The sequence below is a fragment of the Collimonas arenae genome, from assembly GCF_001584165.1.
GTDB classification, from domain to species: domain Bacteria; phylum Pseudomonadota; class Gammaproteobacteria; order Burkholderiales; family Burkholderiaceae_D; genus Collimonas; species Collimonas arenae.
In genome coordinates, this window is the sequence record NZ_CP013233.1 from 2,700,666 (window position 1) to 2,931,351 (window position 230,686).

The window sequence follows — 230,686 nt, forward strand, 5'->3', positions numbered from 1 at the left end:
ACGTCAGGCTTGTCGCTGCCATCGACGGCAGGCACATGCTGCATGGCGTCGAAATATGCACGCCAGTTGTCGGCAACTGAACCGGGATTGTCGAGGTATGACTCGTACAGCTCTTCAATGTACGGTGCATTACCTCCGAAGAGATAAGAATTAGAGCGGTATTGTTGCATCATCTTGCTCACCTTTCTTCGCGTTTCGCGAGATTAGCGGGTTAACATAACCTTCCGCGACACGGCCTGACCGGTTAGCGGATTGCACATCAAGTTGTGGGGAAGGGCTCTATTTATTACAGTGACTGTGTTCTTTTTTACTACTACTTCCAATTCGGGTACTTCTTTTGCCTGCCCTTCAAAACACGCTCACCACATGTTTTTACTACGCCGCGCCCTGAAAATCGGCACAGGATAGGAGCATAGCATAACCTGCAGAAATGCAAACAGCGAATCCATGGATTCGCTGTTTTGTGTTGTATCAGGATGTTAACAGACTCCTTCTACTGTTGCCGGATCAGCCGCGCTTGTCAATTGCAGGCACATCGCGGGTCGGCGAACCGACGAACAACTGACGCGGACGACCGATCTTTTGCTCAGGATCGGAAATCATCTCGTTCCATTGCGCAATCCAGCCGACGGTACGCGCCATGGCGAAGATACCTGTGAACAACGAAGTCGGGATGCCCAACGCCGATTGCACGATGCCGGAGTAGAAGTCGACGTTCGGATAGAGTTTGCGGGAAACGAAGTATTCGTCTTCCAGGGCTACTTTTTCCAGCGCCATCGCCAGCTTGAACAATGGGTCGTCATGCAGACCCAGCTCATTCAGCACTTCGTAGCAGGTTTCGCGCATCAACTTGGCGCGCGGATCGAAATTCTTATAGACGCGGTGACCGAAGCCCATCAGCTTGACGCCGGAGTTTTTGTCTTTTACCTGGGCGATGAATGCCGGGATATTGTCGACCGTGCCGATTTCCTTCAGCATGTTGAGGGCTGCTTCGTTGGCGCCACCGTGTGCAGGACCCCACAGGCAAGCGATGCCGGCGGCGATACAGGCGAACGGATTGGCGCCGCTCGAACCAGCCAGGCGCACGGTCGAGGTCGAAGCATTCTGCTCGTGGTCGGCATGCAGGGTCAGGATACGGTCCAGTGCACGCACCAGCACGTCGTTGACCTTGTACTCTTCGCACGGAGTCGAGAACATCATGTGCATGAAATTGGCGCTGTACGACAGTTCGTTGCGCGGGTAAACGAAAGGCTGTCCGACGTTGTACTTGTATGCCATGGCGACCAGCGTCGGCAGCTTGGCGATCAGGCGGATGGCCGATACTTCGCGATGGTGCGGATCGGTGATATCCAGCGAGTCATGGTAGAACGACGACAAGGCGCCAACGGTGCCGACCAGCACGGCCATTGGATGCGCGTCGCGGCGGAAACCGCGGAAGAAGAATTGCATCTGCTCGTGAACCATGGTGTGCTGGGTCACGGTGGCGTCGAATTTTTCCTTCTCGGCCGCAGTCGGCAATTCGCCGTTCAGCAACAGGTAGCAGGTTTCCAGGAAGTCGCAATTGACCGCCAGTTGTTCGATTGGGTAACCGCGATACTGCAGTTCGCCCTTGTCGCCGTCAATGTAGGTGATCGACGAATTACACGCCGCTGTCGACATGAAACCTGGGTCGTAAGTGAATTTGCCGGTAGCGCCGTACAGCTTGCGGATATCAATGACTTCGGGGCCGACGGTGCCCTTGTAAATAGGAAATTCTACGGATGGGCTGCCATCGGAAAACGATAGCGTGGCTTTTGTATCAGCGGTGGTCATGGCTCTTCCCTCAATCAAAAGGTGACTCTAAATCAAAAAAACAAAAGACGTGCTTGCAAGCTGTCCAACAGCTTCGGCGGCCGTCGCCGCCCGCGAAGATACAGGCTTAAGCAGTGCGTATTCTGGCTAACAGGACATGCACTTGCGGCAAATCCAGCAAGCCGTCGGGCTCTTTACGGACCAACAGCAAATCCATTAGTTCATTGTCGGATAGCTCCATCAGGCGCGTAAAAGCGTCGACATCGTCATCCGTCATACTGGCCTCATGCGCATCCAGGAACCGGGTCAATATCAAATCGTTTTCAAGCAGACCGCGTCTCGCACGCCAGCGCAGTCGGGCTCGGTTTGCAGGATCGGCTTGATGAGTGATAGACATGTGAACCACTTATTCTATTTGATATCGCCGTTCGCCGCTGTCGACGAACAGTTCTAAAACTGTTGCAAAAACCAGGACGGGAAAACTCGTGAGTCCTTCCGCCCTGCTTGCTCTTTCTTATACTGCCCGGCGGACCATCAATTCCTTGATTTTTCCGATCGCTGCATTCGGGTTCAAACCCTTAGGGCAGACATCGACGCAGTTCATGATCGAACGGCAACGGAACAGGCGATACGGATCTTCCAGGTTGTCCAGGCGCGCGCCGGTTGCCTCGTCGCGGCTGTCGGCGATGAAGCGGTAGGCTTGCAGCAGACCGGCCGGACCGACGAACTTGTCGGGATTCCACCAGAACGATGGGCAGGAAGTCGAGCAGCAAGCGCACAGGATGCACTCGTACAGACCATCCAGTTCTTCGCGTTGTTCAGGCGATTGCAGACGCTCTTTTTCCGGTGGGATGTTATCGTTGATCAGGAATGGCTTGATCGAATCGTATTGCTTGAAGAATTGCGTCATGTCGACGATCAGGTCGCGGATCACCGGCAGGCCTGGCAATGGCTTCAATACGATAGGTTCGGTCAGTTCGTTCAGGTTGGTGGTGCACGCCAGACCATTCTTGCCGTTGATGTTCATCGCATCCGAGCCGCATACACCTTCACGGCAGGAGCGGCGCAGCGCCAACGAATCGTCGACGTCGGCCTTAATGCGCTGCAATGCATCCAACAACATCTTGTCGGTTGGCAGCAGCTCGACCGTCAGATCCTGCATGTATGGCTTGGTATCCTTATCAGGATCGTAGCGGTAAATTTTGAATTTCAAAGTACGTGATGACATGGCTATACCTCTTGTTTTTAATTATTGTGGAGCAGAGCCCGGGTGCCAGCGTGGCACGCCTTGCCCTGTCCCGACAAATTAGAATGTACGTGGCTTTGGCTTGAACGTATCAACTGTCAGCGGCTTGGTAACCACTGGCTTGTAGTCGAGACGATTACCTTCGGAGTACCACAAGGTGTGCTTCATCCAGTTTTCGTCATCACGCTTTTCATAATCGCGATGCGCATGGGCGCCGCGCGATTCTTTACGAGCCGCAGCCGAGGTAATGGTGGCCTTGGCAGTTTCGATCAGGTTATCCAGCTCCAGTGCCTCAACACGTGCTGTGTTGAACACCTTGGACTTGTCCTTGAACGCGACATGCTTGCGACGCTCGTCCAAGACCATGATTTCCTTGTAGCCTTGCTGCAGCAACTCGTCGGTACGGAACACGCCGCAGTAGTGCTGCATGGTCTTGCGGATATCGCCGGCGACGTCTTGCACACGCTCGGAGCCTGTGCTGTTTTCCAGCTTGGCCAGGCGCGCCAGGGCGACGTCGGCAGCATCCGCCGGCAAAGCCTTGTTGCTGCGCTCCTTGAGCTTGCTGTCGACAATGTGATTGCCTGCAGCACGACCGAACACCACCAGATCCAGCAACGAATTGGTACCGAGGCGGTTGGCGCCATGCACCGATACGCAGGCGCATTCGCCGATGGCGTACAGGCCGTTGACGACGGCATTCGGAATACCGTTCTTCGGCACCACAACCTGGCCGTAGACGTTGGTAGGAATGCCGCCCATTTGATAGTGGATGGTTGGCACGACCGGGATCGGCTCTTTCAACGCATCGACGTTGGCGAACTTGTGGCCGATTTCCAGGATCGATGGCAAGCGCTTCATGATGGTTTCGGCACCGATGTGGCGCAGATCCAGCATCACGTGATCCTTGTGCGGACCGCAGCCGCGGCCTTCCTTGATTTCCTGGTCCATCGAGCGCGAGACGAAGTCGCGTGGCGCCAGATCCTTCAGGGTTGGTGCATAGCGCTCCATGAAACGTTCGCCGTTGGCGTTGATCAGGATACCGCCTTCGCCGCGCACGCCTTCTGTAATCAGCACGCCCGCGCCAGCTACGCCGGTCGGGTGGAACTGCCAGAATTCCATGTCTTCCAGCGGCAAGCCTGCGCGTGCTGCCATACCCATGCCGTCGCCAGTATTGATGAAGGCATTGGTCGAAGCCGCCCAGATACGCCCTGCACCGCCGGTCGCCATGACTGTTGTCTTCGCTTCCAGGATCATGACGTCGCCAGTTTCCATTTCCAGCGCGACCACGCCGATCACATCACCTTCAGCATCGCGCACCAGATCGATCGCCATCCACTCCACGAAAAAGTGGGTCTTGGCGCGGACATTGCGCTGATACAGCGTATGCAACAGCGCGTGACCGGTACGGTCGGCTGCTGCGCAGGCGCGGGCAACAGGTTTTTCGCCGAAATTGGCCGAGTGGCCGCCGAACGGACGTTGGTAAATGGTGCCGTCGGCGTTACGGTCGAACGGCATGCCAAAATGTTCCAGCTCATACACAGCCTTAGGCGCTTCGCGACACATGAATTCGATCGCATCCTGGTCACCCAGATAATCCGAGCCCTTGACGGTGTCGAACATGTGCCAGTACCAGCTGTCTTCCGACATGTTACCCAGTGAAGCGCCAATACCGCCCTGCGCAGCAACCGTGTGCGAACGGGTAGGAAACACCTTCGACAACACGGCAACGTTCAAACCAGCTTCAGCCAACTGCAGCGAAGCACGCATACCGGAACCACCGGCACCAACGATTACCGCATCAAAGCGGCGTGTAGGAATTGTGGATTTGATAGCAGCCACGATTACACTCTCCACAAAATCTGCGCCGCCCATCCGGCACAACCGACCAACCACAGGATTGTGGCAACTTGCAAGACCAGGCGAATACCGACCGGCTTGACGTAATCCATCCAGATATCACGCACGCCAACCCATGCATGAAAAAACAGCGACATCAGGGTCGCGAATGTGACCAGCTTGAACCACTGATGTGAAAACAGTCCTGCCCAGCCGTCATAGCTGAAGTTGCTGGCGGTCAGGAAGCACACCAGCAGGATGACGGTGTAGATTGCCATGACGACGGCTGTCAGGCGTTGCGCCAGCCAGTCTCTCAAGCCGTAATGTGCGCCAACGACCAGGCGCTTGGCTCCGATATTGTTGTTATCTGCCATTTAGAATGCTCCGAACAGTTTCAATGCAACGATCAGCGCCAGTGGCACGCTGATCACCAGGACACCCGCAGCCGATTTGCGCGCGCTGACCTTGTCCAGCCCAATGTGGTTATCCATGATGAGGTGGCGGATGCCGGCGCAGAAATGATGCAGATAGGCCCACGACAAGGCCAGGATGACGAGTTTGACGAACCAGTTCGAGGTAAAACCCTTGAAGTAGTCAAAGGAACTTTCAGATACCAGGCTCTTGTCCAGCAAGAACAGGATGAAAGGCAAGAGCAAAAACATCAGCAGGCCACTAACACGGTGCAAAAAAGAAACTAGGCCGGCCAACGGCAAGCGGTAACTGCCAAGTTGGGTAATGTGAATATTACGAAACTGTGGCCGATTGGGCTTCGCGGCTTCAGACATAACAGGGTTCTCCTCAGTTTAAAAATTTACTGCAAGTGCAATCCCGCAATTTTCGCCGATTTTTGTGCAGCACACCAATAGTTATTATTCAATATCCGGAATAATCACCACCATCGGCACCCTATTTCTCGTCAAACTTGCTGCCAGACGCCATTGGCACGCTCCGGACTGCCCTTCCGGCGCCGCCATGTGAGCAAACCTAAACCTGCCCACCTTTCAAATTGCAATGACCCATTGCGGCCAACGCAATAGTGCACAGTTCCGCACACTCAAAATTCAATTCAACTCTCAACTCAATTCGTTCTGGTAGTGATGGCGACTGGTCACATACAACCCGCGCCGCACTTCTACCGGTTTGTCGCCATAGGTAAAGGACACGCGCTCCACGCACAGCAGCGGCGACGACTTCTCAACCGCCAGCAGCTCAGCCGCATCGCCATCAGCGCTGGCGGCGCGGATCTGCTCGGTGGCGCGAATCATGCGCGTGCCGAACTCCGTCTCGAACAAGCCATACATCGGCCCCTTGTATTCGGCCAACCGCTCCAGCGTCAACGTCTTGAACAATGCTCCCGGCAACCACAATTCCTCAAGAATTGTCGGCACGCCATCAAACGCCAATACGCGTTTGACATACACCACCGAATCGCCCGACTTCATGCCGAGCAAACGTGCAATTTCCGCCGGAGCGCGCAAGCGCTTCAGCTCAATGACTTTTTTATCGGTGGTTTGTGGCTGATCGCTATCCGGCATCAGGCGCAGGAAACGGAACTGCGAACGCGCCTCGTGATGAGTCGCAACGAACGTCCCCTTGCCCTGACGTCGCACCAGCAGGTTTTCCGCGGCCAACTCGTCGATCGCCTTGCGCACTGTGCCTTGGCTGACCTTGAAACGGTTACCTAGCTCGACTTCGCTGGGGATCAACTCACCCGGCTTCCATTCACCGGATTGCAGGCGCTGCATGATCAACGCCTTGATTTGCTGGTAGAGCGGACTGAACGTCGGAGACGCTCCGGGGACAGCGGCGCTCTGGCCGGCTGGGTCGCTGCTACTCACATTGGACGGGATGGAACTCATAACCTCAGATTTCACCATAAAACCCATGCTTCCGTCCAGCACAAAATAAGCAATGATATGTCTTATATAAGACATAAGATATTGATTGACATACCATGACCACAGGCCTACACTCGCGGGCATAAACAGTACCAGAATTTCCTCGCCGCCGCCGCAATCGATTTTCATGCAAAGGATGCAATACGCGATTTCCTGCGCACCAAAATCGGAGCGAAACAAACTGACGAGCGAGGCTTTCGCCGGTATTATTAGAGGTTCCGCATTACGCCACCAATTTTGCGTCACGCTTTTTATATTTAACTGGGCTTTTTGCAATTCAGCCGTTTTATCCAAACGGTTGTCGACAGGGTAATTCGCCACACTGCGTTGGCTCCTGCACCCCGTCTTGCAATGATTAATTAGATATCGCTTTCCATCACCTCTCTGGAGATTCAACATGGCTAAATCCCCTATGCGCGTTGCCGTAACCGGCGCCGCTGGTCAAATCGGTTACTCCCTGCTGTTCCGCATCGCCAACGGCGACCTGCTCGGCAAAGACCAACCGGTCATCTTGCAATTGCTCGAAATCCCTGACGAGAAAGCACAAAAAGCGCTGAAAGGCGTGATCATGGAAGTCGACGATTGCGCTTTCCCACTGCTGGCCGGCATCACCGCTCACAGCGATCCAATGACTGCATTCAAGGATGTCGACGTTGCACTGCTGGTTGGCGCACGCCCACGTGGCCCAGGCATGGAACGCAAGGATCTGCTGGAAGCCAATGCCCAAATCTTCACCGTGCAAGGCAAGGCACTCGACGCCGTCGCTTCGCGCAATGTCAAGGTACTGGTGGTTGGCAACCCTGCCAACACCAACGCTTACATCGCCATGAAATCGGCGCCAAACCTGCCAGCCAAGAACTTCACAGCAATGCTGCGTCTGGACCACAACCGCGCCCTGTCGCAAGTTGCGGCCAAGATCGGCAAACCAGTTTCGGCAATCGAAAAGCTGTTCGTATGGGCAATCACTCGCCTACCATGTACGCCGACTATCGCTACGCGACAGCCGACGGCGCATCGGTCAAGGATCTGATCAACGATCAGGTCTGGAACAAGGACGTATTCCTGCCAACAGTCGGCAAGCGCGGCGCAGCAATCATTGAGGCACGCGGCCTGTCGTCGGCAGCATCGGCAGCCAACGCAGCAATCGACCATGTACGCGACTGGGTACTGGGCACCAACGGCAAGTGGACCACCATGGGCGTACCGTCGGATGGCTCCTACGGCATCCCTGAAGGCACCATGTTCGGCTTCCCGGTCACCACTGAAAACGGCGAATACAAAATCGTCCAGGGCCTGGAAATCGACGAATTCTCGCAAGAGCGCATCAACATCACGCTGAAAGAACTGCAAGAAGAGCGTGACGGCGTAAAACACCTGGTCGGCTAATACTGACTCACAGGCCGGCAAGCGGCGTAGGATGGGCGCGCTGCGCCCATGCGTGAACTGCATTAATGCGCTTGCCGGCTGATTTCCATGCCACATCGGCATGTACTCCGGTTATCTGGTTCATGCGTGGGCACAGCGTGCCTGCCCTACGGTTGATACCGATCTGTAATTATTAGAAATTTCGCAATGCATCCTACCGAGGTCTTATTCCTAGGCAAGCAACAACCGGTATCGTTACCGGTCTGCGATCATTACGCCGGCGCTGAAAAGCTCATGCGTAAATCGCTCACGCTGCAACAGGAACTGGGCCCAGTATTCGACATCACCTTCGACTGTGAAGATGGCGCCAGCGCAGGCAACGAAATAGCGCATGCGCAATTGACGGCCAGCGTCATTGCCGGCGCAGAAAATCGCTTTGAGCGCATCGGCGCTCGCGTACATGACATCGGCAGCAGTTTTTTCGAACAAGATATCCAGATCATCTGCCAGGGTGCCGCCAGTCGGCTGGCCTATCTGATGCTGCCCAAGGCCGAAAGCGTCGGCGAAGTGCGCAGCGCCATTGATCTCATCAATCACCATGCCAGCCGCGCTGGGCGGCAAGCATTGCCGGTCCACGTACTGATTGAAACGCATGGCGCGCTGGCCGACGTGTTCGCCGTCGCCGCACTGCCTCAGGTGCAATCGCTGTCATTCGGCATCATGGATTTCGTTTCCGCGCATTACGGCGCCATCCCCAGCGATGCGATGCGCTCGCCAGGACAATTCAGCCACCCGCTGGTAACCCGCGCCAAACTGGAAATTGCCGCCGCCTGCCATGCGCATGGCAAAGTGCCCTCACATAACGTCACGACTGACATCAAGGACATGGCGACCGTCGCCGCCGATGCGCGGCAAGCCAGGGAGCAATTCGGCTACACCCGGATGTGGAGCATCCATCCACAGCAGATCCGCGCTATCGTACAAGCTTTTACCCCGCCGCCATCGGAAATCGCCGAGGCGGCACAGATCCTGCATGCGGCGCAACACGCCGCATGGGGACCAATACAGCATCACGGCATACTGCATGACCGCGCCAGCTATCGTTATTACTGGACAGTCCTGCAGCGCGCCAAAAGCAGCGGCATTGCAGTACCTGAAATCGCAACAACCTTGTTATAACCGCACCTTGCCGTCTGATAAGCAGTATGGCAAGTGCACTACGGAGCATTGGAAATGAAAAAGAGTCTGTCCATTTTAGTACTGCTGTGCGCCAGCCTGGCCGTCGCCGCACCGCAAGTGCAGGCGCAAACCAGCACCACCAAGAAAACGACCAAGAAGGCCGTCAAGAAAGCCGCGCCCAAGGCTGCCCCCGCAGAAGTCGATGACGGCGAAGACGAAGGCACACCTGACATCAAGACATCCACCGCGGTCGATTATCACTGCGAACTGGGTAACAACCTGACCATCTACACCAACGCCGAAGACGACAAGCACATCGCGCTGCGCTGGGGCAAAGCCCTGCACCGCCTGACACGCGTGCCGACCACCACCGGCGCCAACCGTTTTGAAAACCGCAAATACGGCCTGCTGTGGATCGGCATCCCGGCCAAAGGCATTTTGCTCGATTCAAAAAAGGGCCTGCAACTGGCTAACGAATGCAAGTCCCCGGCACAAGAACAGATGCCGGCTGCGGCTCCCGCCGACCCGGCAAATAGTTTGTAATTTAAGGAGAAATCATGTCCCGCAACACGCTGAATACACTCAAGGAATTCAAGATTTCCGACTCCAAGAAAGGCAAGTTCTATTCCTTGCCAGCCCTGGAGAAAAAACTCGGCATCAACATCTCGCGCCTGCCTGTGTCGATCCGTATCGTGCTGGAATCCGTACTGCGTAACTGCGACGGCAAGAAGGTCACCGAAGAGCACGTCAAACAATTGGCAGCCTGGGGCGCCAACGCAGCCCGTACCGACGAAATCCCTTTCGTCGTAGCGCGCGTCGTGCTGCAAGACTTTACCGGCGTACCGCTGCTGGCCGACCTCGCCGCCATGCGCAACGTCGCCGCTTCGCTGGGCAAGAACGCCAAGAACATCGAGCCGCTGGTGCCGGTTGACCTGGTTGTCGACCACTCGGTGCAGATCGACCATTTCCGTGAAAAGAAAGCGCTCGACCTGAACATGAAACTGGAATTCCAGCGCAACAACGAGCGCTACCAGTTCATGAAATGGGGCATGCAGGCATTCGATACATTCGGCGTCGTGCCTCCTGGCTTCGGCATCGTCCACCAGGTCAATCTGGAATACCTGGCACGCGGTGTCCACAAGAAGGATTCGGTCTACTATCCGGACACCCTGGTCGGTACTGACTCCCACACCACCATGATCAACGGTATCGGCGTAGTCGGCTGGGGCGTGGGCGGCATTGAGGCGGAAGCCGGCATGCTGGGCCAACCGGTTTACTTCCTGACACCGGACGTAGTCGGCGTCAATCTGACCGGCCAGCTGCGTGAAGGCGTCACTGCAACCGACCTGGTGCTGACCATCACCGAACTGCTGCGCAAAGCAAAGGTTGTTGGCAAGTTCGTTGAATTCTTCGGCGAAGGCACTGCCTCGCTGAGCCTGACCGACCGCGCCACCATCGCCAACATGGCGCCTGAATACGGCGCCACTATGGGCTTCTTCCCAGTTGACGACGCGACTATCGAATACTTCCAGGGCACCGGCCGCAGCAAAGCGGAAATCGATGCATTCGCTGGCTACTTCAAGGCACAAAACCTGTACGGCATTCCAAAGGCAGGCGACATTGACTACACCACTGTCGTCGAACTCGATCTGGGTACCGTTGCGCCGTCGCTGGCAGGTCCAAAGCGTCCGCAAGACCGTATCGAAATCGGCCACGTCAAAGCCAATTTCGCAGAATTGTTCAGCAAGCCTATCGCAGAAAACGGCTTCAACAAGAAAGCCGAAGACCTGGACGCGACTTACACCAACGCTGACGGCGTCAAGCTGCAGAACGGCGACGTATTGATCGCTGCCATCACTTCTTGCACCAACACTTCCAACCCAAGCGTCATGCTGGCGGCTGGTTTGCTGGCCAAGAAGGCGGTCGAAGCCGGCCTCAAAGTGCCTGCGCATATCAAAACTTCGCTGGCCCCTGGCTCGCGTGTCGTCACCGAGTACCTGGAAGCGGCTGGCCTGCTGCCGTACCTGGAAAAACTCGGCTTTGGCGTCACTGCCTACGGTTGCACAACCTGTATCGGTAACGCTGGCGACCTGACACCAGCCATGAACGAAGCTATCGTCAAGAACGACGTGGTGGCATCGGCTGTGTTGTCCGGTAACCGTAACTTCGAAGCACGGATCCACCCGAACATTCGCTCCAACTTCCTGGCCTCGCCACCGTTGGTTGTTGCTTACGCAATCGCCGGCAACATGACGCGCGACCTGATGACTGAGCCTGTCGGCAAGGGCAAGGGCGGCAAGGATATCTATCTGGGCGACATCTGGCCAACTTCGCAAGAAGTTGCCAAGCTGATGAAGTTTGCGATGAATGCCAAGACCTTCAAAGCCAACTACGCTGATGTCAAGGGCGCACCAGGCAAGCTGTGGGAAGCCATCAAGGGCGTCGCCGGCGGCGAAGTCTACAACTGGCCGAAATCGACCTACATTGCTGAGCCACCGTTCTTCCAGGACTTCACCATGGTGCCGAAGGCAGCTGCCACCGGCATTACCGGCGCGCGTGCACTGGGCGTGTTCGGCGATTCGATCACTACCGACCACATTTCGCCGGCCGGCTCCATCAAGGAATCCAGCCCAGCAGGTAAATGGCTGATCGCCAACGGCGTGCTGAAGGCGGACTTCAACTCCTACGGCTCGCGTCGCGGCAATCATGAAATCATGATGCGCGGTACGTTCGCCAACGTTCGTATCAAGAACCTGATGATCCCGGCAACACCGGATGGTTCGCGTGTCGAAGGCGGCATCACCCTGTTCCAGCCTACCGGCGAAGAAACATCGATCTACGACGCAGCAATGCAATACATCAAGGATGGCGTGCCAACCATGGTGTTTGCTGGTGAAGAGTACGGCACAGGTTCGTCGCGCGACTGGGCAGCCAAGGGCACTCAACTGCTGGGCGTGAAGGCTGTGTTTGCGCGTTCGTTCGAGCGTATCCACCGCTCCAACCTGGTCGGCATGGGCGTGTTGCCACTGCAATTCATCGGTACCGACAGCGTGCAAACCCTGGGCATCACCGGCAATGAAACCTTCGACCTGAAGGGCATCGACGGCGAAATCAAGCCACAGCAAGATGCTACCCTGGTGATCCATCGCGCCAACGGCGAAACCAAGGAAGTCAAGGTTCTGCTGCGTATCGACACACCGATCGAAGTTGATTACTACAAACACGGCGGTATCCTGCCGTTCGTGCTGCGCCAGTTGCTGGCAGCATAACAACCGGCCTGCCTGGCGTCATCCGCTACACGGGATGGCGCCAGGCAGTCAGTTGCAAGTAGTTTGCAAATAATCTAGATGGAATGACAGGCGCCGGCATTGCCGGCGTTTTGCATTTCTGCGGCCCGTACTCAGAAATCCACTACAATACAAACTTGCAGTCTTCCTGCCTCAGAGTCCTTGAAACTCTCAGCAAGCGGTCGTAGGCCAGAAGGCAGCGCAGAAAAGCGGAGCATATTTAAATAGACGAATATGTGAGCATCTCAGTTGCCGCTGATGCCAACGAATGCGCAATGCGCATTCGTTACGGTCACGCAGTAAGAATTCGACTATGTTGGAAACCTCGAAAAACCGTAGCGAACGTTGCAAGGTCGACAGGAGAAGCGCGGCCGTACGAGAGTACGACGAGCATCGCAGTGCCGAGATTGCAGCGTGCAGTAGGTTTTTCGAGGTTCCCTGTTGTCAGCCCCCTACTCTATCTACTATGCGCCGTCCGTCAAAAAAACCTTCCCGTAAATTTTCCACTGACAGCCACCGCTTGGCCGAACTGGCGCAGGCATTGACACAAGCCTCCAGCCGTCTCGAAGAACGCTCATGGGAACGTGATATCGAAGCCTTGCTCAACAAGCACTTCAAGGCGCACCACCAGGAACCGATCGACGGCGCGCTGGAACAACTGTTTCCAACCCAGCCCGATGCCTATGATGCGTTGATGGATGTGGTCGAAGCCTGCAGCGAATCGAGCAGCATCGAGTATCAAGGCAAGCAATACGATTGCCTGTTGATTGGCATACCGTTACTGGCGTGGACCCGTTTCTCGATTGGCTCCGGCCCGATTCCGGCCGACGTGATGACGACGCTCAGCGCCCATCTGCATGCCCATATCCTGGCGCCGGAAGTGCTGACGGGAATCGTGCCGACGCTGTACGCGATCGACCAATTACCGCGTAGTCATTCCGACACTTACGCGTTGTTGCATCAGCTGGCGCATGCGGCGCTGAGCGCGGTGCCAGTGCGCAGTCCTGCCAATCCACCGCCAACTGCACCGTTCCTGGCAGATACCCGCTATGTGCTAGCGGCGCTGGTGGTCCCGACCGGCATGCCGCTGTTCCGCTGGCAGCTGGCGCACGGCCACGCCGGCCACATCGCGGCCGACCAGGAACAGGCATTGGAACAATGGCGCAACCAGATGACGCCCAACCTGACGCGCCTGCTGCCGGGTTGCGGTGTCCAACTGCTACTGCCTGAAGCCTATTTTTCAGCCTGCCGCGAAGCCGATCTGCAAATTCGCCCGGCCTCGCTGCGCGCCGCCAGCTATTACCTGACCCACACCCTGGAAATCGCATCGAAGGACCTGCATGCCAGCATCGGCCGCTTCAGCGAACAGCCGGAGAGCGGCCGCGTCGATGAATACCGGATCGGCTTCTCGCTGGGACAGACCAACGAAGTGATCTACGGCGTCGTATGGCCGCTGTATGGCCCCGAAGAAGCCAATGAAGATGTCATCGTGCGCAGCAGTGATGCCGACCCGGCAACCGCCGAAGCCGAAACGCCGCTGGAACAGATCCTGGCCCTGCTGCGTGAGTGCGGCATCGACGACATCCAGCGCCATGCCGGCCTGTATGCGATGGAATTCTGCGATGATTGCGGCACGCCGCTGTACCCGGATCGCGAAGGCGACCTGGTACATCCGGAGATGCCAGAGGATGCGCCAACTGGATCAGCGCATTTTCATTGAGGAAGATCGGCTAACCCGTCAGGCAGCCGAAGTGAAAGAAAGGTCATGCGCCGCTCCAGGCGGCGCATGAAACCTGCTCAGTCAGCTTAAGAGAAAGCCCGCAGTATCGGCTGCAACACCACCGCCCCCAGGCGTGCGCTACGCGCACCATCCCAACCAGTTTCAACATCAGGCAGATTGGCATTGTCCTTGAATGGCAACTCCAGCGTCAGCGATACGCACTTGAAGGTATGGCCGATATACTTGGACGCCAGAGTCAACACGTCGTCGCTGTACTTGCTCGCCGCGTAGCCGAACTCAGTCTGGAAATCCGGGCTGGCACGCTGAAAATCGTCGATGAATTTTTGCTGCTCCAGCGCCTGCTGCGGGCTGAAATCCTCCAGCATTTCCGAACCGGCCACGAACACGTACGGCAGCGCTTCGTCGCCATGCACGTCCAGAAACAGATCGCAGCCGACTTCGTGGATCTTGTTGCGCACCGCAAACACTTCCGGGCTGCGCTCCAACGATGGCGCCATCCACTCGCGGTTCAGATTGGCGCCAGCCGCGTTGGTACGCAGATTGCCGCGCACCGAGCCATCCGGATTCATGTTCGGCACGATGTAGAACACCGCTTTCTGCATCAGGGTCGTCGCCAGCGGATCGGAACGGTCCAGCAGCGCATCGACCATGCCGTCGACAAACCATTCAGCCATGGTCTCGCCAGGATGCTGGCGCGCGATGACCCACACCTTCTTCGGCGCATCCGGATCGCCAATGACCAGCACATTCATGTCGCGGCCATCGATCGTGCTGCCGATATCCTCTACTCGCGCCAACGGCGACTCTTCAGCGCTACCCAGCAACGCCAGGTGACGCTCCCAGGAATACGGTTCAAAGTAAGCGTAATAGACGCTGTCGCGGTCCGGCGTATGCTCGATGGTCATCACTTCGCCATCGAACTCGGTCGGCACCCGGAACCAGGTCTCGCGATCATAGCTCGCCACCGCCTGATAGTTTTCCCAGCCCTTTGGATAGGTGGTCGCGCCAGCATTCAGGAAACGAATCCGGCACGCCTCCTCGCGCGCGCCCTGCAGGCGGAAGTAAAACCACTGGGTGAAATCCGCGTGCGAATCGCTACGGATTTTCAAGTCGATTTGCTGAGGATCATCGGCGCGCACCACTTCAATCGCTCCGGCGTCAAACTGCTGGCTAATTTTAATTGGCATAAGATTATTGTGTAGTGAAGACTGCCGCCGGAATGCGCATATCAATCGCGGCAACAAACTGCCTGCGGACCGCTGCGAGTTCCTGGCGGACAATCAGTGAAAAATTTTTGCTGATTCCCGGTATTCCGTTGGGAACAAAGCAATTTTGCTCTGATATAATAACAGGCTTGTCGGGGCGTAGCGCAGCCTGGTAGCGTACTTGCATGGGGTGCAAGGGGTCGGAAGTTCGAATCTTCTCGCCCCGACCAATTGAATCAATGACTTAGGCCAATCTTCGGATTGGCCTTTTTCATTTGAGCGGTATGTTGCGCCTTGCTGGCAGGAGACTTTCCGACAGCAAGGTAAAGCCGTGAGCTGCCTCAGCAATCGTTATTGGCGCAATGCCGGTGCCTCAATTAATGCGGTTTGCATCTTCATCAACGCATCTTCCATTGCCCGCTTGCCGGACAAGGAAAGATCCTTTTTGAATTCCGCAAATTCTGCGCGCCCCTGCCCCTCCACTTTCTGCGTGACCAACACATTGCCATTCACGTCGCTTACGCTGCATGTCATATCGACGCTGAACTGCGTTGGCGGCCAGGTAAACGCACTCGAAGACGATGAATTTGTGACCAGTTGCGGCGTGATGACGTAGTCGATTTTATTCTTCGCGATGACATCCTTGTCGTCTGGCTTGCTCAGTTTCGTGACGTTGGCAAACACGTTCGACAACATCTTGTAGAACGCCGTTTCCATATCGCGATAAGGCGCATAAGTTACCTTGTCGCCACCGCCGCCCGGCGTGGTGACTTCCTTGATGCGCACGTCATCAGCTATGTAGTAAGCGACATTCTTCTTGATTGTCTGATCGGTAGAGGTCAGCTTGATGCTGTCGACATTCGGAGCGACACTCATCGGATGTGCACAGCCAGCCAAGATCACGACAGCAGCAATGGATGAGATATATTTTGTGATATTCATTATTTGATTTTTTTAAATTTTGATCGGTTCAAATCACTTTAATGCGCTAAGGAAGGCGGGATCTGCGTACAGAGATGCCAACAGCTTTTGCACAAGGTTTGGGTACTCTTGTATTGCACGCGGAATCGCTACCGCGCCGGCAAAGGACGACGGCCATTCATGATGTGCAGACTTCACTTGGTCGTACAAAATTTGCCCCTGCTTCTTGACGACGAACCGCGCTTCTATGTCACCTGTACCGGTAGAGAAACCGCTGGAATCCAGATCATTCTTCAACAGCGTTCCCGACACCTCAGCATTCGCATTCGGCGCCATCTTGTTAGCCAAAGACAATTCCTGCTTGATCGCCTCTTCCACGTACTTTGCATACGAACTTTGATAAGGGGAATTCATGGAGCTGCCGCGCAACGAAATCGGATTGACGTTCCCCTGGCCAGGCTTGGAAGTGAATGCGCCAACCTTTGCCGAGTAGTCGCCAGAATCCTTGAGTTTTTGTACGTTATCGATTGAGGCCGAATACTGCGGCGCCATGACCGAGCAACCCGTCATCACGACAACGGCGGCCATCGCGCATATGGTCCGTAAAAAATGCATGTTAAATCCCCCTGCAGTTGGTTGTTTTGTTATGAGAAATTGAAAAACTGATTTTGGTGTTTGTTTTCGCCGTACATGAAACATGCAAATGCCCGCTGTCTGTCACAGAAAAATCAGTTCCGTGGCGAGATTGGGCGGGCAAAATGCATGGCTAAAGATGGTGAAGACAAACATGCCATATTGACACATGGCAATTAACAATACAACATCAATCGGTGGGTAAAGAGACGTGGGGTGTCGCGGGGAAAAGGAGGCGGGATTGGTGTTGTGGGCAGTCTTAATGACAGCCTTGAGACTGATTGGGTTACTGGTGGCGATTCAGACGGTATCTGACCCCGATCTCTGTGCTATTCAAGACGGTATCTGACCCCGACTCTCTCCACGTAAAGCTTGATGATTGCGGGAAGGATTGAAGTCGGGGCTTGCAATGACACAACGCCAAGTCAAAAATTGAGTGTGGGTTGTTCACGCTGAAACATGGCATGTGTCATTGCAAGACGGTATCTGACCCCGACCTCCGCAAGACCTGCGACCTCTGCGGATTTCCCCTCGTCGTCTCTAAAAGCCTAATAAGGTAAATATTTTTCTGACACATCACCTGTATTGTAAAACTCATCAAATGCTGCCACTACGAGAGCTTTATCATCACAAACAATTCTAGCATTCCAAACATCACCCAGTATTAAGATATTCTCCGATTTAGCAATCGGGTTTTGATAAGTTCGAACAACCCAATCATTCTTTGCCTCTACACCAAGAGTAATAACAAACATACCTCCCTCAGCTCTCACCTGAAGCGATCGGGGATGGCCATTTTGGTCTTCAATATCTAGCGTAACCGTGCCAGCGTCTTTTAACGAGAGTAACAGTTTTTCCTCAACCTCTCGCCACGAGGGGTTAACTAGACTTCCCCCCTTAACAGATGCAGATTGCGAAGATACTGTCCATGAAACTATACTATTTTCTCTCATGGAGTTTTCACCTTAATGTTAGTCATACCCGGTTCCCAATAATACGTTTTTCCAGTTGTGGCTTCATAAAGTGTTAATGACTTCAAACCAGCAGCTTCTGCTGCTGCTGGAATATCACCGCGACAGAACGTACAGATAGGCTCCCCGGTGACCGTCATTGTCATATTTGCCCCATTTGCCACCCCTGCGTTGGATGCTTGCTGAATCACACCAATCTCCGCATGCGCGGTTGACATATCGCCGTTAACCACACCGACTGTCGGTGCTCTGGCATTGACTCGATCTGCGGGAACCAGCGTACTTTCAGCCGGGTTAGCGGCAGCCACTGCGCGGGCCGATTGATTTGTATCAATATAGACTTGGCCTTCGACACTTCCCTGCGCAACAACCTTGATGTTACTCATATTTGCGCCACTGGCTGTTAGCGACTCGTTTGCAAGTTGCTGTTTAAGAAGTGGAGCCGTTGCAGCATTTGCAGTACCACCAGAGGTCACTGGTCCCGCAGCGGCCCCATTCACCCCAACTGCAACAGCGTCGCTTTCTGCACTGAATACTCCCTTAATAGCATTTGTCGCTGCCCCTATCGCTTTACCAGCCACAGCACCAATAATTGCGCCTATCGCAATAGTACCCACAGTTGTTGCCGCCACACAAGAAGCACTTGCACAATTGGACATAGAAGAGATAACCACATGCAAACGGTCACGCTCATTCATCAGTCCAATGCGATCTTGTTGAGCTTGCTGACAAGCAGCGTCATTATTTCCGCCGCAAGAAGCAGCGACATTATTACTTGCCGTCTGATAAGCTTTTTCAACTTGAGTTTGAGCTGTAAGCAGGCATTGCTGATCGGTGCAATTTCTTCCTGCATTGACGATTTTCTTTATCGGATCAGATAACGAATTGTTTATCGCCTCATTGGTAGCTGCATTCGCGGCTACTGCGGCATCTTGGCCCAGTGCAATCGCCACTCCCCCGCCAGCTAGTGCCGCCAACGCTGCCACTACCGCATTATTAGCAACGTTATCGTAGTGCAGGACATCTCCATCATAAAGGCTGTCCCTAATCATCGGTGCAACCAATGCGCTAGTTGCGCCGCCAATCGCACCTGCAGCACAACTATTGCCGCCCAAACTCGCTGCCGCACATCCCAGCAAGGCGTGCCCTAGCACATTCGTCGGGCTATAGGCGGCTGTATTTTCCCCGATACCATTAGCACCAACTGCTGCCGCGTCAGCAATCATTCCGTTTGCGAAGGCGTTACCGAAACTGCCGCCGTAGGCAGCAGAATTAATCGCAGCACTAATACCGCTACGAACGACACTGGTGGCAACGTATTGACTTGGGTTGTTGACAAAACTATCCCAACTACCTTGACTGATCGGTTGCGCGCCATCAACGCCGGGGGTTACCGTGCTTGGGCTGTTCATATTCCCTAGCACGCCGTTCGTCACGCCAGCAGTCAAACCGCTGACCGCACCGGATTTCAACGCCTGCCCTATATCAATACTGCCATTGGTGATGAGCTGGCCAGTCATGCTGCTTAGGGTGCCGACAATTGCACCTTGTATCCCTGCCGCCACCGCTGACGCTACAGCACTCGCACCAACTGCGGTTGATGACATTCCTGCCACTGTTCCAACTATCGCAGCCCCCGCACCTGCCGTCACTATTGCAATAGCAATCGCGGCAGCGATCATCACAATCGAAGCGGTTGGATCAGCCTTCTTGGTCTGTACCCACTCCTGCTGAATATGGTTCTGCGCCGTGCTTTGAGTGAAATCGCTGCCCAATTGCTGCTGCAGGTTGTCCAGCAAGGCCTGGCTACCGGCCTGGTTGACGCTGCCGTCGGCATTGAGTTGCTGGAACTGGCCGCTGACGCTGTTGACGCGGTCGACATTGAGCTGGTAGTTGGCGGCCGACAGGAAGCCGCCCGGCTGGACTTCGTCGCCGGTTACCTTGGTGTAGCCCTGCTTGTCTGTGCGATAGGTTTGTACGCCGATATCGGCGTTGCGCGCTTCGTTGTTGAGTTGCTGCGCGTTGATGATCAGTTGCTGGGCGCTGATGAAGCCGGTGTTGGTGACCGTACCGTTGGGATGGTCTGCATCACCGGTGCCGGTTGCGGTCAGCGTGACCTGATTGCCTTGGATGACGCCGCCTGCCAGCGCGCCTTGCGTGGCTTGTGGCAGATAGACCTGCGGCATCAGCGCATTGATGATCCCGCATTGAGAGGTGCCTGTGGCGGTGCAACTGGGGTCAGGAACCGTTTGCTCGACGTACCACAGCATCGGCGCGGTCAACTGGTTGATCTGCTGCTGCGACAGCGCTTGCCCTAACTGGATATTGTTCTCGGTCGCGTAGTTGATCGCGTTGCTGTACAGGACCGCCTTTTGCTGATCGGCCAGGCTGACCTGCGTCTGGTTATCCCATTGCACGCCGCTGACAAAACTGGCGTTGCCGGTTTGCGCCAGCGCGGCCTGCTGCAGTTTCTGATCTTCGGTAAAGGGATCAAAATAGAACGGCACCGAGCCGTTCGGCTGCAATGCCGGCGGCAGACTGTTCAACAAAACCTGCGGCGTCAATCCGCCCAGCACATTGCTGGCCGGATTATTGATCACATATTTCGGATCGCTACTGCTGCCTTGCGTCGGCAGGCTCGCCTGCCCTGTTGGCGTGGTGCCAGTGAAATGGAAGTTGCCATTGCCGACAGTGGAAGTCGGGGCCGTGCTGAAACCCTGGCTGCCAATAGCTCCCGTGGATGTCGCGTTATTGCCGGTGCTACCGTTTGCGGTGGCTGTCGGCACTGCTGTTTGCTGTCCCACATTTGGATTGGCGTTGACTTGGCTCGTGGCGCCGCCGGCTCCTGCGGCCTGGCTCGCACCGTTCTGGGCGTTTGCTGCTGCGCTCGGTACGCCTATCGGCCCGAGCGGGATGACGTTTTTCGGACTGGAACCGGCCGGCGTCATGACTTGCGGGTTGGTATAGCCGTTCGTGATGTTGCTGCCGGTCAGGTTGACCTGGTAACCGCTGATGGTACCGGTGTTTTGCAACGCGGCGTACTGACCACCCTGGCCGTTGACGTTCAGGCTGCCCGCGGCCTGGATGACGCTATTGGATTGATTCGGCGTGTTGTTGTTGACCGGATCGTTCTCGCGCACGTGGTCGCACGAACCCAGGCTGCAATGGTTTTCGACATGGCTGTGGTAGCTGGTCACTGCCAGTACATCCGCATTGTTGTTCAGTGCGCTGGTGACGGTGATATTGGCATTTTGTCCGGCATTGATCAAGCTACCGTTATTGTTCAGCGTGGCGCTATTGATCGTTACATTGCGGGCGCCATTGATGACAGCTGCCTGCGACGTTTCGGCTTGCTCTGTCACGCCAAAGAAGTCCTGGTTCAAGTCGGCCACGGTTTGGCCGGCAAACGTGGTCTGTCGGGATTGCAAGCCGACAGTGCCACCGCTGCGCGCATTGTTCAACTGCCCGGCAGTGATGCTGACATCGCCGTTCGTTGCCTGGATTGTGCCGGATTGGTTGCTGACAGTGCCCGGGCTGGTAATCGTGACATTGCTCAATGCCGCCAGGTTGGCATTGTTGTTGGTGACGCTGCCCGCATTAATCGCAAGATTACGCCCGGCGACGATGGTCGCAGGATCCTGTGTGATCGCAATGCTCTGCGACAGCGGATTAAAATTGTCGCTCACCGTAAAGCCAACCTGGTTTGCCACCACCAAGCTACCCTGAGTCAGCACGTTATAGCTACTCTCTCCCTGATTGGTCAGCCCCGCCACATTGAACGTAATATCTCGCCCCGCAACGATGTTGCCGGCGTTGACCAGATTGCCGCCGCTAATCTGCATATCCTGGTTCGCGACGATCTGACCGCGCACACCTAATGCCGTGGTAGTGCCGCCGGTGCTTGGCGCCACACTGGTTCCTGCAGCCGCAGGTGTCAGGTAGGGAATCACCAGCGTTGAGGTGCAACCACCCTGTGATTCTCCAGGACAGGCGGCGATATTCGGTTGTCCGATGGCGCTGACACCGAGTCCGGCAATTTGCGCAATCAAACTATTCAATCCAGCTTGATCAACCAAGGTGCTGGTTTTGGAGGTGATGATCGTGTCGGAACGGCCATTATCCAGGCTCTGTACGTTCAGCACCACATTGTTGCCGCTGATGGTGCTGCCACGATTGGACAAGCTGTTGGCGGTAATGCTGGTCTGTCCACCTGCCGTGATCAGACCTTGCTGACCATTGGTTTGACTTTGTACCGTTGTCTGCACTGTTGGCAAGGCCAGCAACTGGGTCGTTGGGGGTCCCAGCGTCTCTGGATTGTCGCCGGCAAAATGCCATACATTGGCGAAGTGACTGCCGCCACTCCCGTCATCGTTCGGCACAACTTCATAGACGCTGACGACCTTGAGCGTGCCTGCCGAATAATTCGGATTCAAATCAGCCAATGTCACGTTTTGGGTGACGTAGCTGATTGGCTGGCAATTGTCACCACTGCAGCCGCCGCCGGTTTGAATTTGCTGGGTGCCGACAAGCGCTTGTCCCAATAATGCCGGGTCAATCACCGAAGTTGTGGTGTTTTGCAAGAATACCGGCGCAGCACGGTCATTATTGACTGTTGCTGCGTTGATATTGACATTGTTGGCCGCTGTGATGGTGCTGCCGACATTGGTCAGTGTGCCGGACAACGTGGCATTCACGTCGCGGTTGGCCGTGGTCGTGCCGCCGGTATTGTCGTAGCTGGTACCAGACAGATTGACATCTCGCACCGCTTCTACTTTGCCGGCGTTGGTGACTACGCCACCCAGATTGACATCGCGATCGGCATGGAGGGTACCGCCAGCCTGATTGGTGATCACGCCATTCAGCGTTAGGTCATTGCCGGAAATGACGCTGCCGCTATTCGTGAAGGACGCGCCGCTGATCGAAATATCACCGGATTTCTGGATCGTACCGGTGTTGGTAAACGCATTGGTCGCTTGCAGGTTCAAACCTGAACCTGGCAAATTCCAGTTGCCATTGACGTTGATCGATTGCGCGATCAATGTCAGCGTACCGTTCAAATTGACTGTACCAAATGCCGCTGCAGTCGGATCGATATCCTGGTTCCGCAACGCCAATGTGACGTTATTGGCCGCCAAGATCTGGCCGCCGGCGTTGTTAAAACTGCCGACGCCACCGTTGACTGTCAGGCTGACATTGCCGGAAGTGGGTGATGCCGCTGCGGAGGCGTTGGTATCACCGGCAAACAATAATCCGCCCTGATTGGCTGCGAAAGTATTGGTCACCAGATTCAGATTGTCGCGAGCCAATAACGAACCATTGTTATTGATGATGCTGTTGTTGGCGTTGACGTTGGTACTGGCGCCGTAGATCGTGCCAGCATTTGTCAGACTGCTGGTGTTGATTGTTGCGGTACCCAGCGATTGCAAGGCTGCACCAGCATTGTTGGCCGCCTGCTGCGTCGTGATATTGACATTGCCCGCGGCCAGCCAGTTGCCGTTGTTGGTCACGCTGTTGGCGCCGTTCAAGGTCGCATTGCCTTTGACGACACCGACATTATTGGTGGTCACACTGTTGCCCGCTGTTGCGGTCAGGTTACCGCCGATGGCGTTGACCGGATTCGGATTGGCCGCAGTGATGCTGGTGGCGCTTGCGACGCCACCCAGCGTAATGTTGGCACCAGCCAGATTGGCATCCTTGCCGACTGTCAGCAAGCCGCCAGTCAGACTGAGATTATTTTGCGCGGTGGCTTGCAGCGTGCCGCCGATATTGAGATCGCCTCCGGTCCCAATATTGGCTCCCGTCAGGGTCGCATTGCCCAGGCTGGTAGTGACGCCATTCAACGCCAACGCCTGACCGGCGCCGGCAGTCAGCGTGCTGCTCGCGCCGATACTGTCTTGCGTCGTCAGGTTGCGTCCAGCGTTGAGAGTGATATTTTGCAGGCTGTTGACAGCACCTGCAGCAACCAGATCGGTTCCGGCGCTGGCCAGAACATTACCGCCGGCAGTCGTGGCGCCATTCAATGCGAGATTACCTTGCGTGGCCGCCAGCGTTGCATTGCCGATCACTGTGGTTGCACCCAGCGAGAGGTTGTTACCCGCAGTCGCATTCAGATTCGCTCCAACGCCAACCGTGCCCGCCAAGGCGATATCCTTGGCCGCGCCGAGCGTGAGATCTTGCGTGAATTGCGTATTGCCGGCGCCGTTGATGCTGCCGCCTGCGGCCAGGGTTCCCACAGTGTGTCCGGCCAGGTTACCGGCCAGAGTGATGTCCCCGGATGTTGCCGTAATTGCCGTGTCGCCCACAACCTGAGTGGTACCGCCCAGCGTGGCATTATTGGCCGCGCTTACCTGCAAGCTGCTTTGTACATTGACATCGCCGCTAACGTTGAGGCTACCGTTCTGGCTCTGCAAGACCGCTGCGTTCTGTGCATAGACTTGTCCGCCAAGATTGAAGTCGCCACCTGATTTGGCCGTCAACCCGGACATTGCCAGCACACTACCGGTAGTCTTCAGTGTTCCGCTCTGCGCGGTCAGGTTCATATCTCCCAGCGCGATGACAGCGCCTCCAACGGCCAGATTGCGATTCGCATTCAATGCCGTCGAGCTATTGGAGAGTGTGCCGCCGTTGACGCTGATATCGCGTCCGGCCGTGACTCGCAGCAGCCCTGTAGTTTGCGTCTGACCACCCAAGCTCACATCATTACTGGCGTCGATGGTCAGATTGCCACCGCTGGCATTGCCGACCACGCTCGGGCCGGACAGCGTGACATTGGCGCCTTGCAGCTTGGCGCTGCCGCCATTGTTGCCGCCGACTGTCAATGCCGCCAGCGAGATATCCCTGCCAGCTGTTGCATTCAGATTACCGCCGGCCTGCAGGGCGCCACTGATGGCGATGCCCTGCCCGGCAGTTAACGTCGTATCGGTTTGAGCGGTTAATTTACCGGTACCGGTAATGTTTTGTCCTGCAGTGACGCCGACCACACCACCTGAGGTCAAATCTCCGTTCAACGCCACACTGCCGTTGGTGGCCGTGATGCTAGTGTTGGCGCCGGATTGCGTGCTGCCGCCTAAAGCAATATCGTTGGCAGCTGTAGCACTTACCTGCTGTTGTGCTGCCAGCGTACCGCCGACGGTGATGCTGCCGTTCTGTGCTTGCAGTTGGGCGCTCTGCGCCGCATAGACCTGGCCGCCCAGATTGGCGTCTGTATTTGCCACGACATTCACGTTGCCGGTGGAGCTGACCACATTGCCGGTAGTGATGACGCTACCCTGCTGCCCCTTCAGGCTCAAATCGCCAATCGATCCGGCGGTGCCATTGATCGTCAGATTGCGTGTCGCCGCCAGCGCCAAGGTGGTGGCGCTGGTGATGCTGCCATCGATGGTGATGTCGCGCGCCGCATTGATCGCTGTCAGGTTCGGAGCTGTTACATTGCCGCCCAGGGTAATGTCCCCTGTGCCATCGTGTCCCTGCGCAGTAAGATTCAGCGCATTGGTCGCCTGGACGGTGCCGCCCAAACTGAGCGAGTTGCCGGCGCTCGCCGTAATGGTGTTCGCGACCGCGCCGCCGGTACCGGATATATTGCCGCCGGCTTGCAGATTGACGTTTTGCTGCGACTGGATGCTGCCGTTGACTTGCACATTACCGTTGGCTGCGATGTTAACAGCTTGTTCGCCGAGGCTGTCGCCGTTAGCGATGACATTGCCGCTCGTCGTGACGCCGACCGTGGTTTGCGCATAAGTGGTGCCAACCCGGACATCTCCGTTGGCATCTATCGACAGCGCCCCCACGCTGGAGGTCAAGGTGCCGTCGTTGCGTACGCCTAGTCCCTGACTGGTGCCAATAACCTTGATCTGCCCCGCCGTCATCGCGCCGAATGCGCTGGCATCGATTTGCAAACCATTTTGTGCTGACGTATTGCTGGCGGCAGTATTGGCGCCGTTGCTGCTGACTTGATAGTCGCTACCGGCACGGCCTTGTCCCGGCTGCGCTTGCGCCACAACTTGCTGACCACTGATCAAATTGATTTGCTGACCTGCGTAAAGCGGTGCATTGATGCCGATGCTGCCGGCGATCAAATCGATTGCGCCGACGGTTCCTTCGATACCTGCACCCGGCGTGCCATTTGCACCAGGCGCGCCTTCGATCTGAATCCGGCCTCCCTGGACGTTGTAGGACAACGCCGCCGCATTGTCGAACGAGGTGGCGCTGCCGCCCGGGCCGCTCAGGAACTGCGGCGTCCCGGTACTCAAGGTGATATGCGGCGCATTCACAAAGCCGCAACTGGTGCAATTCACGCCATTTGGATTGACCACAATGACCGAGGCCGGAGCACCGAAAACCTCTATCGTTCCGGCGATATTGCTCGGGCCACCTTGCGAGGTGACCTGGTTGATGATTTGGGTTGCCGTACGACCGTTGAGGAAAGGGTTCGCCGCGACGTTACCGCCCAACAGACTGCCGCCTGCGGTCATGCTGTTGTTAAGTATCAACCCGACCGCATCGACGTTGAACTGACTGTATTGGTTGAGCGAAATGCCGTTGGCGTTCGGCTGGGTAATATTGACCACTGGCACATTGCCGCCGACGCCAGTGCTACTGGTAACTTGCGGTTGAAAGCGTATCGGTGCGCTGGGATCGGTGATCGGCGCCGCCATGGCGCCATGAAGGCCAATTTGCATGGAAGGCAATGCTGCTGCAATCCTGGCTGCCAGCACACGGGTAAAGCCCGGCATTTTCTGTTCGATCTGCGCCTGCAGCGGCGCCCAGTTGCCGTCCTGCTGCGCTTTCGCCAAACTCTGTTTCAACTGTCCGGTAAAAAATTGCCAATCCGCCGCCGAATTTCCAGCTCGCTGCACATCGCCGCTGATGCCCAATTGAGCCGCAGATTGCGTCGCGTTTTTCCAAGTCACCTGCAAAGGAGCCAGCCATAACGTAAAAGCAACTATCGCTGCAACTACGCGTTGCCAAACGCGTACCTGGGGCGCGCCGTCCTGCGACAGACCGATGATGCTCTGCTCCGTCGAGACCAAACGATCGGCCTGCAGGCCACTGCGGCGCAACGATATCGACAGACGCGATTGATCCAGACGAAACAGCAATTGACGGAGCGAGCGATTCATACTTTTCCCTGATTTTTTATTTTTTACGCTATGACTGCGACGGCAAAAATCACAACGTTCCAACTACGGTATTACCTACACTTACTGTTCGATCTTGGCCTGCTTGACCAGATTGCTGACGACGGCAATCGTGGCTTTTTCAAGTGCCGTGGCTTCCTGCTGCTGCCGCAGAACCGCTTTCACGTCGTCATATTTCGGCACTTGCGTCGGACGGACCTGTTCAAGTTTGAGGATGAAGTACGTGTTGTTCCAATTCACCGGCGTCGGCGTCAACCCGCCTACCGGCAGCCCTGCCAACGCCTGGGCAATCGGCAACGGCAGATTCTGCGTATGCCCTTCTTGTGCCGGGGTCTTGAAACTGATCCAGTCAAGTTCACCACCGCGTACCTTGTTTTGCGCCAGGCTCACCTGTTGCGCCAATTGTCCGAAATCTGCGCCAGCCTTCAATTTGGCCAATACATCGGCAGCCGTGGCGGCATCGCCCACCTGAATCAGCCGCGACTTGTACTCCTTGTCGCCCAGGCTAGCCACGATACTGTCGAACTGCGCCTGCACTTGCTGTTCGGTGACAGGCGCCGGCTTGATTGCGTCGCGCAAATACAGTTGCGTAATGGCCGCATCCTTGGCCTCTTGCATGGCTTGCTTGACCTCAGGGCGGTTGTCATAAATGTGCTTTTTTTCTGCTTCCTGGCGGAACAATTCCCGCGATACCAATTGGCTTTTCAACGCAGCCCGCAAATTCAGGCTATCGGGCAAACCGGATTGCTGAACCGCACGCAGCAACTGCGCTTCAGTTATCGCTACATTGTTGACCTTGGCGATCACGCCAGGCCCCAGATTGCTGGCCGGCGCGGCGACACTCGCCGGTGCAGTTGCAGTTTGCGCATGCGCAATCGGTGCGACCATCGCGGCAGCGAGGCTGCATGCAACGAACAGTGGCTGCAGTTGGCGGTATGTGGATGCGTAAAACATGGCTTTTCCTCTTTGCTTTGAATGACAGAATCAATATGACCAGTTCAAACTGGCGAGTAACAAGGTGCTCTTCGGCGGCAATCCATCGGGTTGTGCCAATGCACGGCCCAACAGGACTTCACCTGTCAGCCGGTGCTTGCCAAACACGGCTTGCATGCGTGTTCCAAATCCGGCACCGACAAGTTGCTGGTACGCTCTCTGCGCAATCAGCTCGGTCCGCCCCATATCGAGGAACACATAGGGTTCGAAGTGCACGCCGGCAAATTCGGGCGTGTTGACCCACGCCACGTCATTACGTAACGTCAGGCCGCGATCACCGCTGGTGCCGCCGCCTTCCTGAAACCCGCGCACTGATGACATGCCCCCGGCAAAAATCTGTTCCGATCCGAACAAGGCTTGCTTGCTCCACTGCGCATTAAGTTGCGCGCGCCAGTTCCATGCGGTCGAGCCGAGTTTTCCCATGGGCAGCGACAGGGTTGCCGTGGCGTCGATCTTGGTGAACTGACTGTGTGCGTCGCCGCTGGCGATACCGGGAGCGTCACAACTGGCATCCAACGCATGCAATCCCTGCGAGACACCGGCATCCAGCGTCCAACTCGCCTGTTGGTCATTAAAGGCAAACCGATGCAAGGTATTTGCAGCAATGCGCAATACGGTTAATTGCTGTGGGTCGAGTTCAAAGTCATTGACATTGCGCTCGACCTTGCGCCTTGACAGTGTCACATCCATGGCGTTTTTTACCGCCTGGCTACGCGATAGAACATAGTTCCAGCCAAAGGTATGGCTGGTGCTATTGCCATACAAAAGCGCCGTGCTGCCAACCAGGTTTTGATATTCGGAGATCGCTCCGGTATAGCTGAAGGTGCTATAGCCAATCGGCAGCGTGATGGAACCGACCAGCGCATTGGTATCAAGGCTACCGCTGTAGCTGATGGAGAACATCTCTTGTAGACCAAGCAGGTTGTCAGCCTCTGCAATCAGATTTGTTCGCACCAATCCGGTCTGGTTGCTGCCATAGTTATCCACTCCGGCGGTGTACCAGAAGCGATCGCCAGGTTGATTGGCGAGGGCAACAATGGAGCTGCCAGGCGTTGTTCCTGGCAGGATTTGCATTTCAGCCCTGTTGCGGCGCAGACGATTGATTTGCTCGACGCCCTGCTCCAGATCGGTCAGGTTGAGCGTTTCCCCAACTGCCGTGGGCATGGCCAACAACACGCCGCGATCAGTCAGCCAGCCACCGCCCTGCAACGGGCCGGATGCAGCATAACCCTTTGCTGTCGACAACGGCATGCCGTTGAGTTTGATTTCCTCGATCTTGCCTGGAATGACGGTGATGATCAGTTTACCGTCCTTGAGATTCTGCTCTCCCAGGTAGGCACGTGTCGTAATCAGCCCGCGCGCGACAAACGCCTCCGTCAAACGACGCAGCAGCAGATTGATACGATTGCTGCCCAAGTGCTTGCCGATGAACGGACGGGTGATCTCCTCCACTTGCGCCGTCGGCAGCACAGTATTGCCGACCAGATCGATGCGATCTATCTTGAACGTCGGTTCAACATCAGGCAGCGATTCAATATCCACCCCGGCCGGCAGCGTTTGCGGCGGCGGCTGAGCGACGCTGATCTGCGGCGGCGGCTGATTCAATGCGCGCTCACGCTCGCGGTCCCTCTGCTCCTGCAGCAAGCGTTGAGCCGGATCTTGTTCAATCCTTGGCGCTTGTTGCGCCCACGCCGACAGCATGCTGACCGAGCCGATGAATAATAGTGCCGTCGCCAGCATAGATGACCGCAAACGCGGATAAAAAACGTATCGCATCATTTGCCTTTAATGCCACAACCAGCTGATCAGGCCGAGATGACGGTTAATCGTAACGGGATCGTTTTGCGGATTCTTTAGAGTTAGGACGCCACCTGACGCGGTGACGCCGCCGGCGCCGTTAAACGAACCGCCATCGATGATTTCCTGGCCGTTGATGACGATCTTGCCGACATTGGCCATCCAGCTGCCGCCGACATCCATTGCATAAAGTTGCGCCCAGGTGTCGCCGAACCACGACTTAAATCCCTTTCCCTGTTCATAGGCTCGGTAACCGAGTACACCTTGCGCCAACACCGTCGGTGCAGTAACGGTCAGGTTGCCGCCTGCCGCAGTGACGGTGCCGCCAATATTGCTGGCCGTAGTTCCGGCAGTAATCTGGATATTATTGCCAGCACTGATGTTGCCGCCAACGCTTTGCACCGTGCTTGATGCACTGCTGTGGCAAATGATCAGGCAACTGCGCTGAAACTGCGCATGCCCGGAAAACAGGGCGGCATTCTGGAAAGACTGGGTTGCATTGATAGTGATATTGCCGGCGTCATTGGCAAGAATCACACCGCCGAGATTGAGCACATTGCGGCCGCTCATGGTGGTTCCCGCATAGGAAACCAGATAGGACAATTGATCAGGTCTATCCAGTTGACCGTAGTCGACAGAAAAATTATTCGTGCTCTTGGTCAGGAAGAGCCAGCGTGTACCCTGACTCTGGCTGCTCTGCGGCTGTTCGTTATTGCTGCCGGCTTGCTTGTCGACGATATTGCTGACGTCGCCCAATGCGCTGATGTACAAAGCGTTGTTGGTCAGGATACGACCATAGTGATTGACGATATTGCCGTTAGCTTTCAAGTTCACATCGTCGCTCACGCCAAATATCGCAGCCAATGTGTTCGCGTCCGGCGACTGATTGAGAATATTGCCGCTCGCTGTCAGCGTCACAGCTCCTAACGAAGCAGCATTGGCACCGTTGCGCATTTTTCCCTGAATCAGGCTTCCGCTGTTCAGAACATCGGCACTGCTATTGATGACCACACCGCCGTTGGTAGCAACGGCGGTAGAACCGGATGCGCCATCACTTTGCAAGACGAAACCGGCGCTATTGGTCACGAGGTCGGTCGCCGCCAGCAGATCGGAACCGGTGACGCTGATCGCTCCAGTTGCCGTCACCGTCACCACGCCGCCGGCCGATTGCAGCCCGGCCCTTTGCACACTGCTGCCATCCGGGCTATGCAACGCCGCCAGCGTCAGGCTAGAGACATCAACGAGGCTGCCCGCCGTGCCATTCACCTGGGCACCGGACATTTGCAATGCCCCAGGCGAAGTAATGGCAACCGTGCCACTGTGTGAGTTGACTTGTGTCGGTGCTGCCGCCTGACCATTCCACCCCGATACCAGATTGACACTATCGGCGTTGAGCAATACGTTCTGCGCCGCATTCAAGGTACTGGCGCCAACTTGCAGAGCGTGCCCATGATTGAACACACCGATACCGCCGGTTGCAGTCAAATTGCTGTTGGCTATGGTTGTATCGGTAGTGGTTGCAGCGCCTTGGATACCGAGCAGAATATTGCCGCCTTGCGTGATTTTCGGACTGCCCGCGGTGATAATGGCATTCGACAATTGCACCGAGCTGGACCGAATGTCGACGTTACCATTGGCGCTCAATGACGGATTGCCATTCACGCCGCTTGCGGCATTCAACCCCGGCGTCGCCACGATCAGGTTGCCTGCAGCCACAATACTGCCGCCAGCGAACTGAATATCGCCACTGGCAGAAACTGAAAAATCGCCGACATTGGCATACATCGCGCCGGCATGATGCACCCCCGCTCCTTGATCGGTGACGATCAATTCAATGCGCCCAGCGGTCAAACTACCCAATGGCGTGATGTCTATCGCCGTAACGGCATTCTTGGTGTTCGGCGAGGAGTACTTGATCCACGGCGTCAGATTGTCAGTTGGGGAAACACTGCTGTCGATCTCTGCATGGCTATCGCCAGCAACAGCGCGGATTCCGGCGGAACTGCCGCTGAAAGAGTTGACCACAGGCCCATTCACCACCAGGCTCTTGGCAATCAATTCCAGATTCAGCATCGCGCCGCTCAACCCCTCTGGACCGATGACGATCTGGCCTTGGTTCGTATTCAACACAATATTGCGTTGGGTCAGGCCAGGCGCCGGAATAAAGTCGTTGAACGATACTTGTCCCGTGGTCAAGGCGACATTGCCGGTATTGACGAACGATCCGCCATTCACTGTTATCCCGTTGGGATTAGCTAGAATCACGTTGGCACGTGGTCCCAGAACCGTGATATCACCCTGAATCAGACTGGGATTGGTGCTGGTCACCTGATTGACGATGTTCCGGGCATTGACGCCGATGTTGTTGAGGCTGGCACCTGCCTGACCGACATTGAACTGACTGTAGGTGTTATGGGAAACGCCCGACACCGCCGGGGCGATATTGACTGTTTGCCTGCCATTGCTCGCTGTGCTGACGCTTGTTGCCGTGCCACCGTCGCCGACGATACCGGCAGCCCATCCCTGACCTGATGTTCCCAACCACAAACCGATCAATAGAGCGATTGGCTTGTGGTGTGTACACATGTGTTTTTGTAGTGCCGACGGATGGCCATTTGCAGATTCCGTGTACTTCCCCATTTGTTGCCTTCTTTATTATTTCCCCGAGGCAGGATTTTACAAAATGGCATCATGTTTTCATAAAGAAATCTTTAGAAAAGAGAAAGATTTTTCAATCTCTGACAAATTGTTGCTTATCAACATCATTAAATTTCTGCAAGGCAATGAACTCTCCTGTAAATATCGATTGCAGCAAATTATTTCCGTGGCCATGCGATTTGCTTTGATGCACTGCCGTCGATGACCGAGTCCGCTGTTGGCGACAGACGATCCCTGCGCAATCGGCAACCGTCTTTTCCCCGAATCGGCGTAAAATCCGTATAGACATTTTTCCCACCGAATATGAAGCTCCGAATTCACAAACACGCAGTCGCATGGCTTGGCCTGGTTGCCATGCTGCTTGTCGTCTTTGCGCCACTGACATGTCAGCTGATTGCCTCGGCGCGCGCCAAGGAACCGGTTGAGATCGTTTGCTCTTCTGTCGTCCATGAACATTCCGCCGGCAGCCATTCCGGGTCGCATGACCAGATGGATGCCTGCGGTTATTGCAGTTTCTTTTCGCACCATGTCGCCGCCACCATCTTTGCGCCGCCGCAGGCTTTGGCGAATGCGACCTTCGTTGCTCCCCATGTCTCGGAGCCGATTGCATTTATTCCGATCGCCATCTTCCCCTCCGGGCGCCCGCGCGACCCTCCTGCTGTTTCCTGATTCTTCTGTTTCTGTCCGCCTTTTTGATTCGCAGTGTTGATCGCGATACGGCAAGGGGCGGCTTCTTGCCTCGGCAACATTGGCAGAAAACCAATGCGCATCGACGTCCAAGATGGACGCATGCGCGCATTTTTGTATGAATCGGAGAAATGATGTTGATGAAAAAAGGCGCAATGCTGCGCTATGCGCTGCCTTTGGCGGCGAGCGTGTTCTTGCCCGGCGCTGCCTACGCATGCGCCACCTGCGGCTGCTCATTGAGCACCGATGCGGCGACCGGTTACTCGGCCGAACCAGGCTGGAGCATCAGTTTGGGATACAACTTTATCAACCAGAATCAACTGCGCTATGGTTCCAGCGCAGTACCGAATACGCGGCCAGCCAGCATCAACGATGCCGGCGGTGCACAGGAAGTAGAAAAACAGACGATCAATCGTTATATCAATCTGGGTATCAACTACGCGCCGAACGCCAGTTGGAATTTCGGCGCGATCATCCCTTACGTCGACCGTAGCCACACCACTTATGGCAACGCCACCAGCGACCAGCTCAACTCGTCCAATATCAGTGGCGTCAACAGTAGCGGCTTGGGTGACATCAAACTGCTGGCCAGTTATCAGGGATTTTTGCCGACGCATAATCTGGGCGTGCAGTTCGGCATTAAATTGCCGACCGGGAATTACGGCGGCCAGAATGTCCTCACCGGCGCAACCGTCGGGCGTAATCCGGTGTTCTTTTCGAGCGGCCCCAACGCCGGCGCGGGCCAGGCGCTCGACACCAGCCTGCAGCCAGGCACCGGCAGCACTGACCTGATTCTTGGCGCTTATTATTTCCAGCCGGTCAGCCAGGATTTCGATGCGTTCATCAACGGCCAGTTCCAGGCGGCGGTCATGACGAAACTCGACCAGGTTGGCGGCGACTATCGTCCCGGCAATACCAGCACCGTGAGTTTTGGCTTGCGCTATGAAGCCAATCCAGACGTGGTGCCGCAACTGCAAGTCAACATTTCCCGCAAGAGCGCCGACCAGGGCGCCCTGGCCGACACTACCGATACTGCCGGCACCGTCGCCTATCTCAGTCCCGGCGTTACTTTCAGTGTGTTGAAAAACACGCATGTGTATGCCTTCGTGCAGCGCGCCATTTATAGTCGGCTCGATGGTTACCAAGTATTTCCGCGCTGGACCGGCAACGTAGGTGTCAGCTATGCGTTCTGATGCCAAAAACATGCTGCTCGCCCCAGTTGCGACTTTCGCGGCACGTCGTCACTGGCTGCGTGCCGCCCTGGCCTGCTGGCTTGGGCTAAGCATTTTCGGCTGGTTGCCGATGGCCAGCGCGAATAACCTGGAAGTCGGCAAACCGGCGCCGCAGCTGGTCCTCCACACCTTGGACGGACGCAGTATCGACAGCCGCGACCTCAAGGGCAAAGTGGTGATCCTGACTTTCTGGGCAACCTGGTGCGGACCATGCCGCGAAGAGCTGCCTCTGCTCTCGGCCTATGCTGCGCGCCACGCCAAGCAAGGCCTCGAAGTATTGGGGTTCAGCCTGGACAGTCCCGACGATTTGGCGGAAGTGAAAAAAGTCGCCGCAAGCTTGAGTTTCCCGGTTGGCTTACTGGGTAATCCTTGGGCGGGCGACTATGGGCGCATCTGGCACATCCCGGTCAACTTCACCATCGACCGTGACGGCGTGCTGGTCGACAATGGCTGGAAAGACAAGGAGCCGGTCTGGACCGCTGAACGGCTGGAGCGAATCGTCACGCCGCTGCTGCGCTAGTGCATCTTACTTTGCAACCTGCATGACATCCCCCTGCCAACCGCAGCCCAGCGCCTTGACCAGGTAGACCGCGGTCAGCATCTGCTGACCGTTGATCTGCACGGCCTGGCGCTGTTCAGCACCGGGATGTTGTTCAAGCCGGCAATCGTATCCGGCGAGCCGTTCATGCTGACGTTGAACTCCGTGACGCCGATCTTGGCCGTGCCTGAAGGCAGGATCAGGTTTTGCGCGTTGACGGCATTCACCACATCGGTCGGCGTCAGGCCTTTCGATAGCATGGCCTTGGTATCGAGGTCCACGGAAATCACGCGCGACTTGCCGCCATAGGGATAGGGAATGGCAGCGCCCGGTATGGTGATCAATTGTGGTCGCAGGAAATTGAGAGCGGTATCGCGTTTCTTTAAGACACTTTGCAGCGCGAAAGAGCAGGATTTGCTGACTCTACACGTTGGCCATGCGTAGCTAGCAGTGCTCCCCACATGGCAGATCATTATCTTTTATACACAACTATCACTATTGCCAGGTGAGAATATTTCCTGATTGGCTTAATCTGCAAAAGAGTCAAATTAGACCGTTCAATCGCCCCTCCCTCAGCAAAGCGTCTCCAGGCAAATAAGCTTGCTATGCCCCGCAAGATTAACGCGGCGCCTTTCTTAATGTGCCTGATAGAACGAGAAGCATTAATAGCGACATACCTGATCGGCAAAATTGCACTGATCTCCGGTGGAAGCCTCAGTAGCAAGCTTCAATCTCAAATATTTCGCACCGCAGCCAAAACGAAAGGAACTGCAAATGGAACAGGAATTGACATTGAGTACCGACACTGCGGATGCCGCCGCCAACGAAGTCGTCTCTGCCCCAGCAGATAATTTTTTTGCGCGCAGCGCCCGCGGCATGGCAGACAGTTATGGCAAAGCGGCCGAAGTCGGAGCTGATTTGTCGCGCTTGCGCGTGAGCTCGGTGGGCCCTAAGGGTGCCTGGGTCAGGCACTTGCCGTCGCCAGGTTTTTCCGAGACAACTACGTCGGTAAGAAATACAGGCACCGAAGCCTCGCATGTTGATGGCGTATTCGTACTCTGCGGCTGCGCATACCTGAGTGCTTCCTTCTGGCCTGAGACAATCGCCGCTGCACACCGCGCCATCGATGCGCATGGCGTCGGCTCATACGACTCGGCCCCTTGTCGGGCGAAACCCTGCATCATGAGCACGTCAAGGAAGAATTACTCAAGCTGTATCGCCCGGCCGGCGGCGGAGCCGCGTTCCTGACCATTAGCGCCAGCATGGCCAATATCACCGCGGTGCCGATGCTGGTCGGCCGTGGCGACACCATCTTTGCCGATGCCGAAAGCCACATGACGCTGATGCAGGGCTTCACCGCTTCGCAAGCGCGCGTGCTGCGCTTCAAACACGGTGACATGCAGGAACTGGAACGAAAGCTCATCGAATTCGATCGCACTGATCCGGAAAGGCTACGCCGCAGGTTGCTAGTCAGCGACGGCATCTTCAGCATGAGCGGCCATGTCTGCAACCTGCCGAAGCTGGTGGAGCTGGCACGCCGCTACCAATGCCGCCTGCTGATCGACGAAGCGCACGCGCTTGGTGCACTCGGCCCGTCCGGCCGCGGAACTGCGGATCACTGGAATATGGATCCAACCTGCATCGACGTCATCACCGGTACGCTGGCGAAAGCGGTCGGCGCGCAAGGTGGTTATATCATCTGCAACGCGTCGCTAGCCGAAGAGGCAAGCTATGAATATACGACCAATCGCGTGTTTTCGTCCGGCGTGCCGCCATCGATCGCTGCCGCCGCATCCGAAGTACTGCGGCAAATGAATGCCGCAACTCCCGCAACCATAGCAAGCTCTGCAAGCAACACCTTTAGCAGCATGTATCACAAGCAACGGCGCAACATCGGGATACTGCGCGACTACTTACACCAGCTTCAAGAAATGGGAATCGACACCGATCCCAACTGTGCCCCCGGTGCGGTGCAGCGCATCATCGTCGGCAACGAACGGGCACTGTTCGAGATACAAAAGCGACTTTACCAACGCGGTGTCTATGTACTTGGGATAGTCTATCCAGCCGTATCGCAAGGACAGGACCAGATACGGCTGACCGTGATGCCGGTGATCTCGGAAGTAGAAATGCACCAGTGTGGAAAAGCGATCGTCGATGTGTGCCGATCGGTGCTGAACGGTTGATACCTGCTTGCCAGGAGAAAACCTTGCCAGTGTACCTATCGTAGTTTCAGGGAATTCTGTCGAGCAGCCCGGCGGCGCGCTGCATCAAGTCATCCCTGGCCTTACGGTTGGCTTCGATGGCTTGGCGCTTGTCCCCGGGATTATCGAAATCGTGTGTGGCCCCATCGTACCAACTCACATCCAGCATGCCTGGGGCGGCATTCGCCTTGTTCAGAACGCTGCGGCAGATCGTTGGCGAAACCTCTTCATCCGCAGAGCCGAGAAACACCCACATCTTGCGATCAACCGGGTAGTTCTGCGACAACAACGAACGTGGACCGCAGCCTGAGTAGAACGCTAACGCAGCGCTAAAGGATAGCCAACCAATTCGGTCTTACCGTCTCACGCCGGCAAGTAGACCGTTTGCGGGGTTTCGGCTCGTACCGTCAATGGCAGACAGATTGCAACCAGCCACAGCAAGCCGATACCGGTACGTCTAGCCGAAGTCGTCATCCGTCAGAGTGCTCGTCAATTGGGGGCCAAGCGCAGTAAAGTGCCATTGCGGTCTTCGGTAATGACAATGCTGCCGTCATCTAGTGTCGCCAGCGCCACCGGCGCGCCCATCGGATGCCCGCCCGCGCGATAATGCCAACCCGATATGATTTCCTGTGGTTCGCCAACCGGCTGATAAGTTGCGTTCAGCGCCTGACTGACCAGCCGATGACCGGTATCCCGATAGCCGTGATAACCGATGATCAAGTGGCCAGCCAATGCCGGCATGCTTTTGCCGTTGTAGATCAGCATGCCGAGTGGCGCGGCATGGGCCGGCAGCAGCCGGCTTGGCGCGGTCTTTTTGCTGCAATCAAAGCCAGCATATTCAGGGCTGGCCCTCTGCATGTCGAAGCAATACGGCCAGCCATAATCCGCACCGCCAACCAGCCAGCTCAGGGTATCGTGCGGCAGCGCCGCGTCGGACAGTTTGGGATCTACCACATTGATATTGTCGCGCGAGTTGGTGGCGGCGATCAGTTTGCCATCGGCACTGATCGCCAGCGCCATGCTATTGCGCAAGCCGCGTGCATGGACCTGCACAGCGCGTGCATCCAGCGGCAGTTGACCAGACGCCAAGTTTGCATGCAGCACGCTGGCGCGGGGCGGCGTCTCGGCAATTTCTGGGCACGGCAAATCGGCCTTGCCAGATTGGCTTTCGCAATTGTCCGTGGCAGAGCCGACATTGATGTACAGCGAACCATCAGCGCCGAGCACCATCGCCGACAGCGGATGACGCCCGGTAGAAGGCAAATTGACGATGACATCCTGCATGCTGCCGGCAATATCCTTGGCCGCCGGGTCGATGCGGACGATGCGTCCAACCATACTGATCAAGAGCCGTTTATCCGGCGTAGCGACAATCGCATTCGGCATATCCAGCTTGCTCAACAAGACTTCCGGCTTTCCGTCTTTCTTCAGATTCAGGCGCAGCAAGCGGCCGCGCTTGTTCGTCCACCCGCCCATGTCGAGCACATAGATATCCTGGCCGATGGCCGCCACGCCACGCGCAAAACCAAGGTGATCGGCAACCAGACCGACACACATGCCCTTGGCAACCTTCACATCGAGACGCGGAAAACCATCGCAACTACCTGAGGTTTGATAGCTGTCTTTTGCGGAGGCGATTCCGCAGGCTAGCAGGAAAACGATGCAAAGAAATTTGTGCAGGAGAAGTGCTGGTCGCATAAAAACCTTCAATGATTGGTCACGTCTTTTTTGGCAACGACGCTCGGCTTATTGCCCCTCGTCTCACCAACATCCGTGAGACGCATCGCCAAGCATGCCTATCGACAAATGTTTTGGATATTGCCACATTCTTCCGTGGATTCGTCGCTTTCCACATTCACCGCAATGCGATTTTCCTGAAATCGTCTCCGTTTTTTCGAATTGACCGTCTGACCTGGCTAAGACCAGATGAGCAAATCCGGGGAAGTGGTATGCCTCTGATCAGTCGTCGGGCTGTTCATTTGGCATGTGTCAACGTACCGCTTTTCCGAAGTCGGCAGAGAGGAAGATACTAGATTAATTTAATTTCCATGTGGAAATTTTTAAAATGCTTCAACTTCCTTGCTTTGAACCAACCTCACCACCCCGCCCCGGAAAATCCGTCCGCAACGTAACTGGTATTGTCGCCCCTCCGGATTTCCCAAACCACTTGACGCTCATTGTTGTGCGCCCCAATCTCGATCGCAGTTCAGGTATCACGCGGATGCTTGTCCGACCCGGGAAATGGCCGCTTTTGCCTGTTTGATCGAACGGCCAAGGCGTTCTGCACATATTCATCCCGATCGGTCGGCTTGCGTCTCAACCATCGTCATTTGATTGAGGAGAAACGCATGAGAACAAAAATAGGTGATGCCTTGCTGCTTGGTCTGTTTGGCGTCATGTTGGCGGGTTGCAGCGACGGCGGCAGTTCGCAGGATGCGGCGAATGCCAGCCAGAAACCACTAAGCCCTGGCGCAAAAGCCAGCGCGCCGGCGTGCGCCACAGCCTGGAATGCCAATGCCGTCTATGTCGGCGGCAACAGCGTCAGTGACAACGGCACGAACTACACCGCGAACTGGTGGACCCAGGGGAATAATCCGGCCACCGACAGCGGCGGCAGTGGCAGCGGCAAACCATGGACATCCACCGGCGCTTGCGGCAGCGGGACGCCAGCACCGCCTGTCACTCCACCTGTCACGCCGCCCGTCACGCCACCGACGCCCGGCAGCACAGTCGGCACCATCAGCTATCACCTGCTGCTAGGGGCCGGTTCAGCACAAGATCAATTGATCCTCGACGGCGGCAATTACAACGACTTGATCATGTCGAATATCATCGCCGGGGTCATGTACGGGCACTTGGTGCAGGAATACTACCCAGGCATGCAATTCCAGAAAGACTACCTGTACGGCTCGATCATGGGACAGCTACTGCAAGAAAACATCGAGACCGGCTTGTACGTCAACACAGGTAATCTCATCGATCCTTCGCCCGATCAACAGGCGGTGATGGGCGCCGGCCAGGGCGGTCCGTATCAGATCAATAATTATGCGGCCGACATGGTCTCCGGCTCCTACACGCCGGCTGGTCATTCGCTGATCAACTATATCGCCATCCAGAAAAACATCGGCTACACCATGGCCGCCGCGCCTCAGCAATATACGAAAGCGACGCCGCCGTCGTTCAACAATAAATACTACGGCCCGATGCTGACCGCGTATTTCCATTACAACGATTTTGTGGCACTGATCCTCACCGGCAAAGGCACAGGCGGTTGGGTCACGCCGTGGCAGCCGTATTACGACAATACGCTGATTAATTTCACCACACTACCGAACAACTTCCTGGACGTGCTGCTGAACGTCGCCTATAACCAGGGCTACTACGGCACATTGATGACCAGCTACAGCAAGCTGGGAGCAACGGCTACCGCCGCCACGGTAGCTGCCGTCAACGCTTACAGCGCCATTTGGGGTGTGACCGACACTTACCAGCAGTATCCCTATCAGGTGCGCTATTACCTCGACCAGTTCTACGGCAATCCGATCCCGACCACCAGCGCCACCACCTTCGCAACGCCGGCCAATCATGTCGCGTTCAACATTGCGACACTGGAAACGGTATTTGCCAACGTATTCCAGACTCTGGCGTACGTGAACGGCACCGGTCAATCGGTATACATCACCTCGGCACAGGCGCAAACCGCATTCAACAGCGCCTTGGCAAGTAGCGGCGTGTCCGCCAGCGGCACACTGGATCTGAGTACTGCGACCGACCGGGCACAGATATTCAGTGTTCTTGAAAGCGCAATTGGCAACCTGGAAACCAATCTGGGCACCAAGTTCAACGCTACAACCAACGTTCAGCTATAGCGCCGCAGTACCCTGTGCGGATCGCACCGATCCTGCACAGGAGTTCACCCTTTGACAAGCACCGGCTGGGCCCGATACAACGCAGGGAAAAGGCGCTTCAAATTATCAACCTTGGGGAGATCGTTGACGACGATATAAGGATGGTCCGGGTGCAAGGTGAGAAAATTCTGGTGATAAGTCTCGGCCGGGTAAAAACCTTTGTATGGCTCCACGCGCGTCGCCAGGGCGCGGCCAAACACCTTGGCCCGGTCGAGCTGGCCGACGTAGTCGGTTGCAATTTTGCGTTGTGCGTCATTGAGCGGAAATACGGCTGACCGATATTGTGTGCCGGTATCCGGCCCCTGCCGATTCAATTCGGTTGGATCATGCACCACCGAAAAGAATATCTGTAGCAACCTGCCGTAAGAAACCTGGGTAGGGTCGTAGGTGATCTGCACTGACTCGGCGTGTCCTGTATCCCCTTCGCTGACTCGCTCATACTGCGCCGTCGCGCGGCTGCCGCCGGTGTAGCCGGAGACCACGTTAGTGACGCCCCGCACATGCTGAAACACACCCTGTACACCCCAGAAGCAACCGCCAGCCAGCACCGCCGTTGCCGAATGCTCGCCAGCGGGCGCTTGCTCCTCGCCGGTAGGCGGCGGCACCACTACGGCCTTTTCCGTTGAGAATGCGACGCCTTGATTGCACAACAAGCCGACGCCGAGCACGCAAGCTATGAACCCTGTTGCCAGCCACTTGGCATGCAGCAGCCGACGCCTTGTTTTTTGTGGTTTGCTGTCCATGATGACGATCCTCTTCAGATTGGTTGAATTGCGTCCCGCCGTGAACAAAGCACACATATTTCTGCGAACCCAATATCTCCGGATTGCAACGCTACTGATTAGTCAACGGCAACCGGTTTTCCTGACATCTATGTTGCGCCAATCCGCGGGAATGTGCCCGTCGCCCATCTGTTCAGCTCTTTGGTCAGCCGTCGCTCTTGCCATGTTGGTCAAAAATTAATTGACAAGCCTCCTCCGCTACCATGTTGATTTGAGCAACGATCGGTTGAAAAACCGCGTGGGAACTATTACAGCATCGGGGGTCAAAAAAGCATGAGGGCTGGCAGTGCCAAGATCAGGAGTTGGCTAAACTGCACTTCCCGCCTCGTCCGCCGAAGCAGATTTCAAAGCAATCCGTAGACGCAATGGTGGGAGATCGGCATCCCTCAATCAGGACGGGCACAGCGATGAATCGGCAAATGCGCGCCGATAAAGCAGCATTTCAGGCGGCAAGCTTGAGATTTTCCTCCATATAGAAATAAAAATTCGCTGGCTCATTTTTATTTTTCCGGCGCCGTCAGCCCGACACGCCTTGGCCATTCCTTGGAGAAATTATGCTACTCAAACACACACTTATCGTTACTGCAATGGCAACGACAGCCCTGCTTGGCTGCAAAAAGGCAGATGACGTGCCGACTCCGTCCACTACAACCGCGCCACCCATGGCGGCGCCGCATGAATCGAAGCCAATGGCACCGGCGGCGCCCAGCAACTCAGCCAGTCCCGACAACTCCGGAACGGGTAGCGCTCCGCAGGGATCCGGCAGCACTGGCAGTTAATTAGCGGGCCGAAACAATCGACGCAGTCAACCGATGCGATAACGACTGCGCAGTCTCGATGCCCTGACGAGAGCTCCCGGCTATTTGGATGGACTGATCTGCATCACCGTATTGCAGAGCAGCGCCTCCCCCACTACGGTCGCGCCGTCTTCCCAATTGGTTGATGATGAGACCAGATAGAATCCGTTGCCGCCTGCGGCGGCGGTGGCGTTGAGTATTGACCTCATCGCATTGCCGGCCTTGTCGGGACCAACCCGCTGGTTGACGGTGAGAAGCCGGATGAATTCACAGCGCTGCTTTTCTGCGTCCGAGATCAGCCTTACCTGCTTTGCCTCAGGGGCGAGCGGAACCGAGCAGCCGCAAAGAGCGGCAAGTATCGTTACGACGATGGCTTTCTTCATCATACATCTCTCCTGTCGGCACAATCGCATTTGCCGCTACGACGGCAGCGCACGGCGTTTCAGATGCGAAAAATGCTGGCTACGTGATCGATACAACTACACAACAAACAAATACATCCAAATTTGAACTTGCAAAATAGCGCCGCTGTCTTAGCTTCTAAATCTGTTGCCATCGATCGCAGCTACCATCGCAAGCAAGTCGATTTGCGTGCAGCAATTGACTGCACCACACGCCGTCTCCGCCCCTTATCTCAGGAGAGAAGAAAATGCGCATTTCCTTTCTCGGATCGATAAGCCACGATCCCGTTTCCGACAGCATCGTCGTTCCTGTCGTGATCGACAACCATCTGGCCAAATGCAATGTGACCAAAGAGTGCCTGGATAACAAGTTCTATGCCGGCCCCCAACCTGAAGACCGTCTGGCCACTTATCGCGGGCACAAGATCGAGATCCAGATCGCGCTTGCCCACAAGCTCAGGGCGACCAGGCATCGCAACGGCGTAGCATTGCTGCCGACGGACTTCAACGATAGCGGAAAGTAATACAAAAACAATACAAAATTTGGGCGGTGCTGAGCCGCTTGACAATCAGTTAACACCAGACTCCTCAACGAATCTCCGCCAAGGTCTCCAGGAACTGCCGGCACCACCAATGCACGTCGTATCTGCAGATATTCTCCAGCAAGGCGGCGTGGCGTGCGCGTCTTTCCTCCAGCGGCATTTGCAAGGCGCGCTGGATGGCCTGAGCGGTTCCAGGGATATCGTAGGGATTGACCAGCAAGGCATCCTTCAATTGCTCGGCAGCGCCGGCAAAGCGGGACAACACCAGCACACCCGGATCACTCTCATCTTGCGCAACGACAAACTCCTTCGCAACCAGGTTCATGCCATCGCGCAGCGGTGTGACCAAGGCGACATCGCAGGCGCGATACAGGCCGGGCAAACGACGTCGAGCAATGATGCGATGAATGTAGCGCACCGGCATCCAGTCAAGATCACCATAATTGCCGTTGATGGCGCCACATAAACTTTCCAGTTCATGCTGGATATCGACATACGCGTCGACGTCTTCCCGGCTCGGCGACGCCACCTGCAGCAGGGTCGCGCTATGGCGGTTTTCCGGGTACTCGCGCAGCAGTTCCCGAATGCGCGGATGCGCTGCGGCAGCCCTTTGGAATAATCTAGCCGGTCAACGCCGATCAGCAAACGGCGCCGCGAATATTCCTTGCATGTGGTGTCATAAGTGTCGCGCGCTTCGCGTGCCTGCCCAAGCCGGCGAAACTCGTCGACATCGATCCCGATCGGGAATGTACCGGCCTGAACGGTGCTATTGAATGCGCGAAACTGGCTGACGCCTACCGGCTCGGCAGTGGCTTCAGCCTGGACATAGTGAGAGAAATTCAGCAAATCGGCTTCGCTCTGGAAGCCGACCAGGTCATAAGCGAACAATGCGCGCATCAGCCATTCGTGGGAAGGAATCGCAGCCAGGATCTGCTGCGGCGGCAGCGGGATGTGCAAAAAGAAACCGATCCGATTGGCGCACCCCATCGCCCGCAATTCCGCCGCCAGAGGGATCAGGTGATAGTCGTGGATCCAGATCAAGTCATCTTCTCTCAACAGCGGCGCCAGTTTGCGGGCAAACAGACGATTGACGCGACGATAGCCGCTCAGGTAGCCCGACTCCAGGTGCGCCAGATCCAGCCGGTAGTGAAACACCGGCCACAGCACGCCATTGGAATAGCCGCGATAATAAGCATCGACGTCTTCTTCCGCCAAATCCAGCTCGGCCAATGTCACCGTGCCCGCCGTATGCACATTCAGCTTGCCCTCGCCAGGCATGCCGTCCGGTACTGTCTTGCCGCTCCAACCGAACCAGAGTCCGCCGGTCTTTTTGAGAGTTTCGCCTAGCGCCACCGCCAGCCCTCCCGCTGCCGGCTTGCGCGGATCAGCGATACGGTTGGAGACTACAACCAGGCGTGACATAAGCAAATCCCTTTTCGTGCCAGCAAGCGCACAGTGCGATGAGGGCTCTCGTTTCTGCGATGACTGTTCAAATCACGCTTTCCCACGATGCGGACAGCCGCATCGCGCAATTGATGATGCCGACCATCGAATACGTCTGCGGAAAGTTTCCCCACATCTTGCCGGTCACCGGATGGGTGTCTTCCGACAGCAACCCAAGGTGATTACGGGCATCCAGCATTGCCTGGAATATTTCCCGCGCCTGCTCCTTGCGACCGATCCGCGCCAGCGCATCGATGCGCCAGAAGGTACAGATATTGAAGGCCGTTACCGGCAGGCCGAAATCGTCCGGCGCTTCGTAACGTCGCATGTAGGGTCCATCGCACAGATGCTTTTCGAGAGCCTCGACAGTCGAAATAAAACGCGGATCGCTTGGGGCGATCAGGCCGACTTCCACCATCAGCAAAACGCTGGCATCAAGGTCATGACCACCGAAACTTTCCACGTAAGCCTGGCGATCTGCATTCCAGGCTTCGTTCAGGATGCGTTCGCCGATCAGGGCGGCCCGTTCGCTCCAATAAACGGCTCGTTCGGCCAGTTCGAGCTTGTTGGCGATCTTGGCGAGGCGATCGCATGCAGCCCAGCTCATCAACGCGGAAGAGGTGTGGATGCGCGAACGCGTGCGCAACTCCCACATGCCGGCATCCGGCTGATCGTACAGGCTGAACGCGCTCTCCCCGACTGCCTCCAGATGCATGAACTGCTCGATGCCAGCCGGATGATGAAGCCGGCTGTCATGGAAGGCTTGCGCGGCGCCAAGAATGATGTTGCCGTAGACGTCATGCTGGAAATGTTCATGGGCCTGGTTGCCGACGCGCACCGGCGCATGGTTGTCGTAGCCTGGCAGATGATCGATTATCCGCTCCGGCAGTGCCTCCTCCAGGCCGATGCCATACAGCGGCTGAATATGCGCGCCGCCGGCCCGCACCACTATATTGGCCAGCCAGCGCAGATAATCTTCCATGGTCCCCAGTTCGGACAAGCTATTGAGTGCTCGTACCACGAAAAAGGCATCGCGCAGCCAACAATACCGATAATCCCAATTGCGCGAGCTGCCCGGTGCTTCCGGGATGCTGGTGGTCATCGCGGCGATGATGGCGCCGGTATCTTCGTAGAGCGACAGCTTGAGCGTAATCGCCGCGCGGATCACGGTTGCCTGCCATTCCAGCGGCGTCGCCAGGCTACGGCTCCAGTTACGCCAATAGGTCAGCGTCTCTTGCTCGAAACTGCGGGCGGTATCGTTGATGCCGCCATGCAGCGTGTCGTCCGGCCCGAGGATGAAATTGTAAGGACGGCTGATGACGAACGCGGTTTCATCCAGCAGATAGCTGAGTGGAGCATCGGTATTCAGACGCAGAGTCTGCTCCGACCCGATGTAACGCACATGGTTGCTGCCACGCGTGATGTCTGGCTTCTTGCTGCCCCATTCGAAACGCGGGCGCAACAGTACGCGCAACCGCGGCGCCCCAATCAACGGCTGCAAACGACGCACCAGGGTCAGCGGCCTGAAATAACGGCTGCGGCTGAGGAAACGCGGTGCAAAATCGGTAATTTCCACACCCTGGCCGAGGGTGTCATATAGACGCGTGTGCAGTACCGCGGTATTCGGTTCATACCATTGTTCGCTATGAGAAAAATTCTCCAGCTCGAAACTCCACAGGCTGCCGTTTTCACTAGGATCGAGCAAAGCGTTGAAAACCGGATCGCCGTCGAAGCGCGGCAGACAACACCAAACGATGCGTCCCAGCTTGTCGACGAGCGCACTGAAGGAGCAATTGCCGATGACCCCGAGATCGAGACTTGAAGTGGACGGTGGCGCAATGCTCACATTGGTAGTGATTGTGGCTGCAACCAGCGGTTCAATGGGGGGTTTTGTCATGACTTCCCTCGGTAGAGTTTATTGTTGATTCTGCGAGCCTGTTGCGCGTTCGCCCTCAATCAATTGCTGACCGCTCCTAGCGCCTCCAGCAGCATGTTGCGTAGCGCATCGGGGTCAGCAAGACGCAAGCGTGCCTGACTGTGTCCCTCGCCGACCTTGATGCCGATACCGCCAGCCGTTGCCGACTGCGCCCAGGAAAATGCGCTCTCATCGGTGATATCGTCGCCGACATACACCGGACGCCGCCCAGCAAACGGCGGCTCACGCATGAACGCGGCAACTGCATCGCCCTTGCTGACATCGGCGCTGGTTGCTTCCACCACCATCTTGCCGTGCAACAGCTTGACTCCATCCAGCCCCATCAGCGCGCTGGACATCACCTGTATGCAAAGCTGCTCCAGTTGCGGAGCATGCCGGTAATGCAATGCCACCGCACCGCGCTTGATCTCCAGCCGCAGCCCGGGATGCGCGTTAACAAATGGACTCAAGTGCGCCAGCAAGAACCCGGTATCCGGCGCAGGCTGCCTGACGACGCTTCCATCGGCACGCCGACGCTCCGCGCCATGCACGCCGGCAGCCGCCAGAACCATCGGCGCCAAGAAGGAATCGATCTGTTCCAACGGACGGCCGCTGACAATCGCCAGCGCTCCTCCGGCAGCGCTTTGCAGGCGTTGCAATATCGTCATCAGACCGACCGGCAACACAACACTTTCCGGCTGAGGCGCAAGATCGACCAGGGTGCCGTCGAAATCCAGGAACAATGCGTCAGCGGCAGTGCTGTAGTAGCGATTTGGGGGAAGCATGGAAGGTATGGCGGTTTTAGGGAAAATTAGTTCCCCCTTATGGAAAGGGCAGGCGCAGCCCGGCTGTTGCCGCCGCAACAACCATGGCCGACTTGCATCCAAGCGTTGGCATTGGACGCACCGCCTTTTTATGACGCGGCGAGTTAACGCTTGCCTGCCTGGTTGCCGATCACGCCGCCGACCGCTGCGCCGCCAACGGTGCCCAAGGCGCTGCCGCCTGTGAGGACAGCACCGCCGACTGCGCCTATGCCAGCGCCGACCGCAGTGTCCTGCCCTCGCCTCGACATGCCGTCGCAGGCACTTAAGCCAAACATCAGCATGACGACTGCCGAACCAGTCAGAAATCTTTGCATCGTTTTCATTTTTTCACCTCTTTATCAAGTCGTGACTTCAAATTACACGCGCTTCGTTTCGCTGTATGTTCGATAGGCCACATACGCGAACGATCTTTATGCGATGCGACGTACGTCACTGAAAGCAACCGATAGCAACCGATGCCGAAATGTCGTTTTCTCAACATTTAAAAAGTTGCCAATGTGTCCGCCCAGACTGGTGTCGGTGCAATCCTACAAACGAATCAGGCAAGCGCCGATCCCGCGATGCCGCACGTGCGGCGATGATGGACCCATGGTTTGACAGGACATCATCAAAGGAGGCGGAGATGGCTTACGTACTGAATCGCATTGAGACCGGGCGCGAAGAAGCGGCAAATGACGTCGCTCCTCATGTCGCAACCAAGGGCCCGCCCGAGAGAAAGATAGGCGGAGAATTGCATGCCGATTCTGAAAAAAAACTGGCTACGTTACGGATTGCCGGTTTGCACGGACATAATCCGTTGCAAAACCACCTGCTCGCGGCGCTGCCTGCCGAGGACTTCAAGCGCCTTCTACCCAATCTGGAATTTGTCGCGATGCCGCTGGGCATGACCGTATGTGAAGCCGGCTGCCAGATGCGTCATCTCTACTTCCTGACCAGCAGCATCGTGTCGCTGCTGCATGACATGAAAGACGGCAGTTCAGCAGAAACCGCCGTTATCGGGAACGAAGGTGTGGCGGGCATCGCATTGTTCATGGGCGGCGGCGAGAACCAGAATCGCGCCACGGTAAAAAGCGCCGGGTATGGTTTTCGTCTCAAGGCAAGCATTCTGAACGAAGAGTTCAACCGGGGAGGCGCCCTGCAACAACTGCTACTGCGGTACACACAGGCACTGATCACGCAAATGTCGCAAACGGCGGTATGCAACCGCCACCATAGCGTGCCGCAGCAACTGTGCCGCTCGTTGCTGCTGACACTGGACCGGCTGCCAAGCAACGAAATCTGCGTCACCCAAAGCCTGATCGCGTCGATGCTGGGCGTGCGGCGCGAATCGATTGCGGAAGCCGCGGCCAAACTGCAAAGCGATGGCCTGATTCAATATGCGCGCGGACACATGACAATATTGAATCGACGCGGCCTGGAAGCACGCGCCTGCGAATGCTACAGCGGCTTGAAGCAGGACTACCGGCAGCTATTTCCGCCTGCGCGCATTTCCTGAGCTGGCAAGCGACAGCCCGGGGCTGCCGCAAATCCGTCATTGCTCCTGACTCCAACAGATATCCAAACATGTATTGCTGTGGCGAAAAATTTCATTTGATAGTTGCTTGCAACCCTCCTAGTATGGTCCGCGCATCCAAAAATACGTTTTACTTACTAAAAAACCAATGGAGACAAGCAATGACCATCACACGCAGATCAATATTGAACGCCGCCTTGTCCCTGGGCCTGGGGCTGGCAGCCGCTTCCAGTGCTTTTGCAGACAAACCGCTGGTGCTGGGGTTCTCCCAAGTGGGTGCCGAAAGTGAATGGCGCACTGCGAACACCGCGTCGATCAAGGACGCCGCAAAGCAGGCTGGTGTCACGTTGAAATTCGCCGATGCCCAGCAAAAACAGGAGAACCAGGTCAAGGCTATCCGCTCTTTCATCGCCCAAAAAGTTGACGTGATTGCCTTCTCGCCGGTGGTGGAATCCGGCTGGGATACCGTGTTGCGCGAAGCAAAAGCCGCCAAGATCCCGGTCATCCTGACTGACCGTGCAGTCAACGTCAGCGACAAATCCTTGTACGTCACCTTCATCGGCTCCGACTTCGTCGAAGAAGGCCGCCGTGCTGGGCGCTGGCTGCTGGAACGCGCCAAGACCATGCCTGCCGGCGACATCAACATCGTTGAGTTGCAAGGTACCGTCGGCTCGGCACCTGCGATCGACCGCAAGGCCGGCTTCGCCGAAACCATCGCCGCCAATCCGCACCTGAAGATCATCCGCTCGCAAACCGGTGACTTTACGCGTGCCAAAGGCAAGGAAGTCATGGAGGCCTTCCTCAAGACCGACGGCAAGAAAATCAATGTCTTGTATGCACATAACGACGACATGGCGATCGGCGCGATCCAGGCCATCGAAGAAGCCGGCTTGAAGCCAGGCGTCGACATCCTGGTGATATCGGTCGACGGCGTCAAAGGCGCATTCGAGGCGATGATGGCCGGCAAGCTCAACGTGACGGTCGAATGCAGTCCTCTTCTCGGGCCGCAGCTGATGAAAATCGCCAAACAGGTGGTCGCCGGCGAAACCGTGCCGAAGCGCATTACGACTGAAGAAGGCGTGTTCCCGGCTGAAGTGGCGGCCAAGGAATTCCCAAATCGCAAATACTAGGCACATACTAGTTTGAGCGCACGTAGCGGCGAACGAATCAAATTGTTCGCCGCGATTTTCGTATCCGGTGAATTTGTATTCACCGGGATTCAGTGCGGAAAACCAGGGATCGCAACGGCATGGCTACAACGGCAACAAACACGGCTCGACAAGCAAAAAACGGTATCGCACCGACACTGGAACTGAACGGCATATATAAGGCATTTGGCGGCGTCAAAGCGCTGAGCGATGTCAGTTTGCGTCTTTACCCAGGCGAGGTACATACGCTGATGGGACAAAACGGCGCTGGCAAATCCACACTCATCAAGGTTCTGACCGGGGTCCACATACCTGAACACGGCACGATACGCCTGAATGGGAGAGAGGTGCGCCCCACGTCCACGCTGGAAGCCCAACATCTTGGCATCAGCACGGTCTATCAGGAGGTCAACCTCTGCCCCAACCTGTCGGTGGCAGAAAACATTTTTATTGGCCGTTACCCGACCAAATTTGGCGCCATCGACTGGAAAACCATGCAGCGCCAGGCGCAACGCCTGCTGGGCGATTTGCAGATTGACATCGATGTCACGGCTCCGCTTTCCCGATATCCATTGGCGATTCAGCAGATGGTGGCGATTTCACGCGCACTGAGCGTTTCCGCCAAGGTCTTGATTCTCGACGAACCGACCTCCAGTCTCGACGAAGCCGAAGTACAGCTGCTGTTCAGCGTGCTGCGCAAGTTGCGGGAACAAGGCATGGCAATTCTGTTTGTCACGCATTTCCTTGAACAGACCTATGACATCTCGGACCGCATTACCGTGTTGCGCAACGGCGTCCTGGAAGGCGAATATCGTGTAGATGAATTAACGCGGCTGGAATTGGTCAATAAAATGGTCGGTTCGCAGATGCAGTCGGAAGTCCAGGCGCCAGATGCCGCCACCGGCCTGCGCGACAACGCAGAAATCGTCCTGCAGGCACGCGGACTGGGGCGCAAAGGCATCCTCGCTCCGCTGGATCTGGATCTGCGCGCAGGCGAGGTGTACGGCCTGTGCGGCTTGCTCGGCTCCGGTCGTACCGAGACGGCCCGATTGCTGTTCGGCGCCGACAAGGCGGACAGCGGCGCCATCAGCATCAAAGACAAGCCGCTCGGGAAATTTGGTTCGCCGCGCGAGGCCATCGCAGCCGGGATCGGCTTTTGCTCCGAAGACCGGAAACAGGAAGGCGCGATACTGGAATTGTCCGTGCGCGAAAACATCATTCTCGGACTGCAGGCGCGCGCTGGCCTGTTACGGGTGATTCCGCGCAAGCGGCAACAGGCAATCGCCGCCGATTACGTGAAATGGCTGGGTATCAAAACCCCGGATATCGAAACACCGATCAGTTCTCTGTCCGGCGGCAACCAGCAAAAGGCTTTACTGGCGCGCTGGCTGGCTACCGATCCGGTCATACTGATTCTCGACGAACCGACACGCGGCATCGATGTGCGTGCCAAGCAGGAGATCATGGACCACGTCATCGCCTTGTGCCGCAAGGGCATGGCGATCCTGTTCATTTCTTCCGAAATCTCCGAAGTATTACGCTGCAGCGACCGCATGCTGGTGCTGCGCGACCGCGAACCTTGTGGCGAATACCTGCGCGGAGAACTCGACGACGACTCGGTACTGCAAGTCATCGCAGGGGAATGCGAATGAGCACTCCCATGCACACCCAACCCATCTCAGAGGCCGAATTGAGCAGCGCTGCAAGCAACACTCCGCAACCCCTTCCGTCTCGCCTGTCACACACGTTGCGGCATCCTTTGATACGCCCGCTGGCTGCCCTGGCGCTGCTGCTGGCAATCGACTTCTTCGTGATCCCTGGATTTTTCCGAATGGAATGGAAGGACGGCCATCTGTATGGCAGCCTGATCGATATCGTCAACCGCGCCGCGCCACTGATACTGACTGCACTCGGCATGACACTGGTGATTGCCACGCGCGGCATCGATATTTCAGTCGGCGCAGTAGTGGCGATTTCCGGCACGGTCATCGCGCTACTGATCGGCGGCAATGTCGAAATGCATAATGGCGTACCGCAATATGTCAGTCAGATTCCCATGGGTTGGGCCATAGCGGCCGCCATGGGCGCAGCCATCCTGTGCGGCGCCTGGAACGGCTTCCTGGTGGCGACGCTGGGCCTGCAACCGATCATTGCCACCCTGATCCTGATGGTCGGCGGGCGCGGCCTGGCACAGCTGCTGACTGACGGCCAGATCATTACGGTCTACTACAAGCCGTTCTTTTATCTCGGTAGCGGCTACCTGTTCGGACTACCGTTCTCATTGTTCATTGCCATCGGCGTGTTCCTGATCGTTGCGCTGTTGATGCGCAAGACCGCGCTGGGCCTGTTCATCCAGGCCGTCGGCATCAATCCGGTGGCTGCGCGGCTGGCCGGCATCAGGACTGCGGCATTGATATTTTTCGTGTATATCTTTTGCAGTGCCTGCGCTGGCGTCGCCGGATTGCTGATCAGCTCCAACATCAAGAGCGCGGATGCCAACAATGCCGGTCTGCTACTCGAACTGGATGCCATCCTGGCAGTCACCCTGGGCGGCACGTCGCTGGCGGGTGGCAAATTCAGCCTGGTCGGCAGCGTCATCGGCGCCTTGATCATCCAGACACTCACCTACACGATATATTCGATGGGCGTACCGCCGGAAGTCAACATGGTAGTGAAATCGATCGTGGTGTTTGCGGTATGCCTGTCGCAATCGCCGGAGTTTCGTCATTTATGGAAGAGGCTGTTTGGCGCCTCTGCGCAGGAAAAACAATGAAAATACTACGCTCCTCGCTGGCGTCCCCCTACTTCACGTCACTGGCGACCGTCGCCTTGCTGGTCCTGATGTTCGGCATGGGATCTTTCGCTTACACCGGATTCTTTTCGTTGCAAGTGATATTGAATTTATTGATCGACAATGCCTTCCTGCTGGTGATTGCGATCGGCATGACCTTCGTCATCCTGTCCGGCGGCATCGATTTATCGGTCGGCTCGGTGCTGGCGCTGACGACAATGATTTCTGCTTACCTGCTGCAATCCTGGCACTGGCCGCCGCTGCTGGTGATTGCTTGCGTGCTGTTGATCGGCAGCTGCTTCGGCGCGTTGATGGGCGCCCTCATCCATTTTTTCAAGTTGCAGGCATTCATCGTGACCCTGGCTGGCATGTTCCTGGCGCGCGGGTTGTGCTACCTGATCAGCATCAATTCAATCACCATCGATCAGCCGTTGTACGTGGAATTGTCGCAGGCGCGGCTGGGCATTCTGGGTGCGTTCATTTCGCCCAGCGTGGTGATAGCCATGCTAATGCTTGCGCTGGCCATCTACTTGGCGCATTACACTCGCTTCGGCCGCGCAGTGTATGCCATCGGCGGCAATGAGCAATCGGCGCTGCTGATGGGCCTGCCGGTCGGCCGCACCAAAGTGCTGGTGTACGCGTTCAGTGGCTTCTGTGCTGCCCTGGCGGGAGTTTTGTTCTCGTTTTACATGCTGTCCGGTTACGGCTTGCATGCACAAGGAACTGAGCTGGATGCGATTGCTGCCGTGGTGATTGGCGGCACATTGTTGAGCGGCGGCTACGGCTACGTGGCGGGCACTCTGACTGGCGTGTTGATACTCGGCGTGATCCAGACATTGATCGCGTTCGATGGCAGTTTGAGTTCGTGGTGGACCAAAATCGTCATCGGCGCGCTGCTGTTCATCTTCTGTGTGGCCCAACGCCTGATGTCAATGAGCGCGGGCGGCATTGGCTCCGCGTCGCCGGTATCGAAAGCCGCGTAATGCACATCCGCCTATTCTTCCTGTTCAAGATATAGCACCTGTTGCCGGTAGCTGTTCGGAGCAAGCCCCGTCCAGCGTCGGAATGAACGCGTAAAGGTACTCTGTTCCGAATAGCCCAGCAGTTGCGCGATGTCAGCCAGCTGCAAACGCGGATCGGCAAGGTAGTGTTCAGCCAGCCGCTGCCGGATGTCTTCCCGCAGCATCCGGAAGTTCGTGCCGCCGGCCTCCAGGCGGCGATGCAGCGTGCGCGGCGAAACGTGCAGCTCGTTCGCCACCCGTTCGAGTTCCGGCTCACCTGAACGGATCAGCCGCGCAACGCAGCGCCGCACCGCCTGTTCGAAGTCGTCGGTTGGCGGCAACTCCGCCAGCAAGGCATCGGCCTGCTGCTCAAGCACCCGCATCAGAATGGCATCCGGCTGGCGCAGCGGCAACGCCAGCAAAGCCAACGGAATCCGTACAGTGGTCGCTTCCCGGTCAAACAGGACAGGACAACCAAACCAGTCGCGATAAGGGCCGGCGTCTGCCGGCGCCGGATTGACAAAGCAGACTTCGGCGGCGATGTTGCGGCATCCGGTGGCGTTGCGCGCAAACTGCAGCAGCGCCGCGATCGCGCACTCATCGACCAGCGCGCCCGGACGGCCATTGTCGACACCCCATTCGAGCAGCAGATCGCTGCCTTGGATGCTGCTACGCATCGGATTGACGTCGTACAGCAGGCGCTGATACTGCTGCATGCGCGTCAGCGCGGCACCCAGTTGCGGACAGGCCAGCAGTACGTAACCCATTACGCCGAAGTGCGCTGGGGTGGCGGTTTGCCCCAGATGCAGCCCAGCAGCGGATCGCCCAGATGATCGGCGGCGCGCCGCAGCAAGGTCCGCCAGCGCTCCACCGGATAGCGCACCAGACCCCGATCCGCCGCTTCCGGCGCCGTCTCGCCCAGCAGGGCGTCGGCGTCCACACCCTGCCGTGCAAGGTATTCATAGAGCAAACGCACATAGGTGCTGGGGACCACGCCCCGTAGTTGCCGTTCCGGCCTGGTTTCGCGCATGGCGAGAATTGTCAAATAGTTGTCGACGCCAGTCAAGCGCGGAAACCTCTTCCGTCCTAGAATCCCTGGTACTGGGAATGACGATGGAGTATTGCAACATGATGGATTTGATTGCCTGGATGGAAACTACCTTCGGTGCGCATATCGAATGGAAGCAAGTCGTCCTGATCGGCATGACGCCGCTGTTCCTGGTCGGCTTCGCCGTCGAATGGCAAGTCATGCGCAAGCGCGGTATGGCGCGGCAGTTTTACTGGAAAGATATCCTGACCAACCTGACCCTTGGCAGCAGCTACCAGTTGTTCGAGCTAGCGGTGCATGTGCTCTTCGTCGGCGCAGCGGTATTCTGGTTCTGGCAGCATCGTTTTTTTACGATCCCGATCAATGCCTGGACCGTGCCGCTGATCTTCATCGCCGTTGAATTCTGTTACTACTGGTTTCATCGCTGCAGTCATCGCGTGCGCTGGTTCTGGACCGCGCATGTGGTGCACCATAGCGGCGAGCACATGAACATGACAACCGCCATGCGGCAATCGGTGCTCTACCCCATCACCGGCTGGTGGCTGTTCTTCATGCCGCTGGTATTACTCGGCGTGCATCCGGCCGTGGTGTTCATACTGTACGCCTGTGATCTGGTGTATCAGTTCTTCATCCACACCGAAAGCGTCGGCAAGCTGCATCCTGTGCTCGAATACATCTTCGATACGCCCAGCAATCATCGCGCGCATCACGGCCGCAACGATTGCTACATAGACAAAAATTATGGCGGCGTGCTGATCATTTTCGATCGCCTGTTCGGCACCTATGTCGAGGAGCAGGAAGCGGTGGATTATGGCATCAAGCGCCAGGTGCACAGCCACAATCCGCTCACGCTAAATTTCCACGAATTCATCGACATGTGGAAAGATGTGGCCCGGCCCGGCAGCCTGATGCAGCGGCTGAAACATATCTGGGCACCGCCGGAATACGAAAGGCCGTCTGCGGCAGGCAGCGAATAGGCGCATGCACTTGCGGCGCCGGCAGTAGCGTCAGTTCTCTTTTCCGTCAGCGCCTAGTGCCGCATCAACGATGGCTTGCGCCTCCGTCACAATGTGCGACAGATGTTCCTCGCCGCGCATGCTTTCAGCATAAATCTTGTAGATGTCCTCGGTGCCGGACGGCCGCGCTGCAAACCAGCCACCGTCGGCAACCACCTTCAGGCCGCCAATCGGGGCATTGTTGCCAGGTGCGTTGGCGAGTATATGTTGAATTTTTTCGCCAGCAAGTTCACTGCATTGAACTTGCTGCGGCGATAGCGCCGACAGCATTTTCTTCTGCGCCGCCGTCGCGCGGGCCTCAACTCTGGTGCTGACCGGTTCTCCTAGTTCGCTGGTCAACAGACGATAGAGCTGTCCGGGATCGTGTCCGGTGCGCGCCGTCATTTCAGCCGCGAGCAAGCCCGGTATCAGGCCATCCTTATCGGTAGTCCAGACCGTGCCATCCAATCGCAGAAAAGATGCACCGGCACTCTCCTCACCGCAAAAACCGAGCGATCCTTCGCATAATCCATCGGCGAACCACTTGAAGCCGGCAGGCGTTTCATAGAGTCTGCGTTTCAGCCGTGTACAGACCAGATCGATGATCTGACTGCTGACGACAGTTTTACCAACGCCGGCATCCATCGACCATTGCGGGCGATGCTGGAACAAATAATCAATCGCAACCGCGAGATAATGATTGGCCGGCAACAAGCCGACGCTGTTGGCCACAATGCCGTGGCGGTCGTGATCGGTGTCACAGGCAAAGGCGATGTCGTAGCGACCGTTCATGTCGATCAGGCGTTGCATCGCATATGACGATGACGGGTCCATGCGGATACGCCCATCCCAATCTACCGTCATGAAGCGGAAAGTGGGATCGACCTCGCTGCTGACCACCGCCAAATTCAGCTTGTATTGGTCGCCTATCCGCGCCCAGTAGTGCACACCGGCACCGCCGAGCGGATCAACACCAAGGTGAATGTTCGCTCCGCGTATCACCTCCATATCGATGACCTGATCGAGTTGATTCACGTAGCTGCCGAGAAAATCGTAGCGATGCGTCGTCGCCAGCTTCAGCGCTTTCTCGACCGACATTCTTTTGACGCCATAGAGACCTGCCGCCAGATATTCATTAGCCTTTGCCTCGATCCAGGCAGTAACTACGGTATCGGCGGCGCCGCCATTCGGCGGGTTGTACTTGAAGCCACCACTTTCCGGCGGATTGTGCGAAGGCGTAATGACGATGCCGTCGGCCAGGCCGCTGCTACGACCACGGTTATGCGTGAGTATGGCAAGCGACACCGCCGGTGTAGGCGTATATTCATCGTCCAGCGACAGCATCACTTCAACGCCGTTGGCCGCCAAGACTTCGAGCGCGCTGGCGCAAGCCGGTACCGACAACGCATGTGTATCGACACCGAGGAACAGCGGGCCGTTGATGCCCCGCTCTGCACGATAGGCGCAAATGGCCTGGCTGATCGCCAGCACGTGCCATTCATTGAAGCTGGCCTCGAATGACGTACCGCGATGGCCCGAGGTGCCGAACGCCACCCGTTGCGCGGCCAGCGTCGGATCCGGCACTTCGGTGTAATAGGCCGACACCAGTCTGGGTACATTCACCAGGATGGAGGATGGCGCCGGCTTGCCTGCTAGTGGGCTGATAGCCATGAATACCTTCCTGAAACCTGCTTCATCAATCTTCCTTCGGCTTGACAGGCTTTTCCAGATGTCCGCCGAAACCATGGCGCATCGCCGACAACACCTTATCGGCAAAACCGGCTTCACCGCGCGAACTGAAGCGCGCATACAATGCGGCGCTCAGGATCGGCGTCGGCACCGATTCATCGATGGCGGCGTTGATCGTCCAGCGCCCTTCTCCGGAATCCGAAACACGGCCGGCGTAATTTTCCAGCTTTGGATCCTGCAGCAGCGCTCCGGCCGTCAAGTCCAGCAGCCAGGAACTGATCACGCTGCCGCGTCGCCAAAGCTCGGTAATCTCCGGCAGATCCAGTTCATATTGATAGTGCTCAGGATGGCGCAACGGCGTCGTTTCGGCGTCGACTTCACCGCTCTGCTTGCCGACATTGGCGTGCCGCAGGATATTCAAACCTTCCGCATACGCACCCATGATGCCGTACTCGATGCCGTTGTGAACCATCTTGACGAAGTGGCCGGCGCCATGCGGACCGCAATGCAGGTAACCTTGTTCAGCCGTGCTGCCAGGTTTATCCCGCCCCGCCATCGGCGGCGCCGCATCGACGCCTGGCGAGAGTGTGGAAAAAATCGGCGCAAGACGCTGTACCGTTTCCTTTTCGCCACCAATCATGAGGCAATAACCGCGCTCAAATCCAGCGACGCCACCACTGGTGCCGACATCGACATAATGGATCTGGCGCGCCTGCAACTCGGCGGCGCGCCGGATATCGTCGTGATAATACGAATTGCCGCCGTCGATGACGATGTCGCCGGCATCGAGCAGCGGCGCCAGCAGCGCCAGATTCTCATCAACTACCGCAGCCGGCAACATCAGCCACAATACACGCGGCTTGGGTAATTTGGCGACCAGGTCGGCCAGCGAGGCGGCGCCAATCACGCCCGATTGCTGCATGGCCTTGACAGCATCCTGGTGCAGGTCATACACCACGCACTGATGGTCTCCCTTGAGTAAGCGCTTCACCATATTGGCGCCCATGCGCCCTAATCCGATCATGCCGAGTTGCATCTTCAATCTCCTCTTTGACAGGTCTCGCGACAATACCCGCCATATTACATCTGATGCTAGCGCTGTTTTTCGATCAGTGCGATTGCCACTGAGCGCGCCTCTTCTTCGGCCGCCGCTTCGGTCGGAAACACTTCGTCAACGGCAACGCGTTGCAATGGAAAAATATCGTTACGGTGCATCGGATTGGTCGATGGCCCGTAAATCACCAGATTAGCAATCCAGTCCTCGCTATCCGGCACTTGCGATGCAGAACACTCGATCTCGTAATCGCCAATTGTTTCGGTATGCATGACTTCCTCCAATTGATACAAAACACTTGGCTGGGCCAAGCGCACGCATCCCTCCGCCAACCCTCGGATGGATGCGTTTCTCAGTAATTGCGGATGTTTCAATTACCCAGCAGCACCTGCAGGATGATGCCGGTCGTAATCGCCACCAGGACATAGTCACCACCGGTTTGCACCCAATGGTAGCCGCGCGGCGGTGCGCTCAGGTGATGGCCGCGCCAATCGTCAACCACGTATTGCCGGTTGTGATATTCAGGCGGTAGACGTTGTCCTCGATAGAAAGTATGTTCGGGGCCCGCGCCGCGTTGATCCCGGTACTGCTCATCACGCATGCCGCGATCCGACCGGTGGCCGCGGTCGGGGCGTTGCTGCTGGTCGCCGCGTTGATCGTTGCGTTGATCACCGCGCTGATCGTTGCGTTGATCGTTGCGCTCGCCGTAGTTCTGGCCGTATGCCAATCCTGACGTAGCCAAGCTCACCGCTATGATGGCGGTGGCAATTGTTTTCATTTTCATGCTGGACTCCTATGAAGGAAAGGGACGTTCCGCCCTTGAACTGCAGGTTAGCAGCGGGCCGATATCGTTGTCGCCATACCCACGATACACCAAAAATGAAACCAATCCGTGCGCCAGCGCACACAGCGCCCGTCACCGTCGTACAGCAAGGTCCTAATGGCAAAAAATCAAATTCCGCCAAGGTCGCGCAGCGCCGCCTTGCCTTGTGACGTCAGGAAAGGGCCGAGTTTTGCGTAGGGAATCACGAAATCCTGTTCGCATCCGGTACCAAAGGCTTCTTCCCAGAATTCAATGCCATTCGCGGTGAGCGACACGCGATATTGCCCTTCTCCTTTGTATCCATCTCGGCACTCCTTGTCGATCGCGACTCCCTTGAAAAGATATTTCTGCAAACGCTCGGGGAGTGCGCGATACAGTCCGCCATCAGCAGATTTCGGGGCAAACCAATCCCATAGCTGAATCTCATCGCCGGTGCGCAGATCCCACGTCCGGTAATCGAGCATGATCCCGTTTCGACCATACCCAGCTGCCCATCGATAGAAATTGACGGTAATCCAGCGCGAAGACCAGAACACCGGCTCTGCCGAAGTTTCGTCTTCCGTAGCCGTGCCCATGCTGCTGAGATAGCGGCGCCGCGTGGCGAAGTAATCTGCAAGATCTTCAGCCTTGCGAGGCAGGATTGCGCGCAGTTTCTGATTGACCTTGACCAAGCCGTCACCGGATCCTTGCAACTCAATGGTCACGACATCGGCAACACGCAGATTTCGATATTTCTTGCCTTCGAAGTCCTGTGTCTTGCCAATCTGGAGCGCCGGAAAACTTTCCAGTGCGCGATTATAAGCATCGCTGCCGCAAGCATTCTCAGTACCGCCCCCACTTACTGAAGTCAGCGCCAACGCCAGCGGCGCACCTCCCTTAGGCGCGCGCCACGTGCCGTCCAGATGGCCATTCTCGGGAGTCCCGAGACTCCACGATCCGGTACCGCCACTCTCCATCCAACTTGATTGTCCAGTTTTTTGCATCAACTGGATCGGCGTCTTGTGACGCACATAGTAGTAACTGCCGCTGCTACTATCGGCGCCGGCTTGGTTGAAGCAAGCGACAATATCGGCATTGCCAAGCTTGCCTTGCCATACCCCGGCCAGCTGCGTTGCATCTGTACCGGCCACCGCGTAGCCGACGGACAGCACACTCAACAAGGGGAAAAGTAATAGGCGCATTGGAGCTCCTTTTCTATGTCTGGCGGCGATGTGGCAATTTAGCATGAATGCATGGGACCGACGCACACCGTCCCGTCGATTAGCCCGGATCGGCTCGTCCCGGCTTGGAAAATAACTGGGCGTTGGCGCGTCGACGCTTCTCGCCGCAATCCTCGGTCGCAGATGCGTTACTGCGACAGGCAAACATGACTTTGGCAAAAATACTAATCGCGATACCGACAACGCCAACCACAATTAACAAAAATTCAAACATGCTTTCCCCATTGACCTGGCACAGCCCAAGGTCCAACTATTTGATTGACCGTTTAATCTGCTCAAGGTAAAACTGTCTCTGGCAAGAGTCGCCGGGACCTCTCGGCATCGGCACTTGCCTCCCATGTCTTTACTGTAGCCTCACGGCATTGACGAACGCCAATACCGAATGCAGCAGGCATCCATCTCAAAACGGCATAGAAATGATTTCACTCAGGCAGATCAGGTATTTTGTCGAAATTGTCGACGCCGGCAGCTACACGCGCGCCGCCGAACGTTTGTACATTGCCCAATCGGCGCTGAGCCGGCAGATGAAGGAACTGGAGGGCGACATGCAGGCATGCCTGTTGCAACGGGATTCGCGCCATATCGAACTGACCCAGGCGGGCCAGTTGTTTTACGAAAGATGCAAGAGAATTCTGGAAGACCTTGACGACGCCATCGTGCAGGCGCATCAAGTCGGCAAAGGCGAACAAGGCCGGATTCGCATATTGCACTCAAGTTCTGTCACCTTGTCCGAAATGTTCGGCAACGTGTTCAACGCGCTGCTAACGCAGTTTCCTGGCGTCTCGCTGGACATTTCCAGGGCGCCATCCGAGCATCAGGCTGTCGATATCGATGAAGGCCGTGCGGATTTCGGCCTGGCGCGATTGCCGATCCTGCGCAAATTTCCAAATGTCCTGGCGAAGAAACTGTTTGATGAAAAACTGGTGGTGGCCGTCTCCAGCAACCATCGGCTAGCAACCAGAAACAGCGTCGACATCGGCGAGCTGCGTGACGAGCAGTTTGTCTCGGTCCCTCACAAGGATCGCGGCGGCCTCAGCTACCTTGTGGCGGAACTGTGCATGCGCCACGGCTTCTTTCCGAAAGTAGCGCGCGCCACCTCGCGCAAATCGTCACAGCTGAACCTGATCGAGGCCAACCTGGGCATTGCGATCATTCCAGAGAGCATGCGCGAAGTGTCTTCATCGCGCATGCATTTCCTGCCGTTGCAGGAACCGGATGCCCATTCCGAGGTCGCGCTGATCTATCGGCGCGATGCCCCGCCAATGACAGCAAGCTTTATTGCAGCGTTCTTGAAATTGATGCCGGATGCAGAGAAGTTTTGAAAAGCGCGGCCGTTTGAACAAAGGCCGCAGCAGGTTCACTTCAAAGCCGTTCCAGCCAGTTGACTACGCCTTGCAAAGTGCGAAATTCACTAACGGAACGACATGCGATATGCGGATGGCGCGCCCGCAGCATGCTCGACAGCGCCGAACCCGGCCCCAGTTCCAGCGCCACTGTAATCCGATGTTCGGCGCAGGCATCCATGCAATCGTCCCAGTGTATGGTGTGTGCCATTTGATTGGATAGCACCGATATTGCTTGTTCTTTTCTGTTCACCACCTGCCCCGACAAACCTGACAGAACCGGCAGTATCGGATCAACCGACAATTGCCCGCGCAGTTCTTCTGCAAACGGCGCGACTACGGCGTCCATCAAGGGTGTATGCGACGCCACCGTCACCGGCAGCACACTGATTTTGCCGCCCAAGCGGAGGATATCGTCGGCAATGAGGTGGAGATCCTGATAATGGCCGCCGGCGATACAGCTGTCGGCGTCTGTCTCGATCGCAACGTAAAGTTGCAGCGGCGCCAGCAAGGCGGCCACGGCGCGGACATCGACACCGCTCACGGCAAACAGCACCTGGCGCGGCGATTGCTGCACGCAGGCGTCCATCAGATTGGCGCGCAGCGTTGCCAACCCGATCGCCTGTTGCGGCTGCACTGCACCGGCGACGCCATAGGCGGCAAGCTCGCCAATACTGTAGCCAGCCACCAGCTCCGGCGCAGGCACGGCATCCTTGAGCGCAAACCAGGCAGCCAGCGTAGCCGCCACGATCAACGGTTGCGCCAGCAGATTAGAAAACAGCAGGGTATCGTCAGACAGTATTCGTTCCAGCGGTTGCCCGAGGACTGTCGGCGGCAGCCATTGATCCAGCAACTCCGCCGTGCGCGGATCGGCGCGCAGCAGATCGAACATTGCCGGATGCTGGCCGCCTTGCCCCGGACACAGAATTGCCAGACGCGGCATCATGCTTCCCTGTTCCCTTCCTGCTCGTTCAGATTAACGCAGTACGTAGCCATCCTTGCCGATAACGGTCAACTCGATAAAGTTCAATCCGTCACGGCTGGATGGGCCGTATTTGAGCGACACGCCGCCCAGGTCATAATTGCCCATGCTTTCCAGTCCGCTGACAAGGCCATCGCGGGTCGGCTTGTTGCCGGCACGGCGCAGCCCTTCCACCAGCACCTTGGCAGAAATAAAGCCTTCCAGCGTCGGATAAGAGTCGGACAATTCGCTGCGGCTCTTGAGCGCGGCCATGAATTCCTTGGAGATGGCAGAACTGGAGCTGCGCGGGTTCGGGAAAACCTGGGTCATGCCGAGACCGCGTGCATCCTTGCCCAAGCCTTGCAGGAACACCTGCGAACTGACATTCGACAAGGTAATCAACTGCTGCTGGCCGCCGGCCTGGCGATATTCCTTGATGAACGCCGCGCATGGTTTTGCAGTACAGATCAACAAGACGGCTTGTGGCTTGGCATCAAAAATCTTTTTCACGGCGCCTTCCACGGCGACGGTATTGCGTTCGTAATTGGCGATCACCGGCTCTGGCAACTTATGTTTCTTGATCGCCTGCTTCAAGCCTTCCAGCGCATCGTTGCCAAACGAATCGTTGGACACCAGCACGGCGTATTTCTGCAGGCCCATGCCCGACAACTGATCAATCGCGGTGATGACTTCATCCCGATATTTGGAACGAACGTTGAAGAGATAGTGCTGCATCGGCTCATGCAGCGAGGTCGCGCCGCTGACCGGCGCTATCAGCGGTACCTTGGCGTCGTTGATGGTCGACAGGATCGATTCGGTGGTCGGCGTGCCGCGATACAGGAACAACGCAAAAGCATTCTTTTCAGTCAGCAGCTTGTGCGTATTCTCGACGGTGCGCTTTGGCTCAAAGCCGTCATCCAGCGATTCCAGTACGATCTTGCGGCCGAACACGCCACCCTGCTTGTTGACGATGTCGAAATACAGCTGCGCGCCGGCGGTCGCCTGCTTGACTTCCTCAGCGGCGGTTCCGGTAAAGCCCGCCGACTGACCGATCACGATCGTATTGCTGGTGATGCCAGGCTCCGCGTTCGCGCTACCAACGCCGCATAAGCCGAATAAACCAAACAAACCCGTACCGACAGCCAAAGACAACTTCTGATGCGCTTTCATTTATTCTCCAGAGATATTCGTCAACGCTTGTGCTTTGCTGTAAGCGTTGTATGCAAACCGTGTTGATAGGCGACAGCAATCCGGCGGCTCAGCCAATTTCTGCCGATTACCGCAAGTAGCTCAGTCCATGCAGTAAATAAGTGGCCGCCAGTAAGTCGGCTGCGCCACCGGGCGACAGCTTATCCCGAATAAATGCCATATGGCAACTAATTGCATGTTCCCGCCAATTTTCTGCGGCGCTGCCGCCCGCATCGAGGAACTGTCGCGCCCAATTTTTGACCTTCTCGGCGCCGTCCAAGCCGCCCCGATGATAGGTATTGGTATCGCTGATATGCGCCATCAGCGCGAACAGGGTGTCGATGGCTGCCGATTCGTAACCGCGGCCGGCGTTCAGCGTCTGCAGGAAACGCGGCAGCGCCAACTCGAAGAGTGATGGAAATCCCAGCGCAGCCTCCTCGGCGGCGCCACTGACGGCATAATGCTGCGCCACTTGCTTGCCATGCGAAGTGCTTGCCGCTTCCTGCATATGGCGGCTCAGCGCATCGCCCCACTGTATCAACAGCGTGGCACGGATCGCGGCGGCCGATAATGAGATACCACGACCATGGCAATAGCCGGCCGAAGCGCACAACAAACCCAGGCTGAAAATAGCGCCGCGATGCGTATTGATGCCGGCGGTAGCGCGCAGCATGGTCTGCTCGGCGTCGATACCAAGCTGCCGCAACACGGCAAACTCGGCGCCGTCAATACCGGCCTGCGTAATGCGAATGAAATAATGGCGCAACGCAAACAGGCTACGCATGAAGGTGGTGGCGTCCATGTCGGTGTGACTGCCGGTATCCACAAGAGACACCAGGCCCGGCTTTGGATAGAGCTGCAATTCGCGGTACAGGCTGCGCAGCGCCAATCGCGCAACAGCCACGCAAAATACCCGCTGCGCGCGCATGCTTTGCCGCTGCAACGCGTACTGGCGGCGTCGGCTCGGCGCCGGTTCGGGACGCCGCAAATCAGGATGAGCGCATGAGTTCATGTCAATGCCGCGTTTTCCAGGCTGGCGATCAAGGTCGACAGCATTGTCAGCCCGACACCGCTCTCGCTCTTGACCAGCACCTTCTGCGGATCGGCGAGCTGCAATGCCTGCTGGCACTCCTTCCAAGCCACTGCCTGGCCATCTGGGAAAACGATCTCGCCGTCCAGCGGCAAATGTGCAGCGTACTGCTCCAGCAATGCCAGGCCGCGCGACAACTCGCCAGCGCTTTTTGGTGCAAACAGCAAATCGATATCGGATGACGGCATCAGATAGCTTTGCCGCGTCAGGATCTGCCACGACCAGGAACCATAGATTCGCATCGTTATGCCGCTTCGGCGACAATCCTCGACAAACGCATGCAACGGTCCCAGCCACCAGGCCGGCGCGTGCACCAGCGCAGTTTGCAACGCCAATGGCGGCTCTATGCGCTGAATCGAAGTCAGCTGGGTTTTGAGTGGAATGCGGATCTTGTCACCGTCAGCGTCAGGCGGCAACGGCAGTCCCAGGCAAACCAGATCAGCGGGAGTGTCCGGCTCCTGGCGCCGCAGCACTGCTGGCCAATCAGCCTGCTGCCATCGCGCCAATGCAGCGCGCGGCGCCGGCGCCAGGCCCTCGGCGGCAAATTGCCAGCCTTCACGGCTAAGCCAGATCAGACTATGGCGTGTCGGCATGATCAGCCACCGCTTGCGTCACCTTGAAAGCCATGGAACGGCCTCCACGTTGCAAGCCGGCCGCACTGCGTTTGTCTTGCGGGTCGGCCTGGCGGATAGCCTGCATGAGCCGCTGTGCCAGATCGTCATGCCAGATTTCTTCGATGCCGCCCATGCGCAGGTAATTGGCCGCACCTGGTGCGAATACCGGATTGCTTTTGGCCAGTTCGGTCAGCCGCTCTTCCGGCACCTTGGTGATCCTGGCCATAGCCGGCAAACCCATTACGCGGATAGTCGCTTCCGGCAACGCGTAGCAGGCATCCGCCATCAGGCCGCTGGTGATGAAGCCACCGGAGAGCGCCTGGTCATAGACCAGGCCGACAATCCTGTGCCCTTGCCGGCGCGCCAGGTCGAGACATTTCGCCAGGTGCGCCATGTAGCTGTTAATTCCCAGCATTTCATCGCGATGACGCAGGCGCTGCCCCTGGGTATCGACCAGAATCACGATGGCGCGCTGCGGATGCGCGCGCACCGTTGCCAATACCTCTTGCGCCTGCAGCAAGGCAATCTCGACACCGATGGCGGCATGGCCAGTGGTGCCAATGACCGTCACGGTTTCACCGCCGACCTGGCCGCTACCGGATAAAAACTGATCTCGCTCAATAATATTGTGGCCATCGGGGAACAGTGACGTTGCCAGGTTTTTCCAATCCATCCTCATACTCCCAGCCGCACATCGGCGGCAACCGCAACGAACGCGTCGGCTTCCAGCATCGGCAAGCCGGCTGCATCGGCGACACCAAGCTGAGTCCATATTTCAAGGGGATCGTGGGCCTGACCGAAGCTGGCGATACGTTGTTGTAGCAATTGCTGCTCGGCTTCCAACCCTGCCAGCGTCAGCGGAATGGCGGCGGCATCGGCGTGACATTGCTGCACCAGTTCGAAAGCACTCTGCCGGAAAGCGCCGACATTGTCCGCCACCAGCATTTGGCAATCGCCCAGCAGATAACGGTGCTTGCCGCCGGTGGTGCGCCACACCAGGGCGCTGTCACGCGAGTCGAACTCTTCAACGCCGTTGGCGGTTTCGATCACTTCCGGGCCAGACATCGCCAGCCGTCCTTCTTCCGATATCACGATCGCATTGGCGCAGCGGGCGACGATACCCATGCCGCCGAAGCAGCCGTTAGAGCCACCGACCAGAACGATCACAGGGATACCTGCGGCGCGCACTTCGAGCAATGCGCGCATCACCTCGGATACGGCAATCAAGCCGGCATTGGCTTCATGCAGGCGCACGCCACCGGTTTCCAGCAACAGCAATACGGCGTAGGGACGCTCCTTGAGCGCCAGTTGCAGCAAACCAGTCAGCTTGGCGCCATGCACCTCGCCGACAGCGCCGCCCATGAAACCGCCTTCCTGTGCTGCCACGAATACCGATTCTCCATGCAGCCGCCCACGGCCAATCGCAACGCCGTCATCGAATGCCACCGGCGCATCCAGCTGGCCGAGATGGGGGCTGACGATACGCAACGCCGGCGGCAGGATTTCGACGAAACTGTCAGTATCGAGCAAGGCCTGCAAGCGCTCGCGCGCATTCGCTTCCAGATAGCTGCTCATGGCACGCTCCCGGTCATTGCCTGCAGCGCCTGGTCGAGGCGCAGGCTGACCACCGCCGGCGTCGCGCCCATGTCGTTGATCGCGATGCGCGCATCGGCCAGCTGCCAGCGCCGCTGGAAATCGCCCAGCACCGCTTCCCAGATCGGCCCGAAACCGCGCGCGGCAGTCCTGATTTCAATCGTGCAAGCGCCGTTCAACGCTGCCGATTCGACCAGCACTTCCAGGTTGCCAGAGCTGACCACACCCGATAGTTGCGGCGCGGCCGGCAAGCGGCGCTGGCCATGTTCAAAACGAAAATTCAAGGTTTCCATCGGATTCCTTTACCAGTTCCTGAAGCGCTTCGGCGGATCGTACAAACCGCCCGAAGCGCGCACCAGGTCCTTCATGTTTTTTGCCGCCAGCAGATCGCGCGTGGCCAGCCGCTTATCGATACCAAGGTCTTCCGGGCGCTGGATGATGCCACGGTCACGCAGGTTCTCCACCATGCGCTTGTCGCGTCCAAGGCCGATCGGGGTATAGCCGGCAACGCCGCGCACCGCCTGCTCACGCTCTTCGTCGGTGCGGCACAACAGCAGGTTGGCCAACCCTTCTTCGGTCAGGATGTGGCTGACGTCCTCACCGTAGATCATCACCGGCGGAATTGCCATGTCGGCCTGTTCAGCCAGTTCCCAGGCATCCAGGCGTTCGACGAAAGCCGGTTGCATGTGCTCGCGGAAAGTCTCAACGATCTGCACCACCAGTTTTTGGCCGCGCGGAATCAGGTTCTTGCCATCGCGCGCCTGGCGTCCGGCTTTCAGCCAGCCAGGGCTGGCATGACGACGGCCACGGGCGTCCGCCCCCATGTTCGGTGCACCGCCAAAACCAGCGATGCGGCCGGCAGTAGCCGTCGACGAATTGCCCTGTAAATCGATTTGCAGGGTAGAACCGATGAACATGTCGCAGGCGTAATGGCCGGCCATCTGGCTGAACGCGCGGTTGCTGCGCATCGAGCCGTCTGGCCCGACAAAGAACACGTCGGAGCGGGCGCGGATATAGTCTTCCATGCCCAGTTCGGAACCGAACGAGTGGATTGATTCGACAAAACCGGCTTCGATGGCAGGGATCAACGCCGGGTGCGGATTCAACGCCCAGTGCTGACAAATCTTGCCTTTCAGGCCGAGCGAGGCAGCATAAGTCGGCAGGATCAGCTCAATCGCCGCGGTATCGAAGCCGATGCCGTGATTCAGCCGCTGCACCTGATATTCGGCGTAAATGCCCTTGATCGCCATCATCGCCATCAGAATCTGGATGTCCGAAATCTGTGCCGGGTCGCGCGTGAACAACGGCTCGATATAATGCGGCGTCGGCGCCTGCACCACGAAACCGACCCAGTCTGCCGGAATATCCACGCGCGGCAGCACATCGACGATCTGGTTAACCTGGGCGATCACGATGCCACCGCTAAATGCGGTAGCTTCAACAATCGCCGGCGTATCTTCGGTGTTCGGCCCGGTGTATAGATTTCCGTGGCGATCGGCAGCCTGTGCCGCCACCAGCGCGACGCGCGGTGTCAGGTCGACAAAGTAGCGGCCGAACAACTCAAGATAGGTATGGATCGCGCCGATGTTCAGTTTGCCGGCCGCCACCAGGCGCGCCAGCCGCACCGCCTGTGGCCCGGAAAAGGAAAAATCCAGGCGCGAGGCAATGCCGTTCTCGAAGATATCCAGATGCTCCGGCAGTGCCAACACCGACAGCAGCATGTGCAAGCCGTTGACACGGCCAGGATCGAGCTTGGTCAGCGCCTTGGCCAGGAAATCGGCCTGCTTCTGGTTGTTTCCTTCCAGGCAGACCCGGTCGCCGGATTCCAGAACACTGTGCAACAGATCCTGGATCCGGCCAGCCTCCACCACCTTGCCGCGGCAAGCATCGCCCAGCACCGCAGCAGCACGTTGCATCCGCTGCTCGCGATTGGCATTGCGCAGATCCCAGCGCCGCCCGTTGCCGGAGATATCCATGTCAGCGTACCCCCATCAGCATGTCTGGCAGCCCGGTGACAATGCCGGGAAACAGGCACAACAATATGATTGCCAGGAACATCAGCAGCAGAAATGGCAACGTCCCCTTGATCACATCCGACAACGGAATGTCCGGCGCGATATTCTTGATGACGAACAGGTTCAAGCCCACCGGCGGATGAATCAAGCCCATCTCCATCACCACCGTCATCACCACGCCGAACCAGATCAGGTCGAAACCTGCTTCACGCAGCGGCGGCAGGATGATCGGCGCCGTCATCAGGATAATCGACACAGGCGGCAGGAAAAAACCAAGCACGATCACCATCAGCAGGATCACCGCCAGCAGCAACCATTTCGACAGATGCAGGCCAACCACCCATTGCGCCGCCGACTGGCTGATATGCAGGTAGCTCATCACATACGAATACAGCAGCGACATGCCGATGATCAGCAACAGCATGCAGGATTCCTTGATGGTCGAATTCAAGTACGGCATCAGGTCACGCGGCCGCCACATGCGATACACCACCGCGATCAGCACGATCGCCAGCAACGCGCCCAGGCCGGCGGTCTCGGACGGCGTGGCAAAGCCGCCATACAACGCAATCATCACGCCGATCAACAGAATCAGGAATGGCAGCACGCGCGGCAGCATCTCGATTTTCTGCGCAAAGGTGAAATGCTCGTCATCCAGATAGGCCGACTTGACGCCGCCCTGGCTGTAGATTTGATGCGCGATGCGGTACTCCTTGCGCGCACGGAACACCGCGTAGCCGGCAAACAGCAACACCAGCAGCACGCCTGGCCCGACTCCCGCCAGGAACAAGCGTCCCAACGACTGTTCCGACGCCACCGCATACAGGATCATCGTGATCGACGGCGGCAACAAAATGCCCAGTGTCCCGCCGGCAGCGATGATGCCAGCCGCGAAGCCAGGTGAATAGCCGCGCCGGCGCATTTCCGGAATGCCGGCCGAACCGATTGCCGAGCAGGTTGCCGGCGACGAACCAGCCATCGCCGCAAACAGCGCGCAGGCAAACACGTTGGCAATCCCCAGACCACCCGGAACCCTGCTAAGCCAGGCGTGGATCGCCGAGTACAGGTCGCGCCCGGCCGGCGATTTTCCGATCGCCGCCCCTTTCAATATGAATAGCGGAATCGACAGCAAGGTCACCGAGGCGATTTCCTCATAGACGTTTTGCGTGACCGTATCAAGTGACGATGCGGGCATGAAAAAATACATGAAACCAGTCGCCACCACGCCCAGCGCAAAGGCAATCGGCATGCCGGAACACATCACGACGATGGTGACGATGCCGTACAAGACGCCAAGTGTCAGCGGGTTCATTGAAACCTCTCCATGAATCTGCCGCCCACGCCAATCGCCGCCGCGCGGCGCTTATGATGTTTTTTTGAAGTGCCCATTACTTTTCCGTGATGGTTTGTTGGTTGGCAGCCTGCTTGCGATCGGTCAGGCGTGTCAGAATCTGCACCAATATCTGCAAGGTCAGCACGGTCATGCCGAGCGCCATGAGGGAATAAGGAATCCAGAGCGGCGGTGCAAAAGTGGACGATGTCGTCTGCCCTTCAGACCAGGCTTCGTGGAACAATGCCCACGACTTCCATGAAAAGAATCCGCAAAACAAGAACGAGACCACATCGACCAACAGCAAACGCAGCGCATTCACCGAAGCAGGGAGAATCGACGCCAAGGCTTCGATGCCGATATGGCCGCGATGCGATTGCGCATAGCCGGAACACAGGAAAATCACGCCGACCAGCATGAAAACCGTGGCGTCGTCCTGCCAATCGGTAGGAACATGGAAGAAGTAGCGCGCCACCACTGAGTAGGTCATGATCAGCGACGTCAATATCAGCGCTGCCATGGACAAATACAGGGCCAGCTTGTTGAATCGATCAAGCACACTGGACAAGGCCGCCACGACCGGATTATCCGGCATGGCAGGCACTGTTGCTCCGGCGCTCGGCTGGGCGTCGAAGCCATGACTCATAGGAGTTTCTCCGCCAGTTTCAGCAACTTGGCGCAATTATCATTTTTTGCAGCGTAGTCTTTCCACGCCGTGTTACGCGCAATGTCCTGCCACTTCTTGACCGTTGCAGCGTTCAGGTCGACCACCTTGGCGCCGGCCTTTTGATAAACAGCAGCAACGCCGGAGTCGTCGAGTCGTGCGGCGCTCTCTGCAAACTTTTCCATCTCGGCGCCAACTGCCATCACCGCTGCCTGCTGTTCCTTGGTCAGTCGATCGTAGGTTGCCTTGGAGATCATCAACGGTTCCAGCATGTACCAATAAGCCTTGTCGCGGCCGCTGGTGAGGCTCTTCGACACTTCTTCCAGGCGGAAGGAAATCAGCGATGTCGACGACGTCATGGCCGCATCCATCGCGCCAGTCTGCATCGCCGCGTAGATTTCATTCGATGGCAGCGTCACGACGGCAGCGCCGGCTTCCTTCAGGATCAGATCCATTTCGCGAGAACCGCCGCGAACCTTCAGGCCCTTCACATCGGACGGATCGACAATCGGCTTGGTGCGCGATGCCACGCCGCCTGCCTGCCAGATCCAGCTGACGATGATGACGCCCTTCTCCAGCAGGATGCGCGACAGTTCCTTGCCAACCTCTGCATTCTTCCAGGCCGCACCCTGCTCATACGATGTCACCAGGCCAGGCATCAGGCCGATGTTGACTTCGGGCACTTCCCCACCGGCATAATTGAGCGGCACCAGCGAAAATCCAACGCACCTTTGCGCAGCGCGGAAAACTGGGAGTTGGTCTTCATCAACGAAGAGCCAGGATAAATTTCAAACTTCAGGCTGCCCTTGGTCCGCTTGCCGACTTCCTCGGCAAACATGCGAGTCAGGCGGTCGCGGAAGTCACCTTCGCTGATGGTGCCGCCGGGAAATTGATGGGAGATTTTCAAGGCGCCCGATTGCGCCCATACTGACGACATCGACCAGAACGGTGTGGTCGCAAGCGCACCCAGCACCGTCCTTCTGCTGACTAAAGACATATCCCTCTCCTATGATTGGACAAACAACCGATACTGTCAGAGGTCTCGAAACCTGTAGCAGCATGCGCTGCAGTTTGTCGAGTCCCCTGTTATTAGCTACATTTCCCGCGTTTACTTTTAATGCTTTTTTGCTGAAGATAGATGCTATGTATTCTTTTCGTATTGCCTTGTATACACAGTATTCCACAAAACATTTTTATGTCAACGAATAAATAGACATTACAATCCAATCTTGAATACACCATTCCAGAATAGCGGCTATCACTATGCTCACGACAAAAAATCGCTCAGAGACCCTGCGCGAAACAATCGAAGAGATGATCGCAGTTGGTGAATTACGCCCAGGCCAACATCTCGATGAAACCGACCTCGCAATCCAGTTCGGCGTTTCCCGAACCCCTATCCGCGAGGCGCTGATTCAACTGGCCTCGATGGGCATCGTGGTGACGCGCCCGCGACGCGGCACCGTCGTCGCGGAAATCGGACCGCAGCAACTGGTAGAAATGTTTGAAGTCATGGCGGAATTCGAGGCAATGTGCGGCCGCCTGGCGGCACGCCGGATGAGCAGCGAAGAGCATACTGGCTTGCTGGCCGCACATCAGGCATGCATGGAGGCGCGCGACGCGCACGATCCGGATACCTACTTCTACAAGAATGAAGCGTTCCACGACGCCATCTACGAAGGCAGCCACAACGCTTTCCTGGCCGCGCAGGCGCGCTCCCTGCATCGGCGCCTGCGCCCCTATCGCCGCCTGCAGCTACGGGTACGTGATCGCCTTAACGTGTCGTATCAGGAACATGACAGCGTGGTGCAAGCCATCATCGCCGGCGACGGCGAGTTGACTGCGGACCGGTTGCGTCAGCACATCACGATCCAGGGCCAGCGTTTCGCCGACCTGATCGCCTCGCTGCCGCAACTGACCGCCAAGCCCGAGCCGATCTACAAATACAATTAGGCGACTGCTACCCCGGACTTGTCGGCACTTGCGTGACGCCGCTACGCTTCTTGAGGGAATATCAGGGGCGACGCGAGACCACCATCTTGGCGGTGAACACCTGCAAAATATCGCCGTGCTGGTTGCGAGTCTCGCTGCGCACCGTGACCATGCCGCGGTCGGGCCGCGAACGCGATGGCGTGATTTCCAGCACCTCGCTCTCAACATGCAGCACGTCGGTTGGCCGCGTAGGCCGAGGCCAGCTGATTTCTCCACCGGCGCCGATCACGCCGTCGGCCAGCGGTATTCCGCTGGTGACCAACAGCCGCATCGTGATCGCCGCAGTATGCCAGCCGCTGGCAGCTAAGCCGCCAAACAATGTTTTCTTGGCGGCGTCATCGTCCAAGTGAAATGGTTGCGGATCGAATTGCGCGGCGAACGCCTTGATCTGCTGCACGTCCATCGCGTGTTCCCCACTGGAGAATCGGGCGCCAACGGCGAGGTCATCCAAATACAGTACAGTGTCGGGATTGCGGGGGCTGTCGCTCATGGTGGCTCCTGATTGCGTCTGATGAAATGGTCGGTGGCAGATTGTCACGCTCGCTGAAAGCCGGAGCACCCGCGGGAAAGCGTCATCAACTTGTCTTACACCGGTCGCCACAATATAATCGATACTCCGTATTTCGTCCCTGCCCTTCGCATACGCCCCCGTAAGTTATCCATGCTACGTCTTCGCCGCCAGAAATTTGTTGTCTGGGCTTGCCTGTTCGCCATCTGGCTGGGCGTGCTCATGCCGACGGTTTCGCAGTCGCTCAGGGCCAGCGGAGCGGCACAGATCAGCGGCGATATCTGCACCGTCACCGGACTGGTTCAAGCGCCGGTCGAGCATGGCAAGTCGTCAGCGCCGGCCGACGACCACCTGAATGCCTGCGGCTACTGCACGCTGCTGGCGAACTGTCCTCCGCCCGTCGCATCCTTCGATCTGTTGTTCGCCACGTCGGCGGCGGTATCGCGTACCCTACCGCTGCTCTACACCTACCTTCCGCCGCGCCCGTTCCGCGGACGCACCCATCCGCTCGACCCACCCCAGACCACTGCTTGATTAACGATTCGCCGACACCATCGTGTCGGCCAGCCTCCATTGCCCCGGCAATCCGGAGGACGCTTATTGACTGCAGTATTCATTGAAGTCCAGGGGAAAACCATGCCTGATTTGCGCAAGCAAACCAAGGGTGCCGCATCGCGCCGGTACTTGTCATTACATCAAACATCAAGCTTGTCGACAGCACTGCTGCCGGTATCGTTGCTAGCACTACCCATGTTCGTCCAAACCGCCTGGGCGGCAGAAGACGATAACCGCACAGCCACCGAAGTGTTCGTCACCGCGACCAGGGAAAAACGGGCGATAGACCCCAACCTGCCCGCCAGCAGTCAACGCATCACCGCCGAGCAATTACAAAACCTGAACGTCATCAACACCGAAGATGCCTTGAAATACATGCCGAACATGGCGATCCGCAAACGCTTCATCGGCGATGAAAACGCCACCATTTCGGTGCGCGGCAACGGCACATCGCAGACCGCGCGCGGCCTGGTCTATGCCGATGGCCTGCTGCTCAGCAATTTCCTTGGCAATACGCACAGTTTTCCTCCGCGCTGGTCGATGGTATTCCCGGAAGACATCGCGCAGGTAGATGTGATCTACGGCCCGTTCTCGGCGCTCTATCCGGGCAACTCGATGGGTGCGACCGTGGCCATCACCACCAAGATGCCGACCAAGCTGGAAGCGATGTTCAAGGCGCAAGTCTTTAGCCAGCAATTCAGCCTGTTCGGCGTCGATGGCCATTTCGACGGCAACAAGAGCACCGCCTCGATCGGCAACAAGGTGGGCGACCTGTCTTTCCTGCTCGGCATCGACCACCTGTCCAACGCCGGACAACCATTCGTCTACGCCAGCCAGCCGCGTTCAACGCAAGCAGCCGGCAGCGTCGCCATTCCGGTAACCGGCGCCTATCAATACACCGATCCGAATGGCGCTCCCGCCACCATTTTCGGCGTCAACGCCGAGGTGCCGAGCGTGCAGTCCAAGACCAATTCAAGTTCAAGGCTGCCTACGACATCACGCCCACGCTACAAGCCGGCTTTACGTTCGGCTACTGGCGCCAGCAGGTCAGCAACAGCACCCAGACCTTTTTGCGCGACGCCAACGGCAACCCGGTTTACTCCGGCCTGGTCAACGTCGGCGGCTATCAATACAACCTGCCAGCCTCTTTCTTCGCGCCGGCAGCCAGCGAAAGCGAAAACCAGTTATATGGCTTGACGCTGAAAAGTCGCCATGCCAGCGGCTGGAACTATTCAGCAGTCGCTTCGTATTTCGATGTATCCAAAAGCATCGCTCGCTCCGCCAACAGCGGGCTGGCGAGCAATCTCAGCGGCGTCGCCACCTTCGGCAACGGCTCCGGCTGGAAAACACTGGACCTGACCGCCGACTACAAGCCCGACATCGTCGCCGGCAGCCACTGGCCGACCATCGGCTATCACTACGACAACTATTTCCTCGAAAACACCACCTACAACTTGACCAACTGGCGCAGCAGCGACGACGGCAGCTTCAACAACGCATTTGCCGGCAAGACCGAAACCCAGGCACTGTTTGCACAGGATGCCTGGCAACTGAGCCGGCTGTGGAAATTGACCTACGGCTTGCGCTACGAAGATTGGCGCGCTTACGACGGCGTTCGCGCAACCAGCAGCGCAGCTCAGCATTATGGCAATCGCCAGCTATCCTATTGGTCGCCTAAAGCGGCGCTGGCGTTCAAGGCGACATCCGACTTGACCTTGCGTTTTTCCACCGGCCGCGCCTACCGTTTCCCGAGCGTCAGCGAACTGTTCCAGGGCAGCGTGACCGGCTCCACCCTGGTCAATAACGATCCCAACCTGAAGCCGGAAAATGACCTGGCAAAGGAACTCAGTGCGGAATGGGCACTGCACAACGGATCGCTGCGCATGTCGCTGTTCGAAGATGACGTCAAGAACACCTTGTTCAGCCAAACCAACACCACCGTGTTCCCCAACGTCACCAGCATCCAGAACATCGACCGCGTGCGCTCGCGCGGGATAGAACTCAGTTATGCCGGCGAAGATGTGCTGCTGCGCGGACTGGATCTGAGCGCCAGCGTCGGCTATACCCGCTCGATCATCCTGGAAAACAGCAAGAACCCGGCAACCGTCGGCAAGAACTTCTACCGCATCCCGCTGTGGCGCGCCAACCTGGTCGGCAGCTATCGGTTCAGCGACCAGGTTACCGCCTCGCTGGGCGGTCGCTATTCCGGGCGCCAGTACAACACGCTGACCAACACCGACATCAATCCGGACACCTTCGGCGGCACCAGTTCGTTCCTGGTGTTCGACAGCAAGCTGACCATCAAGCCGACCAGGAACACCGAAGTGGGCATCGGCATCGACAACCTGACCAACCGCCGCTACTACGTGTACTACCCGTACCCGGGCAGAACTTTCTACCTGGAAGCCAAGGTCAGTTTGTAGAACGCACTCAACAAGGAACCATCATGCAAACCTCTCTGCGGCAAGCACCGCTGGCCGACGCGACAACAGACACAACGTCGGTCGCATCACGCAATTACCGCATCCTGTGGCGCTGGCATTTCTATGCCGGCCTGTTCGTCATGCCATTCCTGATGGTGCTGGCGATCACCGGTTCGATCTATGTATTCAAGCCGCAAATCGAACGCGCACTGTACGGCGACAAGCTGTTTGTCAGCGCCAGCAGCCAGCCGAGGCTTGGTTACGACCGGCTACTGGCAATTGCCACATCCACGCTGCCGCCGGATGCGGTGGCGACTTCGCTATCGGTCAGCCAGGACCCTAGTCGCAGCACCGAAGCCGTCTTCCGCCTGTCGTCCGGCGACAGCGAGAGCGTCTATCTCAATCCATACAGCGGCCAGGTGCTGGGCACGCTCAGCGTCGAACATCGATTAATGAAACAGGTCCGGCAAATCCATCGCGATTTGCTGTTGGGACGCTGGGGCGGCTGGTTGATGGAATTGGCCGCCTGCTGGACCCTGATCATGATCGGCACCGGTATCGCGCTGTGGTGGCCGCGCAAGCAGTTTTCGGTGTGGGGCAGCTTGCTGCCGCGCTTGAATCTGCGTGGTCGCGCACTGTGGCGCGAATTGCATCTGGTGGCCGGCATCTGGGTATCGATCGGCGCGCTCTTCTTCATCACGAGCGGCCTGCCATGGTCCAGCTTCTGGGGCAAGAATTTCCAGGCGGTTGTAACCTGGGCCGGTTCTGCGCAACCGAAATCGACTGCGAGCAGCGAGCACAAGCACGATGATCATGGAGCCCACGCGCAACATGATGCGATGGCCTCCATGACGATGCCGAAGAAAATGCTGGACCTACCGCTGGCCGAGGTGCCGTGGGCGGTCGGCGCCACTACGGTGCCGCAGTCTCAAGTCACGCCACAGCAACGCTTGTCGGTCGACCGGGTAGTCGCAATTGCGGCCAGTAACGGCTTGCACACCTACCAACTAGCGTTACCCAACAAAACCTCAGACGTGTTCACCGCCGCCTATGCACCCGGCGCTGGAGAATTCGTGCGTTCCGACCTGGAGAGACAACGTACGCTGCACATCGACCAATACAGCGGCAAGATCATGAAGGATATGCGCTTTGCCGACTACAATCCGGTCTCCAAACTGGTGACGCTAGGCGTAGCGTTGCACATGGGAGAATATTTCGGCTTCGCCAACCAGTTGCTATGCGCCTCGGTTTCACTGGCGCTACTGGGCATGGCGCTCAGTGGATTTGTGATGTGGTGGATGCGCCGTCCGCAACGCGCACTCGGCGCGCCGAAACGAGTTCTGCAACCTCCACCGTCGATCAGGCGCTGGAAGGGCTACATGGCGCTGCTCGGTATCCTGTTCCCGCTGATGGGCGCGAGCATGATTGTGGTGTGGCTAGGTGATACGCTGTTTTTCAGAAAACGGGCGTAGGGCCCGTCAGCGCCAAAATGCCACCGTCATTCCCGCGGACGCGGGAATCCATTTTCAGAGCTTCACTCAGCGATTTGGATTCCCCACTCTGGTGCCCGTGTTCGCGGAGATGACAGTATCAAGCCAGCACTTGCACGCCGCTCTCGCCAGTCGTCATTTCGCCGATGACGGCGGCATCGGCAAAGCCTTCGCGCCGGAACAGCTCCAACACCTGCTCCACCGCGCCAGGGTCACAGGAGACCAGCAAACCGCCCGAGGTTTGCGGATCGGTCAACAGGCTGCGTTGTACAGGCGTGATACCGTCTGCCAGCTTCACATCCTGGCCGTAGCCGCTCCAGTTACGCCCGGAGGCGCCCGTGATGTAGCCCTGCTCGGCCAGATTCTGAACCTGCGGCAGCAAAGGTAGCAATCCCATGTTGAGCTTGGCCGACAATTTGGCGCCGCGCGCCAGTTCCAGCAAATGCCCCAGTACGCCGAAGCCGGTGACGTCGGTCAATGCGTTGACTCCGGCCAGTTCCGACAGCAATCGGCCCGGCTTGTTCAGCTTGGTGGTATTGTCGATCAATGCCGCGTAACCGGCCGCATCCAGCGCGCCCTTCTTCAGCGCGGCTGATAAAATGCCGACACCGATCGGCTTGCCCAATATCAGTTTGTCGCCTGCCTTGGCACCGGCATTGCGCTTGACCTTGGATGGATGTACCAGGCCCAGCACCACCAGTCCGTAGATCGGCTCAACCGAATCGATGGTATGGCCGCCGGCAATCGGAATGCCCGCCTCGGCACAGATCGATTCGCCGCCTAGCAGGATTTTTCCGATCACCTCCACCGGCAATTTATCGATCGGCATGCCAACCAGCGCCAACGCCATGATCGGTGTGCCGCCCATGGCGTAGACATCGGAAATGGCATTGGTGGCGGCGATGCGGCCGAAATCATAGGGATCGTCGACGATCGGCATGAAGAAATCGGTGGTGGCGATCAAGGCCTGTTCGTCGTTGAGCTTGTAGACCGCAGCGTCGTCAGCGGTTTCCATGCCGACCATCAACTCCTTCGGCACCGGAAAACCATTCGAATTCTTGAGGATTTGCGCCAGCACGCCGGGCGCGATCTTGCAGCCGCAGCCGCCGCCGTGCGAAAAGGAAGTCAGTTTGATGGCTGGTTCAATAAGGTCGCTCATGCTGGTCCTGGTATGTAGATTGATAAAGGATGGCAACCTGGGCCATCCAGGCTTATATGTTCTGGTGCAATTGCTGTGCCGCCCGCAAAAAGGCCGCGTCTGAAATATCGGGCAGATCGAGTGTCTGCGCGCTGGAAAACTGATCGAAGTTGCGCTTGATCGACTGCGCATAGGCCGGATCATAATGCTTCAGCAACAGCTCATCAACCAGCTCCCCGATGTGTCCCGACAAAGCCATTTTCTGCCATTGCCCGACCTTCTCGCGGCCATGCAAATAAGCCAGGCAAGCCAACTGGGTATTCAGCAACGCGGGGTCAGCCACGAAATGCGCATAATCCTCAATCAGTAGCCGCACCCGCTCCGGGCGCGCCAGGGCAACTGCAATACACGGCGAATTGCGCATGCGCTCCATCAGCATTTCCGGTACACGCAGATTGCCGACCTTCTTGCTCTCCGATTCGACAAATATCGGACGCTGTGGATCAAAGCGTTGCAGGCGCTGCCAGATGCGGCTTTCAAAGGTTTTCTGCGACGGCTGCGGCTCGCTCGGCAGATTACCCAGCACCGAACCGCGGTGCGCCGCCATCTGCTCCAGATCAAGCACTTGCGCGCCCTGCAGTTCCAGTACCTGCAGCAATCGGCTCTTGCCGCTGCCGGTCGGGCCGCAGATCACCCTGAAGGAAAAACGCTGCGGCAGCTCGCCCAGGCTTTCATTGACATGACGACGATATTCCCGATAGCCGCCATCCAGCTGTACCACCGGCCAACCTATCTTGGCCATGATATGCGCCATCGCACCGCTGCGATTGCCGCCGCGCCAACAATAGATCAGCGGCTCCCATTCACGCGGCTTGCCGATAAACAGCGTTTCGATATGGTGCGCAATATTGCGGGCGATCAGCACCGCTCCCAGTTTTTTCGCCTCAAACGCATTGACCTGTTTGTACATGGTGCCGACCTGAATGCGTTGCGCATCATCCAGCACCGGGCAATTGATGGCGCCAGGTATGTGGTCTTCGGCAAATTCGGAGGGACTGCGCGCATCGATGATGGTGTCGAACTGCGAGAGCCGAGGAAGAATTTCTGAAAAAGGGAGCAATGCCGGGTATTTCATGCGGGTTTTCTATAGGTTAGTGCAACAGCGGTACATGCATTATCGGTCATTTTGGCGCGCAACCCGATTGATGGCGCCCCGTCAGAAATCGCTGGATTGCGATAGCATGCCCCAAGCCAGCCGCACCAGCTCATCTTCGAACTCGATGCTGCCAAGCAGCGGCGACTTTTCCAGCGAAGCGCTGCGGATCGCGCCGATCACGGCACGCGTCACCACGAACATCATTGCCGGTGTCGGCGGCCGCAGATGTGGATGATGAATCCTCTGCATGCTGATGGCGATCCGCTCCGCCGTCTCGCGCAACGCCTGGGTAATTTCCTCGTGATGGTCGTGCTGCCAGGCAAAGCGAATCATCGCCCGCTTGACGCTCCTGCCACTACCGAGCCCTTCGATATTGATGCGAATGAATTGACGCAGGAAGGCTTTCGGATCGAGCTGGTCACTCTGGCTTTCCGCGCTTTCCATCAACTCACTCAGCTCATCCATCACGCGCCGCCGCTCACGCGCGATCAGTGCCGACAGGATCGCTTCCTTGCTCGGAAAATACTGGTACAGCGTACCAATCGAAAAACCAGCCTTTTCCGCCACCTTGTTGGTCGTCAAACCGGCTTCGCCTTCGCTTTCCAAAATCTGAGCAGTGGTCTGGAAAATGGTCTCTATAGTTCGTTGCGCACGCTCTTGCGTCGGCAATTTTCTCATGATTTCAGAGGGAGAACCTGGATTGCGCTTGGCCATATCGATACCTGTCAAAAACTGAGCAACTTGCGAGTTTAAAAACTGAATAAAGCTCAGTATAGTGTCTCTATCGTCATTTAACAAAGAACAAAGGCAGTCCGTGAACACATCCACACCATTGATGGTCAGGAAATTATTGGTCGACCTATCGCAAGGCTTCCCACGCCACTGGTTGGGCGGCAAGGCGTTCCGCACGCAGTATTTCAATGCCCTGTCGATGAGCTTTCCGGTCGGAGAACAGGAATTCATCGACGCCGTGCGCGCGGCAGCGGAAATGCTACCGACTGATGCCGACCACACGTCCCTGCGCGCCACCATCCAGGATTTTGTCGGCCAGGAAGCCACCCATCGGCGTATCCACGGACTCTACAACGACGAGTTGGAAAAACAAGGCCTGGTCAATCACTGGCAAGACTGGGCGCGCAACCAGATTGAACTGGGACGCCAACGCGGTGTGCCGCCACTGAGCCGCCTGGCCGTCACCGCAGCGTTTGAGCATTGCACCGCCGTACTTGCCGACGTCACGCTGCGCCATCCCGAAATTCTGGACGGCGCTGATCCAATGCTGGCCACGCTATGGCGCTGGCACGCGGTCGAAGAAACCGAGCACAAGGCAGTCGCCTTTGATCTGTACCGCACTCTGGGCGGCGACCGCTGGACGCGCGTGCGCTGGTATATGTATGCGATGTGGAGTTTCACCACAAGGGCAACCGGACAAACCGTCAACAACCTGTGGCATGACCGGGTGCTGTTCAAACCCGGCACATGGCTCGATGCAGCCAGCTTTTTCTTTGGCCGACACGGTTTGTTCTGGCTGACGGTTGGGCCGCTTTTCAGTTACATGAAGCGCGATTTCCACCCTTGGCAGCATGACAACCGCGAACTGGCGACGAAATGGCTGAACGCCAATGCAGGTCGCTACAGCATCGTACGCGGACCGAAAGAAGCCTAAAGCACATTAAAACGACAATAAACCGCAACAAAACTCCTTTGCTTCTGTCGAATCGACTGAATATTAGAGCCAGCAATGGACTAAAATGCCATCCGCCGCTTCCATTTAGCCGATTCAAGGAGTTTTCGTTTATGTCCAGGATGTCCAGGTTATTGCCCGCCTTAGTCGGTGTCTCGCTGGTGGGTGTCATCGCAGGTTGCTCGACCACAAAATCCGCGGTGTACCAGGGCGAAGAATTCAGCGACACCAGCACCTTCTCCCATGATTTTGCCAGCTCCGGGCCGGCAACCTGTGAGGCCGTGCGACGCACCCTGCTAAGTCAGGGCTACATCATCAAACAGGCAAAAGCGGATCTGGTGGACGGCCACAAGCACTTCCAGCCGGAAAGCGATGTGCACGTCGAAATCGAGTTCCATGTGGTGTGCGCCGCCAACGACAAACAAGGCAAAAGCACCACCGTGTTCGTCAGCGCCACGCAGGATCGCTACGCGTTAAAGAAAACCAACAACTCCGCCAGCGTAGGCTTGAGCGTGCTCGGATCGGTATCGATGCCGATCGGCAGCACATCGGATTCACTGGTGAAGGTTGCCAGCGAGACCATTCCTGCCGGTCAGTTCTATGATCGCTTCTTCGGCCTCACCGAACATTACCTCGGCCTGGACGGCGGCGCCCCTGTCGTCGATTTCGACGATGAACCGGCACTGCCTACCAAGTCGGCAACCAAAACTATCGAAGAATCACGCCCCTGAAATGCAGAAAGGGCACGCATTTGTACCCACGCATCATGAGCCCGCGGCATCGGCAAGCTCTGTTCTGCGCGGGCACAAAGCGTGCCCAACCACCAACTTAAAGCGCTTTTAGAACGCTTTTTTCAGGCCAACCTGAAACGAATTGATCTTGTTGCCGCCTGCGAACTGGCCGTTATAGCTGGCGTAAGCACTGAAATCGGTTGCCAGCGCAATGCTTGCTCCCAGTTCCGCACGCGCGCTGTTGGATGGCCCAAGATAAGCCGGCAAGCCGAAGCTACCCGCCATGCCGACGATATTGGCGCGGACATCGCGTTCGCTATCATCGAATTCCTTCTCCCAAGCCAGCTTGGCAAACGGCTTCACTTCATATGAACCCAGCGTCAGCTTGCTGCTGACTTGCGCGCCAAGGCTGGATACCAGCGAATTGCGCGTTTGCGACTGGAAGTTCATGGCGGTGCTGTCGTTGCCGTTTTCCGAATAACCACCAACATTCACCTGTTGCCAGGTCAATGTGCCGACCGGGCTGAGTACCAGTGCGCCGACGTTGAAATCGTACTGGCCGCCGATACGCAACAGGAATTGATGACCGTTGGTGTCGCCGCTTTCGCTACGCGTCGCCGGACCCAGCGCGATGTTACGGGTCACATCGTTGTATTGCAGCGAGCCAACCATACCGATTGCGTTCAGCGCCCAGGCGCCATCGCGATACTGGGTATACGCCGACAGCATTGCTTGATCCAGCTTGAAGCCGCCTGTATTGCCACCGAACTCTGCCTTGTTATGGGCAAAGCCGAAAGCGCCGCCAACTGTGACATTCTGGTTGACCGCGTAATCGACGCCCACAGTCAAGCTGTTGGCCGAACCGTCCAGGCCGGGATTATTGTTGTTGTGATCGAGGCTCTGGTGTGTATTGTCATAGGCTGCATACGCTTCGACCTGACCGGCGCGCGGTGTCAGGCGCAAGCGATCATCGATGGCGTGTGTGAAAGTCTGCGCGCTGGCCAGCGGCGCCTCGGCCAGCATGCCGATCTGCCCTGGCGCCTGCAGCACCGACACAACGTATTGCGCCAGGATCGCGTGGCCGGCACCGGTTGGGTGCACGCCATCGGCAAACAGATAAGTCTGGTCGGCGTTAGGGGCCACCAGCGTCGACAGCGTACAGTTGCCCGAAGAACTGGTGGTACAAGCCGGGCTGGTGACATTGGTAAAGCCATACAGGCCAGGATTGGCAATCACTTCACGCAGCATGCCGAAGGCATTCAGCGCCACGATGTTGCCGCCAAGTCCGTTCAAGCCATTGTTCAGCGCGGTGTTGAAACTCGTCGACGAAGCCGTCCACAAGGTCGACAACGCAGGAATCGCAGAGCCCTCCGGAGTGCGCCCGATGTCCGGCAGATTAATTACCAGCACGGTGCCGGCACCTGCCTGCTGCAGGCGCTTGACCAGGCTGACCACATTGGCCGCTTCACCGGTGACTTCCTTGATCGTCTGCAATGCGGCGGCCGTCTGCGTCGCAGGATTGAGCAGGCTCGCCATATTGCTTTGGGTGTAGCCGAAGACGTCGTTGGCACCTGCCCAGACCGTATACAAGCCTTTGCTATCCAGTCTTGGATTGGCAGCCAGATAGCCGTCAACCTGGCTGGTTACCGTCGGCACCAAAGGCCCTGTCGCAGCGCTGGGCCAACCGTTCTGGCTGGTCACGCGGGCGCCGCCGACTGCATAATCAGTGCCGCCGGCCGGTTGGGCGCCGCTTGGCGTCAATATCGCCGCCGGATTGGCCGCCGCGCCATAGTGGTGCGCGACGATTTGCGCCCACACCGGATCGGGATTGGTCGTGAACGACGCCTGCTGGCCGACGCCGGTAAAGAACCCGCTGTCTGTCAGCGAGTCGCCGAAAAAACCATTTGGGAAAAATTCGCCGCGGAGGCAGAGGAACTGACGATCAGTCCGGCGCCGAGTATGGCAACCGTACGAGTTGCCAACGTCAACGCACGCGCCATCGGACGCAGCCGGAATGGCTTGGGTAAAGATAAACTCAATTGTGTCTCCTTCTTGTATTTATGAATGCAGCGACGTTAATATCTGCCTCCTCACCAGCCTTGTCAATCAAACCGCATAGACAAAACCCTCTGAATCGGGCGACATCACATTCAGGACGCAAAACCGCTTGGTTTTTACGCCGGTTATGCCAAACTGTATGGCGCATTTGGGGCGCCAGCGATGCACTCCCCTCCTTACACTCAAGTCGATCATGGATAAAATAGATAAACAGATTCTCGCCATCCTGCAGGAGGACGCCACCACGCCGGTCGCGGAAATCGCCGAGAAGGTGAATCTGTCGTCGACGCCTTGCTGGCGCCGCATCCAGAAAATGGAAGAAGATGGCGTGATCGTGCGCCGGGTGGCGCTGCTTGATGCTGGCAAACTGAATGTCGGCGTCACGGTTTTCGTGCTGATCAAGACCAACCAGCACAATGCCACCTGGTATGAACAGTTCAGCAATACGGTGAAGATGATTCCGGAAGTGGTCGAGTTTTACCGCATGAGCGGCAACATCGATTATCTGTTGCGGGTGGTGGTGCCCAACATTGCCGCCTACGATGCGGTGTACCAGAAGCTTACGCAGTCGAACGCGCTGTTCGACGTCAACGCCAGCTTTGCGATGGAGCAGATCAAGCACACCACGGCGCTGCCGCTTGGCTACGCCGGGTTGGATTGACAGCACCGAGCCGGATTTAGCAACTTACAGCGAAATCGCTCGATGTAGCCGACACTCCCTTTGTACCGCGATTGACGCCATGCCTGGGTCACACCGGCTTGACCTCCCCAGCCCCACCGTCATTCCCGCGAACGCGGGAATCCATTTTCATCATCGCACTCAGCAATTTGGATCCCCGCGTTCGCGGGGATGACGACGCTGCTGTAGGGGTTGTCCAGGTAACAGAACTTAGTTAAACAGCATTACAACTCAAAGCGCCTTTTCCATCTGCGTGAACGCTTGCCCATATCACTCACCAGATCTTCGATATTTTCCAGGCCGACATGGATCCGCACCAGCGGATTCTGGTAGCTCTTCCGCGACGCCACGCGTGTCGGCGGTTTATCCAGCGGCAAGGCCAAGCTTTCAAAGCCACCCCATGACAAGCCGATGCCGAACAACTCCAGGCTGGAGAAAAATTTCGACAAGGCCGGCCGGCCGACTTCTTTCAATTCAATCGTGAACAAGCCGCTGGCGCCGAGGAAATCGCGTTGCCATAGCTTATGGCCCGGATCGGACGCCAACGCCGGATGCAGCACGCTCTCCACCAGCGGCTGAGTCCGCAAGTACTCTGCCAGCTGGATACCGCTCTCCCAGTGCTGACGCAGGCGCACCGACATGCTGCGCATGCCGCGCAAAGCCAGGTAGATATCGTCCGGACCGGCAGTCTGGCCGAAATCGTGTGCGCCGTGCTTGAGGATGCACCAGGCGCGTTCGTTGGCGCTGGCGACGCCCAGCAAGGCGTCAGAGTGTCCAACGATGTATTTGGTGGCAGCGTGGATCGACACATCCACGCCATGTTCAAACGGCTTGAAAAACAGTGGCGTGGCCCATGTATTGTCCAGCAGCACGTAAGCGCCGACCTTGTGTGCCTCCTCAGCGATCGCCGGAATATCTTGTACCTCGAAAGTCCACGAACCGGGCGACTCGACAAACACCACGCTGGTATTCGGGCGCAACAGATTGCGAATCTCGCCGCCAATCAGCGGATCGAAAAACTCGACGTCGATGCCCATGCGGCGCAGCACGCGATCAGCGAAGGTACGCGTCGGGCCGTATACGCTATCGGTGATCAGGACATGATCGCCGCTCTTGACGAAGGCCATGATGCTATGGGTGCAAGCCGACAGGCCGGATGGGAACACCAGGCAGTTATGGCCACCTTCGAGCGTGGTGATGGCCTGCTCGAAGGAACGCGTAGTCGGCGTGCCGAAACGGCCGTAGTTCGCCATCGGGTTATCGATCTGGCGGCTGGCTTCCCAATCTTCCAGGTTGTTGGCGATGATGGTGGAACCACGGAATACCGGCGTATTCACCATCCCGGCGAAGCGCGACGGCTCGCGGCCGATGTGGGCCAATTGCGTGTCAACGTGGGCCGGCATCGAAGGCGAACCTGAATTTTTATCGAAAGACATGGTGAAGCACTCCATCCAGAGCTGTACGGCGACATTACCTAGGTCTATTGTAGAGTTTGGGTGCTGGAAAATTATTGCAACAACAGGACGCGAATGCGGTGTTATTAGAATGTTTTTCTAATAATTTAAAAATTAAAGATAAATTAACCCATAAAAATCAATTTATACAGCTTCATCGCCTACTTCATTTGCCAAATCTTCCCACGCCATTAATATGTAATACATATTAATAACAAACAAATCATATATTTGACACGATGTAATGGGCAAGGCAATCTATCGTCAGCCTAAAAGCCATTCTTCTGGAGACTGAAACCATGCCGCAATATCGTTCCCGCACCACCACCCACGGCCGTAACATGGCCGGCGCCCGCGCACTCTGGCGCGCCACCGGCATGAAAGACGGCGATTTCGACAAACCGATCATTGCGGTGGTCAACTCCTTTACCCAATTCGTGCCAGGCCACGTCCATCTGAAGGACCTGGGCCAGATGGTCGCGCGTGAAATTGAAGCCGCCGGCGGCGTCGCCAAGGAATTCAACACCATTGCAGTCGATGACGGCATCGCCATGGGCCATGGCGGCATGCTGTATTCGCTGCCATCGCGCGAACTGATCGCCGATTCGGTCGAATACATGGTCAATGCCCATTGCGCCGATGCGATGGTATGCATCTCCAACTGCGACAAAATCACGCCCGGCATGTTGATGGCCGCGATGCGCCTCAACATTCCTGTCGTGTTCGTTTCCGGCGGTCCGATGGAGGCCGGCAAGGTAGTTGAAAAGCTGCCAGGCGTGGCCGTAATCGACCAGAAGATTTTCAAGATCGACTTGGTAGACGCCATGATCAAGGCTGGCGACGCCTCGGTCAGCGACGCTGACATCGCGGAAATCGAACGCTCGGCCTGCCCGACTTGCGGCTCCTGTTCCGGCATGTTTACCGCCAACTCGATGAACTGCCTGACCGAAGCGCTGGGCCTGGCTCTGCCTGGCAACGGCACTATCCTCGCCACCCACGCCGACCGCAAGGAATTGTTCCTGCGCGCCGGCCGCCTGATCGTTGAACTGGCCAAGCGTTACTACGAACAGGACGACGATTCGGTGTTGCCACGCACGATCGCCACCAAGGCTTCGTTCGAGAACGCCATGACGCTGGATGTCGCCATGGGCGGCTCCACCAACACCGTGCTGCACTTGCTGGCAGCGGCGCAGGAAGCTGAAGTCGATTTCAAGATGGCCGACATCGATCGCATCTCGCGTCACGTGCCCTGCCTGTGCAAGGTAGCGCCGATGACTGACAAATATCATATCGAAGACGTGCACCGCGCCGGCGGCATCGTCAGCATCCTCGGCGAACTGGCGCGCGCCGGCCTGCTCGACACCAGCCGTCCGACCATCCATAGCAAGACGCTGGGTGACGCCATCGCCAATAACGACATCACGCAAACCCAGGACGCCGCCGTGCACAAGCTGTTCAGCGCAGCGCCGGGCGGCGTGCCAACCCAGACCGCGTTTTCACAGGAAAAACGCTTTACCAGCCTCGACACCGACCGCAGCAACGGCTGCATCCGCGACAAGGCGCACGCCTATTCGCAAGATGGCGGCCTGGCGGTCCTGTATGGCAACCTGGCGGAAAACGGCTGTATCGTCAAAACTGCTGGCGTCGATGAAAGCATCCTCAAATTCAGCGGTCGTGCACGCGTCTTTGAAAGCCAGGACGATGCGGTGGAAGCGATCTTGGGCGACACTGTGCACGCCGGCGATGTCGTCATCATCCGCTACGAAGGCCCGAAAGGCGGCCCAGGCATGCAAGAAATGCTGTATCCAACTTCCTACATCAAATCCAAGGGCCTGGGCAAATCCTGCGCGCTGTTTACCGATGGCCGCTTTTCCGGCGGCTCCTCCGGCCTGGTGATCGGCCATGCTTCTCCAGAAGCGGCGGAAGGCGGTGCCATCGGCCTGGTGGAAGAAGGCGACATCATCGAAATCGATATTCCGGAACGCCGCATGCACCTGAAAATCAGCGACAGCGATCTGGCGCAACGACGCGCGGCAATGGAAGCCAAGGGCAAGGATGCCTGGAAACCGGTGGATCGCCAGCGTTACGTATCCCAGGCGTTGCAAGCCTATGCTGCCATGGCGACCTCGGCCGATCGCGGCGCGGTAAGAGATATCAGCCAGCTCAAGCGCTGATTGCCGGGTCAGTTACGTAGCGGCATGCAGCATTGTGTCGCAGCGTAGAGTTGTCCGAAAAAGTGTAACTCTATGTAAAAGGGGCCGGTGCGAACCGGCCTCTTTTTCGTATACTTCCATGTCGGAAAGCGTTTTCAAGATGCTCTGCAACGCTTGCCGGGAGCCATATTATCGGCCTCGATATGGTAAAGTTGCGAACCGTTTCCCGCAGCAGATTTGCCTAGGGATAACGTAATCGCAAACGTAATCGATTTCCCGGCGAATTGCATGACAGTTCCCGCAATTCCTTCCGTTATCGCTCCCCTGAACCAAACTGTAGGATCGGCATCCACCAGCAGATGACATCGTTGAATCATTCTGAAGCGCAAAAGAGAACCGTAGCGGTCATCGGTGGCGGCCCCGCAGGCCTGATGGCGGCTGAAGTGCTGGCTGCCGGCGGCGTGCAGGTCGAGGTGTATGACGCCATGCCTTCGGTCGGCCGCAAATTCCTGTTGGCGGGAAAAGGCGGCATGAACCTGACGCACTCCGAACCCTACGATGCCTTCCTGTCGCGTTACGGCGCACGTCGCCCGCACATCGCGCCGCTGCTGGACCAGTTTTCCCCGGACGCGTTGCGCGAATGGGTGCATGCACTGGGAATCGATACCTTTGTCGGTTCGTCCGGCCGCGTCTTCCCGACCGACATGAAAGCAGCCCGCTGCTGCGCGCCTGGCTACATCGGCTGCGCCAGGCCGGCGTGCAATTTCACATGCGGCATCGCTGGCTGGGATGGCGCGAAGCCGGTACACTCTCTTTCGAAACGCCGCAAGGCGCACGCACCGTCAGTGCCGATGCGGTACTGCTGGCGCTGGGCGGCGGCAGCTGGGCACGGCTTGGCTCAGACGCCAAATGGGTGCCGTTGCTGGCCAGGTACGATGTGCCAATCGCCCCATTGCAGCCGGCCAATTGCGGCTTCGACGTTGGCTGGAGTGAATATTTTCGCGCTCGTTTTGCCGGCGACCATCTCAAGTCGATCGCCATCACAGTCGACAACGATGGCAATACCCTGAACGAACAACCCGGCTTCCGCAAACAAGGCGAATTCGTTGTCACCGCCCACGGTGTTGAAGGCAGTCTGATCTATGCGCTGGCGGCCGGACTGCGGGATCGGATTGTTGCCGAAGGCAGCGTCGTCATCCATCTTGACCTGTTGCCGGACTGGCCGCTGCAGCGCGTGATTGACGAAGTCTCTCGTCCGCGCGGTGCACGCTCATGGTCCAGCCACCTGCAAAGCCGCTTAGGCCTGAAAGGCGTCAAGACAGGATTGTTGCGCGAACTGGTGGCGCCCGCCGATTTTATCGATCCGCTGTCGCTGGCCAATGCCATCAAGGCACTGCCATTGACCCTGCTGGCGCCACGGCCTATCGATGAAGCGATCAGCAGCGCCGGCGGCGTGACATTTGAAGGTCTCGACCAACATCTGATGCTGAAGGCCATGCCAGGCGTATTCTGCGCCGGCGAAATGCTCGATTGGGAAGCGCCGACCGGCGGCTATCTGTTGAGCGCCTGCCTGGCTTCCGGACGTGTCGCCGGCAATGGCGCATTGAGCTGGTTACAGAGAGTTGCGGTAGCATGATCGGCGCGCGCGTAGAGCGTTTACTAACGAACCATGCAGCTTCCAGCGAAGCTGCTATCAAATTTGCAATCAAGTGGACAAGGTTGAATCGATGAAGGAAAGGAGTGTGGCCCCACGCAAGCTGTCGTGGATAGATCGGCAGCGGGCAAGTCGTCAGCGCACTCCCAAGATCGTTGGCGTGCTGATTTCAATCCTGCTCCACGGAGTCGGCATCTGGTACCTGCTGACCCAGTTGCCGCCCGATGTCAAGATAGAATCGCCGGCGCCGGGCAACATGGGAACGGTCAGCATCACGCTGGCGCCGGTACCGCACAGCGCGCCGCCGCAACCGGTCAAGACGCCGCCCAAGCCCAAGACCACCCCAACGCCGGCCAAGCCGCGCAAGCCGACACCTCGTATTGTCCAGTCACCGCGCGCAATCACCGCCATCACGCCGCAGACAATCGTCACGCCGCAGCCGGATGCCCCGAAGTATCAACAATCGGTCGAGGAAGATTTCTCCTCCCACATCCAGGCGGCGCGCGAGCGACGTGAGGCAGCGCAAGCCCAGGAACGGGCACTGGCCGGAGAAACCAGCCCGCCCGATGAAACCCCGCAGTCGTCGAATGACATCGCCCGCGCCAACATCCAGGCGCAGCGCGGCTGGATGGGCATCGACAAGAGCAAGACCGGCGGCATTTTCGAAGTGCGCGACAAAACGCCGTTCCGCGCCACGTTGATTTTCCATGGCTGGAATGCCGATACCAGCCGCAACGCGATGCAGCAGATCCCGGTCGAACGCGGCGGCGAAGACAGCATCGAAATGGCGGTCGTCAACAAGATGATCGAACTGATCCGCAAGAAAACCAATGGCGACATCCCTTGGCGCTCGCAACGCCTGGGCCGCGTGATTACGCTCAGCGCGCGAGTCAAGGATACGGCTGAACTTCAGCAATTCCTGATGCAGGAAATGTTCTACCAGGACATGACGCCCCGCCGCTGACAAGCATCCCGCCTGCCAGCGGCCTTACCGTCCCTCGACTCCCGCTAAATCTGCAAAGTAATACCGATTGAGCGGTCTTCGGCTTACAATATCGCCTATATCGAAACCCTGTAATCAAGCGTCTGTGGCAGCGCTTGAGAAAGAATCCATTCAATGCAATTCAAATCTAACAAACGGGCCGCCCAATGACGGTAGCGGCACAAAAAGTTTCACCCGGCATGCAGCAATATCTCGGCATCAAGGCCGACTATCCGGACACGCTCGTGTTCTATCGGATGGGAGATTTTTACGAACTGTTTTTTGAAGATGCGGAAAAGGCCACGCGCCTGCTCGGCATCACGCTGACTTCACGCGGCACCTACAACAACGCCCCCATCAAGATGTGTGGCGTACCATTCCATTCGGCCGATCAATACCTGGCCAAACTGATCAAGCTCGGCGAATCGGTGGCGCTGTGCGAACAGATCGGCGATCCGGCGACCAGCAAGGGTCCGGTTGACCGCAAAGTGCTGCGCGTGATCACACCCGGCACCTTGACCGATTCCAACCTGCTACCGGAAAAATCCGATCAGCCGTTGCTGGCACTGTACGTGACCCAGCAGCGCAAAACCGTCAAGGCTGGCCTGGCCTGGCTATCGATGGCCAGTGGCGCCTTGAAGATGATGGAATTCGGCTGCGAGCCTGGCGACCTGGACAGCTTGCTGAAACAGGAACTCGAACGCATCGCCCCGGCGGAAATCCTGGCTGCAGACATGGCCGATGCAATGCTCGGCAGCGGCCTAGTCGACAAGGCCACCACCGTACCCGAATGGCACTTCGATATTACCCACGGCCAGAAGGCCCTGCTCGACCAGCTTGCGGTCAGCACTTTGAGCGGCTTCGGCGCAGAAGGCTTGAGCGCCGCCATCGGTGCTGCCGGTGCGTTGCTGCGCTATGCCCAGTCGACCCAAGGCAAGGGCTTGCAGCATGTGCGCACGCTCACCGTCGAAACCGAAAACGAATTCATCGGATTGGATGCCGCCACCCGGCGCAACCTGGAACTGACCGAAACCATCCGCGGCCAAGACGCCTCATCCGGCGCACCGACCTTGTTCTCGCTGCTGGATCACTGCCGTACCGCGATGGGTTCGCGCCTGCTGCGCCACTGGCTGCATCATGCCAAACGCGAGCAATCGGTGGCCCGCGGCCGTCACGCTGCGATCGGCGCCCTGATCGCCGCCGATACCGGCAGCGCCATCTCGGCCACGCTCAGCGCAGTGCCGGATGTCGAGCGCATCACCGCGCGAATTGCCTTGCTGTCGGCGCGGCCACGTGACCTGGCCGGCTTGCGCGACGGTCTGCTGCAACTGGACTCCCTGCGCGCCGATATCGCTCTGTGCGGCAACGACAACCAGGCGCCATTGCTGCAGGAACTGCGCTTGGCGTTGGAAACGCCAGTCGATTGCCTGCAATTGCTGCAAACCGCGATCGCTACCGAACCGTCAACCATGGTGCGCGACGGCGGCGTCATCGCCACCGGCTTCGATGCCGAACTGGATGAATTGCGCGCGTTGTCGGAAAACGCCGGACAGTTCCTGATCGACCTGGAAACCCGCGAACGTGCGCGTACCGGCATCGCCAACCTGCGGGTCGAATACAACAAGGTGCATGGTTTTTATATTGAAGTCACGCACGGCCAGACCGACAAGGTCCCGGACGACTATCGCCGTCGTCAGACCCTGAAAAACGCCGAACGCTACATCACGCCGGAACTGAAGGCGTTTGAAGACAAGGCGCTATCGGCACAGGAACGCGCCCTGGTGCGCGAAAAAATGCTGTATGAACAGGTCCTGCAAGACCTGGCGCCACACATCGGCACATTGCAAAACATCGCCCATGCCCTGGCGCAAATCGACACGCTGGTGGCACTGGCTGATCACGCCGCGCGCCACGACTGGTGTGTGCCGCAACTGGTAGCCGAACCGGCGATCCAGATCGAGCAAGGCCGTCATCCGGTCGTCGAGAAACAGATCGAACGCTTCATCGCCAACGACTGCCAGCTGTCCACCGAACGCAAGCTATTGCTGATTACCGGCCCCAACATGGGCGGTAAATCGACCTTCATGCGACAGGTGGCGCTGATCACCCTGCTGGCCTATGTTGGCAGTTATGTGCCAGCCAGCAGCGCCGTGCTCGGCCCGATCGACCGCATTTTCACCCGCATCGGTGCCGCCGACGACCTGGCCGGCGGCCGCTCCACCTTCATGGTGGAGATGACTGAATCGGCAGCAATCCTGAACGGCGCCAGCGAAAATTCGCTGGTGCTGATGGATGAAGTCGGCCGCGGCACCTCAACCTTCGACGGCCTGGCGCTAGCCTGGGCGATCGCCAGACATCTGATCGACGTCACCCGCAGCTTCACGTTGTTTGCCACGCACTACTTTGAATTGACGCAATTGCCTGACCTGCATCCGTCGGCCGCCAACGTCCATTTATCGGCCGTCGAGCACAAGGACAGCATCGTCTTCCTGCATGCCGTACAAAGCGGGCCGGCATCGCAAAGCTACGGCTTGCAGGTGGCACAACTGGCTGGCGTACCGACACCAGTGATCCGGGCGGCACGCAAGCACCTGGCCCTGCTGGAATCGCAATCGGTACAGGCGACGCCGCAGTTTGATCTGTTCTCACAAGCGGCCCAGACCAGCAGCGAAAGCGGCGATACGGATACGGCAAGCCATGCATTAGGCAGCGAATTGCTCGATGCCCTGGACGGCATCGATCCCGATGCGTTGACGCCGCGTGAAGCGCTGGAACAGTTGTATCGACTAAAACAACTTTCAACCTCTCCACAAAACTGATGAATGCCATTCTCCGGCTAGCGTTCGTGCTGGCACTGACAGCAAGTGCGGGATCGACGCTGGCTGAGACGGCGACCTTCAGTTTTGGGGTAATCGGACATGCATTTCGTAACTCCTCCGACGAAACCGCCCTGCGCAACGCCATTGCCGAAACCGATGCCGACAACCTCGCCTTCGTAGTTGCCAACGGCATCAAGGCCGCCAGCGAGCCTTGCACGGACAAACTATACGGACAACGCAAGACGCTATTGGGCGGCGCAAAAAATGGCTTGATCGTCTCCTTGTCCGCAAGCGATTGGGTCGGATGCAAGACCAGCGCCGATCGCTCGGCTGCGCTGGAGCGATTAAGTCGTATTCGTGATCTTTTCTTTTCTGACGAATTTTCCTTTGGCGACAGCAAGATTCCGCTGATAAGGCAATCAACCTCACCAAAATTCCGCAGCTACGTGGAAAATGCGCGCTGGGAAATCGGCAACGTGGTTTTTGCCACCATCAACCTGCCCGCCACCAACAACCATTACCTGAGCGAGGGCGGGCGCAACAGCGAATTCGAAGATCGGCAAATCGCCAACCGCGAATGGCTACAACGCATCTTCCTCAACGCCTCACAAAAAAAATCCGATGCGGTGGTGCTGTTTTGCGATGGCGATCCGATGGTTGCGCAACATCACAGGGTCTTCGACTTCAACGTCAAGCGTGACGGCTTTGCCGAAATCCGCCAGAAAATCAATGCACATGCGGCGCAATTCGATGGCAAGGTGCTGGTGATCCACGCATCCCATGGCAGCGCTTCATCGAACTCTCCCGACATCATCTGGCAACATAACGTGGGCGATCTGGAAGTGCCAAGCGGCTGGCTCAAGATAACCTTCGACCAGGCCAATAAAAAGCTGTTTGAACTAGCCAAACCCGCTGATCCACCGCCGCTATCCCGACGCTGATCACGCGGCGTAAAAAAACCGCAGCACATGCAAAAGCATGTCTGCGGTTTTTCATTGCGCCGTCATGACTTGCACGGCGTGCGTCACTGAAAACTTAGTGGATAGGATGGCTACGGAAGTGATCGTCCGCTGCATCGTCATCCTGGTCGTCATGGCCGTGATCGTGGCCATGCGCGCCATGCACGTGTTGATGTGCAATTTCTTCTTCAGTCGCCGCACGCACTTCCGTGACGTTGAGGTTGAAACGCAACGCGATGCCTGCCAGCGGATGATTACCGTCCAGCACCACTTTGTCGTCGGCGATATCGGTGACGGTGAAAATCAGCGCGTGCTCTTCGTCATCTTCATTGTCCGGCGTGCCTTCGAACTGCATGCCGACTTCCAGCGGTGTCGGCAGGCGGTTGCGCGGTTCGATCTTGACCAGGTTCGAATCGTATTCGCCAAAGGCGTCGTCCGGCTCGACCTGCAATTCAGTTTGGTAACCGGCTTCCTTGCCCTCCAGGGCTTCTTCGATCTTCGGCAGCGTGTTTTCGTAGCCACCGTGCAAGTACACCATTGGCTCACTACCTTCTTCGATCAGATTGCCTTGGGCATCTGACAATTTGTAGCGTACAGTCACTACCGTATTTTTGGCAATCTTCATGATCATTCCTTTCATTTAACATGCGATGGGATTATACCCGCCCGAACGCCATACCCTTGCCTGCGTCAAAAAAATTAACCCGCACGGCAATTTCCCCGCCCGGCCCGCATCCGCCCCATTCTGCAGGAGCCAACCCGATATAATAGCGGCATGAAAAATTTCACACTCCTCGGCGGCTTGACGCCAGCACAATTCCTCCGCGACTACTGGCACAAGAAGCCCTTATTGATCCGCCAGGCGCTGCCTGGCTTTACCCCGCTGCTGACTCCCGAAGCCTTGTTTGAAATGGCGCAGCGCGACGATGTCGAATCGCGCTTGGTAACGCATTTCAAACAACAGTGGCAAGTTGCAAACGGTCCGTTCGAAAAATTGCCGGCCCTCAGCCAGAAAGACTGGACGCTGCTGGTGCAAGGCGTCAATCTGCACAATGATGACGCCGATGCACTGCTGCGCCAGTTCCGCTTCATCCCAGATGCACGGCTGGACGACCTGATGATCAGCTACGCCACCGACACCGGCGGCGTCGGTCCACACTTCGACTCCTACGACGTATTCCTGCTGCAGGCGCACGGCCAGCGGCGCTGGAAGATCGGCGCGACTCAGGACCTGACCTTGGTCGAAGGCAGTGCGCTCAAGATCCTGAAGAATTTCACGCCGGAGCAGGAGTTCGTGCTGGAGCCGGGCGACATGCTCTACCTGCCGCCTCAGTACGCACATGACGGTACTGCCATCGGCGAATGCATGACCTATTCGATCGGTTTCCGCGCGCCGCCGTTCCAGGAACTGGGCGAAGCTTTCCTGCAATTCATGGCTGATTCGATCGACCTGCCGGGACGCTATGCCGACCCCGATCTCGAGCCCAGCAAACACCCGGCGGAAATCAGCCGCGGAATGCTGACGCAGATCGCCGACGAGCTCAATAAAGTGCGCTTTACCGAAGACGATATCGCAATTTTCGTCGGTGAATATCTGTCAGAACCCAAAGCCAATGTTTTCTTTGAGTCACCGCCAAAACCGCTGACGCTGGCCCGTTTCAGCGCCGCACTTGCCAAACGCGGCGTGGCATTGTCGCGCAAGACGCAAATGCTGTATCGCGGCAAACACGTGTTCATCAATGGTGAATCGTTTGCAGCCGGCCGCGCCGACAAGACATCGCTGACCCAACTGGCAGACCAGCGCCGACTCGACGGCGAGGCTGCCAGCAAGGTGTCGACAGACGTGCTAGAGGCGCTCTACACCTGGTATGAGGACGGCTGGGTCACGCTGGGCTGATATAGCTAGCAAACGCCGTCGCTGCCCTCCACATAGCCGACATATTTACGGCCTCGAAATTTCTGCTAGCCGCAGGGATTTCGGGGCCGTACTCATATGCAAGCGATAATATTCACATTAGAAACCGCAGTACAGTTTCAAAAACTCGCGCCTGGATAAACCGCATGGAATCCGTGAGCAAATCTATTTGAATGTAAATAAGAATAATAAAATGGATATCAAAGAAAATAATTATGCGCGGATTTACGCATTATTATCAATAATTAACATTCTATCATTTAACAAATCATTACTTACCACCCACGCATTTAGCGACAGTAAAGGACTGGAAAATCCCGCTCATACAGCGGGCATTTTCATTTACTCGAATAAGCCGCAATCGCACTGCCACCGCCCCGAAGCAGGCGAATATAGGCCCCCAGCATGGCGGATTATTGCAAACGAATCAGGCCTGCATAGTCCAGCTTCAGCGCTCCCTGTTGCGCTGATACAAATTCTTACTAAATAGCAAACCGTTCATGTCTTATTTGACAAATTCCAGCTATAATCCTGTCCTGGAAAGTTTTTGTTGCATCGCGATGCGCGGTTCCGGCAAAGCACTGCGAAAACATCCTGTAGAGCGATAATTACCGGTAATTATTCATCGCAAAATTTTTGATTACTACTGAAGGAACATTCATGAAAAAAACACTGTTGATCGCATCCCTGTTGGCTCTGACTCTGGCTGCTTGCGGCAAAAAAGACGACGCAGCTGCTCCTGCTGCTGACGCTTCGACTCCAGCTCCAATGGCTGCACCTGCTGCTGCCGACGCTGCTGCTTCCGCTGCTTCCGATGCTGCTGCTGCCGCTACTGCTGCTGGCTCCGCTGCTGCTGACGCTGCTACTGCTGCTGGCGCCGCTGCTACTGCTGCTGGTTCCGCTGCTGCTGATGCCGCTCACACAGCTGTTGACGCTGCTGCTGACGCTGCTAAAGCTGCTGCCGCTCCTGCTGCTTCCAAGTAATCATTGGCTGCATAAAAAAAGCCGACCCTTGGGTCGGCTTTTTTATTGTCCAAATTTTCCAGGACGTTACGTTACCTACGACGTCCTACCCTTCACTCTCCGCTGTGCCCTTCAGGCACGGTAAAAATCGAGCAAGCCAGCAATCAGGCCTCGATCCAGCCAAAGCCTCTTCCTGACAAGCAATCGTCACCTCCACCGACTCACTGCTACGTCCGCCGCATAAAGCGGCATAAGCCAGTTCAGGCAGATTATTTCGCGTGCTCAAATGCGCACCGACCACCTTGCGCAAACGCGACTGATCCATTGCCGCCAGGATTTCGCGCGCGCTGTCATTCGACAAATGGCCGTATTCGCCACCGATGCGACGCTTGAGTGAAGCCGGATAAGCCGAGTTGGCCAACATCTGCCGATCGTGGTTGCACTCCAGGACCAAGGCATCACTCCCGCCCAGCGCCTGCACCAGGTGATCGGTAAGTTTGCCAGCATCTGTCAAAACGCCCAGCTTGCGATTGCCGTCGCCGGCCACGTACTGCACAGGCTCGCGCGCGTCGTGAGGAACCGTATAGGGAATGAGCTGGAGATCGCCAATGGCGAGCGAGTCGCCATCGCGGCAGAAGCGGACCTCGACATCGCCGCAATCCATGCGCAAGGCTTGATAAGTACCGAATGTGAGCCAGACTGGCAGGCGATACCGTCGGGCGAATTTGAAAACGCCACCGACATGATCCTGATGTTCATGGGTGACGACAATGGCGGACAGAACTGAGCCATCCAGGCCCAAGCGCGCCAGGCGCCGCTCGGTTTCGCGTATGCCGAAACCGCAATCGAGCATCACATTGGTGGTTGTGCTACCCGATGTCGCCGAAATCAGCAATGCGTTGCCTTCGCTACCGCTACCCAAGCTTGCGAACTTCAAGGGTAGCACCTAACACCGGCGACGCATTGCTGATGTGCTGCCATTATTTTGCTACAGCCTCAGTCAATAGCTTACTTCAGCTGATCGTTCAGCAGAGCCAGGATCTTGTCGGAGGTTTTCGACAGTTCCGGATTGCCATCCTTGTTCAGCACGACAACCTGACTCTGGTTGCCGGATTCGGCACCCTTCACGAAAATACGATAGCTAGCGGCATTTTTCACCTTGTCGCTATCCGAGCTGCTGAACAGCCTGGAGAAGAAACCCTTATCCGATTTCTTGTCCTTGGCATCCGCATCCTGGTCAACGTAACGGACGAAATACAAGCCCTTGGTGCGGTCACGATCTTCAACTGTGAAACCGACGCGATCCAGCGCCAGGCCAACACGGCGCCATGCGCGATCGAAGCCCTCGTCAACCTGGACAAAATCACCTGCACCATTCTTCACCAGCTTGGAACGTGCCTGCATCGATGGCGCATTGGCGACCGCTGCCTTGGCTTTGACTTCATCCGCTCCCAGGCGGCCCATCAGACGCGACAGGAATTCGGCTTCCAGCTGTGGATCGGCAGGACGTGCAGTCCAGATGCTTGATTCTTTTTGGGCGCCAGACAACACTTCTTCCGCGCCACGGTGGCTGATATAGATTTCTGTAGTGCCGTTCGGACCGCGCTCGAGGCGAGTACGGAATTTATCGCGCTCACCGGTCGAGTAGATTGAATCGAATACCTTGCCAAGCGTGTTGCGGACGAAATCTTGTGGAATCTTGGCGCGGTTCTCGGCCCAATCGGTTTCCATCACGCCGGTTTCCGAATTCTCGACATTGATCAGGAAGCCGGAATCCTGCCAAAAGTCCTTGACCTTCGGCCACAGGCTTTCAGGCGTGGCGTTGACCACCAGCCAGCGCTGTGATCCGTCACGTTCGATGTGCATGTCTGGCGCAGCATTCGGGGCAATGGCTGCTGCAGCAGCGGCCGGGCGCGCGCCCTGCTCCAATGTGTAGCCAGATGCGGTTGCCGTACCCTGCGTCGCTTCAGGAATCGCATAGCGATTTTCGCGTTGCAACTGAGTCAAATCTGGCGGCACATCCAGCTTCGGCGCCGTCACCTTGCCTGCACTTTTGTAATCGATGCGATCCGGCTCAAGGACTGAACTGATCGAGCTGCATCCTGCCAGACCGGCCAGCGCCAAAGCGATAACAACGCCACGTTGTGTAAGACTGAATTGAGTCGATGGAATGTTCTTGCGAATAGTCATGTGGATACAGGATCAAAGAGACGAAGGAAATTGGAAACGCCTGTCAGCGCAGCTTATTTTAATACACCAGATTCACGCAGCGCCTCACGCACCGTCGCATGATACTCGGCAGACAACGGCACCAGCGGCAAACGAATACCGTCCGCCATCAGTCCCATTTCCGTCAACGCCCACTTCACGGGCAGCGGATTCGGTTCGACAAACAGCTTGTTATGCAAAGGCAGCAGCTTGTTGTTGAGTTTGACCGCTTCGGCAACGTTTCCGTTCATCGCAGCGACACATAGCAAATGCATGTCGCGCGGCGCCACGTTGGCGGTCACCGAGATATTGCCCTTGCCGCCGCAGAACATCAACGCCATCGCGGTCGCGTCGTCGCCGGAATACACGGCAAAATCCTTTGGCGCCAGGCGAATCAGGTCGGAACCGCGGCCGATATTGCCGGTTGCATCCTTGACGCCGATAATTCCCGGCACCTGCGCCAGACGCAAAATGGTTTCGTTGCTCATGTCGGCGACGGTACGGCCCGGCACATTGTACAGAATCACCGGCAAGTCGACCGCTTCAGCGATCTTCTTGAAGTGCTGGTACATGCCTTCCTGGGTCGGCCGATTGTAGTAAGGCACGACTTGCAGCGAAGCGTCGGCGCCAGCTTCCTTGGCGAAACGGGTCAGTTCGATCGCTTCTGCGGTGGAATTGCCGCCAGTGCCGGCAATGATGGGAATCCGCTTGGCGGCATGGTCTACCGCCAGTTTGATGAGGGCGCAGTGCTCGTCCACCGAGACGGTCGGCGATTCGCCTGAAGTGCCGACGATAACGATCGCATCAGTTCCTTCTGCGATGTGCCAGTCGATCAGTTTCCGCAAACCTGGCAAGTCGAGACTGCCGTCAGTGTGCATGGGAGTAACGATTGCAACAATGCTGCCCTGGATCATGATGGTAAATGCGAAAAAATAAAAGACTGATTGTAGCGGATCGCCGTGGCTATGGGTAAATTCCACTTGTAAATCAGGTTACAAATACAATTTCCACAGGCCAACTTTCCGTCATGGGAGCCGAAATCGTCAGCCGATCCGCAAGGTGGAAACTGAACCGCCACCGCCCTTGATCGCGCAAATCCGCTGCACCATGGCCGGTTTCGGCTGCTCTACGTAGCCATCTTCAAAGGCCAGCACATGCCAGGAACTGGCCTTGTCGGCGGCCAGCAATGCCGGCAATTCGCCCTGCGCCAACAGGAAATCGGGGTTGGATGGCTTGCCAAATTGCTCATTACCGATGGCAAATGTTTCATAAAGCAGCACGCCTTGCTCTGCGATACTGCGCAATATGAGCGGAAACAGGGGGCGGTGCAGATAATTGGTGACGACCACGCCAGCGAATTGCCCTGCCAGGAACAATTCGTCCAGCGCTGCCGAAAGGCCGGTTTCAAGGTCGATCTGACGCGTGGCGAGGCCCGCTGCCGCCAATGCTGCCAGCGGCGCTGGATTGCGATCCACCGCCAGCACGTCCAGCCCGTGGTGAGCCAGCCAGAGCGCATGGCGACCGTCGCCGCAGGCCAGGTCGAGCACCTTGCTACCGGCGGGCAACAGTCCGCCAAAGCGGCGGACCCACGGCGACGCCGCGCTGGTCAAAGTATCGCTGTTGATCTGACTTGGTAACATCTGTGCGTGTTCGATAGCAGGATGGTACTCAGGCGTAGCCCAAGCCCATCGCTTCGCGCACATCGCGCATCGTATCCTGCGCCAGTTTGCGTGCATGGTCGCAACCGTCCGCAACAATCGCCCGCACCAGCGATGGATCGTCCAGATATTGCTGGGCGCGCTCGTGCATCGGCTCCTGCTCCCGGATGATGGCGTCGATCACCGGCTGCTTGCATTCGAGGCAACCAATGCCGGCGCTGCGGCAACCCTTGTCGGCCCAGGCCCTGGTCGCATCGTCGGAATACACTACGTGGAATTGCCATACCGGACACTTGTCCGGATTGCCAGGATCGGTGCGCCGCACGCGCGCCGGATCGGTCGGCATGGTACGGACTTTCTTCGTGACCACATCTTTGTCTTCGCGTAGCGCGATCGCGTTGCCGTAGCTCTTCGACATCTTCTGTCCGTCCAGGCCGGGCAGGCGCGATGCCTCAGTCAGCAGCGCCTGCGGTTCCGACAGGATCAGCTTGCGGCTGCCTTCGAGGAAACCGAACAGACGCTCACGGTCGATCATCGACAGGTTCTGGGCGTCGTCCAGCATCGCCTTGGCCTGCTCCAGCGCACTCTCGCTACCCTGCTGCTGGAACTCTGTGCGTAATTCGTTATAGAGCTTGGCACGCTTGCTGCCGAGCTTCTTGACGGCATCCTGTGCCTTCTCTTCAAAACCCTTTTCCTTGCCATACAGATGATTGAAGCGGCGCGCGATCTCTCGCATCATCTCGATATGCGGCACCTGATCGTCGCCGACCGGCACCTGACTGGCACGGTAAATCAGCACGTCGGCGGCCTGCAGCAGCGGATAGCCGAGGAAACCGTAAGTGGTCAGATCGCGATCTGCCAGCTTTTCCTGCTGATCCTTGTAGGTAGGCACCCGCTCCAGCCAGCCTAGCGGCGTCGCCATTGACAGCAGCAGGTGCAGCTCGGCATGCTCCGGCACTTTGGACTGGATGAACAGAGTCGCCTGCGACGGATCCACGCCGGCCGCCAGCCAGTCGATCAACATCTCCCAGGTACTGGTCTCGATCACGCTGGGATCGTCGTAATGGGTGGTCAACGCGTGCCAGTCGGCGACGAAGAACAGGCATGGCAGTTCGGATTGCAGCCGAATCCAGTTCTTGAGGGCGCCGTGATAGTGGCCAAGATGCAGCGCCCCGGTGGGGCGCATGCCGGAAACAACGCGGTCAGGATACATAGATAGTCAAGGTCAAATCAGGTAAGGAAAATCAACGCAAAAGCAACAATAAGGGCGAGACGATCCACTGCAAGGCAGTCTGGGCAATCGTCATGACCGGAGTCATCCAGAAATATAATACCTTCAGCAGCACCAACGCCATCACGATAAAGAAACCGTACGGCTCGATCTGTGCGAACTTGTACGCGTATTTATTCGGCAGCAGGCTGGTCAGGATACGGCCGCCATCAAGCGGTGGGATCGGAAACAGGTTGAAAGCAAACATCACCAGATTGGTCAGGATGCCCGCCCGCGCCATCAGGGCGAAAAAGTCCTCTTCGACCCGGAATACCGCCAGCGCAATCAACACCAGCATCCATATCAGCGCCATCACGAAGTTGGCTGCCGGCCCGCCAGCGCAACCCAGGCCATGTCGCGCTTGGGCTTGCGCAGCTGGCCGAAATTGATTGGCACCGGCTTCGCATAGCCGAACAGGAAGGCACCGCCGGTTGAAAAATACAGCAGGATCGGAATCAGGATGGTGCCGAACGGATCGATATGCTTGATCGGATTGAGGCTCATACGCCCCAACATGTAGGCGGTGGAATCGCCAAAATACTTGGCGGCATAGGCATGGGCGGCTTCGTGCAGCGTAATCGCGAACAGCACAGGCAGTGCATACACTGCAACGGTTTGGATAAGATCATTCATGGGCGGGATTCTATCAGAGGGGTTGCCGCAGTGCGTCGCAAATAACGGGGGCACCGTCCGCAACGCTCTTAACCTGGATGAAGCGCGGCAAGCATTGCCGGCGTTGCGGCGGGATTGCAGCGCCGAGAAAAATTACAAAAAATAAACACCGGCGCTAGCAGCGGCACGCCAGCGCCAGGATCACAAGCCGAACAAGCCGGCGTCGCCGCGGCCCTGGCGTATCAGTTGCGGCTCGTCATCGGTCAGGTCGACCACCGTGGTTGGCTCCAGGCTGCAGGCACCGCCATCAATCACCAGATCGATCTGTTTTTCCAGCCGGTCGCGCACTTCTTCCGGATCGGTCAGCGCCTCGCCTTCGCCAGGCATGATCAGCGTGGTGCCGATCAATGGCTGCCCAAGCTCCTCCAGCAGCGCTTGCACGATGCTGTGCTCCGGCACCCGCAAGCCGATGGTCTTGCGCGCCGGATGACTGAGGCGGCGCGGTACTTCCTTGGTCGCCTCGAGAATGAATGTAAAAGCACCCGGCGTGGCGCTCTTCAGCAGGCGGAACTGGCGGTTGTCGACCTTGGCGTACAACGAAATATCGCTCAGATCGCGGCACATCATGGTCAAGTGATGCTTGTCGTCGACGCCGCGGATACGGCGTACGCGTTCCACCGCGTCCTTGTTATCCAACTGGCAGACCAGCGCATAACAACAATCGGTCGGCAAGGCGACAATACCGCCGGACTGGATGATTTGCACCGCCTGCTTGATCAGGCGCAACTGCGGATTATCTGGATGGATTTGAAAAAATTGGCTCATGGTTCAGGCATTCACAATCATTCAAAAAATGAAAAACGGCGATAGCCCACAGGCTACCGCCGCATTCATGAAACTTTGGTTAGCGGCAAATTACAGCGCGGTGACCTGCGGATTACGCAAAGCGGCAATACGCTGCTCGATCGGCGGGTGGCTAGAAAACAGCGACATGAAGCCTGGCTTGTCATTGATCCCGAGCGCGGCCATCGATTCCGGCAAGGTGGCGGGTTCAATCCCACCCAGGCGCGCCAGCGCATGCTGCATCGGCAACGCGCTACCCAGCAGCTTGGCCGAACCGGCGTCGGCGCGGAACTCGCGATGGCGCGAGAACCAGGCCACGATCAGCGAGGCGCCGATACCCAGCACAATCTGCGACACCAGCACGGTGGCCATATAGCCGATGCCGGGGCCGTCGTTATTGCCGCGCGACAAAGCGCGATCGACAGCATAACCGATCACGCGCGACAGGAACACCACGAAGGTATTCACGACGCCCTGGATCAACGTCATGGTTACCATATCGCCATTGGCGATATGGGCGATTTCGTGACCGAGGACAGCCTCAACCTCTTCCTTGGTCATGCTCTCGAGCAGACCTGTAGAAACTGCCACCAGCGCGGAGTTCTTGAAGGCGCCGGTAGCGAACGCATTGGCATCACCCTGATACACTGCCACCTCTGGCATGCCGATACCGGCACGCTGCGCCAGTTTGCCGACGGTATCGACCAGCCACAATTCGGTTGAATTGGAAGGCGATGTGATCACACGTGCGCCGGTCGACCATTTAGCCATTTGCTTGCTGATCAACAGGGAGAAAATCGAGCCGGTAAAGCCAACCACCAGCGAGAACACCATCAACATCGGCAGATTCAGGCCGCTACGCGTCAAAAAGCGGTCCACGCCCAACAACGACAGAACGATGCTCATCACAACCATTACTGCGATATTGGTGGCAAGGAACAGGAAAATACGTTTCATGCGGAAAGCTCCAATCGGAAAAGAATTGCCTTGAAGATAAGGTCGGAGACGCAGATTTCAAGAGTGAGAGCGGCAATTATGCCAGACTGTCAGCATGGAAAAACGAAGCACTTTCACAATTTTCTCGCAGCAAACACAAGCCGTTCACGCATTAACCAAATAACAAAGAAGATTCATGTCAGAAATTGCCAAAGCCGTACCTTCTCAATCTTTCATCCACGACATCTGCCGGCCATTCCTGCGCGATCGCCTGATGCACCTGCTGCTGATCGCGGCGATCGTGTTGTCCGTCCTGTCGCCCCACCCGATTGCCGACTACCGGGCCTGGGTTGACTGGCACACTATCGCCACCCTGGCAGGCATGCTGCTGCTGACGACCGGCATAGAAGCCAGCGGCTACCTGGAACACTTGGGCCGGGCGATCATCAACCGGCTGCACAACGAGCGTGCGCTGGCGATTTTTCTGGTGTCGGCTGCCGCCCTATTGTCGACCGTCCTGACCAACGACATCGCACTGTTTGTCATGGTGCCGCTGACGGTGGGCCTGCGCGGCATAGGCAACTTGCCGATCGGCCGGCTGGTCATCTTTGAAGCGCTGGCGGTCAACGCCGGCTCCCTGTTGACCCCAATCGGCAATCCGCAAAACATCCTGCTGTGGCAACGCTCGCATTTGTCGTTTGGCGCATTCACGTGGCAGATGGCGCCGCTTGCGCTGGCGATTTTCCTGATGCTGATGGTCGCGACCTGGCTCTGCTTCCCCAAGCACACCATCCATGCCGAACTGGAGGACAATCCGGCTTCCTATCGCGTCGGCCTGCTCAGGACTTGCGCCGCGCTTTACCTGGCGTTCCTGGCGACGGTAGAACTTGGATACCCGGGTTGGGGCCTGCTATGCGTTGCGGCTGCCGCGCTGCTGTTCTGCCGCGAAATCATTGCAAAGGTCGATTGGAGCCTGATCCTGGTCTTCATCCTGATGTTCATCGACATCCAGCTGCTTACCCAATTGCATTTCATTCAGTCCTGGGTTGCCTCAATTCCGAGTTTTTCGCAACTTGAGCTGCTCATGGCGGCAATGCTTGGCTCGCAAGTCATCAGCAACGTGCCTGCAACGATCTTGCTGGTGAACTATTCCACGGCCTATAAAGTCATAGCCTACGGCGTCAATGCCGGCGGCTTTGGCCTGGCAATCGGTTCGCTGGCCAACATCATCGCGTTGCGCATGACGCCAGAGCGCCATCTGTGGCTACGTTTTCACCTGTACTCGTTTCCCTTCCTGTTGTTATCGGCGCTGGCTGCCTGGGCGCTACTGACTTGATTATCCGTCAGCGGAAAAACAACAAGCGGGTGACGAAAGTGTAATCGGCCTCGGTCGCCATCAGCCCTACCAGCACCAAGAGACACAACGGCGGCAACAGGATTGCGCACACCAGGGCCATGCGCTCCCACGCCATGTGCATGAAGAACGCGACAATCAGTCCGGCCTTCATCAGCATCAGGACGATGATCAAGGCCCAGCGCAGGTAGCTGTGAAAATTGAAATAATCGACCAGATACGACAGCGTGCTGAGTACAAACAGCAAACCCCATATCTTCAGGTAGAGGCTGATCGGATGTTGTTGCCCGGTAGCGGAAGTCATGGCGGCACCTACCAAAGATAGAACAGCGCAAAAATGAAAACCCAGACCAAGTCGACGAAGTGCCAGTACAAGCCGGCGATTTCAACGATCTGGTAATTGCCGCTTTTTTCATAGCGGCCGCGCAGCAGGCGGACCGCAACCGTCACCAGGTAAATCACGCCCGCGCTGACGTGCAGGCCATGAAAGCCAGTGATCATGAAAAAGGTCGAGCCGAATTGCGCCGCGCCCATCGGGTTGCCCCAGGGGCGCACGCCTTCCTGCAAAATCAGCTTGCTCCATTCGAACACTTGCATGCTGACAAAGGTGACGCCAAAGCCCGCAGTCACCAGCATCAATATTGCCGCCCGCACACGATCGCGGCGATAAGCAAAGTTGACGGCCATCGCCATCGTGCCGCTACTGCTAATAAGGACGAAGGTCATGATGGCGATCAGCAGCAACGGCACCTCGGCAGTACCGATCTTGAGGCTGAACACCAGGCTCGGGTTCGGCCACGGTACAGTGCTGGAAATGCGCACCGTCATGTAGCCGGTCAGGAAACAGCTGAAGATGAAGGTATCGGACAACAGGAAAATCCACATCATCGCCTTGCCCCACGACACCTGGAAGGCTTGCCGGTCCGACGACCAATCAGCCACCAGCTGACGCCAGCGCCCTGGTGCTTGCCCGGACGGCGGCGCAGCAGACGGTGCGGAAGAGACGGTACTCATATGCGCTCCTTTAGTTGCTCTTTTGCGGCTCAGCGAACGCCGCAGACCATGCGCACCACATCAGGCGTCAGCCAGCCAAGTACCGCAAACAGCAAGAGCCAGACCGCCAGCAAGAAATGCCAGTAACGCGCGCACAAGCGGATCTGCCATGCCAGGCGTCCGGCATCCTGGCGACGAGCGCCAGCGGCGGTGATGCCCCACGCCACCAATCCACCTGCCACGTGCAGACCGTGCATGGCGGTCAGCAGATAGAAAAAGCTGCCGGCCGGATTACCTGTCGTGGTCACATGTATCGCTTGCAATGCCAGCCAGCCCCACCATTGCACGATCAGGAAAGCGCAGCCGCACATCCCGGCAGCCAGCAAACGGGTGCGCGCACGCTGCAATAGCAGCACCGAAGCCGCCCTGGCGGCAAGTTGCAGCAGCACGCTGGCTAAAGCCAGCAGCGCGCTGCTCAGCCATAGCTGCCATGGCATGGCCAGCGGCGACCAGTCACTGGCATCCATCCGCATCACATAGGCGGCGATAAACAGCAAGAACAGCGCCGTCGCTACGCCGATGAACAGCCACAAGGCAACGCTGATGGCGGCGCCGCGGCGGTCGCCCTGGAAGCCGGGCCGGATTTTCCGTAGCCGACCGCAGGCACTTTCAAGATCGCTGCCTGGTTCATGCCAATGCCTCCTTGCCGATGCGCGACTCGGCGTCCCCTGCCATCGGCGGCGCGTTTTGCGCAATGAAATCCTGTTCTGCGCCAGGTACGCTGTAAGTGTAGGCGCCGCGATAGACCACCGGCAAATGCGGGCCCCAATTGCCATGCGCGGGTGGTGTCGACGGCGTTTGCCATTCCAGCGAAGCGGCGCGCCACGGGTTCGGATCGGCGCGCTTGCCGCGGAACACGCTCCACACCAGGTTGAAGATAAAGGTCAGTTGCACCGTCGCCACGATCAGCGCCACCACCGTGATGAAGGCGTTCAACGTCTGCGCGGACTGCGGGATGAATTTATAGCCCTCGAAAACGTAATAACGGCGCGGCATGCCGAGGATACCCAGATAGTGCATCGGAAAGAAGATCGCGTAGGTGCCGAGGAAGGTCACCCAGAAATGCAGTTTCCCCAGGGTTTCATTGAGCATGCGGCCAGTGATCTTCGGATACCAGTGATAGATACCGCCAAACACCACCAGTAGCGGCGACACGCCCATCACCATATGAAAATGCGCGACCACGAAATACGTATTAGAGAGCGGGATATCGACGCTGACATTGCCAAGGAACAGCCCGGTCAGGCCGCCGATCAGGAAAGTGCTGATGAAGCCGAGCGCGAACAGCATCGGCACCGATAGATGGATATCGCCCTGCCACAAGGTCAGCAGCCAGTTATAGACCTTGATCGCAGTCGGCACGGCAATAATCAACGTAGTAGTGGCGAAGAAGAAACCGAAATACGGATTCATGCCGCTGACGAACATGTGATGCGCCCACACCACCACACTCAACACACCGATGGCGAGGATCGCGTACACCATGGTGCGATAGCCGAAGATGCTCTTGCGTGCATGCACACTGATCAGGTCCGAGACGATGCCGAACGCCGGCAACGCCACGATATACACCTCGGGATGACCGAAGAACCAGAACAGGTGCTGGAACAGTAGCGGACTGCCGCCCTTGTAGCCGCTGATCTGTCCCATCGACACCAGCGATGGCATGAAGAAACTGGTGCCCAGCGTACGATCCAGAAGCATCATCACGCCGCTCACGAACAGCGCCGGGAACGCCAGCAGCGCCAGGATAGTCGCCACGAAGATGCCCCACACGGTCAACGGCATGCGCAACAAGGTCATGCCCTCCGTACGGGCCTGCAGTACCGTCGTGACATAGTTCAGGCCGCCCATGGTGGCGGCGACAATGAAGATCAGCAGCGACACCAGCATCAGGATGATGCCCCACTCGTAACCCGGCGTGCCGGGCAGGATCGCCTGCGGCGGATACAGTGTCCAGCCCGCGCCGGTCGGCCCGCCGGGGACGAAAAAGCTCGCCATCAGCACGATCACCGAGAGAAAATACACCCAGAAACTGAGCATGTTCAGGTAGGGAAAAACCATGTCGCGCGCGCCCACCATCAACGGAATCAGGTAGTTGCCGAAGCCACCAAGGAACAGCGCAGTGAGCAGGTAAATCACCATGATCATGCCGTGCATCGTCATGAATTGGTAGTAATGCGGCGCGTCGATAAAGGCGAACTTTCCAGGGAATCCCAGCTGCAAACGCATCAGGTTCGATAACCCGACACCGACCAGCCCGGCCAGGATGGCAACGCTGGCGTACTGAATCGCAATCACCTTGTGGTCCTGGCTCCAGACGTATTTCAGGAAGAAGCTTTGCGGCCCGTGATCGTGATTATCGTGGGTGCTGTCGTCAGTGTAGGCCATGGCGTTCCTCGGTGAGAGCGTTCATTGCTGCGCCTGCTGCTTTGGCGCCGCCGGCGGCGGCACGCCAATCGATTTGATATAGGCAACCAATGCCTCCAGCTCGGCGTCGGTCATTTCTATCTTCGGCATCATCGGCGTAAATCCCTTGACCACGCGGGCCTGCGGATTACGGATGAAATTCTTCAGGTAAGTTTCGTCGACCTGCGCCGTGCTGCCGTTTTCCATGGTTTCGGTCTTGCCGAACAAACCTTTCCAGGTCGGCCCGACGCGCGGGCTGCCATCCACCGTATGACAGGCAACGCAAGCTTTCGATTCTGACAGCGCCTTGCCCTGCGCCACCATGGCATCGGTGTTCGCGCCACTCCCGCCAATCGCAGCCGCGGCCGCAGTTGGTGCCGCCGCGAGCGCGCCACTTGCGGAAGGTGGCGCCATCGTCTGCGCAAAGGTCGGCTGCGCCGTCAACCAATGCTGGAAGCTGGCCTCGTCCTCCACCACCACATAGCCGCGCATGCCGGAGTGCCCAACCCCGCACAGTTGCGCGCACAGCACCTCATAACGACCTGGCTTGTCAGGCGTGAACCAGAACGACGTCACCATTCCCGGCACCATGTTCATCCGGGCGCGGAACGGCGGCACGAAAAAATCATGCAGTACGTCCTGGGAGCGCAGCAGCATCTTGACCGGCTTGTTCAGCGGCAGGTGCATCTCATTATTGTTGACCAGGATGTTGTCCCGCCCGGACGGATCGGCTGGATCGAGGCCGAATGGATTGGCGGCGCTGACCAGGTCGATACTGCTGCGCCCCAGCTTGCCGCTTGCCCCCGGATAGCGAAAACGCCATTGCCATTGTTGGCCGACCACCTCCACCTGCAATGCATTGGCCGGCGTCGTCACATAGGCGGCATATACGAACAGCCCTGGCGCCAGCAAGCCCATGATAGCGACGCTGGTGGCGATGATCAGCCAGCGTTCCAGCCGCTTGTTTTCGGGAGCATAAGCCGCAATACGGCCTTCGCGATGGCGAAAACGCAGCAACGTGTAGACAAGGAAGAGGTTGATCAGAACGAAGAAGATGCCGGTGATAACGAAGGTAATCGTCAGCGTATCGTCCATCTGCCGCCAGTTCGACGCCAGCGGCGTGGCCCACCAGGGGCTGACGAAATGAAACAGCACCGAGGCGAAGACGATCAGGACGAGTGCAGCTGCCATGGCCATAGCTATCCTCTCTCCTGCGGACCAGGTCCGCCGAAGTGACATAGAAGCAATGAAGACTATTCTCTGAACGCTGCAAACAGAAAATGAACGGCAACAAACCCGAGCCAGGCGGCGCTCTTGCTAGCGATGCACGATGCCGGCGAATCAGATGTGAGTTCCGATCCGCCGTCATGCACGCGCAAGAAGACCTTGCCGTTATTCCTTTATCGGGCGCTCCAGCTTCCAGTAAATGATCGCCGCCGACATGCCGAAGATCAGATGCGCAACCAGGGTTGACCATCCGCGCATGTCGTCAAACCATGAGAAGAAGCGGGCCATGCCGTAAAAATTGAACAGATAGACGACCAGGCCGAATACTGCGCCGGTCAACAGCACCATGCCGATGCTGGAATCGAAGTGGAAAGGCGCGATGATGGCAGCCAGGATCAGGCCGAGGACGATCCCCAGCACATAGTGCGTGGCCATCGCCACGGCAACTACGCCGACGCTGAAATCGCTGGCCTGCATGGTGTCCGGCCCAAGGACAATGGCGGCTACCATGCGTGAAGTGGTCCATGGGCTGACGTCCGTCACCATGGTTGACCAGAATAGCTCCAGCACCATCAGCACTGCACCTGCGGCAAAACCGGCGACGGCTGCCGCCGGCCAGTTCGGCAGGCGATGCTCCCAGTGATGCGAATGCATGTGAAGTTCCATGACGACCTCCTGAAAAACGCTAACGCTCAACAACATTCCCGACGCGTTCTCGCGGCATCCGATAAAAGCCGACACCGTCGCATCGAAAGGCCTGTCGCCAAGCGCCCCACCCTGCCTTGGCGCCGCATAACCAATAGCGCGGCGCGTAGTCACGGCACCGGGCACTTACACTACAGACTCCATTTCAATGTAGTACAGAATCATAGACATGCAAAGGCGGTAACTATGGTGCGACGCAGCAGCAATGGACGCTGCCAGCAGAGGGAGAATCCAGCCGGGACAAGGCTGAAAACTGGAGAGGAGAGCCACGCGTGCAGACGGCAACGCCGGCCATTTTCACCGGCTTCCAGTCGCTTCTAGCCAACTCCGGCTGCGGCCGGAACAAATCACGTTGCGTGATTACCAATCGTGCCAGATCGGGGTAACGCTATCAGGAAGAGGCGGCAAAGCGCCAAGGTCGACCCGCGACTCGGTCGGACTGTGGAAATCAGAACCGCGCGAAGCCAGGAAGCCGTAATCGGCCGCCACCTTGGCGTAGTAATCGTATTGGTCAGGGGTATGGCTGCCGGTCATGACTTCGATTGCGGTCCCGCCCAACTGCTTGAATTCATCGAAAAACGCACCGAAAGCCAGATCGCTCAGCTTGTAGCGCCCAGGATGTGCCACCACCGCCACGCCACCGGCGCCGCGAATCCAGCGCACGGATTCTTCCAGCGTTGCCCAGCGATGCGGAACGTAGCCGGGATTACCTTCTGTCAAAAATTACGGAATACTTCGCTGGTGTCGGCGCAACGGCCGATTTCCACCAGATAACGGGCAAAATGCGTGCGCGAGATCAAATCGGGATTGCCGACATGCTTCAAGGCGCCTCGAATGCACCGGGAATGCCGACAGCGGCCAACTGCTCTGCCATTTCATGCGCGCGCCGCTCACGACCGCCACGGGTCGCCACCAGCCCTGCACCAGCTCCGGATTGGTTTCGTCGATTTGCAGGCCGACAATGTGAATCGTCTGGCTAGCCCAGGTAATCGATATTTCGACCCCGGACACGTAGCGCAAATCAAGCGCTGCCGCCGCTGCGCGCGCTTCGGCGATACCGTCGATTTCATCGTGATCGGTCAAGGCCCAGATATCGACACCGTTGGCCTTGGCGCGCTCAGCCACCGCCGTCGGAGTCAGGGTGCCGTCGGAAACGTTGGAGTGGCAATGGAGGTCAACATTCAACATCATTTGTCCGTGCTGCAGGGTAAGCAAAAAGGAGTCATCTGCCGATTGTACGCCCGTTGGCCCTCTCATGCTGCAAACGCACATTTTTGTTGCGGGTGAACTGCTCGTTCAGCGGCCGCAGTGCTCTTGCAGGAAGCGTTCGATCAGCACCGCCAGCGCCTCAGGCTGATCATGATGCAACATGTGTCCAGCATCCGCTATCACGGCACTTTCAGCGTGCGGCAGGAACGCAATTCGACGATCAATTTCGCCGCGCATCGACTCCTTGCCGCCCATCCACAGCCACATATTGGTCTCAGCGGCTTCAACGCACAGCACCGGCGCGCTGATGCAGCGCCAGCAGGCAATCATTTCCTCGACTCTCGGCAATACCGGATTGACGATCTTGTGGGCAGGATCGCCAAGGATTTCCCAGCGCCCGGCATCGTTCTGGCGCGACCAGTGCCGGGCCAGGAAAGCTGCCCGTTCATCGCTCAGACACGGGTTGGTTTTTTGCAGGCGTGCGGCCACCGCCGCCACGTCGGAATAGGTATTCATGGTTGCCGGCGCGCGCAATTGATCCAGCCATTTGGCATAACGTGCCGGCGCCAATTCCGGCGCCATGTGCTCACCGCCGAAACCTTCCAGGTTGATCAGCGTCTTGACCCGCTCCGGGCGCGCGCCTGCATACAGGCCGACAGCATAGCCGCCCATGCTGTGCCCGAGCAGATTGACAGCCTCGTCGCCCGCATAGTGTTGCAGCAAGGCGTCAAGGTCCGCCAGATAATCGGGAAACCAGTAGGTATCCACCGGAGGCCCTTCCGTCAGGCCGAAACCGCGCCAGTCGGGCGCAATCACGTGCCATTCGTGCTGCAGGCAATCGACCACGAACTGGAATGAGGCGGCCACATCCATCCAGCCGTGCAGCATGAAAATTTTCGGCGCGCCGACGCGGCCCCAATGGCGTACGTGATAGCGCAAACCGCGCAAGGGAACGAATTCGAAACGGGATGGAATCATCGGCATAGTAGGAGCAAAATCGGACGAAAAATCAGGCAAGAAACTGGTCGAGGTCAAAATTGGGATGCAGCGTGTTGCCGGTAAATTTCTCTGCCAACCAGATGTCAGCGCGCTGGCGGCCGGCATCGCGCAATGCATGGATGAACGACGCTTTGGTGTTGAGTTTGCTGGCGACGCTCAGTTGGCTCATCAACGCGTCCGAATCGATCACGTGGATTGCCAATTCCTTGAGGCGCTCGTGCATCTTGCCGCGCGCCTGCGGATCGGCTTCCGTTTCACGCTTGGCCAGCGCCAGGCCGCCCAATTCGGTGAAGAAGGTGGAGCTGAAACTGATTTCACTCAGCCGCTGGCCGATTTCGTCAGTGCTGGTCGGCGTCAATGGCCGCCGGAACGGGTGCAACAGCACCGCCACCACATCGGGTGAGGTACACAAATGCAGCAATGGAAATATTGGCGGATTGGCGGTCAGTCCGCCGTCCCAATACGCCTCGCCGTCGATCTCCACGGCATGATGCATCGATGGCAGGCAAGCCGATGCCAGCAGCGCATCCTGCGTCAGATCGTCGTTGCGGAAAATACGCAGCCGGCCGGTGCTCACTTGCGTTGCCGCGATGAACAGCTTGACCTTGCCCTCGCTGCGCAGGCGTTCGAAATCGATCTGTTTGCCAAGGATGTCGCGCAGCGGATTCAGATCAAAGGGATTGAGCTGGTATGGAGAAAACATGCGTGTTACCGAGAACATGTGTTTCAGCAAAGCCGAGGAAGTCGCCTGCGAAGCGATGCCAGCCTCACTCAGCGCCTCCGGCCGCATGAAACTGTAAAGATCCTTGGTGCTGACGCTATCCCAGAAATCAGCCAGGGCCTGGCGCGCACCGTCACGGCCGCCGATTGCCAGACCGTAGCTCATCGCCACCGCATTCATCGCGCCGGCGCTGGCGCCGCTGATGCCCTCGATATCGATGCGCGGATCTTCCAGCAAGCGATCCAGCGCACCCCAGGTGAACGCGCCGTGGGATCCCCCACCCTGCAACGCCAACGTCACTGTCTTGTTTTGCATGCCAGCCATCCCCGGTAAATTAGTCATCATTGCATGAAGCCCTGCCAGCGGCGTCGTCTTTTTGCAAACAGACCATTGTTAAATGAACTGGCCTATCCAGAGCCGCCTCTAATTTACCAATCTTTCGGGAAGTGCGTTTTCTTAAAATCGATTATCCGGCCGCCACGTTCACACAGGAAATACATTTTGCCGAGCAACTGATCAAAATGGGGAAACGGCGCCACCTCATGCGCCGCTTATGCCCGCTTATGCACCGTTTCCACCAGCTGCCGCTCCAAGACGGGGCATCAATCCAGGATCTGTATGCGCAAGATGCCTCTTGCCGCCATTAAAACTGTGTCCAGTCGTCGCCTGCTGTCGATCCGCCGTTGGCAATTTTCATTGTCGTCGACGTCTCGGCGGCCTGCTGCATCTCACTCCCTGCAGCCTTGAGCGAAGGCCTGGCGCCTGCTTTCTCCGAAGCCGCTGGCTTGACCACATGCAGCTGCGAAACCGCCGACGACTTGATCGCAGCAACTGGCGCTGCAGCCGTGTCCAGCTTGAATACGGCGACGATTTGCGATAAATCACCCGCCTGTTCCTGCAGCGATTCAGCAGCCGCAGCCGCCTGCTCCACCAGCGCCGCATTTTGCTGGGTGACCTGATCCATCTGCGTGATCGCCTGGTTGATTTGCTCGATGCCGGAAGTCTGTTCCTGGCTGGCGGCAGAGATTTCCGCCATGATATCGGTCACACGCCGGACACTATCAACGATCTGATCCATCGTCGCACCGGCGTCGCCAACCAGCTTGCTGCCAGTCTCGACCTGGGCAACCGAATCGCTGATCAGGCCTTTGATTTCCTTGGCAGCAGTGGCACTGCGCTGCGCCAGGTTGCGCACTTCGCTGGCAACCACGGCGAAGCCACGGCCCTGCTCGCCGGCGCGGGCCGCCTCAACGGCGGCATTCAAGGCCAGGATATTGGTTTGAAAGGCGATGCCATCGATAACACCGATGATGTCGACAATCTTTTTTGACGAGCCGCTGATCGAGCCCATGGTCGCCACCACTTGCGACACCACAGCACCGCCTTGCGTTGCCACCGCCGCCGCCGACTCGGCCAACTGGTTAGCTTGGCGTGCATTGTCTGCGCTTTGTTTGACGGTACCGGTAATCTGCTCCATTGAAGCCGCAGTCTCCTCCAGCGAGCTGGCTTGCTGCTCGGTACGTGCGGAAAGATTCAGGTTGCCGGCTGCAATCTCACGCGACGCCACGTTGACCGATTCGCTGGTGTGGCGGATGCGGCCAAGGATATTGGCCATCTTGTCGACAAACAGATTGAAGGCGGTGGCAATCTGAGACAACTCGTCGACGCCGTGCGCATCGAGACGGCGTGTCAAATCACCATCGCCCGAGGCAATTTCCTGCATCGCATTGCGGATCAGTTCCAGGCGCCGCAATGAGTGAGTCAGCAGCAATGTCAAAGCCAGCGCCGCCAGCAGGATGATCATCAAGGACGTCACCGCCGAGGTCGTGAGCATGCTGGACAGCGCCTTGGTCGCATCGGCGCGATCCAGCACAATTGCCAGCATCCAGTCTGTGCCCTCGATCCTGGTCACGAACAGCATGCCGTCGCGATCGTTCAAATGCACATCCAGACTCCCCTTGGATTGCTCGACTTCAGCCAATTTGGCTGCCGACAGCGACGGCGCCAGTTCCGATACCGGCTTCAGGCTCAATGCCGGGTTGGGATGCGTGATGAGGTTGCCGCTGCCATCCACGAGGAATGCAAAACTGTTCGGCGTCGGCTTGACCGAATTGACGGTTTTGACAACCGATTCCAGCATGACATCCGCACCGAGAACTGCCTTGACGTCATTTTTTGCGCTGACCGGCTCTGCAAAGGTGATCACCAGTTTGCCGGTAGTGGCGTCGATATATGGAGACGTCAGCACTGGCACACCGGCCTGGCGGGCCTTGATGAACCACGGCCTGGCGGTAGGATCGTAGCCGGCCGGCAGTTCATGCAAAAACAGGATCCGTTTATCCGAATAACCGATATATGCATCGTCGAAGCCGCCGGCCTTTTGCGCCGCCCGAATCGCAGGCAGCGCGTCGGACGCATTCACTGCCAGGCTCATGGATGAAACTATTGTTCTCTTTTCATGCACCCATTCGGCAATTTCGGCGGATTGACTGGCCGCCAACTGCAGCGTTTGCTGATTGACGGATTCCAGCGTGTGGGTGCGGGTAGTGATGAAATTGGCAAACACCACTGTCAACATGGAAAGCACCACGATAGACAGGCAAATGGCGATGAGCCGGATGCGAAGCGAGGAAAACATGACTGAACGGTCCTTTGGATTGATCTGTGCGACATCAACCTGCCCTCCGACAACATGTTGACGAGATGAGACCGGCCGTGCTTGCTGATGCGCTGGTTTGAATACGCGATTTGACCGCTGTGCCTACAATAGCCAGTGCCTTTTTTTTGTGCAAGGCTATCGCGATCGCGTAGAAGCGATCACTCGAAAAGACGACTGTTCAGGCCGCATCTCAAGCGATCAAAAAAATCCATTGGATGCCTGCGTCACGCTATTCGGTGGCCGCGGGTGGCCGCGGGTGGCGGCGATACCGACGACGACGCGTCAATCCCAATGCGGAGCCAGGCCATCCGGATTGGCGAGTCGCTCGTTACGCTCAAGAGTGGCGATCTCGGTCATGTCTTCCGCAGTCAGCGCAATCGCTCGCACATCCATGTTGCTCTCCAGGTTGACGCGCCTGGTCGACGATGGGATCACAGCAAAACCTTGCTGTAGCGACCATGCCAGCGCAACCTGGGCCGGATTGACGTTGTGGCGTTCAGCGATACGCGCCAGCACAGGCTCTTGCATCACCTTGCCGTAGGCCAGCGGCATGTACGCAGTGATGTGAATGCCAAGGTTGCGGGCAAACTCGACCACTTTGCGGTTCTGCAGGAAAGGATGGATCTCGACCTGCTGGGTAGCAATCTCGGTCGCGCCGATTGTCGCCACAGCCCGCTGCAATTGCGCATTGGTGAAATTGGACACGCCGATTGCCTTGGTCAATCCGGCTGCCTTGGCCTCCGCCAAAGCAGCCATGTATTCCTCGACTGCCACCGCGTCGTTTGGCGAGGGCCAGTGAATCAAGGTCAGGTCAAGCTGCTCGAGACGCAGCTTGCGCAGGCTTTCCTTCAGGCTCGGCAGCAGCTTGTCGCGCGCCAGGTTGTCGATCCAGATCTTGGTTGTAACGAATAATTCATCGCGCGCGACGCCGCTGTCGGCCATGGCCTGCCCGACCTCGACTTCATTGCCGTAGATTTGCGCGGTGTCGATATGGCGATAGCCGACCTCGATGCCGTTGCGCACCGAGTCGATGACGACCTGGCCTTGTAAACGGAAAGTGCCGAGGCCGATTTGGGGAATGGTGATGCTCATGATTGTCCTTTGCATGAAGTGAAAGAGGCCGGCTTGGCAGCGCCAATGAGCCGATGGCCACACTGTGCACGCATTATTTGTTGCGAAAAACATCCCCAACATCAAATGTTATTTGACCTGACGGCAACAATAATGACGAAAATGCAATCTACGACCAGTCGGAACCGCCTGCCCCATCACCCACCCTTGAATGGCTTACCCATCTCGATTTCACAAACGCATTCGGCTGCAATCTCCAATAGTTAAAAGCCGCTGCAATAATTTTGAGTGTTGTAATTTATTGTTTTTCACAATTGCCAGCTATTTGTTTTACATGGTTTTCCTCTATAATTGCCGACACAAAACAAACTCAAATGAGAATTGATTACATAATCACTCTTATTTACAAACAAACATTCCAGCCAGCAAAACGGTCCACTTCCGTACTAGCCAGCCAAATTTCTGCTGCTTCGTAGAAGCCAACCCTTTTGCCCATAAAAAAATGAACCGTCTCAACCCGATTGCCGCCGCTCTGGTGGCAGTGTTTGCCAGCCCTTTACCGTTGCTCGCTCAGCAAGCCCCCACACCAAAAACCGATACTGCCCCTGCGGTTCTGCAGGAAGTGACCGTGCAAGGCGCTCGCGGCGATTTCAACGCCAACAGCAGCGCCCTCAACAAATTGTCGGCCGACCTGCATGATGTGCCGCAATCGGTAGTGGTGGTCAACAAGGCGCTGATGCAATCGCAAGGCGCCAGCTCGCTGGCAGACGCGTTGCGCAATGTGGCGGGCATCACGCTCGGCGGCGCGGAAGGCGGCCAGATCGGCAACAACATCAACCTGAACGGCTTCTCTGCGCGCACCGACATTTACCTGGACGGCTTCCGCGACCGCGGCCAATACTATCGCGACACCTTTGCGCTGGAGCAGGTCGAAGTATTGATGGGCCCATCGTCGATGCTGTTCGGCCGCGGTTCGACCGGCGGTGTCATCAACCAGGTGACCAAGAAAGCCAACTTGAAGGAATCGACCGAAGTCTCGGCATCGGCCACCACCAATGGCCTGGTGCGCACCACTGCCGACTACAATCATCCGCTGTCGGACACGTCGGCATTCCGCCTTTCTGCCATGGCGCAGAACGGCAAGGCCAGCACCCGCGACCAGACCGATGTGCAGGACTTCGGCCTGGCCGGCTCCTACGTAATGGGCATCGGCACCCCGACCGAAATCACCTTGTCGGCGCTGATCCAGCACAACCATGACATGCCCGATTATGGCGTGCCGCCGCTCAACGGCCATCCCGTCACGGTCGACCGTAATACCGCCTACGGCCTCAACAGCGACCATACCAACCAGGATGTGGCAGCACTGAGCGCCATCGTCAGCCACAAGATTTCACCCGATGTCGTGTTGCGCAATCAGACCCAGTTCAACTACGTGCGCACCAGCGCGGTAGAAACCGCGCCCAACACCATCGGTACAGTTTCCGCAAACGGCTTTACGCCGCTGCCGGTATCCGCTGTCAGCTCCCTTCCGCTGAGCAGCCTGTATGTGCGCGGCCAGAGCCATGACCGCGACATCCGCGATTATTCGATCTTCAACCAGACCGAACTGTCGGCCAAACTCAATACCGGCAGCATCAAGCATGACGTGCTGGTCGGCGTGGAACTCGGTCACGACGGTTACGACAACCAGGGTTACTACCGTAACGGCAGTTGCAACGGCGTAGCGCTGAATGCGCCTTCGACTGTGGCCGGCTATAACGACTGCGTACCGCTGGTCAATCCAGGCTACAGCGCTGCCGGCAGCAATGTCGCCAGCCAGCCAGGCAACCGTGCCGGCGGCTCCGCCAATACCATCGCCACCTATGTCAACGACACCATGACGCTGGCGCCAGAATTCAAGCTGGTCGGCGGCCTGCGCTACGATCGCTACATTGCCAGCATCACCAACTCGCTGAACGCGACCAACGCGCCGGCAGCGGCCAAGAACACGACCCTGCCCTATGCGCAACAAACCGTTAATTTCACCAGCGTCCGCCTTGGCGGCATCTGGGAGCCGAGCGCCGAGCAATCCTATTACCTGTCTTACGGTACCTCGTTCAACCCGTCGTTGGAACAATTGACCGGCACTACCGGCCAGCAAAACCTCGATCCGGAAAAGAACCGCTCCTACGAGCTGGGTGGCAAGTGGGACCTGGCCAACGGCAACCTGTCGCTCAATTCAGCGATCTTCCAGATCAAAAAGGACAACGCCCGCAGCCTGATCGCTACCGGCGTGTATGAACTGGATGGCACGGTGCGCGTCAACGGCGCCCGCGCCGGCGCTACCGGACGCATCACCAAAGACTGGCAGATCGCGCTCGGCTACACCTACCTGGACGCCAAAATCATCCAGGCATCCGCACTCGACGGCACGCTCGGCAAAGTCCCGGCCAACACACCGAAGAACACGCTGACCTCATGGACCACCTACAAGCTGGCGCCGCACTGGGAAATCGGCGGCGGCGCGACCTACATGTCGGAGCGCTACGCTAGCAACACCAACGTGGTGCAGGTCGGCGGCTATACACGCTGGGATGCGACGGTGGCATACACACAACCAAAGTACGATATCCGTTTGAATTTGTTCAACCTGACCAACAAGATGTATTACGATGCGTTGATTCCATCCGACGGCGGACGCGCGGTGCCTGGCACCGGACGTACAGCGCTGCTGTCGGTCAACTATCGTATGTAATTGAAGAAACGGAAGAAGCGTTCATGCTGATTGCCATTCCCAAGGTACTCGATGTACAGCAGCTAGCCGCTGTGCGCCAGTTGCTCGACCACGCCGATGCGGCGTGGGTCGACGGCCGCGTCACGGCCGGGTACCAGGGAGCGGCAGTCAAGTTCAATCAGCAGATCGATGAACGTTCCGAAGTGGCGCTGCAATGCCAGCAAATCATCCTGCAGGCATTGGAACGCCACCCGCGCTTTATCAGCGCCGCATTACCAAATACCGTCTATCCGCCGATGTTCAACCGCTATGGCGAGGGCATGACCTTTGGCGCCCATGTCGACGGCAGCGTGCGGATTGATCCACATAGCGGCCGCAAGCTGCGCACCGATATCTCGGCCACCTTGTTCCTGTCAGATCCGGATTCGTATGACGGCGGCGAACTGCAAATCGACGACACCTACGGCATGCACTCAGTCAAATTACAGGCCGGCGATATGGTGCTGTACCCCGCCACCAGCCTGCATCAGGTCACGCCGATCACGCGCGGGTACGTACCGCCTGCTTTTTCTGGGTACAAAGCCTGGTGCGCGACGACGCCCAGCGCAGCATGCTGTTCGACATGGACAATGCAATCCAGAAACTGAATCAGACCAATGCCGATGAACAGGCGCGCCGCACCTTGATCGGCTGCTATCACAACCTGATGCGGCAATGGAGCGACACCTGAATTGGTGTGCTAGTCATTGATACGTTATCGTGACGGTCGCCATCAAGCATTCGCCAGCAGTTTTTGCAGCAACCTCTTCAACTCACTGATTTCATCTTGTGCAAACCCGGCAAGGAATCGCCGTATGACTTGCGCGACACATTCAGTCAATTTCGGGTACATCCGCAAACCCGCCTCGGTAAGCTCAAGCATTACTGAACGACGGTTATCCAAAGGCCGCAAGCGCGTCACCAGCCCCTTCCGTTCCAGTCGATCAATCATGCGCGTCATGGCGCCTGGATCGTAAGACAGCGTCTTGCACAGCGCAGCCATCGATTCCGATCGAGAACCGGCCAGCTTGACGATGATGACGTACTGCGCCGCTGTCATATCCAGCGGCTGCAGTTCCTGATCCAGCGCCGCCAGAATCGCGGCGCGCACCTGCCCTATCAGAGAATCGAGCGTATCGAGAGCTGCCGCATCGTGCTTGCTTGCCACCATGGTTGAGCAGCGTCAATGCGCTGCCGAGGTATCCGCCACGCGTTTCGGCTTGGGCGCGAACCAGACTGCCGTCGCCGCCAGCAGGAACGAGAATGCCGCCACCGTGAAGATATGATTGGTCGACAGCATGATGCTTTGCGACTGCAAGGTCTGTTCGATGCTGACCCTGGCCTGATCCGCGCTGAATCCCGACTGCACCAGCGCGCTGCTGGCATCGCCGTTCTTGTCGACCAGGCCCGCCAGTTCCGCATGATAGTAGATCGCCTTGTTTTCCCAACTGGTATTGACCAGCGACGTTGCGATGGCGCCAGACATGGTGCGGCAAAAACTCATCAAGCCCGCGGCCGATGCAGTTTCCGACAGGTTCACGCTACTCAGCGCAAGCCCCGTCAACGGCACAAAGAACAACGGCAATCCGATCCCTTGCAACAGCAACGGCCAACCAATCTGGAAGGTGGTCATGTCGGTACTGTTGAAACTGCGCAGCAAAGTCACGGCGCCCAACCACATCACACCGAGGCACACCAATTTGCGCGGATCAACCTTGGTCGACAGCTTGGCGACGAATGGCGCAGTAATTACCGCCAGGATGCCGCTCAACGCGGTGGTCTGTCCGGAGTGCGTCGCGGTATATCCCATATAGCCCTGCAGCCACAACGGCGTCAGCACGGTGGCGCCGAAGAAGGCGCCAAATGCCAGGCAGATGGTGATCACACTGGCGGAAAATCCGCGATGCCGGAAGACGCGCAAGTCGACCACGGGATTACGCTCAGTCAGTTCCCAGATCATGAACGCCAGGAAGCCGACGATGGCGACCAACGCCAGGGTCACGATTTCGGTCGATGCGAACCAATCCTTTTCCTTGCCCTGGTCCAGCATCAGCTGCAGCGCGGCGACCCAGACGATCATCAAGGCCAGCCCAACTTTATCGATCGGCAACTTCACCAATTTCGATTCGTAAGGCTTGAACATTTTCCAGCCGAGATAGCCGCACAGCAGCGCCACCGGTACGTTGATGTAGAAGATGTAGGGCCAGCTGTACTGATCGCACAGCACGCCACCAAGTATCGGACCGGCAATCGGCGCAATCAGGGTCGTCATCGCCCACAAGCCGACCGCCGTTGGCGCCTTCTCCTTCGGGAACACGCGCAGCAACAAAGTCTGTGACAGCGGGATCAGCGGCCGCCGGCCAGGCCTTGCAGGATACGGAATGCAATCAGCAGTCCCAGCGAGTTGGCCAGGCCGCACAATGCCGAGAACACGCCGAACATGATCATCGAAGTGATGAACACCCGTACCGCGCCGAAGCGATTGGCGAGCCAGCCGGTCAGCGGCACCGTGATGGCTTCCGCCACCGCATACGAGGTGATGACGTAGGTGCCTTGGCTGGATGAGGCGCCGAGCGCCCGGAAATGGTGGATACCGAAACGTTGGCAATGGTGGTATCGAGTACCGCAATGAAGTTGGCGGCAGCCAGCAACAGGCCGGCGCCGATCAGCTGCGCACCTGCCAGCGGCTTGATCGGCAGCGCTGATGAAGTGGAGGACATGATTTGTTTGCCTTATCGACGCTCTTGCTTACATGCCCGCAACTTGCATGCCCTTGTTGCTGCCGCCGCGCGTGTCAATCGATACTTCCATCGACAAGCCAACGCTCAGCGGCCGCTCAATCAGTTCCTTGCGATCGATCGAAATCCGCACCGGCAGACGTTGCACCACCTTGATCCAGTTGCCGGTGGCATTTTGCGCGGGAATCATCGCAAATGCCGAGCCGGTGCCGCCGGCCAGACCAACCACGGTGCCGTGGTATTCCACCGAACCGCCATAAAGGTCGGCACTCATGGTGACCGGCTGTCCCAGCTGCACTTGCGTCAACTGTCCTTCCTTGAAATTGGCGTCAACGTGCAGCGAGTGTATCGGCACGACTGACAGCAAGGCCGTGCCGGCCTGCACGCGCTGGCCGACCTGAACCTGGCGCCGCGCAATCACGCCGTCGACCGGTGCCCGCAACACGGTACGCTCCAGATCGAGCTTGGCCTGATCGCGTTTGGCGCGTGCCAGTTCCACTTCGGGATTGGTGTCGACCGTGGTGTTGGCAGTCAGCACCGTGCTGGCCTGTTGCGCGCCGATTGCCACCTGGCGGTTGCTGCTGGCCTGTACCTGGCCGGCCTCGGCCACTTTCAGGTTGGCTTGCGCAGTCAGCAACGCAGTACGCGCGTTGGTCAGTTCTTCGCCGGAGACCGATCCTGATTTGGCAAGCGCTTCACGGCGACGCAAATCCAGTTCGGCGCGCTGCAGGTCCGCCTGCGCCGACAATGTCTGCGCCGCTGCACGTTTCTGTTCGGCTTCGCGCGCCAGCACCTGAGCGGTCATGCCATGATCATTGGCAAAATAGCCCTGCACCCGGCGCTGGGCCCGATCCAGGTCCGCCTCGGCTTGCAGCAACGCCAGTTTGGCATCGCTGTTGTCGATCTCGACCAGGACATCGCCCTGTTTCACGTATTGGGTGTCGACCACCTTGACGTCGGCGACGATGCCATTGACGGCCGGCGTGATCTGGAAAATCTCGGCTGCGGTGTACGCGTTATCGGTACTGACAAAACGCGAGCCAATGAAGTGCCAGTACGCGCCGTAAGAGATGGCGGCAATCAAGATGACGCCGCCAAGAATGGCGAACAGCTTCTTGCGTTTTTGGTTATTTTCTTTCGCCTCTGCAGCACCGGCTGCTTCTGTGGATGCGAGTTCGTCGATAGCTTGAGAATCGGAATGAGACATTTTCGTACCTGTTTATTGGATTTGAATCAATTTGATTCGATCAGATTGCGGCCTGCCGGTAACCACCGCCGAGCGCACGCACCAGTTCCACATCGAGTGAGAACATGCGTGAGCGCAAAGTCGACAGGTCGCGCTGGTTGGTGAGGAAGGTATCCTGTGCATTGAGCACGTCGAGATAGGTTGCCAGGCCGCCTTCGTAGCGGTTCTGCGCAATGCGGAAAGCGTCTTGCGCGGCATCGGTCGCTTCCTGCACTTTGGCCAGGCGCCCCGACAATGCCTTCTCGCTGACAGCGACATCGGCCACATCCTGCAACGCCTGCGTCACGGCACCATCGTAATTGGCGACTGCCTCGTCGTAACTGGCGCTGGCCGAGCGGTATTGCCCACGCAAGCGGCCGCCTTCAAAAATCGGCAGGGATATCGCCGGGCCGATGCTGCCGATATCGGAACCGGCCTTGGTCAGCATGCCCAAACCCAGCGATTGGAATCCCAGGTAAGCGGTCAGGTTAACGTTGGGTAAAACTGCGCCTTGGCCACCTTGATCTGCTTTGCCGCAGCTTCCGCACGCAAGCGTGCGGCAACCACATCGGGCCGACGACCGAGAAGATTTACCGGCAACTGCTGCGGCAGTGCAAATGGCTTGGACAGATCGATGGCCGGCCGCGTCAACTGCAAGCCACGATCTGGTCCGGCGCCGATCAGCGCAGCGAGTTTATTCCGTTGCAAATCGATGGATTCGTCCAGGCTCAGCAAATCGGCTTCAGCGGATGCCTTACGCGCCAACACCTGTTTGACGCTACCCAGTGTCTCCAGACCATTGACGCGGCGCTGTTCGAACAGATCCAGTGTCTGCGTCCTCACTTTGAGCGCAGCTTCTGTCGTGTCGCGCTGGCTCAGCAAACGCTCGAACTCGGCGTACGCAGCAGCAATCGACGTCGCCAGCGTGATGCGCGCCTGCGCGGCATCGGCCCTGGCTGCCTCCAAATCGGAGGTGGCTGCCGCCAGTGCTGCGCGGTTCTTCCCCCAGAAATCGATTTCATAGCTGAGGTTCAGGGTCGCCTGCCCTTCGTAGTTATAGTTCTGCGGCACGAATTCAGCCGGAACACCGTTGTTGTAGCTTTGCTTCATGTAGTCGGCCGATGCATTCGCACTGACCTGCGGCAGCAGCGATGCACCCTGCTGCTGCGCCACGCCTTGCGCCTTCATCAATCGCGCCTGAGCAGCTGCCAATGACGGCGCGCCCTTCAAGCCCTCGGCGATCAAGGTATCCAATTGCCGGTCGCCGTAGACCGCCCACCAATTATCGTCAGGCCAGTTGACGGCGCTGCCGCTCAACGACTGTCCGGTCTGATAGCTGCCGATGTCTTTCGGCTCGGCGCGCGGACCGATATCGGAAAACTGCGCGCAGCCGCCGAGGGTCAGCGCCAACAGGAACGAGCTGGCGACACCACGCAAAGCGGGTGCAGCAGAGAGTGAGAAATTACGGAGCGACATGGCGATATCCATTTATAACTGTACTGTACGGTATAGTATAGTATTGACTTTTTGGCGTCGTCAAGTAAAACTGACGTACTTGAAAAACAGGTATTTTTTTACAACAGAGGTGCAGCAAGCTGCGGCCAGCGCTGTGAGCAGGCAAGAACAAGGACCAATTAATGCGCAAGAAAGTGAAGAGCGACGGCAGGCGATCATCGACATCGCTGCGGAAATGTTTAACGACGTCGGCTTCGAACGAGCATCCATGTCGGAAATCTCTGCCCGCTTGGGGGATCGAAAGCGACGCTGTACAACTATTTCTCTTCAAAGGAAGAAATTTTTGTCGAAGTGATGCGCCAGCAGGCCGGGCAGAAATTTGAAGTGACCTTCACCAGTCTGGTCGAATCGGATGATTTGCGCGGCGCCTTGCAACGCTTTGGCGCACTGTATTTGCATGCGGTGCTGTCCCCTGAAGTCATTGCCGCCAAACGCTTGGCCTTCTATCACGCCGAGCGCTCCAACCTGGGACAAATGCTGTACGAGCGCGGACCGAAGCTGGCTGGATGATGGTCGCGGAATTCCTCAAGAAAGCGATGGCAAGAAAACAGTTGCGCCAGGCTGACGCCTGGGTCGCGGCACTGCAGTTACGCGGGCTGCTGGATGCAGAGTGGCTTGAAATCAGGATGCTTGGCGTCGTCACAAACGTCACCCCTACAAAAATACGCGACACGGTGGAACGCGCAATCGATGTGTTCATGCTGGCCTATGCCACCGAGAAGCACTGACGAAGAGTGCACGGCCATGCCCCGCACGATATGGCCGCGCAAGCCGCACTTGCCAAAACAATGGCGATGACTATACTTATTTCGGCAATCTTATTTCCACAAGGAAATTTTTGTGCTATAGATAAAGGCAGCAAGAGCGGCCAAATGAAGACTTGGGTTTATTGAGCGGATTAATGGCAATCGGGAGATTCGTCATGAAACAGTTTGTCCGGAACCTCACTCTAGTTATCGCGTCGACAATGATCTGCACGGCAGCCTGGCGGGGACTGCCACTGCTACGATGACCAACACGGTCACTATCGCCGCCAATTGCAGCATCTCCACTCTCGGCTTCACCACTACCTACGACCCTGTAGTCGTCAATGCCACTGCCAACCAGGATGTAACAGCCAGCGTCACCACCACCTGCACGGTCGGCGCCTCCCCTGTCGTCACGCTTGGGCAGGGAGCCAACGCCAACACCGGCTCGACCGATGCCGTGCCGTTGCGTCGCCTGTCCAGCGCGGCGGCTCGCCCAGCTATCTCAACTACGGAATGTTCTCCGACTCCGGCCGCACCGTCACCTGGGCAACACTGCAGCGACCGCCCCTACTGCCGTCACTGCTACCGGCTCAGCCACCGCACTGACTGTCTATGCGCGCGTTCCGTCCGGGCAAACCGGCCCGCCACCACCTTCACCGACGCGGTCATCGCCACCGTAACCTTTTAATCGGCAATGCCGCGTCGAGCGCCGATCAATCTCGGCGCATATGTCAGTGAACCAGATGCACAGCCATTTGGTGTATCCTGACGCCATGAACAATGACACCGACATCCAGCTCAGCGGGCCATTCCGCGTGACCGACGCCACTGGCCGCAACCATGATATAAAAGCAATCCGCATTTTCGACGAGGGCTATGGGATCATCGACGTCTATGTCGATTTCAGCGCCGCAATCGGCAAAGATCGGCTGTATGCCGATAAGGTATTGATTGGACACATTCTGGCCAGGTTGCGCCAGATCGGCTACGTCGGCCCGGATTTCGGTCACGGCGATCTCGGACTGCAAGACGACAAATTGGTTGTATTGGAAGCGCCTGAAGAATTCAATGCGTTCGCCGCCAGCAAGGGCTGGAAGAATCTGGCCGATGAGTTTGCCGACGAGTTCCCTGAAGATTCCGCCGTCAACGACGACGCCGGAACGGCCGTATCCAGCAGCAAGCTAGATGCACTCAAGAATAAATTCAAAGCTTAGCAAGTCCCTCGTACCTGTCTAGCCGGCAGCATTTCAAGCCGTTTTTCAACAAAAACGCAGCGCTCAATGAGGCGCTGCGTTTTCGCTCGCCGACAAAGCGCGGTGCCCATAACTGACAACCCGCGTCATCCGCCACTTGCCGTCCTTGTTCTCCCAGATCATGAGAAATTTGGCTACCCCTTCGCACTTGCCTGTATCGACGCTGCAGAAGCGATGCTCACCTTCCTCGATCGCGCCATAATCCTTGATAGGGTAAACCTGCAGCGTGCCGGGAAGCAGTTCCCGTCGAACCTTATGGCAAATGTATTTGCGGGTATTTTCCACCACCTCGTCACGGTTCCACGTCACTCCGCCCTGATCATGGTAGAACTCCACATCAGGAGTGAAGTACTCGGAAAACTGTTCGAGGTCACAACGGTTATACGCATCGAACAGCCTCGCATCCATGGCCGCGATGGCCTGAGTCAATGCACTGCTGCTCTCGTCGGACTGTGCGTTCGTCGCGCCGGACTGGTTTGCCAGCGCGACAAGCAGCCTGTGCCGACCGCAAGCAGGCGAAAACATCGACACCTCATCTGAAACGTCCTTTACCTGAATGCAGGAATGCATATTTAGCGATCAACGCAACTGCGAAAATTGGCAGATCCCATCTGCTGGCATTGCTGTCATCATTGCCCCGATACGTAGCAGACACTCTACGGCAATTGTCCTGCGCCCAGCAAATATGGAGAACCCATCATGCCTACAGATTTGGAAGTAGCGGCGCAATCCAGGCAAATCAATGTGCTCACCGTTATCGACACGGCGCGGATCAAGAGATACTACCCACATCCCAGCAAAGATGCGCAGAAACCTACGGCAATTGATCACGGCTATCAGTTCATGCTCTGCGCAAATTCAAGAGGCCCTGTCAGCGGCCAAGGAACCGCCGACCTGCATTTCCAGGCGCATATCGGCGACACCGTATCGCTGACAGCGGTCTCAATCTATGACAACGCTGACGATGCCGTCATTGTCTATGGCATTCGTCATGGAGAAAAGAACCGTGTCTTCAATCGGTTCACACAAAATCTGATCACCAGGACCGGAGCAGTCGCGCCCAACCCCGATTCTCAGAATGGCTTGCCGGCAATCCAGAGGAAAAGCATTTTTTCGAGTTTTGACGGCAAGATAAAAAACAGCGGGACGCAGGATTTCCATATCCTGTTTTCGCTCTATGCGCTGGCGGACAATGGGGAACAGCAAGATCTGTTCGGATACTTCCGTTGGAATCCGAGCATCACGGTGAATGGATGGAAGCAGGAAGAAAGCAATGATGCATAGCCGTCCGCGATGCAGGCAACTTGATCGAAAGCGGCCGCCATGACATTATTTCGCAGCTGCGGCATTTCCATTTCGCTCATGACCCGGAGAATTCAATGCAAACCCCGATATTCCTTGCGCTAGCCACTACCGTTCTCGCGCTGGCAGGATGCGCCTCGAGTTCGCCGACCACGCCGGACGGCGCACGAAGAGAGGTTTGCAAGCGGACCAGCGAAAAGGAAATATCTGCCCTGTTCGACCGCTGGAACAACTCGCTACAGACTGGCGATCCGCACAAGGTGCTGGAAAACTATGCGGAGCGATCGATCCTGTTGCCAACGCTATCCAACCAACCGCGCCTGACTGCCGCCGAGAAAGAGGCGTATTTCCGGCATTTCCTCGAATACAAACCCATGGGGCGGATCGACTCCAGGTTTATCGATATTGGTTGCAACACAGCCGTCGACGCCGGCTTATATACCTTCACATTTGCCAGCACCGGAATTCAAGCCAAGGCCCGCTATACCTTCACCTATAAGTGGGATGGCATGCAATGGTTGATTACAAGCCAGCACTCCTCGGCCATGCCCGGTAAGGACTGAAAGGCAGCGCACCGCGGCGACCGGTTCAACACACCGCCGCCGCCGTAATGCTGTCGTTTGATCAACTCGCCGAGTGTCAATGTCATAAACCTAAGTTTATCGATCAAATTTGCGCGCCACCCCACCAATTTTGCTCTGGCGAAATCGAGTAAATTAGCTAAACTGGTAAACGGTTGAATGGCCGCCAACCGCTTGCACACTGGATTTCCGGTGATACTCCATCCAGCTGCCAAGACGACTCACTGCATGAAAGTGAGCAGTTTGACGAAGCAACTCAACTTAACACGCTGCATGAAGCGATTTGTCACTTTTACGACTAGTGTGATGTATCAATTTTGGAAAGACTATTATGGATACAGGTACTGTCAAATGGTTTAATGACTCCAAGGGTATTGGCTTTATCGCGCCCGATAATGGCGGAGAAGAATTGTTTGCCCACTTTTCCGCAATTCAGATGGGCGGCGAAAAATTCCTCCGAGAGGGCAGAAAGTCAAATTCGACGTCATGGAACGCCCCAAAGGCAAACAAGCATCCAACATTCAAGAAGCAAGCTAGTCTACGATCAACAGGCACTGCAAAACCTCTGCTGTAACCTCATGGTGAAGTGAAGTTAAGGTATTGACAGATTTACCAAGGCTCGCAGCTCAACAGAGCGCGCGAGCCTTTTTCATTGATGCCATCCGGAGGATATCCAGCATGCGAGAAAACAGATTCGCCGACCACGAGCAAACGCCACCAGCTGCCATCAAGGTTAGACGTCACGACACTCCAATGGCGCCACCGTAAGGAGGCATCATGCAAAGAAACGATCAGAACAGCCTTAGCCAAAAACGCTACAAGGAAACCATCCGCAACCTGTATGAGCGCATCAACAGCGGCGATGAAACCGCATGGGCGGAAGTTAATGACAAGAACAATCTGGATCTGGTTCTGCTTGCCGAGATAGCAAAAAATCATGACTTGATCAAGAAGCTGCGAAGCTGGTGGTAGTGTGTGCCAGATCAACCAGGCTCTGACATGAACCTGACCTCGCTGTTGTCATTGCACCGCAACCCTCCGCTCAACTGCCGGGCTGGAAACCGTGGCAGGAAGCGCGCCAGGTGATCAGTAAGGCGAGCGCCAGCGATAGGACTAGAACCCAGGGCAAGGTCGCCGCACCACGCATTTCCAGCACCACCCCGCCGACGACTCCACCACCGGCAATGGCAGCGTTCCAGACGGTGACGATCAACGCTTGTCCGACATCGGCAGCCGTTCCAGATGCATTGGCGGCGGCAGTCTGGAACAGGGTCGCAATACCGCCAAAGGCCAGGCCCCAGGCGCCGATACCAAAATAGATGATCAGCGGCATCCGGCTCCAGACGGCGAGCGCCAGCGCCGCCACGCCGAACAGCATGATGCTCAACACCGTCAACCGTCGCAGCCAGCGGTCAATGCCGACACCGATGATCCAAATGCCTGCCAGCGCCATGCTGCCAAAGATGAACAGCACCAGGTCTGTGCGTGCCACCATCCCGGCTTGGGCGAGGAAGGGAACAATGTAAGTGTAGAGAATGTTATGTGCCAGAACAAAAGCAAAGGTAACTGCCAACACCGCACTGACGCCGGGCATGGCAAGCACATCGATCACCCTGCTGCGACAGCTCTTCGGTTCGCCGGCAAAGTCCGGCACTTTCATCTGTACCCAGACGACCAGCAGCAGCGTCAGCAGACTCACCACGCCGAACGTGTAGTGCCAACCGACCCAGCTTCCCAGCAGCGTCCCCAGCGGAATTCCGAGAGACAGGGCCAGCGGCGCCCCTGCCATGGCGACCGCGATCGCGCGGCCGCGTAGCGAATCCGCCACCATGCGACTAGCGAAGCCGGCTAGCAAAGCCCACAGCAAACCGGCAAAGATGCCGGCGAATAGCCGCGCCAGCAGGATTAGCACAAAATTATCGGCCAGCGCCGTAATCGTATTGACGATGAAAAAGCCGCAGATCGCCGTTTGCAGCAATGGTCGCCGACGCCAACCGCGCGTCAGTGCCACCAACGGAATCGCAGCCAGCAAGGAGCCGATGGCATAAATGGTGACGAATTGTCCGACTAACGCCTCCGAGACCGCCAGATCGCGGCTCATCTGCGCCAGCAGTCCGGCCGGCAACGCTTCCGTCAGGATCGTGATAAAACCTGCGGTCGCTAGCGCCAGCAGCGCCGCCAACGGCAAGGCGGGAGCTTCAGCAGCATCGAAGGCCACAGTCTGGCCGCGCAGCGAGTCGCCCTTCATGCTGCTTGCTCCGTGTTCTGCCTGGCAGGTAAATGAGCGTAAACCGCATCCCGCAAATCAGTCACGAAACGGCCCGACATGCCCTCGTACAGCGTATTGGTGAAGGCCACCACGCTCAAGCCCTGAGCGCGGTCCACCCACCAGGAATGACCGTAAGCGCCGCCCCAGCGCCAAGTACCGGCGCTCTCCGGCGAGGCCGCCGCGACCGAATCGCGCAGTACCGAAAAACCGAGGCCGAAGCCAAAGCCGGGCGAGTTTGGCAGCGCCAGTTCGCCCGTCTGATTCCTCGCCATCTCATCGACCAACGCCGATGGGAGCAAATCTCCGCCGCCTTGGCGCAATAGCTCCAGCAGTTGCAGGAAATCGCCGGCGCTGCCTGTCATGCCGGCCCCGCCCGATTGAAAGGCCTTGGCATCCAAGGCCCGCGCCGGCACAAAACGAATGCCGACGGTTCCCTCAAAAGCCGGCACCACGTCCAGCTCACGCATGCGTCGGGGTTGCGGCAATTGGCTGACGTAAGGGGTGGCTAGGCGGCCGGCATCGACAGCGACAAAAGCCGTGTCGTGCAAGTCCAGCGGCCTCATTAGCAATTGCCGCAACGCGGCCTCCAGCGGCACCCCGCAGATCCGCTCGACGAGTGCTCCGACCACGTCGGTCGCCAACGAATATCCCCAGCCCGTACCGGGCTCATACAGCAGCGGCACGGTGGCGATGCGGCGCAGGTTTTCGGTCAACGTAATGGGGGTGCAATCCATGCCGTCGGAGACCCCGGCCAGCGCAAGCGGGCCCTGCTCATCGACCTCGAAAAAACGGTAACCAAGACCGGCAGTATGGGAAAGCAATTGCCGCAAAGTGATGCGAGCTGGACGGCCATCTGCCAGACAGGGATGGAATTCAGGCAGCCAACGCGCCAGCGCATCGTCCAGCCCGATCCTGCCCTGCCCCACCAGGATCATGGCCGCAGTAGAAACAAACGGCTTACTGACCGAGGCGAGCCGAAACAGTGCGTCAGTTCGCATGCGGCGCTGTGCTTCGCGGTCGGCAAAGCCGGCAGCCCGTGCATAAACCAATTGACCGTGCTGCGCCACCAGAACCACGGCGCCAACCAGACGTTGCTCGATGAGCGCAGCATCAAGCGCTGCGTCGATTGGCGTTTGCGGCAAGGTGGATGGAACATCGGCTTCCGGGGTGGGCATTGCTATCAACATGATGACTCCTTTCGATTGTGGGTCGAAGAATCATAGGAGTCCGTCGATTAAAGATAAACTAGGCTATAGTTCCTGGCTATAGGGACATGAATGTCCGTAATCGAGGGAACGATGGAAAGCCTGAGTGGATTCGCCGTATTCGTGCAAGTCGCAGAAACACGCAGCTTCGTCGCTGCCGGTCGTCTATTGGGCGTGTCGGCCTCGGCCATCGGCAAGCGCGTGGCGCGGCTGGAAGAACGGCTCGGAGTCCGTCTGTTCCACCGCAGCACGCGCAGCATCACCTTGACCTCGGAGGGTGTGATGTTCCTGGAGCGCAGCCGCCGTGTGCTGGCGGAGATCGAGGCGGCAGAACAAGAACTCACGCTCAGCACCGGCGCGCCGCGCGGACGCCTGCGGGTGAGCCTGCCGCTGGTCAGCTCCCTGATCCTACCGGTGCTGGCGGACTTCATGCAGCAATACCCGGAAGTCGAACTTGATCTCGACTTCACCGACCGCAGCGTCGACGTCATCGAGGAAGGATTCGATGCGGTGGTACGGACCGGTGATTTGTCGGATTCTCGGCTATCGGCGCGCACGCTGGGAACATCACGCGTACTCTTGGCAGGTTCGCCTGACTATTTTTCGCGTTACGGCGTGCCGCAGAAACCAGCCGATCTGGCCGCCCATCGCTGCCTACACTATCGTTATCCCAACAGCGGCAAACTGGAAATCTGGCCCCTGCGCCAGCAACCGTCCGAGCCGCAAATCACCCTTCCGGTATCGATGATCTGCAACAACATAGAAACCCGAGTCTGCTTCGCCCAGCGCGGATTAGGCATCGCCTGCCTGCCCAGTTTTGCCGCCGCTGAAGGGATCGCCAGCGGCAAGTTGCGCACGGTCCTTGACGAATATGTTGATCGCACGGTTGTGTTCCGTGTTCTGTGGCCGAGCAGCCGCCACTGGACGCCAAAACTGCGGGTGTTCATCGATTTTTTAGTGGAGCGGGTTTTTGCAAGGGCCGATGGATAGCAAGACTGTGCCCCTACCCGCTATACAACAATCGCGCAGCCTCAGGTTTTCCGATGCGATCATCTGCATCTCGCCTCCAGATTGCCTCACAACAAAGGAAATCCGCTGTCACGCTTGATCTCGCGCAGCGAAAGCATTGATTCAACCGATGTCACTCCCGGCAGCGTGCGTATCACGTCGCGCATGAAAGTCCCGTATTCATCGAGATCGCGAACCGCTATTTGCACCAGATAATCGGCGCTGCCCGAAATATTGTGGCAAGACACGATACGCTCAAGGCCCTGGATTTCACGCTCGAAGCGATCGGACAGCGCCCGATCGTGGATATTGAATCGAATCTGTGCAAAAGCGATGACGCCGATATCCAGCGCCTTGCGCGACAGCACGGCGCGATAACCCTCAATGTAACCAGCACTTTCCAGCTGCTTCAGGCGACGCGCGCAAGGAGTCTCACTCAGGCCAATCCGCTCCGCCAACTTGGCGATTGGAATGCGGCCATCCTGCCGTACTGTGGCAAGAATTGCGCGGTCGATTTTATCGAGCTCTTTCATATATGGAATTCCCTATAATATTTTCGAATATTAGCGGATTCCATCAATCCATAGCAAATACATAGATTTATTTGCCAGAAAACACTCATCGTTCTGTCGCATCATAGTGACCTTTTTCAATGCGGAGTTCATGATGGTTTCTCTTCACCTGCTCACAGTCTTCATCGGCGCGCTGGTGGTGGTCTATGCGTTGCCCGGCCCGGACATGGCGCTGATCCTGCAAACCAGCACGAACCGCGGAATCCGGCATGGCTTGGCGACAGCCGGCGGCCTTGCCATTGCACGCGCAGGGCACGTGATGCTGTCCGCCTGCGGCGTCGCTGCCCTGCTGCGCGGCGCTCCCTGGCTCTACAGTGCAGTGCGGATAATGGGCGCAATCTATCTGGCCTATATCGCAATCCAGATTTTCCGTTCGCCGGGATTCGGCCTGACCGATTCGACGGCATCGAACCAGCCGCGCGCTTCGTTGCGCGCATCTTTCCGCAAGGGCATGTTGAGCAGTCTGTTGAATCCGAAGGCACTGCTGTTCTGCTCGGTGCTGCTGCCGCAATTCGTCCATCCGGAAAGCGGCCCGGTGTGGTCGCAGGTGCTTGAACTCGGCGTCGTGCTGGTCGCGATCGGCTTGGCATTCGACCTTACCCTGGCGCTAGGCGCGGCAAGGATAGCCGGCTGGCTGCGGAACAGCCCACGCGCTCAGACCGTGCAGCGCTGGACCTTCTCGGCGGCACTGATGGCGTTTGCGCTGCGGCTTTCCACTGAATAGTAGAAAATCCCGGCAGTACCCCATCCCAGAAAGCGTATGAACCGAAACCGGAACGGCTCGGTTCGTATTTCAGGCGAAGATTCCGAGCGATTCGATTAGGCGCGCAGTGCGATAGCTTGACGAACCGATGCACGATGTGCGAGATGTCCCTTGCCGCCGCCGCGGGAGGGAATTCCTGCCGCCGTCGCTTGCGGCTTGCGATCCAGCTTGAATACCGTCAGCGCCTGCTCCAGCTTCATGGTCTGATCCTGCAAGCTGCCGGCAGCCGCTGCAGCTTGCTCCACCAGCGCTGCATTTTGCTGCGTCACTTCATCCATCTGGGTCACTGCATCGTTGACCTGGGCAATGCCCGAGCTCTGCTCACGCGAAGCGGTCGCGATATCGCTCATGATGCTGCTCACCCGCTGCACCGATTCGATGATTTCGCGCATGGTGACGCCGGCATGTTCAGCCAATACCGTACCGGCCTCGACTTTTTTCACAGAGGCATCAATCAACTGCTTGATTTCCTTGGCAGCAGTCGCACTGCGCTGCGCCAGGCTTCTCACCTCCGAAGCCACCACTGCGAATCCCCGTCCTTGTTCTCCTGCGCGAGCGGCCTCAACAGCAGCATTCAGCGCCAGGATATTCGTCTGGAAAGCGATACCTTCGATGATGCTGATGATACTGACAATCTCTTTGGATGAACCGTGTATTTCTCCCATCGTCGCCACCACTTGCATCACGATGTCACCGCCCTTGCCCGCTACCTGCGACGCGCCATCGGCCATGTCGTTGGCTTGTGTGGCGTTGCTGCTGTTCTGTTCGACCGTCGACGCCAACTGCTCCATGCTGGATGCCGTTTCTTCCAGTGCGGACGCTTGCGATTCGGTACGCCCCGACAAGTCAGCGTTTCCGGTCGCGATTTCCCTGGTCGCGACGCCAATTTGCTCAAAGCTGCTGCGCACATCCCCAACGATCGAACTCAAGTTGACCGAAGCTGCCGCAACGATCTCAGCAACTGGCCCAAATCATCCTTGCGACGGGTGCTGATATCCAGGGTTAGATCGCCGCCCGCCATTACCTGGCTTGCTCTGACAGCCTGCCTTAGCGGCACGATGACGCCGCTGTAGAGCGAATACCAAAAATAGCTGACGCCGGCAATCGCGATCGCCGCCAGCACTGACACCCAATGATGGGCCTTGCCAGGCACCTGCTCGACAAAGAAAAGATCAGACACGATCAACGCTGCCAGCACGCAAATAAGGAAGCCAAGGTTCCAGCTTATGCGCTTGCTGAGCGACATATCCTTGAGAGCAATCAGCCTGCCCAGCAAGCCGCTCCTGCCTGCGACGCCCTGATTGATGGCGATCTTGTCGCGATTTCCGTTCCTGATTGTTTGATACAAGGCGGTTGCCTCTTCCACCTGCCGACGGCTAGGCTTGGTGCGCACCGACATGTAACCGACCGGACGACCGTTTTCCATCACTGGCGTGACGTTAGCCTGCACCCAATAGAAATCGCCATTCTTGCAACGGTTCTTGATGATGCCAGTCCAGGATTGACCATTCTTGATGGTTCGCCACAAATCGGCAAACGCCTCCACCGGCATGTCGGGATGGCGCAGGATGTTTTGCGGCGCTCCTAACAGTTCCTGTTCGGTATAACCGCTCACCAAGACGAAATATGGATTCACATAGGTGATGTTTCCTTGTGTGTCAGTAGTCGACACGATGGTTTGCGTATCGCTGAGTTCATACTCGATATTGCTGACTGGAGTATTAAGACGCACGTTATCCCCTTATTCTGTGTTAGACGTTAACAGGCCAGTAAGGAACGCTTGTTACGCATCGCATGCTTGCCTGCTTCCGCAGCACAACGCAGTTGCGAGAAAGGCGCTCGATAAAGACCGCTATTCCGGTTAACGGCAAAAACAAGAAATCATTTAGGGCATCGGCGGCCCCGAAAAAAGAAAGAGGCACAGCAAAGCCAATGGCGACGCAAAAAAAAGGGCAAAGCCCGCGACGACGGCTTTGCCCATTCAGGAAACTCTGTGCAATTATTGCTACATCGGATCAGCGATGATGTTCAGCATCATGCAACGCATGCTTTGCCGCATCGATTGCACGGTCAACGTGATCCAGCGCGCGATGCTTCAAACCTCTGGCTTCAGGATTGTCTTCCTCTTGCGCCAGATCGTTGTGCGCCTTCTCCAGCAGTTCAACAGCGTGATGCAAGCGCCCCGGACGATCAAGATTGGCATCTTCGTGCGGATGGTCACCCAGGTCCTTTGCATCGTCGCGCGCGCCTTTCTTGACCTCCCCGATTGCACGGTCGATTTCAGTGATGGCGACATCTTCCTGGCCGCTCACCGCGGCATCGCCAGGACGATGCTCAAGGTTCCAGCGCGCATCGCGCAAATCGGTCAGCGCATGCAGATAACCAGGGTGCGCGCCCGGCAGATCGGCGTGAGCGGCAAATGGCAGCAACGCGGAAAACAATACGGCTACCGCAGATAATTTCAATTTCATGATGATTACTCCCTGGCTGTTTGGTCAAATAACAATATATTTGGCTTGGCAAATTCATCGCGAACTCCCTCGCTTGTGACCTCAACGGCCCGCATCGGGAAAGGTTTACTTGGCTCAGCGCCAAAGCGTAAGGAATTGCTACAGGCCGCAGCGCAGAGTGGAATCGATTCACGCTCGAGATACCTGTCGTCGTCACCATAGCTAGTCCAGTAAGCGCCATCCAACCAGGCATTGGGGTTCAAACCGGTACGCTCCCGCACATAGCCGTTGGCTTCAGAATTGGTGACTAGGCCAACATGAATCGTCTGAAAAAAATCAAGCCCGTCCCCCGGAGCAACATGATTGGGATGTTGCATTTACGCTAAATTGGCATTTCTGCATATTTTTCAGTTGAATTAACTAGGGAAAATCTGATGTTACACATTCATGCCGTGCCTATGGGCAACGCGTGCCTCTGAAACACTTCGATAAAATTGCCAAAAAGAATTATTTTATCTGCGATTTACATTCGATGACATCGGATCTGCCTGAAGTTCATCGGATCATCATTGAAAAATCACAGCACAAAAATCAATATTTTCATTCACCTTCGGATGAAAGATTGTTGTCATCTAGCCACTCGATGCATTGTCGGACGAATTTTCGGACATTTCCTATATTTGTAAATAGGCGCGCTGGATAAAGTTCATCCCAATACAAATTCTCTTGAATTGGGAGCAACCATGAATAAAATCTATCGCGTAGTCTTTAACCACGTTACCGGCACCTGGACTGCCGTGGCGGAAACGGCCAAGGGTCGCACCAAGAGCAAGACCTCGAACACCGTTAAATCGCTTGCGGTGGTGCTAGCTGTTGCTGCAACTGCCGGTGGCATGGCGCTGTCTGGCAAGGCCGAAGCGGCAACAGTAGTATTGAATCCGACTGCGTCGGCTTCTTGCGGCACGCCTGCCGCCAACGCCCTGATAAATCCTATATGGAGCACCGGCACTGCATTATGCGGCACGGCTGCGGGTGACTTTGCTGTAGCCTCATTGGGCGGCTCAGCATTCGGCGACCAAGCCATAACATCCGGCTTTTATGGTACGGCTTTAGGTGCTTATTCCTCCGCAGCCACCCATGCGACAGCAGTCGGTACTTCTTCCATGGCGACCGGTAACGACAGCGTAGCGGTCGGTGTCAACAGCCAGGCACTTAGCAACTTTGCCGTAGCCATGGGCGCTTCCTCTAACGCAGCCGCCAGCAACAGCGTAGCGGTCGGTGTTAACAGTAAGGCACTTAGCAACTTTGCCGTAGCCATGGGCAACAACGCCAACGCATCCAGTCTAAACTCAACAGCTATCGGCTCTGGAGCCGCCGCAACAGGCCCCGGCTCAACGGCTATCGGCAACAATGCAAACGCCAATTTCGGCACCACCACCGGCGCTTGGAGTGCTACCACCATGGGCACCAATGCTGCGGCCAACGGCGACGGCGCAGCAGCCTTCGGCGATTCGGCCAAAGCCAATGCCGATAGAACGGTTGCAGTTGGTCGCAGTGCGCAAGCAAATGCTCTGAACACAACGGCAATCGGCAGCGGCGCCACTGCGTCCACGGCCGGTTCCATAGCGCTAGGCGCCGGATCGGCCACCAGCACAACGGCGCCAACTGGCAACGGCTATTTGACCAACTCTGCGGCGCCGGCCTCCGAAGTCTCGATCGGCTCCGCGACGGTGAAGCGTCGCCTCACCAATCTGGCGGACGGTTCGGCGCAGTCAGATGCCGTCACGGTTGCGCAGTTAAGCACTGGCGTCAGCAGCCTGTCGACCGGAATCAGCTCACTGTCAACGTCGACTTCAAGCGGCCTGAGCACGGTCAACAGTAGCGTCAATTCACTGTCCACATCAACTTCGGCCGGCCTGAGCACTGTCAACAGCGGCGTCCGTTCGCTGTCGACAGGTCTGAGCTCGACTAACAGCTCCGTCAATTCACTGTCGACATCCACGTCGACCGGCTTGAGCACCGTCAACAGCGGTGTCAACTCGCTGTCTACTGGCCTCAGCTCAACCAACAGCAATGTCGGTTCGTTGTCGACGGGTCTGAGCTCGACTAACAGCTCCGTCAATTCACTGTCGACATCCACATCGACCGGCTTGAGTACCGTCAACAGCGGTGTCAACTCGCTGTCGACCGGCCTCAGCTCAACCAACAGCAATGTCGGCTCATTGTCGACAGGTCTGAGCTCGACTAACAGCAATGTTAATTCGCTGTCGACTTCCACATCGACCGGCTTGAGTACCGTCAACAGCGGTGTCAACTCGCTGTCGACCGGCCTCAGCTCAACCAACAGCAATGTCGGTTCGTTGTCGACAGGTCTGAGTTCGACTAACAGCTCCGTCAATTCACTGTCGACATCCACCTCGACCGGCTTGAGTACCGTCAACAGCGGCGTCAACTCACTGTCGACCGGCCTCAGCTCAACCAACAGCAATGTCGGTTCGTTGTCGACAGGTCTGAGCTCGACTAACAGCTCCGTCAATTCACTGTCGACATCCACCTCGACCGGCTTGAGCACCGTCAACAGCGGCGTCAACTCGCTGTCTACTGGCCTCAGCTCAACCAACAGCAATGTCGGTTCGTTGTCGACAGGTCTGAGCTCGACTAACAGCTCCGTCAATTCACTGTCGACATCCACCTCGACCGGCTTGAGCACCGTCAACAGCGGTGTCAACTCGCTGTCTACTGGCCTCAGCTCAACCAACAGCAATGTCGGTTCGTTGTCGACAGGTCTGAGTTCGACTAACAGCTCTGTCAATTCACTGTCGACATCCACATCGACCGGCTTGAGCACAATCAGCAACGACCTGACCAACGCGACGCGTTACTTCAAGGCAAATGGCTTGAATGACGGCAGTGATGACGCAGTCGCCTCTGGATCCCGCAGCGTTGCCGTCGGTGCAAGTGCCGTGGCCAGCGCCGAACAAGGTGTCGCTATCGGCAATGGCGCGTTCGCCACGTCCGCCGGTTCTGTAGCCTTGGGTGCCGGTTCGGTCACCAGCGCGACCGCGCCGATTGGCAGCGGCTATCTGACAAATACTGCAGCGCCGACTTCCGAAGTATCCGTGGGCTCGGCCGCTGCACAACGCCGCATCACCAATGTCGCGGACGGTTCGGCGCCGCAAGATGCCGTCACCGTTGCACAGTTGAGCACCGGCGTCGGCAGCTTGTCGACCGGGATCGGCTCGTTGTCGACTGGCTTGAGCTCGACCAACAGCAACGTCGATTCCTTGTCGACTTCAACCTCGACCGGCTTGAGCACTGTCACTAGCAACGTTGAGTCGCTCTCGACTGGCCTCAGCTCCACCAACAGCAACGTCGGTTCGCTGTCGACCGGCTTGAGCTCAACTAATAGCAACGTATCGTCGCTGTCGACATCCACTTCGACTGGCCTGAGTACCGTCACCAGCAATGTTGAGTCGCTCTCGACTGGTTTGAGCTCCACCAACAGCAACGTTGGCTCGTTGTCGACCGGCTTGAGCTCGACCAACAGCAGCGTATCGTCGCTGTCGACATCAACTTCGACCGGCCTGAGCACAATTAGCAACAATTTGACCAACGCCACACGCTACTTCAAAGCTGACGGCAAGAACGACGGTAGCGATGACGCCAGTGTTACGGTGGGCAGTAACTCGGTTGCCATCGGCGCCGGTTCGGTCGCTACACGCAATAACGTGGTTGAGGTTGGCAATCGCCAGATCAGCGGCGTGACTGCCGGTACAGAAGATACCGATGCAGTCAACGTGAAGCAACTGAAGGATGCAGGTTTGGTCGATGCCGGTGGCAACACACTGGACGCCGTGGTCTATGATGCTGGCTCCAACAAATCAACCGTGACCTTCGGTGGTGCCGCGGGTACGCAGCTGAAGAATGTTGCAGCAGGTGTCGCTGGCACGGATGCAGTGAACGTGAATCAGTTGACGTCGCTGTCGACATCAACATCGACCGGGTTGAGCACTGTCACTAGCAACGTTGATTCGCTGTCGACCGGCTTGAGCTCGACCAATAGCAACGTATCGTCGCTGTCGACGTCAACTTCGACTGGCCTGAGCACCGTCACCAGCAATGTTGATTCGCTGTCGACCGGCTTGAGCTCGACCAATAGCAACGTATCGTCGCTGTCGACGTCAACTTCGACTGGCCTGAGCACCGTCACCAGCAATGTTGAGTCGCTCTCGACTGGTTTGAGTTCCACCAATAGCAACGTATCGTCGCTGTCTACATCAACTTCGACTGGCCTGAGCACTGTCACCAGTAACGTCGAATCGCTCTCGACCGGCTTGAGCTCGACCAACAGCAGCGTATCGTCGCTGTCAACCTCGACATCAACCGGCCTGAGCACAATTAGCAACAATTTGACCAATGCCACACGCTACTTCAAAGCTGACGGCAAGAACGACGGTAGCGATGACGCCAGTGTTGCGGTGGGCAGTAACTCGGTTGCCATCGGCGCCGGTTCGGTCGCTACGCGCAATAACGTGGTTGAGGTTGGCAATCGTCAAATCAGCGGCGTGACAGCCGGTACAGAAGATACCGATGCAGTCAACGTGAAGCAACTGAAGGATGCAGGTTTGGTCGATGCCGGTGGCAACACACTGGACGCCGTGGTCTATGATGCTGGCTCCAACAAATCAACCGTGACCTTCGGTGGTGCCGCGGGTACGCAGCTGAAGAATGTTGCAGCAGGTGTGGATGGCACGGATGCCGTGAACGTGAATCAGCTGATGTCGCTGTCAACCTCAACATCGACCGGCCTGAGCACTGTCACCAGCAATGTCGGTTCGTTGTCGACATCGGTGTCGACAGGTTTGAGCACTGTTACAAGCAACGTCGATTCGCTATCGACCGGCCTGAGCTCGACCAACAGCAACGTATCGTCACTGTCGACATCAACATCGACCGGTCTGAGCACCATCACCAGCAATGTCGACTCGCTGTCGACCGGCCTGAGCTCGACCAACAGCAACGTCAGCTCGCTGTCAACCGGTCTGAGTACCGTCACCGGCGATTTGAAAAACGCAACGCGGTACTTCAAGGCAAATGGCGCGAATGACGATACCGATGACGCGGCGGCAACCGGCAGCTATTCGGTCGCCAGCGGTGCATCCGCAAACGCAGTGGCCGACGAATCGGTGGCACTGGGACACAATGCAAGCACTACTGCTGCCGCGACCAACTCGGTCGCACTTGGCTCCGGTTCCGTTGCCGATCGTGCGAATACTGTCTCAGTTGGCAAGGCTGGTGCTGAACGCCAGATCGTCAACGTGGCAGATGGCGTCGAAAATAACGACGCAGTGAACGTGTCGCAATTGAAGACTGTTGCCGACCAGGTCGGCGACCTGGGTGCGTTGGCGGTAACTTACACCGACAGCAACAAGACCGACATCAACCTCGGCAACGGTACCGGCGGCACCACCGTAATCCACAATGTGGGCAATGGCGTCGCAGATAACGATGCAGTTAATGTCGGCCAGTTGAAGTCACAGGTCGGCAACGCCACCCGCTACTTCAAGGCGGACGGTGCTGGTGACGGCAGCGACGACGCCAATGTTGCTACCGGCACCAACTCGGTCGCGATGGGGGCAAACGCATCGGCAACGGGTAACAATTCGGTCGCCCTCGGCGCCGGCTCGGTCGCTACCCGCGACAACGTGGTTGAAGTCGGCGGTCGTCAGATCAGCGGTCTGGCTGCCGGTACGCAAGACACCGATGCCGTCAACCTCAAGCAATTGAAGGATGCTGGCCTGGTCGATGCAGGTGGCAACGCGCTCGACGCCGTGGTCTACGACGCTGGCAGCAACAGGGGTTCTGTGACTTTCGGTGGCGTGAACGGCACTGTGCTGAACAACGTTGCCGACGGCAATATTGCAGCCGGCAGCCGCCAGGCGGTGAACGGTGGCCAGATTGCGGCCTTGCGTGACAGTCTGCAAGGGCAGATCACTAATATCGACAATCGTGTCACCAATCTGGAAAACGGCAGCGGCGGCATTGGCAAACCTGACCCACACTTCGTTTCTGCTGGAGACAAGGAAATACCGGCAGTCGTGACGCCAGGCTCGGCTAGCGCAGCGATTGGCGAAAATGCCCAGGCAACCGGCAATAACGCGGTGGCAATCGGTGCCAATTCGGTGGCGAATCAGGACAACACCGTGTCGGTCGGATCGGCGGGCAATGAACGCGCGATCGTCAACGTGGCCGAAGGCGTCGCCAGCACGGATGCCGTCAACGTTGGTCAGATGAACAACATGATCAACAACAGCGCAGCGCAAACCCTGCAGAGCGCCAACGACTATACCGACCAACGCTTCAACCAGGTTACCAATGCGTTGAACGAAGTCGATAAAGCGGCGAGTCGCGGGATTGCAGCATCGGCAGCGTTGAACAACGTCACGCCTTATATCCCGGGCAAGACGTCGTTGAATGCAGGTATCGCGGCCTATCGCGGCAATACGGCGCTGGGCGTCACGGTGTCACGCTGGAACCAGCGCGGCAACATCAACCTGAACGCCGGCATATCCAGCGCCGGTAACAACAGCACCATTATCCGCGCCGGTGTCGGCGTGGTTTTTGGGAACTAGTGGGCTGTAGCAGCCGAATCGAGGGCGAAGGGCGCGTATCCGACACGCAGGGCAAGGCGCACAGCGGAGCAATAGCTGACTATTGCGAGCATGGGCAACGCCCCATGCGTGTCGGATACGTGACAGGCGCTCTTGATTTGGTTGTTACAGGCCACTTAAGGAGCTGTATCCGACGTACCATGAGCATGGTCGCCGGGCATGGGAACCCGGTCTGCTGTCACAAGCGGTAGACCGGCCCTGTGCTTAATTTCCAACAGATGCGGGAATATGTTTCATTCTAATGAGCCAAGCGAACATAGGCCTTCTCAAGCGACAACTCATCATGGCGAGTTGTGGCGTGTGCCGCCAGCCCCAAAGTGGGGTATGGCTTGGACGTCTTTTATCGGGACTATGCTGCGTGGATTCACGACCAGGATGATGACCGCGAGATGAGCAAAATCGAGGCTCAGATTACCGAAAATATCCCCGAACTATCCTCGAGACTTTCGAAATCTTCCTAACGTATTGATTTAAAACAGGAATTTTGGTGGGAAGTACAAGTTTCGAACTTGTGACCTATCGCGTGTGAGGCGATCGCTCTACCCCTGAGCTAACCTCCCGGAGAGGCCGCCATTATTACACAAAATTTCTGGTAAATAAAGCGGCCGCCTGCATCTCCTCAAACACCGTGGTCTGGAACCCAGTCCAAACGCGCTTTTCCGGCCTATTGGCGCTTCGCTTCCAGCACGCCTTTGACCTCGCGGATCACTGCCAACGCCTTTTGCAACTGGGCGGTGGAAGCGATTTCAGCGGTGAAAGCCATCCGCGCATGCGCCTTGGCGCTCTGGGTGCTGACGCCGATGACATTGATTTTTTCACGCAAGAACACGTCGGAAATATCACGTAGCAAGCCTTGCCGGTCGCTGGCCAGAACGAAAATATCCACCGGATAAACGGTTTCTGCTTCCTGCGCACCCCAGGTCGTGAGGATCACGCGCTCCGGCGCCTTGATGCGCATCTCAGCAAAATTCTTGCAGTTTTCTCGGTGAATCGAGACGCCCTTGCCACGCGTGATGAAACCGACGATCGGATCTGGCGGCGCAGGCTTGCAGCACTTGGCCAGTTGTGTCATCAAGCCGTCGGTGCCAACCACCAGCACCCCTGACTTGCCGCCGCGGACCACACTGGAAGCACGGCTCTTGCGAGTAATCGCGGCCTCCTCCATCTCGCTGTCGTGCTCAATCGATTTGAGGCCGGGATCGTCGTGCAGCGCCTGTTCGACATGGCGCAAGCTGAATTCGTCTTTGCCCAATGCCAGCAACAGGTCTTCCAGTTTGGCGAATTCCAGCTTGCGCGCCAGTTCTTCCAGGTTGACCGCCGTCTTGCCCTCGCGCTGCAGGGTCTTGTCCAGCAGGCTGCGGCCGGTGACCAGGGTTTCCTGCTGTTCGATGGCATTGAACCAGGCCCGCACCTTGGAGCGCGTACGAGCGCTTGCCGCATAACCTGGTGTTAGCCAATCGCGCGAAGGTCCGGCACCGCCAGGCGAGTTCTTGGCCGTGATGATTTCCACTGTCTGGCCATTCTTCAGCGGCGTGTTCAGCGGCACCATCGTGCCATCGACGCGCGCGCCACGGCAGCGATGGCCGACATCGGTGTGCAAGTAATAGGCGAAATCGATGGCGTCGCCCCACTCGGCAATTCAATCACCCGCGCCTGCGGCGTCAGCACATAGATATGATCGTTGAGCGTGGCCTGTTTGAGTTTTTCCAACCATTCGCGACGGCTATCCTCGTGCTCGACCACGGCATCGACCACTTCGCTTTTCCAGGCCAACAGCTGACGCAGCCAGGCGATCTTCTCATCGTACTTCTGCGCCGAAAAATTGGAGCCGCCGGCTTCCTTGTAGCGCCAGTGCGCCGCCACGCCGTATTCGGCGAAATGATGCATTTCGTTGGTGCGTATCTGTACTTCCAGCGCGCGCTCGTCATCCGCCAGCACCACCGTATGCAAAGATTGGTAGCCGTTCTGCTTGGGACGTGAGATGTAATCGTCGAACTCTTTCGGAATCGGCACCCAGATATTGTGAACGATGCCGAGCACCGTATAGCAGGTCTTGACGTCGTCGACAATCACACGGAATGCACGAACGTCGTATAGCTCGGAAAAATCAATCTCCTTGCCCTTCATCTTGTTCCAGATGCTGAAGATATGTTTGGGCCGGCCGGAGACTTCAGCCTTGATGCCGGCCGCCGCCAGCTCGCTGCGCAGGCGCGTGATAGCAGCGTCGACAAAACTTTCGCGCTCGATGCGCCGCTCTTCCAGCATCTTGGCAATGCGCTTGTAGGCAACCGGATCGATAAAGCGGAACGACAGGTCTTCCAGCTCCCACTTCAACTGCCAAATCCCAAGCCGGTTGGCCAGCGGCGCGTACAGATCGAGCGTCTCGCGCGCGTACTGGCTGGTGCGCGGATTTTCCATCTTGTTTTCGGCAAAATAGCGCAATGCAGTCACCCGCGACGCCAACCGCACCAGCACCACACGCATGTCAGTCGCCATCGCCAGCAGCATCTTGCGCAAGGTCTCGACTTGGCTGGCAGCTTGTTGCGCAGCGTTCTTGCCGCGCATGACTTCCTGCGGCAAACCGAAGGTAAAACCGTGCAATCGCATCAGTTGCCGGATGCCGCCGACCAGATCCGAGATTTCCTTGCCGAAGCGTTGTTCAATGGCTTCGGAATAGCTGGCATCAATCAGCGGCAACTCAAACAGCAGCGCGGCGATCCGGGTTTCGACATCGGTATCGAGCAGCGCCAGTATGCTGGTCACGCCCTGCGAAAAATCGAGCGTACTCTGGCCGGTAGTGATGACATTGTCGGCATACAGTGGCTCGACGAACGCCAACGCATCCAGTACGCGCGCGCTATCCTCGGCGCTCAAGCCGGCGGTGCAGAGCTGGGTCTGCGAAGCGCGTTGTGTTGCAGTAAGCGAAACCATGGGATGTCTGCGTCTTCCTTATTTTTGTGCGGCGACCACAACGATTTCGATCAGGATTTCAGAACGCGCCAGCTTCGCCTCGACGGTCGCTCGCGGCGGCGAATTGCCGGCCGCGACCCATTCGTCCCACACGACATTCATGCCATCGAAATCCTTGATGTCGGCCAGATAGATCTGGCACGACAGGATATGGTGCTTGTCGCTGCCAGCCTCTGCCAGAAGACGGTCGATATGACCAAGTGTTTCGCGGGTCTGACCTTCGATATTCTGGGTGGTGTCCTCGGCCAATTGGCCGGCCAGATAGATTGTGCCGTTATGAATGGCGACTTCCGACAGTCTTTTCCCGACATGCAAGCGCTGGATTGTCATGGCTATATCTCCTCTTGAATAAAATTAAGCTGTAATGCAGTAATGAATCAGCCGACCAGGAAATCGGTGACAACTTCGATCTGATCGATATGCAGCAAAGTCGGTGCATGGCCGGCGCCCGGCAGCTCAACCAGCTTGGCCTTGGGACCGCATTGCGTCATGATCTGCGCCACTTCAGGCGACAACAAATCGGATTGGGCGCCGCGCAGCAGCAAGGTCGGGCAAGTAATCGCGTTATACGCGGCCCACAGCAACGCTTCCGATGCCTTGAACGCCTCGCCGGTGGTCATCGTGAAAGGCACAGACAACTTCAGGTCGTAGTGGCGTATCCATTTGCCATCCCGGTCCTGGCGCAGCACATCTGCAGCCAACTTATGCCATTCGGCATCGGTATGTTCACCGAAGGATGCCGAGATCGCACGAATATACGCCGCCGCTTCGTCGAACGTATTGAAGCGCATGTCGGCGCCGATATATTCGCCAATGCGCGCCATGGCTTCCAGATCCAGTTTCGGACCGACATCGTTCAACACCAGCTTGCGCACCGGATTTTCCGGCAATGACGCCAGCGCCATGCCAATCAGGCCGCCCATCGAGGTACCGACCAGATCCACCGTCTCCGCGTTCAGGCGCGCCAGCAAGGTCACCATGTCGCTCAGGTACTGCGGCACAACGTAATACTGCGGATCGCGCAGCCAATCGGAACGGCCGCGGCCGACCACATCCGGGCACACCACCCGATAGGTGTCGCATAAGGCGCGCGCCAACTGATCGAAATCGCCCGAGACACGAGTCACGCCATGTATGCACAACAGAACATTTGGATTGTGAGGGTCGCCCCACTCCTGATATGCCATTTTATGCAAACCGGCAGGTGAAATACATTGAACGGTTTTGTGCGTAGGTATGGTCATGAGAGTCCTAATTCGTCCTGGTGCGCAGAGGCTTAGTGGATGTTGCAATCAACGGCAACCGGCAAACTGTCGCGTTTTGCTTTGCGTATATGCAACATCTTATCGCATATGCCGCCCCCCTTGCACACTCAGGCGGCAGAATCGATGCAAAACGTCGGACCACGCCGTACCGGCCGCGTTCCAGCAGGCGAAAAAAACCCGGCGCAATCATGCGCCGGGCCTTGCCTGTCTATGACAATGTCAGTGCAATGCGCTCACATCCAATGGCGTGCCGGTTTGCTCGATGATGTCCTGCTGGCTGACGCCTGGCGCCAGCTCAATCACCTTCAAGCCTTGCGGCGTGACATCCAGCACGCCGAGGTCGGTGATGATGCGGTTGACCACGCCGACGCCGGTCAGCGGCAGGCTGCAGGCATCGAGGATCTTGTGCGAGGTGGAACCGTCCTTGGCCTTGGCCACGTGCTCCATCAGCACCACAACTCTGCCGACACCTGCTACCAGGTCCATCGCGCCGCCCATGCCCTTGACCATCTTGCCAGGAATCATCCAATTGGCCAGGTCGCCGTTCTTCGAGACCTGCATCGCGCCAAGGATGGCGATATTAATCTTGCCGCCGCGAATCATCGCGAACGAATCCGCCGAACTGAAATAAGACGATCCCGGCAGCGACGTCACGGTCTGCTTGCCGGCGTTGATCAGGTCCGGGTCCACTGCATCGTCGGTCGGAAACGGGCCAATGCCCAGCAAGCCGTTTTCCGACTGCAGCCAGACCTCAATCTCCTGCGGTACATGATTCGCCACCAGGGTCGGCAAGCCGATGCCGAGGTTGACGTAAAAACCATCCTGTAATTCCTTTGCCGCCCGCGCGGCCATTTCATCACGAGTCCATGCCATGTCGTTCTCCGTATCCTGTGTTATGCCGTACGAACAGTGCGCTGTTCGATCCGCTTTTCCGGTGTCGCATTGACCACGATGCGGTGCACGAATATGCCAGGCGTATGCACCTGGTCCGGATCGATCTCGCCGACTTCGACCAGATGTTCGACTTCCACCACCGTGATCTTGCCGGCCATGGCGACATTTGGATTGAAGTTGCGGGCAGTCTTATTGAACACCAGATTGCCGCTGCGATCGGCCTTGTAGGCCTTGACCAGCGACACATCGGCCACGAGCGAGCGCTCCATCACATACTTGGCGCCATCGAATTCGCGGATTTCCTTGCCTTCGGCAACCAATGTGCCGACGCCAGTCTTGGTAAAGAAGGCCGGAATGCCGGCGCCGCCGGCGCGCAGCTTTTCCGCCAGCGTGCCCTGCGGCGTGAATTCCAACTCCAGTTCGCCGGCCAGATACTGGCGTTCGAACTCCTTGTTTTCGCCAACGTAGGAGGCGATCATTTTCTTGATTTGGCGGGTTGACAACAACTGCCCAAGGCCGAAGCCATCAACACCCGCATTGTTCGAAATCGCGGTCAGGTTCTGCACCCCCGAGTCGCGCAGCGCCAGGATCAGCGCTTCCGGGATGCCGCACAGTCCAAAACCGCCGACCGCGATGGTCTGGCCGTCCTTGACGATGCCAGCCAACGCGCTTGCCGCGTCAGGATAAACTTTGTTCATACCAATGCCTCCTGTTTGTGTAAACTCAGATTATTATTGCTTTGAAAGTCGTCTGTTAGCATATGACGAAGAGATATATCTAACAATACCGTAAAAATACGAACATCAACCAAGCCTGCAGCGCGCCTGCCGGACATGCCGACTCACCAGATACCGAAGCAAGATTGAATCGCCCTGTGCCATTGCCTAATTCATTGATCAACTATCAAACCATCTTTGCCCATGCACCGATCGGCATGTGTGTCTCCGAACGCCGCGTCATGCAAGTATGCAACCTGGCATTGACGCGCATGTTCGGCTACCAGCCGACAGAATTGAATGGTCAGTCTTTCCAGGTGCTGTACCCGACCCAAGACGAGTTCGAGCGCACCGGCGCCCGCATCGTGCCGATCATGAATGCCAAGGGCATGTATTCCGACGAAAGGATCATGCGCCGCGCCAACGGCGAATTGTTCTGGTGCCACGTCACCGGCCATGCACTGGTTCCGGAAGACACCCACGCCGCCGGCATCTGGACCTTTGAAGACCTGAGCGAAAAGCGCAAGGCTTCTGCCGAACTGTCGCCGCGGGAACGGGAAATCGCCGCCCTGCTGGTGGAAGGCAAAACCAGCAAACTGATCGGCAAGCAGATCGGCCTGAGCCCACGCACGGTGGAAATGCACCGCGCCAATCTGATGAAGAAATTTGCGGCATCCACGTCCAGCGAGCTAGTGCACCGCTTGCTGGGCGTTACGCAGGCAGAGCGGATTTAACGAACGTTCAGGCTGGTGACGCCGGGTTGGTTAGTAGCTGGCGCAAATCGTCCGGCAACGGCATCGATTTTTCCAGATCAAAATCGACCCAGACGATTTTTGCACTGCCTTCGGCAAACACGACATCCGGCATGTCGGCACGACGGATTTCATAGCTTGCCTCAAAGCTGGAGCGGCCGATGGCGCCGATATAGGATTTGACTTCGACATCGCAAGGATATTTCAATTGACGCAAGAAACTGCACTGCGCATTGACCAGCACCGGCCCATGGCGGGAGTCGAAGTCGCTGCCAATCTGCTGCAACCATTCGATACGCGCCTGTTCCATATAGCGGAAATAGATCGTATTGTTGACGTGGCCGAGCGCATCCATGTCGCCCCAGCGCATGGCGATCTTCGTGGTATGAACGTGTTTTCTGGTTTCCATTATTTCAACTTTCATGAATATTGCAGTGATCTGCCTTCAGGCGGCCCAAGGAAGTCCGATTCGGCACCCTATCCGACATGCGAGGAACAACACTAACCGCCCAGGAAGCCTAGCATTCTGCAGCAAAATCCCCGACAATTAGCACATCCGTTCGAAAAATTAATGATAGGTAAAGAGACAATGACTCCAACCCCAGGGCAGAACCAGCAGAATCTCGTAGAACAATACGGTCCGCGCGAAGCGATGGAATACGATGTGGTGGTGGTCGGCGGCGGCCCCGCTGGCCTGGCAGCCGCAATCCGCCTCAAGCAGCAGGCTGCGGAGCAAGGACGGGAAGTATCCGTCTGCGTATTGGAAAAAGGCAGCGAAATCGGTGCCCACATCCTGTCCGGCGCAGTGATGGACCCGCAGGCACTGACCGAATTGCTGCCAAACTGGAAAGAACTGGGCGCCCCGCTGACAACCGAAGTCAGCGAAGACCGCTTCCTGTTCCTGACTGAGAAAAAAGCCTACAAGACACCGAACTGGCTGTTGCCGGCCTGCTTCCAGAACCATGGCAACTATGTCATTTCGCTGGCCAATGTCGTGCGCTGGCTCGGCCAGCAGGCGGAACTGCTGGGCGTGGAAATTTTCCCCGGCTTCCCGGCTGCCGAAGTCCTGTACAACGAAGACGGCTCGGTCAAGGGCGTCGCCACCGGCAACATGGGTGTAGATCGTCACGGCCAACCTACCGACGCCTTCCAGCTCGGTATGGAGCTGCACGCCAAATACACCTTGTTTGCCGAAGGCGCACGCGGCCACCTGGGCAAGCAGTTGATGGCGAAATTCGACTTGAACAAAGGCAAAGATCCGCAGACCTATGCGATCGGCATCAAGGAATTGTGGGAAATCGATCCCAAGCTGCATCAGCCGGGCCTGGTCGTGCATACCGCCGGCTGGCCGCTGGATACCCAGACCTATGGCGGCTCCTTCCTGTATCACCTGGAAAACAACCAGGTCGCGGTCGGCTACGTGGTTGGCCTGGCTTACGAAAATCCCTACCTGTCGCCCTACGAGGAATTCCAGCGCTACAAGACCCATCCTGAAATCAGCAAGTTCTTTCAGGGGGGCAAGCGCATTTCCTACGGCGCGCGCGCCATCACCGCCGGTGGCCTGCAATCGCTGCCCAAGCTGACCTTCCCGGGCGGCGCGCTGATCGGTTGCGACGCCGGCTTCCTCAACGCCAGCCGCATCAAGGGCAGCCACGCCGCTATCAAGACCGGCATGCTGGCCGCCAATGCTGCATTCGAAGCCTTGGGCAACAACCGCCAGTTCGATGAGCTGACCGCCTACAGCCAGGCATTCGAGCAATCCTGGCTGCATGAAGAATTGCACAAGGCGCGCAACTTCAAGCCATGGATGAGCAAGGGCTTGTACGTCGGCACGCTCATGGTTGGCATCGACCAGGTGGTATTCGGCGGTAAGGCGCCTTGGACCCTGCGCCACACGCACGCCGATCATGAATGCCTGAAACCGGCCGCCAACTACACGCCGATCAAGTATCCGAAACCGGATGGCAAGCTGACCTTCGACCGCCTGTCATCGGTGTTCATTTCCAACACCAACCACGCCGAAGACCAGCCGATCCATCTGACACTCAAGGATCCGAACGTCCCGGTCAACGTCAATCTGCGCGATTATGCCGGCCCGGAAGCGCGCTACTGCCCTGCCGGCGTCTACGAATTCGTCACCAACGAAGACAATACCGAGCGCCTGCAGATCAACGCGCAGAACTGCGTGCATTGCAAGACCTGCGATATCAAGGATCCGACGCAGAATATCGTGTGGGTGACGCCGGAAGGCGGCGGCGGGCCGAACTATCCGAATATGTAAGAAGGCTACAGCGCTAGACTGGGCATTATCCCCAAGCGTGATTCTGGCGTCATGAGTCACGCTTGTTCCGGTTAAAAAAATTGCCTACCCCGCGACAAAAAGCCCACGCTGCGATCAACACAGCGTGGGCTTTTTTATGGCGGCAATACCGTGCCAGCGGGATTATGCGGGCAACTGCCAGTTGCCGGTCACGATCTTTTCCAGCCAAAAGGTACCGATGACTGTCTTGACGTCCGTCACCTTCCCTTCCCTCACCCAGTTCAGCATATCGGACAGCGGCGCCTTGAACACGTCAAGAAATTCGCCGTCGTCAAGCTTGCGCTCGCCGGCGACCAGGCCGCGCGCCAGATACAGTTCCAGGTGTTCGTCGGAATAGGCAATCGCGTTGTGAATCGTGCAGACATGCAGCCATTCGCTGGCGGTGTAGCCAGTTTCCTCCTGCAGCTCGCGCTTGGCGCAACTGAGAGGGTCTTCGCCAGCGTCGATTTTTCCGGCCGGATATTCGATGAACACGCGCTCCAGCGGGTAGCGATATTGTCGTTCCAGCAGCACCGTACCATCCTCAAACAACGGCAGGATAACCACTGCACCTGGATGCTTGATGAATTCGCGGCTGGTTTCCTTGCCATCCGGCAGTTGGACCGCGTCGCGCTGCACCTTCAGGAAGTGACCATCGTAGGCCAGGCTACTGGTAATCCGGATTTCTTTCAGATGACTGTCCATGCGAGCGCTCCGGGGATGGGTGTGAGGCTTTGTGAGGGATAAGGGGTGATGATCGATGTGGGAGGTTTTCAAACGACCGCGCAAGGATGCTGATCCTGCGCGGATTAAAACAAATGCCTGCTGTTCAGCGGTGTTTCTTCAGATAGCGCAATACATAACCGGGATACGCAAGGACCAGGAACATGCAACCGGTCACCGCGTAAAACTCCCAGCCTTGGGAGAACGTATTTCCGATATTGGCCTCGAGCAGATGAGCAAACAGGCCAACCAGCGCATACAGCGCCAGTAGTTCCAGCAAGCGCACCCAGACCGGCTTGACCGTCCCCTGCGCACCAGACTTAATTGGGACCAAGGCAAACACCCGCTCATTAAAGAATGGCAAGTTGGCGGCAATCAGCGCCAGCAGAATGACAAACAAGCTGGAAAGGGAAACGTTCACAGTCTTACGACACTACTCTGCCGAGGAAAGCGGTCAGCGTGCGCACGATTGCAGTGGTAGTCGCATCCATCAGCAAGCCTGGCCACAGGCCGAGTACCAGAACTGCCAGCCCGTTCAAGCTCAGCAATACACGCACATCTCCGTGCGCGACGATCTTCGAGCTATCCTGCGGCTCGTCGAAATACATCAGCTTGATGACGCGCAGATAGTAGAAAGCACCGATCAGCGAGAACAGCACAGCCACAACAGCCAGCCAGACCTGGCCGCTACCCAGCACTGCCTGCAGCACTGACAATTTAGCGTAGAAACCCATGAACGGTGGGATACCAGCCAGCGACAGCATCAGTACCAGCATGACTGCGGCAAACCAAGGGCTACGTTGATTCAGCCCCTTGAAATCGTCCATGCTTTCCGCTTCGAAGCCGGAGCGCGCCAACAGCATGATCACACCGAAAGTGCCCAACGTTGTCATTACGTAGGTGATTGCATAGAACAGTGCCGAGCTATAGGCGTTGGCGGCAGAAAACAGATTGCCATTGACCACGCCGGCCAACAAACCGAGCAACATGAAACCCATGTGCGAAATCGTCGAATACGCCAGCATGCGTTTGATATTGGTTTGCGCAATCGCGGTGATATTACCGATCGCCATCGACAGCACGGCCAATACCGTCAGCATCTGCTGCCAGTCGAAAGCCAGCGGCAACAGCGCCTCGACCAATAAACGGAAGCAAATCGCAAATGCAGCCAGCTTAGGTGCAGCACCCAGCAACAGCGTTACCGCAGTCGGTGCACCTTGATAAACGTCAGGCACCCACATATGGAACGGCACCGCGCCCAATTTGAACGCCAGGCCGGCCACAACGAATACGACGCCAAACACCAGCACCATCTGGTTGACATTGCCGGATGCTGCGGCACGGGTCACTTCAATCAGGTCAAGCGAACCAGTAGCACCGTACAGCATCGACATCCCATACAGCAGGAAACCGGAAGCCATCGCGCCCAGCACGAAATACTTCATCGCTGCTTCGGTCGCCGAGGTGTTGTCGCGGCGCAGCGCCACCAGGGCGTACAAGGACAGGGACATCAACTCCAGGCCCAAATAGATGCTGAGGAAATTACTGCCGGAGATCATCACCATCTGACCTAGCAAGGTGAACAGTGCCAACGGATAGAACTCACCGCCAAGATGGCCGCTCACCATGCCGCGCTCTTCGATATAGCGACGCGAATACACCAGGGTCATCGCCACCGCGACATAGGAAACCATCTTCAACAGGCTGCTGAGCGGATCAGAGACAAACATGTTGTGGAAGGTATAGACCGTCTCCCCGCTTTGGAAGGCGCCGAGCGTCAATACGAAACACACCGCCAGCACGGCGAGTGTCAGGTAGTAGGTGATATAACGCTTGGCATCCGAAACGAACATATCGATCAGCAGGACTGCGGAAGTCGCAATCAGCAGAAAGATTTCCGGATAAACAGGGATCAGGTTCATGTTATTCATTTATTTGCCACTTATTTTTTGCACTGCGCTTCTAGTCAGTTGGAGACAGGGTTATTCGTCGCGCTACGGCGACTCATGCACCCTGCCCCGCAATTCATCAATTTAACTTGGTGATGGCGACATGCTTGAGCAGGTCAGCCACCGATACTTGCATCGCATCGGTGAACGGCGCCGGGTACACACCCATCGCAATCACAGCGATCGCCAACACGCCCAACATGACGAATTCACGCTTGTTCAGATCCAGCATTTCTTTCACATGATGATTCGTGATCTTGCCGAACACGACACGCTTGACCAGCCACAGCGAGTAAGCCGCACCCAGGATCAAAGCGGTTGCCGCCAGCAGGCCGATCCAGAAATTGAACTTGACCGCCCCCAGAATCACCATGAATTCGCCGACGAAACCGGAAGTTCCTGGCAGACCTGAGTTGGCCAGCGAGAACAACACGAACAACGCAGCGAAACGTGGCATGACGTTGACCACACCGCCGTACTCGGCGATCTGACGGGTATGCATGCGGTCATACAGCACGCCGATACAAAGGAACATCGCGCCGGATACAAAGCCGTGCGAAATCATTTGCACGATACCGCCCTGCAGGCCGATGTCGTTGAAAATGAAGAAACCGAGGGTCACGAAACCCATGTGGGCAATCGACGAATAAGCAATCAGTTTCTTCATGTCATTCTGCACCAGCGCCACCAGGCCGATATAGATCACGGCGATCAGCGACAGGGTGATGATGAGACCGGCCAGGTAATGGCTGGCATCAGGCGTGATCGGCAGCGAGAAACGCAGGAAGCCGTAGCCGCCCAGCTTCAGCATGATTGCCGCCAGCACCACGGAACCACCGGTAGGCGCTTCCACGTGAGCATCCGGCAACCAGGTATGCACCGGCCACATCGGCACCTTGACCGCAAACGCCATCAGGAACGCCAGGAAAATCAGGATCTGTGCGGTCATGCCCAACGGCAGTTCATGCCATGTCAGGATGTCGAAGCTGCCGCCCGACTGGAAGTACAGGTATAGCAAGGCAACCAGCATCAGCAGCGAACCCATCAGCGTGTACAGGAAGAACTTGATCGCTGCATACACGCGATTGGCGCCACCCCAGACACCGACGATGATGAACATAGGGATCAACGTCGCTTCAAAGAATACGTAGAACAGCATGCCGTCCAGCGCGCAGAACACACCGATCATCAGACCCGAGAGGATCAGGAAAGCACCCATGTATTGCGCGACCTTCTTCTCGATCACTTGCCAGGCCGAAATCACCACCAGCACGGTGATGAATGCCGTCAATGGCACGAACCACAGCGAAAGGCCATCGATACCAAGGTGGTAATTGATGTTGAAGCGATCGATCCAGGCCGCCTTCTCGACGAACTGCATGCCATGGAAACCGTTGTCGAACTGACGCACGATCGGCAAGGTGACAACGAAGCTGACCGCTGCACCCAGCAGCGATAGCCAGCGCACCAAAGTAGGATTGTCGTCGCGGCCCACTGCCAGGACGAGGATACCGAACGCGACCGGACACCAGATCGCGAGGCTTAGAAGAGGAAAAGTTGACTGCATCATATTTTATTATCGATCTACTTTACTGAGTTTGCTTCGCCAGCTTACTTGGCAAACGGGAACGGCATGAACCAAACCAGGAAACCCAGCACCCCGATAATCATCACGAATGCATAGTGATAGATGTATCCGGACTGCCAGAGACGGGTAATCTTCGAGAACCAGTTGACGGCCTTGGCGCTGCCGTTGACTATCAGACCATCGATCAGACCACGGTCGCCGGCGTTCCACAGTCCGCGGCCCAGCAAGCGGGCACCGCCTGCAAACACCACGTCGTTGAACTTGTCCATATAGTATTTATTGTCGAGCAAGATGAAGATCGGGCCAGCTTTCTGCTTGATGGCCGCAGGCAAGCGCGGATTGACCATATAGCAGTAGTAAGCCGATGCCACACCGGCGATCGCCAGCCACAGCGGCGCCGAGCTGAATGCGTGAGCGACCATGCCGATCGGGCCATGGAAATCGTTACGCAGTTCTTCCATCGCGTGATGTGCTTCGTTGACGAAAATCACGTCCTTGAAGAAGCTGCCGAACAGCATAGGTTCGATCGCCAGGAAACCGATGATGGCGGAAGGAATCGCCAGCAGGATCAATGGCACAGTCACCACCCAAGGCGACTCATGCGGCTTCTGGCCAGGAGCCAGGCCGTGATGCTCATGCTCATCTTCTTCGTCGTCATGATGATCGTCATGGGCGCCGTGCGCGTCATGTGCAGCATGCGCATCGTTGGCAGCATGTGCGTGCGCATCGTGGCCGTCATGCGCCTTGCCGAAACGTTCTTCGCCATGGAACACCATAAAATACATGCGGAACGAATAGAAAGCAGTCACGAAAACGCTGGCCAGCACTGCGAAATACGCAAAGCCGGAGCCGAACAGTGTCGATGAATGGGCCGCTTCGATGATGCTGTCCTTCGAATAGAAACCGGAGAAGAACGGTGTGCCGATCAACGCCAGCGAACCAATCAGCGAAGTGATCCAGGTAATCGGCATGTACTTGCGCAGGCCGCCCATGTTGCGCATGTCTTGATCGTGATGCAGACCCATGATCACCGAACCGGCCCCAAGGAACAACAAGGCTTTGAAGAAAGCGTGGGTCATCAGGTGGAACACTGCTACCGAGTAGGCCGAAGCACCCAGCGCTACCGTCATGTAGCCAAGCTGCGACAGGGTCGAGTATGCAACCACGCGCTTGATGTCGGTTTGGATGACGCCAAGGAAACCCATGAACAGCGCAGTGATCGAGCCAATGATCAGGATGAACGACAACGCAGTATCCGACAATTCGAACAGCGGCGACATGCGAGTCACCATGAAAATACCGGCGGTCACCATGGTTGCCGCGTGGATCAGTGCGGAAATCGGGGTTGGGCCTTCCATCGAATCAGGCAGCCAGACGTGCAACGGGAACTGCGCCGATTTACCCATGGCGCCGATGAACAGGCAGATACAGGCCACGGTCAACAGCATCCAGTCGCTGCCAGGCAAGGTCAAGGTCGCCAGCATGCCCTTTTGCGCGAAGACTTCGGTGTAGTTCATCGAACCCGAGTAAGCCAGCAGCAGGCCGATACCGAGGATGAAACCAAAGTCGCCGACACGGTTGACCAGGAAGGCTTTCATGTTCGCGAAGATCGCAGTCGGACGGGTGTACCAGAAACCGATCAGCAGATACGACACCAGGCCCACTGCTTCCCAACCGAAGAACAGCTGCAGGAAGTTGTTGCTCATGACCAGCATCAACATCGAGAACGTGAACAGCGAGATATAGGCAAAGAAGCGGTTATAACCCTCATCGTCCTTCATGTAGCCGATGGTGTAGATGTGCACCATCAATGACACGAATGTCACCACGCACATCATCATCGCAGTCAGGCTGTCGACCAGGAAACCGATCTCCAGCTTGATGCCGCCGACCGTCATCCAGGTGTACAAGGTGCCGTTAAACGTGGCCCCATCGATCACCTGCAGCAAAGTCTGTACCGAAATGATCAGCGCAATCAGCACACCGAGAATGGTGACCGTATGCGAAGTCTTGCGACCGATCAGGTTGCCGAAGAACTTGGTACCGAATAAGCCCGCAATCGCGGCGCCAGCCAGTGGCGCCAACGGTACGGCAAGAAGTAGTTGTGGGTTAAGTTGCCCCGCCATGATGAACCTTATCTTTATTCGTTGTTTGTTGTCTGCGCGTTGTTTGCGCGCTGTTTACTCATTCTTTGCCTGCTCGCTTCCGCCTGCCTGAGCCTGCGGAAACAAACATCGTCAGCCCTTCAGGCTGTCCAGGTCTTCGACGTTGATGGTGTCCAAGTTACGGAACAGCGCCACCAGGATGGCCAGACCAATCGCCGATTCGGCAGCCGCTACAGTAAGGATAAAGAAAACGAAGATCTGCCCTGCGGCATCACCCAGGTAATACGAAAAGGCAATGAAATTCATATTCACTGCTAGCAGCATCAATTCGATTGCCATCAGCAATACGATGAGGTTCTTGCGGTTGAGGAATATGCCGACGATCCCGATCGCAAACAGGATCGCACCGAGAATCAGGTAGTGAGCGAGTGAAAGTACCATATTGCGTCCTTGTTATTTTTGTGGGGCCGCTGGTGCGGCCGGGTTGGCAGGATTCACTGGCGCCACCGGCTCAACCTTGGCTTCCGACTTCATCTTGACCACGCGAATCCGGTCGGTACTCTTGACCTTGACCGCAGCGGAAGGTGAAAAATACTTGCTGTCCTTGCGGCGGCGCAGTGTCAGTGCAACGGCAGCGACAATCGCCACCAGCAGGATAACCGCTGCGATCTCGAACGCATAAACGTATTCGGTGTAGATCAGCTTACCCAGTTCCTTGGTATTGCCGATATTGGCCGACGCCGCCGGCACATCCGCTTCCGAGCCTTGAAAACCATGGAAAATGACCGCCGCCATTTCGACCACGATGATGGTGCCGACCGTCGCAGCCAGCGGGAAATATCCCCAGAAGCCCTCTCGCATCTTATCGAGATTAATATCCAGCATCATCACAACAAACAGGAACAGCACCATCACAGCGCCAACGTAGACCAGCACGAGAACGATCGACAGGAATTCGGCCTTGAGCAGCATCCAGATGCCAGCGGCGGAGAAGAACGACAATACCAGGAACAGCGCAGAATGCACTGGATTGCGTGCGGTGATTACGCGCAGGGCGGCGATCACCAGCACCACCGAAAACGCGTAAAACAAGAATGTCTTAAATTCCATAATGACCTATAAACAATTTGCGAGACAGATTTCAAGAGCCGACGCAGTACGACGAATTACACTTTCCGCGCGACTCTGTCCCCGACTAATCAGATAAAACGGTTAAATTGCGAGAGTCTTTCATACATATGCAAGTTATCGTCCCGCAATCGTTGTTGCTGAATTAGCGATATGCAGCATCCGCAGCGCGAGCCGCAGCAATCTCTGGTTCGTAACGATCACCAACCGCCAACAGCATTTCCTTGGTGTAGTAAAGATCGCCGCGCTTTTCACCGTGGTATTCCAGGATGTGAGTCTCGACGATCGAATCGACCGGGCAAGACTCTTCGCAGAAACCGCAGAAAATACATTTGGTCAGATCGATATCGTAGCGAGTGGTACGGCGCGAACCGTCTGCACGCTGGTCTGACTCGATCGTGATCGCCATTGCCGGGCACACTGCTTCGCACAATTTGCAGGCGATGCAGCGTTCTTCCCCATTCGGATAGCGGCGCAACGCATGCAGGCCACGGAAACGCGGCGACTGCGGCGTCTTCTCCTCCGGGAACAGCACCGTAATCTTGCGTGCGAACAGGTAGCGGCCAGTCAACCGCAGTCCCTTTAGCAGCTCCAGCAGCATTAAGCTACCGAAAAAATCCTTGATCGCTTCCATTTGCTATAAACCTTCCATTACTTCCAGATATTCCATGGACCTTGAATCCAGGCGGCGACAATCACCAGATAGGCGAGAACCAGCGGGATAAACACTTTCCAGCCCAAGCGCATGATCTGGTCATAGCGATAGCGCGGGAACGAGGCACGCACCCAGATAAACACCGACAACATGAAAAAGGTCTTCATGCCAAGCCAGATCCAGCCTGGGATCCAATCCAGCATCGCCAGCGGCGATGCCCAGCCGCCCATGAACAGCAACGCTGTCAGGATCGACACCAGGATCATGTTGGCGTATTCAGCCAGGAAGAACATCGCGAACGACATGCCCGAGTATTCGATCATGTGACCGGCAACAATTTCCGATTCACCTTCCACCACGTCGAACGGGTGGCGATTGGTCTCGGCAATGCCGGAAATAAAATAAATCAGGAACACAGGGAACAACGACAGCCAGTTCCATGACAGGAAGGCTACGCCGTGATCGTAGAAGTAACCTTTGCTTTGCGCCATCACGATATCGGTCAGGTTCAGGCTGCCGGAAACCATCAGCACGATGACCAAGGCAAAGCCCATCGAAATTTCGTAGGACACCATTTGTGCCGAAGCACGCATGGCGCCGAGGAACGCATACTTTGAATTGGATGCCCAGCCGGCGATGATCACGCCGTAGACTTCCATCGAAGTAATCGCCATCACGTACAGCAGACCTGCATTGACGTTAGCCAATACGGTTTCCGGACCGAACGGGACGACTGCCCAGGCAGCCAGTGCCGGCATGATGGTCATGATCGGCGCAATGAAGAACAGCACCTTGTTGGCACGGGCCGGCAAGGTAACTTCCTTCAACAGCAGCTTGAGGGCGTCAGCGATCGGCTGCAACAAACCGGCAGGACCAACGCGATTTGGGCCGAGGCGAATATGCATCCAGCCGATCAGCTTACGTTCCCAATAAGTCATGTAGGCCACGCACAGCAACAGCGGTACCAGCACGACGATGATCTTGATCAGATTCCAAATCAGGGGCCAAAGGCCGCCGAGCAGGTCGGAGCCAGTGGCATTGATGGCGGCGATGAAGTGATCCATCATGCTTTCTCCACTACGATAGAACCAAACATCGCGCCCAAGGCTGCGGTCGAAGCGTGCGATGCAGCTACCCGCACCACGTTTTCCGGCAGCGTCGAGTCAATCGCTGCGAGCAACGCAGCAGTACCCTGCCCTTGTTTGAGGTTAACGCGATCGCCAGTGGCGACACCCAATTTTGCAGCTAGCGCTGCCGACAGCCATGCCTGCGGCGCTTGGCCGTCGACGGTTTCTTGCAGTGACGACGCACGACGCACGACAGCATCGCCAAAGTAAATCGGCACATCGGCAATCCGCTCCAGCGCGCCATTGGACACTTGGGCAGCAGCTTGCGGTTGCAGATCGGACAGGTTGTTCAAGCGTGCTTGCAGGTTCGCCTCGGCGACTTCGCCGGTACCGAGCACTTCATCGCGAATCGCTTCGGAAGTGTCGTAGTCGAAGCCTGGCAGGCCCAGCAGATTACCCAGCACGCGCAACACCTTCCATGCTGGACGTGCATCGCCTAGCGGCTTGACGGTGCCGTTGAAACTTTGCGCCCGGCCTTCGCAGTTGACGAAGGTACCGGAGGTTTCGGTGAATGGCGAGATAGGCAGCAGCACGTCGGCGAAATCGGCGCCATGCTTGTAGGCGGACAACGCCACCACCATTTCGGCCTTGTCCAAGGCGGCACGGGCGGCTTGCGGATCAAAACTATCCAATTCCGGCTCGGCGTTCAGCAACACATATGCCTTGTGCAGTTGCGCGAAAATCTGTTGTGCATTGCGGCCCTTGCCGGCTGCTGGCAAGGCGTTGGCCCAGTAGCCACCGACAGTATTGCCGGCTTCTGTCAGGTAGCCCAACTTGGCGCCGGTTTGCTCTGCGATCCATTGCGCCAATGCGTGCAGTTGCGAGGCTTGCGGATGTTGCGCCGCTGCGTTGCCGAGGAATACACCCTTGGCATCGCCGGACAACAGGCTGGCTGCAGTTTGCTTGGCGGCAGCTGACGGCTCGACATTGTCGAAGCCAGCTGGCACTACAACGCTCTTTGCTTGCGCCACGGCGACAGCAACTTGTGCCAGCGATGCCAGCCACGCCGAAGGCGCTGCGATAATCTTGTTTGCAACCGGCATCAGCAGGTCGTCGTCGGTTGCATGCAGGATGCTCAGCTGGGCGCCACGTTTGACGCTCAGGCGCAAACGTGCGGACAGCAGAGGATGATCCTTGCGCAGGAAAGAACCGATGACGAAGGCGCGATTCAATTGCGCGAATTCGTTGATCGACATGCCCAGCCACGGTGTGACTTTGCCGTCCAATGCAAAGTCGGATTGACGCAGGCGGAAATCGATGTTTTCGGAACCCAGGCCGCGCATCACTTTTTGCAGCAGTGACAGTTCTTCCAGCGTCGAATAAGGCGTACCCAGCCCCGCAATCGCATCGGCGCCGTGCTCGTGGCGGATGTTACGCAAGCCATGCGCCACATATTCCAACGCAGTTTGCCATTCGACTTCCTGCCATTTGCCGTCTTGCTTGAGCATCGGCTTGGTCAGACGTTCGGCGCTGTTCAAGCCTTCATAGGCGAAGCGATCCTTATCCGACAACCAGCATTCATTGACGTCGTTGTTTTCCAGCGGCAGCACGCGCATCACCTTACCGGATTTGACTTGCACCACCAGGTTGGCGCCCAGGCCATCATGCGGGCTGACCGATTTGCGGCGCGACAATTCCCACGTGCGGGCACTGTAACGGAACGGCTTGGAAGTCAGCGCACCGACCGGGCACAGGTCGATCATGTTACCGGACAGTTCCGAATTAACGGTCTTGCCGACGAAAGTCGTGATCTCGGAATGTTCACCGCGACCCACCATGCCGAATTCCATTACGCCGGCGATTTCCTGGCCGAAGCGAACGCAGCGGGTGCATTGGATGCAACGGCTCATTTCCTGCATCGAGATCAGCGGACCAGCGTCTTTCGGCGCGACCACACGCTTTTCTTCTTCGTAACGAGACGACGATTTGCCGTAGCCGACCGCCAAATCCTGTAACTGGCACTCGCCGCCCTGATCGCAGATCGGGCAATCCAGCGGGTGATTGATCAGCAGGAATTCCATCACGCTCTTCTGTGCAGTAGTTGCCTTGTCGCTGGCAGTGCGCACGATCATGCCGGCAGTCACCGGAGTGGCACAGGCAGGCAGGGCCTTAGGCGCTTTTTCCACCTCGACCAGGCACATGCGGCAGTTGGCCGCGATGGAGAGTTTTTTGTGATAGCAAAAATGTGGAATGTAGGTGCCAATCTTGTTGGCAGCATCCATTACCATGCTGCCCTCTTGGACTTCCACTTTCTTACCGTCTATTTCGATTTCAACCATGGCTTTTGCTTTTCTTGCCTATGTTTTGATTAGTTGAGGACAAATCTGTCCTGCTACTTTTCTTTGCTATTCAAGCGTTTTATCTAGTCAGTTGAGGACAGAGTAATTCGCCACGCTGCGGTGACTCTTAAACTCTGTCCCGCAATTATTGATAACTAGGCACCAAGCAATGCTTATGCTCGATGTGATATTCAAATTCTTCGCGATAATTCTTCAGGAACCCACGTACCGGCATCGCCGCCGCATCGCCGAGCGCACAGATGGTGCGGCCCATGATGTTGCCGGCAACCGTGTCCAACAGATCCATGTCTTCCGGACGACCATGACCGGTTTCAATGCGATGCACCAAGCGATACAGCCAGCCAGTGCCTTCGCGGCATGGCGTGCACTGGCCACAGGACTCTTCAAAATAGAAGTACGACAGGCGCAGCAGCGACTTCACCATGCAACGCGTTTCATCCATCACGATCACGGCGCCCGAGCCCAGCATCGAGCCGGCTTTAGCGATCGAATCGTAATCGAGATCGGTGTCCATCATGACTTCACCGCGAATCACCGGCGCGGATGAACCGCCAGGAATCACAGCCTTGATCTTCTTGCCGCCGCGCATGCCGCCAGCCAGCTCCATCAGCTTGGCAAACGGCGTACCCAATGGCACTTCGTAATTGCCCGGCCGCTCAACGTCGCCGGAAATCGAGAAAATCTTGGTGCCGCCGTTGTTCGGCTTGCCCAGCGCAGCATAAGCTTCGCCGCCCATGTTCAGCAGGAAAGGCACCGCAGCGAAAGTCTCGGTGTTGTTGATCGTGGTCGGCTTGCCGTACAGGCCGAAACTGGCCGGGAATGGCGGCTTGAAGCGCGGTTGGCCCTTCTTGCCTTCCAGCGATTCCAGCAAAGCAGTTTCTTCGCCGCAGATGTAAGCGCCATAACCATGGAACGCATGCAGTTGGAAGTTGAAGGTGCTGCCGAAAATCTTGTCGCCCAATGCACCGGCGGCGCGCGCCTCTTCCAGCGCTTCTTCAAAGCGCTCGTAGCCAGACCAGATTTCGCCGTGGATGTAGTTGTAGCCGACCGAAATCCCCATGGCATAAGCGCCGATGGCCATCCCTTCAATCAGTGCGTGCGGATTGTAGCGAATGATATCGCGGTCCTTGAATGTGCCCGGCTCGCCTTCGTCGGTATTGCAGACCAGGTACTTCTGGCCTGGAAATTGACGCGGCATGAAGCTCCACTTCAGACCGGTCGGGAAACCTGCACCGCCGCGGCCGCGCAGCGAACCAGCCTTCAGTTCGGCGATGACTTGCTCAGGGGTGATGCCTTCGGACAGGATGCGCTTGAGAGCGGTGTAACCGCCACGCTTGACGTAATCGGCGTAATGCCAGTTGTTGCCGTCCAGGTTAGCCAGGATCAGCGGGTTGATATGACGATCGTGCAGGCAGGTCATTTCTTCAGTTCCTCCAGCAAGCCGTCAATCTTTTCGTTCGACATCCAGCTACACATGCGTTTGTTATTAACCAGCAGCACCGGCGCATCGCCGCAGGCTCCCATACACTCACCCTCAACCAGCGTGAATTGGCCATCAGCGGTAGTTTCACGGAAGCCGATACCGAGCTTATGCTTCAGATGCTCTGCCGCGCGCTCGCCGCCGGACAACTGGCATGGCAGATTGGTGCAGATGCTGATCTTGTGCTTGCCGACCGGCTTGGTGTTGTACATATTGTAAAAGGTCGCGACTTCCTGCACCGCGATAGCCGGCATGCCGAGGTAATCCGCGACATCCTGCATGGTTTCCGGCGCTAGCCAGCCCTTTTCGTCCTGTGCGATCGCCAATGCAGCCATCACCGCCGACTGCTTCTGGTCGGCGGGAAATTTCGCTACTTCGCGATCGATCTTCTTGTATGTGTCTTGACTTAACAACATGTGTTGGCCATTCGTGCGCGATACTTTGCGCGAGTAGTTAGTAACAAATTCCGTAGCTCTCAGCAGCTGCCATCAGGAGGCCCTGAGAACCGTAGCGAACGCCTTAAGGTCTGGTCGAGAAGCACAACTGTACGAAGGTACACTGAACATCGCAGGCCAGAGATTAAGTCGCGCAGTAGGTTATCAGAATCTCCTTAGCGATCGATTTCACCGAAAACGATGTCTTGCGTACCGATGATGGTGACGGCATCGGCGATCATGTGGCCCTTGGCCATTTCATTCAACCCTTGCAGATGCGGGAAGCCCGGCGCACGGATCTTCAAGCGGTAAGGCTTGTTGGCGCCATCGGAAACGATGTAGACGCCAAACTCGCCCTTCGGATGCTCGACCGCTGCGTATGCTTCGCCCGGTGGCACATGGAATCCTTCGGTGAAGAGCTTGAAATGGTGAATCAGCTCTTCCATGTTGGACTTCATGTTGACCCGCGATGACGGCGCAACCTTGTGGTTGTCAGTCATGACCGGGCCGCCATTATTGCGCAGCCATTCTACGCATTGCTTGATAATTCGGTTGGACTGGCGCATTTCTTCCACGCGCACAAGATAACGGTCATAACAGTCACCGTTCTTGCCAACCGGGATATCGAAATCGAGCAAGTCGTAAACTTCGTAAGGCTGTTTCTTGCGCAGATCCCACTCGACACCTGAACCACGCAGCATCGGACCGGTAAAGCCCATTGCCTTGGCGCGCTCCGGCGAGACCACGCCGATGCCGACCAGACGCTGTTTCCAGATACGGTTATCGGTCAGCAGTGTTTCGTATTCGTCGACGTATTTCGGGAAACGGACAGTGAAGTCCTCAATGAAATCGAGCAGCGAACCTTGGCGGTTTTCGTTCAGCGCCTTGATTGCCTTGGCATTGCGCACCAGCGATGCCTTGTGCTGCGGCATGGTGTCCGGCAGGTCGCGATAAACGCCGCCCGGACGGTAGTAAGCCGCATGCATACGCGCGCCGGAAACGGCTTCGTAGCAATCCATCAGGTCTTCGCGCTCACGGAATGCATACAGCAACACCGCCATCGCGCCGACGTCCAGCGCATGCGCGCCGATCCACATCAGGTGGTTCAGCAGACGCGTGATTTCGTCGAACATGACGCGGATGTATTGCGCACGCAGCGGCACTTCCAGGCCCAGCAGGCGCTCGATTGCCATCACGTAGCCGTGTTCATTACACATCATCGACACATAGTCGAGACGATCCATATACGGTACGGATTGCAGGTAGGTTTTCTGCTCAGCCAGCTTTTCGGTGCCGCGATGCAGCAGGCCGATATGCGGGTCAGCACGCTGGATCACTTCACCGTCCAGCTCCAACACCAGGCGCAAAACGCCGTGTGCGGCCGGATGTTGCGGACCGAAGTTCAGCGTGTAGTTCTTGATTTCTGCCATTATTTGATCCCGTAGTGTTCTTCACGAATCACCCGCGGCGTGATTTCGCGCGGATCGATCGTTACGGGTTGATAAATTACGCGCTTCTGCTCTGCGTCGTAGCGCATCTCGACATAGCCCGAGACCGGGAAGTCCTTGCGGAACGGATGGCCGATGAAGCCGTAGTCGGTCAGGATGCGGCGCAAGTCGTTGTGGCCTTCGAACAGGATGCCGAAGAAGTCGAACGCTTCGCGCTCGTACCAGTTGGCCGATGCCCAGATATCGGTCACCGAGGCCAGAAGCGGCTGCTCGTCGTCAGGGGCGAATACGCGCACGCGCAGACGCCAGTTATGCTCGATCGACAGCAAGTGCGACACTGCCGCGAAGCGGGCGCCTTCCCAGCTGCCATCGCCATAGGTCGAATAGTCGACGCCACAGAGATCGATCAGTTCTTCAAAACGGGTATCGGCATGGTCGCGCAGGACGCGCATCGCGGACAGGTAATTCGAAGCCTTGACTACGATCGTGATCTCGCCCAAGGCAACGGTCAAGCTCTGAAGATCATCGCCAAGCGCATTGCGCACGGCGGCTTCAAGGGTTTCCAGTTTGGTCGTCATTGTGCTCTCTTAGCGCGCAATCGTATTGGTGCGGCGAATCTTGTTTTGCAGCTGGATGATGCCATACAGCAGCGCTTCAGCGGTCGGTGGGCAGCCTGGGACGTAGATATCGACCGGTACGATGCGATCGCAACCGCGCACCACCGAATACGAATAGTGATAGTACCCGCCGCCATTGGCGCAGGAACCCATCGAAATCACCCAGCGCGGCTCCGGCATCTGGTCATACACCTTGCGCAAGGCAGGCGCCATCTTGTTGCACAGCGTGCCTGCCACGATCATCACGTCGGACTGACGCGGCGACGGGCGAAAGATTACACCAAAACGGTCCATGTCGTAGCGCGAGGCGCCGGCATGCATCATCTCGACCGCACAACAGGCCAGGCCAAATGTCATCGGCCACAGCGAACCGGTACGGGTCCAGTTGATCAGTTTGTCAGCCGTAGTGGTGACAAAGCCTTCGTTCAAAACACCTTCAATAGACATGACTTACTCCCAATCCAGCGCGCCGCGCTTCCAGATGTACCAGAAGCCCACCACGAATTCAGCGATAAACACCATCATCGTGATAAAGCCCTGCCAACCGAGGTCGCGCATCGCGACGCCCCACGGGAAGAAGAAAGCGGTTTCCAGATCGAACAAGATGAACAAAATGGCGACAAGGTAATAACGCACATCGAACTTCATGCGCGCGTCTTCGAATGCTTCAAAGCCGCATTCGTAAGGAGATGTTTTTTGGGGATCAGGCCGATGCGGCCCAAGGATACGACCAATCAGTTGCGGTGCGATACCGACCGCGATACCAATCAGGATAAACAGCAGGACAGGAAAATAATTTTCGAGGTTCACGATTATGCGCCAGTAGTTTGAACGGTCAGTAGAGTGATTTGCCGATCTGTTTCATCAGACCCGACGCCCCCAATCCAGCAAACCAACCTACAGTTCCTCGACAAAAAGCCAGCGCAGGGGCAACCGTTGCTGGCCTTGTATTCTATGGTGCCGACGGCGAGACTCGAACTCGCACAGCTTTCGCCACTACCCCCTCAAGATAGCGTGTCTACCAATTTCACCACGTCGGCATAAGGGCTTATTTTAACCTGATTTAGTACTTTTGTTCAATGCACAAAAGGGTTAAAAGTCAGCAATTTTACTGAGTAATTGCATTTAATTTGCTAGGGACAGAGCAATTCGCCGTACCTCGGCAATTTGCCCGCTGCGCCCCGCAAATAATTACTTAGGAATCTGGTTCGATTGCGCGCTGCCGGTCGACGGCGCAGGCACGGAAGCTGCTGCTGCACTTGCAGATCCGGCCGCATCAGCAGCTGGCGCAACAGGCGCTGCCGGCGTCGCAGGAATTGCAGCGGCCGGAGCCGAAACCGGTGGCAGGTTATCCATCACGCCGCCGGTGGCGCCGCCGCGATGATTACCCAAGTACACCAGTGCCAGTGTCGCGATGAAGAAAATTGCTGCGGCCAGGCCAGTCGACTTCGACAGGAAGTTCGACGAACCGCTGGCGCCGAACAGACTGCCCGAGGCACCCGAACCGAATGCTGCCCCCATATCGGCGCCCTTGCCATGTTGCAGCAGCACGAGACCGATGATCGTCAATGCCGACAGAACCTGAAGGATGACAATGATGTTAAATACTGTGTTCATTTAATGACTTCCAATGAGAGTTGATTCTATATTTACTTGATCCGAACTGCCGAGCCCCGATGGCATCTGCGCCCTATCAATCTTTTCACTTACTGCATCGATTTCATCAAGCCACTGCATCGATGCGGGCACTTCCAATCACGCTGCGGCAATGATCGCCAGGAAATCCGCTGACTTCAATGCCGCGCCGCCAATCAGGCCGCCATCGATATCCGGCATGGCCAGCAGTTCAACAGCATTGTCAGGCTTCATGCTGCCACCATACAAAATCTTTACTTCAAGCGCCGCTGCGGCATTCTTTTTTGCCAACTGGGCGCGCAATGCCAAATGCACATCTTGCGCCATTTGCGGCGTCGCTGTCTTGCCGGTGCCAATCGCCCAGACCGGCTCGTAAGCCACCACGATCCTAGCCAGATCAGCATCGGCCAAGACGTTCAATACTGCATCTAACTGACGACCAACGACTGCCTCGGTCTGGCCAGCCTCACGCTCGGCCAGGGTTTCGCCGACGCATACGATTGGCGTCACACCGGCTTCCAGCGCGCGCAATACCTTCTGCGCCACGACAGCGTCGCTCTCTGCATGATAGGCGCGTCGTTCGGAATGACCAACGATGACGTATCTGCAAGAAAAATCCTCCAGCATCGATACCGAAACTTCTCCGGTATATGCGCCTGCCGTATGCGCCGACACATCCTGCCCACCCCATGCTATTGCCGATCCGGCAAGTGCAGCCTGGCACTGCGCCAAGTAAGGCGCTGGCACACACAAGGCAACATCGCAAGCTGGAGCTGCTGCGCCGGCCTTGATTTCCGCCAGCAAAGCCGCATTGGCAACCAGACTGCCATTCATTTTCCAGTTACCCGCTACAAGTTTGCGACGCATAGTTACCAAGGCCCAGTTTTTTAATAACCCGGCATTCTAACGCGCTGCAGCGAAAGCGGTCAAACCGGCAATAAATTGTTTAACAATCGCGGCATACTGCTTTTACGCAGAAAATCTCTCGCAAATGCACGGCTTTCCGTTCCCGGCAAGCAATCAAATCCGCTTGCGATGGCCAGGGCGGTTACACGAAATAGTTAAGAATAGGGTTTAGCAAGGGCAATATTGCGGCCAAAAGATTCCATATCGACATTACCGCCGCTGACAATGACGCCGACCTTGGCGCCGTCAAAATCAAATGCCCTGTGCATCACGGCTGCGGCAGCCAGGCAGCCGGCCGGCTCGACCACGATCTTCATTCGTTCCGCGAAAAACCGCATTTGCGTGCGCAACTGACCATCGCTGACGGTAATAATGTCCTTTACATAAGCTTGCAAAATAGGCAGCACCAGCTTGCCGATATGCTGCGTTTGCGCGCCATCGGCAATCGTGTCCGGCACCGCGATATGCACAATCTCGCCGCTGCGCAACGACTGCTGGGCATCGTTGCCGGCCTCCGGCTCGACACCGATGACGATGCATCCTGGCGACAAATGCGCTGCGGCTATCGCGCAGCCGGACAATAAACCGCCGCCGCCCGTGCAGACGAACAGATAGTCGAGCGCCCCGACTTCATCGATCAACTCCTTGGCAACGGTACCCTGACCGGCAATCACGTCCGGATGGTCATAGGCTGGAATGGTGGCGCAGCCACGCTCGCTGGACAGGCGTGCCGCGATTACTTCGCGGTCTTCGCGCTCGCGGTCGTAAAGAATCACCTCGGCGCCGTATTCGCGCGTGGCCGCCAGCTTCATGGCCGGCGCATTGCTCGGCATGACGATGGTGGCGTGCACGCCAAGCATGCGCGCTGCCAGTGCAATGCCTTGCGCATGGTTGCCAGATGAGAACGCCACCACGCCCTGTTGCTTCTGCGCTTCGCTGAGGCTGCTGATGGCGTTGTAGGCGCCGCGAAACTTGAATGCGCCAACCCGCTGGAAGTTCTCGCACTTGAAAAAGACCGTGGCGTTGGCCTGCTTGTCGGCCTGGCCGGAAGTCAGCACAGGTGTTTTCCGGGCAATCCCTTCCAGGCGCTTGGCGGCTGCAGCGATGTCCTGGTAAGTTACAGCGAGGTTGGTAGTGCTCATTATTTATCCTTTGCCCAGTGTCGGTACTCAGTATTCAGTACGATGCGTAAAACGGTTTTTACCTTTGCCTAGTCGGCCAGGCGTCGACGGAACATCCAGCGCCCGGCATCGGAATCCTGCGGAACATATTGATAACCATCGAGATCGAAGCCTTTGAGCTTTTCCGGGTCGGTAATCTTGTTCAACGCCGCGTAGCGCGCCATCAGGCCGCGCGCGCGCTTGGCGTAGAACGAAATGATCTTGTACTTGCCGTTCTTCCAATCTTCAAAAACCGGGGAAATAATCGGCGCATCCAGCACCGCCGGCCTGACCACCTTGAAATACTCTTCCGACGCCAGATTAACCAGCGCCCTCTTCTTCTGCTTGGCCAGATGCTGGTTCAGGGCTTGCGTTACCGTATCGCCCCAGAATGCGTAAAGATTCCGGCCACGCGGGTTGACCAGGCTGGTGCCCATCTCGAGCCGGTACGGCTGCATGCGGTCGAGCGGACGCAATACGCCATACAGGCCAGACAAAATCCGTACGTGGTTCTGGGTGTAGGTCAACTGCGCGCTGTTCAGCGTTGCCGCATTCAGTCCTTCATAGACATCGCCATTAAAGGCCATGATGGCCTGCTTGGAATTGTCGCTGGTGAAGGTCTTCGACCATGAGGCGAAACGGGCGGTATTCAATTGCGCCAGCGGATCGGAGATTTTCATCATGCTGCCGATTTGGGCTGGCGACAGTTGCTTCAGGACCTCGATCAATTCGGCGGAATGATCGACAAAATCCGGTGTGGTGTGGCTGTCGGTGCTGCTGGGAGTGGTGTAATCAAGGGATTTTGCGGGCGACAAAACAATCAGCATGTGAACATCCAAATAAACCGAACAATGTCCGCAATGATACCGAAACATCGGCAATCACATCGGCGTCCACTCGATTCCCGCTGCCATGGGTCATCCGGCTCAGTCGAAAATCCCTTCCTGCAGATCGCGCTGAAACTCCTCTACCCAGTGAGAACCATCGCCGATCGGGTACTGCCGCTTATGTCCGGTGGATTTTCTGGTCACCGTCACGAACCCGGTCAATGCGAAGATTTCATCGGTCTTGGGATCGGTAGTATCAATCTCGTGCAGTGCAAAATCGTCAACGGCAAGATGCCGGGCATGCAACACCGCGTGAAAGTCGGCTATTTCGTCTGGCTCGATCAGTTTCATGTGCGTCTCCGTATCCTGAAATGAGATCACGAACCACCACCATAACATGGCCATTCTGCGGCTGCATGCTGGGGAATGCGCAACGGCATGCCGTGCGTCGAACTAGAAGTGATAGGCAAACAAATTGGTTTCCGCGCCGTCGCTGGTAAGGCGCAGTCTGGTTTCAAATTTCAGGCCGATCTTTTCCAGCAATTTGATCGATTGCTGATTGTCCGGCGCGGTGATTGCCACGATCCGCTGCAGGCCGAAAGCCCGATTGCCATAGGCCAGCACTGCGGCGGCGGCCTCTTGGGCGTAGCCTTTGCCCCAGTGTTCCGGCAGGAAGGCGTAGCCGATATCGACGTCCGGCAGGGTATCCCGCTTGATCAAACCGCAGATGCCGATCGGCAGGCCGCTGTCTTTCAATTCGGTCAGATAGAGACTGAAGCCCTCGCGTTCGTACATCGCCATCGGCCCACTCAGAATGGCGGCGCGCGCCGCCTCCACTGTCCTGATCCCTTGTCGCCGATAAACTGATGCCACGATGGTTCATTCACCTGGCGCAGATAGAATTCAGCGTCATCGACTTCCAGCGTGCGCAAAATGAGACGTTCCGTTTCAAGAATTTTCATCGGTTTGATTTTCCCTTGCTGTTGAACATTTCCCTGTAGCATTAGAGGATAAACATAGCTGCATAGCTTGTCCATCAACTGCGCAGGCAAATGCATTACTCTCTCGAATCCAAGGCCTTTCAGCCATGAGCGCAGCGCAAAAAACCGTCCTGATTCCGATCCCGAACCTGGACTTCGATCCGAGCGAAGTGGCCATCCCGTGGCGCGTGTTGAGTGATCGCGGCCATCGCGTGCTGTTCGCCACCCCGGATGGCGCCTGCGCCCAAGCCGATCCGCTGATGCTTTCCGGCGAAGGGCTGGATGCCTGGGGTTTCATTCCGCTACTGAAAAAAATCAAACTGCTGGGCCTGGCATTGCGCGCCAATGCCACTGCGCGCGCCGCCTATGCCGAATTGCAAGGCGCGCCGGCATTCCAGGCGCCGCTGCGTTATGCCGATCTGCAAGTCGCCGATTTTGATGGCCTGCTGTTACCCGGCGGACACCGCGCGCGCGGCATGCGCGCCTACCTTGAGGACGCGACCTTACAGCAATTCGTCGGCGCCTTCTTTGACAGCAGCAAGCCGGTCGCTGCGATTTGCCATGGCGTCGTACTGGCGGCACGCAGCCACTCGCCGCAAAGCGGCAAATCGGCACTGTATGGCCGCCAGACCACCGCACTGACATGGAAGCTGGAGCGCAGTGCCTGGCATTTGATGAAATTCCTCGGCCGCTTCTGGGATCCTGCCTATTACCGTACATACGTAGAACAAGCCGGTGAAGCCGCCGGCTATCGTAGCGTCCAGGCCGAAGTCACGCGGGTTCTGGCCCGGTCGGAGGACTTTATCGACGTCACCCCGGACTTGCCACACTTCTTTCGCAAAAGTAGCGGCCTGTTTCGCGATAGCGTGGCCGATGGCCGGCCAGCTTTTGTGGTTACCGACGGCAATTACGTCTCGGCTCGCTGGCCGGGAGATGTGCATCATTTCGCCAGCACTTTTGCGCAACTGCTGGAAGCCGCCGACTACCATCCCGATCAAGGTAAAATGCATCCTTCCGATCGATGAAAACCCGCATGAACCAAGAATCGCCAGCAGCACCAGCCATACAGAAACCGCGCGTCGTGATCGACACCAATGTCTGCCTCGATCTATTTGTATTTCGCGACAAGCGCTGGGCTACCCTGATGACAGCATTGCAAGATGGCACCGTGGAAGCGGTCACCCGCGGCGATTGCCGCCTGGAGTGGCAAATGGTGCTGCACTATCCCCATTTACCGATCACCGATACCACCCGTCCCGGCATCAATGCCGAGTTCGACGCACTGGTAACCTGCCTGGCGCCGGAGGCGCTGACGCCACGCACCGACATCCGCCTGCCGCTATGCACCGACCGCGACGATCAGAAGTTCCTGGAACTTGCGCTCGGCGCGCACGCCGCCACCCTGATTACCAAGGACAAGGCGCTGTTAAAACTGGCGCGCAAGACTGCCAAGGCCGGCCTGTTCGCTATCGTCACGCCGCAGGCTTGGCTGCCGCCGGAGGCCGCAGGCGATTAATCGGCGCCGTCCTGTGCAGTCTGCAACAAACCGCTAAAATGCCGAATTCAGACACAAGCAGAGATTGACAGCAGATGAAACGCGATTCCACAGTAGCGACCAGCGACGGCGGTGCCGGCCCGCTCAAATCCAAACTACCGCGCGTCGGCACCACCATTTTTACCGTGATGTCGACGCTCGCCAGCGAAAAATCGGCGGTCAACCTGGGCCAGGGATTCCCCGATTTCGATTGCGACCCAGCGCTGGTCAATGCCGTCAGCGACGCCATGAAGAATGGCTTCAACCAATACCCGCCGATGACCGGTGTACCGGCCTTGCGCCAGGCGATCGCCGCCAAGATCGAAAAACTCTACGGCCACAGCTACGACCCCGCCACCGATATCACGGTGACCGCCGGCGCCACCCAGGGCCTGCTGACCGCCATCATGTGCGCAGTGCATCCAGGCGATGAAGTGATCGTGATCGAGCCGGCTTATGACAGCTATGTGCCGGCGATCGAACTGGCCGGCGGCAAACCGGTACTGGTGCAGATGACGCTCGGCGCCGACGGTTATGCGATTCCATGGGACCAGATTGCTGCCGCAGTCAGCCCGCGCACCCGGATGATCATGATCAACTCGCCGCACAACCCGACCGGCAGCGTACTGAACCTGGCCGACATCGAAGCGTTGAAAGATATCGTGCGCGGCACCGACATCCTGATCTTGTCGGACGAGGTATATGAACACATGGTGTATGACGGCCTGCGCCACGAATCGATCTGCCGCCATCCGGAACTGGCGGAGCGCGCCTTCATCGTCTCCAGCTTCGGCAAGACCTATCACGTGACCGGCTGGAAGATCGGCTACGTCGCGGCGCCACCGGCGCTGTCGGCGGAATTTCGCAAGGTCCACCAATACAATATTTTCACCGTCAATACGCCGGTGCAGCACGGCATTGCAACTTACATGCAGAATCCAGCGCCCTACCTGGAGCTGGCGGCGTTCTACCAGCGCAAGCGCGACCTGTTCCGCGATGGCTTGAAGCACACCCGCTTCAAGCTGCTGCCTGCCGATGGCACCTATTTTCTGTGCGTCGACTACTCTGCCATTTCGGCGATGAGCGAAGCTGATTTTGCGGTCTGGCTGACTTCAGAGATTGGCGTTGCGGCGATTCCGGTTTCGGCGTTCTACGATTCGCCGCGCGAATCCGGAATCGTCCGTTTCTGCTTCGCCAAACAAGACCAAACCTTGCAACAAGCGTTGCAGCGCCTGGCAAAAATTTAAACCATCGGCCACGCATCTTTGCGCCGGCCGGCTTAATCATCAGATAAAGGAAACATCATGATCGACGTCTACAGCTGGCCCACGCCAAACGGTCACAAGGTTCACATCATGCTGGAGGAATGCGGCCTGCCGTATCGCGTGCATGGCGTCGATATCGGTGCCGGCGACCAGTTCAATCCGGATTTCCTGTCGATCTCGCCAAACAACAAGATTCCCGCCATCGTCGATGCGCATGGCCCTGACGGCAAGCCGATCTCGCTATTCGAATCGGGCGCGATCCTGGTATACCTGGCCGGCAAAAGCGGCAAATTCCTCGGCAATACCGATCGCGAGAAGTTCAGCACGCTGCAATGGCTGATGTTCCAGATGGGCGGCGTCGGGCCGATGCTGGGCCAGGCCCATCATTTCCGTATCTATGCGCCGGAAAAGATCGAATACGCGATCAACCGCTATACCAATGAAGCCAAACGCCTCTACGGCGTGATCGACAAGCAATTGTCGCAGCATCGCTTCCTGGCCGGAAATGAATACACGATTGCCGACATCGCCACTTTCCCGTGGATTCGTTCGTGGAAAAACCAAGGTGTTGAGTTGAGCGATTTCCCTAACCTGAAAACCTGGTTCGACGCGATCGCAGAGCGACCTGCGGTCAAGCGCGGCGTCGAAGTGCTGGCAGGGGCACGTAAGCCGCTCACTGACGACAAAGCGCGCGATATCTTGTTCGGTAGCCAGCAGTATCAGAAACGGTAAGGTAGGCATGCCGCGCCATCCACTCGCGCTCACCGATGGGCGGTCATTCCCGCGTCCGCGGGAATCCAGGTTACTGAAAAATGGATCCCCGCGTTCGCGGGGATGACGCAGAGATGATATTGACGAGTGCAGATGTAGCGAGCACGTCGCCCCCCCTACGGTTGCGGGTAGCTGACCGTCAGTATTTCCAGTTCATCCAGCCCCGCCGGCGTCATGAAAGTGACTGTCTCGCCTTCATGAGCCTTGGTCAGCGCACGAGCGACAGGTGAAATCCAGCTGATTTTTCCGTGCAGAGGATCCAGTTCGTCGATACCGACGATCGTCACGGTATGTTCCTCGCCAGCAGAATTCTGGTAAGTCACGGTCGCCCCGAAAAACACCTGGTCGCGACCGTGATGCACGCTCGGGTCGACCACCTCGGCCAGATCCAGTCGCTTGGTCAGGAAGCGGATGCGGCGGTCGATTTCACGCAAGCGGCGCTTGCCGTAGATGTAATCGCCATTCTCGGAACGATCGCCGTTCGATGCCGCCCAGGAAACAATCTTCACCACTTCAGGCCGGTCAACATCAATCAGGTGCAACAGTTCATCTTTCATGCGCTGGTAACCGGCCGGCGTCATGTAATTCTTGGTACCTGGCGGGATCGGCGGCAATCCGAATTCCAGATCGTCGTCATCGCCCTCAGATTCTTTAACAAATGCCTTATTCATGATGCCATTGTAGTGCCATTTGGCTTGACATTGCCAATCTGCCCCGCCGGCAACGATTGCGATCATGCCCCAAACGCTGCTCGAAAACGCATGGCGATATGGTAAAGTCGGCATCGCGCAATGTTGCCCCCGTCGACTCCTGATCCCATCCTATGACTGCCAATTCTTCCCCATCCGCTGCCCTCAAATCGCCCGCCTTCCGGATCGGCCTGGCCACCAGCCGTAGTCATCAGCACGGCCCCGATTCGGCGCTGGCGCAATTGCTCAACGGCAGCCGGAGCAACATTGAACAACATTTGAAGCCGCAATTGATCGTGGTCGGCCGCACGCTCGATGCAATGCAGCAGCTGGGCTTGCTCGATCAATACCCGCATATCGAACGCTTCCCATATGGACGTCAAGGCGGCCTGATGAAACTGGTGTCGCGCGTGGTCGATGCCGACCCGGCGCGCACGCTGGATGCGGTGATCTACATCATGGATCCTGTCGACCCATCGTCGACCTTTCCTGAAGCGGTCGCGCTGAAGCGGCAATGTGTGATCCACGGCAAGCCGTTCCTGTCGACGCTCGCCGGCGCCCGCGAGTGGCTGGAATTGGAAGCAGTGGCTACCGGCGCAACACCCAATGCAGCGCTCGATCCAACGTTCGACCTCGGCAACGAAGGCATCGCCCTGATCGCCCACGATGCGATGAAAGAAAGAATGTTGGATATTGCGGAACGCCACTTCGCATTGCTGGACCAGTTCGCATTTCGCTGCGCTACCGGTACCACCGGCAGCCTGCTCAACAAGCTGGCGCAAAAAATCAAAGGGGAAGAAGCCGGCCGCAACTGGGTTCGCCCCTTCCTCAGCGGCCCGCTGGGCGGCGATGCGCAGATTGCCGAATTGATACTCGACCGTCAGCAATGCCGCCGCGTATTGTTCCTGGAAGACCCGCACGTCGCGCGCCAGCACGAAGCCGATATCCAACTGCTGGAACGCGCCGCCCGCACCGTTACCGATTACGCGTTGTGCATCAGCGATGCGCAATGCGGCGAGCGCTGGCTTACTCTGTTGCAGCAACGCGCGGCGTTGGCGACATCCTAGACAACAGCGCCTGCCGTCATTGATATTCGACGGTGAAGGTGGCGGTGCCGTTGGCGCTGCCGGTGGTAACCGTGCCGGCAGTCTGATAATAGCGTGCCGTGAACGGCACCACATACTGGATATCCGCCGACGGACCGACTGTCATTGCGGTACCGAATATCACCGGTTGGCTATTCTTGTCGAGAATCTGGATGGCGACCCCGGTTGCCACGCCGGCGCTCTGCGTCAACTGCGTAACCCCGGCGCTCTTGGATAAATCCGCAGTCGCTTGCATGTTCAGCAAAATGGTGTTCTGGGCGTTTTCGCCGCGCTGGCAATTCAACTTGATATTGAAAGGACGGTCGCCGGCCGTCGAACCGATGCCTTTGAAACTCCCCCGGGAAATCGAACCGAAATTCACCACCACATTTTGGGAGCCGGTATCGACCGTGCATGAAGGCGTGATGATGGTGATGCCATTGCCAGACAGAATGGAAGTGATGGCGGACTTGTTGTCGCCATTGCCGACATAGGTGGTGTACGTGCCGGCCGCCAACGGCCCGTTACCGGTCTTGGTGGCGGTCTTGATCAACTCGACCGTGAAATACGACGGACTCAAAAACACTGCGTTGCCATTGGCGATATTGATGACATGCGGATAGTAAGTCTGTCCAATGCCGGTAATCTGGCGCGACAGCCTGATACCGACACCGGTCACAGCAGTCGTATAGACGTTCGGCATCCCGGCCACCGGAGAACCTTGCAAAATGCTACCTGTCACATAACCGCCACCGCTGCAAATCCAGGATGTTTCCGATGCGCCCGCGATCGGAATGGTGAAGCTCTTGGTGGCAAATACCGCGCCAACGGCAGCGTTGTTCGGAATGACCACCGTACCCATGTCCATCTGGATGATTTTCTCGACCGCGCCGGCTGGCCGCACACAAGCCGCCTGCGCCCCCGATGCGCCCAGCAAAGCCGCTGCGGACAATGCTATCCATGCCAGATAGCCGCCGATGCCGATGATTTTTTTAGTTAATTTTTCCATGTTTACTCACACTGTGCGTTAAGTTCGCGAATCGGCGCTGGATTCTTCTCGGCCGACAGCTGGTATTTGACGCTGCACTGTTCTGCCGCACCCTGCCCCCACTTGACGTTCAATATGCCGCTTTCCTTAGCGCCGGTAATAAAGGTCTGGCCCTCGCTGCCTACGATGCCCAATTCCTGCCCTTGTTCGTTATCGACCTTGGCGCCGAACGGCAACGGCCTGCCACCCTTGTCGCTCAGGTTCAGCATGATGCGCAAACCGATCGAGGTTTCGAATTTCGCCAGCACCACTGCGCCGCGGGTCGGCACCACATCCAGCGCGGCATTCTTGATCTCGATGCTGTCGCCGAGATCCTCGGTGCGCACAGCCAGACGGTTGACGCGGTATGGGCTCAGATTGGCCAGGACAGCGTTGCCGCGGCTATCGGTGCGAACACCCGGATAGACTTCGAAGCCAACATTGGCGGCGTCCGGCGCTTCCACCAACGCCATGGTTTCACCGAGAGGTTGCGACAAGGTCACGCCGCCGCCATGCACCACCAAGCCACCTGCCATGCCCAACGTGGTCTGGCCGTAGCCGGAACCTTGCGCGCGGCCGAAATCAACTCGGCCGTACTGCGCCAGATAGCTGGCAGAGGCGCTGCCGCTGTTGTCGCTCTGATTCGAATGCGCGGCCGTGACGTTGTAGGTCAGGCGGCCATCGTCCAGTGCCGAACCATAGACGCTAGCTTGCTGGGTCAGTTCGCCGTTGTTGCCCTTGGCCACGGTGTAACGCGCATAGGAACGGGTGTCGCCCAGCGGAATCGACAAGGTCGCCATCAGCTGGCGGTTCGACGGTCCGTTCAGATTGGTGCTGTAGTTATAAAAGATGCTGTAGCTGAACTGCTTGTAGAAGTTCGAGTATCCGATCTGCATCAGGCGGTCTTTCTGATCGGTGCCCCAGTAGCTTTGCTGCTGGATCGAGGCATAGGCGGTGCCGCCCCTGCTGCCCAGCTGCTGCGCCAGTTCCAGGCGCACCTGATTGCGCCGGTTGTTGAGTGTCTGGCCATTCTGCAGATCCTGCATCTGCGCCGCTTCCTGGAAAGTGCGGAAGCCGCCGGTGGAATAGCGATAACCGGCCATGCGCACGCTGGTGCCGTAATTTTCAAACGATTTGGCATACAGGAAGCGTAACGACTGACCGTCATAACTCTGGTTAAACAACCCCTTTGTATGCGCTTGCGACAAGTCCGCGGAAATCGCGCCGAAATCACGCAGGTTCTTGCCGGCCCCGAACAATATGGATTGATATATATCGGAAGCGATCACGCCGCCGTACACCGAATATTCCCGGCCGAGGCCGCGCGCCACCGTGCCCTGCACGAAATTCGGCTTGGCGTTGCCAGATCCGGTGCTGACGGTGGAATAACCGTTGCGGTACTGGCCGCCAGTCACGCTGTAACGCCAGGCGCCTTCGCGCAGCAAGGTCGGCACTGCGGAGAAGGCCTGCTTGAATTTGGTCTCGCGGCCATCGGCCTCGGTGATCGTCACTTCCAGGTCACCGCTGGTGGAGGTCGGATACAAGTCATCCAATACAAACGGACCAGGGGCGACATAAGTGCTGTACACCACGAAGCCGTTCTGGCGCACGGTGACGCGCGCGTTAGTCTGCGCTACGCCGCGGATGGTCGGCGCATAGCCTTGCTGACTATCGGGCAGCATGCCGTCATCAGATGCCAGCTGCACGCCCCTAAATTGGAAAGCATCGAAGAAATTGCCGGGCGTGGTGCTGTCGCCGATGGTCAGCTGGCCGCCAAGCGAAGCAATATCGCGCTGCAAATAGGAAGTCACCGACTGCCAATGACCTTCGCCGTCGACGCCGCGGTTATAGGTCGAAAAATTGCGGAAGCGCCAGTCGCCAAGATTGAAGCCGCCGCGCAAGCCAGCGTACAAGGTATTGCGCGCTTGGGTGGTCGCGCTGGGGTTGGCGTTGAATTCGGTAATACTGTTGTTCATGGTGCTGGAGGCATTGTTGCCGCCGTCATAGCGCGCCGCCGAAATCTGGTAATCCAGCATCGCCACATTGATGCCCTTGTCCCACTTGTCGGGACTGATGGCGCCGCGCGCCTGACGCTTCATGGCAGCCTGAGGAATGCTGATGAACAGGCGTAGCTTCTCGCCATCGAAAGAAACGCTGGAACCGGGAATCGCTTGCGCCAGGTCGACACATTGATCGCCGGCCGCCATCAGCACCGGAAATACTTCAACCTTGACACCCCAGCCGTCCAGCATGGCGCGTGTCAGGCATGGCTGCGCATTCTTGCCATCATCCTTACCCACAAAATCAACCTGGCTTTGACCAACGCCACTTTCATTCAGGCTGACGTCAACCAGATAATTGCCGGGCAGGACACGATTGCCGAACGCGAACAATGACAAGTCGGCACGGCTTTGCTCACCGCCGATATTCAGGAACTCCTCGTTGAATACCGAGCCAGATGGCCCTTGCGCATGGGCCAGTTGCGCCAGCACAGCCAGCGTAATCGCGGACAATGCGAGTCGTACCGGCTTGCGTTGATATGACGATCTGATCACTGCATTCCTTCCGTAATTTCTGCCTTGCGCGACAGAGTCATTTGCCTTGACAGGACTAGGTGCTACCTGCTGTTGTCTGGAACAAAAGCATTGTTTATTTGCCGGCAGCTGCCGGCGTGGCGCTTGCTACCGCAGCCTTGGTCACGACTTCCGGCGTTTCTCCGCCGTAGTCATTGATGGTGGTGTAGCTGACATCGACCGGCTGCGGGCTGCTGATCGCCGTCAGCGGAAAATCCATCGCGCCAAATGCCGGCACCATGCCAGCCTTGGTCTGTTCCTTGCCGCCGTTGATCTTGAAGCCGGTAAAGGTGATGTTGTATGCGCTCGGATTGTTAACACGCAGCGCAGCGCCCTTGCCATCCTCAGCCGCCACCACAGCCAGCGTGATCAAGCTGCGAGCCTCATCCGGCTTGCCGGCCAGGCCCGCCGGCCGGTAGAACACCTTGATGCGGGTACGCACCGCGATTTGCAGCACATTCGGCTGATCCGATTTTTCCGGGATTTCCTTGACGTTGAGCCAGAACACCGATTCACGGTCACTCGGCAAATCGTTGGAGATGCGCACGATGCGCAAGATGTTTTCCGCTCCCGGATCGAGCCGCGATAAAGGCGGCGTCACCAGCAGCGGCGCCTTGTTCTTGCCTTCGCCAGCATCAATCCAGGTCTGCACCACATAGGGCGAGCTACCGGTGTTTTTGAGTGGAATCGATGCCTGCCGGTCTTTTTCTCCAATGATCACGCGGGTACCGCCCAGCATCACGCTGGCGCCTGCCACCAGCGTGCATGCGGCCAGCACGCTGCCGACGACGGCGGAAATAATGAATCTTTTGTTCAACATGGAAAACCTCGTCTATCAAAATGTCCTATGCACAAATTTCTAAGCAAGCAGTGCGTGCTCACAAATTGATGCATTGGCAGGGGGAAAATGGCGGCCGGCATGCGCTTGCGTTTCGGCATGCCGGCACATCCTCAAAAAAACTGGCCGCAACAGGCGCCAGTACACACCCCGCCAAACAAGGCGAAACGGCTAATGCCGCTTCAAGATGTGTGCGTAGGCGCGCTGATTACAGGTAAGTAACAACGAACTGCGCTGTGGAGTTAGCTGGGCCGACAGTGACCGCAGGGCCGGTCGACACATAGGTGGCTTGGAAATTCAAAGGATTGTTGCCCAGGCCCAGAACGTAAGTACCCGATGCCGAACCGACAGGAATCTTGGTACCGGCAGAGTCGCCCAGCTCGATAGCCACGCCGGTTGCGGTAGTCACGCCAACTTGGCCAGCGTTTGCCAGGGCCAGATCGTCAGTCACGTTGACATCGGTTGTGCCGGTGAAAGTCACAGTTGCGCCTTTGGCAGTCGCGCCGCAGTTGGTCAACAGGATCTGGAACTTCGATGGGGTTGCCTTCTTGCCTGCTGCGCCATTCAATACTGCACGCGAAACAGTACCCATCGGCACCGTGATGTTTTGGCTGGACGGATCGATTGAGCATGGGGAATCGACGATCTGGCCGTTGAAATTAACCGTGCCGCCGTCAGCGAAAGCCGCTTGGGACAACAGACCTGCAGCAGCAACTGCAACCAGTTTAGCGATAGTCGTTTGTTTCATTTTTACCCTTAGTTTTAAAGTTGAAGGTTTCATTCAAGTTAATGAATTGCCAACGCGGCGAAACACATTCTAAGGGCAAAAATTTACAAAAATACATTTATAACAATGTTTGACAATTTCTAACTACCATCAATTTCTTCACTACAAAGAAACAACTGGCAATTCGGTCATTTTTGCGACCTGGCTTTCATTTAAAACAATTAACAACAATCAAAAACTCCAATACCAGCTTGGCTTTCCGGCTCTTTCTCAAGGAAAACACAAGAAAAAATTGCCTCGGCAATACAATATTCGCTCAGGAAATATTCCCTATCAAAAACAAAATTATCGTTACGCCTTGTTACAAAATAGCCACAATCTCTTCCCCCAAACGGTCATTTGCAATTCCACATATCGATTGCCCTCAACTTTCCTGCCAAATCGCCGTTAACACGGATCAGGGGATTTTGATCTTGCAAGACGGAGAGACGCGACCATGCCGATTGAGGTAATCACATCAATATGCTTGCAGCCAGCGGCGTCGCTTTGCATTTTCTGTTTCCCGAATACGGCGATCAACTTCTCTGCCTGAGACGGCTTGTGCTTCCCTATCCAACCATCACCCACAAAAAATCCAAGATGAGTAACGAAAACTTCATTGTGCGAGAACCACTGCTTGATCCGAAACAGCGCGTTGTCGGGTATGACCTGACCTGGCAAGAGGCAGGCAGCGACGGCACGCAAGCCGGCGAAGCTGAATTGAATGCTCTGTTGGCCTTCGTCGCTGACCAGCTGACCAGCAAAAAGGACGGCTGGCTGTTGGGCAACAAGATATTGTTTCTGGAAGCATCGCCAGCCTTGCTCAGGGGTGATGCAATCAAGCGGATTCCGGCCGCGAGCACCGTGCTGACGCTTCATAGCGCCGACCTGGCCGATCCCGACACATTGAGCGCGGTCAAGGGGTTGCGCGCTGAAGGCTATGGCGTTTCCCTGCGTGGCGCCGATGTGATGAAAGAACAGTTGCTGCCCGACATATCGCACGTCGAAGTGCGCTTCTCGGCGGGGGATTTTGCTGCGCAAGCCAGGCGCTACGCCGCTTTCAAGAAATCGTCGGTACGCATGCTAGGGCGACCAGTCACTACCTGGCAGGATTACGATGCCTGCGCCATGCTCGGACTGGATGCATTTGTCGGCAAGCTGCACCTGACGCCGCGCGCGGGAAATCGCCCCAAAGGGCTCAACCCGGCGCAACAGATCATCGTGCAGATCATGAACATGGTCGGCCAAAACGAGAACATCCAGAAAATTGAAGAAGTCTTCAAGCGCGATCCCGGCTTGTCGTATGAATTGCTGCGGTTCATCAATTCGGCCGCATTCGGATTAAAAACCGAGGTGCAGTCGTTGCGCTCGGCGCTGGCGCTGCTCGGGTATGAGGCCTTGTTCCAGTGGCTGTCGCTGTTGTTGGCTACCGCCAGCAGCAGTGGCTACTCGCCGGTGCTGATGGAAACAGCGATCATCCGCGGCCGCTTCTCTGAATTGCTCGGCCAGCAGCACCTGCCCAAAGGTGAATCGGAGAACCTGTTCGTGGCGGGGATTTTTTCATTGCTGGATCGCCTGCTTGGCGTCAGCATGGATGAGGTGCTGGCCAGCATCAAGCTATCGGACGATGTGGCCGCAGCCTTGCTGACGCGCAGCGGACCGTACGGTCCTTACGTGGCGCTGGCCGAGGCTTGCGAACTGAATTCACCGTTGATCGGGCCGCTGTCTTCGTCGTTGAAGATCAGCCCGACCGAAGTCAACGCCGCCCATCTTTCGGCGCTGGCCTGGGCCCAGAACCTGGGAATGTGAAGAAATGTTTGCCGTCGCACTAGGCGGCATCGGGCTGTTGACTATCCAACGCGTGCCGCTCGCCGGCGGCACGCTCGTGCAGCGCCAGCTGGCGCTGCCAGTTGCGCAGGCCGATGATCGCCAGCACGATGAATCCAGCGTACAAACCCGCCGTCAAGTACAGATCCTTGTAGATATACACACCGACATAGACAATATCGACGGCGATCCACAGCCACCAGTTAGCGACGTACTTGCGCGCCATCCAGAACTGCGCCACCAGGCTGAAACCCGTCAGTGCCGAGTCGAGCCACGGGATGTGGGCATCGGTAAACCGTGCCATCACATAACCGAGCAAGACGCTGCCTGCGGCGCCGATCAGCATGCCGATCAGCCAGCCTGAGAGCGGCAGCCGTTGCGGCAGGATTTCATGCTGCTCCGTTTTCGCCTTGCTCCATTGCCACCAGCCGTACAACTGCATGACGGCAAAGATCAGCTGCAGCAGGAGGTCAGAATACAGTTTCGCATCGAAAAAGATACGCGCATACAGCAGCACCGACACTAGGCCGATCGGCCAGCACCACAAATGGCGGCGCGCAGTTAGCCAGACGGCCAGTGCGCTGACGATGACGGCGACGATTTCCAGAACTGACATCAAGATTCCTTGGGAGTGGCAAGACCGGCGGCCCGTTGCCGCAAATGCGCCAGCAAATAGCGCCCGGCGTCGCTGTTGAACCACTCGGCGTGCCCGAGAAAATACGTATCGTACGCGAGCGAAGCATTCTCGGCGGATTTCTGCACGCCGTGGAAATAGGCGAGCTCGGACAGTGCAAATTCGGCGTGCGCCAGCGGCAGCAAGGCTGGCAACGCTTGCGCCTCAAGCGCCGACAATGGCGCCAGCGCCTGGTAGGCATCAAGCAACGCATCAAGCTGGTCGATATGCACCAGCGGCCTTTGATTGTCCGGCTGCTGCGGCAGCGCCAGCCATTCGATGATATTGCGTTCGATCGCGATGGCCAGGTCATAGACCGCGCAAGTACGGTCGGACAACCCGAAATCGACTACCGTCGCCACCGCCGGCGCCGCTTCTGAGCCTTGCCACAGCAAGTTGGAGGCGTGCCAGTCGTTATGTGTCCAGAGCGGTTGCAAGCCGTGCAACAGCGGACGCAACTGGGCATGAAACGGCAGCAATGCCTGCGTCACATCGTGGCGCCAATCGCGCGCCGCCAGGTAATCGGCCAGTGCCGGACGCTGCGCAATGTAGCGCTCCATGCGCGACAGCACTTCCTGTGGCTCCTCCGCATGGAACAAGGTAAAGCCGGATGCCAGCAACTTTACGCTGCGTGCCGGTGCGTCGTAACCGCGTGCAGCTAGATGCAAGCGGGCCAAGGCGGCGCCAGCCGCTGCCGCATCGGCACAATTGGCAAAGGGCGTCCATGAGGTAGCGTCGCGATAGCGGTCGACGCCCTGGCCGATGCGATGCACCTCATAGGTCCACTCACCTGCGGCATGCGCACTGTGGCCGTCGGACGTATTCAGCACAACGCTGACCGCCAGCCCGTGCTGCCGCAGGTGCGCCATGAAGCGATGCTCTTCCGCCAGCTCATCGGCAGTCCTGATCTCGCGCAGCAGGCGCTTGACGAACACCGGGCCCGATTCGGTATCGACGACGCAGGCGCTGGAAAACGGTCGTGGGCTGTGCCACGCAAGCCGCGTCGCCGCGGCAACCTGCGGATAGTGGCGCAACAGCTGCGCTACCTCGTCCAGTGTCAGCGAAGGCCAGCTCGGCGTGACCACATCCAAGCCCATCCCGTGACTCAGGACAGGCTGCAGTGTCGCGTCACTGTCTCGGTTTACCTCGCTCATGCCTGCATTCCCATGCGGATTAAAAATCGTACTGGAGCGACAGACGCGCAGTGCGCGGCGCGCCAAGGTGCAGGTAGCCATCGCCGATGTATTCGCCGACATCCTTCCAGTAACGCTTGTCGAACAGATTGTCCACGCTCAAGCGGATAGTAGTCGGATGTCCCGACCAGCTGGTCTTGTAGCGCAACCCGGCATTGAACAGCGAATACGCTGGCACGCTGACATCGCCTTCACGGGTCGCCGCCTTGCTGGCGCTGTATTGCCAGCCGCCAAGCAGGCTCAGGCCAGCAACATTCGGCAGCGTATAGGCGGCGTACACGGCGGCGCGCCAGCGCGGCACATTAATTGACTGATGGCCGTCGTAGGCAGGCGTACCAGTATCGTTTGCCTGTGCCTGGATGAAGGCCAGGCTGGCGGTCAGCCGCAATTGCTTGCTGACCTGGCCGGCGGCGCCCAATTCGATGCCCTTGTGGGTTTCCGTGCCTTGCTGGGTATAGGTGAAACCGTTCTCATCCGGCTTCGGATATTCATAAGGCTTGGTCATCTGGAAAACCGCCGCGCTCAGACTGAGCTGGTCGCGCCAGTCGTATTTGACGCCGGCTTCAATCTGATGCGAGACGGTCGGCGGCAGGAACGCATAGGCGTTCTCGGTCCACCACGGCGCCTGCCCGCCCATCGTCAAGCCCTTGCTGTAGCTGGTGTACAGCGACAGATCCGCTTGCGGCTTGTAGACCAGCGCCACTTGCGGCAGCAGTAATGTCTTGTCGGTTGTGCGCGTCGCCGTGCCAGTATTATCCAGCGCGCGCTCGTTGACCCACACCTGGCGTGCGCCGGCGATCAATTGCCATTGCGGCGTAAAACTGATGCGATCGACGGCAAACAGTGCCTTTTGCCGGCTGTCCAGGCGCAGGTAGGACGCGTCAGGCGTCAGCGGCGACGGTGCGTAGACGATCGGGTTCGGGTTGTAGATATTGTCGCTGCCGACATATTCATTGACGCCATCGCTTTGCGACACGGTGCGGCGGAACATGCTCGCGCCGAAAGTCAGGTCATGGCTGATTTTTCCAGTAGCCACTTTGCCTTGCAGGGTCGCCTGCAACTGGTCATTGCGCCGCGTATCGTCGGGGAAGCGGTAATCATAGATATCGAAATCGCCGTTGGCGCTGAAATAGCGTGCTGGCGTTCCGCCCTCGCCACAGGTCGTGCCGTAGCCGCAACCGTATGGAAAAGCCGAATTATCATCGATCACGACCCGGCTGCGGCTGGCAGCCACAGAGGCACGCCAGTCCGGCGTCAGGTCGAGATCGAGGCGCAGATTCATATTGACGGAATTGATGGTGACCGGCTTGGCCCAAGGCTGCGCGCCGAGCAGCGTGCTGGGCGACACATTGGTCGGCACAACGGTGCCGCCCAACAATTGATAGCCAGGCGCCGAACGCTGCTCGCGATGCTGGTATTCGGCATCGAATTGCAGGCGCGCCTGCGACGAGATTTTCCAGTCGGCCGCCAGCGACGCAAAGCTGCGTTCGCCATCGGCGTCATTGACATAGGAATGCAAGTCTTCGTGCGCGGCGTTAATGCGGATGCCGAACTGTTTCCGCTCGCCGAACAAGGTGCCGATATCGGCCGCCAGATAGCGCGAACCGCGCGAATCGGTTTCCAGCGTCACCGAACGCACATCGGCCGGCCGCTTGGTCACATAGTTGACCAGGCCGCCCGGCGCTGCCATGCCACTCTGCAAACCCGCCAATCCTTTCAGGATTTCAACGCTTTCCTTGTTTTCCAGCGCCACGTTTTGCTCGCCCGCAATGCTCATGCCATTGATCTGGTAGCTTGAAGCCAGGTCCAGCGCAAAACCGCGGATCATGAAATTTTCGTAGTAGCCGACCGGCGCGTAGTTATCGCCGACCGAGGCATCGTTGCGCACCACTTCACTCAGCAGGCGCGATTGCTGATCGTCGAGTTGAGCGCGGGTAATGACCGAGATCGATGAGGGCGTATCGAGCAAGGATGCATTGCCGAAGGTGGCAATCGAAGCCGTGTTCCTGCGGTAACTGTCGGGAGCGGGGCCGGAGCCAGTGACCGTAATGGTCGGCATGGTCGCATCGACCGCTGTTTTCGCTTCCTTTTGATCGTCAACGCTTTGCGCCTGCGCTACGTGGGCAGTGGCTGCCGCTATCAGCGTGATCAGCAATTTCCTTTTGGTATGAACAGGCAGCCCGCCATCGGATGCGGGGGATATTTTTTTGTATTTGTCATTATTTTGATGCAGTTAATGGCATATCAAACAATCAATATGCACATTGATGAGCCTGAAAATGCGGATGTAATTCAACAAGGATTCGCATTATCCGTCTTTTTGATTAGATTGTAATAAAGCACAGGCCATACCGCCCTTTTGCATCCGGACGACATTCCTGGCCGTATAACTCAGTAATGCCGGTTTAAAACGAAAGGAATGCTGCCATGGTTACCCGACGCAATGCCATCTTGAGGGCCGGCGCCGCGCTGCTGGCCGGCGGATTGTTGCAGGGCCTGGGCCGACGCAGCGCTGCTGCCGAAGTGTTTGAAGTCGTGTACACCGATGCGGAATGGAAGCGACGCCTGACCGCAATCCAGTATGCGATCCTGCGCCAGGAAGGCACCGAACGCCCGTTCACCAGCCCGCTCAACCATGAAAAACGCCCTGGCACCTTCTCCTGCGCCGGTTGCGATCTGGCGAACTTTTCCTCCAAGACCAAATTCGACAGCGGCACCGGCTGGCCCAGCTTCTGGCAGCCGTTGCCCAATGCAATCGCCACCAGGACCGACAGCACATTCGGCATGTCCCGCACCGAAGTGCATTGCCACCGCTGCGGCGGCCATCTGGGCCACGTATTTGACGATGGGCCCAAGCCTACCGGCCTGCGCTACTGCATGAATGGGGCCGTGCTGAAATTCAGGCCTGAAGTCTAGTGCCGGACTCCCTATACGCGCCGGGTGCCGGTATCGACCGCCTTGGTTTGTCCCGATTCCAGCGTAAAGCCGGCGCCGGAATCGGTACCTAAGGTTTTCACCAGGTACGGCATCAGCTCTTTAAGCATCGGCTCCAGCGTCCACGGCGGATTGATCACGAACATGCCGCTACTGTGCAGGCCGAAGCCGTCTGGGGACGGCGTGCGTACCGTCAGCGTTACGTTAAGCCAGCCATTGGCTTTCATGCGCTTGAGCTTGTCCGGCATCTGGCGCGATTCCATGCGGTTCAGCAACGGATACCAGACAGCGTAGGTCCCGGTCGAGAAACGGGTTAGTGCATCTTCAATCGTATTTTTGACGTGCCGGTAGTCTTCCTTCACCTCATAAGGCGGGTCGATCAATACCAGGCCACGGCGCGATGGCGGCGGCAGCAACGCCTTCAGGCCGAGGAAGCCATCACCCAGCGTAATCATCACGCGCTTGCCGCGACCGCTGCCACGCTCGCGTTCAGCCTCGAGACGGCGAAAATTGTCGGTCAGGATCTTGCCATCGCTCGGGTGTAGCTCAAACAGGCGCAGACGGTCCTGCTCGCGCATCACTGCATCGGCGCAATATGGCGAGCCAGGATAGTAGCGCAGCTTGCCGTCCGGATTGAGCTGCCGCACCACGTCCACGTATTCGGCGACTGCCGGCGGCAGATCCTTGCGGTCCCAGAGACGGCTGATGCCGGTTTCGTACTCGGCGTTTTTCGATGCATAGCCGCCATCCAGCGCGTAGACGCCGGCGCCGGCATGGGTATCGATGACCATGTAGGACGTATCCTTCTGGCCTAGGTAACGCAGTAGCTGGATGGTGACCAGGTGCTTGAGCACATCGGCATGATTGCCCGCATGGAAGGCATGGCGGTAACTCAACATAAGAAACTCTATCGTGGTGAAGTGGTTTTGCCCCACTCTACATCAAAGGCCGCAGCGGCAGCCGCGCAGATCAGGGGCGCTGGCGTGATCGATGCAGGAACGGGGTGAGGTGGTCGTGCGTGGTGCTGGCACCTGCAAACGACCCGCATTCTATCATTGCGGCCATCGCCGTAGCGCTTTGATGACTGCCAGGCCACCCGAATATAGGAATGCGGAGCGGATCATTCGGTCGCAGCTTGCACTTTTAGCATCTCTTCTGCAACCTTGACGCAAGCGTCGATATGCCGGTTCCCCACGGCCCGGAAGGCGGAGAAACCGATCGCCGCCGACACCATCTGGCCGGCAATCGGCACCAGCCGGGTGGCATTCTTGGAAACCACTTTGACCCCACTGCGCGTCAGCAGCTTCAGCAGGACTTCACGCGTCACCACCCGTCCCACCAGCGTGCTGCCGAGACCGACGATGGTGCTATAGGTCGCGACCTTGAGTTTTGGATGGAGCTTTTCGATTTGTTCCGGGGCCAGGCCGAATTCGGTATTGATGTCTTCGATCAGCCGCGACAGCAAATGGATATCGATTGCGATGTCGACGCCCATGATCGGCAAGGCCGAGGCGCCAGCCGACAGCAGCGCCTTGCGCGCCACCATCTGGCGGCAGCGCTGGCGCACCGCCTGCAGCGCATGCTCAGTCTCCGGCAGCAGCACCTCGGTGCTGCGTTGATTTTTCTTCCCGCGCATGCGCTCCAACATCAGCTAGCCGCCTTGCCTTTGACAAACCCATATATCAGCAGCAGCACGAAAGCGCCAACGATGGAGCCGATGAAACCCGCCCCCTGCCCCGCGTGATACCAGCCGAGAGCCTGGCCGACATAGCCAGCCAGGAAAGAACCCGCAATACCCAGCAAGGTCGTCACGATGAAACCCATGTTCTCGCGCCCCGGATGCAGGAATTTAGCGATCACACCGACAATAAAACCCACGATGATTGTCCACAGAATTTCCATTGCTGCTCCTCTGAGTTGATTTTGACTGTTGTCTACAGGCCAATCATTTGCCGCATGAAAACAACAAAGGCCCGGCGATCAATATAGTGCAATCCTCGCCAATGTGGCGCGATCAATAAGTAATTTTTTGTAAAATATACTCGGGAAATCGTTAAATAACCCAATGAAAAAGCAATGTTTCCAGATGTTTTCCGCTAGGCATGCAATTCCTGCGAACGATCCAAGCGGAAGTAAGCATCCAGCAATGAGGTCTTGTAGACAGCGCCTAGCAACTCAGGGTCGCTCTTGCTACGCACCACCGGCAAGCGCTCACCCTGATGATCGAGGAAGGATTGCAGCGCTTCCCCCAGCGACATCTCTGGCGTCACCACATGCAGGAATTCGCGCCGCAGGAAATCCGCGGCCTGGCGCTGCTCGGTATCGTTCTTATCCAGCAGGCAGGACGTGATGTCCTGCAAGGCGACCACGCCGCAATAACGATTTTTCTGGTCAACGATGTATATGTACTTGACCGGATATTTCAGGAACAAGCCGCTGATCTCGGCGAACGATGCATCCATCGGTAACACCGTCTGCGCCGGCCGGATCAGCTCGCTCATGTGAATGCCACGCAGCTTGACGCGCTCCTGGGCATCGCGATTGCGCTTGATGGTGATGTCGTACATCGAGGCGCCATTGATACTGCGCGAGACAAAGTAAGCCACCACGCAGGACAACATCAGCGGCAGCACTACCTGGTAACTCAGCGTCATCTCGAAAATCATCAGGATCGCCATCAGTGGTGCGCTGGTAGCCGCCGCCAAAAACGCACCCATGCCTACCATGGCGAAAGCAAACGGCGCCGAAGTCGTCCCGGCAGCAACACGTGCAGTACCTGGCCGAACAGGTAACCGATGGCGGCGCCGACAAATAGCGTCGGCGTAAAAATGCCGCCGATGGCGCCGGAACCCGTCGTGATCGCAGTCGCCACGACTTTCAGAACCAACACCACCAGCACGCTCCACCAGAGCCAGGGCGTGTGCAGCAGCGAATTGACCACGCTGTAACCATTACCCCACACTTCCGGCAGCCAGATTGAAATCAGGCCGACCAACAAGCCGCCTAGGCCCAACCGCCACGGCAACGGCAAGCCGGTTTTTTTGAATATCTGCTTGGAAAACCCCAGCAGACGTAGGAACTGCGGCGCCGCAACGCCGGCCATGATACCGAGCAGCACGAACCACAGGATCTCGATACCGGCAATTGGCGGGAACGGCGGCATCTCATAGGCTGGCCGGTAGCCTGGCAATTCGCGCATCGTGATGTTGGCGACCACAGACGCCACCACTACAGGCCCGAAACTTTCCATCACGATCGCGCCCAGCACGATTTCGGTGACAAAGAAGGCGCCGGCAATCGGCGCGTTATAGGCCGAGGTGATCCCCGCCGCCGCGCCGCACGCAACCAGCAGGCGCAAGCGGGCGGGGCTGAAATGGGTAATGCGCCCGACCAGCGATGCCGCCAGCGCCGACAGCTGCACCATCGACCCTTCGCGTCCGATCGAGCCGCCGGAGACGATGGTCGCCAGCGACGACAGGCTGCGCAGCAGGCTCTGCCGCACCGGAATGTTGCCATCGCCGATCGCCACCGCTTCCATATAATCGGACGTGGCGGCAGCCGGCACCCGCTTGGCCAGCAGCAGGATCGCGCCTGCCACCACGCCGCCGGCGGCAGGCAGCAACAGTCGCCACCACCACGGCAGGCTTTTGGCCATTGCGACAAAGCTGCCGCTATGACCAGTCAGCAGCATTTGCATCCCGTAGATGCATTCACGGAACAGAATGGTCGCCAGGGCTCCAAGAAAACCGACCACCGCGGCCCACAGCAGCATCGAATTACTTTCGGAAAAGCCGAACATGCGCTGCAGGCGGATGCGGTATCGGAGGAGCGTGCTACGTAAAAGCATGGGTGTGTGATGGCCAGTGAAACGTGATTTGTATGGTGTGTAGTGCGCTTTCGGCGGCAGAGTTAATTGCTTGCCGATTCCTCCGGCGCCGTCATCAGCGAATCGAAATAGGCCATGTCCGCCGCCACGGCAGCTTGCGCGCGAACCTCCATCGCCAGATAGCGTTCGACGATATCGCGCCCTTGGTCTGTGACGTGCGCACCGCCACCCTTGGCGCCGCCAGTCGCAGTCGCCACCAGCGGCAGCGTGAAGCAATGGTTCATCTCTTCCACCAACAACCAGGCGCGGCGATAAGACATGCCGATCGCCCGCGCTGCGGCGGAAATTGAGCCGTTCTGGTCAATCGCCTGTAGCAATGCCGCCTTGCCCGGGCCGAACGCGATCGCGTCGCCCTGCATCACCCTGAGTCGAACCGATTTGGAATTTACCATGAGCGGGATTGTAACAAGGCGGGCGCGCCAACTCAGCTATTTTGTTGCTTATCGTTGGACTCACTCAGATTTGCTGACCCGGTACCGGCAGTTTCAAGTTGACTCTCGCTGTATCCTGCCATATATTCCGCTTTTGTCCGTTGCCGCCTAGGAGATAATTTGATGCTGCCTCGTTTTAAGCGTTTAATCCTTGCTTGCGCCATTCCGCTCATGTTGTCGGCGCCGACAACGCATGCCGCCGACCTGATCGTTTCTGCAGCAGCCAGCTTGACCAATGCCTTCAAGGAACTTGGCCAATCTTTCGAAGCGCTGCATCCGGACACCAAGGTCATTCTCAACTTCGCCGCCTCCGATGTGCTTTTGCAGCAAATCGTCAAGGGCGCGCCGGCAGATGTCTTTGCCTCGGCCGACCAAGAAGCAATGAACAAGGCTGAAGCGGAAAAGGCAGTTCTGCCCGTCACTCGCAAGAACTTCGCCAACAACCAGATCGTATTGATCGTACCGATGGACAGCCAATTACATGTCTCGCAGTTGCAAGACCTGACTCAACCGGCGATCAAACGCATCGCCTACGGCAATCCGGCCTCGGTGCCGGTCGGCCGCTACACCAAGGCCGCGCTGGAGAACGCAAAATTGTGGGATGCGGTATCCGCCAAGGGCGTACCGGCGCAGAACGTGCGCCAGAGCCTGGATTATGTGGCGCGTGGCGAAGTCGAGGCTGGCTTTGTCTTTTCAACCGATGCCGCGATCATGCCGGACAAGGTCAAGGTTGCGTTGCGCGTACCGTCGCAGACACCCGTCACCTATCCGATTGCCGTCACTTCCAATAGCAAACAGGCAGACATCGCCGCCAAATTCGTCGACTATGTCCTGTCGCCAACGGGGCAGGCCACTCTGGCGCGCTACGGTTTCCTGAAACCTTGATTGGGCGGTATGATCGTCAAGTCATTCGGGTGTATTCGGACATTCGGGAGCAGCGTCCAAGGTGAGTAGAAAGCAGAATCAATGAACATCGAGAGCAGCGTCTGGGTCGCGCTCTGGCTTTCGCTGAAAGTCGCAGGCTGGGCCACCGTGCTCAACCTGCTGCTCGGCGTTGCTGCCGCCTATGGGCTATCGCGCTGGCGCTCTTCTGCACGCGACCTGGTCGACGCCATCCTTACTCTGCCTCTGGTACTGCCGCCGACCGTGCTTGGCTATTACCTGCTGGTGCTACTGGGGCGCCGCGGCGTGTTCGGCGCGTGGTTGGAAAAGTGGGGCATCGAGCTGGTATTCACCTGGCAGGGAGCGGTGATCGCCGCCACCATCGTCGCCTTTCCACTGGTCCTCAAATCGGCGCGTGCCGCATTCGACAACGTCAACCCGCAACTGGAAAACGCCGCGCGCGTAATGGGTGTGTCTGAAGCTGGCGTATTTTTCCGCGTGACGTTGCCATTGGCATCCAAAGGCATCACTGCCGGCGTGTTGCTGGCATTCGCGCGTGCACTCGGCGAATTCGGCGCGACGCTGATGATCGCGGGCAATCTGCCGGGCCGTACCCAGACCTTGTCAATCGCCATCTATGAGGCGGTCCAGGCTGGTGACGACAATACCGCCAACGTACTGGTGTTGATCACGTCGGCGACCTGCATCGTGGTGCTACTCGTCGCTGGCTGGTTGATGCCTAAAAACCAGCAGCGCCGGCCATCGTGAAAGCTGACCGATGACCATCGAAATCAATATCCGCAAGCACCTGCAAGCTGAAGAACGTGGCTTCAACCTGGACATCGCCTTGCACACCGATAGCAATCGCGTGGTGCTGTACGGTCCATCCGGCGCAGGCAAAAGCCTGACGCTGCAAGCGCTTGCTGGTTTGCTGCCCCCTGACGAGGGCCTGATACGACTCAAGCAAAACACGCTGTTCGACAGTGCGGCTGGCATCTGCCTGCCGCCCCAACAGCGCAAGGTGGCGTACCTGTTCCAGGATTACGCGTTGTTTCCGCACCTGACCGTGGCCCAAAACGTCGCTTTCGGCTTGCGCAAGGGATGTTTCAACATGCGCCGTCCACAGCAGCATCCGGCAGTACAGAAGTGGCTTGCGTCGTTTGAACTGAGCGCCACCGCCAACAGCTATCCGCATCAGCTATCCGGCGGCCAACGGCAACGCGTGGCATTGGCCCGGGCATTGGTGTTGGAGCCGGATATCCTGCTGTTGGACGAACCATTTTCCGCGCTCGATCTCGGCTTGCGGGAACGCATGCGGCGCGAACTGTTCGAATTGCAACAGCGCCTGGATGTGCCGATGATGGTGATCACACACGATCCGGCAGATCTTGCACTATTGGGCGACGCCATCTTCGAAATCCGCGACGGCATGATCGCGACGCCCGAGAAAATACACAGCCGGATATAAAAAAAGCGCAGACCTTGCGGTTCTGCGCTTTTCATTTATAGCATCACGCTGCTTAGAAAATGTGACGGATACCTACGCCAACACCAGTCACGCTATCCCTGCCCACCAGCTCCGACAAGGCTGCGTCCTTCGCTTTGTTGTAATCCACAGTACCGTAAACCTGGGTACGCTTGGACAAGGCATATTCCGCCACGCCGACCAGCGCGTAACGAGTGCCGTCGCCCAGGTTGCCGACCGAAGCCACTGTGACATTCTTGCTCTTGTCATAGTAGCCGGCAGCGGTCAGGCTCCAGGCTGGGGTGGCCTGAAAAGTCGCGCCCAGGAAGTAGGCATTGTCCTTGCGCTCGACACCACCGATGCCACCGTTGATCGCAGCGACGCTATTGGAGACGCCGAAATACGCTGGGTCGTACCGGTGCTGTCCTTGATCTGATAGTAGCCGCCGAACAACTTGGCCGCGCCGATCGCATACGAAGCACTCAGGTTATAGGTCGTGTCTTTCCAGTCCGAATTGACTGGGCTCACGGTTTGCAGGTAGCCAGCGCCGAACGACAATGGACCAGCGGTGTATTGTGCCGAGGCGCCAAACTGGCTACCCAGCTTGACCGATCCGGCCTTCTCACCCATCGCATAGCTCAAACCACCGGAGAAACCGCCGAATGTGCCGTAGTACTTGATCATGTTGGAGTTACGCACCAGCGTAGCACCGGCTGGCAACCAGGCATTCTGGTCGTAATTGCCGACGGTCAGCGGATCGAAGTGATCGGCCATCAGATCGAACAGTGGCGTATATTGGCGACCCAGCGAAATCTGACCGAAAGAACCGCTCAGGCCGACATACGATTGGCGGCTGAACAGAGTACCGGCGCTGGACATGCTGCCGTTATCGGAGTTGAAGCCATTTTCCAGGCGGAAAACCGCTTTCAGGCCGCCACCCAAATCCTCAGTGCCCTTGAAACCAATGCGGCTGTTGGAGATTGCACCATTCGTGACGATGAAGTTCTTTTGTCCGGCTGCGTTGTCGCTGCTGAGATAACGAATGCTGGTATCGACAATACCGTAGATGGTGACATTGGTCTGCGCCATTGCACTGCCGCTGGCCAAGCCTGCCGCTACGAGTAATAAAGAATATTTTTTCATGCACTCCTCCAAGGATTAAAGCTTTTTAGATTTTGTGCGACAGCGGGACGGCAGTATCGGATAGAACTGCCATCGCTATCGCCTTACGACTATTGATGGCTCCTTGCGCGCTCGATGCGGCACGGGCGGGGGCTCAGTCGGCAGGAAATAATATCAGAACAACTTTCCTCACAACAATGAAATCATCAAAAACAGCATATGCGTATGTTGTTTTTGGTGCTGATCGGGGACTTGACTAATTTCGATCTCTGCGTCGTTTTCTCTCGCGTCGCGCGAAAGGCAACTCAAAAAAAAACCGCACCCTTGTGGGATGCGGTTTCCTGGGCGGCCGTTGCGGTAACACCGGCCACTTTCCATTTGTGTGCGGCGATCTAGTTGCCGTTCAACGGAATAGTTTTATTTTTTACACAATTAATCACGCAACCTTGGCTTCGAAGAATTGTTCATCTTCTGTCGATCCATGCAACGCGGTAGTCGACGACTGACCTTGCTGGATGGCCTGAGTCACTGCATCGAAATAGCCGGTGCCGACTTCGCGCTGATGCTTGACCGCGGTGAAGCCCTTGTCGGCGGCGGCGAATTCGGCTTCCTGCAGCTCGACGAAAGCGGACATCTGGTTGCGTGCATAACCGTGCGCCAGGTTGAACATCGAGTAATTAAGTGCATGGAAACCGGCCAGCGTGATGAACTGGAACTTGTAGCCCATCGCGCCCAATTCCTTCTGGAACTTGGCAATAGTGGCGTCGTCCAGGTTCTTCTTCCAGTTGAACGATGGCGAGCAGTTATACGCCAGCATCTTGCCTGGGAACTTGGCATGTACCGCTTCCGCGAATTTCTTGGCAAAAGCCAGGTCCGGCTTGCCTGTTTCGCACCACACCAGATCGGCATATGGCGAATAGGCCAGTGCACGGGAGATTGCCTGATCGATGCCTGGACGAGTCTTGAAGAAACCTTCGACAGTGCGCTCGCCGGTCAGGAATGGCTTGTCGTTTTCGTCGACATCGGAAGTCAGCAAATCTGCCGCTTCGGCGTCGGTACGAGCGATCACCAGAGTCGACGTGCCCGAAACGTCCGCTGCCAGACGCGCAGCATTCAGCTTCTCGACTGCTTCGCGGGTTGGCACCAGCACCTTGCCGCCCATATGGCCGCATTTCTTGACCGATGCCAGTTGGTCTTCGAAATGGACACCGGCAGCGCCGGCATCGATCATCGACTTCATCAATTCGTAGGCATTCAACACACCGCCGAAACCGGCTTCCGCATCAGCTACGATCGGCGCGAAAAAGTCGATATCGTTTTTGCCTTCCGACCATTGAATCTGGTCAGCGCGCTGGAACGTGTTGTTGATGCGCTTGACTACCAGCGGCACCGAGTTGGCTGGATACAGCGATTGGTCGGGATACATTTCGCCAGCCAGGTTGGCGTCGCCGGCCACTTGCCAGCCGGACAGGTAGATCGCTTTCAAGCCAGCTTTGACTTGCTGCATCGCCTGGTTGCCGGTCAATGCGCCGAGTGCGTTGACGAACGGCTCGTTGTGAACCAGATTCCACAGTTTTTCGGCGCCGCGCTTTGCCAGCGTGTGTTCGATCTGTACCGAACCGCGCAAACGGACCACGTCTTCCGCAGAGTAATTGCGGGTAACGCCTTTCCAGCGTGGATTCTCAGCCCAGTCCTTGGCCAATGCTGCTACTTGCTGTTCACGTGTAGTCATCGTCGTTCTCCTGTTAAAAGACAAAAGTAAAATCAAATCCGATGACTAAATAGTAGCCCCATCTGTGCAGGGCAACAATGTCTTATATAAGACATATAAGTATTTTTAATTCGTTTAAATTCAATAACTTAACTTTTAATTTTCGCGATACGGAATAAAATTTCTGAGAATGAAATATGTAAATGCTGCTTCGCATTTATATATTTCATAATATGAAACGCACATTCCGTATGCTGAAATATCGACGGATATCGTTGGATGAAGCGAGAGATTCGGAAAGCCCGCGAGGAAATACGCAAAACCCGGGGGCAAAAAAAGGCGGGAAGCACCCTTCCCGCCTTGCTGGCCGTGCACTTGCGCTTAGAACGACTTGCTCATGGACAGATAGAAGCCGCGGCGCTGCCCATACTGCGGCGCACCGACGCCGATGCCGGAACCGTCGCGGATCTCGTAGACCTTGTCGAATACGTTGATCACGCTCAAGCGCGTGGTGACCTTGCCGATCGGGCTGTCGCTGAACACATGATTGGCGCCGAGGTTGACTTCAGTGTACGCCGGCAGATGATCAGTATTGGCGAAGCCGCTGCGCAGGCCGCTACCGAACAGTGCATCGGCGGTCCAGGTTGTGCCCTGCCACAGATAAGAGACGCCGGTTGATGCTGTAATGCTCTGGTCGTGGTCCAGGTGCACCCAGTTGTTGGCGATGTAGTTCAGTTCATCCTGGCCGAAGTTGTACTGGCTCGACACGATGTTCTTGCCGAGTGCTGTCGAGCGCGCCAGGTTCAGATAGGACGCCAGATTGCCATTGCGATAGTTCAGCGTCAGCTCCAGGCCATAGACCTTGCCCCGCGCGTAGTTGAACGGGGTATACAGCAAGGCCGAGCCGAACTGTCCTTCGTCCAGCATGTTCTTGACCTTCTTGTAATAGCCATCGAGGCCCAGCGTCAGGTGCTGCGTCAGCTGGTGATTGACGCCAAGGTCGAAGTAATCAGAACTCTCGGCCCGCACCGGATCGTTCTGGCTACTGGCGGATGCGTTGGTGGTGCCGTTGAAGCTGGCGATGGTGTTAGAGCCGATCAGTTCGCTGGCTGGCGGTGTGAAGTACTTGGCGTAACCGGCATGGAAAGTGGTCTGCGGCGTCATTTGATAGACCACGCCGATACGCGGACTGAACTGGCTCGCGGTGACATAGGCATTAACCCAATCGGCGCGGGCGCCGTAGTTGAGGGTCACCTTGTCGCTCAGCTTCCATTCATCCTGCAGGTAGATACCGGCCTGACTGGTGGTTTTCTGGCTACTGTCGGAAAGCGAGATCGGTTGCGTCGCCAACTGCGCGCCACTGTCGTCGGCCGGGAACGTCAGGGAATCGTCACTATTCTTCAAGCGCTCCTGCGTGTAATTGATACCGGCGCGCAAAGTGTGATTGGCATTCAGGCGATAACTGCCGTCGGCCTGCAAACCATTTGCCAGGCCAGTACGCAACACCCGCGAAGCGACGCCGGTATACAACAGATCGCCGACCTGGTCGGGCTCGAACAGCACTTTCGAATAACGGCTGAACGCCGCCACCTGGTAATCAATATCGCTGCCCAGCTTGCCTTGCAAGGCAAGAATGCCGTAGCGATTAGTCTCGGTCTGACGTTCGTTGATATCGGCTGACGGGTAACTGTTCACGCCGTCAAGCTGGAAGCCTGGCGTCTGCCCGGGGCTGTTTGGTATCTGAAAACGGCTTTCGGAATTTCCCAGGATCAGGCTGACGCGGGTGTCTGCGTCGAGCATGTAGGAGAAGTAACCGAAACCCTTGTTTTGCAATGTCCGGTCGTGCAACGCCGTCGATGTGCCGACCGGATTTTCGATGCCGAGATTGTTGGCTTCGAACGAGCCGTTGATGTAATAGCTGAAGCGGTCGGTGCTGCCGCTGACATCACCGCTGATCTGGCGTGTGTTGTTGCTGCCGACCTGCACGCCGATATCGCCGCCATCGACCTGCTCGCCAGTCTTGGTATGGATATCCACCACGCCGGCAGTACGGTACCCATACTGCGCCGGCAGCGCACCGGTGAGCACGCTGACGTTTTCAACAAAGCGGGTATCCAGTGTCTGGCCGAAACCGGAAATGCTCTCGGGCAGGATGATGCCGTTCAGCCGGTACTGCAGGTTGGCGTGATCGCCGCGCACATGCAACTGGCCGAAAGAATCTTGCGCAACGCCCGGTGCGCGCAACAGCACTTCGTTAAATGCGGTGTCTTCGCCTTGCGGCATGGCAGCGATCTCCTTGGGGCCGATTCGATAGATGCTACTGCCGGTTTCGACCAGGATGCCGTTGCGTGCGCGATCCAGGCGATCTGCCCGCACCACGACCGCCTCGTTTGCGGAGACACTCCCGGTGGCAGTGGGTTTCATCGTGATGTTGGCGGCCGCACCGGCTTCGTCGGCAACCGTTATCGTGCCGCTTTCCGATTGGAAGGCGGCCTTGTCTACGCTGATGGCATAACTGCCCGGTGCGATATTGCTAAAGGCAAAGTACCCTTGCTGATCGCTTTTGGTGCTGCCAACGGCATTACCGGTGGCGTCTTTCAGGGCAACGACAGCGTCCTGCAATGGGCGGCCTTGCGCATCATGGATGGCGCCGCTGATTTCTTTTGAGGCAGACTGCGCGTAGGCAGCAGGGATGCCGAAGCCGTAGGCGAGCGCAATCAAGGCGCTCAGCCGCAACAAGCGTGTTTTCATTCTCAAACTCCGATAGGACCAACAACACAACCGCCCTTCCCTGGTCGCGCTGCGGTATCCGCAGGTGCAATCAGGGATGGGAAACAGACAGCCTCTTGGCTGTCCCGGGTCGACATGAAAGATAAAACGCCAAATAAAACGTCAAACAGCGGCGGTGGCGGGAGGAGCTTGGGAATGAGGGGTCAGGTAATTATGCGGCGCCGGCACAAAGGCATACACCAGCTCGACGGCAGCATGGTAGGCAAACACTAGCACCGGCGTCAGTACCGGCACCGGCACAGTCGGCACTGGGGCGGGGAAATCAGCGGCCAAATCACAGCTGATGCAATCGGACGACTGCTCAGCCAAGCTGTGATTATGGAAAGCCATCCCGATCAGCTGGATCACCAGGATCGTTAACGCCAGCCACAGCGCCAACTGCTGCCAGCGCAACTTGCGGCGGCGGCGAGCAGTGAAATGATCTTCGATGATCAGCCGCATGCGACACCTGCCACGCCGCAACGGATGCAATCGTCACGCCATACGACAGGCGCATCCGCCCCGCACGCTAAGCGCGAAGGCAAATGGAGTCGTCCGGTTGATTGACAGTACATTGCGATGAGTGCCTGGGTTGAGTCTGGGAACAGGAATCCGATGCTGGATCCAGACTGCGAGTGTAATCGCGAACAGGCATTGCTTGCAACACATTTGCAACCGAGTTGCACATTATAAAACGGCCGACCCCGGCGTCGGCCTCGAACTCACTTCACTGCCGGTCCAACCCCGCCGCCCTCATACGTTCGGCATCGCTGGCAAAAGTCTGCGAGCGCAAGGCGGCTATTTGTCGGTCGCGATCTGCTTCGGCAGTGCCAACCTGCTGGCGGATCTGGTCGGCGGCCTGGCGATATTGCGCGTAACGAACCTGCCAGGCCTGCTCTTCTTGCTCCAGCTGATCGAAGCGCTGCGCGGCTGCCGCGCCGAACTGCCGCGCCATCATGTCATGCTGCTCTTTCTGGCTGGCGCCTTGCTGACGCAGCATCCGCAAGCGATCAAAATCTTTTTGACGGGGATCGTCGGCGCCACTGCCAAGTGCGGTCCTGGCGCCACCACGCAATGCCTCCAGCATCCGTTGTGACTCGACCTCCTCATCGCCAAACCAGACCTTTGCGACTTCGATCCCGAGCGTGTCCTGACGCAGCCGCGACAACTGCGCCAGCCAGGCGGCCAATCGTTCGACATCCGGCGTGGCCATCTTGCTGTCAGCCGTGACCACAGGCATCGTCTGGCGCTCCAGCAACGCATCGTGCGCCGTCAGATAAGACAGATAGGAATGGGCAATCCGTTCCGCGTCGGCATACGCGAGCGACGGCAGGCCACCTTTCAGATGCGCCAGCAGTTGCGCCATATGCTCTGCCCTGGTTCCGGGCAAACCGCCCAGCAGGTAGTAATCGAACACGTCGCGCAAGGCACGGTTGATACGCAAATGCTGGTCCGCGCCGACTTGCAATCCGTCGGGCGGACTGGTATCGGCCATCGCCGTTGTGCTTGCCGATGCAGCATCACTCCATTGACCGGGCCAAAACGTGTGTCGCCGCCAGTCGCAGAGCCGGCCTGGGTGCCGGTTGACGCTGGTTCCGCCCAGCGGAACCAGCCCAGCGCATAAGCAAGCAAACCGATGCCGACAACAATCAGCGCCAGTCCCAGCCAGTGTCTGGTTCGCATTTTGCGGCTCCTACAGACCGGCCGTCTTAAGGCGATTGGCCTGGGTCCGGATAGTCACCACCGGATCGGCGCTGAACAGGCCGCGCAGGCCGAACAACTGGTTGACTTCATCCAGATGGTTCCAGCCATAGACGCCCAGTTCGCGCCCGAAACGTGCGCTGCAAACCGGCACCAAGCCATCGTTATCGCCGGCACCGGATGTCTTGATGATGACGCTGCCGAGCACCATGATCGGATCGGTCACATCCAGCAGGTTGGTCCCAGCCTGGTTGCCGGTCCACGAGTACAGCAACTGCGTGTTGCCGTTACGGACTTCGGATACGGCGCCACTCTTGCTGCTGCAGCTGGCAGGTACACCGGCACTTGGATAACGCCGGTTGAAATCGGCCGCGCCAGCCGTGGTCAAGCCGTTCAGTGCCGCCAGCGGATCTTGCGGCTGCGGATTGCCGACAAACAAACTCAGCAACGATCCCAGCACCGACGTGCCATCCGCCAGCAGATTCTTCAATGCCTGCGGCGTCATCGCCACGGTATCGGCTACCGGCGTTCCGGCATGCGGCGTGCCAATCGTAGTGACGGAGGCGATCCATTGCGGCTTGACTGCGGCGGCGTAGCGCGAGGTCGTACCGCCCTGGCTGTGCGCAATCAGGTTGACTTTGGTAGCGCCGGTGGCGGCCAGCACGCTGCTGATCTGCTTCAGTAATTCTTCACCACGCTGTTCGTCGCTGTTGAATGCCGCGACATCTGCGACATAAACCGTGGCGCCATTGGCGCGCAGGTCGTTTGGGATTTGCCACCAGTAGTCGATTACGCCGAAGTACTTGGACGTGCCACTGAGGCCATGTACCAACACAATCGGATATTTGGTCTGGGCGTAGGTTGCGGCAGCAGCGCTGCCGAACAGGCTCGGCAACACACCTTGGGCCGGCCCCATTGTGAAACAACAAAAAAAGACAGAAGCAACTGCGATTCGGCGTAGCGATTTCATAACCACATCTCCTTATATAAACGCACGGTCGTGCTCTTTTGTTGTCTTAATAGTACACAGATAATTTCCTGGATACAATTGATTACATTTGTCGAGAATCAGCGGAAAACAACACTGTTACCTGACCTGAAAACCCTGCGCCATAGGGAAAATATGAAAGACGATGAATACTCCACATATCCGCACAATGTTTGTTTGGCACAACATTTAGCCATTCCGGCTGGTATTGAAATGCGACCTTCGCAAACGTCAGGCGGTACCGGCAAGGCATAATGATGCGGCCCGGCTCGCCGGTAATATAAAAACAGGAGAAAGAATGCCAACTCGTGAAGAAACACAGGCGCAATGGCTGGCTCAGGAAGCTGCCGTCCGCGCCAAACTGACCGCCCCCGGCGTCTCAACGCTGGAACAACTGAAGCAATGCAGCGGCATCGAATTTTTGCAACGCATACTTGATGGTGAATTGCCGCCCCCACCCATCGCGCAAACACTGGATTTCACGCTGATTGAGGCAGAACCGGGCCGCATTGTTTTCCAGGGGACGCCTGGCATGCAGCATTACAATCCGATCGGCAGCGTTCATGGCGGCTATTTCTGCACCTTGCTCGATTCGGCACTCGGTTGCGCGGTGCAATCGACACTGCCCAGAGGCAGCGGCTACACCACGCTCGAATTAAAGGTCAATCTGATACGCGCACTCACCGACAAGACCGGCCCTGTGCGTGCTATCGGCAAGGTGATCCAGGTCGGCGGCCGGGTTGGCGTGGCGGAAGCGGAGATCGTCGATGCTGACGGCAAAATCTATGCGCATGGCACTACCACCTGCCTGGTTTTCCCGCTGCCCTAACTCCCCCTCCTCATAGCAACTGCGGCCAACGGCCGCACGTTCGCCGCAATAAGCGAATCGCATAGTTTCCTACGCTGCAGCGCATCACAATCATAGAAAAAAGCCAACATAAGCCGGCATCTTAACTGTCCCGGCAAGGCCTTTTATCACCAATTTCGATCTTTAGCCACCTGTCACTTCTTATAGCTAGCGAAGCAAAAAGCGAACAGATATATTTATTTCCCAACGGGAATATTTGATTGGACATCAACACGTCGCCCTCGATCATTGCAACGCAACAAATCCGTCGACCTTGGCGGTAGATTCTGCAATGCAACAGGCAGTACGCCGCGACAATCAACAATCCGCTCCATCAGAGGGTGAGCCATGCATTCATCCCGCGCGCAGCCAGCCCATTGCAGTTTCCACTCTTGATATGGAGAAGCGCTTGCATACCGTCGACCACCCTATCGCCATACCACTGACCTCCGGACAGCTGGCCATGTGGCTGGGCGCGAAATTCGCGTCGCCAGACACCAATTTCAACCTTGCCGAAGCAGTTGATATTGACGGCAAGATCAATCCGGCGGCCTTCCTCGCGGCACTGCAAACGGTGGCAAACGAGGCCGAGGCCGCGCGCCTGCATTTTGTGGAAACCGAAGACGGTCCACGACAGATTGTTGCCCCCATCTTTACCGGGTTGCTGCCTTACCTCGACTTCAGTGCCGAGAACGATCCCGCGGCAGCCGCCGACGCCTGGATGCGCGCAGATTTCAGCCGCAATGTCGACCTCACGCATGGCCAGTTGTGGTTGTGCGCGTTGATCCGCATCGCCCCTGCCCGTTTCATCTGGTATCACCGCTGCCACCACATCGTGCTGGACGGTTTCGGCGGCGGCTTGATTGCGCGCCGCCTGGCCGATGTCTACAGTGCCTTGATCAACAACACACAAGCTTCAGAAGACACTGCCTTCGCGCCGATTGCACAACTCGCGCTGGAAGATGCCGCGTATTGCGAATCCGGCCGCTTTCCTCGCGACCGGCAATACTGGACGGAGCATTTCAGCGACACGCCGGATCCGTTGAGCCTGGCCAGCCAGCGTTCAGTCAACGTTGGCGGCCTGCTGCGCCAGACCGTGTATTTGCCAGCGGCCAGCGTCAGTGCATTGCATGACATCGCGCGCGAACTGGGCGCAACCTTGCCGCAGATATTGATTGCAGCGACATCGGCGTACCTGTACCGCGCCACCGGTGCCGAAGATATGGTGATCGGCATCCCGGTGACTGCCCGTCACAACGAACGCATGCGGCGGGTGCCTGCCATGGTGGCAAACGCGCTGCCAGTGCGCCTGGCAATGCATGCCGAACTGCGGGTTGATGAACTGGTTCGCGAAATCGGACGGCAGATGCGGCAACTGTTGCGACATCAATCCTATCGCTATGAAAACCTGCGCAACGACCTGAACATCCTGGGCAACAACCAGCAACTGTTCACCACCGTGGTCAACATCGAACCATTCGATTACGATTTCCGCTTTGGCGGTCACGCCGCCAAGCCGCGCAATCTGTCCAACGGCACTGCCGAAGATCTCGGCATCTTTTTTTACGAGCGCGGCAACGGCCAGGACTTGCAGATCGATTTCGACGCCAATCCGGCGCTCTACAGCGCCGAGGTGCTGGCCGGTCACCAGCGCCGCCTGCTGCGGGTATTCGCGGCGATCATCGAGCAGCCACAGCAGCGCATCGGACACATAGACTTGCTGGACAGCGCCGAGCGCAAACAATTGCTGGATGGCTGGAACGATACCGCACATCCGATGGACGACACCAATTTGGCGGCACTCATCGAAGCACAGGCAGCCCACAGTCAGGATGCCGAGGCATTGCGCTTCGACGGCAGTCTCCTGAGCTACACCGATTTGAATCAACGCGCGAACCAGCTGGCGCGCCTGCTACGCACACACGGCGCTGGTCCCGAGCAGATCGTCGCAATTGCCGTGCCGCGCTCGCTGGAACTGGTGGTAGCGTTGCTGGCAATCCTGAAAACCGGCGCGGCCTACCTGCCGGTCGACCCCGATTATCCGCAAGACCGGATCACGTTCATGCTGGGCGATGCGCAACCGGTCTGTCTGCTCACCACCAACGCCCTGGCGCCTACGCTGCCTGCCAACGTCCCACAATTACTGCTCGACCTCCCGCAGACAGCAGCCGCAATCGACGCCTATGCCGACACCAATCTGCAAGACCATGAGCGCAGCGCAGCGTTGACGCCCCTGCATCCAGCCTACGTGATCTACACCTCCGGTTCGACCGGCAAGCCGAAGGGCGTGGTGGTGTCGCATCGCGCCATCATCAATCGCCTGCGCTGGATGCAAGCGACTTACTGTTTGCAGGCCGACGATAGGGTGTTGCAAAAGACACCATCCAGTTTCGACGTCTCGGTATGGGAGTTTTTCTGGCCCCTGATCGACGGCGCCACATTGGTGCTGGCCAAACCCGGTGGCCACAAGGACGCCGCCCACCTGGTCGGCCTGATCGCGGCGGAACGCATCACGACCATTCATTTCGTGCCGTCAATGCTGGAAGTGTTCCTGCTGGAACCAAATACCTCCGCCTGCAGTTCGCTGCGACGCGTGATCTGCAGCGGCGAAGCCCTCGCGCCAGCGCTGCAGGCGCAATTCCAGCAGCGCCTCGGCTGCGAACTCCATAATCTGTATGGCCCGACCGAAGCCGCTGTCGACGTCACTTACTGGGATTGCCTTGCCGCCGCAGCCAACGAACGCAATCCCGAACGCGTGCCGATCGGCTTCCCGATCTGGAACACCCAGATGTACGTGCTCGACAGCGGCTTGCAACCGGTGCCTGCTGGCGTGACCGGCGAACTGTATATCGCCGGCGCCGGGTTGGCACGCGGCTACCTGAATCGCCCGGTGCTGAGCGCCGAACGCTTCGTCGCCAATCCCTACGGCGCACCCGGCAGCCGCATGTACCGCAGCGGCGACCTGGCCCGCTGGCGCGCCGATGGCTGCCTTGATTTCCTCGGCCGCGCCGACCAGCAAGTGAAGATTCGCGGCTTCCGTATCGAACCAGGCGAGATCGAATCGGCGCTGCTGCAACATCCGCAGGTAGCGCAGGCCGCAGTTGTGGTACGCGAAGATGTGCCGGGCGAAAAGCGCCTGGTGGCATATCTGGTCGCCACTTCCGGCAACGATCCGCAGCCGGCAGAACTACGCGAACACGCTGCGCACATCCTGCCTGATTACATGGTGCCGTCGGCCTTCGTCAACCTGCCCGCCCTGCCGTTAAGCCCAAGCGGAAAACTGGACCGCAAGGCCCTGCCGGCACCGGAACGGCAAGCCGCCACGCCCTATGCCGCGCCACGCACACCAACTGAAAAGATACTTGCCCAGCTATGGGCCGATACTCTGCATCTGGAGCGCGTCGGCATCCACGACAACTTCTTCGAACTGGGCGGACATTCGCTGCTGATCGTGCAACTGATCTCGATGATCCGCCAGCAATTCATGATCGACCTGCCATTGGATACGCTGTTCCAGGTATCGACCATCGCCGGCCTGGCGGAGCGGCTGGATCAAGAGTCGGTAGCGCGTCCAATCCTGTCGCCGATGCCTCGGCCGCAGCGAATTCCGCTGTCGTTTGCCCAGCGCCGGCTATGGCTGATGAATCAGCTGGAAGGCTCAAACCCGGCCTACAATATGCCGCTCGCCTTGCGCCTGGCTGGCAGTCTGAATCGTCATGCACTACAAGCCGCCCTCGGCGATCTGGCGCAACGCCACGAAAGCCTGCGCACAATCTATCCGAATCATGCCGGTGTGCCTTATCAACAAATTCTCGACGCCACGCACGATGCCGCCGCGCACCCGCCATTCATTGAAGTCGACGCCACCGAAGAAACATTGCCGGCCATGCTGCATGCCGCGGCCGGCTATGGTTTCGAACTCAGCAATACGCCGCCATTGCGTGTCTATCTGTTCCGCCTGGACGCCGATGAGCATGTGCTGCTGTTGCTGACCCACCATATCGCCGGCGACGGCGCATCGCTGCTGCCGCTGGGGCGCGACCTCAGCGTCGCTTACGCCGCCCGCTGCCGAGGCATTTCGCCCGGCTGGGCGCCGCTGCCGCTGCAATATGCCGACTATGCGCTGTGGCAGCACGAACTGCTTGGTAGCGAAGATAATCCGGACAGCCTGATCGGCCGTCAGCGCGATTTCTGGCGCGAGGCATTGCGTGATCTGCCGGAACAACTGGCTCTACCGACCGATCATCCGCGCCCTTCGGCACCAAGTCATCGCGGCGATGTGGTGCCGCTGCAGATCGGCGCACAACTGCACGAGCGCTTGCTACAACTCGCGCGCGATGGCCAAGCCAGCGTCTTCATGGTGCTGCAGGCCGCCCTCGCCGGCCTGTTAAGCCGCCTCGGCGCCGGCCACGACATCGCCATCGGTAGCCCAGTGGCGGGCCGCAGCGATCACGCATTGGATGAACTGATCGGCTGCTTCGTCAACACACTCGTACTGCGCACCGACACCTCGGGCCAGCCCAGCCTGCGCGATCTGATCGAGCGCGTGCGGACAACCAACCTGGCGGCTTATGCGAACCAGGAAATGCCGTTCGACCGCCTGGTCGACATGTTGCGACCGGATCGCTCGCGCGCCAGCCATCCGCTATTCCAGGTAATGCTCGGCTTCCAGAACAGCAGCCGGCTGGCGTTCAGCATGCCCGGCCTGTCGGTCACGCCGCAGCCGGTCGCCATCGACACCGCCAAATTCGATCTGTCGTTCATTTTGAGCGAACAACGCAACGCTGACGGCCTGCCGGGAGGAATCAGCGGCGGCATCCAGTACAGCACCGATCTGTTCGAACGTGGCACGATCGACAGCATCGCAGCACGCTTGCTGCACTTGCTGGAAGAGGCATGCGCCGCACCGGATCAACCCATCGCGGCCATCGACATCCTGAGCGCCGCTGAACGGCACCGCCTGCTGGTCGAATGGAGCGGCAGCACGCGCGACCTGCCGCTACACAGCTTCGCCACCATGGTGGAAACCCAGGCATCGGCGCGCCCCGATGCGATCGCTATCGTGCTCGACGATGACACAGTAAGTTATGCCGAGTTGAACGCACGCGCCAATCGTTTGGCACACCTGCTAAGCACTCAGGGTGTTGGCCCAGGCGCCATCGTCGCCACCGTATTGCCGCGTTCGCTCGACCTGGTGCTGACACATCTGGCCATCGTCAAGGCTGGCGCCGCCTACCTGCCGATCGATCCGAACTACCTGGCGGCACGCAGTCCGTTTGTCTTCTATGAGGCCGCACCGGCTTGCGTGATCACCAACATGGCGCTACTGCCGCAATTAATCGATATTCCGCACCGGTTGGCGCTGGACGCCGATATCACGGTAGCTGCGCTGGCAATACAGTCGGAGAACGATCTCGCCAATCAGGGCTGTAACCCTGCGCTTCATGCCGAGGATGCGGCTTATATCATCTACACCTCTGGCTCTACCGGCATGCCGAAAGGCGTGGTGGTGACCCATGCCGGCATCGCCAGCTTGGCCACCGCCATGATCGAACAGCTTGCCATTGACGGTCATTCACGGGTGCTGCAATTTTCCTCCTGCGGCTTCGATGCTTCGATCATGGATCAGATGATGGCCTTCGCGGCCGGCGCCGCGCTGGTGGTGCCGACCGCACAGCAACCGCTCGGCGAAGAGCTCGCAGATGTGCTGACGCGCCACGCAGTCAGCCATGCGCTGATCCGCCGGCAGCCCTGGCAACCTTACCGGCTGGTGAGTTCAAGCAGTTGCACACGCTGGTGGTCGGCGGCGATGTCTGCCCGCCAGCGCTGGCGGCGCAATGGTCGCAAGGACGTTACATGATCAACGCCTACGGCCCGACTGAAATCACCATCTGCGCCAGCTTAAGTTCGCCCATGAGCGGTGACGAACTGCCTTCAATCGGACGGCCGGTCTGGAATACCCGGATGTACGTGCTGGATCACAACCTGCAACCTGTACCTGCCGGCGTGACCGGCGAACTGTATATCGCCGGAGCCGGGTTGGCGCGCGGCTACCTGAATCGCCCGGTGCTGAGCGCCGAACGCTTCGTCGCCAATCCCTACGGCGCACCCGGCAGCCGCATGTACCGCAGCGGCGACCTGGCCCGTTGGCGCGCCGACGGCAGCCTGGATTTCCTTGGACGCGCCGACCAGCAAGTGAAGATTCGCGGCTTCCGCATCGAACCGGGCGAGATCGAATCGGCGCTGCTGCAACATCCGCAGGTAGCGCAGGCCGCAGTTCTGGTACGCGAAGACGTGCCGGGCGAAAAGCGCCTGGTGGCATATCTGGTCGCCACTTCCGGCAACGATCCGCAGCCGGCAGAACTACGCGAACACGCTGCGCACATCCTGCCTGATTATATGGTGCCGTCGGCCTTCGTCAACCTGGCCGCCCTGCCGTTAAGCCCAAGCGGAAAACTGGACCGCAAGGCCCTGCCGGCACCGGAACGGCAAGCCGCCACGCCCTATGCCGCGCCACGCACACCAACTGAAAAGATACTTGCCCAGCTATGGGCCGATACTCTGCATCTGGAGCGCGTCGGCATCCACGACAACTTCTTCGAACTGGGCGGACATTCGCTGCTGGCAATCCAACTTGGCATGCGTATCCGCGAACAGATCCGCGCCGATTTCCCGCACGCCGGGATCTACACACATCCGACCATCTCTGCCCTGGCCGCCCTGATCGATCACTCAGGCGGCGCTGTCGCCACACTCGACCTGGCGCGTGAATTGCACCTACCGGCGCACATCCGCAGCGCTGGCCAGCAACCTTCCCTACAACCAAAGCGGGTGTTCCTGACCGGCGCCAGCGGCTTTGTCGGCAGCCATCTGCTGGCAGCCCTGCTGCGCAACACCGCCGCCAGCGTGATCTGCCACGTGCGCGCCGACAATGCGCAAGCAGCCCGCGTTCGCCTGCAGCGTACGCTGGCCGAACGCCAGCTAGGATCGATCTGGGACGACAGCCGGATTGAGGTAATGGCTGGCGACCTCGGCGCACCGCAACTTGGCCTCAGCGCGGACGCGGCGCAGACGATCCGCGACGATTGCGACGCCATCTACCATTGCGCGGCGCAGGTCGATTTCTTGCATCCGTACGCCAGCCTGAAGGCAGCCAATGTCGATAGCGTGGTAACCCTGCTCGACTGGAGCGCACAAGGGCGGCCGAAGAACATGCACTATATCTCCACGCTAGCGGTGATCGATCCCGGCACCAGCTGCGGGCTGGTAACCGAACGTTCGCCGTTGGCATCCTGGAATGGCCTGCTGGACGGTTACAGCCAGAGTAAATGGGTCGGCGATGCGCTGGCCAGGGAGGCCCAAGCGCGCGGTTTGCCGGTGACCATCTACAGGCTTGGCGCGGTGACCGGCGACCATACGCACGCGATCTGCAACGCCGTTGACCTGATCTGGCGCGTGGCGCATCTATACGCCGAACTGGAAGCAATCCCGGACATGGACCTGCCACTCAACCTGACCCCGGTCGACGATGTTGCCCGCGCCATCCTCGGCCTTGCAGGCCAGCGCGCGGCACAAGGCCAGGTGTACCACCTGATGGGTCAGGCGCCATTGCGGGTGCGCGATATCCCGCCGGTGTTCGAGCGCCTTGGCCTGACACTGGAACCGCTGGGCCTGGAAAGCTGGCTGCAACGCGCCCATCAGCGCCTGGCGGTCACGCAGGACCGCGACCTGGCAGCGGTGTTAGCGATCCTGGATCGCTACGACGCGTCGGCAACGCCACCGAAAGTCTGCGGCGCGGCAACGCATGCGCAACTGGAGGCGCTGGGCGCGGCGATCCGTCCGGTCGACCGCAATCTGCTGGAACGCTACTTCGTCAACCTCGGCATCAAGAAGGCGCGTGCACCGCTCGAAATCAGCATCTAGGAGACAGCATTGCTCTTCTTTACCAACCCACAAACCGGAGCCGCGCCATGGCACGTTACCTGATTGCCGCCACCGCCATGCCCGGCCATGTGTCACCGATGCTGGCCATCGCCCAGCACCTGAGCCAGCTCGGACATCAGGTGCTGGTGCATACAGGGAGCCAGTTCCAGGCACAGGCCGAAGCCGCCGGCGCTACTTTCGTGGCGTTCGAGCACGCCATCGATTTCGATTACCGGCGCATGGAAGAACGTTTTCCCGAACAACGCCGCCTGAACTCCGGCCATGCGCAGTTGTGCTTCGGCCTCAAGCATTTCTTCGCCGATGCCATGATGCCGCAACTGGCCGGAATCAATGCCAACCTGCAGACTTTCCCAGCCGATGCCATCCTGGTCGACACCATGTTCTGCGGCACCATCCCGCTGTTGCTCGGCCCGCGCAAGGCGCGCCCACCAATTGTCGCCATCGGCATCTCGGCATTGCCCTTGTCGAGTTGCGATACGGCGTTCTTCGGCACCGCGCTGCCGCCATCCGCCACGCCGGAGGGACGCCTGCGCAACCAGGCCATGAACAGCAACCTGAAACAAGCCATGTTTGGCGAAGTCCAGCGTTACTTCGACAGTGTGCTGGCGCGTTCGGGACATCCGCCGCTACCGGCCTTTGTCATCGACGCCATGATCACCCTGCCCGACCTGTACCTGCAGCTAACCACCGCCTCCTTCGAGTATCCGCGCAGCGATCTGCCGCCATCGGTACGCTTCGTCGGCCCGCTGCTGGCGCCGACCGGGACTCGCTTTGAGGAGCCGGACTGGTGGCCCGAACTGAATGACGGCCGTTCGGTTGTACTGGTCACGCAAGGCACTCTAGCCAATCAGAATCCACAACAGCTGATCGTCCCCACCTTGGGCGCGCTGGCAGCGTCCAAGGACATCCTGATCATCGCCACCACCGGTGGCCCGGTACCCGCCGATCTGGCCGCAGCTACACCAGCGAATGCACGGGTGCTGCCGTTCCTGCCCTATGCGCAATTGCTGCCCAAGGTACATGCGATGGTCACTAACGGCGGCTATGGCTCGGTCAACCACGCTTTGAGCCTCGGCATACCGCTGGTGGTTGCCGGCAATACCGAGGAAAAGCCTGAGATTGCAGCGCGCGTAGCCTGGTCGGGCGCCGGTATCAACCTCGGCAGCGGCCAGCCCAACGCGCGCCAGATCGGCGATGCGGTGCGCAAGGTCCTGGGGGAACCACGCTATCGTCAACGCGCTGCGGCCCTGCGCGACGATTTCGCGCGTCATCATGCGCTCGATGAAATCACTGAGGCGGTCATGATGCTGCAGCGGACCGGCTACGCTGTCGCAGCCGGCGCCGAATTAGCTTAGCCGCGCTGCCGGCGTGACAGTATCAACGCATTGATCCGATTGAAAAACCTGAGGAGAATAAAGATGAGCCATCCGTTTGACGATAAGCAAGCCCAATTCCTGGTACTGCGCAATGACGAAGGGCAGCATTCGCTGTGGCCGACCTTCATCGACACTCCTGCAGGCTGGACAGTTGTGCTGGCTGCAAGCGACCGCGAATCCTGCAGTGCCTATATCGAGGCAAACTGGACCGATATGCGGCCACGCTCGCTGGCTGCGACAAGCGCCTGATTAGGGCCTGTTTTATCCCTAGCCGGCGATCTCGGCGGCCGCATCGATTGCCTGCGCGCCGTCGTCCGACTCATCAATTGTCTCATCGGTTTCCACCTTCGCCAGCTTGATGTACTCGATATTCAAAGTGATGGCTTCGCTATAGCGCAGCACGAAATAATCTCCCTCGACGCCGTAAAAGCGCGTCGGATCGTCGTCTGCCGGGTCATATGGCTTATCGGCGAGCAACGGGCGCCGCATCACCTGCTGCAGGATCAGCCGATCCAGGCCACCATCGGCATCGACGAAAAAATCGTCAAGGATGCCGATGAACAGAACCGCCTGCCCGGCCACATTAACGATGGCGGACACCGAGATAAAGTCTGGCTGGTTGTCTTCGTCGAAGTCGGCGCCCGTCAGCAGGTAGTACCAGGGCGCCTGGTGAAAGCGAAACAATGGGGCAAACCAGCCGGCATTGAAACGGTCAAGACGGAAGCGGGTTATCAACATGCGGAAACCGGTCGGCACGATCAGCGCGCCGGCATACAGGCTCAGGAAATATGCGCATATCCAGGAAAACTGCGTGGCGATCGCATCCACCGCCCGCGACTGGCTCGTTGGGTCCGCCGACAATATTTTCAACAGCACCGCCGGCTGCAACGCCCGACCGAACAGCATGCCGGATGCGGTCAGCCACAAAAGATGGAAAACACAACTCCACAGCACCGCCTCGGTGACAATCTGGCCGAAGGGGGAGAAATCCAGCGAAGCGCGTTCCGCCCGCTTGAATCGCGAACGGGCAATGAATCCGGGGAGCAGCAGCAGGAAAACGATTAAGGCAGGCAGCGCTACGTTCATCGTTCCGCTCAGGCGGCTTTAGGAACGACTTTAAGCTGGTACAGCACGCTACCTTCTTGCGCGGAATCCAGATTGATTACTGCGCCTGTCGTGATGGAGGAAGAAAGCGACGGCCGCGAATTCTTGTTGGCCAGGTAGGTACGCAACTGCACCTTGGCTCTTGGGTCAGCAAGAACGGTTTTGGCGAGTGCGCTTTTGAGTGCTTTCATAGTGCGGTCACTATGCCATAAAACATCATTTCCTGCATGTCCCTGCACGCAACAGATCACGGATAGGCCACGATCGGTATAGCTGAAACGCCAGGATTGTTATATGCAAATAACTATATATAACTTTGGCGTATATAGAGGCGCTGTTAGACTTGCATGCCTGACAGTTAAAACGAAGTACATCCGTGATTCGCATCGAGCACCTGCATAAAATCTACCCGCTGGAACGCAATGCCAAGAGCGCCGGCACCCCGGTTGCGGCATTGACCGACATCAATCTGCATATCAAAAAAGGCGAAATATTCGGCATCATCGGCCGCTCCGGCGCCGGCAAGAGTACGCTGATCCGCACCCTCAACATGCTGGAACGGCCATCCAGCGGCAGCATATCGATCGAAGGCGAAGACATCACCGCGCTCGACAATAACGGCCTGCACCGGCTGCGCCAGCGGATCGGCATGATCTTCCAGCACTTCAACCTGCTCAACGCCAAAACTGTGGCTGCCAATATCGACTGGCCGCTGAAGATCACCGGTAAATACACACAACAGCAACGCCACGCCCGCGTCACCGAATTGCTCGACCTGGTCGGCCTGAGCGAGCATCGCGACAAGTATCCCTCGCAATTATCCGGCGGCCAGAAACAGCGCGTCGGGATTGCCCGCGCGCTGGCCAATACGCCGCACCTGCTGCTGTGCGACGAAGCCACCTCGGCCCTCGATCCTGAAACCACGCAAGCCATCCTGCGCCTGCTGCTCGACATCAACCGCAAGCTCGGCTTGACGATTGTGCTGATCACGCATGAAATGCAAGTGATCCGCAACATCTGCGACCGCGTCGCGGTGATCGAAGCCGGCCGCATCGTCGAAACTGGCGAGGTGGCTGAAGTATTCCTGCATCCGCAGCACGCGGTAACACAAAGCATGGTCGCAGAAAGCACGCCGTTCTCGGCAGAAACTGCACTACTGTCGTCCAGCACGGCGGGTATCGATCAGCTGCGCGGAAAACTTGTGCGCCTGACCTACGTCGGCGACATCACTTACCAACCGATCCTGAGCAGCATCGCCGCTGCCACGCCGGCCCTGATCACCATCCTGCAAGGCACTATCGCGCGTATCAAGGACACGCCGTATGGCCAGCTGCTTGTTGAATTGCGTGGCGAGCCGGCCGATGTCGCTCAAGTCTTCACGACGCTCGATCAACACAATATCCGCCATGAGGTGCTCGCATAATGGACTTCTCTCTCATCGACTGGAGCGACATCTGGCAAGCCACCTGGGAAACCCTGGCCATGACCGGCTTTTCCCTGCTGTTCACGATCCTGCTCGGCCTGCCGCTCGGGATATTGCTGTTCATCACCGGTAAGCGCCAGTTGCTGGAACAGCGCGGCATCTACCGCGTGCTGTCGCTGATCGTCAACGTACTGCGTTCGGTGCCGTTCCTGATTTTGCTGATCGTGATGATCCCGGTCACGGTGCTGCTGGTTGGCACCTCGCTCGGCGTACTGGGCGCAATTCCGCCGCTGGTGCTAGGCACCGCGCCATTCTTCGCGCGGCTGGTGGAAAACGTCTTGCGTGAAATCGACCGCGGTGTGGTGGAAGCCTGCCAGGCCATGGGCGCGAGCAAACGCCAGATCATTTTCGGCGCGCTGCTGCCGGAAGCCCTGCCCGGCCTGATCGCTGCGACTACCGTGACTGCGATTGCGCTGATGTCATATGCCGCGATGTCCGGCGTGATCGGCGGCGGCGGCCTGGGCGATCTGGCAATTCGTTTCGGCTATCAACGCTTCCAGACCGAAGTGATGGTCACCACCGTTGCCGTACTGGTGGTGCTGGTGCAGGTATTGCAGTTTTCCGGCGACCGGCTGGTGCAGCATTTCACGCGTAAATGAGCCGTATCGCTTAGACATTACGTCACCGTCGTTCCCGCGAACGCGGGGCCCCATTTTACGCTCATCAACATGGATTCCCGCGTTCGCGGGAATGACGGCGATTTTTAATAATTTAGAAAATTTTACTTAAGCAGTCTTTGATTTAACATCCAAAAAAGGGAGTTTATATGTCACGCAAATTTTCACTTTCACTCGGACTGGCAGCAGCCGTATTCTCGACGTTCAGCCTGATCGCTGCCGCACCTGCACAAGCCGCCGACAAGCTGGTGATCGCCGCCACGCCTGTGCCGCACGCTGAAATCCTCGAATTCGTCAAACCGATCCTGGCCAAGGAAGGCGTCGATCTGCAGGTCAAGGTATTCACCGACTACATCCAGCCGGCGGTCCAAACCAACGAAAAGCGCGTCGACGGCAATTTCTTCCTGCACCAGCCATACCTGAACGAATTCAAGAAGAACCACAAGAACGATATCGAAGTTGTGATCACCAAGGTCCACGTCGAGCCGTTCGCCGGCTATTCGACAAAATACAAGAAACTGGCCGACCTGCCTGACGGCGCTACCATCGCTATCCCGAACGACCCATCGAATTCGGGCCGCGCATTGCTGCTATTGTCACGCCAAGGCTTGTTGAAGCTGAAGGATCCGACCAATATCTCGGCGACGCAAAAAGACATCATCGACAACCCGAAGCACCTGAAATTCAAGGAACTGGAAGCAGCAACCCTGCCGCGCGTGCTGAACCAGGTTGACCTGGCCCTGATCAATACCAACTATGCGATCGAAGCCAAACTCAATCCGGTCAAGGATTCGCTGTTCATTGAAGATGCCAACTCGCCATACGCCAACCTGCTGGTGGCACGTCCAGACAACAAGGACAGCGCGGCGGTGAAGAAACTGGCGATCGCTCTGAATTCGCCGGAAGTGAAGAAATTCATCGAAGAAAAATACAAAGGTGCAGTGGTACCGGCGTTCTGATTGCTCTGATGGCTATCCAACAGCCGTCACAAACGAAGCCCTCGCAATTTGCGGGGGCTTTTTGGTTTACACTGGCTCTCTTGCTATTAATGAACTCCCCCAAACACCTTAGAGGCACATCATGGAAGAAAAAGTGGAAACCAATGCATCCCAGCGCGACGCCTTCCTGGAAGAGAAAGCGTTCAAATCACGCACTGTGCTGCTGTTCGGCCAGATCAACGACACTGTGGCGCGCGATATCGTGCGTCAATTGATCGCATTGTCAGGCGAATCCAAGGCGCCGATCAATTTCCTGGTCTGTTCGCCAGGCGGCCATGTGGAATCCGGTGATGTGATCCATGACGTCATCCGCTTCATCGATGCGCCGGTCAACATGATCGGTAGCGGCTGGGTCGGCAGCGCCGCAGTCAATGTATTCCTGTCGGTCCCCAAGGAACGGCGTTTCTGCCTGCAAAACACGCGCTTCCTGATCCATCAGCCAAGCGGCGGCGTCGGCGGCCAGGCTTCGGATATTGCGATCCAGGCGCGCGAAATCATCCGCGTGCGCGAACGTATCGGCGCGCTGATCGCTAAGGAAACCGGGCAGAAACTGGAAAAAGTGACAACCGATATCGACCGCGATTTCTGGATGTCGGCGGCCGAAGCGATCGAGTATGGCCTGGTGTCGAAATCGATCGTTAGCTCGAAAGAAGTCGGGTAATTTCCCTCCGTACCTGAATCAAGAGGTCTGAACAAACGCGGCCCGCAACTAAAGCGACAAAGGGGGCGAGTAATGCATTTACTCGCCCCCTCTCTTTTTACCGATCTTGAATCTTAGGCCGCTTTACGTTCCTGCTCCACGGTCTGACGCAGGCGTTTTGCCGCCAGTACCATGTTCTCCAGCGCCTCATAAGTCTCTGGCCAGGCGCGTGTCTTCAAGCCGCAATCCGGATTGACCCACAAACGCGCATCAGGGATTACACCACGCGCCTTGCGCAGCAGACGCTCCATCTCATCAACCTGCGGCACGCGCGGCGAGTGGATGTCGTAGACGCCTGGACCGATATCGTTCGGGTAGGCGAACTGGCCGAAACCGTCCAACAGTTCCATATCCGAACGCGAGGTCTCGATGGTGATCACATCGGCATCCATGGCAGCGATCCACGGCAGGATGTCGTTGAACTCCGAATAGCACATGTGGGTGTGAATCTGGGTTTCATCGCCAACGCCGGCGGCGCTGATCTTGAAGGCCCGCACCGCCCAATCGAGGTAATGCGGCCAGTCACGCGCTTTCAGCGGCAAGCCTTCGCGGAACGCCGGTTCGTCGATCTGGATCATGCCGATGTTGGCTTTTTCCAGGTCGCAAACTTCATCGCGCAACGCCAGCGCGATTTGCAGCGCGGTGGTTTCGCGTGGCTGGTCGTCGCGCACGAATGACCATTGCAGCATCGTCACCGGCCCGGTCAGCATGCCCTTCATCGGCTTCGCCGTCAGGGTCTGGGCGAACTGACTCCAGCCGACCGTCATCGCTTCAGGACGATATACGTCACCATAGATGATTGGCGGTTTGACGCAACGCGAGCCGTAACTTTGCACCCAGCCGTTGGCGGTGAAGGTGTAGCCCCACAATTGTTCGCCGAAATATTCGACCATATCGTTGCGCTCCGGCTCGCCGTGCACCAGCACGTCCAAGCCTAGTTGTTCCTGCTTTTCCACGACCACACGGATTTCTTCCCGCATTTTATCGAGGTAATCCAGGTGACCGATTTCACCGCGCTTGTAGGCGGCGCGCGCCTGGCGGATTTCCGTGGTCTGCGGGAAAGAACCGATGGTGGTCGTTGGGAAAGCCGGCAACTGCCATTTGGCTTGCTGCTTGGCGATGCGTGTTTCGAAACCCGACGAGCGCTCGGCATCGGCAGCCGTTACTGCAGCCAGGCGTTTTTGCACCAGCGGATTGTGGATGCGGGTCGAGCTGCGGCGGCTGGCCTGGGCCGCGCGTGATGCCACGAATTGCGCTTCGACTTGCGCCGCATTGCCATTCAGCGCTTGCTTGAGCGCGACAATTTCCGCCAGCTTTTGGGTGGCGAACGCCAACCAGCTCTTCAACTCGTCGTCCAGCTTGGTTTCGTTGGCCAGATCAACAGGAACGTGCAACAACGAGCAGCTGGAGCCGACCCACAAGCGATCGCCCAATTGCGCTTGCACAGGCTTGAGTTTGCTCAAGACTTGATCCAGATCGGTACGCCACAGGTTGCGGCCGTCGACCACCCCCAGCGACAACACCTTGTCTTGCGGCCAATCGATGACAAACTGCGCCAGCTGGTCGGCGCCGCGCACCAGATCCAGATGAACGCCGGCCACCGGCAACGAACGCAGCAGCGCCACATGGTCGCTGACTTCACCGAAATAAGTAGTCAGCAGCAAGGCCGGCGCCGAGCCGCTCAATTGCGCGTAAGTCGGAACAAAAGCGTCACGCCAGGCATCATCCAACTCCAGCGCCAGGATCGGCTCATCGATCTGCACCGACTCGATGCCGGCGATCTGCAGCCGCTTCAGCAATTGCTGGTAACCGGCTACAACCTTCGCAGCAGATCCAGCTTGTGCGTGATCCCGGATTTGATCTTGCCTTGGTACAGCAATGTCAGCGGACCGACTAGCGCGACCTTGACCTTGTGGCCCAGGGCGCGCGCTTCGCTGATTTCATCCAGCAACCAATCGACGCCGCCATCGAATTGCACATCGGCGGTCCACTCCGGCACCAGATAGTGATAATTGGTGTCGAACCATTTGGTCATTTCCATCGCGAAGTGCTGCTTGCTGCCGCGCGCCAGTGTGAAGTAATCGGCGAGGGTCAAGCGTTTCGGGTCGAAACCGAAGCGGCTTGGAATCGCACCCAGCAAAGCCAGCGTGCCCAGCACTTGGTCGTACCAGGCGAAATCGCCGACGGTGACGTAATCCAGGCCAGCGTCAGCCTGCGCCTGCCAGTGGCGTGCGCGCAGCGTGGCACCGGTAGCGCGCAATGCCGCCTCATCGGACGCGCCCTTCCAGAACGCTTCCTGAGCAAACTTCAGTTCGCGGTGAGCGCCAATGCGCGGAAACCCTAATACGTGTGCCAAAGCCATCTCTATCTCCATAAAAAACAAGTTCGATGTCTCGCATGTTGGGCCAGCTTGGATTATGATTCAAACGATAAATATTCAGATTCAACTTGAATTTTACTCATACAGAATTTTTACTGATCGTTTCGACAATATTCATGCAATCCATACTCGAATTACGCCACCTGAAAACCCTGCACGCACTGCGTGAAGCCGGCAACCTGTTGCGCGCGGCGACGCTGCTCAACGTCACTCAATCAGCGCTGTCGCATCAGATCAAACAGCTGGAAGATCATCACGGCACAACATTATTCGAACGGAAATCGGTACCGGTGCGCTTCACTCCGGCTGGCGAACGCCTGTTGAAACTGGCCGACGCGGTGTTGCCGCAAGTGGCGGAAAGCGAACGCGACCTGGTGCGCATGGCGCAAGGTGTGGCGGGACAATTACGGATTGCGGTGGAGTGCCATACCTGCTTCGACTGGCTCATGCCAGCGATGGACATCTTCCGCAAACGCTGGCCGGAGGTGGAACTGGATATCGTCTCAGGCTTCCAGGCCGATCCGGTCGGCCTGCTGTATGAGCATCGTGCCGATGTGGCGATCGTGGCTGAAGTCGATCCTGACGAAAAGGTCGACTATCATGCCCTGTTCAGTTTTGAAATTGTCGCACTGGTGGCCCACGATCATCCCTTGGCGGACAGGGAATACCTGATAGCAGAAGATTTCGCCGGCGACACCTTGATTACCTACCCGGTGCCGGACGACATGCTCGACGTGGTACGCCAAGTCTTGAAACCAGCCGGCATCCAGACTGCGCGCCGCACCACCGAACTGACGGTAGCGATGCTACAACTGGTAGCCAGCCGCCGCGGCATCGCCACCCTGCCGATCTGGGCCGCACAAAACTACCTGACCCGCGACTACGTCCTGGCCAAACGCATCACCGCCGGCGGCCTGACCGGTCGGCTGTACGCAGCCTGCCTGCCGGAGGTGTCGCAACAACCGTACCTGGTCGATTTTGTCAGCACTACGCGCGAGAGCTGTTATGTGAATTTGCTGAGTGTGGACTTGTTATAATCGAACGGCATATGGGGAACATTCGCGCACCCAAGAAGTCGTCATGTGCTCGCTACGTGCCATCGCACCTCCAACTGACTAGCTGAAATTTTCAGAGACAAATATATCCGTTATATTTGCTCAAAAGCATCTACGGCAAGTCGGATTTGATTTAGAATTTTACGATTGTTTCGATGTTGGGGCAGATTCAAAAGACTGACTTCCACAAGCTTATTCCACCATTCCATTCGGACTCCAGACGCATGCGACCGTCGCGCCCATGAAGTATCCGCTATCCATTCGAAGCCTCCTCGCCGTCGTGTTTGGCGCCTCTTTATCCCTATCCTTCGCCCCGACCGGGGCGTGGTGGTTTACACCGTATTGCATAGCAGGTTTGTTGATTTTATTGGCGACTCAACCCACGCCGGCCAGATTGTGGTCTGGGCTGACCATCGGCTTCTGCTTTGGTCTCGGCTGGTTTGCCTGCGGCCTTTGGTGGTTGTATCCGGGCCTGCACGATTTTGGCGCCACGGAAGCATACTTTGCCGCCTTGCTGGTTGCTGGCGTCATCGGATACATGAGCTTGTTTCCGGCGCTTGCATCAGGATTGATTGCACATTCCGGATTATTGCTGCGAGACGCCAAGGCGTCTTTCATGTGGCGTGCCATTCGTCTATGCGCGGTCGCCGGCATCTGGGCAATCAGCGAATGGTTGCGCGGACATTTATTCATTGGACTGCCGTGGCTGGAAACCGGTTATGCACACACGACTGCCCCCCTTGCTGGATATGCTCCGCTGATCGGTGTCATTGGCGTCGGCTTCATGAATTCACTGATCGCTATTCTGCTCGCGTACGGCGTGCTGAACTATATCAACAAGGAATTCTCTGTTTCCGGCGCACTTCAGGCGGTCGCTGCGATAGCGATCGTTTTAGCAGGCGGTCAACTACTGCGATCGATCGACTGGACCGAGGACACCGGACGCAACGTCAGCGTGAGACTCATCCAAGGCAATATCGCTCAGGAAGATAAATTTTCAGCAGAAGGATTGCGGCAAGCGGCGAATGTCTATGTCGAATATTCACAAACCAGCTCGGCAAATCTGACAATATGGCCTGAAACGATCTTCTCTCTTGAATGGCATTCCCTACCAGACGGGATCAAACAAGGACTCCAATCAATCGCCAATGCCAGAGCATCGACAATCTTGTTTGGCAGTCCCGTGGTCAGCAAAGATCCTGCACTAGAAAAAACGGTCTCGACTAATAGCGCACTGGCAATTTCTCCCGGCGACGAGGCCGGCAAATATAGCTACCGCTATGACAAAATTCACCTGCTTCCATTGGCAGAATACGTCCCCCCATCCCTAAAGTGGATGGGCGACCAGGTCACTATCGATTTCAACTCCTATAGCGCCGGGGCAGTTGACCAAGCACCACTGATACTAGAGGGTGGCAAATTCGGATTAAACATTTGCTACGAGACACTGTTCGAAGACAACATCGTACGCAAGGCGAGGAATGCCGAAGCACTCCTGAACCTGTCCAATTTCGCTTGGTTTACCGGCACTTGGGCGGCGAATCAGCACCTGCAAGCTGCGCAAATGCGGGCGCTGGAAACCGGGCGTTGGCTGGCACAGGCATCCAATACAGGCAGCACTGCCGTTATCAATCAGCACGGATTCATAGTGGATGTACTACCGCTGGATACGACAGCGGCACTGGATGCCGTCATGCAAATGCGTACCGGAGACACGCCATTCATGCGTAGCCAGAATAAACCGATTTTGATCCTGTCTGCGCTGGCGCTAATCGCCTTGCTGGGCCGGCGCTTGCGCTACAAAGTAAAGCCGACGCGAACTACGAATCTCTGATCGCGAAAATTGCGGCACGCACTGACCTGCCCGCAATCCGAGTCGGGAAGCACTGCCGGCACTAAGCTCCAAGCAGGAATAAGCTTTGGCCCCGGCAGCAAAGCGCCATGCCCGCATGTTTTCAACAATACGAACTACATTTCCGTCTCGATCGATAAACACCACGTCAATCGCAAAGCGCATGAAGAATGTATGAACGCTGCTGCACGGAACTATCAACAAGCCATCCCGTTCAGCCAGCGATCTTTTCCCCAGCAAACCAATGGCGCGGCTCCAAAAATAGCGAGCAATTCGAATGTCGACTTGCATGACTCAGAAGTTTGCCAAAAGCGGTGGCTCGGTCATCCGCACTACGGCTTGTGATTTAACCGGGACGCGATTAGCTGCATAACACGCCCTGTCGGCAATGGATGCCTGGAGATTATCCAATTCAAGCAAGGTTTTTGTAATCATCTTGTCGATGATCGGCATTTTCAGCTCATAGCAATAGCGCACTTCAATCTTCAGCAACAAGGCATCGGCACGAGTCTGTTTCGAGCTCCCTCCCACTCCGGTCATATAGGTGTCAAGACTTGTAGTGGGAATTATGGTGCCCTTTCCTCCTGGGCCGGGACGGCCGAAATCGGTAAAGGAATTGCGAGTCGGATTAAGCGTCGTAATGCTGGAAAACAGAATCATATCCGCACGCGCCTTGATGATGGCCGGGGCCATCACGTTGACATAATTGGATGGGGTGATTTCTTGCGTGCTGTTGATATACAAAGGCACAATCGCCTTGGCAAACGTGTTCGTCATCACGCTTTTGTCGCCACCCGTTGCGGCCCCGGCCCGTGCGGCTGCAAGAGTTGCCATATTGACCGTATTCTTGGCAACGAAAAACAACCCCATCTGGAGCACCGCCATCACCATTGGAATAAACACAAAGAATGAGACAACGTAAAACTCG

At 57.5% G+C, this 230,686-nt stretch carries 192 protein-coding genes, 3 tRNA genes and 19 pseudogenes (2 of these 214 only partly in view); 75 read left to right on the plus strand and 139 right to left on the minus strand.

What is annotated here, in order from left to right:
• The 8 genes from CAter10_RS12515 to CAter10_RS12550 all read right to left on the minus strand — a co-directional run.
• A protein-coding gene (locus CAter10_RS12515) for a 2-oxoglutarate dehydrogenase E1 component (protein ID WP_061533663.1) crosses the window boundary here: on the minus strand, positions 1 to 173 show its 5' end (the start). It extends 2,683 nt beyond the left edge of the window; 173 of the gene's 2,856 nt are visible here — the first part of the coding sequence; its start codon is at positions 171 to 173; its stop codon lies beyond the left edge, outside the window.
• 334 nt (positions 174 to 507) lie between these two features.
• The gene (gene gltA, locus CAter10_RS12520; protein ID WP_061533664.1) at positions 508 to 1,812 is read right to left on the minus strand and encodes a citrate synthase; all 1,305 of its coding nucleotides are present in this window, start codon (positions 1,810 to 1,812) and stop codon (positions 508 to 510) included.
• A gap of 106 nt (positions 1,813 to 1,918) precedes the next feature.
• Positions 1,919 to 2,188, minus strand: a complete 270-nt coding sequence (locus tag CAter10_RS12525) for an FAD assembly factor SdhE (RefSeq protein WP_061533665.1) — start codon at positions 2,186 to 2,188, stop codon at positions 1,919 to 1,921.
• Positions 2,189 to 2,305: 117 nt separating this feature from the next.
• Positions 2,306 to 3,019: a succinate dehydrogenase iron-sulfur subunit gene (locus CAter10_RS12530; RefSeq protein WP_061533666.1), complete on the minus strand. Its 714-nt coding sequence runs from the start codon at positions 3,017 to 3,019 to the stop codon at positions 2,306 to 2,308.
• Positions 3,020 to 3,097: 78 nt separating this feature from the next.
• Positions 3,098 to 4,876: a succinate dehydrogenase flavoprotein subunit gene (gene sdhA / locus CAter10_RS12535; protein WP_061535322.1), complete on the minus strand. Its 1,779-nt coding sequence runs from the start codon at positions 4,874 to 4,876 to the stop codon at positions 3,098 to 3,100.
• A 2-nt stretch (positions 4,877 to 4,878) separates the two neighbouring features.
• The gene (gene sdhD, locus CAter10_RS12540; protein WP_061533667.1) at positions 4,879 to 5,247 is read right to left on the minus strand and encodes a succinate dehydrogenase, hydrophobic membrane anchor protein; all 369 of its coding nucleotides are present in this window, start codon (positions 5,245 to 5,247) and stop codon (positions 4,879 to 4,881) included.
• Positions 5,248 to 5,658: a succinate dehydrogenase, cytochrome b556 subunit gene (gene sdhC / locus CAter10_RS12545; protein ID WP_061533668.1), complete on the minus strand. Its 411-nt coding sequence runs from the start codon at positions 5,656 to 5,658 to the stop codon at positions 5,248 to 5,250.
• A 288-nt stretch (positions 5,659 to 5,946) separates the two neighbouring features.
• Positions 5,947 to 6,732 carry a GntR family transcriptional regulator gene (locus CAter10_RS12550; RefSeq protein WP_061535323.1) on the minus strand — a complete coding sequence of 262 codons (786 nt, stop codon included), beginning with the start codon at positions 6,730 to 6,732 and terminating at the stop codon, positions 5,947 to 5,949.
• 436 nt (positions 6,733 to 7,168) lie between these two features.
• Here CAter10_RS12550 and CAter10_RS12555 point away from each other — a divergent pair.
• The 5 genes and pseudogenes from CAter10_RS12555 to CAter10_RS12575 all read left to right on the plus strand — a co-directional run bounded on the left by CAter10_RS12555 (position 7,169) and on the right by CAter10_RS12575 (position 14,322).
• Positions 7,169 to 8,157 (plus strand): annotated as a pseudogene (locus tag CAter10_RS12555) (malate dehydrogenase).
• 186 nt (positions 8,158 to 8,343) lie between these two features.
• Positions 8,344 to 9,315, plus strand: a complete 972-nt coding sequence (locus CAter10_RS12560) for an HpcH/HpaI aldolase/citrate lyase family protein (protein WP_061533669.1) — start codon at positions 8,344 to 8,346, stop codon at positions 9,313 to 9,315.
• 54 nt (positions 9,316 to 9,369) lie between these two features.
• Positions 9,370 to 9,858 (plus strand): hypothetical protein, encoded by a 489-nt coding sequence (locus tag CAter10_RS12565; RefSeq protein ID WP_061533670.1) that lies wholly within the window; start codon positions 9,370 to 9,372, stop codon positions 9,856 to 9,858.
• 14 nt (positions 9,859 to 9,872) lie between these two features.
• Positions 9,873 to 12,584: an aconitate hydratase AcnA gene (acnA, locus tag CAter10_RS12570; RefSeq protein ID WP_061533671.1), complete on the plus strand. Its 2,712-nt coding sequence runs from the start codon at positions 9,873 to 9,875 to the stop codon at positions 12,582 to 12,584.
• A gap of 484 nt (positions 12,585 to 13,068) precedes the next feature.
• Complete coding sequence (locus CAter10_RS12575; protein ID WP_061533672.1) at positions 13,069 to 14,322, plus strand: DUF2863 family protein; 1,254 nt, start codon at positions 13,069 to 13,071, stop codon at positions 14,320 to 14,322.
• 86 nt (positions 14,323 to 14,408) lie between these two features.
• Here CAter10_RS12575 and CAter10_RS12580 read toward each other — a convergent pair whose 3' ends face one another.
• Together CAter10_RS12580 and CAter10_RS21965 are read right to left on the minus strand one after the other, a co-directional pair.
• Positions 14,409 to 15,530, minus strand: coding sequence for a M14 family metallopeptidase (locus CAter10_RS12580; RefSeq protein WP_061533673.1), 1,122 nt, complete (start codon positions 15,528 to 15,530; stop codon positions 14,409 to 14,411).
• A gap of 4 nt (positions 15,531 to 15,534) precedes the next feature.
• Positions 15,535 to 15,735: a hypothetical protein gene (locus tag CAter10_RS21965; RefSeq protein ID WP_082797893.1), complete on the minus strand. Its 201-nt coding sequence runs from the start codon at positions 15,733 to 15,735 to the stop codon at positions 15,535 to 15,537.
• Between CAter10_RS21965 and CAter10_RS12585 the strand changes: the two genes are divergently transcribed.
• Positions 15,702 to 15,778, plus strand: a tRNA-Pro gene (locus tag CAter10_RS12585). The genes CAter10_RS21965 and CAter10_RS12585 overlap by 34 nt on opposite strands.
• 121 nt (positions 15,779 to 15,899) lie before the next feature.
• On the opposite strand, the gene CAter10_RS12590 is transcribed toward CAter10_RS12585, so the two are convergent.
• From CAter10_RS12590 to CAter10_RS12615, 7 genes are all read right to left on the minus strand, one after another.
• Positions 15,900 to 16,490: a hypothetical protein gene (locus tag CAter10_RS12590; protein WP_061533674.1), complete on the minus strand. Its 591-nt coding sequence runs from the start codon at positions 16,488 to 16,490 to the stop codon at positions 15,900 to 15,902.
• Positions 16,491 to 16,523: 33 nt separating this feature from the next.
• Entirely contained in the window at positions 16,524 to 17,168 is a 645-nt protein-coding gene (locus CAter10_RS12595) for a hypothetical protein (protein ID WP_231878947.1), read from the minus strand.
• Between the two features lie 482 nt (positions 17,169 to 17,650).
• Positions 17,651 to 18,055: a DUF6911 family protein gene (locus tag CAter10_RS22505; RefSeq protein WP_061537268.1), complete on the minus strand. Its 405-nt coding sequence runs from the start codon at positions 18,053 to 18,055 to the stop codon at positions 17,651 to 17,653.
• Positions 18,052 to 27,192 (minus strand): cytidine deaminase-like fold-containing protein, encoded by a 9,141-nt coding sequence (locus tag CAter10_RS12600; RefSeq protein WP_061533676.1) that lies wholly within the window; start codon positions 27,190 to 27,192, stop codon positions 18,052 to 18,054. The genes CAter10_RS22505 and CAter10_RS12600 overlap by 4 nt, the downstream gene beginning before the upstream one ends.
• An 81-nt stretch (positions 27,193 to 27,273) precedes the next feature.
• Positions 27,274 to 28,098 (minus strand): peptidylprolyl isomerase, encoded by an 825-nt coding sequence (locus CAter10_RS12605; protein ID WP_061535324.1) that lies wholly within the window; start codon positions 28,096 to 28,098, stop codon positions 27,274 to 27,276.
• Positions 28,099 to 28,194: 96 nt separating this feature from the next.
• Complete coding sequence (locus CAter10_RS12610) at positions 28,195 to 29,979, minus strand: ShlB/FhaC/HecB family hemolysin secretion/activation protein (protein WP_061535325.1); 1,785 nt, start codon at positions 29,977 to 29,979, stop codon at positions 28,195 to 28,197.
• A gap of 9 nt (positions 29,980 to 29,988) precedes the next feature.
• On the minus strand, positions 29,989 to 32,586 hold the full coding sequence (locus tag CAter10_RS12615; RefSeq protein WP_061533677.1) for a two-partner secretion domain-containing protein: 2,598 nt from the start codon (positions 32,584 to 32,586) through the stop codon (positions 29,989 to 29,991).
• 375 nt (positions 32,587 to 32,961) lie between these two features.
• Between CAter10_RS12615 and CAter10_RS12620 the strand changes: the two genes are divergently transcribed.
• The 3 genes from CAter10_RS12620 (at position 32,962) to CAter10_RS12630 (ending at position 35,097) form a co-directional block, all read left to right on the plus strand.
• Positions 32,962 to 33,327 carry a DUF2946 domain-containing protein gene (locus tag CAter10_RS12620; RefSeq protein ID WP_061533678.1) on the plus strand — a complete coding sequence of 122 codons (366 nt, stop codon included), beginning with the start codon at positions 32,962 to 32,964 and terminating at the stop codon, positions 33,325 to 33,327.
• A 173-nt stretch (positions 33,328 to 33,500) separates the two neighbouring features.
• A complete protein-coding gene (locus tag CAter10_RS12625) occupies positions 33,501 to 34,538 on the plus strand; it encodes a transporter (protein WP_197467247.1) in 1,038 nt (345 codons plus the stop codon).
• Positions 34,528 to 35,097 (plus strand): peroxiredoxin family protein, encoded by a 570-nt coding sequence (locus tag CAter10_RS12630; protein ID WP_061533679.1) that lies wholly within the window; start codon positions 34,528 to 34,530, stop codon positions 35,095 to 35,097. The genes CAter10_RS12625 and CAter10_RS12630 overlap by 11 nt, the downstream gene beginning before the upstream one ends.
• A gap of 119 nt (positions 35,098 to 35,216) precedes the next feature.
• Here the strand turns inward: CAter10_RS12630 and CAter10_RS12635 are convergent.
• Positions 35,217 to 35,489, minus strand: a pseudogene (locus CAter10_RS12635) (efflux RND transporter permease subunit); the annotation flags it as partial.
• A gap of 400 nt (positions 35,490 to 35,889) precedes the next feature.
• Here CAter10_RS12635 and CAter10_RS22510 point away from each other — a divergent pair.
• A complete protein-coding gene (locus tag CAter10_RS22510) occupies positions 35,890 to 36,363 on the plus strand; it encodes a hypothetical protein (RefSeq protein WP_128083067.1) in 474 nt (157 codons plus the stop codon).
• Positions 36,276 to 37,301 (plus strand): aminotransferase class I/II-fold pyridoxal phosphate-dependent enzyme, encoded by a 1,026-nt coding sequence (locus CAter10_RS12645; protein WP_061533682.1) that lies wholly within the window; start codon positions 36,276 to 36,278, stop codon positions 37,299 to 37,301. The genes CAter10_RS22510 and CAter10_RS12645 overlap by 88 nt, the downstream gene beginning before the upstream one ends.
• Before the next feature lie 46 nt (positions 37,302 to 37,347).
• On the opposite strand, the gene CAter10_RS12650 is transcribed toward CAter10_RS12645, so the two are convergent.
• Positions 37,348 to 37,668: a dienelactone hydrolase family protein gene (locus CAter10_RS12650; RefSeq protein WP_128083068.1), complete on the minus strand. Its 321-nt coding sequence runs from the start codon at positions 37,666 to 37,668 to the stop codon at positions 37,348 to 37,350.
• Positions 37,669 to 37,808: 140 nt separating this feature from the next.
• Positions 37,809 to 39,017, minus strand: coding sequence for a PQQ-dependent sugar dehydrogenase (locus CAter10_RS12655; RefSeq protein WP_061533684.1), 1,209 nt, complete (start codon positions 39,015 to 39,017; stop codon positions 37,809 to 37,811).
• 650 nt (positions 39,018 to 39,667) lie between these two features.
• On the opposite strand from CAter10_RS12655, the gene CAter10_RS12660 reads away from it, so the two are divergent.
• Positions 39,668 to 41,188 (plus strand): carbohydrate-binding protein, encoded by a 1,521-nt coding sequence (locus tag CAter10_RS12660; protein ID WP_231878953.1) that lies wholly within the window; start codon positions 39,668 to 39,670, stop codon positions 41,186 to 41,188.
• Between the two features lie 44 nt (positions 41,189 to 41,232).
• Here CAter10_RS12660 and msrA read toward each other — a convergent pair whose 3' ends face one another.
• Together msrA and CAter10_RS12670 are read right to left on the minus strand one after the other, a co-directional pair.
• Positions 41,233 to 41,970, minus strand: a complete 738-nt coding sequence (gene msrA / locus CAter10_RS12665; RefSeq protein WP_082798061.1) for a peptide-methionine (S)-S-oxide reductase MsrA — start codon at positions 41,968 to 41,970, stop codon at positions 41,233 to 41,235.
• Positions 41,971 to 42,868: 898 nt separating this feature from the next.
• Positions 42,869 to 43,189 (minus strand): DUF4156 domain-containing protein, encoded by a 321-nt coding sequence (locus CAter10_RS12670; protein ID WP_164840447.1) that lies wholly within the window; start codon positions 43,187 to 43,189, stop codon positions 42,869 to 42,871.
• A 266-nt stretch (positions 43,190 to 43,455) separates the two neighbouring features.
• On the opposite strand from CAter10_RS12670, the gene CAter10_RS12675 reads away from it, so the two are divergent.
• Positions 43,456 to 43,731, plus strand: coding sequence for a DUF1488 family protein (locus CAter10_RS12675; protein WP_061533687.1), 276 nt, complete (start codon positions 43,456 to 43,458; stop codon positions 43,729 to 43,731).
• A gap of 64 nt (positions 43,732 to 43,795) precedes the next feature.
• Here CAter10_RS12675 and otsA read toward each other — a convergent pair.
• The 4 genes and pseudogenes from otsA to CAter10_RS12695 form a co-directional block, all read right to left on the minus strand.
• Positions 43,796 to 45,171: pseudogene (gene otsA, locus CAter10_RS12680) on the minus strand (alpha,alpha-trehalose-phosphate synthase (UDP-forming)).
• A gap of 67 nt (positions 45,172 to 45,238) precedes the next feature.
• Positions 45,239 to 47,089, minus strand: a complete 1,851-nt coding sequence (locus CAter10_RS12685) for a glycoside hydrolase family 15 protein (protein ID WP_082797896.1) — start codon at positions 47,087 to 47,089, stop codon at positions 45,239 to 45,241.
• Between the two features lie 59 nt (positions 47,090 to 47,148).
• Complete coding sequence (otsB, locus tag CAter10_RS12690; RefSeq protein WP_061533688.1) at positions 47,149 to 47,892, minus strand: trehalose-phosphatase; 744 nt, start codon at positions 47,890 to 47,892, stop codon at positions 47,149 to 47,151.
• 143 nt (positions 47,893 to 48,035) lie between these two features.
• Positions 48,036 to 48,254: a glycine zipper 2TM domain-containing protein gene (locus CAter10_RS12695; RefSeq protein ID WP_061533689.1), complete on the minus strand. Its 219-nt coding sequence runs from the start codon at positions 48,252 to 48,254 to the stop codon at positions 48,036 to 48,038.
• A gap of 299 nt (positions 48,255 to 48,553) precedes the next feature.
• Here CAter10_RS12695 and CAter10_RS12700 point away from each other — a divergent pair, with 299 nt between their 5' ends.
• From CAter10_RS12700 to yjfF, 5 genes are all read left to right on the plus strand, one after another.
• Positions 48,554 to 49,426 (plus strand): Crp/Fnr family transcriptional regulator, encoded by an 873-nt coding sequence (locus CAter10_RS12700; protein ID WP_082797897.1) that lies wholly within the window; start codon positions 48,554 to 48,556, stop codon positions 49,424 to 49,426.
• Between the two features lie 179 nt (positions 49,427 to 49,605).
• A complete protein-coding gene (locus CAter10_RS12705; protein ID WP_061533690.1) occupies positions 49,606 to 50,574 on the plus strand; it encodes an ABC transporter substrate-binding protein in 969 nt (322 codons plus the stop codon).
• A 119-nt stretch (positions 50,575 to 50,693) separates the two neighbouring features.
• Positions 50,694 to 52,244, plus strand: a complete 1,551-nt coding sequence (locus CAter10_RS12710; protein ID WP_061533691.1) for a sugar ABC transporter ATP-binding protein — start codon at positions 50,694 to 50,696, stop codon at positions 52,242 to 52,244.
• Positions 52,241 to 53,365, plus strand: coding sequence for an ABC transporter permease (locus CAter10_RS12715; protein ID WP_061533692.1), 1,125 nt, complete (start codon positions 52,241 to 52,243; stop codon positions 53,363 to 53,365). Before CAter10_RS12710 ends, CAter10_RS12715 begins: the two co-directional genes overlap by 4 nt.
• A complete protein-coding gene (gene yjfF / locus CAter10_RS12720; RefSeq protein ID WP_061533693.1) occupies positions 53,362 to 54,366 on the plus strand; it encodes a galactofuranose ABC transporter, permease protein YjfF in 1,005 nt (334 codons plus the stop codon). The genes CAter10_RS12715 and yjfF overlap by 4 nt, the downstream gene beginning before the upstream one ends.
• Positions 54,367 to 54,377: 11 nt before the next feature.
• Here yjfF and CAter10_RS12725 read toward each other — a convergent pair whose 3' ends face one another.
• Together CAter10_RS12725 and CAter10_RS23630 are read right to left on the minus strand one after the other, a co-directional pair.
• A complete protein-coding gene (locus tag CAter10_RS12725) occupies positions 54,378 to 55,247 on the minus strand; it encodes an AraC family transcriptional regulator (RefSeq protein ID WP_236905549.1) in 870 nt (289 codons plus the stop codon).
• A complete protein-coding gene (locus CAter10_RS23630) occupies positions 55,151 to 55,450 on the minus strand; it encodes a hypothetical protein (protein ID WP_236905337.1) in 300 nt (99 codons plus the stop codon). The genes CAter10_RS12725 and CAter10_RS23630 overlap by 97 nt, the downstream gene beginning before the upstream one ends.
• A gap of 62 nt (positions 55,451 to 55,512) precedes the next feature.
• Between CAter10_RS23630 and CAter10_RS12730 the strand changes: the two genes are divergently transcribed.
• Positions 55,513 to 56,409, plus strand: a complete 897-nt coding sequence (locus CAter10_RS12730) for a sterol desaturase family protein (RefSeq protein ID WP_128083069.1) — start codon at positions 55,513 to 55,515, stop codon at positions 56,407 to 56,409.
• A 30-nt stretch (positions 56,410 to 56,439) separates the two neighbouring features.
• On the opposite strand, the gene pgm is transcribed toward CAter10_RS12730, so the two are convergent.
• From pgm to CAter10_RS22870, 6 genes are all read right to left on the minus strand, one after another.
• Positions 56,440 to 58,098, minus strand: a complete 1,659-nt coding sequence (gene pgm / locus CAter10_RS12735) for a phosphoglucomutase (alpha-D-glucose-1,6-bisphosphate-dependent) (RefSeq protein WP_061533694.1) — start codon at positions 58,096 to 58,098, stop codon at positions 56,440 to 56,442.
• 25 nt (positions 58,099 to 58,123) lie between these two features.
• A complete protein-coding gene (gene gnd / locus CAter10_RS12740; RefSeq protein WP_061533695.1) occupies positions 58,124 to 59,152 on the minus strand; it encodes a phosphogluconate dehydrogenase (NAD(+)-dependent, decarboxylating) in 1,029 nt (342 codons plus the stop codon).
• 56 nt (positions 59,153 to 59,208) lie between these two features.
• Entirely contained in the window at positions 59,209 to 59,442 is a 234-nt protein-coding gene (locus tag CAter10_RS12745) for a hypothetical protein (protein WP_061535331.1), read from the minus strand.
• Positions 59,443 to 59,540: 98 nt separating this feature from the next.
• The gene (locus tag CAter10_RS12750) at positions 59,541 to 59,954 is read right to left on the minus strand and encodes an RcnB family protein (RefSeq protein ID WP_061533696.1); all 414 of its coding nucleotides are present in this window, start codon (positions 59,952 to 59,954) and stop codon (positions 59,541 to 59,543) included.
• Positions 59,955 to 60,121: 167 nt separating this feature from the next.
• Positions 60,122 to 61,174: a hypothetical protein gene (locus tag CAter10_RS12755; RefSeq protein ID WP_128083070.1), complete on the minus strand. Its 1,053-nt coding sequence runs from the start codon at positions 61,172 to 61,174 to the stop codon at positions 60,122 to 60,124.
• Positions 61,175 to 61,253: 79 nt separating this feature from the next.
• On the minus strand, positions 61,254 to 61,427 hold the full coding sequence (locus CAter10_RS22870; RefSeq protein ID WP_156477123.1) for a hypothetical protein: 174 nt from the start codon (positions 61,425 to 61,427) through the stop codon (positions 61,254 to 61,256).
• A gap of 202 nt (positions 61,428 to 61,629) precedes the next feature.
• On the opposite strand from CAter10_RS22870, the gene CAter10_RS12765 reads away from it, so the two are divergent.
• Positions 61,630 to 62,535: a LysR family transcriptional regulator gene (locus tag CAter10_RS12765; RefSeq protein WP_061533699.1), complete on the plus strand. Its 906-nt coding sequence runs from the start codon at positions 61,630 to 61,632 to the stop codon at positions 62,533 to 62,535.
• Between the two features lie 40 nt (positions 62,536 to 62,575).
• Here CAter10_RS12765 and CAter10_RS12770 read toward each other — a convergent pair whose 3' ends face one another.
• The 11 genes and pseudogenes from CAter10_RS12770 to dctP form a co-directional block, all read right to left on the minus strand.
• Positions 62,576 to 63,499: an ACP S-malonyltransferase gene (locus tag CAter10_RS12770; protein ID WP_335340154.1), complete on the minus strand. Its 924-nt coding sequence runs from the start codon at positions 63,497 to 63,499 to the stop codon at positions 62,576 to 62,578.
• A gap of 33 nt (positions 63,500 to 63,532) precedes the next feature.
• Entirely contained in the window at positions 63,533 to 64,687 is a 1,155-nt protein-coding gene (locus tag CAter10_RS12775) for an ABC transporter substrate-binding protein (RefSeq protein ID WP_061533701.1), read from the minus strand.
• Between the two features lie 106 nt (positions 64,688 to 64,793).
• Positions 64,794 to 65,717: a triphosphoribosyl-dephospho-CoA synthase MdcB gene (gene mdcB / locus CAter10_RS12780; protein WP_082797899.1), complete on the minus strand. Its 924-nt coding sequence runs from the start codon at positions 65,715 to 65,717 to the stop codon at positions 64,794 to 64,796.
• Complete coding sequence (gene mdcG / locus CAter10_RS12785; protein WP_061533702.1) at positions 65,714 to 66,388, minus strand: malonate decarboxylase holo-[acyl-carrier-protein] synthase; 675 nt, start codon at positions 66,386 to 66,388, stop codon at positions 65,714 to 65,716. Before mdcG ends, mdcB begins: the two co-directional genes overlap by 4 nt.
• The gene (mdcE, locus tag CAter10_RS12790) at positions 66,372 to 67,082 is read right to left on the minus strand and encodes a biotin-independent malonate decarboxylase subunit gamma (RefSeq protein ID WP_061533703.1); all 711 of its coding nucleotides are present in this window, start codon (positions 67,080 to 67,082) and stop codon (positions 66,372 to 66,374) included. Before mdcE ends, mdcG begins: the two co-directional genes overlap by 17 nt.
• A gap of 2 nt (positions 67,083 to 67,084) precedes the next feature.
• Complete coding sequence (locus CAter10_RS12795; RefSeq protein WP_061533704.1) at positions 67,085 to 67,984, minus strand: biotin-independent malonate decarboxylase subunit beta; 900 nt, start codon at positions 67,982 to 67,984, stop codon at positions 67,085 to 67,087.
• Entirely contained in the window at positions 67,981 to 68,295 is a 315-nt protein-coding gene (gene mdcC, locus CAter10_RS12800; RefSeq protein ID WP_061533705.1) for a malonate decarboxylase acyl carrier protein, read from the minus strand. Before mdcC ends, CAter10_RS12795 begins: the two co-directional genes overlap by 4 nt.
• 9 nt (positions 68,296 to 68,304) lie before the next feature.
• Complete coding sequence (gene mdcA, locus CAter10_RS12805; RefSeq protein WP_417924693.1) at positions 68,305 to 69,978, minus strand: malonate decarboxylase subunit alpha; 1,674 nt, start codon at positions 69,976 to 69,978, stop codon at positions 68,305 to 68,307.
• Between the two features lies 1 nt (position 69,979).
• Positions 69,980 to 71,329 (minus strand): TRAP transporter large permease, encoded by a 1,350-nt coding sequence (locus CAter10_RS12810; RefSeq protein ID WP_061533706.1) that lies wholly within the window; start codon positions 71,327 to 71,329, stop codon positions 69,980 to 69,982.
• 76 nt (positions 71,330 to 71,405) lie between these two features.
• The gene (locus tag CAter10_RS12815; protein ID WP_061533707.1) at positions 71,406 to 71,993 is read right to left on the minus strand and encodes a TRAP transporter small permease; all 588 of its coding nucleotides are present in this window, start codon (positions 71,991 to 71,993) and stop codon (positions 71,406 to 71,408) included.
• A pseudogene (gene dctP, locus CAter10_RS12820) lies at positions 71,990 to 73,008 on the minus strand (TRAP transporter substrate-binding protein DctP). The gene CAter10_RS12815 and the pseudogene dctP overlap by 4 nt, the downstream one beginning before the upstream one ends.
• Positions 73,009 to 73,274: 266 nt before the next feature.
• Here dctP and CAter10_RS12825 point away from each other — a divergent pair.
• Positions 73,275 to 73,964 (plus strand): GntR family transcriptional regulator, encoded by a 690-nt coding sequence (locus CAter10_RS12825; protein WP_061533708.1) that lies wholly within the window; start codon positions 73,275 to 73,277, stop codon positions 73,962 to 73,964.
• Between the two features lie 61 nt (positions 73,965 to 74,025).
• Here the strand turns inward: CAter10_RS12825 and CAter10_RS12830 are convergent, their stop codons facing one another.
• Positions 74,026 to 74,493: a MaoC family dehydratase gene (locus tag CAter10_RS12830; protein ID WP_061533709.1), complete on the minus strand. Its 468-nt coding sequence runs from the start codon at positions 74,491 to 74,493 to the stop codon at positions 74,026 to 74,028.
• Positions 74,494 to 74,664: 171 nt separating this feature from the next.
• On the opposite strand from CAter10_RS12830, the gene CAter10_RS12835 reads away from it, so the two are divergent.
• The 3 genes and pseudogenes from CAter10_RS12835 to CAter10_RS12850 all read left to right on the plus strand — a co-directional run bounded on the left by CAter10_RS12835 (position 74,665) and on the right by CAter10_RS12850 (position 78,961).
• On the plus strand, positions 74,665 to 75,045 hold the full coding sequence (locus CAter10_RS12835; RefSeq protein WP_061533710.1) for a DUF2946 domain-containing protein: 381 nt from the start codon (positions 74,665 to 74,667) through the stop codon (positions 75,043 to 75,045).
• Between the two features lie 102 nt (positions 75,046 to 75,147).
• A pseudogene (locus tag CAter10_RS24575) lies at positions 75,148 to 77,489 on the plus strand (TonB-dependent receptor).
• Positions 77,490 to 77,512: 23 nt separating this feature from the next.
• Positions 77,513 to 78,961, plus strand: a complete 1,449-nt coding sequence (locus CAter10_RS12850; RefSeq protein WP_061533713.1) for a PepSY-associated TM helix domain-containing protein — start codon at positions 77,513 to 77,515, stop codon at positions 78,959 to 78,961.
• A 118-nt stretch (positions 78,962 to 79,079) separates the two neighbouring features.
• On the opposite strand, the gene selD is transcribed toward CAter10_RS12850, so the two are convergent.
• From selD to CAter10_RS12865, 3 genes are all read right to left on the minus strand, one after another.
• Positions 79,080 to 80,126 carry a selenide, water dikinase SelD gene (gene selD / locus CAter10_RS12855; protein ID WP_417924724.1) on the minus strand — a complete coding sequence of 349 codons (1,047 nt, stop codon included), beginning with the start codon at positions 80,124 to 80,126 and terminating at the stop codon, positions 79,080 to 79,082.
• A gap of 64 nt (positions 80,127 to 80,190) precedes the next feature.
• Positions 80,191 to 81,252 carry a tRNA 2-selenouridine(34) synthase MnmH gene (mnmH, locus tag CAter10_RS12860; protein WP_061533715.1) on the minus strand — a complete coding sequence of 354 codons (1,062 nt, stop codon included), beginning with the start codon at positions 81,250 to 81,252 and terminating at the stop codon, positions 80,191 to 80,193.
• 81 nt (positions 81,253 to 81,333) lie between these two features.
• Positions 81,334 to 81,951 (minus strand): TetR/AcrR family transcriptional regulator, encoded by a 618-nt coding sequence (locus CAter10_RS12865; RefSeq protein WP_231878959.1) that lies wholly within the window; start codon positions 81,949 to 81,951, stop codon positions 81,334 to 81,336.
• Between the two features lie 136 nt (positions 81,952 to 82,087).
• On the opposite strand from CAter10_RS12865, the gene CAter10_RS12870 reads away from it, so the two are divergent.
• Positions 82,088 to 82,939, plus strand: coding sequence for a metal-dependent hydrolase (locus CAter10_RS12870; RefSeq protein WP_231878960.1), 852 nt, complete (start codon positions 82,088 to 82,090; stop codon positions 82,937 to 82,939).
• A 131-nt stretch (positions 82,940 to 83,070) separates the two neighbouring features.
• The gene (locus CAter10_RS12875; protein ID WP_231878962.1) at positions 83,071 to 83,688 is read left to right on the plus strand and encodes a DUF2242 domain-containing protein; all 618 of its coding nucleotides are present in this window, start codon (positions 83,071 to 83,073) and stop codon (positions 83,686 to 83,688) included.
• A 108-nt stretch (positions 83,689 to 83,796) separates the two neighbouring features.
• On the opposite strand, the gene CAter10_RS12880 is transcribed toward CAter10_RS12875, so the two are convergent.
• Together CAter10_RS12880 and CAter10_RS22875 are read right to left on the minus strand one after the other, a co-directional pair.
• Positions 83,797 to 85,572 carry an autotransporter outer membrane beta-barrel domain-containing protein gene (locus CAter10_RS12880; RefSeq protein WP_236905550.1) on the minus strand — a complete coding sequence of 592 codons (1,776 nt, stop codon included), beginning with the start codon at positions 85,570 to 85,572 and terminating at the stop codon, positions 83,797 to 83,799.
• A complete protein-coding gene (locus CAter10_RS22875; RefSeq protein WP_164840448.1) occupies positions 85,569 to 85,727 on the minus strand; it encodes a hypothetical protein in 159 nt (52 codons plus the stop codon). Before CAter10_RS22875 ends, CAter10_RS12880 begins: the two co-directional genes overlap by 4 nt.
• 212 nt (positions 85,728 to 85,939) lie before the next feature.
• On the opposite strand from CAter10_RS22875, the gene CAter10_RS12885 reads away from it, so the two are divergent.
• Positions 85,940 to 86,407 (plus strand): Lrp/AsnC family transcriptional regulator, encoded by a 468-nt coding sequence (locus CAter10_RS12885; protein WP_061533720.1) that lies wholly within the window; start codon positions 85,940 to 85,942, stop codon positions 86,405 to 86,407.
• Positions 86,408 to 86,649: 242 nt separating this feature from the next.
• On the opposite strand, the gene metC is transcribed toward CAter10_RS12885, so the two are convergent.
• Positions 86,650 to 87,861 (minus strand): cystathionine beta-lyase, encoded by a 1,212-nt coding sequence (gene metC / locus CAter10_RS12890; protein ID WP_082797902.1) that lies wholly within the window; start codon positions 87,859 to 87,861, stop codon positions 86,650 to 86,652.
• A gap of 317 nt (positions 87,862 to 88,178) precedes the next feature.
• Between metC and ilvD the strand changes: the two genes are divergently transcribed.
• Entirely contained in the window at positions 88,179 to 90,053 is a 1,875-nt protein-coding gene (gene ilvD, locus CAter10_RS12895) for a dihydroxy-acid dehydratase (protein ID WP_061533721.1), read from the plus strand.
• Positions 90,054 to 90,187: 134 nt separating this feature from the next.
• Here ilvD and CAter10_RS23635 read toward each other — a convergent pair whose 3' ends face one another.
• Positions 90,188 to 90,577 carry a hypothetical protein gene (locus tag CAter10_RS23635; protein ID WP_236905564.1) on the minus strand — a complete coding sequence of 130 codons (390 nt, stop codon included), beginning with the start codon at positions 90,575 to 90,577 and terminating at the stop codon, positions 90,188 to 90,190.
• On the opposite strand from CAter10_RS23635, the pseudogene CAter10_RS12900 reads away from it, so the two are divergent.
• The 4 genes and pseudogenes from CAter10_RS12900 to CAter10_RS12915 all read left to right on the plus strand — a co-directional run bounded on the left by CAter10_RS12900 (position 90,464) and on the right by CAter10_RS12915 (position 96,428).
• Positions 90,464 to 91,668: pseudogene (locus CAter10_RS12900) on the plus strand (TIGR03862 family flavoprotein). The gene CAter10_RS23635 and the pseudogene CAter10_RS12900 overlap by 114 nt on opposite strands.
• A 106-nt stretch (positions 91,669 to 91,774) precedes the next feature.
• Positions 91,775 to 92,650 carry a hypothetical protein gene (locus CAter10_RS12905; protein ID WP_128083071.1) on the plus strand — a complete coding sequence of 292 codons (876 nt, stop codon included), beginning with the start codon at positions 91,775 to 91,777 and terminating at the stop codon, positions 92,648 to 92,650.
• A 185-nt stretch (positions 92,651 to 92,835) separates the two neighbouring features.
• Entirely contained in the window at positions 92,836 to 95,487 is a 2,652-nt protein-coding gene (mutS, locus tag CAter10_RS12910; protein ID WP_061533723.1) for a DNA mismatch repair protein MutS, read from the plus strand.
• Positions 95,487 to 96,428, plus strand: a complete 942-nt coding sequence (locus CAter10_RS12915; protein ID WP_061533724.1) for a hypothetical protein — start codon at positions 95,487 to 95,489, stop codon at positions 96,426 to 96,428. Before mutS ends, CAter10_RS12915 begins: the two co-directional genes overlap by 1 nt.
• Before the next feature lie 94 nt (positions 96,429 to 96,522).
• On the opposite strand, the gene CAter10_RS12920 is transcribed toward CAter10_RS12915, so the two are convergent.
• Positions 96,523 to 97,071, minus strand: coding sequence for an FKBP-type peptidyl-prolyl cis-trans isomerase (locus CAter10_RS12920; RefSeq protein ID WP_061535335.1), 549 nt, complete (start codon positions 97,069 to 97,071; stop codon positions 96,523 to 96,525).
• A 150-nt stretch (positions 97,072 to 97,221) separates the two neighbouring features.
• Here CAter10_RS12920 and CAter10_RS12925 point away from each other — a divergent pair, with 150 nt between their 5' ends.
• The 3 genes from CAter10_RS12925 (at position 97,222) to CAter10_RS21980 (ending at position 99,345) form a co-directional block, all read left to right on the plus strand.
• Complete coding sequence (locus CAter10_RS12925; protein ID WP_061533725.1) at positions 97,222 to 98,343, plus strand: cupin domain-containing protein; 1,122 nt, start codon at positions 97,222 to 97,224, stop codon at positions 98,341 to 98,343.
• Between the two features lie 211 nt (positions 98,344 to 98,554).
• Positions 98,555 to 98,851, plus strand: a complete 297-nt coding sequence (locus CAter10_RS22515; protein ID WP_128083072.1) for a hypothetical protein — start codon at positions 98,555 to 98,557, stop codon at positions 98,849 to 98,851.
• Positions 98,852 to 99,021: 170 nt separating this feature from the next.
• Positions 99,022 to 99,345, plus strand: a complete 324-nt coding sequence (locus tag CAter10_RS21980) for a hypothetical protein (RefSeq protein WP_082797903.1) — start codon at positions 99,022 to 99,024, stop codon at positions 99,343 to 99,345.
• Positions 99,346 to 99,430: 85 nt separating this feature from the next.
• Here CAter10_RS21980 and CAter10_RS12935 read toward each other — a convergent pair whose 3' ends face one another.
• The 8 genes and pseudogenes from CAter10_RS12935 to htpX form a co-directional block, all read right to left on the minus strand.
• Positions 99,431 to 100,261 (minus strand): MBL fold metallo-hydrolase, encoded by an 831-nt coding sequence (locus CAter10_RS12935; protein ID WP_082797904.1) that lies wholly within the window; start codon positions 100,259 to 100,261, stop codon positions 99,431 to 99,433.
• Between the two features lie 71 nt (positions 100,262 to 100,332).
• Entirely contained in the window at positions 100,333 to 101,514 is a 1,182-nt protein-coding gene (gene bamC, locus CAter10_RS12940; RefSeq protein ID WP_061533727.1) for an outer membrane protein assembly factor BamC, read from the minus strand.
• Between the two features lie 53 nt (positions 101,515 to 101,567).
• A complete protein-coding gene (gene dapA / locus CAter10_RS12945) occupies positions 101,568 to 102,446 on the minus strand; it encodes a 4-hydroxy-tetrahydrodipicolinate synthase (protein ID WP_061535336.1) in 879 nt (292 codons plus the stop codon).
• 129 nt (positions 102,447 to 102,575) lie between these two features.
• Positions 102,576 to 103,172, minus strand: coding sequence for a class I SAM-dependent methyltransferase (locus tag CAter10_RS12950; RefSeq protein ID WP_061533728.1), 597 nt, complete (start codon positions 103,170 to 103,172; stop codon positions 102,576 to 102,578).
• A 28-nt stretch (positions 103,173 to 103,200) separates the two neighbouring features.
• Complete coding sequence (locus tag CAter10_RS12955; RefSeq protein ID WP_061533729.1) at positions 103,201 to 104,403, minus strand: tryptophan--tRNA ligase; 1,203 nt, start codon at positions 104,401 to 104,403, stop codon at positions 103,201 to 103,203.
• 31 nt (positions 104,404 to 104,434) lie between these two features.
• A pseudogene (locus CAter10_RS12960) lies at positions 104,435 to 105,093 on the minus strand (site-2 protease family protein).
• Positions 105,094 to 105,273: 180 nt separating this feature from the next.
• The gene (locus CAter10_RS12965) at positions 105,274 to 105,897 is read right to left on the minus strand and encodes an L-threonylcarbamoyladenylate synthase (protein WP_061533730.1); all 624 of its coding nucleotides are present in this window, start codon (positions 105,895 to 105,897) and stop codon (positions 105,274 to 105,276) included.
• 90 nt (positions 105,898 to 105,987) lie between these two features.
• Complete coding sequence (gene htpX, locus CAter10_RS12970) at positions 105,988 to 106,872, minus strand: protease HtpX (RefSeq protein ID WP_061533731.1); 885 nt, start codon at positions 106,870 to 106,872, stop codon at positions 105,988 to 105,990.
• Between the two features lie 175 nt (positions 106,873 to 107,047).
• Between htpX and CAter10_RS12975 the strand changes: the two genes are divergently transcribed.
• The gene (locus CAter10_RS12975) at positions 107,048 to 108,187 is read left to right on the plus strand and encodes an SLC13 family permease (protein WP_061533732.1); all 1,140 of its coding nucleotides are present in this window, start codon (positions 107,048 to 107,050) and stop codon (positions 108,185 to 108,187) included.
• 7 nt (positions 108,188 to 108,194) lie between these two features.
• On the opposite strand, the gene CAter10_RS12980 is transcribed toward CAter10_RS12975, so the two are convergent.
• The 11 genes and pseudogenes from CAter10_RS12980 to dkgB all read right to left on the minus strand — a co-directional run bounded on the left by CAter10_RS12980 (position 108,195) and on the right by dkgB (position 120,279).
• Entirely contained in the window at positions 108,195 to 108,509 is a 315-nt protein-coding gene (locus CAter10_RS12980; protein WP_061533733.1) for a cytochrome C oxidase subunit IV family protein, read from the minus strand.
• Between the two features lie 8 nt (positions 108,510 to 108,517).
• Positions 108,518 to 109,219 (minus strand): heme-copper oxidase subunit III family protein, encoded by a 702-nt coding sequence (locus CAter10_RS12985; protein ID WP_061533734.1) that lies wholly within the window; start codon positions 109,217 to 109,219, stop codon positions 108,518 to 108,520.
• A gap of 29 nt (positions 109,220 to 109,248) precedes the next feature.
• The gene (locus CAter10_RS12990; RefSeq protein ID WP_335340157.1) at positions 109,249 to 109,953 is read right to left on the minus strand and encodes a cytochrome c oxidase subunit 3 family protein; all 705 of its coding nucleotides are present in this window, start codon (positions 109,951 to 109,953) and stop codon (positions 109,249 to 109,251) included.
• Positions 109,886 to 111,649, minus strand: a complete 1,764-nt coding sequence (gene ctaD, locus CAter10_RS12995; RefSeq protein WP_061533735.1) for a cytochrome c oxidase subunit I — start codon at positions 111,647 to 111,649, stop codon at positions 109,886 to 109,888. Before ctaD ends, CAter10_RS12990 begins: the two co-directional genes overlap by 68 nt.
• A 21-nt stretch (positions 111,650 to 111,670) precedes the next feature.
• Positions 111,671 to 112,864, minus strand: a complete 1,194-nt coding sequence (gene coxB, locus CAter10_RS13000) for a cytochrome c oxidase subunit II (RefSeq protein ID WP_061533736.1) — start codon at positions 112,862 to 112,864, stop codon at positions 111,671 to 111,673.
• A gap of 195 nt (positions 112,865 to 113,059) precedes the next feature.
• Positions 113,060 to 113,560, minus strand: a complete 501-nt coding sequence (locus tag CAter10_RS13005; protein WP_061533737.1) for a hypothetical protein — start codon at positions 113,558 to 113,560, stop codon at positions 113,060 to 113,062.
• Between the two features lie 399 nt (positions 113,561 to 113,959).
• Positions 113,960 to 114,787 (minus strand): annotated as a pseudogene (locus CAter10_RS13010) (3',5'-nucleoside bisphosphate phosphatase).
• A gap of 108 nt (positions 114,788 to 114,895) precedes the next feature.
• A complete protein-coding gene (locus CAter10_RS13015; protein ID WP_061533738.1) occupies positions 114,896 to 115,792 on the minus strand; it encodes an alpha/beta fold hydrolase in 897 nt (298 codons plus the stop codon).
• Between the two features lie 25 nt (positions 115,793 to 115,817).
• The gene (locus CAter10_RS13020; RefSeq protein ID WP_061535338.1) at positions 115,818 to 116,843 is read right to left on the minus strand and encodes a patatin-like phospholipase family protein; all 1,026 of its coding nucleotides are present in this window, start codon (positions 116,841 to 116,843) and stop codon (positions 115,818 to 115,820) included.
• A 328-nt stretch (positions 116,844 to 117,171) separates the two neighbouring features.
• A complete protein-coding gene (locus CAter10_RS13030) occupies positions 117,172 to 119,166 on the minus strand; it encodes a methyl-accepting chemotaxis protein (RefSeq protein WP_061533740.1) in 1,995 nt (664 codons plus the stop codon).
• Positions 119,167 to 119,469: 303 nt separating this feature from the next.
• Complete coding sequence (gene dkgB, locus CAter10_RS13035; protein ID WP_061533741.1) at positions 119,470 to 120,279, minus strand: 2,5-didehydrogluconate reductase DkgB; 810 nt, start codon at positions 120,277 to 120,279, stop codon at positions 119,470 to 119,472.
• A gap of 481 nt (positions 120,280 to 120,760) precedes the next feature.
• Between dkgB and CAter10_RS13040 the strand changes: the two genes are divergently transcribed.
• Both CAter10_RS13040 and CAter10_RS13045 read left to right on the plus strand, forming a co-directional pair.
• A complete protein-coding gene (locus CAter10_RS13040) occupies positions 120,761 to 122,995 on the plus strand; it encodes a TonB-dependent receptor (protein ID WP_061533742.1) in 2,235 nt (744 codons plus the stop codon).
• A 23-nt stretch (positions 122,996 to 123,018) separates the two neighbouring features.
• A pseudogene (locus tag CAter10_RS13045) lies at positions 123,019 to 123,704 on the plus strand (Fe2+-dependent dioxygenase).
• A 42-nt stretch (positions 123,705 to 123,746) separates the two neighbouring features.
• On the opposite strand, the gene CAter10_RS13050 reads toward CAter10_RS13045, so the two are convergent.
• The 4 genes and pseudogenes from CAter10_RS13050 to CAter10_RS13065 all read right to left on the minus strand — a co-directional run bounded on the left by CAter10_RS13050 (position 123,747) and on the right by CAter10_RS13065 (position 128,452).
• A complete protein-coding gene (locus tag CAter10_RS13050) occupies positions 123,747 to 124,184 on the minus strand; it encodes a MarR family winged helix-turn-helix transcriptional regulator (protein ID WP_061533743.1) in 438 nt (145 codons plus the stop codon).
• Between the two features lie 12 nt (positions 124,185 to 124,196).
• A pseudogene (locus tag CAter10_RS13055) lies at positions 124,197 to 125,733 on the minus strand (DHA2 family efflux MFS transporter permease subunit).
• A 28-nt stretch (positions 125,734 to 125,761) separates the two neighbouring features.
• Entirely contained in the window at positions 125,762 to 126,958 is a 1,197-nt protein-coding gene (locus CAter10_RS13060; RefSeq protein ID WP_061533744.1) for an HlyD family secretion protein, read from the minus strand.
• Between the two features lie 40 nt (positions 126,959 to 126,998).
• Positions 126,999 to 128,452, minus strand: a pseudogene (locus CAter10_RS13065) (efflux transporter outer membrane subunit).
• A 43-nt stretch (positions 128,453 to 128,495) separates the two neighbouring features.
• Here CAter10_RS13065 and CAter10_RS24335 point away from each other — a divergent pair.
• The 4 genes and pseudogenes from CAter10_RS24335 to CAter10_RS13075 all read left to right on the plus strand — a co-directional run bounded on the left by CAter10_RS24335 (position 128,496) and on the right by CAter10_RS13075 (position 130,454).
• On the plus strand, positions 128,496 to 128,786 hold the full coding sequence (locus CAter10_RS24335; protein WP_335340158.1) for a TetR/AcrR family transcriptional regulator: 291 nt from the start codon (positions 128,496 to 128,498) through the stop codon (positions 128,784 to 128,786).
• Positions 128,786 to 129,219, plus strand: a pseudogene (locus CAter10_RS13070) (TetR/AcrR family transcriptional regulator C-terminal domain-containing protein). Before CAter10_RS24335 ends, CAter10_RS13070 begins: the two are co-directional and overlap by 1 nt.
• Positions 129,220 to 129,499: 280 nt before the next feature.
• A complete protein-coding gene (locus CAter10_RS21985; RefSeq protein WP_236905341.1) occupies positions 129,500 to 129,928 on the plus strand; it encodes a spore coat protein U domain-containing protein in 429 nt (142 codons plus the stop codon).
• 85 nt (positions 129,929 to 130,013) lie between these two features.
• The gene (locus CAter10_RS13075; RefSeq protein ID WP_061535339.1) at positions 130,014 to 130,454 is read left to right on the plus strand and encodes a hypothetical protein; all 441 of its coding nucleotides are present in this window, start codon (positions 130,014 to 130,016) and stop codon (positions 130,452 to 130,454) included.
• Between the two features lie 63 nt (positions 130,455 to 130,517).
• Here CAter10_RS13075 and CAter10_RS13080 read toward each other — a convergent pair whose 3' ends face one another.
• The gene (locus CAter10_RS13080; RefSeq protein WP_061535340.1) at positions 130,518 to 131,018 is read right to left on the minus strand and encodes a nuclear transport factor 2 family protein; all 501 of its coding nucleotides are present in this window, start codon (positions 131,016 to 131,018) and stop codon (positions 130,518 to 130,520) included.
• Positions 131,019 to 131,192: 174 nt separating this feature from the next.
• Between CAter10_RS13080 and CAter10_RS13085 the strand changes: the two genes are divergently transcribed.
• From CAter10_RS13085 to CAter10_RS13100, 4 genes and pseudogenes are all read left to right on the plus strand, one after another.
• Entirely contained in the window at positions 131,193 to 131,777 is a 585-nt protein-coding gene (locus tag CAter10_RS13085; protein WP_061533745.1) for an inclusion body family protein, read from the plus strand.
• Positions 131,778 to 131,872: 95 nt separating this feature from the next.
• Positions 131,873 to 132,358 carry a DUF4440 domain-containing protein gene (locus CAter10_RS13090; RefSeq protein WP_061535341.1) on the plus strand — a complete coding sequence of 162 codons (486 nt, stop codon included), beginning with the start codon at positions 131,873 to 131,875 and terminating at the stop codon, positions 132,356 to 132,358.
• Between the two features lie 349 nt (positions 132,359 to 132,707).
• A pseudogene (locus CAter10_RS13095) lies at positions 132,708 to 132,913 on the plus strand (cold-shock protein).
• Positions 132,914 to 133,153: 240 nt separating this feature from the next.
• Positions 133,154 to 133,348, plus strand: a complete 195-nt coding sequence (locus CAter10_RS13100; protein WP_061533746.1) for a hypothetical protein — start codon at positions 133,154 to 133,156, stop codon at positions 133,346 to 133,348.
• A 70-nt stretch (positions 133,349 to 133,418) separates the two neighbouring features.
• On the opposite strand, the gene CAter10_RS13105 is transcribed toward CAter10_RS13100, so the two are convergent.
• Together CAter10_RS13105 and CAter10_RS13110 are read right to left on the minus strand one after the other, a co-directional pair.
• Complete coding sequence (locus CAter10_RS13105; RefSeq protein WP_061533747.1) at positions 133,419 to 134,624, minus strand: MFS transporter; 1,206 nt, start codon at positions 134,622 to 134,624, stop codon at positions 133,419 to 133,421.
• Positions 134,621 to 135,832 (minus strand): serine hydrolase domain-containing protein, encoded by a 1,212-nt coding sequence (locus CAter10_RS13110; RefSeq protein ID WP_061533748.1) that lies wholly within the window; start codon positions 135,830 to 135,832, stop codon positions 134,621 to 134,623. Before CAter10_RS13110 ends, CAter10_RS13105 begins: the two co-directional genes overlap by 4 nt.
• A gap of 111 nt (positions 135,833 to 135,943) precedes the next feature.
• Here CAter10_RS13110 and CAter10_RS13115 point away from each other — a divergent pair, with 111 nt between their 5' ends.
• Positions 135,944 to 136,840: a LysR family transcriptional regulator gene (locus CAter10_RS13115; RefSeq protein ID WP_061533749.1), complete on the plus strand. Its 897-nt coding sequence runs from the start codon at positions 135,944 to 135,946 to the stop codon at positions 136,838 to 136,840.
• A gap of 86 nt (positions 136,841 to 136,926) precedes the next feature.
• Here the strand turns inward: CAter10_RS13115 and CAter10_RS13120 are convergent, their stop codons facing one another.
• A complete protein-coding gene (locus CAter10_RS13120; RefSeq protein WP_061533750.1) occupies positions 136,927 to 137,391 on the minus strand; it encodes an Lrp/AsnC family transcriptional regulator in 465 nt (154 codons plus the stop codon).
• A gap of 133 nt (positions 137,392 to 137,524) precedes the next feature.
• On the opposite strand from CAter10_RS13120, the gene CAter10_RS13125 reads away from it, so the two are divergent.
• Entirely contained in the window at positions 137,525 to 138,154 is a 630-nt protein-coding gene (locus CAter10_RS13125) for a LysE family translocator (protein ID WP_061535342.1), read from the plus strand.
• 95 nt (positions 138,155 to 138,249) lie between these two features.
• Here CAter10_RS13125 and CAter10_RS24080 read toward each other — a convergent pair.
• The 3 genes and pseudogenes from CAter10_RS24080 to CAter10_RS13140 form a co-directional block, all read right to left on the minus strand.
• Positions 138,250 to 139,925: pseudogene (locus CAter10_RS24080) on the minus strand (methyl-accepting chemotaxis protein).
• A 283-nt stretch (positions 139,926 to 140,208) separates the two neighbouring features.
• Positions 140,209 to 140,664: a hypothetical protein gene (locus tag CAter10_RS13135; protein WP_061533751.1), complete on the minus strand. Its 456-nt coding sequence runs from the start codon at positions 140,662 to 140,664 to the stop codon at positions 140,209 to 140,211.
• A 5-nt stretch (positions 140,665 to 140,669) separates the two neighbouring features.
• Positions 140,670 to 141,020, minus strand: a complete 351-nt coding sequence (locus CAter10_RS13140) for a hypothetical protein (protein WP_061533752.1) — start codon at positions 141,018 to 141,020, stop codon at positions 140,670 to 140,672.
• 366 nt (positions 141,021 to 141,386) lie between these two features.
• Here CAter10_RS13140 and CAter10_RS24580 point away from each other — a divergent pair.
• Positions 141,387 to 142,445: pseudogene (locus CAter10_RS24580) on the plus strand (ESPR-type extended signal peptide-containing protein); the annotation flags it as partial.
• 1,038 nt (positions 142,446 to 143,483) lie between these two features.
• A complete protein-coding gene (locus CAter10_RS23650) occupies positions 143,484 to 147,275 on the plus strand; it encodes a YadA family autotransporter adhesin (protein WP_061533756.1) in 3,792 nt (1,263 codons plus the stop codon).
• Positions 147,276 to 147,799: 524 nt separating this feature from the next.
• Here the strand turns inward: CAter10_RS23650 and CAter10_RS13165 are convergent.
• The 6 genes and pseudogenes from CAter10_RS13165 to CAter10_RS13190 all read right to left on the minus strand — a co-directional run bounded on the left by CAter10_RS13165 (position 147,800) and on the right by CAter10_RS13190 (position 153,141).
• A tRNA-Val gene (locus CAter10_RS13165) sits at positions 147,800 to 147,874 on the minus strand.
• A 104-nt stretch (positions 147,875 to 147,978) separates the two neighbouring features.
• Positions 147,979 to 150,245, minus strand: a pseudogene (locus CAter10_RS13170) (RelA/SpoT family protein).
• An 18-nt stretch (positions 150,246 to 150,263) separates the two neighbouring features.
• Positions 150,264 to 150,614 (minus strand): RidA family protein, encoded by a 351-nt coding sequence (locus tag CAter10_RS13175; RefSeq protein ID WP_061533757.1) that lies wholly within the window; start codon positions 150,612 to 150,614, stop codon positions 150,264 to 150,266.
• A 47-nt stretch (positions 150,615 to 150,661) separates the two neighbouring features.
• The gene (locus CAter10_RS13180) at positions 150,662 to 151,528 is read right to left on the minus strand and encodes an alpha/beta fold hydrolase (protein ID WP_061533758.1); all 867 of its coding nucleotides are present in this window, start codon (positions 151,526 to 151,528) and stop codon (positions 150,662 to 150,664) included.
• Between the two features lie 240 nt (positions 151,529 to 151,768).
• Positions 151,769 to 152,422 carry a 3-oxoacid CoA-transferase subunit B gene (locus tag CAter10_RS13185; RefSeq protein WP_061533759.1) on the minus strand — a complete coding sequence of 218 codons (654 nt, stop codon included), beginning with the start codon at positions 152,420 to 152,422 and terminating at the stop codon, positions 151,769 to 151,771.
• Positions 152,423 to 152,442: 20 nt separating this feature from the next.
• Positions 152,443 to 153,141 carry a CoA transferase subunit A gene (locus CAter10_RS13190; protein WP_061533760.1) on the minus strand — a complete coding sequence of 233 codons (699 nt, stop codon included), beginning with the start codon at positions 153,139 to 153,141 and terminating at the stop codon, positions 152,443 to 152,445.
• A 182-nt stretch (positions 153,142 to 153,323) separates the two neighbouring features.
• Between CAter10_RS13190 and CAter10_RS13195 the strand changes: the two genes are divergently transcribed.
• Complete coding sequence (locus CAter10_RS13195) at positions 153,324 to 153,893, plus strand: LuxR C-terminal-related transcriptional regulator (protein ID WP_061535343.1); 570 nt, start codon at positions 153,324 to 153,326, stop codon at positions 153,891 to 153,893.
• Positions 153,894 to 153,900: 7 nt separating this feature from the next.
• Here CAter10_RS13195 and CAter10_RS13200 read toward each other — a convergent pair whose 3' ends face one another.
• Entirely contained in the window at positions 153,901 to 154,320 is a 420-nt protein-coding gene (locus CAter10_RS13200; RefSeq protein ID WP_061535344.1) for an acyl-CoA thioesterase, read from the minus strand.
• A 180-nt stretch (positions 154,321 to 154,500) separates the two neighbouring features.
• On the opposite strand from CAter10_RS13200, the gene CAter10_RS13205 reads away from it, so the two are divergent.
• Positions 154,501 to 156,192: an electron transfer flavoprotein-ubiquinone oxidoreductase gene (locus CAter10_RS13205; RefSeq protein WP_082797905.1), complete on the plus strand. Its 1,692-nt coding sequence runs from the start codon at positions 154,501 to 154,503 to the stop codon at positions 156,190 to 156,192.
• Positions 156,193 to 156,354: 162 nt separating this feature from the next.
• Here CAter10_RS13205 and CAter10_RS13210 read toward each other — a convergent pair whose 3' ends face one another.
• The 24 genes from CAter10_RS13210 to CAter10_RS23655 form a co-directional block, all read right to left on the minus strand.
• The gene (locus CAter10_RS13210) at positions 156,355 to 156,915 is read right to left on the minus strand and encodes an NUDIX domain-containing protein (RefSeq protein WP_061533762.1); all 561 of its coding nucleotides are present in this window, start codon (positions 156,913 to 156,915) and stop codon (positions 156,355 to 156,357) included.
• A 124-nt stretch (positions 156,916 to 157,039) separates the two neighbouring features.
• A complete protein-coding gene (locus CAter10_RS13215) occupies positions 157,040 to 157,354 on the minus strand; it encodes a DUF2818 family protein (protein WP_061533763.1) in 315 nt (104 codons plus the stop codon).
• A gap of 4 nt (positions 157,355 to 157,358) precedes the next feature.
• Positions 157,359 to 158,864 (minus strand): NADH-quinone oxidoreductase subunit NuoN, encoded by a 1,506-nt coding sequence (nuoN, locus tag CAter10_RS13220; RefSeq protein ID WP_061533764.1) that lies wholly within the window; start codon positions 158,862 to 158,864, stop codon positions 157,359 to 157,361.
• A gap of 97 nt (positions 158,865 to 158,961) precedes the next feature.
• Positions 158,962 to 160,452, minus strand: coding sequence for an NADH-quinone oxidoreductase subunit M (locus CAter10_RS13225; RefSeq protein WP_061533765.1), 1,491 nt, complete (start codon positions 160,450 to 160,452; stop codon positions 158,962 to 158,964).
• A 41-nt stretch (positions 160,453 to 160,493) separates the two neighbouring features.
• Positions 160,494 to 162,596 carry an NADH-quinone oxidoreductase subunit L gene (gene nuoL, locus CAter10_RS13230; RefSeq protein ID WP_061533766.1) on the minus strand — a complete coding sequence of 701 codons (2,103 nt, stop codon included), beginning with the start codon at positions 162,594 to 162,596 and terminating at the stop codon, positions 160,494 to 160,496.
• 111 nt (positions 162,597 to 162,707) lie between these two features.
• Complete coding sequence (nuoK, locus tag CAter10_RS13235) at positions 162,708 to 163,016, minus strand: NADH-quinone oxidoreductase subunit NuoK (protein WP_061533767.1); 309 nt, start codon at positions 163,014 to 163,016, stop codon at positions 162,708 to 162,710.
• A 12-nt stretch (positions 163,017 to 163,028) separates the two neighbouring features.
• Positions 163,029 to 163,685, minus strand: a complete 657-nt coding sequence (locus CAter10_RS13240) for an NADH-quinone oxidoreductase subunit J (protein ID WP_061533768.1) — start codon at positions 163,683 to 163,685, stop codon at positions 163,029 to 163,031.
• Between the two features lie 163 nt (positions 163,686 to 163,848).
• The gene (gene nuoI / locus CAter10_RS13245) at positions 163,849 to 164,337 is read right to left on the minus strand and encodes an NADH-quinone oxidoreductase subunit NuoI (RefSeq protein ID WP_061533769.1); all 489 of its coding nucleotides are present in this window, start codon (positions 164,335 to 164,337) and stop codon (positions 163,849 to 163,851) included.
• Between the two features lie 17 nt (positions 164,338 to 164,354).
• Positions 164,355 to 165,422: an NADH-quinone oxidoreductase subunit NuoH gene (nuoH, locus tag CAter10_RS13250; RefSeq protein ID WP_061535345.1), complete on the minus strand. Its 1,068-nt coding sequence runs from the start codon at positions 165,420 to 165,422 to the stop codon at positions 164,355 to 164,357.
• Positions 165,422 to 167,764: an NADH-quinone oxidoreductase subunit NuoG gene (gene nuoG / locus CAter10_RS13255; protein WP_061533770.1), complete on the minus strand. Its 2,343-nt coding sequence runs from the start codon at positions 167,762 to 167,764 to the stop codon at positions 165,422 to 165,424. The genes nuoH and nuoG overlap by 1 nt, the downstream gene beginning before the upstream one ends.
• A 145-nt stretch (positions 167,765 to 167,909) precedes the next feature.
• On the minus strand, positions 167,910 to 169,205 hold the full coding sequence (gene nuoF / locus CAter10_RS13260) for an NADH-quinone oxidoreductase subunit NuoF (protein ID WP_061533771.1): 1,296 nt from the start codon (positions 169,203 to 169,205) through the stop codon (positions 167,910 to 167,912).
• Positions 169,202 to 169,681: an NADH-quinone oxidoreductase subunit NuoE gene (gene nuoE / locus CAter10_RS13265; protein ID WP_061533772.1), complete on the minus strand. Its 480-nt coding sequence runs from the start codon at positions 169,679 to 169,681 to the stop codon at positions 169,202 to 169,204. Before nuoE ends, nuoF begins: the two co-directional genes overlap by 4 nt.
• Before the next feature lie 194 nt (positions 169,682 to 169,875).
• Complete coding sequence (locus CAter10_RS13270) at positions 169,876 to 171,129, minus strand: NADH-quinone oxidoreductase subunit D (RefSeq protein ID WP_061533773.1); 1,254 nt, start codon at positions 171,127 to 171,129, stop codon at positions 169,876 to 169,878.
• Positions 171,129 to 171,725 carry an NADH-quinone oxidoreductase subunit C gene (locus CAter10_RS13275; RefSeq protein WP_061533774.1) on the minus strand — a complete coding sequence of 199 codons (597 nt, stop codon included), beginning with the start codon at positions 171,723 to 171,725 and terminating at the stop codon, positions 171,129 to 171,131. Before CAter10_RS13275 ends, CAter10_RS13270 begins: the two co-directional genes overlap by 1 nt.
• Positions 171,726 to 171,734: 9 nt before the next feature.
• Positions 171,735 to 172,211, minus strand: a complete 477-nt coding sequence (locus CAter10_RS13280) for a NuoB/complex I 20 kDa subunit family protein (RefSeq protein ID WP_014005578.1) — start codon at positions 172,209 to 172,211, stop codon at positions 171,735 to 171,737.
• 3 nt (positions 172,212 to 172,214) lie between these two features.
• A complete protein-coding gene (locus tag CAter10_RS13285; protein ID WP_061533775.1) occupies positions 172,215 to 172,574 on the minus strand; it encodes an NADH-quinone oxidoreductase subunit A in 360 nt (119 codons plus the stop codon).
• Between the two features lie 145 nt (positions 172,575 to 172,719).
• Positions 172,720 to 172,804 (minus strand) — tRNA-Leu (locus CAter10_RS13290).
• A gap of 151 nt (positions 172,805 to 172,955) precedes the next feature.
• The gene (secG, locus tag CAter10_RS13295; protein ID WP_061533776.1) at positions 172,956 to 173,381 is read right to left on the minus strand and encodes a preprotein translocase subunit SecG; all 426 of its coding nucleotides are present in this window, start codon (positions 173,379 to 173,381) and stop codon (positions 172,956 to 172,958) included.
• A gap of 138 nt (positions 173,382 to 173,519) precedes the next feature.
• Positions 173,520 to 174,266, minus strand: coding sequence for a triose-phosphate isomerase (gene tpiA / locus CAter10_RS13300; RefSeq protein WP_082797906.1), 747 nt, complete (start codon positions 174,264 to 174,266; stop codon positions 173,520 to 173,522).
• 194 nt (positions 174,267 to 174,460) lie between these two features.
• On the minus strand, positions 174,461 to 175,447 hold the full coding sequence (locus tag CAter10_RS13305; RefSeq protein ID WP_061533778.1) for a threo-3-hydroxy-L-aspartate ammonia-lyase: 987 nt from the start codon (positions 175,445 to 175,447) through the stop codon (positions 174,461 to 174,463).
• 68 nt (positions 175,448 to 175,515) lie between these two features.
• Entirely contained in the window at positions 175,516 to 176,292 is a 777-nt protein-coding gene (yaaA, locus tag CAter10_RS13310; protein WP_061533779.1) for a peroxide stress protein YaaA, read from the minus strand.
• A 99-nt stretch (positions 176,293 to 176,391) separates the two neighbouring features.
• Positions 176,392 to 176,643 (minus strand): hypothetical protein, encoded by a 252-nt coding sequence (locus CAter10_RS13315; protein ID WP_061535346.1) that lies wholly within the window; start codon positions 176,641 to 176,643, stop codon positions 176,392 to 176,394.
• 102 nt (positions 176,644 to 176,745) lie between these two features.
• The gene (locus CAter10_RS13320) at positions 176,746 to 177,093 is read right to left on the minus strand and encodes a GNAT family N-acetyltransferase (RefSeq protein WP_236905345.1); all 348 of its coding nucleotides are present in this window, start codon (positions 177,091 to 177,093) and stop codon (positions 176,746 to 176,748) included.
• Positions 177,094 to 177,101: 8 nt separating this feature from the next.
• A complete protein-coding gene (locus CAter10_RS23655; RefSeq protein WP_236905347.1) occupies positions 177,102 to 177,350 on the minus strand; it encodes a GNAT family N-acetyltransferase in 249 nt (82 codons plus the stop codon).
• Positions 177,351 to 177,379: 29 nt separating this feature from the next.
• On the opposite strand from CAter10_RS23655, the gene CAter10_RS13325 reads away from it, so the two are divergent.
• The 4 genes from CAter10_RS13325 to CAter10_RS13340 all read left to right on the plus strand — a co-directional run bounded on the left by CAter10_RS13325 (position 177,380) and on the right by CAter10_RS13340 (position 180,803).
• Positions 177,380 to 178,297, plus strand: a complete 918-nt coding sequence (locus tag CAter10_RS13325; RefSeq protein WP_061533780.1) for a type 1 glutamine amidotransferase domain-containing protein — start codon at positions 177,380 to 177,382, stop codon at positions 178,295 to 178,297.
• A gap of 8 nt (positions 178,298 to 178,305) precedes the next feature.
• On the plus strand, positions 178,306 to 178,788 hold the full coding sequence (locus CAter10_RS13330; RefSeq protein ID WP_061535347.1) for a putative toxin-antitoxin system toxin component, PIN family: 483 nt from the start codon (positions 178,306 to 178,308) through the stop codon (positions 178,786 to 178,788).
• Between the two features lie 74 nt (positions 178,789 to 178,862).
• The gene (locus CAter10_RS13335) at positions 178,863 to 180,053 is read left to right on the plus strand and encodes a pyridoxal phosphate-dependent aminotransferase (RefSeq protein ID WP_061533781.1); all 1,191 of its coding nucleotides are present in this window, start codon (positions 178,863 to 178,865) and stop codon (positions 180,051 to 180,053) included.
• A gap of 57 nt (positions 180,054 to 180,110) precedes the next feature.
• On the plus strand, positions 180,111 to 180,803 hold the full coding sequence (locus CAter10_RS13340) for a glutathione binding-like protein (RefSeq protein WP_061533782.1): 693 nt from the start codon (positions 180,111 to 180,113) through the stop codon (positions 180,801 to 180,803).
• A 155-nt stretch (positions 180,804 to 180,958) separates the two neighbouring features.
• Here the strand turns inward: CAter10_RS13340 and greB are convergent, their stop codons facing one another.
• Positions 180,959 to 181,513 (minus strand): transcription elongation factor GreB, encoded by a 555-nt coding sequence (gene greB / locus CAter10_RS13345; RefSeq protein ID WP_061535348.1) that lies wholly within the window; start codon positions 181,511 to 181,513, stop codon positions 180,959 to 180,961.
• A 152-nt stretch (positions 181,514 to 181,665) separates the two neighbouring features.
• On the opposite strand from greB, the gene CAter10_RS13350 reads away from it, so the two are divergent.
• Entirely contained in the window at positions 181,666 to 182,598 is a 933-nt protein-coding gene (locus CAter10_RS13350; RefSeq protein ID WP_061533783.1) for a hypothetical protein, read from the plus strand.
• Between the two features lie 16 nt (positions 182,599 to 182,614).
• Here the strand turns inward: CAter10_RS13350 and CAter10_RS13355 are convergent, their stop codons facing one another.
• From CAter10_RS13355 to CAter10_RS13370, 4 genes are all read right to left on the minus strand, one after another.
• Positions 182,615 to 183,625 (minus strand): fimbrial protein, encoded by a 1,011-nt coding sequence (locus tag CAter10_RS13355; protein ID WP_061533784.1) that lies wholly within the window; start codon positions 183,623 to 183,625, stop codon positions 182,615 to 182,617.
• Positions 183,626 to 183,627: 2 nt separating this feature from the next.
• Positions 183,628 to 186,198, minus strand: a complete 2,571-nt coding sequence (locus CAter10_RS13360; protein WP_061533785.1) for a fimbria/pilus outer membrane usher protein — start codon at positions 186,196 to 186,198, stop codon at positions 183,628 to 183,630.
• A 94-nt stretch (positions 186,199 to 186,292) separates the two neighbouring features.
• The gene (locus CAter10_RS13365; protein ID WP_061533786.1) at positions 186,293 to 187,036 is read right to left on the minus strand and encodes a fimbrial biogenesis chaperone; all 744 of its coding nucleotides are present in this window, start codon (positions 187,034 to 187,036) and stop codon (positions 186,293 to 186,295) included.
• A gap of 226 nt (positions 187,037 to 187,262) precedes the next feature.
• The gene (locus CAter10_RS13370; protein WP_061533787.1) at positions 187,263 to 187,802 is read right to left on the minus strand and encodes a fimbrial protein; all 540 of its coding nucleotides are present in this window, start codon (positions 187,800 to 187,802) and stop codon (positions 187,263 to 187,265) included.
• A 109-nt stretch (positions 187,803 to 187,911) separates the two neighbouring features.
• Between CAter10_RS13370 and CAter10_RS22525 the strand changes: the two genes are divergently transcribed.
• Together CAter10_RS22525 and CAter10_RS13375 are read left to right on the plus strand one after the other, a co-directional pair.
• The gene (locus tag CAter10_RS22525; protein WP_128083073.1) at positions 187,912 to 188,232 is read left to right on the plus strand and encodes a hypothetical protein; all 321 of its coding nucleotides are present in this window, start codon (positions 187,912 to 187,914) and stop codon (positions 188,230 to 188,232) included.
• Between the two features lie 188 nt (positions 188,233 to 188,420).
• Positions 188,421 to 189,629: an EAL and HDOD domain-containing protein gene (locus CAter10_RS13375; RefSeq protein WP_061535349.1), complete on the plus strand. Its 1,209-nt coding sequence runs from the start codon at positions 188,421 to 188,423 to the stop codon at positions 189,627 to 189,629.
• 19 nt (positions 189,630 to 189,648) lie between these two features.
• Here the strand turns inward: CAter10_RS13375 and pnuC are convergent, their stop codons facing one another.
• Genes pnuC through CAter10_RS13390 form a run of 3 tightly spaced genes read right to left on the minus strand, consistent with a single transcriptional unit; the run spans position 189,649 to position 193,668 of the window.
• Positions 189,649 to 190,263, minus strand: a complete 615-nt coding sequence (pnuC, locus tag CAter10_RS13380) for a nicotinamide riboside transporter PnuC (protein ID WP_061533788.1) — start codon at positions 190,261 to 190,263, stop codon at positions 189,649 to 189,651.
• The gene (locus tag CAter10_RS13385) at positions 190,263 to 191,474 is read right to left on the minus strand and encodes a phosphotransferase enzyme family protein (RefSeq protein ID WP_061533789.1); all 1,212 of its coding nucleotides are present in this window, start codon (positions 191,472 to 191,474) and stop codon (positions 190,263 to 190,265) included. Before CAter10_RS13385 ends, pnuC begins: the two co-directional genes overlap by 1 nt.
• A gap of 19 nt (positions 191,475 to 191,493) precedes the next feature.
• A complete protein-coding gene (locus CAter10_RS13390) occupies positions 191,494 to 193,668 on the minus strand; it encodes a TonB-dependent siderophore receptor (protein ID WP_236905349.1) in 2,175 nt (724 codons plus the stop codon).
• Positions 193,669 to 193,940: 272 nt separating this feature from the next.
• Here CAter10_RS13390 and msrB point away from each other — a divergent pair, with 272 nt between their 5' ends.
• Positions 193,941 to 194,429, plus strand: a complete 489-nt coding sequence (msrB, locus tag CAter10_RS13395; RefSeq protein ID WP_061533791.1) for a peptide-methionine (R)-S-oxide reductase MsrB — start codon at positions 193,941 to 193,943, stop codon at positions 194,427 to 194,429.
• Positions 194,430 to 194,440: 11 nt separating this feature from the next.
• Here msrB and CAter10_RS13400 read toward each other — a convergent pair whose 3' ends face one another.
• The 5 genes and pseudogenes from CAter10_RS13400 to CAter10_RS13420 all read right to left on the minus strand — a co-directional run bounded on the left by CAter10_RS13400 (position 194,441) and on the right by CAter10_RS13420 (position 198,725).
• Entirely contained in the window at positions 194,441 to 195,346 is a 906-nt protein-coding gene (locus CAter10_RS13400; RefSeq protein WP_061533792.1) for a 23S rRNA (adenine(2030)-N(6))-methyltransferase RlmJ, read from the minus strand.
• A gap of 221 nt (positions 195,347 to 195,567) precedes the next feature.
• A complete protein-coding gene (locus CAter10_RS13405; RefSeq protein WP_061535350.1) occupies positions 195,568 to 196,083 on the minus strand; it encodes a hypothetical protein in 516 nt (171 codons plus the stop codon).
• 11 nt (positions 196,084 to 196,094) lie between these two features.
• On the minus strand, positions 196,095 to 196,349 hold the full coding sequence (locus CAter10_RS13410) for a GlsB/YeaQ/YmgE family stress response membrane protein (protein WP_061533793.1): 255 nt from the start codon (positions 196,347 to 196,349) through the stop codon (positions 196,095 to 196,097).
• Between the two features lie 194 nt (positions 196,350 to 196,543).
• A pseudogene (locus CAter10_RS13415) lies at positions 196,544 to 198,294 on the minus strand (ClcB-like voltage-gated chloride channel protein).
• A 62-nt stretch (positions 198,295 to 198,356) separates the two neighbouring features.
• Positions 198,357 to 198,725 (minus strand): winged helix-turn-helix domain-containing protein, encoded by a 369-nt coding sequence (locus CAter10_RS13420; protein WP_061533794.1) that lies wholly within the window; start codon positions 198,723 to 198,725, stop codon positions 198,357 to 198,359.
• 162 nt (positions 198,726 to 198,887) lie between these two features.
• On the opposite strand from CAter10_RS13420, the gene modA reads away from it, so the two are divergent.
• The 3 genes from modA (at position 198,888) to CAter10_RS13435 (ending at position 201,114) form a co-directional block, all read left to right on the plus strand.
• Complete coding sequence (gene modA / locus CAter10_RS13425; RefSeq protein WP_061533795.1) at positions 198,888 to 199,649, plus strand: molybdate ABC transporter substrate-binding protein; 762 nt, start codon at positions 198,888 to 198,890, stop codon at positions 199,647 to 199,649.
• 81 nt (positions 199,650 to 199,730) lie between these two features.
• Positions 199,731 to 200,414 carry a molybdate ABC transporter permease subunit gene (gene modB, locus CAter10_RS13430; RefSeq protein ID WP_061533796.1) on the plus strand — a complete coding sequence of 228 codons (684 nt, stop codon included), beginning with the start codon at positions 199,731 to 199,733 and terminating at the stop codon, positions 200,412 to 200,414.
• Between the two features lie 10 nt (positions 200,415 to 200,424).
• A complete protein-coding gene (locus CAter10_RS13435; RefSeq protein ID WP_061533797.1) occupies positions 200,425 to 201,114 on the plus strand; it encodes an ABC transporter ATP-binding protein in 690 nt (229 codons plus the stop codon).
• 52 nt (positions 201,115 to 201,166) lie between these two features.
• Here CAter10_RS13435 and CAter10_RS13440 read toward each other — a convergent pair.
• The 6 genes and pseudogenes from CAter10_RS13440 to CAter10_RS13465 all read right to left on the minus strand — a co-directional run bounded on the left by CAter10_RS13440 (position 201,167) and on the right by CAter10_RS13465 (position 209,330).
• Positions 201,167 to 202,254 (minus strand): annotated as a pseudogene (locus CAter10_RS13440) (porin).
• 415 nt (positions 202,255 to 202,669) lie between these two features.
• Positions 202,670 to 203,965 carry an isocitrate lyase gene (aceA, locus tag CAter10_RS13445; protein WP_061533798.1) on the minus strand — a complete coding sequence of 432 codons (1,296 nt, stop codon included), beginning with the start codon at positions 203,963 to 203,965 and terminating at the stop codon, positions 202,670 to 202,672.
• A gap of 360 nt (positions 203,966 to 204,325) precedes the next feature.
• Positions 204,326 to 206,695 (minus strand): TonB-dependent receptor, encoded by a 2,370-nt coding sequence (locus tag CAter10_RS13450; RefSeq protein ID WP_061533799.1) that lies wholly within the window; start codon positions 206,693 to 206,695, stop codon positions 204,326 to 204,328.
• Positions 206,696 to 206,836: 141 nt separating this feature from the next.
• Positions 206,837 to 207,175 carry a hypothetical protein gene (locus tag CAter10_RS13455; RefSeq protein WP_061533800.1) on the minus strand — a complete coding sequence of 113 codons (339 nt, stop codon included), beginning with the start codon at positions 207,173 to 207,175 and terminating at the stop codon, positions 206,837 to 206,839.
• 265 nt (positions 207,176 to 207,440) lie between these two features.
• Complete coding sequence (locus tag CAter10_RS13460) at positions 207,441 to 208,208, minus strand: lipase secretion chaperone (RefSeq protein WP_061533801.1); 768 nt, start codon at positions 208,206 to 208,208, stop codon at positions 207,441 to 207,443.
• A 198-nt stretch (positions 208,209 to 208,406) separates the two neighbouring features.
• On the minus strand, positions 208,407 to 209,330 hold the full coding sequence (locus CAter10_RS13465) for a lipase family alpha/beta hydrolase (RefSeq protein WP_061533802.1): 924 nt from the start codon (positions 209,328 to 209,330) through the stop codon (positions 208,407 to 208,409).
• Between the two features lie 132 nt (positions 209,331 to 209,462).
• Here CAter10_RS13465 and CAter10_RS23145 point away from each other — a divergent pair, with 132 nt between their 5' ends.
• The 6 genes from CAter10_RS23145 (at position 209,463) to CAter10_RS13485 (ending at position 219,818) form a co-directional block, all read left to right on the plus strand.
• Complete coding sequence (locus CAter10_RS23145; protein WP_205630265.1) at positions 209,463 to 209,657, plus strand: hypothetical protein; 195 nt, start codon at positions 209,463 to 209,465, stop codon at positions 209,655 to 209,657.
• Positions 209,658 to 209,700: 43 nt separating this feature from the next.
• Positions 209,701 to 210,231, plus strand: coding sequence for a PaaI family thioesterase (locus CAter10_RS13470; RefSeq protein WP_061533803.1), 531 nt, complete (start codon positions 209,701 to 209,703; stop codon positions 210,229 to 210,231).
• A gap of 427 nt (positions 210,232 to 210,658) precedes the next feature.
• Positions 210,659 to 216,109 carry a non-ribosomal peptide synthetase gene (locus CAter10_RS13475; RefSeq protein ID WP_164840449.1) on the plus strand — a complete coding sequence of 1,817 codons (5,451 nt, stop codon included), beginning with the start codon at positions 210,659 to 210,661 and terminating at the stop codon, positions 216,107 to 216,109.
• Positions 216,034 to 218,172 (plus strand): thioester reductase domain-containing protein, encoded by a 2,139-nt coding sequence (locus tag CAter10_RS24085; protein ID WP_269465487.1) that lies wholly within the window; start codon positions 216,034 to 216,036, stop codon positions 218,170 to 218,172. The genes CAter10_RS13475 and CAter10_RS24085 overlap by 76 nt, the downstream gene beginning before the upstream one ends.
• 47 nt (positions 218,173 to 218,219) lie before the next feature.
• Positions 218,220 to 219,548, plus strand: coding sequence for a glycosyltransferase (locus tag CAter10_RS13480; protein WP_061533804.1), 1,329 nt, complete (start codon positions 218,220 to 218,222; stop codon positions 219,546 to 219,548).
• A gap of 63 nt (positions 219,549 to 219,611) precedes the next feature.
• Positions 219,612 to 219,818 (plus strand): MbtH family protein, encoded by a 207-nt coding sequence (locus tag CAter10_RS13485; RefSeq protein ID WP_061533805.1) that lies wholly within the window; start codon positions 219,612 to 219,614, stop codon positions 219,816 to 219,818.
• A gap of 18 nt (positions 219,819 to 219,836) precedes the next feature.
• On the opposite strand, the gene CAter10_RS13490 is transcribed toward CAter10_RS13485, so the two are convergent.
• Together CAter10_RS13490 and CAter10_RS13495 are read right to left on the minus strand one after the other, a co-directional pair.
• Positions 219,837 to 220,655 (minus strand): hypothetical protein, encoded by an 819-nt coding sequence (locus CAter10_RS13490; RefSeq protein WP_061533806.1) that lies wholly within the window; start codon positions 220,653 to 220,655, stop codon positions 219,837 to 219,839.
• A gap of 8 nt (positions 220,656 to 220,663) precedes the next feature.
• On the minus strand, positions 220,664 to 220,864 hold the full coding sequence (locus CAter10_RS13495) for a hypothetical protein (protein WP_061533807.1): 201 nt from the start codon (positions 220,862 to 220,864) through the stop codon (positions 220,664 to 220,666).
• 203 nt (positions 220,865 to 221,067) lie between these two features.
• Between CAter10_RS13495 and CAter10_RS13500 the strand changes: the two genes are divergently transcribed.
• From CAter10_RS13500 to CAter10_RS13515, 4 genes are all read left to right on the plus strand, one after another.
• Positions 221,068 to 222,096, plus strand: a complete 1,029-nt coding sequence (locus CAter10_RS13500; RefSeq protein WP_128083209.1) for a methionine ABC transporter ATP-binding protein — start codon at positions 221,068 to 221,070, stop codon at positions 222,094 to 222,096.
• Positions 222,096 to 222,755, plus strand: coding sequence for a methionine ABC transporter permease (locus tag CAter10_RS13505; RefSeq protein WP_061533809.1), 660 nt, complete (start codon positions 222,096 to 222,098; stop codon positions 222,753 to 222,755). The genes CAter10_RS13500 and CAter10_RS13505 overlap by 1 nt, the downstream gene beginning before the upstream one ends.
• 167 nt (positions 222,756 to 222,922) lie before the next feature.
• Positions 222,923 to 223,732: a MetQ/NlpA family ABC transporter substrate-binding protein gene (locus CAter10_RS13510; protein ID WP_061533810.1), complete on the plus strand. Its 810-nt coding sequence runs from the start codon at positions 222,923 to 222,925 to the stop codon at positions 223,730 to 223,732.
• Positions 223,733 to 223,853: 121 nt separating this feature from the next.
• The gene (locus CAter10_RS13515) at positions 223,854 to 224,432 is read left to right on the plus strand and encodes an ATP-dependent Clp protease proteolytic subunit (protein ID WP_061533811.1); all 579 of its coding nucleotides are present in this window, start codon (positions 223,854 to 223,856) and stop codon (positions 224,430 to 224,432) included.
• 113 nt (positions 224,433 to 224,545) lie between these two features.
• Here CAter10_RS13515 and metE read toward each other — a convergent pair.
• Positions 224,546 to 226,833, minus strand: a pseudogene (gene metE, locus CAter10_RS13520) (5-methyltetrahydropteroyltriglutamate--homocysteine S-methyltransferase).
• Between the two features lie 134 nt (positions 226,834 to 226,967).
• On the opposite strand from metE, the gene CAter10_RS13525 reads away from it, so the two are divergent.
• Together CAter10_RS13525 and lnt are read left to right on the plus strand one after the other, a co-directional pair.
• The gene (locus CAter10_RS13525; protein ID WP_061535351.1) at positions 226,968 to 227,888 is read left to right on the plus strand and encodes a LysR family transcriptional regulator; all 921 of its coding nucleotides are present in this window, start codon (positions 226,968 to 226,970) and stop codon (positions 227,886 to 227,888) included.
• Between the two features lie 259 nt (positions 227,889 to 228,147).
• Positions 228,148 to 229,740: an apolipoprotein N-acyltransferase gene (lnt, locus tag CAter10_RS13530; protein WP_082797909.1), complete on the plus strand. Its 1,593-nt coding sequence runs from the start codon at positions 228,148 to 228,150 to the stop codon at positions 229,738 to 229,740.
• On the opposite strand, the gene CAter10_RS22020 is transcribed toward lnt, so the two are convergent.
• Positions 229,675 to 230,049 carry a DUF192 domain-containing protein gene (locus CAter10_RS22020; protein ID WP_082797910.1) on the minus strand — a complete coding sequence of 125 codons (375 nt, stop codon included), beginning with the start codon at positions 230,047 to 230,049 and terminating at the stop codon, positions 229,675 to 229,677. The genes lnt and CAter10_RS22020 overlap by 66 nt on opposite strands.
• A gap of 3 nt (positions 230,050 to 230,052) precedes the next feature.
• Positions 230,053 to 230,686, minus strand: the 3' portion of a protein-coding gene (locus CAter10_RS13535; RefSeq protein WP_061533813.1) for a TadE family protein. The gene runs 62 nt beyond the window's last position; only the last 634 of its 696 coding nucleotides appear in the window; the start codon falls outside the window, past its right edge — the gene reads right to left on this strand; it ends in the stop codon at positions 230,053 to 230,055.

What these genes read in the sequence shown, in the direction of transcription:
- yaaA (WP_061533779.1), bottom strand. Translation starts at nt 176,292, where the DNA reads ATGCTGATTGTTTTGTCGCCCGCAAAATCCCTTGATTACACCACTCCC.
- mnmH (WP_061533715.1), bottom strand. Translation starts at nt 81,252, where the DNA reads ATGAAATACCCGGCATTGCTCCCTTTTTCAGAAATTCTTCCTCGGCTC.
- CAter10_RS12775 (WP_061533701.1), bottom strand. Translation starts at nt 64,687, where the DNA reads ATGAAAGCGCATCAGAAGTTGTCTTTGGCTGTCGGTACGGGTTTGTTT.
- CAter10_RS21980 (WP_082797903.1), top strand. Translation starts at nt 99,022, where the DNA reads ATGAAAAAAACACTGTTGATCGCATCCCTGTTGGCTCTGACTCTGGCT.
- CAter10_RS13015 (WP_061533738.1), bottom strand. Translation starts at nt 115,792, where the DNA reads ATGCCGATGATTCCATCCCGTTTCGAATTCGTTCCCTTGCGCGGTTTG.
- CAter10_RS12830 (WP_061533709.1), bottom strand. Translation starts at nt 74,493, where the DNA reads ATGAGCGACAGCCCCCGCAATCCCGACACTGTACTGTATTTGGATGAC.
- pnuC (WP_061533788.1), bottom strand. Translation starts at nt 190,263, where the DNA reads ATGTCAGTTCTGGAAATCGTCGCCGTCATCGTCAGCGCACTGGCCGTC.
- CAter10_RS12835 (WP_061533710.1), top strand. Translation starts at nt 74,665, where the DNA reads ATGCTACGTCTTCGCCGCCAGAAATTTGTTGTCTGGGCTTGCCTGTTC.
- CAter10_RS13325 (WP_061533780.1), top strand. Translation starts at nt 177,380, where the DNA reads ATGAGCGCAGCGCAAAAAACCGTCCTGATTCCGATCCCGAACCTGGAC.
- CAter10_RS12580 (WP_061533673.1), bottom strand. Translation starts at nt 15,530, where the DNA reads ATGCCAATTAAAATTAGCCAGCAGTTTGACGCCGGAGCGATTGAAGTG.
- CAter10_RS13085 (WP_061533745.1), top strand. Translation starts at nt 131,193, where the DNA reads ATGCCTACAGATTTGGAAGTAGCGGCGCAATCCAGGCAAATCAATGTG.
- CAter10_RS13495 (WP_061533807.1), bottom strand. Translation starts at nt 220,864, where the DNA reads ATGAAAGCACTCAAAAGCGCACTCGCCAAAACCGTTCTTGCTGACCCA.
- mdcA (WP_417924693.1), bottom strand. Translation starts at nt 69,978, where the DNA reads ATGGATATCTCCGGCAACGGGCGGCGCTGGGATCTGCGCAATGCCAAT.
- gltA (WP_061533664.1), bottom strand. Translation starts at nt 1,812, where the DNA reads ATGACCACCGCTGATACAAAAGCCACGCTATCGTTTTCCGATGGCAGC.
- nuoE (WP_061533772.1), bottom strand. Translation starts at nt 169,681, where the DNA reads ATGTTGTTAAGTCAAGACACATACAAGAAGATCGATCGCGAAGTAGCG.
- CAter10_RS13115 (WP_061533749.1), top strand. Translation starts at nt 135,944, where the DNA reads ATGGAAAGCCTGAGTGGATTCGCCGTATTCGTGCAAGTCGCAGAAACA.
- CAter10_RS12705 (WP_061533690.1), top strand. Translation starts at nt 49,606, where the DNA reads ATGACCATCACACGCAGATCAATATTGAACGCCGCCTTGTCCCTGGGC.
- CAter10_RS13410 (WP_061533793.1), bottom strand. Translation starts at nt 196,349, where the DNA reads ATGGAAATTCTGTGGACAATCATCGTGGGTTTTATTGTCGGTGTGATC.
- CAter10_RS12550 (WP_061535323.1), bottom strand. Translation starts at nt 6,732, where the DNA reads ATGAGTTCCATCCCGTCCAATGTGAGTAGCAGCGACCCAGCCGGCCAG.
- CAter10_RS12885 (WP_061533720.1), top strand. Translation starts at nt 85,940, where the DNA reads ATGGATAAAATAGATAAACAGATTCTCGCCATCCTGCAGGAGGACGCC.
- CAter10_RS22505 (WP_061537268.1), bottom strand. Translation starts at nt 18,055, where the DNA reads ATGAGAGAAAATAGTATAGTTTCATGGACAGTATCTTCGCAATCTGCA.
- CAter10_RS12610 (WP_061535325.1), bottom strand. Translation starts at nt 29,979, where the DNA reads ATGCGATACGTTTTTTATCCGCGTTTGCGGTCATCTATGCTGGCGACG.
- CAter10_RS23655 (WP_236905347.1), bottom strand. Translation starts at nt 177,350, where the DNA reads ATGCATTTGCCTGCGCAGTTGATGGACAAGCTATGCAGCTATGTTTAT.
- CAter10_RS13105 (WP_061533747.1), bottom strand. Translation starts at nt 134,624, where the DNA reads ATGAAGGGCGACTCGCTGCGCGGCCAGACTGTGGCCTTCGATGCTGCT.
- sdhD (WP_061533667.1), bottom strand. Translation starts at nt 5,247, where the DNA reads ATGGCAGATAACAACAATATCGGAGCCAAGCGCCTGGTCGTTGGCGCA.
- modB (WP_061533796.1), top strand. Translation starts at nt 199,731, where the DNA reads ATGAACATCGAGAGCAGCGTCTGGGTCGCGCTCTGGCTTTCGCTGAAA.
- msrA (WP_082798061.1), bottom strand. Translation starts at nt 41,970, where the DNA reads ATGGACAGCAAACCACAAAAAACAAGGCGTCGGCTGCTGCATGCCAAG.
- CAter10_RS12675 (WP_061533687.1), top strand. Translation starts at nt 43,456, where the DNA reads ATGCGCATTTCCTTTCTCGGATCGATAAGCCACGATCCCGTTTCCGAC.
- dkgB (WP_061533741.1), bottom strand. Translation starts at nt 120,279, where the DNA reads ATGAGCATCACCATTCCCCAAATCGGCCTCGGCACTTTCCGTTTACAA.
- greB (WP_061535348.1), bottom strand. Translation starts at nt 181,513, where the DNA reads ATGAATAAGGCATTTGTTAAAGAATCTGAGGGCGATGACGACGATCTG.
- CAter10_RS13490 (WP_061533806.1), bottom strand. Translation starts at nt 220,655, where the DNA reads ATGAACGTAGCGCTGCCTGCCTTAATCGTTTTCCTGCTGCTGCTCCCC.
- CAter10_RS12950 (WP_061533728.1), bottom strand. Translation starts at nt 103,172, where the DNA reads ATGTTACCAAGTCAGATCAACAGCGATACTTTGACCAGCGCGGCGTCG.
- CAter10_RS12710 (WP_061533691.1), top strand. Translation starts at nt 50,694, where the DNA reads ATGGCTACAACGGCAACAAACACGGCTCGACAAGCAAAAAACGGTATC.
- CAter10_RS13080 (WP_061535340.1), bottom strand. Translation starts at nt 131,018, where the DNA reads ATGTTTTCGCCTGCTTGCGGTCGGCACAGGCTGCTTGTCGCGCTGGCA.
- CAter10_RS13030 (WP_061533740.1), bottom strand. Translation starts at nt 119,166, where the DNA reads ATGTTTTCCTCGCTTCGCATCCGGCTCATCGCCATTTGCCTGTCTATC.
- coxB (WP_061533736.1), bottom strand. Translation starts at nt 112,864, where the DNA reads ATGGCCATGGCAGCTGCACTCGTCCTGATCGTCTTCGCCTCGGTGCTG.
- acnA (WP_061533671.1), top strand. Translation starts at nt 9,873, where the DNA reads ATGTCCCGCAACACGCTGAATACACTCAAGGAATTCAAGATTTCCGAC.
- CAter10_RS13365 (WP_061533786.1), bottom strand. Translation starts at nt 187,036, where the DNA reads ATGTTGAACAAAAGATTCATTATTTCCGCCGTCGTCGGCAGCGTGCTG.
- CAter10_RS13090 (WP_061535341.1), top strand. Translation starts at nt 131,873, where the DNA reads ATGCAAACCCCGATATTCCTTGCGCTAGCCACTACCGTTCTCGCGCTG.
- CAter10_RS12670 (WP_164840447.1), bottom strand. Translation starts at nt 43,189, where the DNA reads ATGAAGAAAGCCATCGTCGTAACGATACTTGCCGCTCTTTGCGGCTGC.
- CAter10_RS13020 (WP_061535338.1), bottom strand. Translation starts at nt 116,843, where the DNA reads ATGCAAAACAAGACAGTGACGTTGGCGTTGCAGGGTGGGGGATCCCAC.
- CAter10_RS12875 (WP_231878962.1), top strand. Translation starts at nt 83,071, where the DNA reads ATGTCCAGGATGTCCAGGTTATTGCCCGCCTTAGTCGGTGTCTCGCTG.
- CAter10_RS13375 (WP_061535349.1), top strand. Translation starts at nt 188,421, where the DNA reads ATGAGTAACGAAAACTTCATTGTGCGAGAACCACTGCTTGATCCGAAA.
- pgm (WP_061533694.1), bottom strand. Translation starts at nt 58,098, where the DNA reads ATGGCTATCAGCCCACTAGCAGGCAAGCCGGCGCCATCCTCCATCCTG.
- mutS (WP_061533723.1), top strand. Translation starts at nt 92,836, where the DNA reads ATGACGGTAGCGGCACAAAAAGTTTCACCCGGCATGCAGCAATATCTC.
- CAter10_RS12925 (WP_061533725.1), top strand. Translation starts at nt 97,222, where the DNA reads ATGAAAAATTTCACACTCCTCGGCGGCTTGACGCCAGCACAATTCCTC.
- nuoG (WP_061533770.1), bottom strand. Translation starts at nt 167,764, where the DNA reads ATGGTTGAAATCGAAATAGACGGTAAGAAAGTGGAAGTCCAAGAGGGC.
- CAter10_RS13005 (WP_061533737.1), bottom strand. Translation starts at nt 113,560, where the DNA reads ATGGAACTTCACATGCATTCGCATCACTGGGAGCATCGCCTGCCGAAC.
- CAter10_RS12565 (WP_061533670.1), top strand. Translation starts at nt 9,370, where the DNA reads ATGAAAAAGAGTCTGTCCATTTTAGTACTGCTGTGCGCCAGCCTGGCC.
- aceA (WP_061533798.1), bottom strand. Translation starts at nt 203,965, where the DNA reads ATGACTACACGTGAACAGCAAGTAGCAGCATTGGCCAAGGACTGGGCT.
- CAter10_RS13455 (WP_061533800.1), bottom strand. Translation starts at nt 207,175, where the DNA reads ATGCGGCTGATCATCGAAGATCATTTCACTGCTCGCCGCCGCCGCAAG.
- CAter10_RS21965 (WP_082797893.1), bottom strand. Translation starts at nt 15,735, where the DNA reads ATGCAAGTACGCTACCAGGCTGCGCTACGCCCCGACAAGCCTGTTATT.
- CAter10_RS12770 (WP_335340154.1), bottom strand. Translation starts at nt 63,499, where the DNA reads ATGCCGCGTCTGGCAATTCTGTGTCCGGGGCAAGGCGGCCAGCATCCG.
- CAter10_RS12920 (WP_061535335.1), bottom strand. Translation starts at nt 97,071, where the DNA reads ATGAAGATTGCCAAAAATACGGTAGTGACTGTACGCTACAAATTGTCA.
- CAter10_RS13405 (WP_061535350.1), bottom strand. Translation starts at nt 196,083, where the DNA reads ATGCGCGGGAAGAAAAATCAACGCAGCACCGAGGTGCTGCTGCCGGAG.
- CAter10_RS13370 (WP_061533787.1), bottom strand. Translation starts at nt 187,802, where the DNA reads ATGAAACAAACGACTATCGCTAAACTGGTTGCAGTTGCTGCTGCAGGT.
- CAter10_RS12590 (WP_061533674.1), bottom strand. Translation starts at nt 16,490, where the DNA reads ATGAATATCACAAAATATATCTCATCCATTGCTGCTGTCGTGATCTTG.
- CAter10_RS13050 (WP_061533743.1), bottom strand. Translation starts at nt 124,184, where the DNA reads ATGGTGGCAAGCAAGCACGATGCGGCAGCTCTCGATACGCTCGATTCT.
- CAter10_RS13210 (WP_061533762.1), bottom strand. Translation starts at nt 156,915, where the DNA reads ATGGACAGTCATCTGAAAGAAATCCGGATTACCAGTAGCCTGGCCTAC.
- CAter10_RS13110 (WP_061533748.1), bottom strand. Translation starts at nt 135,832, where the DNA reads ATGTTGATAGCAATGCCCACCCCGGAAGCCGATGTTCCATCCACCTTG.
- CAter10_RS12660 (WP_231878953.1), top strand. Translation starts at nt 39,668, where the DNA reads ATGAGAACAAAAATAGGTGATGCCTTGCTGCTTGGTCTGTTTGGCGTC.
- CAter10_RS13340 (WP_061533782.1), top strand. Translation starts at nt 180,111, where the DNA reads ATGATCGACGTCTACAGCTGGCCCACGCCAAACGGTCACAAGGTTCAC.
- nuoK (WP_061533767.1), bottom strand. Translation starts at nt 163,016, where the DNA reads ATGGTACTTTCACTCGCTCACTACCTGATTCTCGGTGCGATCCTGTTT.
- modA (WP_061533795.1), top strand. Translation starts at nt 198,888, where the DNA reads ATGCTGCCTCGTTTTAAGCGTTTAATCCTTGCTTGCGCCATTCCGCTC.
- CAter10_RS13385 (WP_061533789.1), bottom strand. Translation starts at nt 191,474, where the DNA reads ATGAGCGAGGTAAACCGAGACAGTGACGCGACACTGCAGCCTGTCCTG.
- CAter10_RS13225 (WP_061533765.1), bottom strand. Translation starts at nt 160,452, where the DNA reads ATGATGCAGTCAACTTTTCCTCTTCTAAGCCTCGCGATCTGGTGTCCG.
- CAter10_RS13205 (WP_082797905.1), top strand. Translation starts at nt 154,501, where the DNA reads ATGACTCCAACCCCAGGGCAGAACCAGCAGAATCTCGTAGAACAATAC.
- CAter10_RS13505 (WP_061533809.1), top strand. Translation starts at nt 222,096, where the DNA reads ATGGACTTCTCTCTCATCGACTGGAGCGACATCTGGCAAGCCACCTGG.
- mdcG (WP_061533702.1), bottom strand. Translation starts at nt 66,388, where the DNA reads ATGCCGACACGCCATAGTCTGATCTGGCTTAGCCGTGAAGGCTGGCAA.
- CAter10_RS12655 (WP_061533684.1), bottom strand. Translation starts at nt 39,017, where the DNA reads ATGCGACCAGCACTTCTCCTGCACAAATTTCTTTGCATCGTTTTCCTG.
- CAter10_RS12980 (WP_061533733.1), bottom strand. Translation starts at nt 108,509, where the DNA reads ATGACTTCCGCTACCGGGCAACAACATCCGATCAGCCTCTACCTGAAG.
- CAter10_RS13275 (WP_061533774.1), bottom strand. Translation starts at nt 171,725, where the DNA reads ATGACGACCAAACTGGAAACCCTTGAAGCCGCCGTGCGCAATGCGCTT.
- CAter10_RS13465 (WP_061533802.1), bottom strand. Translation starts at nt 209,330, where the DNA reads ATGGGGCCGGCCCAAGGTGTGTTGCCGAGCCTGTTCGGCAGCGCTGCT.
- CAter10_RS12575 (WP_061533672.1), top strand. Translation starts at nt 13,069, where the DNA reads ATGCGCCGTCCGTCAAAAAAACCTTCCCGTAAATTTTCCACTGACAGC.
- CAter10_RS13240 (WP_061533768.1), bottom strand. Translation starts at nt 163,685, where the DNA reads ATGGAATTTAAGACATTCTTGTTTTACGCGTTTTCGGTGGTGCTGGTG.
- CAter10_RS12595 (WP_231878947.1), bottom strand. Translation starts at nt 17,168, where the DNA reads ATGTTTCATGTACGGCGAAAACAAACACCAAAATCAGTTTTTCAATTT.
- ctaD (WP_061533735.1), bottom strand. Translation starts at nt 111,649, where the DNA reads ATGGCCTACACTGACGACAGCACCCACGATAATCACGATCACGGGCCG.
- CAter10_RS13140 (WP_061533752.1), bottom strand. Translation starts at nt 141,020, where the DNA reads ATGCAACATCCCAATCATGTTGCTCCGGGGGACGGGCTTGATTTTTTT.
- CAter10_RS13120 (WP_061533750.1), bottom strand. Translation starts at nt 137,391, where the DNA reads ATGAAAGAGCTCGATAAAATCGACCGCGCAATTCTTGCCACAGTACGG.
- CAter10_RS12525 (WP_061533665.1), bottom strand. Translation starts at nt 2,188, where the DNA reads ATGTCTATCACTCATCAAGCCGATCCTGCAAACCGAGCCCGACTGCGC.
- bamC (WP_061533727.1), bottom strand. Translation starts at nt 101,514, where the DNA reads ATGACTATTCGCAAGAACATTCCATCGACTCAATTCAGTCTTACACAA.
- CAter10_RS13200 (WP_061535344.1), bottom strand. Translation starts at nt 154,320, where the DNA reads ATGGAAACCAGAAAACACGTTCATACCACGAAGATCGCCATGCGCTGG.
- mdcB (WP_082797899.1), bottom strand. Translation starts at nt 65,717, where the DNA reads ATGAACTCATGCGCTCATCCTGATTTGCGGCGTCCCGAACCGGCGCCG.
- CAter10_RS12825 (WP_061533708.1), top strand. Translation starts at nt 73,275, where the DNA reads ATGCTCACGACAAAAAATCGCTCAGAGACCCTGCGCGAAACAATCGAA.
- CAter10_RS21985 (WP_236905341.1), top strand. Translation starts at nt 129,500, where the DNA reads ATGACCAACACGGTCACTATCGCCGCCAATTGCAGCATCTCCACTCTC.
- CAter10_RS12560 (WP_061533669.1), top strand. Translation starts at nt 8,344, where the DNA reads ATGCATCCTACCGAGGTCTTATTCCTAGGCAAGCAACAACCGGTATCG.
- CAter10_RS12795 (WP_061533704.1), bottom strand. Translation starts at nt 67,984, where the DNA reads ATGAGCAGCTATCTGGAAGCGAATGCGCGCGAGCGCTTGCAGGCCTTG.
- CAter10_RS12745 (WP_061535331.1), bottom strand. Translation starts at nt 59,442, where the DNA reads ATGCATACCGAAACAATTGGCGATTACGAGATCGAGTGTTCTGCATCG.
- CAter10_RS12975 (WP_061533732.1), top strand. Translation starts at nt 107,048, where the DNA reads ATGTCAGAAATTGCCAAAGCCGTACCTTCTCAATCTTTCATCCACGAC.
- CAter10_RS13040 (WP_061533742.1), top strand. Translation starts at nt 120,761, where the DNA reads ATGAACCGTCTCAACCCGATTGCCGCCGCTCTGGTGGCAGTGTTTGCC.
- CAter10_RS13450 (WP_061533799.1), bottom strand. Translation starts at nt 206,695, where the DNA reads ATGAAAACACGCTTGTTGCGGCTGAGCGCCTTGATTGCGCTCGCCTAC.
- CAter10_RS12985 (WP_061533734.1), bottom strand. Translation starts at nt 109,219, where the DNA reads ATGAGTACCGTCTCTTCCGCACCGTCTGCTGCGCCGCCGTCCGGGCAA.
- htpX (WP_061533731.1), bottom strand. Translation starts at nt 106,872, where the DNA reads ATGAAACGTATTTTCCTGTTCCTTGCCACCAATATCGCAGTAATGGTT.
- CAter10_RS13485 (WP_061533805.1), top strand. Translation starts at nt 219,612, where the DNA reads ATGAGCCATCCGTTTGACGATAAGCAAGCCCAATTCCTGGTACTGCGC.
- mdcC (WP_061533705.1), bottom strand. Translation starts at nt 68,295, where the DNA reads ATGGAAACCTTGAATTTTCGTTTTGAACATGGCCAGCGCCGCTTGCCG.
- CAter10_RS12620 (WP_061533678.1), top strand. Translation starts at nt 32,962, where the DNA reads ATGAAGCTCCGAATTCACAAACACGCAGTCGCATGGCTTGGCCTGGTT.
- nuoN (WP_061533764.1), bottom strand. Translation starts at nt 158,864, where the DNA reads ATGAATAACATGAACCTGATCCCTGTTTATCCGGAAATCTTTCTGCTG.
- CAter10_RS13315 (WP_061535346.1), bottom strand. Translation starts at nt 176,643, where the DNA reads ATGAAACTGATCGAGCCAGACGAAATAGCCGACTTTCACGCGGTGTTG.
- nuoH (WP_061535345.1), bottom strand. Translation starts at nt 165,422, where the DNA reads ATGGATCACTTCATCGCCGCCATCAATGCCACTGGCTCCGACCTGCTC.
- CAter10_RS13400 (WP_061533792.1), bottom strand. Translation starts at nt 195,346, where the DNA reads ATGTTGAGTTACCGCCATGCCTTCCATGCGGGCAATCATGCCGATGTG.
- CAter10_RS12700 (WP_082797897.1), top strand. Translation starts at nt 48,554, where the DNA reads ATGGCTTACGTACTGAATCGCATTGAGACCGGGCGCGAAGAAGCGGCA.
- CAter10_RS13335 (WP_061533781.1), top strand. Translation starts at nt 178,863, where the DNA reads ATGAAACGCGATTCCACAGTAGCGACCAGCGACGGCGGTGCCGGCCCG.
- CAter10_RS22870 (WP_156477123.1), bottom strand. Translation starts at nt 61,427, where the DNA reads ATGTTTGAATTTTTGTTAATTGTGGTTGGCGTTGTCGGTATCGCGATT.
- CAter10_RS13470 (WP_061533803.1), top strand. Translation starts at nt 209,701, where the DNA reads ATGCCAACTCGTGAAGAAACACAGGCGCAATGGCTGGCTCAGGAAGCT.
- CAter10_RS13515 (WP_061533811.1), top strand. Translation starts at nt 223,854, where the DNA reads ATGGAAGAAAAAGTGGAAACCAATGCATCCCAGCGCGACGCCTTCCTG.
- otsB (WP_061533688.1), bottom strand. Translation starts at nt 47,892, where the DNA reads ATGCTTCCCCCAAATCGCTACTACAGCACTGCCGCTGACGCATTGTTC.
- CAter10_RS12810 (WP_061533706.1), bottom strand. Translation starts at nt 71,329, where the DNA reads ATGAACCCGCTGACACTTGGCGTCTTGTACGGCATCGTCACCATCGTC.
- tpiA (WP_082797906.1), bottom strand. Translation starts at nt 174,266, where the DNA reads ATGCGTCGCAAACTTGTAGCGGGTAACTGGAAAATGAATGGCAGTCTG.
- CAter10_RS13185 (WP_061533759.1), bottom strand. Translation starts at nt 152,422, where the DNA reads ATGGCATGGACTCGTGATGAAATGGCCGCGCGGGCGGCAAAGGAATTA.
- CAter10_RS12630 (WP_061533679.1), top strand. Translation starts at nt 34,528, where the DNA reads ATGCGTTCTGATGCCAAAAACATGCTGCTCGCCCCAGTTGCGACTTTC.
- CAter10_RS12530 (WP_061533666.1), bottom strand. Translation starts at nt 3,019, where the DNA reads ATGTCATCACGTACTTTGAAATTCAAAATTTACCGCTACGATCCTGAT.
- CAter10_RS13320 (WP_236905345.1), bottom strand. Translation starts at nt 177,093, where the DNA reads ATGGCGATGTACGAACGCGAGGGCTTCAGTCTCTATCTGACCGAATTG.
- msrB (WP_061533791.1), top strand. Translation starts at nt 193,941, where the DNA reads ATGGTTACCCGACGCAATGCCATCTTGAGGGCCGGCGCCGCGCTGCTG.
- CAter10_RS13355 (WP_061533784.1), bottom strand. Translation starts at nt 183,625, where the DNA reads ATGGAAAAATTAACTAAAAAAATCATCGGCATCGGCGGCTATCTGGCA.
- CAter10_RS13060 (WP_061533744.1), bottom strand. Translation starts at nt 126,958, where the DNA reads ATGTCTCATTCCGATTCTCAAGCTATCGACGAACTCGCATCCACAGAA.
- CAter10_RS12685 (WP_082797896.1), bottom strand. Translation starts at nt 47,089, where the DNA reads ATGACAAAACCCCCCATTGAACCGCTGGTTGCAGCCACAATCACTACC.
- CAter10_RS13135 (WP_061533751.1), bottom strand. Translation starts at nt 140,664, where the DNA reads ATGAAATTGAAATTATCTGCGGTAGCCGTATTGTTTTCCGCGTTGCTG.
- metC (WP_082797902.1), bottom strand. Translation starts at nt 87,861, where the DNA reads ATGTCTTTCGATAAAAATTCAGGTTCGCCTTCGATGCCGGCCCACGTT.
- CAter10_RS12955 (WP_061533729.1), bottom strand. Translation starts at nt 104,403, where the DNA reads ATGTATCCTGACCGCGTTGTTTCCGGCATGCGCCCCACCGGGGCGCTG.
- CAter10_RS13280 (WP_014005578.1), bottom strand. Translation starts at nt 172,211, where the DNA reads ATGTCTATTGAAGGTGTTTTGAACGAAGGCTTTGTCACCACTACGGCT.
- ilvD (WP_061533721.1), top strand. Translation starts at nt 88,179, where the DNA reads ATGCCGCAATATCGTTCCCGCACCACCACCCACGGCCGTAACATGGCC.
- secG (WP_061533776.1), bottom strand. Translation starts at nt 173,381, where the DNA reads ATGAACACAGTATTTAACATCATTGTCATCCTTCAGGTTCTGTCGGCA.
- CAter10_RS12755 (WP_128083070.1), bottom strand. Translation starts at nt 61,174, where the DNA reads ATGCGCCTATTACTTTTCCCCTTGTTGAGTGTGCTGTCCGTCGGCTAC.
- CAter10_RS13075 (WP_061535339.1), top strand. Translation starts at nt 130,014, where the DNA reads ATGAACAATGACACCGACATCCAGCTCAGCGGGCCATTCCGCGTGACC.
- CAter10_RS13270 (WP_061533773.1), bottom strand. Translation starts at nt 171,129, where the DNA reads ATGGCAGAAATCAAGAACTACACGCTGAACTTCGGTCCGCAACATCCG.
- CAter10_RS13435 (WP_061533797.1), top strand. Translation starts at nt 200,425, where the DNA reads ATGACCATCGAAATCAATATCCGCAAGCACCTGCAAGCTGAAGAACGT.
- CAter10_RS12730 (WP_128083069.1), top strand. Translation starts at nt 55,513, where the DNA reads ATGATGGATTTGATTGCCTGGATGGAAACTACCTTCGGTGCGCATATC.
- gnd (WP_061533695.1), bottom strand. Translation starts at nt 59,152, where the DNA reads ATGCAACTCGGCATGATCGGATTAGGGCGCATGGGCGCCAATATGGTG.
- CAter10_RS13125 (WP_061535342.1), top strand. Translation starts at nt 137,525, where the DNA reads ATGGTTTCTCTTCACCTGCTCACAGTCTTCATCGGCGCGCTGGTGGTG.
- CAter10_RS13100 (WP_061533746.1), top strand. Translation starts at nt 133,154, where the DNA reads ATGCAAAGAAACGATCAGAACAGCCTTAGCCAAAAACGCTACAAGGAA.
- CAter10_RS12605 (WP_061535324.1), bottom strand. Translation starts at nt 28,098, where the DNA reads ATGGTCGCACCGATTGCGCATGCGCAAACTGCAACTGCACCGGCGAGT.
- CAter10_RS13525 (WP_061535351.1), top strand. Translation starts at nt 226,968, where the DNA reads ATGCAATCCATACTCGAATTACGCCACCTGAAAACCCTGCACGCACTG.
- CAter10_RS12865 (WP_231878959.1), bottom strand. Translation starts at nt 81,951, where the DNA reads ATGAGAAAATTGCCGACGCAAGAGCGTGCGCAACGAACTATAGAGACC.
- CAter10_RS13420 (WP_061533794.1), bottom strand. Translation starts at nt 198,725, where the DNA reads ATGGTAAATTCCAAATCGGTTCGACTCAGGGTGATGCAGGGCGACGCG.
- nuoF (WP_061533771.1), bottom strand. Translation starts at nt 169,205, where the DNA reads ATGACCTGCCTGCACGATCGTCATATCAACCCGCTGATCCTGGCTAAC.
- nuoL (WP_061533766.1), bottom strand. Translation starts at nt 162,596, where the DNA reads ATGGCGGGGCAACTTAACCCACAACTACTTCTTGCCGTACCGTTGGCG.
- sdhC (WP_061533668.1), bottom strand. Translation starts at nt 5,658, where the DNA reads ATGTCTGAAGCCGCGAAGCCCAATCGGCCACAGTTTCGTAATATTCAC.
- CAter10_RS13305 (WP_061533778.1), bottom strand. Translation starts at nt 175,447, where the DNA reads ATGAGCACTACCAACCTCGCTGTAACTTACCAGGACATCGCTGCAGCC.
- CAter10_RS13180 (WP_061533758.1), bottom strand. Translation starts at nt 151,528, where the DNA reads ATGACCATACCTACGCACAAAACCGTTCAATGTATTTCACCTGCCGGT.
- CAter10_RS22020 (WP_082797910.1), bottom strand. Translation starts at nt 230,049, where the DNA reads ATGCAAGTCGACATTCGAATTGCTCGCTATTTTTGGAGCCGCGCCATT.
- CAter10_RS12750 (WP_061533696.1), bottom strand. Translation starts at nt 59,954, where the DNA reads ATGAAAATGAAAACAATTGCCACCGCCATCATAGCGGTGAGCTTGGCT.
- CAter10_RS12765 (WP_061533699.1), top strand. Translation starts at nt 61,630, where the DNA reads ATGATTTCACTCAGGCAGATCAGGTATTTTGTCGAAATTGTCGACGCC.
- CAter10_RS12915 (WP_061533724.1), top strand. Translation starts at nt 95,487, where the DNA reads ATGAATGCCATTCTCCGGCTAGCGTTCGTGCTGGCACTGACAGCAAGT.
- CAter10_RS13330 (WP_061535347.1), top strand. Translation starts at nt 178,306, where the DNA reads ATGAACCAAGAATCGCCAGCAGCACCAGCCATACAGAAACCGCGCGTC.
- yjfF (WP_061533693.1), top strand. Translation starts at nt 53,362, where the DNA reads ATGAAAATACTACGCTCCTCGCTGGCGTCCCCCTACTTCACGTCACTG.
- lnt (WP_082797909.1), top strand. Translation starts at nt 228,148, where the DNA reads ATGAAGTATCCGCTATCCATTCGAAGCCTCCTCGCCGTCGTGTTTGGC.
- CAter10_RS12615 (WP_061533677.1), bottom strand. Translation starts at nt 32,586, where the DNA reads ATGTGTACACACCACAAGCCAATCGCTCTATTGATCGGTTTGTGGTTG.
- CAter10_RS13480 (WP_061533804.1), top strand. Translation starts at nt 218,220, where the DNA reads ATGGCACGTTACCTGATTGCCGCCACCGCCATGCCCGGCCATGTGTCA.
- CAter10_RS12715 (WP_061533692.1), top strand. Translation starts at nt 52,241, where the DNA reads ATGAGCACTCCCATGCACACCCAACCCATCTCAGAGGCCGAATTGAGC.
- CAter10_RS12625 (WP_197467247.1), top strand. Translation starts at nt 33,501, where the DNA reads ATGCTGCGCTATGCGCTGCCTTTGGCGGCGAGCGTGTTCTTGCCCGGC.
- CAter10_RS12600 (WP_061533676.1), bottom strand. Translation starts at nt 27,192, where the DNA reads ATGAATCGCTCGCTCCGTCAATTGCTGTTTCGTCTGGATCAATCGCGT.
- mdcE (WP_061533703.1), bottom strand. Translation starts at nt 67,082, where the DNA reads ATGGATTGGAAAAACCTGGCAACGTCACTGTTCCCCGATGGCCACAAT.
- CAter10_RS13510 (WP_061533810.1), top strand. Translation starts at nt 222,923, where the DNA reads ATGTCACGCAAATTTTCACTTTCACTCGGACTGGCAGCAGCCGTATTC.
- CAter10_RS13350 (WP_061533783.1), top strand. Translation starts at nt 181,666, where the DNA reads ATGACTGCCAATTCTTCCCCATCCGCTGCCCTCAAATCGCCCGCCTTC.
- CAter10_RS22515 (WP_128083072.1), top strand. Translation starts at nt 98,555, where the DNA reads ATGGATATCAAAGAAAATAATTATGCGCGGATTTACGCATTATTATCA.
- CAter10_RS12815 (WP_061533707.1), bottom strand. Translation starts at nt 71,993, where the DNA reads ATGAGTCATGGCTTCGACGCCCAGCCGAGCGCCGGAGCAACAGTGCCT.
- dapA (WP_061535336.1), bottom strand. Translation starts at nt 102,446, where the DNA reads ATGATCCAGGGCAGCATTGTTGCAATCGTTACTCCCATGCACACTGAC.
- CAter10_RS12965 (WP_061533730.1), bottom strand. Translation starts at nt 105,897, where the DNA reads ATGAGCCAATTTTTTCAAATCCATCCAGATAATCCGCAGTTGCGCCTG.
- nuoI (WP_061533769.1), bottom strand. Translation starts at nt 164,337, where the DNA reads ATGGAAGCGATCAAGGATTTTTTCGGTAGCTTAATGCTGCTGGAGCTG.
- CAter10_RS13190 (WP_061533760.1), bottom strand. Translation starts at nt 153,141, where the DNA reads ATGAACAAAGTTTATCCTGACGCGGCAAGCGCGTTGGCTGGCATCGTC.
- CAter10_RS22510 (WP_128083067.1), top strand. Translation starts at nt 35,890, where the DNA reads ATGGAACAGGAATTGACATTGAGTACCGACACTGCGGATGCCGCCGCC.
- CAter10_RS12850 (WP_061533713.1), top strand. Translation starts at nt 77,513, where the DNA reads ATGCAAACCTCTCTGCGGCAAGCACCGCTGGCCGACGCGACAACAGAC.
- CAter10_RS12695 (WP_061533689.1), bottom strand. Translation starts at nt 48,254, where the DNA reads ATGAAAACGATGCAAAGATTTCTGACTGGTTCGGCAGTCGTCATGCTG.
- CAter10_RS13460 (WP_061533801.1), bottom strand. Translation starts at nt 208,208, where the DNA reads ATGGCCGATACCAGTCCGCCCGACGGATTGCAAGTCGGCGCGGACCAG.
- CAter10_RS13175 (WP_061533757.1), bottom strand. Translation starts at nt 150,614, where the DNA reads ATGACAATCCAGCGCTTGCATGTCGGGAAAAGACTGTCGGAAGTCGCC.